This is a genomic window from Pseudoxanthomonas sp. GW835-FHT14C01 (assembly GCF_058793715.1).
In genome coordinates this window covers 285590-508500 of record NZ_JBXAGB010000002.1, presented here as the reverse complement: position 1 = coordinate 508500, position 222911 = coordinate 285590, and the positions used below count along the sequence as shown (strand labels likewise).

Here is a 222911-nt window from a genome sequence, read left to right as displayed (position 1 = left end):
CGCGCACATCATCCTGGGTGTAGCCCCCGTCGACACCGAGCGTATGCAGTTCCAGGATCTCGCGGGCGAGGTTTTCGTTGAGGCCGGCACGCGGCACGGCCTCGCCCTGCGCACGACGGCGCTGCCGCTCGGCCAGCCGCGACTGCTCGCCGACCGAACGCACGTTGTCCAGATAGCGGAGCATCGCCGGATGCTGTTCGACCGCCAGCAGCAGGTCGGCGAAGCTGCCGGTGGCGTGCGGACGGATGGCTTCGCGTTCCATCGGTGCGGCGTAGAGCGTCGCGGTGCGCTTGTCGACGGAGACGGCGAAATGGTTCGACCAGAACCGCACCAGCCGTTCGACGAAATCCTGTTCGGTCACCACCGCCTGGCGATAGCGCCAGCCGAGTTCGGCCTGCTGCTGCCGGCCGAAGCGTTCGCGGAAACCCATCGCCGCGTCGTTGGGCGTGCCGGCCGGGCGCGCCTCACGGCGATCGCGCAGATACTCGTATTCCGCCTGCAGATAGTCGGCGCTGGACGGGAGCGATGCCGGCGCGACCGCGGGAGGCGCACGCAGCTGCGTCTGCAACCAGGCGCGTGGATCGTCGATGCGGTCCAGCGTGCCCGGGCGCGCGCCCAGTCCGAAGCGGTTGGCGGCGCTGACGGCTTCGCGTCGGGTCATGGGAGGCTCCGTGGGATCGACCCAGGTTCCAACGCGCTGCACGCGCCGGCGTTGACAGTGCGTCGTACACGGTCAGCGATGTCGACGCGCTTTCACCCGCATGAATACGCTGACGGACTAGCCCTGGCCGTCGCGCAGCTGCGCGAGGAAGGCGCGGCCGGCGGGACCCGGCGGCGTGTCCTTGCGGTACACCGCGCGCATCGGCATCTGCGCGTAGCGCGGATCGGCGTCAGCGAGGCGCAGGCGCTTCAGGCGTCCGGCGGCAAGGTCTTCTTCGACGATATGCAGCGGCATGTTGCCCCAGCCCAATCCGGCGCGCAGGAACGCATGCTTCGCACCCAGATCCGCCAGACGCCACGTCAGCGGCGACTGCACCGCGAAATCGCGGCCGGCGGTCAGCGGGGTGCGATCGGTGAGCACCAGTTGCACGTGCCTGACCAGCATTTTCGTCGGCACGGCGCCGCGGACGGCGGCCATGGCATGCGACGGCGCGACGACGGTGACGAAAGGCACCGACAGCAGCGGTTCCACCGCCAGCGTGTCGGGCAGTTCCGGCAGCGAGGCGACGACGCCCAGTCCGCAGGCGCCCTCCAGCACCGGCTGGATCACACCGCCCAGCACTTCGACGTACAACCGCAGCGGCGTATGCGGGAACGCGGTGCCGCTGTGCGCGGCGGCACGCGTCAACGCCGACATCGGGAACATCACGTCGACCGCCACCGACAGTTCGGGTTCCAGGCCCTCGGCGACGCTGCGGGCGCGCGCCTTGAAGGTGTCCATGTGCTCGGCCACCGCGCGCGCGTCCACCAGCAGCGCGCGGCCTGCATCGGTGAGTTGCGGATAACGCCCGCTGCGGTCGAACAGCGTCACGCCGAGTTGCAGTTCGAGGTTGGCGAGGGTCTGGCTGACCACGGACTGCGCGCGCCGCAGCGTGCGTCCGGCGGCGGAAAAGCTGCCCTGCTCCGCCGCCGCGATGAAGGTGCGCAACTGGTCGAGGGTGACGGCGTCGAGCATGTATCGCTCCAGACGATAGGTTTCATCGAAATATATAGGCTTCCGGGATGCAGGGCGACGGCCTATCGTGCGCTCCGTACCCGCCACACCCACCTCGATTCCACGGAGTCCATCATGTCCACCGTCACCGCTACCCCGATCGCCCCCCGCATTCCCGCCCTGCAGGGCGCCGCCGACCTTGCCGGTCGCGGCCTGCTCGCCTCCCTCTTCCTCATCTCCGGCCTCGGCAAGCTCGCCGCCTATGCCGGCACCGTCGGCTACATGGAATCCGTCGGTGTTCCCGGCGCCCTGCTGCCGCTGGTCATCGCACTGGAAGTGATCGGCGGCCTGGCCATCGTCGCCGGCTACCGCACGCGCGTCGTCGCCAGCCTGCTGGCCGCCTTCTCGATCGCCAGTGCGCTGCTGTTCCACAACAACCTGGGCGACCCGATCCAGCAGATCATGTTCCTGAAGAACATCGCCATCGCCGGCGGCTTCATCACCCTGGCCGCGCGCGGCGCCGGCGGCTGGAGCATCGACAACCGCTGATCCCTTCCGCCCCGCGACACCAGGGACGCCGGCCTCGCGCCGGCGTTCGCGCGTCCGGAACAGGCGCGACCCGCACGCCGATACAAGCCCGGTCGTCGGGGGTATGCCAGCGTGCAGCCTGCCTCGCCGCTGGAGTCCAGCATGCCCGGTCGCCTCCTTTCCGCCCTGTGCGTCGCAGGCGTGTTGGCCTGCGCTCCCGTGCAGGCCGGCGAGATGGCGCGCCGTCCGGTGACGCCGTTCGCGACCCTGCCTGACGACGTGCGGCATCCGGAAAGTCTGGCCGTCGACCCGGCCGGCGGCGAGGTGTACGTCGGCACCTTCGACGCACGCGAACCGGCGCTGGCGCGCAACAACCAGTTGCTGCGTTTCGATGCCCAAAGCCGGCTGCTGGCGCAGCGCAGCGTCGGCGCAACGCCGCTGACCGGCGTCGGATTCTTCAAGGGCAAGCTGTACGTGCTGAACTTCGGTGCATCGAAGCTGCAGCGGATCGATGCGGCGTTCACCGCCGATACGCCCATCGAGGACGTCGCGACGTTCTCCGCCCTGGCGCCACCCGCCCCGCCATCGCGACGCATCGCCAATCCGGATGGCAGCGAGGACGTGATCGACTTCGGTGCAAAAGGATTCCCGGCGATCAACGGCCTGGTCTTCGACCGCACAGGGACGCTGTACGTGTCGGATTCGTTCCAGGGCGCGATCTACCGCATCGCCGACGTCGCGACCTGCGCGCCGTGCCGTGTCGAGGTCCTCGCCCGCGATCCGCTGCTGGCGACCACCGGCGCGCTGCCGTTCGGCGCGAACGGACTGGCGTTCAACGCGGACGAATCGATCCTGTACATCAACAACGCCGGCGATGGCCGCGTGCTGCGGCGACGCATGTCCGATGGCGCCATCGATGTACTGGCCGATGGCGTCTACGGCGCCGACGGTCTGGTGTTCCACCGGGGACTGCTGTGGGTGTCGGCGAACCAGATCGACACGCTGGTCGCGCTCGACGAGCGCGGCCGTGTGCGCCAGCGCGCGGGCGATTTCCTCGGGGTAGCGGCGGACGGCTCACCGCGTGGCCTGCTGTTTCCTGCCGCCTCCGTCGTGCACGGCCGCAGGATGATCGTTGCCAACCTCGCCCTGCCCCTCACGCCTGCCGCCGGCGACGAGTGGGAGGAGGACGTGACCCGCTGGAACCTCATGCAGTTCGATCTTCCCGATCCGCCACCGCCTGCCCCTTGAGGAACATCCCATGCTCAACATCACCCCGTTCGGCTGGTTCCACACCGCCCTCAGCCTGGTCTCGCTGTCGGGCGGCCTGTACGCGCTGCTGCGCCATCACGACATCCGCTATGCAACGTCGCTGGGCAAGACCTATACCTGGTTCACCGTCGCCACCTGCGCGACCAGCTTTTTCCTGATGCGGACCGGCAAGCTCAGCGAAGCGCATGGCCTGACCGTCCTGACCCTGATCGTGCTCGCCATCGCGGTGCTGCTGGGCCGCAACGCGGTGCTGGGATCGTGGCGGCATGTCTTGGCCTCGCTGGCGTTCACGCTGACGGTGTACTTCCACTTCATCCCCGGTTTCACCGAGACGCTGACGCGCGTGCCGATCGGCGCGCCGCTGGTGTCGGGCCCGCAGGATCCGCTGCTGCAGGCGCTGGTGGGCGCGACCTTCCTCGTGTTCCTGGTCGGCATGGTCCTGCAGGTGCGCGCGCTGCGTCGCGGGCGGGTACAGCTGGCCCATCCCGCGACATGACCCCCCGGGTGCAGCGGCCATGCTGACGTCGCTGCCCACGCTGGATGCGCTGCTGGATGTCCACGCCCCGCAACTCGGAGGCGATGCGCCCGGCTACCGCCACCACGCGTACCGGGTGGCGAACTTCTACTGGCTCCTGGCGCCCGGCGACGCGGAGGTACGGGAGAAGCTCTGCATCGCGGTGGCGTTCCACGATCTCGGTATCTGGACGGCGGGCACGTTCGACTATCTGCCGCCATCGTGCGCGCTGGCGCGGAACCATCTGCAGGCGATCGGCAAGTCGGGATGGCAGGACGAAGTGGACGCGATGATCGACCACCATCACAGGATCCGGCGCATGCCGCCGGATGCACGTGCCAGCGTGGAGGTGTTCCGGCGCGCGGACTGGATCGACGTGAGCCGGGGCGCACTCCGCTTCGGCTTGCCCGCAGGCGCCGTACATGCCGTCATGGCCGCGTTCCCCAATGCCGGCTTCCATCGCCGGCTGGCATCGCTGACGCTGCGACGCCTTTACCGCCATCCGCTCTCGCCGCTGCCGATGATGCGCTGGTGATGGAAGGCCGGACGCCATCGCAGTCGCGCAAGAGACGCAGTCCCGGCCGGCGTCGGGCAGCGATGGCGATCTGAACGAGGGTCCGATCGCCGGCCGATGCCCGCTGGCCGGTCCTTTGCGGTCGCGGCGTTCAAACCGGCACAGGGCTTCACGGCGCGTTCGCGCCTCTCAGGATTGGATGGCACCATGCACCGCGCGCCCGCCCCTTTTTCGCTGCTGCACCGCCTGGCGTTCATGGGGCTGGGGATAACGCTGGCCGCGCTCAGCGGGGCGCTGTTCCCCTGAGGGATCAGGAAGCCGGCACGGCCGGATCGAGCTCCGCCGCCCACGACAACGCCAGCTTCAGCTCCTCCTGCGCGAAGGTGCGCATCTCGGTATGCGGCATCACCCGATCCGCCAACGCCGTCACCGCGACTAGCCAGCGCTTGTCGGTGACCACGGCGGCGCGCACGAAGCGGTCGTACTCGCCGCGCTTCGACAGCGCATAGCGCAGGTCCTTGCCGATCACCTCCACCGCCAGGCCGTGCAGGTCGCTGATGTCGCTGACCACGGCGATGCGCGGGAAACGCGCGAGGCGCGATTCGAGGTCGGTGATGCAGGTGTCGTAGTCCGTGCCTCTCAATTCGTCGGCGAAGCGGTAGGCGGCGACGTACGGCGGGCTGTCCAGGATCTCGATCATCCGGGCGCTCCATGAAGGTCAGCGGCGACCTTAGCCGTGCGCGCGCAGTCGTGTGTCAAATCCGCTTCACGAAACTGCACGTACCGGCGCGCGCCCGTCACGGGACCATGCGCTTCAGCGACCAGAAACCGATGTCGCGCCGCACCCGGTAACCCAGTTGCTCGTAGAGCGTTTTCGCGCGCGGATTCTCGTGGCTGACGTGCAGGAACGGCTGCACGCCGCGGGCCAAGGTGTCGTTGGTCAACCAGGCGGTGAGCCGACGCGCGTAACCGCGGCCGGTGAAATCCGGATGCGTGCAGATGGCGCTCATCTCGCGGGTGCCCGCACTGCCCATGCGCTCGCCGATCATCGCCGCCAGCCGTCCGCGCTCGTAAATACCGAAGTAGCGCCCCAGTTCCATCGTCCGCTCACGGAAGTAATGCGGATAGACGAGCGCCGTCAGCGCCAGCACCTCATCGCGCTGCGCCTCGCCGAGCGGGACGATGTCGGGACCGGCATCGACCGCCAGCGGTTCATCGCACACCATCTGCGCCAGCGGACGGAAGGCCTGCAGCGTCCAGCCCGTGGGCGGCGTGGGCGCAACCCCGATCAGGTACACCGACTCGCCCGACGCGACCAGCGCATCGAGCGCATGGCCCACCGGCACCTCCGCCGACGCCACACCCAGGAACGGGGCATAGGCCGCGGGATAGCGCGCGACCCCGCCGGCGCGGAGTGCGACGTCGCGATGGATCGAATCGAGCGCGGACCAGAAGGGGTTGTCGAGGGTCATGCCATCGTCTCGTCGCTGCCGCGGCGTCGCGGCGTGCGACCGTCCGGCTTCGCCCATATTATCCAGGCGCCCCCCGGAGGAGACCGTTCATGCACCGTTCGTTGCGCCCCCTCGCCATCGCCGTCCTGGCGACGACCGCCCTGCCCTGCTTCGCCGCCGAGCCGGATCCTGCACGCACGCGCGCCTACATCACCCAGGCGTGGACGACGCTGACGCGTTCGATGGAGGACTGCTCTTCGTTCGGCGACGAGAAAATCCACGACCGGCCGGTGCTGTACCTGCCGGCCGAGCTGCACGACCCGCGCGTGGAGGCGATCGGCAAGCGCTGCAACGTCGAAGTACGCCACCTGACGGCGGCGGTGGAACGGATCGGCCACCTGGACCCGACCACGCTGCCGCGGCAGGGCCTGCTGTACCTCCCGCGCCCCTACGTCGTGCCGGGCGGCTTCTTCAACGAAATGTACGGCTGGGACAGTTATTTCATCGTGCTCGGCCTGCTGGCCGATGGCCGCGCCCGACTGGCGCGCGACATGGTGGACAACATGCTCTTCGAGGTGGAGCACTACGGGGGCGTGCTCAACGCCAATCGCACGTACTACCTGACACGCTCGCAACCGCCGTTCCTCGGCGAGATGGTCCGCGCGGTACTGGATGAACCGTCCAGCTTCGACACACCCGCCGAGGCGCGGGCCTGGCTCGCGAAGGCGTATCCGCTGGCCGTCCGCGACCATGCGGTCTGGCTGCGCCCGGAACACCGCGCGGGCGACACCGTGCTGGCGCGCTATTTCGACTACGGGCACGGACCCGTGCTGGAAATGCGCGACGCCGATTACCTGCGTGGCGTGATTGCATGGCTGCTGGCGCACCCTGGACGCGACCCCGGCTATCTGGTGGAAGCGTCCGAACACCCCGACGACGCGGAAGCCGCGCGCCTGCGCGGGAGCAGCTGCGACGTGGCCTCGTCGAAGGTGTGCGCGGATGCGTGGGCGCAGGGCCACCGGCTGAGCAGGGATTTCTATCTCGGTGATCGCGCCATGCGCGAATCGGGGTTCGACGTGAATTTCCACTTCGGTCCGTACGCGGGATCGACGCACCACTACGCCCCGGTCTGCCTCAACAGCCTGCTCTACCGCTACGAGACCACCTTGCAGGCGCTTGCCGAACGCATGGACCTGCGCGACGACGCTGCACGCTTCGCCACGATGGCGAAGGCGCGGAAGACCGCGATGGACCGGCACCTGTGGAACGCGGGGGCCGGCCTGTATCTGGACTACGACGTGGTCGCGGGCCAGCCGGCGCGTGCCCCCTACATCACCACGTTCTATCCGCTGTGGGCCGGCGCCGCGTCGCCGGACCAGGCGCGCGCACTGCGGCGTCACGTCGCCGCCTTCGAGCTGAAGGGCGGCCTGGCGATGAGCCTGGATGCCAGCGGTGCGCAGTGGGACGCGCCGTTCGGGTGGGCACCGACCAACTGGCTGTCCGTTGCGGGGCTGGATGCCTACGGGTTCCATGACGATGCCGTGCGGATTGCCGGCAAGTTCACCGCCACCATCGACCGCAGCCTGGCGCACGACGGCACGATCCGCGAGAAATACAACATGGCCACCGGCGATGCCGACGTGAAGGTCACCGCCGGCTACAGCGAGAACGTCATCGGCTTCGGCTGGAGCAACGGTGTCTACCTGAAGATGCAGGCCCTGATGGCGCGCACGCCGTGAGGGGATGCACGCGTCCTGCCAACGCCGTCGCCGGCCTGGTGATGGCCGCCCTGCTCGCCAGCTGCGCTTCCGCGCCGCCCGTCCCGACACGGCCGCCGACGGATACGCGCAGCGAGATCGTACGGCGCATGCCGGCGCAGGTGGCCGACCGCGAAGGCTGGGCCATGGATATCCAGACTGCGTTCGCCGCGCAGCGCATCGAACCCACCAGCGAGAACATCTGCGCGGTGCTGGCCATCACCGAACAGGAATCCGGCTATGTCGCCAATCCGGCGGTCGCGAACCTGCCGAAGATCGCGCGCGGCGAGATCGATCGCCGCGCGACGGCCATGCACGTGCCGAAATTCGTCGTGGATACGGCACTGGCGCTGCGGTCGCCGGATGGACGCACGTACGCGGAACGCCTCCGTACCGTCCGCACCGAACGCGACCTCAGCGACATCTACGAGGACATGATCGGCAGCGTGCCGCTGGGCAAGCGCCTGTTCGCCGACTACAACCCGGTACAGACCGGCGGACCGATGCAGGTCGGCATCCCGTTCGCCGAATCGAAGACGGCCGGCTATCCCTATCCGATGCCCGAGGGCGTGCGCGGCGAAGTGTTCACCCGCCGTGGCGGCCTGTATTTCGGCATCGCCCACCTACTGGGCTACGAAACGCCCTATACGCGCAAGGTGCACCGTTTCGCCGACTACAACGCGGGTTGGTATGCGAGCCGCAATGCCGCATTCCAGAGCGCGGTCGGCACGGCGACCGGCATGAAACTCACGCTCGACGGCGACCTGCTGAATCCCGGTGCGCCACTGGACAAGCCGGGCCAGACCGAGCGTGCCGTGCGCATGCTGGCGGCCGACCTGCGCATGGACGACCGCGCGATCCGTACCGCCCTGGAACGGGGCAACCGGCTCGACTTCGGCGACACCGATCTGTATGCCCGCGTGTACGCGCTCGCGGAGGCACGCGCGAGCGCGCCGTTGCCACGCGCGATGATCCCCGGCATCACCCTGGAAAGCCCCAAGATCACCCGCGAACTGACCACCGCGTGGTTCGCCACGCGCGTGGACGAGCGCTACCGGCGCTGCATGCAGCGTTGACTCACCGCGCTACGGCAGGCGCAGCTGCGTCTTGCCGGCCGGGATCTCTCGCTCCACCCCCGCGTCGTCGGCCCCGCTACCCCGTGCCCAGTGAAGGCGGAACGGCGCACCGCGATTGTCGACATCCAGTTCCTCGCCGTGCGCGGTCCTGCGCCAAAAGAGATCGACCTGCGTGTCGCCGACGCGTACCCGCTCCACCCGCAACGAGGTCCACGCCGCCGGAGGTTGCGGGACGAAGTGCAGTTCCCGCTTTGCGGCGTCCACGTCGAGTCCGAGCAGCCCCTCCAGCGCCGCCGACAGGAACGAGGCGGACGACCAGGTCTGTTCCGGTACCGATTCGCGCTGCGGCACGAAGGCATCGCCGGCCATCACCTCGTGCATGTGGCCGAGCGCATCCCGGTCCGCCCAGGGCACCAGGCTCAACCACAGGCGGCTGGCCAGCTCGCGCTCGCCCACGCCCCACAGCGCACCGGCGGCGGCGGCCGTTCCCAGCCCCCACACGCTGCCCTTGGCATAAGCCTGCGGATCGTAGTCGGCCGCGGACGCAGGCGTACTGCGCAGGCCCCATGCCGTGACGTAGTCCGGGCCCGACAACCTCGCCAGCGTGACGCGCGCTTCGTCCGGCGTCGCCGCGCCCGAGGTGATGGCGGCCATGTCGGCCGCCGACGTGCTTTCACCGGGATGACCACTGCGGCTGAATCCGCTGATCCAGCGTGCGCGCGCGGTATCGCGGTAGCGTGCGCGCAGGCTGGCGCGCGCACGCTCGCTGGCCTGTGCCGCCTCCTTGGCCAGCGCCGGGTCGCCATGCCGCGTCGCCAGCGCCGCCATCGCCTGCGAGGCCTCGACCCACGCGGCCGACAGCGTCAGTTCGTCGCCCAGGTCGTCCTGTTCGTTGGCGCCCATCATCGCGGCCGGGACGCGCGGCAGCCCGTCGCCGGCATCCAGTGTCGAACGGCAGTAGGCGTAGGCCTTGCGCAGCGCCGGCCAATGGCGCGCGAGGAAGGCGGTATCGCCGCTGGCCCGCACGTACTCGGCCGCGGTCGCGACCAGATCGAAGGCGATGTCCACGTGCACGTACATGTAAGGGTAGTCGTGCGCCCAGTCGAGGAAGCCCGCGCTCTGCGACATCTCGTGCCAGATCATGCCGTTGTCCGGATGCTGGTAGCGCAGGATGAAAGCGAGCTGTTCCGCAGCGCGGTCGTAGCGCCCCTGGTGGATCAGCGACCGCGTGGTCAGCAGCCCGTCGCCGGCGAAGTACCAGGCGTACTGCGGACGGCGCGCGCCGTGCGAGGGTCCGTAACCGGCGACCATGCCGCAGCCCAGGCGCGCATTGCAGGTCCACGCCTGCTCCACCGCGATCTGCGCCCACTGCAGGGCGCGGTTGACGTCGGCATCGGGGGTGGTGATGCGCACCCAGTCGTGCAGCGCGAAGCGCGCTGCATCCTCCGTCGCATCCCCGGGCGTCTTCGCCAGTGCGGCGACGGTGGCATGGAGATCTTCCGCGCCTTCGCTCTGGCCCGCGAAGGCCAGCGTCGCGCAACGCGCGGAACCGCAGGGCGTCGGCGTCAGTTCCATGAAGATCGGCCGGCCGAACTCGCTGCCGCGACGATCGTTGTTCGGCAGGGTGTGTACGCCGGCCTGTGGCGACGCGATCAGCGCCCGGAAGCGTCCGCTCGGCTCGTTGAGCACGAAGCCGCGCGCCTGCGGGTCCCAGCCGAATTCCTGTCCCCCGATTCCTGCGGGCCACATCAGGTTCAAGGCAGGCCGCAGGTGGACACGAATCTTCAGTGCCGCATCGCTTTCCGCACGCAGCGACACGCCGACGCCCGGCACGCGACCAGGCGCCTGGATGCGTTCGATGACACGGAAGCCCTCGCCCCGGTAACGCCGCGTGACGCCGAGCGGATCCACGTCCACGCCTTCCAGCACGTCCAGCCCGCGCACGGTGCGACCCCCGGCGAGGAATTCGAGCTGGTAACCCGACGCGATCTGCAGGGGGAACGCCCAGAACTCCAGGCCGTCCTCCGCATATCCGCCCGCGAATCCACGCAGGCCGTGCGCTGCCACGTAGCGATCCTGGCGCGCCTGGTCGGTGGACCACACCGGCAGGCCGTGCGCCGCGCCCACCGGCTGCGCCTGACCGGACGCCTGCCCGGTTCCCGCCATCGCGATGCAGGCGAGCAAGGCCCATGCTCCCCAGCGCCGGTGCATCGCCATCTCCCCGTCCGTCTGTCGCGGCCATCCTAGCAATCCCCCGCTGTCGCGCCGCAGCAGGACACCGCATTAACGACGCACACGGCAGGGTCGTTGCCGGTCGATGCCCCTGTCGAATTCCGGCATCGCGGCTCGTCGCCCTCATGAAGGCGTCATTCCGGCGCCGCACCCCCGGAGGTTTCCATGCCTTACATCGATGGTTTCGTGGCCGCCGTGCCCACCGCCAACAAGCAGAAGTTCATCGACCACGCCAACCTCGGCGATCCCGTGTTCATCGAGCAGGGCGCCACGCGCGTGGTCGAATGCTGGGAGGACGATGTGCCCGACGGCAAGGTCACCGATTTCCGCAGGACCGTGCAGGCGAAGCCGGACGAGAGCGTGGTGTTTTCGTGGATCGAATGGCCCGACAAGGCTACGCGCGATGCCGGCATGAAAAAGATGATGGACGATCCGCGCATGTCGCCGGAAAACAATCCGATGCCGTTCGACGGCAAGCGGCTGATCTACGGAGGCTTCGTACCGACGGTGACCCTGGGCTCGCAGGGTGCGCCGTCCGCGTACGTGGACGGCTTCATCCTGGCGTCGCCGGCGAACGGCAAGGATGCGTTCACCGACTTCGCGGCGACCTTCGATGCGATCTTCATGGAGTACGGCGCAGCCCGCATCATCGAAGCCTGGGGCGATGATGTGCCGCATGGCACGCAGACCGACTTCTATCGCGCCGTGCAGGCCAAGGACGACGAGAACGTCGCCTTCTCGTGGATCGAGTGGTCCGACAAGGCCGCGCGCGACGCCGGCACGAAAAAGGTGATGGACGATCCGCGCATGGATCCTTCGAACAAGGACACCCCGCCGATGCCATTCGATGGCCAGCGCATGGTCTATGGTGGCTTCACACCGGTGGTGGAACTGCGCGCCTGAACGGCCTGCGCCGGAGGCCATGCCGTACAGGCCTCCGGCGCATCGGGGCACGGACGGGCGATTCCCCGATGCCGATGCCGGCACTCATAGCGACGCGCATCGATGCGGGCGCGAGGATGAGCATGATGCTTGCGTGAGAAGTACAGGTACGCCGCAGAAGGCGCATGCGTCACGATCTTCATCGCTCGCCATGAACAAGGTGCACCCACCGCCGATGCACATGCGTATACGCGTTTACGAGCGCGCGAACCGGCCTGCGCACAACAATGGCGCATCGCGCACCAAGCAAGTGCGCGACGAAAAAACCGTATGGAAACAGCGCTATTTCGGACATAACGCGGATTACTTTCGCGTCGTCGCGTTTCGCCCTGTGATCGCCGCCTCACTTCACGCACTTCGCCGCCGCCTAAGGTGATTCAAGTAACGCGATGCTGTTGCGCAACAGCGTTACGCCGGTTACCGATGTGCTTGGGACAGCGCTTCACCATTGCGTCCCGCACACGAGAGGGATCCACCACTTCCAACGCACTATTTAGGGGCGCATCGCATGGGCAAGAGAGAGAAGCCGTACGCACGTGTTTCCAGGACGCCGCTGGCGTCCGCAGTCAGATGGGCCTTGATCGCCGCCACGCTGGTCGGCAGCAGCACCGCGGTCGCGCAGACCGCCGAGCCGGCAGCCGCGCCGGCCACCCCGCCATCGAGCGGGGAAGCCACCACACTCGATACGGTGTCGGTCCTCGGCAGTCGCGGCCAACCCCGCACCGTCTCCTCGTCCGCCGTACCGATCGACATCATCAGCGCCGAGGAATTCCGCAACCAAGGCGCCACCGACGCACTGGACCAGCTGCGCGTGCTCGTGCCTTCGTTCAACGTCAGCACCATTCCGATCGACGACGCCGCCAGCCTGATCCGTCCCGCCAACCTGCGCGGCCTGCCGCCGGACAACACGCTGGTGCTGGTCAACGGCAAGCGGTTCCACCGCTCCGCGGTGATCACCTTCCTCGGCCATGGCCTGTCCGATGGTTCGCAGGGTCCGGACCTGTCGGTATTCCCGTCGCTCGCGCTGGAGCAGGTCGAAGTGCTGCGCGACGGCGCGGCGGCCCAGTACGGCTCCGATGCCATCGCCGGCGTGGTCAACTTCGGCCTGAAGAAGATCAGCGAAGGCGGAGCGTTCGAAGCCTTCGCCGGCCAGTACTACGAAGGCGATGGCTTCACCACCCAGTACTCGGCGCAGATCGGCCTGCCGTTGACTGCGAACGGCTACGCCACGTTCACCGCCGAATGGCGCAATGCCGACGACACCTCGCGCAGCGTGCAGCGCGACGATGCCGCCGCCGCGATCGCCGCCGGCTATCCCGGGGTGCCGGTGCCGGCGCAGATCTGGGGTTCGCCCAAGGTGGACGACGACCTCAAGTTCGTCGCCAACCTGGGCATCACCGGCGAGAGCGTCGACCTCTACCTGTTCGGCAACTATGCGCAGCGCGACGTCGATGGCGGCTTCTATTTCCGCGATCCCACCGCGCGCTCCGGCGTGTACTCCAACGACGGCGGCGAAACGCTGCTGATCGGCAACACCACGGGCGTCGGCACCTGCCCGACCATCGCGCTGCGCGATGCCAACGGCAACCTGATCCCGTACAGCACGGTCAGCTCGGCCGTCTCCGCGCTGCCGTCGAACTGCTTCACCTTCCTCTCGATGCTGCCCGGCGGCTTCACGCCTCGCTTCGGCGGCAGCCTGGAGGACATGTCGGTGGTCGGCGGCATCAAGGGCACGTGGGGCAACGGCTGGCACTGGGATGCCAGCGTGACGTACGGCCGCAACGACATCGACTTCACCATCTACAACACCGTCAACGCGTCGCTCGGCGCGGCGCAGCCGGAAGGCCTGCGCTTCAGCCCCGGCGGCAACACGCAGACCGAGAAGGGCGTGAACTTCGACGTCGGCACCGACTTCGAGACATCGTTCACCGTGCAACCGCTGCGGCTGTCCGCAGGTGCGGAGTGGCGCGAGGAGAGCTTCGAGGTGAAAGCCGGCGACGGCCCCTCCACCGCGATCGGCCCACTGACCCAGCAGGGCTTCGCGCTCGGCTCGAACGGCTTCAACGGGTTCAGCCCGCGCACGGCCGGTGAGTGGGATCGCAAGAACTGGGCGGTCTACCTGGACCTGGAGGCGCAGTTCACCGAGCAGCTGCTGCTGGCCGCGGCCGTGCGCCACGAAGACTTCGACGACTTCGGCAGCACCACCAACGGCAAGCTGACCGCGCGTTTCGATGTCTCCGACACCTTCGCCCTGCGCGGTGCGTACAACACGGGCTTCCGCGCCCCCACGCCCGGCCAGGCGAACATCAGCCAGATCAGCACGGCGTTCAACGGCAGCGTGCTGGAGGACATCGCGACGCTGCCGCCGACCAACCCCATCGCGATACTCAAGGGTGCGCGCGCCCTGACGCCCGAGGAATCGAAGAACCTGTCGCTGGGCATGGTGTGGAACAGCGGCGACTGGCTGGTCACCGTGGACGGCTACCGCATCGAAGTGGAAGACCGCATTGCGTTGAGCACCAGCTTCGCGCTGACGCCGGCCGAGCGCGACGCCCTGGTCGCGTCGGGCAATCCGGAAGCCGCATCGCTGAATTCGGTGACCTACTTCGGCAATGCCTTCGATACCACGACCACCGGCGTCGACCTGGTGACCAGCGTGGAAACGGCGCACTTCGGCGGCAAGACCACCTATTCGCTCGCGGTGAACTGGAACAAGACCGAGGTGGACCGCTACGACGCCAACTTCATCAATGAAGCGCGTGTCTACAAGATCGAGGAATCGTTGCCGAAGACCAAGGGCTATTTCAGCGTCAACCACCAGCGCGAGGTGTTCCACGCGAACCTGCGCCTGGGCTACTACGGCTCGTGGTACGAGGACCATCTGGACAGCGGCGCGATCACCATCGAAGACGGCGGCCTGCCGATCTACGAAGACAGCAAGGTGATCGTGGACGCCGAAGTGGGCTGGACGCTGCCCTCCGGCCTGTACATCAACGTCGGCGCGCAGAACCTGTTCGACGAAACGCCGGACGACAACCCGTGGGGCGCGGCGGTCGCCGGCGCGGCCTATCCGGTGCACTCGCCGTACGGCTTCAACGGCGGCTTCTACTACGCCCGTATCGGCTGGAAGTTCTGATAGCGCAGTAAACGGATGCCGGTGTCCCGAAAGGGCGCCGGCATCCTGTCGTCAGGGCGTCGTGCCCCGCGCGACGTCCTTCGCCACGTCCGCGACCAGTGCACGCAGCCACTGGTGCGCAGGATCGTGGCGGTAGCGCACATGCCACGCCATCTCCAGCGGGAACGTGCCCAAGTCGACCGGCGCGGGTAGTACCTTCAGGCGTGGATCGCGCGCCAGCTGCTTGCAGATCAGCTTCGGCAGCGTGGCGCAGTAGTCGGTCGCCGCCACCAGCTCGGGAATCGACAGGAAGTGGGTCACCGACACGGCGACATCGCGCCGCAGTCCCTGCTTCTCCAAGGCCTGGAACAAGCCCGCGCGCAGCTTGCCCGGCGGCACCACATTGACGTGCCGCAACTGTTCGTACTGCGCCTTCGACAACCGCTTGTTGACCACCGGATGGTCGGCACGCACCACGCACGCCACGCCGTCGTCCGCCAGGTGCTGCACCACCAGATTGTCGGGAGGATCGACGAACCGGCCCAGCACCAGGGCGGTCTCGCCGGAGATCGCCCCCGTCTCCGCCAGGTCGGTACCGAACGGCACCAGCCGCAGCCGGATACCGGGCGCACGCTCGCGCAGCCGCGCCGCGATGGCCGGCACCAGCACGAATTCGAAGTAGCTGTTCGGCGCCAGCGTGAACAGCCGTTCCTCCTTCGCCGGATCGAACTGCCGCTGCCCCAGTACCAGCGCATCCACCTGCGCCAGCGCGGCGGCGATGGCCGGCGCCAGTTCCAACGCCTTCTGGGTCGGCTGCATCCCGTAGCGCTCGCGGATGAACAACGGGTCCTGCAGCATCTCGCGCAGCCGCACCAGCGCATTCGACAGCGCGGGCTGGGTGATGCCCAACCGCTCGGCGGCACGGGTCACGCTGCGCTCGTCCATCAGCGCCAGGAAGACGGGCAACAGGTTGAGGTCGTAGCGCATGCAGTCATATTGAATTCGATATATCTGGAATTCAACAGATAAATTGGCCGAATGCCTTGGCGACGCGCATCCTGCGTCCATCCCGGCGAGGCGCCGGACCGGCAAGCGAAGGCGCCTCTCCTCCATCGGCCATCCTGGAGCCCGTCATGTCATCCGCCGCCCTGTTCTCCCCCGCCCGCCTCGGCGCCATCGACGTCCGCAATCGCATCGCCATGGCCCCGCTCACGCGCTCCCGCGCCGGCATGGACGGCGTGCAGACCCCGCTGGCGGTCGATTACTACCGCCAGCGCGCTTCCGCTGGCCTGATCATTACCGAGGCCACCAACATTTCCCACCAGGGCCGCGGCTATGCCTACACTCCGGGCCTCTACACCGATGCCCATGTCGCGGCCTGGAAGCCGGTGACCGATGCGGTCCACGCCGCCGGTGGACGCATCGTCGTGCAGCTGTGGCACGTGGGCCGCATGTCGCACACCAGCCTGCAGGAAGGCGGTGGCGCTCCCGTCGCCCCTTCGGCCCTCCAGGCCGGCGGCCATGTCTTCACCGAAGCCGGCCACGTGCCGCCGTCGATGCCGCGCGCGCTGGCCATCGACGAGATCGCCGCCATCGTCGACGACTACCGCCAGGCCGCACAGCGGGCCAAAGACGCCGGTTTCGACGGCGTGGAAGTGCACGCCGCCAACGGCTACCTGCTCGAACAGTTCCTGCGCGACAGCACCAAGGGTCGCGACGACCGTTACGGCGGTCCGCTGGAGAACCGCGCGCGGCTGCTGCTCGAGGTCACCACCGCAGTGGCCGACGTCTGGGGCGCCGACCGCGTCGGTCTGCGCCTGTCGCCCCTCTCCACGGCCGTCGGCGACACACCGCTGGACAGCCGCACGATGGACACGCACCTGTACGTCGCGCGTCGCCTCGGCGAGATGGGCCTGGCCTACCTGCATGTGGTCGAAGGACAGCTGCATGGCGGCAACGGTGCCGACGACTTCGACGTGAAGGCGCTGCGCGGCGCGTTCGCTGGCGCCTACCTCGCCAACAATGGCTACGACCGCCAGCGCGCGCTCGAGGCCACCGCCAGCGGCCATGCCGACATGGTCGCGTTCGGCAAGCCCTTCATCGGCAACCCCGACCTGGTCGAACGCCTGCGCAACGACACGCCGCTGTTCGACGCGCCGACGAACGGCTACTTCGGCGGTGGCGCGGAAGGCTACACGCAGTTCACCGCACCGCAGGCGGACGCAGCCTGACCGCCACGCCTCACCACCGCACCCCAAACCCAAGGAGTCCATCATGTCCCTCCACGACCTGCTCCCCGGCAAGCTCGGTTTCGGTACCGCCCCGCTCGGCAACATGTTCCGCGACATTCCGGAAGCGGAAGCGCGCGCGACCGTCGATGCGGCTTGGAACGACGGCATCCGCTACTTCGACAACGCGCCGTTCTACGGTGCCGGCCTGGCGGAAATCCGCGTGGGCGACGCGCTGGCCGACAAGCCGCGCGATACCTATGTCATCAGCACCAAGGTCGGCCGCCTGATCCTGGACGAAATCGAGGACGTCAGTGCCCGCGACCTCGGCGAGAAAGGCGAGGTGTTCAAGTACGGTCGACCCAACAGGATCGTCAACGACTACTCCCACGACGCCACGCTGCGCTCGATCGAAGACAGCCTGAAGCGCCTGAAGACCGACCGCATCGAGATCGCGTGGGTGCACGACGTCGCGCAGGACTTCTACGGCGACGACTGGCTCTCGATGTTCGAACAGGCCCGCACCGGCGCCTTCAGGGCGCTGGATCGCCTCCGCGACGAAGGCGTCATCCAGGCCCGGGGGCCTGGGCGTGAACCGGGTCGAGCCGATCGAGCTACTGCTGGACCTCGAAGGCCCGCGTCCCGACGGCTTCCTGCTCGCCGGCCGCTACACGCTCCTCGACCACGCTCGCGCCCTGCAGCGGGTGATGCCGAAGGTCGCCGAGCGCGGTCTCGGCATCGTCGTCGGCGGGCCCTACAGCTCCGGCGCGCTGGTCGGTGGCCCGAACTTCGAATACGCCCCGGCCACGCCGCAGATCCTGGACAAGGTGGCGCGCATCAAGGCACTCGCCGAGCGGCACGGCATCAGCGTGAAGGCCGCTGGCCTGCAGTTCGCGCTGGCCAATCCCGCCGTCGCCGCGGTCATTCCCGGCGCCAGCAGGCCCGACCGCATCGCCGAGGACAGCGCTGCGCTGAAGGAAGAGGTGCCTGCCGGCTTCTGGCGCGACCTGCGCAGCGCCGGTCTGGTGCATCCCGACGCACCGCTGCCGGGCGGCGCCTGAGTGGACGGCAGCGCGAGCGTCTCCGTCAACGCGAAGGCGGCTTGCGCTCCGGGATGCGCCGGCGCGGCGCCTGCGCCTCCCGCTCGTCCATTTCGCGCACGCGACGGCCGGCGTCGCGGATCAGGTCCGGCAGCAGGTGCGCTTCCGGCAGGTGCTTCCAGTATTTCTGCGGCATCTCCTGCCGCATCATCCGCGTATTGAGCCGCGCCGGATTGAAGATGTTGGCGTAGTAGGTGCGCCACAGCGCGTCCTCGGCGTCGTCGGCCGGCGCATCGGCACGTTGCGCACCCTCGCCCGCCCACAGGTCCGTCCCGTCCCATTGCACGCTGCGGTACGGCGTCAGGATCGCCCAGCGCATGCCGGCGAAGCGGCGCATGAAGAAGGGCGCGACCCGGTCGACGATGTAGTGGTCCGGTTCGAACCAGGCGAGGTAGGTGTTGTCCTCGCCCTCGACCTGGCGGAAGCGCACGAAGGCCTTCATCTTGTGCGTGTCGCGGCGCACCGCCTGCGACCAGCGCATCGCGCGATGCACGTCGGGATCGGTGGCGCGGTCGAGCAACGCGCGTTCGCCGTTGCCGATCCGCCACAGCAGCCGGTACAGCAGGGCGTGCCGGCCGGCATCGCGGTGGCAGAGCACGGAAGCCGCGAACGGCATGAACTCCGCAGGCACCGACAGACCTCGCCGGATCACGGGCTGATCCGTCACGGCGGACACCGCCAGCAGCGCGCGCTGCGCGTCGGCCTGCCATTCCACGGATTCGGGTGGGAGTGCAGCCTCCCAGGCGTAACGCGCCTGTTCCCGCCACGCATCCAGGTCCCACGCGGGCATCACGGTGGCGCGGAACATCGTCGCCTCAGCCGAACAGGTCGGCCTGGCGCGGCGCCGGCGCCAGTTCGCGCCGCAGCCTTGCCGGATCGTCCAGGCGCTGGCGCGGATGGTGGTCCAGCAGCACGACGAACGGCAGCACTTTCTGCAATGGCGCACGCAGGCGCGCCAGGTCCGCCACGCGCAACCGGCCCTGCCGCCGCGAATCGACGATGCGTTGCACGTTGCGCGCGCCCAGTCCCGGCACGCGCAGCAACAGTTCGCGCGGCGCCGCGTTGAGATCGACCGGAAACCGGTCCGGATGGCGCAGCGCCCATGCCAGCTTCGGATCGATATCCAGGTCCAGCATGCCGCCCTGCGTCGCGGTGTCGTCGACGATCTCCTTCACATCGAAGCCGTAGAAGCGCAGCAGCCAGTCGGCCTGGTACAGACGATGCTCGCGCTGCAGCGGCGGCGCGCGCAGCGGCAACTGCGTGGAAGCGTCGGGGATCGGGCTGAAGGCGGAGTAATACACGCGTCGCATGCGGAACTGGCGGTACAGCGCATCGCTGCTGGTCAGGATGGCGCGGTCGTCGGCGGCATCCGCACCGACGATCATCTGCGTGCTCTGCCCGGCGGGCGCGAATTTCGGCGGACGCTTCCGCTTCGGCTGCGCTTCCTTCTTGTCGGGCTTCGCCGCCTGGATGCGCCAGTGCAGTTCGCCCATCGCATCGCGGATGCCTTGCGCCTCCTTCTGCGGCGCCAATTGCTTCAGGCCGGCTTCGGTCGGCAGTTCGACGTTGATGCTCAGGCGGTCGGCGTAACGACCGGCGGCGGCGAGCAGTTCCGGCGAGGCCTCGGGAATGGTCTTCAGGTGGATGTAACCGGCGAAGCGGTGGTCCTCGCGCAGGCTGCGCGCGACCTCGACCATCTGCTCCATCGTGTAGTCGCCGTTGCGGATGATGCCGCTGGAGAGGAACAGGCCTTCGATGTAGTTGCGCTTGTAGAACTCGAGCGTCAGCCGCACCACCTCGGCCGTGGCGAAGCGGGCGCGCGGCACATTGCTGGACACGCGATTGACGCAGTAGGCGCAGTCGTAGATGCAGAAATTGGTCAGCAGGATCTTCAGCAGCGACACGCAGCGCCCGTCCGGCGTGTACGAATGGCAGATGCCCATCCCCTCGGTGCTGCCGATCCCGCCCTTGCCCAGCGAATGCCGCTTGCCCGCACCGCTCGACGCGCACGATGCGTCGTACTTGGCCGCATCGGCGAGGATCGCGAGCTTGTCTTTCAGTTGCATGGCAACAGTCTAGTCAGTACGCCGTGCAGGAGATGAGACAACGGCAGCGGCCAGCGCGGTCCGGCGATGCGGACACCGGCGCTCTAGGACACGGGCGCGCAGCGGGTGTCCGTGAAGGGATAACCCCGTCCCTGCGCGGAACGGATGCGCTGGAACGTCCATTCGCGCTGGCGGCGCTACAGCTTGAACAACGGCTGCAGCTTCCGCGCCAGCCAGCCCGGGAAACGCAGCGGCGCGTCCAGGGCCGACACACAGATGCAGGCGGTGCCGGGCACGGTGACCGGCTGGTGCTCGACATCGCTGTCGAGGTCTGCGACGTCGCCGGGCGCGAAGTGGCCGAGCGCGTCGTGGTAGGCGCCGCGCAGGATCTGGGTCAATTCGGTGCCGCCATGGCTGTGCACGGGCATGCTGCGGCCCGGACCGATCTTCAGCAGCAGCAGCGAGCCCTTGCCGGTGTGTGGCGCGCGGATGCAGTGCACGCCCGGCGCCATCCAGCGCCACTTGAGGGCGCGGTAGGACGTGCCGAAGTAGGTATGCAGCGGCGTGGGCAGGCGATCGTCGTCCTCGTAGGGCGCACCGCGCGGTGGCGGGGCGGCGGGCGGCGCCGGCACGTCGTCGAGGCGGTCGAGGATGGACGCGCGCAGGCCGGCAAGGCGCGTGGCGTCGACCACCCCGGGCTGCTGCTGTTCGACCAGTTGTCCGCCGACGCGCTCGGCCTCGTCCACGCGCGCACGGCAATGCGGGCACGTTTCCAGATGGGTGGCGGCCACGATCGCCACTTCCACCGCCAGCGCGCCGGCGGCATAGCTGATGATGGTGGACGGATCGAGATGATGATGCGGGTTCACGACTGACCTCGTACTTGACCCTGCAGCCGCAGGAACGCGCGGCGCAGGTGGGACTTCACGGTGCCCAGCGGCATCTGCAGCTCATCGGCGATTTCCTGGTGGCTCTTGGCCTCGAAGTAGGACATGCGCATCAGGCGCGCCTGCACGGCGGGCAGGTCATCGATGCGCCGCTGCAGATGCGCGTGCTCCGCATGGTCCTCGGCCGAGGAGAAGGGACGCGCCAGTTCCTCGTCGGCCGCCGGACCCGCATCCTCCAGGATCTGCACCCAGCCCGGCTCGCGCCGTATGCGGTCGATATGCAGATTGCGTCCGATCCGGAACAGCCAGGTCGACACCGCGCCCTGGTGGGGGTCGTAGCGGTCGGCGCGCTGCCACAGGCGCAGCAGCGCCTCCTGTCCCAGTTCCTCGGCGACCGCTTCGGGACAACCCAGGCCGCGCAGGTAAAGGCACAGGCGCGGCATGAAGTGGTCGTAGATGCGCAGGAAGCTGGCACGGTCGCGCAACCGGGCGACCGCGAGCATGTCGCCGGTCCAGTCGTGGGCATCGCGCGCAACGGGCGTGGGTGTGGACACCGGACGTGCCGCCTGCAGAGGCGACGGTCTCCTTGTGAGGTCGGTGGGCATGGTATGCCAGGTCCCGCTGCGTTCGTGATGACGCTCTGTACGAAGATGACCGGGCTTCGGATGCAGCCGGCCGGCACCGCGTCAGGCATCCGCCAGGAGCGCGGCTGCGTAGAACCCGCCGACGCCCCATCGGATCCCTCCCATGCCCTGCCGCTCCGTCGTCCTGCCGATCGTACTGGCCGCTCTGCTGCTGCCCGTTGTTCATGCCTTCGCAGCCACCGAGGCGACCCGCCAGGAAGCAACTGCGTACGCCCGCAAGGGCGAGGCCGTGCTCTACCGCGAGTCGCACTGGCGCTACCGACAGGACGGGACCGCGCGTCGCCTGGTGCTGTACCGGTGCGCGGACGGTCAGGCATTCGCCCGCAAGACGGTAGTGGAGCGGCCCACCGCCCAGGCGCCGGACTTCGCCTTCGAGGATGCGCGCGACGGCTATCGCGAAGGGGTCCGCAGTACCGCGGGCGGGCGGCTGGTCTACGTCCAGGAGACCGCAGGCGGCCGCACGAAGGAGCGTGCCGTGACGGCGCCGACCGGTGCGGTGATCGATGCCGGTTTCGACGCCAGTGTGCGCCTGCACTGGGATGCCTTGCGTGCGGGACGGCCGGTGACGCAACCGTTCCTGCTGCCCAGTCGCTTCGACTTCGTCCCGGTGCGGCTGGATCCCGGACCCTCGGTGCGCTGGAACGGCATTCCGGCCCGGCGCCTGTCGATGAAACTGGACCGCTGGTATGGCTTTGTCGCGCCGACGATGCAGCTGACCTATGCCGAGGCCGACCAGCGCCTGCTCGAATTCGCCGGCATCGCCACGATCCGCGATGCGAACGGCCGGCACCAGGACGTGCGCATCGTGTTCCCGCACCCCGCGGCGCCCGCCGACGCACGCGCCCTGCAACAGGCGCTGGCGACACCGCTGGTGCGCCACTGCCAGGCATGAACGTCCCTGCCGCATCCAACGCAGGCGTTCGTCCGTAGTAAGGGTTCAAGCGATCGAGACCTCCTGATGCCGGCCAGCGATTCCTCCCCCCTTCCGTCGGCGCCGCGCAGGATCGCCGCGTTGCGGCGCTGGTTCGATACGGAGTCGCCGGACGAGCGAGAGGGCGGCGGCGACCGGATCGACTGGCTGCGTGCGGCGCCTTTCGTCGGCCTGCACCTCGCCTGCCTGGCGGTGGTCTGGGTGGGCGTGTCGCCGGTGGCGCTGATCGTGGCGGTGGCCCTGTACGCGGTGAGGATGTTCGCCATCACCGGCTTCTATCACCGCTATTTCTCGCACCGTACCTTCCGCACCTCGCGCGTGCTGCAGTTCGTGTTCGCGTTGATCGGCGCCTCCAGCGTGCAGCGCGGGCCGCTGTGGTGGGCCGCGCACCACCGCAACCACCATCGCCACGCGGATACCGCCGCCGACCCGCATTCGCCGACCGTGCACGGCTTCTGGCGCAGCCATGCCGGCTGGTTTCTCACTCGCGAAGGCTTCCGCACCGACTGGTCGCGCATTCCCGATCTGGCGCGCTATCCGGAGCTGCGCTGGCTGGACCGCTACGACACCGTCGTTCCCGTGGCGCTCGCCGCCGGTCTGTACGCGCTCGGCGCGGTGCTGGAACGGGTCGCACCCTCGCTCGGCACCAGCGGCCCGCAACTGCTGGTCTGGGGCTTCTTCATCTCGACCGTCGTGCTGTTCCATGCCACGGTCACCATCAATTCGCTGGCGCACCGCTTCGGCAAGCGCCGCTTCGACACGCGCGACGACAGCCGCAACAATCTGTGGCTGGCTCTGCTGACCTTCGGCGAAGGCTGGCACAACAACCACCATTTCTTCCCGGGCACCGCGCGCCAGGGCTTCCGGTGGTGGGAAATCGACCTGACCTGGTACGGCCTGCGCGCGATGGCGCTGGTCGGGCTGGTGCGCGACCTCAAGCCGGTGCCGGCCTGGGTGCTGGCCAAGGCGAGGCATTGAACATGCGCATCGCGGTGATCGGATCGGGTATCGCCGGGCTGGCCTCGGCCTGGTGGCTGTCGCAGCGGCACGACGTGGTGCTGTTCGAGGCCAACGACTATCTCGGCGGGCATACCCACACGCACACCGTCGAACAGGCCGGACGCGAGTACCGGATCGACAGCGGTTTCATCGTCTTCAACCCGGACCACTATCCGTTGCTGTGCGGGCTGTTCGACGAACTCGGGGTGGCGTCGCAGCCGACCACGATGAGCTTCTCCGTGCACAGCGAGCGCAGCGGCATGGAGTACAACGCGACCTCGCTGGACACCCTGTTCTGCCAGCGTCGCAACCTGGTATCGCCGCGGTTCTGGGGCATGCTGCGCGACCTCGCCCGCTTCTACCGCGAAGCGCCCGCGCTGCTGGAGGGCGACGACTCCGGCCCGACGCTGGGCGACTATCTCGAGCGAGGCGGCTATGGCGCGATGTTCCGCGACGAGCATCTCGTGCCCATGGCGTCGGCGCTGTGGTCGTCGCCGCCGCAAGGCATCCTCGCCTTCCCGGCGCGCTACCTGGTGCAGTTCATGGCCAACCATCGCATGCTGACACTGGGCGAACGCGCGCCCTGGCGCGTGGTGACCGGGGGATCGGCCACGTATGTCGAGGCCCTGCGCCGCCGGTGGCAGGTGCAGGAACGCATCGCCACGCCGGTGCGCGCGGTGTTGCGCTGCGAGGACCGCGTGGGCGTGGTCACCGCCCAGGGCACGGAACGCTTCGATCATGTGGTAATGGCCTGCCACAGCGACGACGCGCTGCGGCTGCTGCAGGATGCCGACGCCATCGAACGCAGCGTGCTCGGTGCGATCCGCTACCAGTCCAACGACACCGTGCTGCATACCGACGCGCGCCTGCTGCCGCGCCGGCGCAAGGCGTGGGCCGCCTGGAACGCGCATGTGCCCCGCGATCCTTCCGCGCCCTGCACCGTGAGCTACTGCATGAACCTGCTGCAGGGCATCGCCTCGCCGGCGCCCTTCATCGTCACGCTGAACCGCAGCGAGGCGATCGATCCCGCGTGCGTCCTGCGCCGCATGCACTACCGCCACCCCGTGTACGACCACGCGATGGTCGCCGCGCAGCGCCGCAAGGCCGAGATCCAGGGCCGCCGGCGCACCTGGTTCGCCGGCGCTTACTGGGGCTGGGGCTTCCACGAGGACGGCATCCGCAGTGCGCATGACCTCGTCGCCGCGTTCGAGGCGCGTCATGCGGAGATGCCGCAGGTGCGCGAAGGCGCCCTGGAGCCGGCATGAGCGCACCGCTCGCCAGTGCGATCTACGAAGGCTGGGTGCGGCATCGGCGGCACACGCCGCGCCCGCACGCGTTCCGCTATCGGATGGCGCAGCTGTATCTGGACCTGGACGAACTGGACCGCGTGTTCGCCCGGCGCTGGCTGTGGTCGGTCGATCGCCCCAATCTGGCCGAGTTCCGCCGTCGCGACTATCTGGCGCCGCACGACCAGCCGCTCGCCGAGGCCGTGCGCGACCGCGTCGAACGGGAGGTGGGCCATCGTCCGCGGGGTCCGGTCCGACTGCTCACGCACCTGCGCTATGGGGGCTACGTCTTCAATCCGGTGAGTTTCTACTACTGCTTCCAGCCCGATGGCACCACGCTGGATGCGGTACTTGCGGAGATCACCAACACGCCCTGGCGCGAACGCCACAGTTACGTGCTGCCGGTGCGCGATGGCACGCCGCATGGCGATGGCTGGCAGTGGGGCTTCGACAAGGTCTTCCATGTCTCGCCGTTCCTGCCGATGGACTGCGCCTACCGCTGGCGCTTCGGCACACCGGACGAGGCCCTGCGCGTGCACATGCGGGTGGATCGGGGCGGCGCGCGCGCCTTCGACGCCACGCTGACGCTGCTGCGGCGACCCTTGGATGGCGTCTCGCTGGCGCGCGTGCTGTGGCGCTACCCGCTGATGACCGCGCAGGTGATCGGCGGCATCCACTGGCAAGCGTTGCGCCTCTGGCTGAAGCGGACCCCTGTCCACGACCACTCTCCTCTTGCCCGCGAGACCCCATGAACCAGATCGTCGACGTTACCGCTGCACCGTCCTATGGCGCGCTCGACCGGCTGCTGCGCTCGCAGCTGCTCGCGCGCCTGGATGCGCTGGACCATGGCGTCCTGGTCGTCAGCGACGCGCTGGGCGAGCACCGGTTCGGCAGGCCGGGCGAAGGTGCGCTGCCGAGCGTCCATCTGTGGATCGACGATCCGGCCTTCTATCGCGCGGTCGCGGCGCAGGGCAGTGTCGGCGCGGGCGAAGCGTGGATCGACGGCCAGTGGCGCTGCGACGACCTCGTCGGCCTGGTACGCCTGCTGGTGCGCAACCGTGCGCTGCTCGACGGCATGGAAGGCGGGCTGGCGCGGCTGGGCGGGTGGGCGCTGCGCAGCTGGCACGCGCTGCGCCGCAATACGCGCGAAGGCAGCCGCCGCAACATCGCCGCGCACTACGACCTGGGCAACTACTTCTTCGCGCTGTTCCTGTCGCCGGACCTGATGTACTCGTCGGCGATGTTCGCCTCGCCGGACGACGACCTGGAGACCGCGTCGTACCGCAAGCTCGACGCCGTCTGCCGCAAGCTGGCGCTGTCTCCCGGCGATCGCGTCATCGAGATCGGCACCGGCTGGGGCGGCTTCGCCCTCCACGCCGCGCGCCACTACGGCGCGCGCGTCACCACCACCACGATCTCGCGCGAACAGCACGCACTGGCCAGCCGGCGCGTCGCCGCCGCCGGCCTGCAGGACCGCGTCACCCTGCTGCTGCAGGACTACCGCGATCTGCAGGGCACGTACGACAAGCTGGTGTCGATCGAGATGATCGAAGCGATCGGCGCGCCGTACCTGGATGCGTTCTTCGGCAAGCTGGGGGCATTGCTTCGTCCCGGCGGACAGGCGCTGCTGCAGGCGATCACCATCGAAGACCACCGCTACGTGCAGGCGCGCGATTCGGTGGACTACATCAAGCGCTTCGTGTTCCCGGGCAGCTTCATCCCGTCGCTGGCGGCGATGTACGGCGCCAAGACCCGCGCCAGCGACCTGCAGGTCGTCCACCAGGAGGACTTCGGCCTGTCGTACGCCTACACACTGCGCGCATGGCGGCGGCGCTTCCTGACGCGCCTGCCGGAGGTACGTGCGCAGGGCTTCGACGAGCGCTTCATCCGGCTGTGGGAGTTCTACCTGGCGTACTGCGAGGGCGGATTCCTGGAACGTTCCATCGGCGTGTCGCACCTGCTGATGGCGCGACCCGACCATCCGGAGGCCGCATGAGCGCGCTGCATGCGCTGGGGCTCGTCGCCGTGCTCGCGGCCGCCGTGATGACATTCGGCTGGGGGTGGCAGCGGCGTCGCGACAATGCCGGCATCGTCGATGTGCTGTGGTCGGCCTGCGTCGGTGGCAGTGCGGTGCTGCTGGCGGCGCTGGGCGACGGCGCCTGGCAGGCGCGCGCGGTCATGGCCGCGCTGGGCGGCCTGTGGGGCGCACGGCTGGCGCTGCACCTGTGGCACCGCGTACGCAGCGAACCGGAAGACGGCCGCTACCGCTACCTGCGCCAACACTGGCGCGGGCACCAGGGCAAGTTCTTCCTGTTCTTCATGGCGCAGGCAATGCTGGTGGTGCTGTTCGCCCTGCCGTTCGCCGCCGTCGCGCGCAGCCCGGTGGACACGGCATGGCCGTGGATCGTGCTGGCGGTGGCGATCTGGATCGGCAGCGTGGCCGGCGAAGCCATCGCCGACCGCCAGCTGGCGCGCTTCCGCGCCGATCCGGCCAACCGCGGCAAGACCTGCCGCGACGGCCTGTGGCGCTACTCGCGCCATCCCAACTACTTCTTCGAGTGGCTGCACTGGTTCGCGTACGTCGCGCTGGCGGTCGGCTCGCCGTGGGTGTGGCTGGCGTGGTGCGGTCCGGTGGTGATGTACGTGTTCCTGCGCTGGATCAGCGGCATCCCCTATACCGAAGCGCAGGCACTGCGCACGCGCGGCGAAGAGTACCGCGAGTACCAGCGCACCACGCCGATGCTGTTCCCCTGGTTTCCAACACCCGCCCCCAAGGAGACGACGCGATGAACGCGATGGTCGAAGAACTCGCCGCCGAGCGGGCCGCGCCCGGACTGCTCGGGCTGGCCGAACGCGGACTGCTGCCGGACGTCGCGATCCGCGCCGGCATCCGCCAGCTGTGCGCCCAGCGGTTGCGCGATGAAAGCCAGGGCGGCCAGGAAGCGCAGTCGGCGCTGCTGGCCCACCGGCTGCGCGCGCTGCGCCAGGGCGCGCTGGCGGTGCATACCGATGCGGCCAACCGGCAGCACTACGAATTGCCGGCGGGTTTCTTCCGCCATTGCCTCGGTCAGCGGCTGAAGTACAGCAGCTGCTACTACCGCACGGGCACGGAAACGCTGGACCAAGCCGAGGACGCGATGCTGGCGCTGTACGGTGAACGCGCCGCGCTGGCCGACGGGCAGGACATCCTGGAACTGGGCTGTGGCTGGGGTTCGCTGACGCTGTGGATGGCGGAGCGCTATCCCAACGCACGCATCACCGCCGTCTCCAACTCGCACTCGCAGCGCCAGTTCATCGAAGCGCGCTGCGCCGAACGCGGCCTGGGCAACGTGCGCGTGGTCACCTGCGATGTGAACCAGCTCCAGCTGGAGGCGCGGACGTTCGACCGCTGCGTGTCGGTGGAGATGTTCGAACACGTCAGCAACCACGCGGCGCTGATGCGGCGCATCCACGACGCGCTGCGCCCCGGTGGCGCGCTCTTCGTGCACATCTTCGTCCACCGCCACCTGATGTATCCGTTCGAGACGCAGGGCGAGGACAACTGGATGGGCCGGCACTTCTTCACCGGCGGCATGATGCCGTCGGCCGATCTGCTGCTGTTCTTCCAGGACCACCTGCACCTGCAGGAGCGCTGGCTGCTCGACGGCAGCCACTACCAGCGCACCGCCAACCACTGGCTGGCGAACCACGATGCGCACCGCGACGCGGTGATGGCCGTGCTGCGCGATGCTTACGGCGACGCCGCCGATCTGTGGAACCAGCGCTGGCGCATGTTCTGGATGGCGTGCGCCGAACTGTTCGGCTATCGCAACGGCCAGGAATGGCTGGTCGCCCATTACCGTTTCCAGCGTCCTGCGGAGGCCTGACATGCGACCGCTGCCGGCTGTACTGCTGCTCGCTGCCGTCGCGGTGACGGCCGCCTGCCGTTCGACCACCGTCAAACCGTCCATCTCCACGGCGGCACCGATCGATGTCGACCGGTTCATGGGCGACTGGTACGTCATCGCCCACATCCCGTCGTTCCCCGAGCGCGATGCGTACGCGGCGGTGGAGTCCTACGCCAGGCGGCCCGACGGCCGCATCCAGACCACGTTCCGCTACCGCAAGGGCGCACTGGATGGCCCGGCGAAAACGATGCATCCCATCGGCACCGTCGTGCCCGATACGGGGGGCGCGGTGTGGGGCATGCAGTTCGTCTGGCCGATCCAGGCCGAGTACGTCATCGCCTGGGTCGATGCGGACTATCGGCAGACGATCGTGGGGCGCAGCAAGCGTGACTACGTGTGGCTGATGGCGCGTACGCCGCAGATTCCGGAAGCCGACTACCAGTCCCGCGTGAAGCAGATCGAGGCGATGGGCTACGACGTCTCCAAACTCCGTCGCGTGCCGCACTGACGACATGCCCGGCGACCGCACACCCGGCGCGGCATCCAACCCCCGCGCGGGTGCCCGACGGGCCTGACAGGACCCGTCCAGGCGACCGCTTCCTGCTCAGACCGGCGAGAAGCCGCGCGTCGCCTTCTTCTCGCTCTTGTCCGCGCGCTTTTCCTTCAGCGTTTTCGCGGGTTTCTTCTTCTGCTCTTTCTTCTTGTCCAGGCCCTTGGCCATCACGCACTCCCATGGTCGTTGCGACGGCGGCGAGCATGACACATCCACGGTCGCCCGGAACGCGCGTGGCGGGAGGGCGCATTCGACCACGAAGGAGCACGCGAGATCCACAGACCGCGTTGGGCATGGCAGCGGACGTGCGGCCTCCCGCCAGCCTGTCCAGGGCAGCAGCGGACGCGACACAGGAATCCGGTGCCCCTCACTCCGGACGGAACGCGTCCTGCGCCCAGTCGATGAACGCGCGCAGCCGCGGCGATGGCAGCCGGGTGCGCGGGTACACGATCGACACGGGACTCGGCAGCGGCGGGTAAGCCTGCAGCAGCGGAAGCAACCGGCCCGTCGAGAAATAGGCATCGAGCCGGTAGCACGGCGCCTGGATGATGCCGAACCCCGCGAAGGCGGCGCCGACATAGGAGTCCGCGCCACTCACGCGCACACGGGTCGGCAGGGTCACGAGTTCGACCCGCCCGCGCCGCTGGAATTCCAGCGGCAGCAGTCCGCCGAGCGACGACGATTTGAAGCCGACCATGACGTGGCCGCCTGCCTGCAGCGACTCGATGGTGTCCGGCATGCCCAGACGCTCGCAGTAGGCCGGCGAAGCCGCCGTCGCTTCCGGCAGCTGCGTCAGCCGCCGCGCGATGAGGTCGCTGTCGCGCAACTCGCCCACGCGCACCGCGCAGTCGACGCCTTCGCGCACCAGGTCGACATACCGGTCGCCTTCGCCGACATCGAGTTCGATCTCCGGATAGCGCTCCAGAAAGTCCGGCAGCCGCGGAAACAGCAGATGGCGCGCCAGCGTACCGTGCACGTCGATGCGGAGCGGCCCGTGCGGGCGCGCATCGCGGAACGCGCTTTCGGCATCCTCGACGTCCGCGATCAGGCGCAGGCAGCGACCATAGAAGGCCTCTCCCTCCAGCGTCGGCGTCACCGTCCGGGTCGTGCGTTGCAGCAGCCGCACGCCAAGCCGGGCCTCCAGCGCCTTGATCGCGTCGGTGACCGTGGCCCGCGGCAACGCCAGATCGTCCGCAGCGCGCGTGAAACTGCGCCGTTCCACGATCCGCGCGAACACCCTCATCGCATCGAAACGATCCATTATCCGAACATCCGAATGTTGATATCGGATTGTGCCCGATTATCCGGAGACAAAACGCCAATAAGGTAATCCCACGCCCATCCGGGGCGAAGTGGAGATCCTCTATGAACGCTCAGTCCCGTCCGGTCGCGATCGTCACCGGCGGCTCCCGTGGCATCGGCGCCGCAGTGTCCGAGCGCCTGGCCGCCGATGGCCATGCCGTCGTCGTCAATTACGCCGCGCGTCGCGACGACGCCGACCAGGTGGTGGAACGCATCCGCGCCGCCGGTGGCGAAGCGCTGGCCCTGCAGGCCGATGTCGGCGATCCCGTCGCGATGCGCACGCTGTTCGATGCGGCCGAAGCGCGCTACGGCGGCCTCGACGTGCTGGTCAACAACGCCGGCGTGCTCGATCTCGATCCGATCGCCGACTACCCCGACGACCGCTTCGACCGCCTCGTCGCCATCAATCTGAAGGGCAGTTTCAACGGCATGCGCGAGGCCGCCAGGCGCCTGCGCGGCGGCGGCCGGATCATCAACTTCTCCTCAAGCGTGGTGCCCTTGCGGCTGGAGACCTATGGCCCGTACGCGGCGACCAAGGCCGCCGTCGAAGCGATGACCACGGTCCTCTCGCGCGAACTGCGCGGACGTTCGATCACCGTCAATGCCGTCGCCCCGGGCCCGACCGCCACCGACCTGTTCCTGGAAGGCAAGTCGCCCGACCTGATCGAACGCATGGCGAAGATGAATCCGCTCGAACGCCTCGGCACGCCGGCCGATATCGCTGCGGTCGTGTCGTTCCTCGCCGGCCCCGACAGCGGCTGGATCAACGGCCAGGTCGTGCGCGCCAACGGCGGCATGGCCTGAACCGCCCCAGCCTTCCGGAGACATCGACATGAAGAAGATCATCCTGGTCACCGGCGCATCGTCCGGCTTCGGTGCACTGACGGCGCGCCGCCTCGCCGACGCGGGCCACACGGTGTACGCCAGCATGCGCGACACGCAGGGACGCAATGCGCCGCAGGTGGAAGACGCCACGCATTACGCGAACGAACATGGCGTGGACCTGCGCACGGTGGAACTGGACGTGCTGTCCGACGCGTCGACCGAGCGCGCCATCGCGCACATCCTGCATGCGTCGCCCGGCATCGACGTGGTCGTGCACAACGCCGGACACATGGTGTTCGGTCCGACCGAAGCGTTCACGCCCGCGCAGTTCATCGAACAGTACGACGTCAATGTCGTCGGCACGCAGCGCGTGAACCGCGCCGTGCTGCCGCACCTGCGCCGGCAGCGCAGCGGGCTGCTGGTCTGGGTTGGTTCCAGCAGCACGCGTGGTGGAACGCCGCCGTACCTCGCGCCCTACTTCGCCGCCAAGGCTGCGATGGATTCGGTTGCCGTGTCCTACTCCACCGAATTGTCGCGCTGGGGCATCGAGACCTCCATCGTGCTGCCGGGCGCCTATACCTCGGGCACCCACCACTTCGCGCATTCGGGAAAGCCCGCGGATGCGGCACGAGCGGCCGAGTACGACGCCGGTCCGTATGCCGGCCTGCCGGACCGGATCCTCGAAGGCCTGAAGTCGCTGGAACCGGCGGACGCGGATGTCGCCGACGTGGCGGCCGCCATCGTCCGCGTGGTCGGGTTGCCGCATGGAGAACGTCCGTTCCGCGTGCATGTCGACCCGTCGCAGGACGGCGCCGAAGCGGTGAATGCGGTCGGCGACCGCGTGCGCCGCGAGATGTACCGCACCCTGGGCCTGGAGAGCCTGCTCAGGCCGCAACGCCACGAATGACCCCTGCCGCGGGCGGCGTCGACGCCGTCGCGGCCGACACCCGCACCCCTCCTCCCCGTCCTCTTTGGAGCGAAGCATGAACACGACGACGAAGTCGCGGAATACCTATGTCCTGACGACCCTGTTCGCAGCGGTGACGGCCGCAGCCGCCGCCTCCATCAGCCTGTCGCTGGCACTGCCCGTGTGGGCGATGTTCATTGGCTGGATCGCGTTCTACACGCGCGGCCTTACCTTGCGCGCCGCGATCGAGAACCTCGCCTGCGTCGGCGCGGGCCTCGTGCTCGGCCTTGTGGCAACGCTGGGCCTGCAGGCGCTGTCGGGCGCTACGCCGGCCGCCGTGGCGCTGCCCATCATCGTCTTCTGCGTCGCCATCCTGGTGGTGTCGTTGCGCGGCCTGCCAGTGATGAGCAACCTGCTCGGCTACTTCCTCGGGCTGGTGGCGTGGTTCGCCGCGCACCTGGAGCCCTCGCTCGAGAGCGTGGGCAAGCTGTTCGGCGCGGGCACCGTCGGCACGACGGCGGGCCTGGTGTCCCACACGCTGGCGTCGCGCTTCTCGCGACCGACCGCCCCTACCGCGCACTAGGCCGCGATACCGGCAGAACGCCCCCGCCCTGAACCACCCCATTCCTGGAGGAGACCTCACGATGAAATCCCGACACATCGCAGCGCTGGCCGTACTCGTCATCGCGCTGCTGGGGCCCGGCGTGGCGCCGGCCCACGCGGAAGACACCACCATGGCCGAACGCAACAGGCAGTTCATCGCGCAGGCGTTCGCACGCTGGGCCGCAGGCGGCAGCAGCTTTTTCGATGACGTGCTGGCGCCCGACATGGTGTGGACCATCAAAGGCACCAGTCCGATGGCAGGGCGGTACGAGGGACGCGACGCGTTCCTGGCCACGGCGGTCGCACCCTTCGCCGCACGCCTGTCGTCGCCGATGCGACCGACGGTGAAACACATCTGGGCCGAGGACGACCATGTCGTCGTGCAATGGGACGGGGCGGCCACCGCCGCCGATGGTCAACCGTACCGGAACAGCTACGTCTGGATCTTCCGGATGGAGCATCTGCGCGCGGCGGAGGTGACCGCGTTCCTCGACCTGGTGCCGTACGACGACGTCATCCGGCGTATTCCACTGGAGTGAGCGTTGCGGGCAACGCGTGGACAGCGTACGCGACGGGTGCGCTGCACACGCATCCGGGCGATGCCATGCCTTCTCCACGCGTTTCGCGCGGCGCCGGAGACAAGGCGATGCAACGCACGAACACCCTTGGCCGGACCCCGCCAATGTGGACCGTCATGCGCACCGCACGAACGTGTGCCTGGCTGCCGCCGCCTTAAACGCTTCTTAAAGTCCGCGTCCCACAGTGCATCACCCGCTGATCGTATGCGGCTTCCCCACCCTCTCCCGCGAGGTAACGCCCGTGGCCTACCGGCTTGTATCCAACGTGCTTGCGAATCCCGTTCCTTCGTCGTCCGCTGGCAGCGCGGCGCATCGTCGGCGCGTCCGTTGGGGCGCGATGCTCGCCAGCGTCAGCGTGTTGTTGTTGTTGCTTTCCGCCTGCGCCGCCAGCGGCACCGCCGGACAGCCGGCGCCCAAGCCGGACTGGAGCACGGGCGACATGCCGTCCCAGGCCGGACGCATCTTTGTGGTGACAGGCGGCACCAGCGGCATCGGCTTCGAAAGCGCCAAGGCATTGGCCGCCGCCGGGGCGGAGGTCATCATCGCCGCACGCAATCCGGAGCGCGGCGAACAAGCGATCGCCAGCATCCGCGAGGACGCGCCCGGCGCCAACGTGCGCTTCGAAGCCCTCGATCTCGGCGACCTGGCGTCGGTGCACGCGTTGGGGAACCGCCTCGCCGTGTCGCTGCCCCGGCTGGATGGCCTGATCAACAACGCCGGCATCATGGAACCGCCCCAGCGCGACACCACACCCGACGGGTTCGAGACGCAGTTCGCGATCAACTATCTGGGCCACTTCGCGTTGACGGCCGATCTGCTGCCGCTGCTGCGCAGGTCGGGCGCTCCACGTGTCGTCACCCTGTCCAGCATCGCCGCACGACGGGGCGAACTCCACTTCGACGACCTGCAATTCGAGCGCGAGTGGGATGCGACGGCGGCCTATCAGCAATCGAAGCTGGCCTGCCTGATGTTCGCGCAGGAGTTGCAGCGGCGCAGCGATGCGCAGGGCTGGGGCATCACCAGCATCGCAAGCCACCCGGGCCTGTCGCGCACCAACCTGTTGCCATCGCAGGGGCGCAGCACGCCGCTGTGGCGCTTCTTCCAGACCGCAGAGCAAGGCGCATTGCCGACGCTGTACGCCGCGACCGCGCTGGATGCCCAGGGCGGAGGCTATTACGGGCCGACCGGGCTCCTGGAAGCGCGTGGCGAACTGGGTCATGCGCGTGTTCCCGAAGCCGCCACCGATGCCGAGGCCGCCGCACGCCTGTGGGACGCCAGCGAGACGCTGGCTGGCGTGCGTTATCCGTCCGGGGCGACGGAATGAGTTCCACGGACAGCGCAGCCCAGGACCTTTACTGATGAACCGGAACGCGATGCCCCGCCGAACGACACTGCCGTATCGCCTGTTCAATCTCCATCGCGAAGAGGTCGCGCCGGTCCTGATCGCCGCGCTGTTCTTCTTCTGCGTGCTGACCGCCCTGATGCTGTTGCGGCCGGCGCGCGACGCGCTGGGCATGGAGCGCGGCATCGAGAGCATCCGCTGGCTGTTCCTCGGCACGGCATTGGCGACGCTGGCGGTGAATCCGGTCTTCGGCTGGCTGGTCGCACGCCTGCGACGGCTGCAGTTCATCGGCGCGACGTACGGCTTCTTCGTGCTGAGCCTCGCGGGATTCTGGGCCTTGCTGGTGTTCGCGCCGGGCGCCGTCGGCCAGCGCAGCGGCCAGGTGTTCTACGTCTGGTTCAGCGTGTTCAACCTGTTCGTGACGATGGTGTTCTGGGCATTGCTGGCGGACCGCTTCACCAGCGACCAGGGCAAGCGCTTCTTCGCGCTGATCTCGGTCGGCGGCACGCTGGGCGCGATCTTCGGTCCGTGGCTGACATCGCGACTGGCGGTGCCGCTCGGGACACCGAGCCTGCTGCTGGTCGCGGGCGGCTTCCTGCTTGCGGCGCTGGCTGCCGCGTGGCTGCTGGTGCGCGTGGTACCGGACAGGACGGGCGCTGCGGCTGCCGTGTCTTCCGCGACGCGCGCAGAAGGCGGGACCGAACGCATCGGCGGCAGCGCCTGGGCCGGCCTGGTGGCCGTGTTCCGGTCGCGCTACCTGAGTGCCATCGCCGGTTACGTCGTGCTGATGACCGTGCTCGCCACCTTCATCTATTTCACCCGCCTGCAGATGGTCGCGGCAGTTACCGATGACCTGGATACGCGTGCGGCGATCCTGGGCAACATCGACATGTGGACACAGGTCGCGGTGCTGGTGCTGCAGGTCACGCTGACCGGCAAGATCATCCAGCGGTTCGGCCTGGGCGTGGCGCTGGCGATCCTGCCCGTCGCCACCGCGCTCGGTTTCATCGGACTGGCGATCTACGGCTCGTTCGTGGTGCTGGTGCTGCTGGAGGCCACCAATCGCGCGGTGCAGCGCGGCATCACCCGGCCGGCGCGCGAGGCGCTGTTCACCGTGGTCAGTCGCGAGGACAAGTACAAGGCCAAGGCCTTCGTCGACACCTTCATGTACCGCACCGGCGATGTTGTCGGCGCGCAGGCCGAAGGCGCGCTCGGCAAGCTGGGGCTGGCCCTGGGCGGCCTGGCCAGCGTGGTCGTGCCGCTGGCAGTGGCATGGGCAGCGATCGGCGTGTGGCTGGGACGCGCGCAATCGCGGTATGCCGCCTCCGCCGACGCATCCCCGTCCGCCTCCTTCCCCTCATCCGCGCAGCACCGTACGCGTTCGACGCGTGCGTCCACCTCCTCCCCCACGAGAGATGAAACATGACGGCAACCACCCCAAGACGCCTGGCGACGCTCGCACTGCTCGCCCTTCCCGCCACGGCGCTGGCGCAGGAATCCCCCCCGGCCACGGACGCGTGGTCACTGGGTGTGGGCGCGGCGGTCATCGACAGCCCCTACGCCGGAGAAGGCTCGCGTGTCAGGCCCTTCCCGCTGGTCAGCTACGACGGCGAACGCGTCTTCCTCCGCGGGATCTCCGGCGGCGTCCACCTGCACGATTCGTCCCGCTTCAAGGTCGACGCGATCGTGTCGGCACGCCTGTACGGTTTCGACATCGACGACCTCGGACGCAACGAGCTGATCGCCAATGGCCTGGACCCGTCGCAGCTGAGCGACCGCGATGACGGCCTCGATGCGGGCCTGCGCGCCACCTATGTCGCCCGCTGGGGTTCGATCTCGCTGGAAGGCCTGCACGACATCACCAACACGAGCGATGGCCACGAGATCTCCCTCGACTACCGGTACACCTGGGTGCGCGAGCGCACCGCGCTGACCACCAACGTCGGCGCCAGCCGGCTGTCGTCCGATCTGGCGGGCTACTACTTCGGGATCCTCGACGAAGAGGTCGCGCGCGGTGTCGCGCCGTACCAGCCGGGATCCGCCGTCATTCCCCGTATCGGCGTGACGCTGACGAAGACGCTCGGCGCGTCGACGTGGCAGCTGATCGGATCCGCGGAATACCAGTTCCTGCCCGACGAACTCGCCGACAGCCCGCTGCTCGAACGCGATCGCGACGGCTTCGGCCGTGTGGTGTTCGGCCTGAGCAGGCGCTTCTGATGTCCACGCACGACCCACTCCCACTCCCCCGAGAGGACTTTCCGATGACCCACCAACGCAGCACATTGCCCGCTTCCATGCCCTCCCTCTGGCGCGGCCGTCTCGCCGCCCTCGGCCTGATGCTGGGCAGCGCGGCCACGGTCGATGCCGTGGCCCAGACCCCTCCGCCCCCGGCCTGGAGCACGGCCGACATGCCCTCGCAGAAAGGACGCATCTTCGTGGTCACCGGAGGCACGAGCGGCATGGGATTCGAGGATGCCAAGGCGCTCGCCTCGGCGGGCGCCCGCGTGGTCATCGCCGCGCGCAACGCGCAACGCGGACAGGAAGCGATCGAGAAGATCCGGCAGGACGTTCCGGCGGCGCAGGTGGAATTCCAGGCGGTCGACCTGTCCAGCCTGTCCTCGGTCCGTGACCTCGGCAAGCGCCTGGGCGCTTCCCTGCCGCGCCTGGATGGCCTGATCAACAACGCTGCGATCATGGCGACGCCGGAACGCGGCACGTCGGTGGACGGTCTGGAAATGCAGTTCGCCACCAACTATGCGGGCCACTTCGTGCTGACGGCCGAGCTGCTGCCGCTGCTGCGCAAGAGCGAGGCGCCGCGCGTGGTGACGTTGTCCAGCATCGCGGTGCACCGCGGCACGCTGGATCTCGACGACCTGCAGTCGACCGGCACCTATGAGCCGATGGCGACGTATGCGCAGTCCAAGCTGGCCTGCCTGATGTTCGCGTTCGAACTGCAGCGTCGCAGCGACGCCGGCGGCTGGGGCATCCAGAGCATGGCCGCCCATCCCGGCGTGGCGGTGACCGAACTGGTGGCGCGTGGTCCCGGCCTGGACAGCCCGCAGGGTCGTCAGTGGGCCAGCAATCGCGCCAACCTGCAGACCGCCGCCCAAGGTGCTGTGCCTACCCTGTACGCAGCGACGGCCCCCACCGCTCAGGGCGGCGTCTACTACGGACCCACGGGTCCGAACGAAATGGCCGGACCGCTGGGCCTGGCCGCTGTTCCCGCCATTGCCCGCGACGCGACCGTCGCCGCACGCCTGTGGGACCTGAGCGAACAGATCACCGGCACGCGCTTTCCGCAGTCCGGCGGCTGATCGCGCGCCATGACGCACCGCCAGGCTGCCCGCCTCGACCCAAGGCATCCGCTCGATGCTTCCGCGGCCCTCCCCGGCGGAACGGCGCAGACCGTCTCGCGGTTGAGCACGGGGCTGCTGTTCGCCACCAGCTGGATCAGTGGCGTCGTGTTCGCCGCCTACATCGCGGCGTTCTTCGGCGGCACGCTGCTCGCCGGGGCGGGCGAACGGTGGAACGAATCCCTCCCCGGCCTGCATGACCCTGCATCGCCGGGGGCCGTCGTCGCCATCGGCGTGCACTTCGTCGCCGGCGTGGTGCTGCTTCTGCTGGGGCCGGTCCAGTTCATCGGCGGCATGCGTCGACGCGTGCCCGCACTGCATCGCGGGCTCGGTCGCCTGTATGTGGCGTCGGCTGCGCTGGCCGGCGTCGGCGGGCTGTTCTTCATCGTCGCCAAGGGTACGGTGGGCGGCACGGTGATGGACGTCGGGTTCGGCCTGTACGGCCTGTCGATGGTGGTGTGCGCGGGGTTCGCCTTCGCCCGCGCACGCGCAGGCCGCATCGCGCAGCACCGCGCATGGGCCATCCGGCTGTTCGCGCTGACCGTCGGCTCGTGGCTCTACCGGATGGAGTACGGCGCGTGGTTCCTGGTCGCCGGTGGCCTCGGTACCGGCCGGGGATTCACGGGCTGGTTCGATGCGCTCATGGCGTTCTTCTTCTATCTCCCCAATCTGATCGTCGCCGAACACATCATCCGTGCGCAGCGATCACGACGAACCGCCCTGGCCCACCTGGGATCGAGTGCGCTGACGTTGACCGCCAGCGCCTTCATCGCGGTGGTGACCTGGCTTTTCATCAACGGCGCCTGGGGCCGGCGCATGCTCGGCGGCCTGACGGCGATGGCCTCCTAGGTTCCCTCACGCAGCACGCAATGGACGCACGTGTCCGCCACGCGTGCGCGTTGTCGCCGACACCGCGCACGCGTGGATTCCCCCACTCAACGAGATCACCGTCATGGCAGGCTGGACCACCCTCGATATTCCCTCCCAGATCGGACGAACCGCCGTGGTCACCGGCACAGGAGGCATCGGCTTCCACGTGTCCGTGGCCCTGGCCCGGGCAGGCGCCCATGTCATCGTGGCGGGACGCAACGCCGCGAAAGGCGCGGCCGCCGTCGAACAGATACGCCAGTCCGCGCCGCGCGCCCAGGTGCGCTTCGGCTCGGTCGATCTGGCCAGCCTGGAGTCGGTCGAGGCGTTCGCCGACACCTTGCGTCGCTCGCACGGCAGCCTGGACGTGCTGGTCAACAACGCAGCCGTGATGACCCCACCGCAGCGGAAGGAAACCACCGACGGCTTCGAACTGCAGCTGGGCACGAATCACCTGGGCCACTTCGCCCTGACCGCGCGACTGCTGCCGCTGCTGCGCGAAGGACGCGGCGCCCGCGTCGTATCCCTGTCCAGCATCGCGGCGCGCAACGGCAGGATCGATTTCGAGGACCTGCAGTCGAAGATCGGCTATGTGCCGATGGCCGCCTACAGCCAGTCGAAGCTGGCCTGCCTGATGTTCGCCTTCGAACTGCAGCGCCGCAGCGACGCAGCGGGATGGGGCATCCGGAGCCTCGCGGCGCATCCGGGCATCTCGCGCACGGACCTGCTCCCCAACGGCGCCGGCGCCAACAGTCTGCCGGCACTGGCACGACGATACCTGTGGTTCCTCTTCCAGCCCGCCGAACAGGGCGCCCTGCCGCCGCTGTTCGCCGCGACCGCATCGACCGCGACGCCCGGTGCGTACTACGGCCCCGACCGGTTGGGCGAAACGCGCGGCCATCCTGCACTCGCCAAGGTACCGACGCAGGCGGAAGACCTCGAGGTCGCCGAGCGCCTGTGGCGGGCATCGGAGCGGCTGACCGGCGTCGTGTTCGGCGATGCGGAAGCGCAACGGCGGAACCGTTGATCAGTCCACGTCCGGACACGCGCACCGCGATGCATGTCGGTGTCGCCGCATCCACACGGGCGCGGCGCGGTCGGCAAGCACCCACGGGCGCCTGACATGAAGCCGTCCGCGCCCCGCCCCGCTTCGGGTCGGGGTACGCGCTGGATGCAAACGGTCTTCGATGTGCGCCGCGACGAACGCGCTCCGCTGCTGACGGCGGCGTGCGGCTTCTTCTTCGTGCTGACGGCCTTGATGCTGCTGCGTCCCGTCCGCGACGCCATCGGTCTGGCGGGCGGCATGGAGAGCGTCCGCGGATTGTTCATGGCGACCGCACTGGTCACGCTGGCACTCAATCCCGTCTTCGGACTGCTGGTGGGCCGCGTGCGGCACACGCAGGCCATCGTCACGACGTACGGCTTCTTCGCGCTGACGCTGCTGGGCTTCTGGGCGCTGATGACGTCCGGTTCCGCTGCGGTGGGTGAACGCAGCGGGCAGGCGTTCTACGTGTGGTTCAGCGTGATCAATGTGTTCGGCACCATGGCGTTCTGGGCGCTCGTGGCCGACCGCTTCACCCACGAACAGGGTGTGCGCCTGTTCGCGCTTGTCGCGATGGGCGGCACGCTGGGCGCGATGTTCGGACCGTGGCTGACGTCACGGCTCGCGCACCCGCTCGGCGCGTCGGGCCTGTTGCCGGTTTCCGCCGCGTTCCTGGCGCTGGGCATGCTGTGCGTGTGGCGATTGGCCCGCACGCCGGCGTGCGGGCCCACGCATGGAGGCGCGGACGCCCCACCGCCGGTCGAGGCCGCACCGCTGGGAGGTGGCGCGTGGGACGGCGCACGCGCGGTGATGCGCTCGTCCTATCTCGCTGGCATCGCAGGCTATGTGTTGCTGATGGCGGTGATGGCGACGCTGGTCTACCTCACCCGCCTGCACCTGGTCGCCGACGTCGCCGAAGGGCCCGACGCGATGGCGGTGATGCTGGCGAACATCGATCTGTGGACGCAGATCGTCTTCCTGGTGCTGCAGTGTGCGATGGCCACGCGGCTCGGCCATCGGGTGCGTACGCAGCATGCGCTGGTCGCGCTGCCGGTGGCCACCGCGATCGGGTTCGCCGGGCTGGCGGCGCACGGCGGCATCGCGATCCTGTTCCTGCTCGAGGCAGCCAACCGGGCCGTGCAGCGCGGTGTCGCACGCCCGGCCCGCGAACTGCTTTTCATGCGGGTCGCACGCGACCACAAATACAAGGCCAAGGCGTTCATCGATACGTTCGTCTACCGGATGGGCGATGTCCTGGGCGCCCAGATCGAAGCGCTGGTCGGACGATCGGCGCCGTGGCCGGGCGGCCTGCTGATCGTGGCCCTGCCGCTCGCCGCCGTGTGGACGCTGTGGGCGGTCTGGCTGGGCAGGCGCTATCGCGCCGGTCCACCCGCGTCTTCCACGGAGGCCCCACGTCGTCGCGTCGAGGATGCAAGCCGGCGAACGGATGCCTGTCGTTGACCGGGCGTCGGACACCGACACGTCCGTCGCGGGGAACGCGCGGACCCGACGGAACGCACCGGACGGGTCCTGCTTTCCGATGTGCGGCATGCGCTGCGCGCCTGCTCCGCCGGCGCACTAACCGGCGACGGCAGCCAGCCCGGGCGCCTGCCCGAAGCACTCGATCAGCATGTCGGTGAGCGCGCGCACCTTGCGTGCAGGATGCGGACTGGGCGGGCGGATGACGTAGATGCCCGCAGGCGGCGGTGGATACCGCGCCATGACCTGCACCAGCGCGCCCGATGCCATCTGCTCCTTGATGAGCCCATCCGGCAACCATGCGATCCCGAGTCCCGCGACGGCGGCGGCGATCAGCGCCGTGCCGTTGTCGGCCTTGAAGCGGCCCCGCGGATGTACCGTGACCACCTCCTCTCCATCGAGGAACTGCCATGCCTCCGTGCCCTGCATGAGCGCCTCGTGGGCCGGCAAGTCCGCCGGTGTCTCCGGCGAACCGTGCGCGTCGATGTAATCCGGACTGGCGACCAGCTTGCCGTACAGGGGACCGACGCGCCGCGCCATCAGGTTCGAGTCCTGCAGATAGCCCACGCGGATCGCGCAGTCGAAGCCCTCGGAGACGATGTCGACGAAGCGATCGCTGTACGCGGTGTGCACATGCAACCGGGGGTGGCGCCGTGCCATTTCCGCGAACACGGATGCGAAGTGGGTCGGACCGAACGACAACGGCGCTGCGATGCGCAACCGTCCGCGCAGCTCGCCGTCGGGCGAAAGCGCCTCCATCGCCTGGTCGATCTCCGCACACGCGCGGGCGGCGTGGGCGCGGAAGGTGAGGCCCGCTTCGGTGAGGGCCGCGCCGCGCGTGTTGCGCGCGAGCAACTGGACGCCAAGCGTCTCTTCGAGTCGCCCCAGCCGCCGGCTGACGATGGATTTGGCGACGCCGAGACGCCGCGCAGCAGGCGATACGCCTCCCGCATCGGCAACCTCGACGAATGTCCGGAGTTCTTCGATGTCCAAGAAGGCGTTCCCGATCGTGCGACACAGCCTGACACACCGTACCGCATCGTGGCGTTCCTCTCTACGCGACACAGCTCCGCGCGACACGGTGCTACCGCGACCAGGATCGCGATGGCAAGGTTCTCGCTGCACGGCGGCGCATGCAACGCTACCCGCCCCTCCCTTTCCCTCCGCCACAAAGTAAGGATGTCGCCATGACGTTTCGCAATGGTCTCGATTCGCTGCTCCGCCCCGAGGATTCCGTCCTGGTCCTGATCGACCACCAGCCGTACCAGCTGACCAACCTCAACAGCCATGATCCGCAGGCGGTGGTCAACAACGCGACGGCGCTGGCGAAACTGGGCAAGGCCTTCGAGGTGCCGACCATCCTGACCAGCGTGATCGCCGAGCGCGGCGGACTGATCTTCCCGCAGATCACCGATGTGTTCCCCGACCAGGAAGTGATCGACCGCACCTTCATCAACACCTGGGAAGACCGCAACGTCGTGGACGTGGTGAAGGCGACCGGACGCAAGCAGCTGATCATCGCCGGCCTGTGGACGGAAGTGTGCGTGGCGATGCCGACGATCCAGGCGCTGGGCGAGGGCTGGGACGTCACCGTGATCATCGACGCCTGCGGTGGCGTGTCGGTCGAAGCGCACCAGGTCGCGGTCCAGCGCATGATCGCGGCGGGCGCCAACATGATGACGTGGATGGCGCTGGGCGCCGAGTGGCAGCGCGACTGGGCGCGCACCGCGCATGCGGGCCAGGTGACGGACATCCTGAAGCAGCACGCCGCGGGCAGCGGCATCGCCTACCTCTGGGAACAACAGCTGCTCAATACGCCGGCACCCGCCAGCGCAGGCTGAGCCCGCACGGGGAGGTCGCGACGCGCGGCGGCGCGACCCTTCCTTGTCTCGCCAGCACACGTTCCGCACCGGCCGTCGCGCCGGCGCGACGCAGCACGTTCAACACAGGATCCGATCGATGTCGATGGACACGTTCCCCGTAGGCCTGGAGATGGTGGTCTCCTATCCGGATTTCCGCGTCGGCGTGACGCTGCTGTCCACCACGCGCCTGAAGTTCGAGATCGCGGAAGGCCCGTTCGCCCGCCGCGAGGACGTCGACATCCACGTGGTGCCGCTGGGCAACAGCCTGTTCGCGGTCAGCTGGCAGGAACAGAGCGGCGCCACCGTCACCAACGTGCAGGACTACGACCGTGGCCTCGTCCATTCCAGCGCCACGCTGCCCGATGGCCGCTTCCTGCGCATGACCGGCACCTGCGTGGTCACCCGCGCGGCGGACCGCACGTCCGACGACCGCCCGCATCGCAACAAGGCACGGGTGCTCGATGCGATGACCTCGCTGTTCCAGCGGCACGATGCCTCCGCCGTGGACCGTCTGTACGCCGTGGACTACATCCAGCACAACCCCGGGATTCCGCAGGGCCGCGACGCGCTGCGCACGCTCGTCGCCGGCCTGGCGCCGGACGTGCGTTACGAGCCGGGCCGCATGATCGCCGACGGCGCATTCGTCGCCATCCACGGGCGCATCCATGGCTGGGCGGACAGGCCGCAGGTGGTCGTCGACATCTTCCGCATCGAGAACGGCAGGCTCGCCGAACACTGGGATGTGCTGCAGGACGAGCTGCCCGCCAAGCCGGGCACGGACGCCATGCCGATGTTCGATCCGTAGGCGGGTAGCGCCGACGGCGAAGACCGGGGATGCGCGATCGTCGGGCCATCGCGGTACATCGACACCCCTCACCCGATTTTTCGCTGCGCTTCGACCGGGCGACGGGCGGAGACTCACACCATGGGCAACTTCAGCCCCTGCTCCTTCGCGCACTGCACGGCGATGTCGTAGCCGGCATCGGCATGGCGCATGACGCCGGTGCCCGGATCGTTCCACAGCACGCGCGCGATGCGCTTGTCCGCTTCCTCGGTGCCATCGCAGACGATGACCACGCCGGAGTGCTGCGAGTAGCCCATGCCCACGCCGCCGCCGTGGTGCAGCGACACCCAGGTGGCGCCGCCAGCGACGTTCAACATCGCGTTGAGCAACGGCCAGTCGGACACGGCATCGCTGCCGTCCTTCATCGCCTCGGTCTCGCGGTTCGGCGAGGCCACGCTGCCGCTGTCCAGGTGATCGCGCCCGATCACCACCGGCGCTTTAAGTTCGCCGTTGCGGACCATTTCGTTGAAGGCCAGGCCCAGCGTGTGCCGCAGGCCCAGGCCGACCCAGCAGATGCGCGCCGGCAGGCCCTGGAAGTGGATGCGCTCGCGCGCCATGTCCAGCCAGCGGTGCAGGTGTGCATCGTCGGGGATCAGTTCCTTCACCTTCGCATCGGTCTTGTAGATATCTTCCGGATCGCCGCTCAGCGCCACCCAGCGGAACGGGCCAACGCCACGGCAGAACAGCGGCCGCACGTAGGCCGGCACGAACCCGGGAAAATCGAACGCGTTCTGCAGGCCTTCATCGAACGCCATCTGGCGGATGTTGTTGCCGTAGTCGAACGTCGGCACGCCGTTCTGCTGGAAGGCGAGCATCGCTTCGACGTGCACGCGCATCGCCTGCTTGGCCGCATCGCGCACGCGCTCGGGTTCGGACTTCTGCGCAGCCAGCCACTGTTCGACCGTCCAGCCGATCGGCAGGTAGCCGTGCACGGGATCGTGCGCGCTGGTCTGGTCGGTGACAGCATCCGGACGCACGCCGCGCTTCACCAGTTCCGGCAGGATCTCGGCGGCGTTGCCGAGCAAGGCGATGGACTTGGCTTCACCGGACGCGGTGTACCTGGCGATGCGCGCGAGCGCGTCGTCGAGATCGGCGGCCTGTTCGTCCACGTAACGCGTGCGCAGGCGCATGTCGATGCTGGACTGGCGGCATTCGATGTTCAGCGAACTGGCGCCGGCCAGCGCCGCGGCCAGCGGCTGCGCGCCGCCCATGCCACCGAGGCCGGCGGTGAGGATCCACTTGCCGGTCAGGTTGCCGCCGTAATGCTGGCGGCCCATCTCGACGAAGGTTTCGTACGTGCCCTGCACGATGCCCTGGCTGCCGATATAGATCCACGAACCGGCCGTCATCTGGCCGTACATCGCCAGGCCCTTCCTGTCGAGTTCGTTGAAGTGCTCCCACGTGGCCCAGTGCGGCACCAGGTTGGAGTTGGCGATCAGCACGCGCGGCGCGTCGGGTTGGGTGGGGAAGATGCCGACCGGCTTGCCCGACTGCACCAGCAGCGTCTCGTGGTCGTCGAGCTCGCGCAGCGACTTCAGGATGGCGTCGTAGCAGGCCCAGTCGCGCGCGGCACGGCCGATGCCCCCATAGACGACCAGCGAGGTGGGATCTTCCGCCACTTCCGCATCCAGGTTGTTCTGCAGCATCCGGTATGGCGCCTCGCTGAGCCAGGACTTGCAGGTGAGCGTGGCGCCGCGCGGAGCGCGGATGACGCGGGACGGGTCGTGGCGGGGATCGGACATGCGCGTGTTCCGGCGACAGGGATGCCGCGCATTATCGGCGGGAGTCGTGGCCGGGCGCGAGCCGGTGCGATGCTGCAGTGCGCGATGGGACCCGTGGCAGAATCCGGCCATGAACGCCTTCCGCGCCGTCGTTTCCGTCCTGGCCGTGGCCAGCCTGCTGATGCCGCCCGCTTTCGCCGCGCCGCCCGATCGCGTGCTGATCTTCACCAAGACCGCGGGCTTCCGCCACGATGCCATCCCCACCGCCGTCGCCACCCTGCAGACGCTGGCGGCCGATGCGGGCCTGGCGGCCGACAGTACCGAGGACGCGCAGGCGTTCACCGCCGACAACCTGGCACGCTACCGGGTCGTGGTGTTCGCCAGCACCACCGGCGACGTACTGGACGACGCGCAGCAGGCGGCGATGGAAGCCTTCGTGCGCAGCGGCGGCGGCTTCATCGGCGTGCATGCGGCGGCGGATACCGAGTACGACTGGCCCTGGTACGGACGGCTGGTCGGCGCCTACTTCAAGAACCATCCGCCCGGATTGCAGTCGACCCACGTGCAACCGGAACACGACGGCAAACCCGCCGGCGCCCGTTGGCCGATCACGGACGAGCTGTACAACTACCGCGCGAATCCGCGGCCGCAGGTGCGCGTCATCGCCACGGTGGACGAGCGCGAGTACGACGGGGGACAGATGGGCGACGACCACCCGATCGCGTGGTGCCACGCCTTCGATGGCGGTCGCAGCTGGTACACCGGACTGGGCCACGATGCGAAGGTCTATGGCGACGCGAACGTGGTGGCGCTACTGGCGCGCGGCCTGCGCTACGCCGCCGGCCGTTCGGACGACTGCTGAGCGCCATCGTTTCCCGCACGGCGTACGGGAAACGGTTCGCCGCCGCCAAATGACGTCAGTTCAGCGCGGGATCGAGCGCGCGCAGCGCATCCGCCAGATTGGTATGGCCGGTGCGGTCGATATCGTCCTTGGAGTACACGCGACCCGGCTGGCCGGTACAGCGCGGCTTGCCGTCGCGCTGGGTGATGCGGCTGCCGGTCTGGCGCAGGCAATTTTCGTCGGAGAGGCGCTTCCTGTCGCTGGCGGCTGCGGGGGTCTGCTCATCGGCAACCGTCTGCGCCGCCTGCGCTGTGGACGCCGGTGCGGGGGCGGGGGTCTGCTCGACGGGGGTCTGCGCCTGCGCGGCCGCGGCAGCCAGGCTGACGACCAGGGCGAGCATCAGGGGAAGGCGTTTCATGGGCGGTTCCCGGGCGTGAATGTGACTTCAAGATACGCCTCCTGCCGCCGCTTGGCGTCGCGGCGGCGTCCCGCGTTTAGGCCGGCCTCAGGCGCCGGGACAGGCGACGCGCTCGCCCTCGCGGAAGCGCTGCACGGCGGCGGCATCGGCCGGCTGCGGCTGGATGCCGTCGTCGAACAGCACGCGCCAGATGCCGTCATCGTCCCGCTGCCAGACCGAGCCGAAACGGCCGAGCCGCGTGGCGCCGGTCTTCGGATCCTCGTACAGCGCCGGGCCGCTGGAATAGGCAGTGCGGCCATCGCCGCCCAGCGTCACCACGACCGGATACCAGCGCAGGACCAGCGCCGAGCCATCGATCAGGCCGGCCCATTCGCGGGTGATCGCGTCGCGTCCCCGCGTCGGCGTACCGCTGACCCCGAACGCGGCATCCGCATGCAGGTGCTCGGCGAAGGCGGTGGCGTCGTGCTCGGCGACCGAGCGCGCGAAGCTCCGTTCACGCTGCCAGACCGCGCATTCGGCGGCCTGCGCCGGCCCTGAGGCATCCGCGTGGAGGGGCGCGACCGCCCATGCGAGGCAGCAGAGCAACGAACGTCGGAGGGCCCGTGTCATGCGAATGTTCCCGGAGTCTGCCAAGCTGTACGCGATTTCAGCTTCTGTCCGTACCGCATGCGCCTGCCATTGGTCAGGGTGACGGTGCTGGCCGCCCTGATGGGGGCGGCCGGCTGTACCACCCCTCCCGCCCCCCGCCCGGCTTACCCGACGCTGATCGAACCGCACAGCGTCGTCCTGATCTCCGTCGACGGCCTGCCGGCCAGCGCCCTGGGCCGCGGCAACACCCCCGTCCTCGATGCGCTCGCGCGCGAGGGCGTGCGTGCCGAATGGATGAACCCGTCCTACCCGGTGCTGACGTTCCCCAACCACTTCACCCTGGTCACCGGGCTGCGGCCGGACCGCCACGGCATCATCCACAACAGCATGCGCGACGAGACCGTCGGCGGCTTCAAGGTGGCCGACAAGGCCGCAGGCGCGGATGCGCGCTGGTGGCAGGGCGAACCGATCTGGAACACCGCCGGCAAAGCCGGACTGCGCACCGCCGTCTGGGCCTGGCCGGGCAACGCCGCGGCCATCGACGGCCTCCGCCCCACGCGCTGGGTGCCCTACTCCCCGGAAATCGATTCCGCCGCGCGCGCCGAGCAGGTGGCGGCCTGGATGACCGAACCCGCGGCCACGCGTCCGCATCTGGCGGCGCTGTACATCGAGCGCGTCGACAACGTCGGCCACGAAAAAGGTCCGGAGGCGCCGGAGACGCTGGCCGCGATCCGCGAAGTGGATGCCGCCATCGGGCGCATCGTGCAGGCACTGGACGCACGCGGGCTGACGGCGTCGACCGACGTCGTGGTGGTCTCCGACCACGGCATGGCGCCGGTGCGCCCGGACCAGTACATCGCCATCGAGGACATGGCCACGATCGATCAGGCCGACGCGGTGAGTACCGGCCAGGTGATCGGCTTCAACCCGCGCGCGGGCCACGAAGCCTCCACCGCCCAGCGTCTGCTCGGGCGCCACGACCACTACGCGTGCTGGCGCAAGCAGGATCTGCCGTCGCGCTGGCACTACGGCACGCATCCTCGCGTGCCGGCGATCGTCTGCCAGTTCGACGAGGGATGGAACGGACTGCCTGCCGAACAGCTGGCGCGGGTGCCGAAGGATCGCCTGAACCGCGGCTCGCATGGCTACGACAACGCGCTGCCGTCGATGCGCGCGGTGTTCGTGGCCGCCGGTCCGAGCTTCCGGCACGGCGCCACGCTACCCGCCTTCGACAACGTCGACGTCTATCCGTTGCTGGCGAAGCTGCTGGGAATCGCACCGGCGCACAACGACGGCTCGACGGACGTGTTCACCCCGGTGCTGACGCCGCGGACGGACGTCGCGCATTGATGTCCGGAAACGGGGAGTCCGTTCGCGGGGCCGGTGCTAGCCTGCGCACATGCCCACGCCGGATGCCACCGCCCTGCCCGATCCGCGCATCTGCGAACAGGCGCGGCTGAGCCGCGACGCGCGCTTCGACGGTCTGTTCTTCACCGCCGTCACCAGCACCCGCATCTATTGCCGGCCGGTCTGCCCGGCCCCCGCGCCGAAGCCGGCGAACATCGTCTATTACCGCCATGCGGCGGCGGCCGAAGCCGCAGGCTTCCGCCCCTGCCTGCGCTGTCGGCCCGAACTCGCGCCGGGCGACGGTGCGTGGCGACGCGGCGACGATGTCGTCGCCCGCGCATTGAAGATGATCGACCAGGGTGCGCTGGTCGATGCGCCGCTGGCGGACCTGGCGGAGAAGGTCGGTCTGGGCGAGCGCCAGCTGCGCCGCCTCTTCAGCGAGCGCCTGGGTGCGACGCCGAACGACGTGCATGGCACGCGCCGGTTGTTGTTCGCCAAGCAGTTGCTGACCGAAACCACGCTGCCGATCACCCAGGTCGCACTCGCGGCCGGCTTCGGCAGCCTGACCCGCTTCAACACCGCGTTCCGGGAGGAGTACCGCATGGCGCCGCGCGAGCTGCGCAAGCGCGACATGCCACCGGCTCGAGACGTGGTGACGCTGCGGCTGGGCTACCGGCCGCCGTACGACTTCACCGCGATGCTCGACTTCCTGCGCGGGCGCGCGTTGCCCGGCGTGGAAGTCGTGGATGAGCGCAGCTACCTGCGCGCGATCGGCACCGCCGAAGCGCCCGGCTGGCTGCGCGTCAGTGCGTGGGGTGCCGACGCGCATGCGCTCAGGCTCGAACTGCAGGGCGCGGCGCCGGCGGCGTTGCTGGGCATCGTGCATTGCCTGCGTCGCATGTTCGACCTGGACGCGGATCCGCTCGTCATCGCACAGGCGCTCGGCGACGATGCGCGCCTGCGCCCGCTGCTGGACGCACGTCCCGGCCTGCGCCTGCCGAGCGGCTGGGACGGCTTCGAGATCGCGGTGCGTGCGGTGATCGGCCAGCAGGTCAGCGTGGCGGCCGCGCGCACGCTGACCGCACGGCTGGCGCAATGGCATGGCACGCCGCTGGGCATCGGACCGGAAGGATTGACGCACCTGTTCCCGACGCCGGACCGGCTGGTCGATGTCGACCTGACCGACATCGGCCTGACCCGCGCGCGCGCCGACACGATCCGCGGCCTGTCGCGCGCCTTGCTCGAGGGCCGCGTCGACTTCAACCCCGAGCGGACGCTGGAAGATTTCACCTCGCGCTGGGTCGCGCTGCCCGGCATCGGACCGTGGACCGCGCATTACATGGCGTTGCGCGCACTCGGCCATCCGGATGCCTTCCCCGCCGACGACCTGGTGCTGCAGAAGGCCGTGCCGACCGATGGCGCGCGCATGACCGCGAAGGCGCTGACAGCGCGGGCGGAAGCGTGGCGACCGTGGCGCGCCTATGCGGTGATCCATGTGTGGAAAGGCAGTATGCCGGCGCCGAAGGCGATGCCACCTGTAGGCGCGACGTAAGTCGCGACCGGGATCTTCCAGCATGCAAGGACGCTTCATTCATGCGGTCGCGACTCACGTCGCTCCTACAAACGATTCCCCTACCCTGCTCCCACCATGATCCTTTTCCGCCACCTCGACAGCCCCGTCGGCACGCTCACCATCGCCGCCACCGATGCCGGCCTGCACGCGATCGAATTCCCGCGCAACCGGCATCCTGCCGACCGGGAGGGCTGGACCGAGGGCGATCACGCACTGATCGCTCTGGCCGCGCGACAGTTGAGCGAGTATTTCGCGACGAAGCGGCGCGGGTTCGACCTGCCGCTGGCGCCGCGCGGCACCGATTTCCAGCGCACGGTGTGGATGACGCTGGCCGGCATCGGCTACGGCGAAACGATCAGCTACGCGCAACTGGCGCATCGCGTCGGCAAGCCGACCGCGATGCGGGCGGTCGGCGCGGCGAACGGACGCAATCCGTTGCCGATCGTGCTGCCGTGCCACCGCGTGATCGGCGCGGACGGGTCGCTGACCGGTTTCGGCGGCGGTCTGCCGACCAAGCAGTTCCTGCTGGAGCTCGAAGGCGCGTTGCCGAAAGCGGACGACCTGTTCGGCTGACGCGATTACATGCCGCGGAAACGTTGCTGGAACGCGGCGCTGACCGGCAGCACGTCGTCGCGTCCCTTGATGCTGAGCTGGTGGCGGCCGAGTTCGTCCTTGCGCACGCGGTCGATCGCCTGCACCCGCACCAGCACGCCGCGATGGACCTGCCAGAACACGTCCGGATCCAGCCCACCCAGCAGCTCCTTCAACGGCATGCGGATGATCGCCTCGTCGCCAGCGGTGACCACGCGCACGTACTTGTCCTGCGCCTGGAAGAACAACACGTCGTCGACGGCGATCATGCGCACGCTGTCGCCGACACTGGCGGTGATCCAGCGGATCAGCCGGTCGCCCTGCGGGCGCAGGCGCGCCTCCAGATCGTCGATCAGCGTGCGCAGGTCTGGGGCGCGCGCGTCGGCGAGCCGTTCCCGCACGCGTGCCACCGCCTGCTCGAGGCGCGCGTCCTGCACCGGCTTCAACAGATAATCGGCGGCACCGGCCTCGAAGGCGCGGATCGCGTAGTCCTCGTAGGCCGTGGTGAAGACGACCAGACCACCCTGCGCGACGACCTGACGCGCCACGTCCAGCCCGCTGACGCCCGGCATGCGGATATCGAGGAAGGCGACCTGCGGGCGGTGCTGCATGGCGGCTTCCAGCGCGGACACGCCGTCCTCGCAGACCGCCACGACGTCCAGCTCCGGCCACGCCGCACGCAACTGCTGCAGCAGCGCGCGCCGCTGCGGGGCTTCGTCTTCGGCGATCAGGGCGGTGACCGGATTCATGCGGGCGACCCTATCGGCACCTGGATCTCGGCGCAAACGCCACGCGCATCCGTGCGTGCCGTCAACGAGAACGACGCCCGCGTCCCGTAGCGCGCCGCCAGCTGTTCGCGGACGTTCGCCAGGCCCACACCGGTGCTGAGTCCCGGTTGCAGGCCGGCGCCGTCGTCGATGACGCGGATGCGCAGCCGGTCATCGACCCGCTCGGCGATCACGTCGATGCGCCCTGCCCCGGGGCGTGGTTCGATACCGTGCTTGATGGCGTTCTCCACCAGCGTGATCAGCAGCGACGGGGGAAACGCCAGCGGACGCAGCGCCGCGTCCGCCTGGACTGCATAGGCCAGGCGTCCCCCCATGCGCACCTGCATCAGCGCCAGGTAGCTCGCGCAGAGATCGAGCTGCTGGCCCAGCGTCGCGTGCAGGCCGCGATCATCGCGGAGCTTGGGAATCGTGGCGCGCAGGAAGTCGACCAGCGCATCCAGTGTCGCTTCCGCCTGCGCCGGATCCTGGCGCACCAGCGCGCGCACCGACGCCAGCGTGTTGAACAGGAAGTGCGGTTCCACCTGCGCCTGCAGCACGCCCAGGCGCAGGTCCGCGTCGTGTACGCGGTCTTCCAGCGCGCTCAGTTCGCGCGCGTGTTGGTGATCGTCCCAGCGGCGCCGTTCGCTGAAGTACGCACGCAGCGCGAGTCCGCCGCCGAACAGACCGTAGACGAACACCAGGCCCGTCAGGTTGAGCGCCAGGCCGATGGCCTGGACCACCGGCGCGGGCGCGGGCATGGCGGGCTTCAGACCGATCGAGGCCAGGCCGGGCGCCACCAGTTGCTGGATGTAGGCCGATGCCACGCGGTCGATGAAGAAGCTCAGGACCATGCCCAGCAGCACGGCCACCACCACCGCCTTGCGCTCGCGCGACACCGGCCAGCGGCGATGGCGCACGGCGGTGGCCAACGCCGGTCCCAGCATGGCCATCAGGCTGAAGGCGACGAACTGCGTGGCCGCCACCTTCACGGCGACACCGGCGTCGTGCACCGCAACGCCCGTGCCCGTGCCGATGAAAGCGGCGACCACGGCGATGATGGAGCAGAACAGCACGCTGCGCCCCCACAACCAGCGCAAGCCGAACACCGGATACCGGCGATAGCGGCTCAGCACCGAAGTCCCCCCCACCAGCACGTCGGCGGGCAGGGGCTGCGTCAGCAGATAGTCCTGACGCGTGGTCACTTCCGCTCGCCCCGCAAGGTCTGGCCCGCCTGTTTCAGCGTCACGGCGACGACCCGGCCCGCGGCATCGCGCTCGAAGCGGATCTCCGCGCCCACGGCCTCCATCACGAACACGTCGCGCTCCACCGCCTGCACCGGCAACGCCGGCTGGCCGGTGCCCTGCACGGTCAGCGCATCGCCCTGCGCCTTCACTGTGAGACCGAAGCCCGGCACCAGCGGGTACTCGCCTTCGTAGTCGCGCAACGTGGCGGGCTCGACGGTGAAAGCCGGCCTGGCGGCCGCATTGTCGACGCGCGTTGCCGGCAACGCGGCGCCCATCTGCATCCAGATGAAGGTGTAGCCGCTCGCGCCCCGTTGCGGCCGCAACACCGCGTCGAAGTCGCGCGGATAGAAATCACCGGCGCTGTCGTAACCCATCGGGTACGCGCCCTGCCCTGCGGGCTCCACCTCCAGGGCGTCTCCTTGGCGGCGCAACGTCATCTTCATGCCGCTGGCCAGTACGTAGTCGCCGGCCAGTGCATCGAGCAGCACGGCATCGGGCTTGACCTCGACGCGCGGCTCGCCGAGCGGGAAGCTGGGGTCGACCAGGTGCAGGCCCAGCGACCCCAGGCTGCCGATCGAATTCCAGGTCGTATCGGACAGGATGACCACCCCGCGCTGCTTTTCCTTGTCGAACGCCACGAACGACGAAAAGCCGCCGGTGCCGCCCTCATGCAGGTGCACGGTGCGGCCGGCCACCGGCATCAGCATCCAGTTCATCGCCATCGGCGGCGTATCGGACACTCTTTGCTGCGATCGCTCCAGCGCGGGCGCGATGGCGCTGGCCTCTGCCGCAAGCTGCCCCTGGACGTAGCGCACCATGTCGTCGAGGGTGGCGCGTACACCGCCCACGCCCGCGAGATCGGTCTGGAAATGCCAGGCCGAGGTCGGCCGCGCATTCGGCGTATGCCCCACGGCCGCGCGCACACCCTCCGGTGCGGCATTGATGTACGCATGCTGCATGCCGAGGGGTGCGAACAGGCGCCGCTTCAACAGCGTCTCCATGTCCGTGCCGGCACGGCGCGCGACCGCGTAGGACAGCACCATCGAAGCGAAATTGGAGTATTCGAACGTGGTGCCCGGCGCCGTGGTCAGCGTGACGTCGCCGAGGGAAGCGAGCAACGCGGCTGCATCCAGCTTCGCGTACGGGTCCGCCATGTCCGGCGCGCCCATGCGCGAGGGCAATGCGGGCAGGCCGGTCGTGTGGGTCACGACATGGCGCAGCAGGATGGGTTTCCCTTGGTAGTCGGGCACCCTGGTGCCCGGCGGCAGCCACGCCGACAGCGGATCGTCGAGCGAGCCCTTGCCCTGCACGATCAGGTCGGCCAGCAACGCCGCGGTCATCGTCTTGCTGACCGAGCCGATCTCGAAGGCGCTATCGGGCCCGACGCGGGCGGCATCCTCGGCATCGGCGCACTGGAACGTCCGGGCGACGGTCCCGTTCTCGACCACGGCGACCGCCATGCACGCGCCGGTGCGGTCGCCTGTCAGGCGTTGGCCGACGATATCGCCGAGCGCGGCGTCGCTCATCGCGTGGACGGAGCCGCTGGCGAGCGCCAGCGTCAGGGCGAGGGTGTGCGCGTAAGGCATGGGGAACCTCCTGAGGGGATGGCGACCATGCTGCCCTGCGCTCCCCGCCGCCATGCGGACATCGGATGGACCCGCGCCTGTCCGCGACGGAACCCCCGATCCGGCCGATGGCCCTCGGCCCCGAGATCTCATCGGCCGTACGGCTCAGTCATGCAGCAGCCGCCGGAGCGTCTCGCCATAGCGGTGCGCGATGCGGTCGCGGTCCACATGCCGCCCGTCGACGACGACCTCGCGGCCGGCCACGCGCACCTGTTTCACCAGCGGCCGGTTGCCGGCGAACAGCCAGCGATCCACCACATCGTCGGCCGTCGCGCCCGCAAGCGCCGGCGCCTCCGCATCCAGCAGCACACCGTCTTCCCGGGTATCGCCGAAGCCCGTGGCGTCCGCCGCGCTGTCCAGCACGCCGCGCAACAGGGTGTCGCCGACGCTCGGCGAGTGCGGATTCACCGCGATGTTGCGATGGCGCGTGGCCAGGCGTTGGCCGTACTCCAGCCAGCGCAGTTCCTCCACCGGCGACACCGAGACATGCGAATCCGATCCGATGCCCCAGCGCCCGCTGGCCTGCAGGTAATCGCGCAGGGGGAACAGGCCGTCGCCGAGATTGGCTTCGGTGGTCGGGCAGATCGCCACCGTCGCACCACGATCGGCGATGCCCTGCGTCTCTTCGCGCGTCAGATGGGTGGCGTGCACCAGCGTCCAGCGGTGGTCGACCGAGAACTCGCGCAGCAACCATTCGACCGGCCGCGCGTTGCGCACGGCCAGGCAGTCCTGCACTTCGCCGACCTGTTCGGCGATATGGATATGAACCGGCATATCGGCCGCCAGCGCGGCGAGTACCTCGCGCATGGCGGCCTCCGGCACGGCACGCAGGCTGTGGAAGGCGCAGCCGATACGCAATCGGTCATGCGGCAGCGCGCGCAGGCCGTCGATCAGGCGGAGGAAATCCTCGACGCCATGGCCGAAACGCTGCTGGCGCGCGGACAGTGCGCGCCCGTCGAATCCCCCCGTCATGTACAGCACCGGCAGCAGGGTCATGCGGATGCCGGTGTCGTGCGCGGCGGCGATCAGCGCCTTCGACATGGCGGCCGGATCGGCGTACGGCGTGCCGTCCGGCCGATGGTGCACGTAATGGAACTCGCAGACCGTCGTGTAGCCGGCCTCCAGCATTTCCGCATAGAGCTGCGTCGCCACCGCATAGGTACTGTCCGGATCCATGCGTGCGGCGAAGCGGTACATGATCTCGCGCCACGTCCAGAAACTGTCTTCGGGATGCGTCTGCCGTTCCGCCAGCCCGGCCATCGCGCGCTGGAAGGCGTGCGAGTGCAGGTTGGCGATGCCCGGCACGCGCCAGCCATCGTCGACAGCGATGACCGGGACTGCGGTGGAATCGGGATTCGACATGGCGGTGCTTACGGCCGGCGACAGGGGTGCGTTAGGCTACCGCGTCGCCACCGCCAAGACACCTCCATGGACGCGTCGTTCAAACCCTTCGTCGCGATCGCCATCGCGCTGTTCGCCGTGGCCGTTTCATTGACGTTGGTCGCCATCGCGGTGCGCGCGCAGAAGAAGAACGCACGGTCGGCCGATGGCGGTACGGGCGGCGGCGAAGGGAGTGGCGGTCACGACAGCGATGCGGGCTGCGGCGTGGACAGCGGCGGTGGTTGCGATGGAGGCGGCGGTGGCGACTGACACGATGGACCTGCGTTGGGACGGCGTGCTGGTGAACGCACGCCTCGCCACCCTGGCCGGCGAAGCCGGCTATGGCGTGATCGAGGATGGCGCACTGGGCTGGCGCGACGGCGTACTGGCGTTCGTCGGCCCACGCGCCGCCTTGCCGGCATCACCCGAAACGTTGGCGAGCGATGTCGTGGACGCACGGGGCGACTGGATCACACCGGGCCTGATCGACTGCCACACGCACGTCGTGTTCGGCGGCGACCGCGCGGGCGAGTTCGAGCAGCGCCTGCAGGGCGCGAGCTACGAGGACATCGCACGCGCCGGTGGTGGCATCGTCTCGACCGTGCGCGCCACCCGGCTCGCCAGCGAGGACGACCTGCTCGCGCAGTCGCTGCCGCGTGCGCGCGCCTTGCGCGACGACGGCGTGACCACGCTGGAGATCAAGTCCGGCTATGGGCTGGACCTCGACAACGAACGCAAGATGCTGCGCGTGGCGCGCCGGATCGGGGACCTGCTCGGCATCACGGTGCGAACGACCTTCCTCGGCGCCCATGCGCTGCCGCCGGAATATGCCGGACGCGCGGATGACTACATCGCGGCCGTCTGCGAATGGCTGCCGGTCCTGCAGTCGGAGGGCCTGGTCGATGCGGTGGATGCGTTCTGCGAGCGCATCGGTTTCACCGCCGCGCAGACACAGCGCGTGTTCGAGACCGCCCGCTCGCTCGGGCTGCCGGTGAAGCTGCACGCGGACCAGCTCAGCGATGGCGGCGGTGCGGCGTTGGTGGCCGGCTTCGACGGGCTGTCTGCCGACCATGTCGAGTACACCTCGGACGCCGGCGTGGCCGCGATGAAGCGGGCAGGCAGCGTCGCGGTGCTGCTGCCGGGCGCCTTCCATGTGCTGCGCGAGACGACGCTGCCGCCGCTCGACGCTTTCCGGACGCAGGGCGTACCGATGGCGGTGGCGACCGACTGCAATCCCGGCACCTCGCCGCTGCAATCGCTGCGTCTGGCGATGTCGCTGGCCTGCACGCACTTCCGCCTGACCCCGGAAGAAGCCCTGCGCGGTGCCACGGTGCATGCGGCGCAGGCGCTGGGACTGCCGGATCGGGGACGCCTGGTCGCCGGGCAGCGCGCGGACTTCGTGCGCTGGCGCATTGGCCAGCCTGCGCAGCTTGCGTACTGGCTGGGCGGCGATCTGGTGTCGGCGGTGCATGCCGGCGGCCGCGTGGTCACGGCGGCCTAGAAAGACAGAACCCCGGCCAGGGCCGGGGTTCGGTGTCGCCGCCGGGCGTGCCGGCGCGGAACGGCTTACGCCTTGGCGACGGCCTTCTTGGCCACGGCCTTCTTCGCCGGCGCCTTCACGACCGACTTCTTGGCGGTGGCGGTAGCGGCGATGCCGGCCTTGGCGACGGTGCGCTTGCGCGCATTGCCATAGCTCGACGAATAGCGCTTGCCCTTGGCCGTCTTACGATCACCCTTGCCCATCGTTGTTCTCCTGATTCAATGAATTGGTCCGCCCGGCTCCGGGCAGTTGCGCGGTGACCACCGGACCGGGGCTGCTCGCGAGGCCGCAAAGCCTATCACAGGAGGGCCTTGCAGGCTCCTGTCCTGCCTGGCGACGGGGTCAGTGCGCGCAGCTGGCGTCGTGGATATGCCAGTGATTCAGGCGCAGATTCAGCAGGTGGGCCAATCCGACCAGCATGCCGCCGACCGTCATCACGATGGCATGCGGCACGACCGACGCATGCAGCGGCGGATAGAGGACACCGATCCACAACGCCGCCAGACCCACCAGCAGCATGCCCAGCGCCCGGAAAACACGATGGCGGCGGTAGCCCCATACCAGGCTGAAGGCACCGAGCACCGTCACGAATACCACGAAGACCTCCTCCAGACTTTCGCCCAGCCAGAGCGACAGCCCCAGGGAAGGCGCGAGCGCCAAAAGCAGTGGCACGATCGCGCAGTGCACGGCGCAGATCAGGGATCCAGCGGCACCGAGGCGATCGAGGAAATGGCGGAGGGAACGCTTCATGGGAGGCAAGTATGACTTCCGGGAGGGTTATATTGTCACTATTGCTATAATATAACATCATTCGTTACCCCCACATGAGTGATCCCGTACCCATGCCATCCCCTCGCCCCGCCCCCCACCTGCTCGCCACCGCCCTTGCCCTGGTGCTCGCCTCCCCCGCCGCCTTTGCCGACACCAGCGGCGAGGCGAACGCCAAGGACCTCGATGCGGTGGTGGTGACAGCCTCGCCTTTGAAGGGCAATGCCGAATCCGTGGCGACGCCGGTGGACGTGCTGTACGGCGAGGACCTGGACAAGGCCAAGGCCGGCACCCTCGGTGAAACCGTCGCCAAGCTGCCGGGCGTGCAGACCACCTATTTCGGTACCGGCGTCGGCCGTCCAATCATCCGCGGCCAGGAAGGCCCGCGCGTGCAGGTGCTGTCGGGCGGCATCGGCTCGATGGACGCCTCCACGGTCAGCGCCGACCACGCCGTCAGCATCGAGCCCTTCCTCGCCGACCAGATCGAGGTTCTGAAAGGGCCGGCCACCCTGCTGTTCGGCAGCGGTGCCATCGGCGGCGCGGTCAACGTGGTGGATGGCCGGCTGGCCGAATCCCTTCCCGACCAGCCGTTGAGCGGCCGTGCCGAAGTGCGCGGCAACACCGTCAACGACGAACGCACCGGCATGTTCCGCCTCGATGGCGTGAACGGGAACTGGGTGCTGCATGTCGATGGCCTGGTGCGCGATACGGACGACTACGACATCCCCGGCGTCGCCATCCTGCACGACCATGAGGAAGGCGAGGAGCACGAAGAAGAACCGCAGCCCCATGGCACGCTGCCCAACAGCTCGGTCAGGACCAGGGCAGGGGCGGTCGGTGCCACCTACCTGGGCGACCGCGGCTACTTCGGCTTGGCCGCCAGCACCTACCGCAGCAACTACGGCATCCCCGCCGGCGCGCACGTGCATGGCGAGGACGACCACGATCACGACCATGACGGAGAAGAAGACCACGATCACGAGGAGCACGAAGAAGGCCCCGTGCGCATCGACATGGTGCAGAACCGCTTGGACATGAAGACCGGCATGTACAACCCGGTCTCCTTCCTGGAAAGCATCAACCTGCGCGCCGCGTGGAACGATTACGAGCACGTCGAACTGGAAGGCGACGAGATCGGCACGCGCTTCACCAACGAAGGTTACGAGGCGCGCCTGGAAGCCGTGCAGAAGGCCTGGAATGGCTGGCGCGGTGCTTTCGGCGTGCAGGTCGGCAGCACCGACTTCACCGCCGTCGGCGCCGAAGCGTTCGTGCCGTCCACGATCACCGACACGCTGGGCCTGTTCGTGTTGCAGCAGAAGGATTTCGGTCCGTGGAAGCTGGAACTCGGTGGCCGCTACGACCAGGTCAAGCTGAAGCCGGAGGATCGTGCGTCCACCGATTTCGATGCGCTCAACCTGTCGGCCGCCGCCATCTGGCGCTTGAGCGACGGTTTCGACCTGCGCTTCGGACTGGACCGCTCCGAGCGCGCGCCGACCAACGAGGAACTGTTCGCCGGCGGCACGCACGTGGCCACGCAATCGATCGAGATCGGCAACGCCGCGCTCGATACCGAGAAGGGCGTGCGTGCGGAAATCGGCGCGCACTGGCACACCGATCGCGTGGACCTGAAGCTGGCGGTGTACCAGACGAAGTTCAAGGATTTCATCTACCTCACCGATACCGGCGTGGAAGAAGAAGGTTATCCGGTGCGTCTGTGGACCCAGGACGACGCCACCTTCACCGGTGCGGAGGCCGAAGCCAGGATCCAGCTCGCCGACACGGCGGCCGGTGCGTGGGACCTGCGCGTGTACGGCGACTACGTGCGCGCGAAGCTCGATGGCAGTGGCGTGCGCACGGTCGACTTCGAGGTGCCGCACGGCGACCACACGCACGGCTACGAAGTCGATATCGCACAGGGGGGCTACCTGCCCCGCATCTCGCCGATGCGCGTGGGCGCCGACCTCGGCTGGTCGCTGGGCGGGTGGCGCGCATCGCTGGGCGCGGTGCGCTACAGCAGGCAGGACGATCTGGCGCAGAACGAAGCCCCGAGCGACGGCTACACGCTGGTCGACGCGCACGTGGCGTATCGATGGGATCGCACGGCATCGAGCTGGGAAGTCTTCCTGGACGGCAGCAACCTGACCGACGAGGAAGCCCGGCCGCACACCTCGCTGCTGCGCGATTACGCGCCGTTGCCAGGCCGCGGCGTGGCGTTCGGCATCCGCGCGTACTTCTGATCCCTCACTGAGCTCCTCCCCCGGGCGGCTGGCCGGCATGGCAGCCGCCCTTCTTGACAGTCATTATGTGCATATACACATAATTAGGTCGATCACCCTGTCCGCGGATTTCCCATGCCCGCCCCACTCGCTGCTGCCGCACCCGGCAGCCTGTGCACCTGCTTCCGCCTTCGCCGCGCCAGCCGCCGGATGACGCAGGTCTACGATCACGAGCTCGCCGCCGTCGGCCTGAGCCTCAACCAGTATTCGATCCTGCGCCGCAGCGCGCGCGAGCCGCGCGCCCTTGGCGGCTTGGCGGATGAGTTGGGCATGGACCGCACCACGCTTACCCGCAACCTGTCGCCGCTGGTCGACGCTGGCCTGGTGGAAACGGTACGAGGCCGCGATGCGCGCCAGCGCATGATCGGTGTCACCCAGGCGGGCCACGATCGACTCGCCGCCGCGAAACCCTGCTGGCGGCGCGCGCAGGACGTCATCGACGCGATGCTGGGCGAGGCCGGCATCCAGCGGCTGCATGGCGATCTGGACCATCTGGACGATCTGCTGCGTCAGCGCCTGGGAGAGGCCGCATGAGCGCCCATGTCGCGAAGCCTGCGCCGCGCATGCACTGGGGACTGCTGCTGGCAGCGGCCGCCATGCTGATGATCACCATGGGCGCGCGCCAGACCACGGGACTGTTCGTGGCGCCGATCCATCAGGACACCGGCATCGGCATCGCAGCGATCAGCTTCGCGCTGGCGATCGGCCAGTTCACCTGGGGCGCCGTGCAGCCTCTGTTCGGCGCCATCGCCGACAAGCGGGGCTCCACCGGCATCCTGGTGCTGGGCGGCATCCTGCTGGCGCTCGGGCTCGCGCTGACCCCGCATCTGACGTCGCCCTGGGGTCTGATGTTCACCTTGGGCCTGTTGACGGCGGCTGGCGCGGGTGCCGGCAGCTTCTCCATCCTGATAGGCGCCACCGCGCAGCAGCTCGCGCCGGAGAAGCGTTCGTTCGCCGCTGGTTTCATCAACGCGGGCGGCTCGCTGGGGCAGTTCGTGTTCGCGCCGCTGGTGCAGGCGGTCATCGCGTTCGCCGGCTGGGCCACCGCGATGTACACGCTGGCGGTCGCGTCATTGCTTGCGATACCGTTGGCGTTTCCGCTGCGACGGAAGGCCGCGCCAGCGACGGCAGCCACCACGGCCACCGCGATCGGCGACATCACGCTCAAGCAGCAGATCGCCATCGCATTGCGCGATCGCAGCTATTGGATGTTGCATCTCGGCTTTTTCACCTGCGGCGTGCACATCGCCTTCCTGGTGACGCACCTGCCCGGCGAAATCGCGTTGTGCGGGCTGTCGCCAAGCGTGTCGGCGGTATCGATCGCGCTGATCGGCCTGTTCAACGTGGCCGGCAGCCTGGTGGCCGGCGCCCTCGGTCAACGTGTGCGCATGAAGTGGATCCTCGCGGTGATGTACGCCAGTCGCGCGGTGATGATCGCGCTCTACCTGATGGCGCCGCCGACGCCGTTGACGTTCTACATCTTCGCGGCGGCACTGGGCTTCACGTGGCTGGCGACCGTGCCGCCGACGGCCGGCCTGGTCGGCAAGCTGTTCGGCCCGCGCTACCTGGGCACGCTGTTTGGCCTGACATTGTTGTCGCACCAGATCGGCGGCTTCTTCGGCGCCTGGCTCGGTGGCCTGGCACTGGAACGCTCCGGCGACTACACGTGGATGTGGTATCTCGACATGGGGCTGGCATTGATCGCGGCTGTTGCGAACCTTCCCATCCGCGAACGCTCGCCGAAGGCGTTGCCGGCAGCGGCCTGATAGAACCTGCTGTGGGAGCGACGGAAGTCGCGATGGATCACCGCGATGCGTCATCGCGACTTCCGTCGCTCCCACACCTGTCAACGCCCTACGCCGCCGCGCACCGCGCGCACAGCCCATGCACTTCCAGCGTCTGCGCCTGGGGCTGGAAGCCCAGCGCCTTCGCCCGCGCGTCGAGTGCGGCCACGACCTCGCGATCTTCAAGTTCCACCGCGCTGTGGCAGCGGTCGCAGATGAGGAACGGCACCGAGTGCTGGGCGCTGTTGGGGTGATGGCAAGCGACGAAGGCGTTGACCGACTCGAGCTTGTGCACGAAGCCGTTGGCCATCAGGAAGTCCAGCGCGCGATACACCGTCGGCGGCGCATCGGCACCGACGCCCTTGGTCGCGCGTACCCATTCCAGCAACTCGTAGGCCTTCACCGGCTTGCCGGCTTCGGCGATCAGCTGCAGCACGCGCGCGCGGATCGGCGTCAGCCGAAGGCCACGCTCCTGGCACGCATGCTCCACCGCCGCCACGAATGCCTGGGCATCGTGGACGTGATGGTGCGGGTCGGTGCAGGCGTGGATGTTCGGCATGGGCGATCCGGAGTCAGGCGGACGTACCACTCTTGATGAGTGCGGCATCGATGCGTTTCAAGGCTTCGTCGCGACCGGCCAGGTAGACGGTCTGCGAAATGTCGGGGCTGACCTGGGTGCCGGTGATCGCCACGCGCAGCGGCTGCGCCACCTTGCCCATGCCGAGTTCGAGCGCCGCAGCCGCTTCGTGCAACGCCACGGATACGTTCTCCGCGCTCCACTCCGCCATCGCCGCCAGGCACTCGCGGGCCTTGGCGAGCGGGGCCTGGGCCGCCGCTCCCAGATGCTTGGCCACCGCGGCATCGTCGTACACCGTGAGCGGCTGGTACCAGACCCGCGCCTTCTCGGCCATGTCCTTCAGCGTCTGCACGCGATCGCGCAGCGCGACCACCACGTCGGCCGGTGCCGGGCCGGCAGCAAGGTCGACCCCCAGCTTCTCGAGCTGGTAGACCAGATGCGGCGCGATATCCGCCGGCGCATCGGTCTTCAGGTAGTGCTGGTTCACCCAGCCCAGCTTGGCCATGTCCAGGCGTGCGGCCTTGGAGTTCACGTCCTTCACGTCGAACAGGTCGATCAATTCCTGCCGCGAGAACAGTTCCTGGTCGCCATGCGACCAGCCCAGCCGCGCCAGATAGTTGATCAGCGCATGCGGCAGGTAGCCGGCGTCCCTGTACTGCATCACATCGGCCGCACCGGTGCGCTTGGACAGTTTGGCGCCCTCCTCGTCCAGGATCATCGGCATGTGCGCGAACTTCGGCACCGGCGCGCCCAGCGCTTCGTAGATGTTGATCTGGCGCGGCGTGTTGTTGATGTGGTCGTCGCCCCGGATCACCTCGGTGATGCCCATGTCCCAGTCGTCGACCACCACCGCGAAGTTGTAGGTCGGGTAGCCGTCCGGACGGAAGATCACCATGTCGTCGAGCTCGCTGTTGGCGATCTCGATGCGGCCCTTGATCAGGTCGTCGAAGGCGACCACGCCATCGAGCGGATTCTTGAAGCGGATCACGCGGTTCGGATCGTCGCGATGCGGCAGGTTCTGCTCGCGCGCGGCGCCGTTGTAGCGCGGCTTCTCCTGTTTCGCCATCGCGGCCTCGCGCATGGCGTCCAGCTCCTCGCGCGTCTCGTAGGCGTAGTACGCCTTGCCGGCCGCGACCAGTTGCTCGGCGACCTCGCGGTAACGGTCGATGCGCTGGGTCTGGTAGATCGGGCCTTCGTCATAGCCCAGGCCCAGCCAGTCCATCGTATCGAGGATCGCATCGATCGCCGCCTGCGTGCTGCGCTCCCTGTCGGTGTCCTCGATGCGCAGGATGAAGTCCCCGCCGCGATGGCGCGCTTCCAGCCAGCAGTACAGCGCCGTGCGGGCGCCGCCGATGTGCAGGTAGCCGGTGGGACTGGGGGCGAAGCGGGTACGGCAGGCCATGGGGAAGCTCAGGGGGCGGAATCCGCCGATTTTACCGCGTGGGGACGCCGGCCGCGCCCGGTCGGCGGAAGTCGGGGCACCTGCCGAGTGAATGAAGCCGAGAGGCAAGGCTTAGAATCGCACCATGACGACGCTCTTCATTTCCGACCTGCACCTGGACGCCGAACGCCCTGCCGTCACCGAACTGTTTGGTGCGTTCATGCAGGAGGAAGGCTTGCGGGCCGATGCGCTCTACATCCTCGGTGACCTGTTCGAAGCCTGGGTGGGCGATGACGATCCGTCCGAGACCGGCGCCTACGTGGCCGCCCGCATCCGCGAGGTGGCCGACGCGGGCGTGCCGGTGTTCTTCATCCGCGGCAACCGCGATTTCCTGCTGGGCGATGCATTCGCACGGCGGGCCGGCATGCGCATCCTGCCCGACCCGGCCATGGTCATGCTGTACGGGAGGCCGACCCTGCTGATGCACGGTGACCTCCTGTGCACCGGCGATACCGCATACCAGGCGTTTCGTGCGCAGACACGCGACCCGGCCTGGCAGGCGCAGTTCCTTGCGCAGCCGCTCGCGGCACGGCTGGCGTTCGCGGCGCAGGCGCGTGCGGCCAGTGCCGCCCACCAGGGGGGCATGAAGCAGAACGACAAGGCGCAGTTCGAAACGCTGACCGACGTGGCACCGGCCACCGTGGAGGCGACGTTCGCGCAGTTCGGCATCGACACCATGATCCACGGCCATACGCACCGGCCCGCGATCCACGACCTCACCGTCGGCGATCATGCGTGCCGGCGCATCGTGCTGGGCGACTGGTACGAACAGGGATCGGTACTGCGGGTGGAGTCGGAGGGCATGGCGCTGGATTCGCTCTGAGCGCCGGTATGGAAGGGATGTCGCCTGTGGGAGCGACGTAAGTCACGATGAACTACCGCGGCACCATCATCGCGACTTACGTCGCTCCCACACCTGCCTCCCCGCACCGTTGCGGCTAGGGCGCTTCCAGCGCCGCCAGCTCGTCTTCGTCGAAGCCGGCCAGCAGGCGCGCTTCGATATTGAACGGACCGTGCAGGTAGCCGCCCGCGTACTCCTTCAGCAGTTCGCGGAAGCGCGCACGCGGTTCGATGCCGCGCTGCGCGCAATGCCAGCGATACCAGCGGGATCCAGCGGCGACATGCGCGACCTCCTCGCGCAGGATCAGGTCGAGGATCGCGACCGTGGTGTCGTCGCCCAGGTCGCGCAGCTTGACGATCATGCCGGGCGTGACATCGAGGCCGCGCGCCTCGAGCACGCGCGGTACCAGCGCCATCCGCGCCAGACCGTCGTGCGCCGTCTTCTCGGTCATTTCCCACAGGCCGTTGTGGGCATCGAAGTCGCCGTAGTCGTGCCCCAGCTCGCGCAACCGGTCGCGCAGCAGGACGAAATGGCGCGACTCGTCGTGCGCGACCTGTACCCAGTCCGCGTAGAAGTCGTGCGGCAATCCGCGGAAGCGGTACGCCGCGTCCCACGCCAGGTCGATGGCATTCAGCTCGATGTGCGCGATCGCATGGATGAAAGCCGCCCTGCCCAGCACGCTGCCCAGCCCGCGGCGCGGCAGGTCGCGCGGATGCACCAGCGTCGGCTTCACAGGTCTCCCCGGCGCACGGATGGGCTCCGGAGGCGGTGCACCATCGGGAACGTCGAGTTCACCGCGCGCGAAGGCATCGGCGTAGTGCTGCGTCAGCGCGACCTTGGTGTCGACGTCCGCCGCATCCAGGCAGGCGCGCGCAGCCTCGAACAGCGTGGCCATGCCCAGCCTCGCCGCGTCAGCCGACGCGGCGCTTGCGCTTGGCCTCGTCCGAGCGGGCCTGCTCGATGCGCTCGAAGTAGCCCGGTTCGATCCCGGTGACGTACTCGCCGTCGAAGCAGGAGGAATCGAAGTCGGACAGGTTCGGGTTGCCCTCGCGCACGGCGGCTTCCAGATCCTCGAGGTCCTGGTAGATCAACCAGTCGCAGCCCAGTTCGCGCTCGATGTCTTCGACGGTGCGGTTGTGCGCCACCAGTTCGTCCGCGGCCGGCATGTCGATGCCGTAGATATTGGGGTGACGGACCGGCGGCGCGGCGCTGGCCAGGTAGACCTTGCGGGCACCGGCGTCGCGCGCCATCTGCACGATCTGCTTGGACGTCGTGCCGCGCACGATGGAATCGTCGACCAGCAGCACCACGCGGTTGCGGAACTCCAGGTTGATCGGGTTGAGCTTGCGGCGCACCGATTTCACCCGCTCGCCCTGCCCCGGCATGATGAACGTGCGGCCGACGTAGCGGTTCTTGATGAACCCCTCGCGGTACTTCACGCCCAGCACGTTGGAGATCTCCAGCGCGGCGTCGCGCGAGGTGTCCGGGATCGGGATGATGGTGTCGATGTCGTGGTCGGGACGCAGGCGCAGGATCTTCTCGCCCAGCTTCACGCCCATGCGCATGCGCGCCTTGTGCACCGACACGTTGTCGATCATCGAATCCGGGCGCGCGAAGTACACGTACTCGAAGATGCACGGCGCATGCTCGGGCGCGTCGGCGACGATCTCGCTGAACAGCTCGCCGCGCGCGGTGATCACGATCGCCTCGCCCGGCTGCACGTCGCGCATGCGGACGAAACCGAGGATGTCGAGCGCAGCCGATTCCGACGCGATGATGTACTCGGTGCCTTCGCCGTGCTCGCGCTTGCCCAGCACCAGCGGACGGATGCCGTGCGGGTCGCGGAACGCGACCAGGCCCAGGCCCAGCACCACGCTGACGACGGCATAGCCGCCCTTGACGCGACGGTGCACGCCGGCGACCGCGCGGATCGCCGCTTCCGGCGTCAGCGTGCGCTGCAGGTCCAGCTCGTGCGCGAACACGTTCAGCAGCACTTCGCTGTCCGAATCGGTGTTGATGTTGCGGCGGTCCTGCGCGAACACGTCCTGCCGCAGCGACTCGGTATTGATCAGGTTGCCGTTGTGCGCCAGCGCGATGCCGTACGGCGAGTTGACGTAGAACGGCTGCGCCTCGTCCATACCTTCCGAGCCCGCTGTCGGATAGCGGCAATGGGCGATGCCCACGCGGCCTTCCAGCACGCTCATCGCCTTGGCGTTGAACACGTCCCGCACCAGCCCGTTGTCCTTGTGCACGCGCAGGCGCGTACCGTCGGCGGTCGCGATGCCGGCGGCGTCCTGTCCGCGGTGCTGGAGGACGGTCAGCCCGTCATAAAGCTGGCCGGCGACGTTCTGGTTGCCGACGATTCCGACGATGCCGCACATGGTGGATCTACTCCGGTTTCGACGCGGGCGAGGCGGTCGGTGGGACACGCTCCTGCGATGCGCCGGATTCTTCCAGCGGCAGGGGCAGCAGGTTTCGCAGGCGCGCATTATCGCCCGCCGGGCGCCCGTTGCCAAAGTCCAGTTCCTGCACAGTCCATTCCGGCAACCATTGCGCCAGCCATTGCGCGCCCGGCAGCAACACCGGGACCACGGACGAACGATGCCATTCAGGTTCGCCGGGCAGATCGCTGAAAGCCGCCAGCAGCAGCACGATGCAGGCGACGAAGGCTCCGCGCACCAGACCCAGCGCAAGCCCCAGTGCACGATCCAGGCCGGACAGGCCGACCGACTTGAGCAGATGGCGGATCGCCCACCCGGTCAGTCCGACGACGACCATCACGCCGATGAAACTCAGTGCGTAACCACCTAGCAGTTCGCTGGCCGAGGGCGGGCCGTCGCTGGACAACCAGCGCGCCACGTCACCGCCGTAATGGAAGGCGACCCAGCCGGACAGCAACCAGGCGACCATCGACGCCAGCGCGCTGATGAACCCGCGCATCAGGCCGAACAGCGTCGACACGCCGATGATCGCCAGGAGCGTCAGGTCGAGCGCGCTCATGCCGCGCGCCTGCGGCTATCCGTCGTGCGGCGGCGTGATGCCATCAAGGATGCGGGCGCACCATGCCGTCGACCCCGATCTTCGAGGCGACTTGCGCCTTCAGACGGTCGGCATCGGCACGGTTGGCGACAGGACCCACGCGCACGCGGCTCAGCGTGCCCTTGTCGGTGCGGACCTGTTCGACGAAGGCGCTGAAGCCGGCGCCACGCGCACGGTCGCGCAACGCGTTGGCGTCGGCCGCATTCGAGAAGGCACCCAACTGCACGGCGAAGCCGGTGTCGGAGGCGGCCGGCTTGGGCGCCTCGGCGGGCTTGGGCGTCGTGGCAACCGGCGTGCTGGCCGACGGCGATACGGGCTTGGTCTCGGTGGGCGTCTTAACGACCGGCTTCGATTCCGGGGGTGCCGGCTTCGGCGTCGGCTTGACCGGTTCGGGCGGCAACGCTTGCGTGGTGACGGCAGGCGTGGCGGTTGCCGCAGCGGCGGTCGATGCGGACGCTGCCGGTGCGGGCGGATTCGCGGCCGGCGTGGGGGTCTCGGCGTCCAGCGTCACCACCTGCGCGTTGACATCGCCGCGGATCTTGATGGCGTCCAGTCGTGCGGCTTCGGCCTGCGGACGATCGGCGTAAGGACCCACGCGTACCCGGAAGGCCGGCTTGCCATTGATGGTCGCCGGCTCGACGAAGCCCGGCAGCTTGGCCTGCTTCACGCGGGCCAGCACGGCGTCGGCGTCGGCCTGCGTGGCGTAGGCACCGAAACTGACGGCGAAGTTGCCGCCGGCAGTCACGGCCGGCTGCAGGGTGCCGGAGGCCGGCGCCGGTTCGGCAGCGGGCGCGGCGACCTGGCCTTGCAGCCCCACCGCGCCCGTGGCGGGCGCGTTGCCCGGCGTCACCAGCGGCAGTTCGCGCGTTTCGAATTCGCCGCCGGGTGCAGGCGGAACGTCCAGCGGCACATCGGACACGCCGCTGTCGGGCGCGGGTCCTTTCACCAGCATGGGCAGGAAGATGACGGCCAGGGCCACCAGCACGACGGCGCCGATCAGGCGCTGTTTCAGGGCAGTATCCATCCAGGTCCACGGCTGCTGCGGCGGGAATGCCGCGGCGATTATACGGCGCGCCCCCGCGCGCTATCCGTCATCGACCTGAATGCAGGACGCGCATCGCATCGGCCACGGTATGGAACGAGCCGAACACCAGCACGCGATCGCCGGACGCGGAGGCATCGAGCGCGGCGCGCAAGGCGTCGTCCACGCTGGCGTGCAGGCTCGGCGCCGCCGCGATTGCGTCGTCCAGGCGGGCCGCCAGGTGTTCGGCCGTCTGCGAGCGCGGACCCGACGACAGCCCCGCCAGGAACCACGTCAGCGGCGCACCGGCGAACGCGTCGACCACGCTGCGCACATCCTTGTCGGCGAGCGCGGCGAACACCACGCGGGTCGCGCCCGTGATCGGATGCGCCTGCAGCCATACCGCCAGGTCGCGTGCCGCCTGCGGGTTGTGCCCGACATCCAGCACCACATCCACGCCATCGCGCGCCAGCCGCTGCAGCCGGCCCGGCAACGCCGCCGAGGCCACGCCTCGGGCGAACGCGTCGTCCGGCAGCGTCTCGCCGGGCAACGCGCGCAGCGCGGCGATCGCGGTCGCCGCATTCGCGCGCTGGGACGGTGCGGACAATGCCGGTGCCGGCAGTTCCAGTTCGGCGCCGACCTCGCGCCAGCGCCAGCGCTGGCTGTCGATCGGCTCGTGGAAGAAGTCGCTGCCCAGGCGCAGCGCGTTGGCCCCGATGGCATAGGCGTGGCGCAGCACGCTGGACGGCGAATCCACCTCGCCCAGCACCAGCGGCTTCCACGCGCGGGCGATGCCGGCCTTCTCGGCGCCGATCGTCTCGCGGTCGTGGCCCAGCCAGTCGGTATGGTCGATGTCGACGGTGGTGATGACGGCGACATCGGGATCGACGATGTTCACCGCATCCAGTCGTCCGCCCAGTCCGATCTCCAGGACGGCGAGGTCGAGTTCCGCGCGCTCGAGCAACCATAACGCCGCCAGCGTGCCGAATTCGAAATAGGTCAGCGGCGTGCCGCCCCGCGCGGCTTCGACGACTTCGAACGCCTCGACCAGCAGCGCATCGTCGGCATCCGCGCCCTCGATGCGCACGCGTTCGTTGTAGCGCAGCAGGTGCGGCGAGGTGTACGTACCCACCCTCCAGCCGGCACTGCGTGCGATGGCCTCGATGAAGGCGACCGTCGAGCCTTTGCCGTTGGTCCCACCGACGGTGATGACGCACGTGGCGGGCTTGCCGAGCGACAGCCGCCCGGCAACCACGCGCATGCGCTCCAGGCCCATCTCGATGGACCTGGGATGCTGCTGTTCGATGTAGGCGAGCCACGCCGGCAGGTCGCGGGACGGGGTCACGGCAGACGATCCCCCGGCGTCGCGCTCTGCGAAGCCGGCAGCTTGATGGTCCGCTGCGGCCGAGCTACCTGCTCCGCGGCCTGCAGCACCAGACAGTCATGGCTGTCGGCAACGCCGCAGAACACGCGGGTCACCAGGAAGCCATGTTGGCCATCGGTGGCGAGCCGACGTCTGACAATGGAACGGGATGCACCCTGCCCATGGATCCACCATTGGCTGTACTCCTTGCCGTCGGCCACCGCGTAGAGCGCCATGCCCGGCGGCGTCCCCTGCACCTGGTGTGCCGTGCCTCGCGCCAGCAGCAAGTCGATGGCCTCGCCCGCGGTCGCCCCGGGAATCGGCTGCGGATCGGGAAGATATCCAGGCAAGTGGCCGTGCTCGTCCGCAGGCCCGACGGATACCCAGTCCGCAGCCGTCATCTGCGCAAGGAACGCGTCGTAGATTTTCTCGTCGCCCAATCCGAAGTCGACCGGCATCCTGACGCGCGAGACGACCGCACGTCCGTTCTCGAGGGCGGGGGCGAACCTCCAGGCACGCGCGGCCTCGACCGCCGCCGCGTCCAGCGCGGGATGGCCCGCCGACTGTTCGACCTGCACCTCCGTGACCTGTCCGGTTGCCGAGATGGCGAGGAGCAAAACGCTCGTCCCCGCGAAACCGCCACGCGCGGCCTCCGGCGGATATCGTGGCGGGGGCGATTCGATGACCTGCGGATCGACGCGCCGCACGGCGGCGTCGGCGAATGCGTGCAGCGGCAGCATTGTGCCCAGCAGGGCCGCCAGCCAGATTCTCGTCATCGGATTCCTCTCGGGTCGGATCGCGGAACGCATCGTACCCGATGGTTTCGCGCACCGACGGAGACACGCCGCCTCCCGGCGTGCGGCGCAGAACCGGTTACAGCGCCCGATGCTTCGCTTCGCCGAAGAACGGCGTGTGGTGCGCGCAGTCGTTGAGGCGCACGACTTCCAGCTGATCCACCGACGGGCCTTCGAGCAGGTTGAGCGTGGTGGGCGCCTGGCGGAAGCTCCACAGCTTGGCGATCGGCAGGCCGAGGATGCGGCACAGCAGGACGCGGTTGACCGCATCGTGCGCCACGATCAGCAGGGTGTCGTCGTCGCCCAGGCCTTCGGTGGCGCGCGCCAGCCCCCGCCACGAACGGTCGAGCACCTGGCGCAGCGATTCGCCGCCCGGCATCAGCACGGTGTCGGGCTCCTCGCGCCAGGCGAGCAGGCGCGCCGGATCCTTGTCCTGGATCTCGCTGGCCAGCAGACCTTCCCATTCGCCGTGGGCGATTTCCTGCAGGTCCGCGTCCGTCTGCAGCATGTCTGCGCGCGCGTCCCCCAGCGCCAGCTTCGCGGTGAGCTGCGCGCGCGACAGCGGCGAGGCTACTGCACGATCGATGCGCACGCCTTTCAGTCGCTGGCCCAGCGCCGTGGCCTGGCCTTCGCCGACCGGCGACAACGGGATATCGATCTGGCCCTGGTAGCGGCCTTCGGCGTTCCACGGCGTTTCGCCATGACGGGCAAGCAGGATGCGCATGCGGAGTGTTCCGGTGGGTATGACGAGTCCGTGTCTGTTCCGACGGCCGGAAACGAAGACGGGAGCGGATGATAACCGCTCCCGTCCCGTACCCTCCGCTCAGTTGCAGGTGTTACTTGCCGACGCCCATTTCCGTCAGCAGCTGCGGCGCCGGGTAGACCTCCTGCATGATCCAGCGCAGGTAACGGCCGTCCACGGCGATCATGCGGGTCATCTTCGGGTCGAACACCCAGTTGGAACTGACCGACTCCCAGTTGCCGTCGAAGGCCAGGCCGATCAGCTTGCCGTGCGCGTCGAGCACCGGCGAGCCCGAATTGCCGCCGGTGATGTCCAGGTTCGACAGGTAGTTCACCGGCACCGAGCCAAGACGCTTGTCTTCGAGTCCGCCGTAACGCTTGGCCGCCACCGCGTCGAGCAGCGCCTTCGGCGAGTCGAACGGATCCTGCCCCGTTTCCTTGGCGACCACGCCTTCCAGCGTGGTGAACGGGGTGTACTCCACGCCATCCTTCGGCGCGTAGCCCATGACGTTGCCGAAGGTGATGCGCAGCGACAGGTTGGCGTCCGGATAGACGAACTCCCCCTGGCTCTTCTTGTAGTCCGCCAGCGCCTGCAGGTAGACCGGGCGTGCGGCGAGGTTCTCGCCGGCGCGCGTCTTGCGCTCCTGCTCCAGCTTCAGCAGCGTCGGCATGACGGCGACGGCGTACTGGATGGCCGGGTCGCTGCTGGCTTCGAACGCCTTTCGATCGGCGGCGAACCATTTCAGCCGCTCGTCGGTGCTGCCGAGCTTCGTGCCGGCCAGGCGATCGAGCGCACGCTTCACGGCGGCCGCGTCGTTGCCGCCCAGCCAGGCATCGACAGCGGCGACGCGCTGGTTCGCCGGCAACTTGAGGTACTCGTTCAACCAGTACTCCTGCAGCTGGCGGTCCATCGCCGCCACGTAGCGTCGCTCGAGCTGTTTCTGCGCGCCCTCGATGGCCGGCAGATCGCGCTCCTGGTAACCCGATTCGCGTTCGGCGTTGGGCTTCTCGCGCTCGATCGACAGGCGGTACAGCTGCGCGGCCGTGCCGACGGTGGCGGTATTGTGGAACTGCCCCAGGATCAGGTCGCGCTCGCGCGTCGCCTTGCCCTGCTCAAGCAGATCGAGCAACCGGGCGTGCGCCGCGAGTGCGGCCTGACCCTTGCCTCCCTGCCCCTTCAGCCAGGCCAGCACGGCGGCCTCTTCCGCCTGCTTCTGGCCGGCCGCGTCGATACGCTTGAAGCCTTCCAGCTGACCGTCGTAGTTCTTGCTGGTGTTGTTCCAGCCCGCCATCGTGCTGGCGTACTTCACCTGGATATCGGGATTCTTCTTGCCCGCTTCGCCGACCAGTGCAATGAGATTCTTGTAGTGGCGGCCGATGGTGGGATAGGTCCACGCCGCCGTGTTGTCGAACTCGGCCGCGAGCGCATACCGGTTGGTCGAACCCGGGTAGCCGGCCACCATGACGAAGTCGCCCTCGCCCAGCGGCTGGTCGGCGAACTTCAGCCAATGCTTCGGCCGGTACGGCACGTTGTCCTTCGAGAACGCGGCCGGCTTGCCGTCCTTGCCCACGTAGGCGCGGTAGAAGGCGAAGTCGCCAGTGTGGCGCGGCCACATCCAGTTGTCGATGTCGCCGCCGTACTTGCCCACGCTGCCCGGCGGCGCGTAGGCGAGGCGCACGTCCCTGATCTCCAGGTTCTTGAACAGGCGATAGGTATTGCCGCCGGAGAAGCTGTACAGGCGGCAGCGGAACCCGGCATCGGCCTCGCAGTCCGCGATCAGCTTCTTCTCGAACGTTTCCAGCGCCTTCGTACGCGCCAGCGGATCGTCGCCCGCCGATGCGATGGCCGCTTTCGCGTCCTTGGTCACGTCGGTGATCTCGTCCAGTACGAACACGCGGGCATTCGGTCCCGCGCTGACTTCATCGCCCGGGGTGGGGGCGTTGAAGCCGTTCTTGATCAGGTTGTTCTCCGGCGTGGAGTTCAGCTGGATCGCACCATAGGCGCAGTGATGGTTGGTCACGACCAGGCCGTTCGGCGACACGAAACTGGCGGTGCAGCCGCCCAGCGCGACCACCGCACCCATCGGATCGCCGGTCAGGTTGGAAAGCTGCTGCGGCGACAGCTTCAGCCCTGCCTTCTTCAGCGGGCCGGCGATTTCGGGCAGTTGCTGCGGCACCCACATGCCTTCGCCGGCATGGGCAACCTGGGCGGCGAGCAGGGACAAGGGAACCGCGATGGCGGCGGCGAGCAGGTTCGGACGCATGAAAACCCCGGGACTGGCAGGAAAGTTCCGATTGTAATGAACCCGTCATCGCGCCCGACCATGACTTATGCCCTACGCCGGCAGCGCGCCCCGAGCGTCGCGCCTGTCAAGGACCGCCGCAGCAGGGCCGGCAGGGGCGGGGCGTATAATCCGCGCCCTCATTACCCTGGATCGACGTCCGATGGCACAGACGATGAAGGCGCTGGTGAAGCGCGAAGCCGGCAAAGGCATCTGGATGGAGGAGCTGCCGGTTCCGCAGCCCGGTCCCAACGAGGTGCTGGTGAAGCTGGAGAAGACCGCCATCTGCGGCACCGACCTGCACATCTACCTGTGGGACGAGTGGAGCCAGCGCACCATCAAGCCGGGCCTGACGATAGGCCACGAATTCGTCGGCCGCATCGCGCAGCTGGGCTCGGCGGTGACCGGTTACGAGGTCGGCCAGCGCGTGTCGGCCGAGGGCCACATCGTCTGCGGCCATTGCCGCAACTGCCGCGGCGGCCGCCAGCACCTGTGCCCGAACACCGTCGGCATCGGCGTGAACCGCAACGGCGCCTTCGCCGAGTACATGGTGATGCCGGCCAGCAATCTGTGGCCGATCCCGGACCAGATCCCCTCGGAACTGGCGGCGTTCTTCGACCCCTACGGCAACGCGGCGCACTGCGCGCTGGAATTCGACGTGGTCGGCGAGGACGTGCTGATCACCGGCGCGGGCCCGATCGGCATCATCGCCGCCGGCATCTGCAAGCACATCGGTGCGCGCAACGTGGTGGTCACCGACGTCAACGACTTCCGCCTGAAGCTGGCCGCCGACATGGGGGCCACACGCGTGGTCAACGTGTCCAACACCTCGCTGAAGGACGTGATGGCCGACCTGCACATGGAAGGCTTCGACGTGGGCCTGGAGATGAGCGGCAACCCGCGCGCCTTCAACGACATGCTCGACTGCATGTACCACGGCGGCAAGATCGCCATGCTCGGCATCATGCCCAAGGGCGCCGGCTGCGACTGGGACAAGATCATCTTCAAGGGCCTCACCGTGCAGGGCATCTATGGCCGCAAGATGTACGAGACCTGGTACAAGATGACGCAACTGGTGCTCAGCGGCTTCCCTCTGGGCAAGGTGCTGACCCACCAGTTGCCGATCGACGATTTCCAGAAGGGTTTCGACCTGATGGAACAGGGCAAGGCGGGCAAGGTGGTGTTGAGCTGGAACTGATGCTCCCCGGGGCCGGTGAACGAGAAAGGGCGCCTCGCGGCGCCCTTTCTTTTTCAGCGCGGGTGGACTCAGTTGCCGACGCTGAGTGTGAACACCACGCGGTCATCGGCGAACTTACCGAACAGGTCGTCGCCCTTGCCGTTCGTGCCAACGTAGCCGAGCGAGGCCGACACCATGCCCCAGCTCTTGCTGAAACCCAGGTTCCAGTCCACGTAGTTCTCTCCCAGCGCGTCTTCTGTCTTGTTGTAGCCGACACCGGCATTGAAGCTGTAGTCGTTGGGCAGGCCCCACTCGCCGCCGGCATTGAAGTACCAAGCGTCCTCATCCGTGCCGCCGAAATCGTCGCTATAGGCGACCGTCAGGCTGTAGGTCTCAGCGAAGGTCGTCTTGGTGATCAGTTCGGCAAAGTTGAGACCGGCCGCATCCGGATAGGTGTAGCGGTTTACCATGACGTCGAAGTTGACGCTGTCGCTGAAGTCCACGTTGTAGCCGACGAAGTAGTCGATCTCAGCTTTGGGATCGTTGCCTCCGAAGTCAACGCCTGAGCCCCAAGCGCCAGCATAGAAGCCGCCCGGAATATTGAACGTGATGCCCGCTTGGGCCGTCGGGTTCTCATCCGATTGCGACACGCCGCGCCATGCATAGTCGGACGTCGCCGCGAGCGACCAGTTGATCAGGGGCGCTTCTTCTTCCGCCTCTTGGGCGAAGGCCACCATGGGCAGGGTAAGCAGCAGAGCAGTAGCGAGGGCGGTGCAGAGCTTGGCGGGCGTCATCCGGAGTTCTCCTGGCGTGTTGGGCGTTGGCCGTGAGTTAAACCGTCATCACGGCTTCACGGTTTTTTAACTGCGCCCCGATAGTGCGCCGCACCAATCGCTTGCGTCAAGTGCTCGACAAGACCCTAGAAAATTGGTTTCTTTTTCAATTAATTCAGTGGCTTATATCGCATCACACTGGTGCCGTTGCACCGTCACGGGGAAACCATCCGAACCGTTTTGGTGCCAAGCGAACCGCTTGGCCCGGTGCAGTAGCGGGGCCCTCGCGTTCGGCCGGCAGCTCGACATCCAGCTCGACGTCGCTGTCCGCCAGATGCGTGCGCAGGCGCAGGCGTGGCCCGGTCCGCTGTGCCCCGATGATCGTCGCCGGCCACGCCGCCGGCGTGGCCGCGTCCACCAGATGCAGATCTTCTGGCCGCACATAGACCTCCGCCTCGCCCTGGCCCGCCCGGCCCTGGGGTTGCAGCGGCAGACCCGCGACCCGCAGCGCTCCATCGTCCCACTGCGCCGGCATGCGGTTCACCGCGCCGACGAACGAATAGACGAACGGCGACGCGGGAAGGTCATAGGCATCGGCCGGACTGCCGAGCTGTTCGATCCGGCCGCGATTGAGGATGGCCACGCGGTCCGCGAGTTCCAGCGCTTCTTCCTGATCGTGGGTCACGAAAATCGTGGTCAGCCCGGTGCGGTCATGCAGTTCGCGCAACCAGCGCCTGAGGTCGCGGCGTACCTGTGCATCGAGCGCACCGAACGGTTCGTCCAGCAGCAGCACGCGCGGCTCGATGGCCAGCGCGCGCGCCAGCGCCACGCGCTGCCGCTGGCCGCCCGACAACTGTGCGGGATAACGCGCGCCGAATCCGTCCAGTTGCACCAGCGACAGCAGTTCCGCCACGCGCGCGCGGATCGTGGCATCGGGCACGCGATCGCGCCCCTTGCGGACGCGCAGGCCGAAGGCGATGTTCTCCTCCACCGTCAGGTGGCGGAACAGCGCGTAGTGCTGGAACACGAAACCCGCGCGCCGTGCCTGCACACTGAGGCGGGTCGCGTCCTCGCCGTCGAACAGCACGCGGCCGCTATCGGCCTGCTCCAGGCCGGCGATCACGCGCAGCAACGTGGTCTTGCCGGAGCCCGACGGGCCAAGCAGCGCCAGCAGTTCGCCTTGGCGGATGTCCAGCGACACGTCGTCCAGCGCCGCGAAGCTGCCGAACCGCTTGCCCAGGTGTTCGATCTTGATGCCCATGGTCTTGGCCTTTCCTAGTGACGGTGGTTGGCGGCCAGCGCTTCGCCGTGGCGCCATTCCAGCCAGGTCTTCAGCACCAGCGTGACCAGTGCGGTCAGCGCCAGCAGCGAGGCCGCGGCGAATGCGGCGCTGTACGCGTACTCGTTGTAGAGGATTTCCACATGCAGCGGCAGCGTGTTGGTGCGCCCGCGGATGTGGCCCGACACCACCGACACCGCGCCGAACTCGCCGAGCGCGCGCGCACTGCACAGCAACACGCCGTACAGCAGCGCCCAGCGGATGTTCGGCAGCGTCACCCGCCAGAACGTCTGCCAGCCACTGGCGCCCAGGCTGAGCGCGGCCAGTTCCTCGTCCGTGCCCTGCTGTTCCATCAGCGGCATCAGCTCGCGCGCGATGAACGGGAACGTCACGAAGACCGTCGCCAGCACGATGCCCGGCAGCGCGAAGATGATCTTCGGCAACTGCCAATGCAGGTCGCCCAGCAGCGGCAAGGTGAAATGCCAGCCCTCGTCGATCAGCGAGTAGGCCCAGCCCTGCGCGCCGAAGATCAGCACGTAGATCAGGCCGGCAACCACGGGCGACACCGCGAACGGCAGGTCTATCAATGTCACCAGCCAGCGCTTGCCGCGGAACTCGTGCTTGCTGACCGCCCACGCCGCCGCCACGCCGAAGGCGAGGTTGAGCGGCACGACGATCGCGGTCACCAGCAGCGTCAGCTCGACTGCCGCGAGCGCATCCGCTTCGCTGACCGCCGCGACGAACGCCGTCCAGCCGCCACGCAATGCTTCGACGAACACCAGCGCGAGCGGCAGCAGCAGGAACGACAGCAGGAAACCGAGCGCACCCAGCACCAGCAGTACCTGCACCCAGACGGGCTCGGTGGTGGCGGCATGGCGGCGGACGGAACGTGCGGGCGCTTCCACGGCGGACGACTCCGGGGGAATGGCGATGACGGCGGAGAGGGTGTCGCCCATGTTAGCCCCCCGCCCGCTTGCCGGTGCGCTGCAGGCGTGCCTGCAGCGTGTTGATCAGCAGCAACAGCGCGAACGACAGGAGCAACATGGCCGCCGCGATCGCCGTGGCGCCTTCGTAGTCGAACTCCTCCAGCTTGATGGTGATCAGCAGTGGCGCGATCTCCGACACGCCCGGCAGGTTGCCGGCGATGAAGATCACCGAGCCGTATTCACCCACGCCGCGCGCGAAGGCCAGTGCGAAGCCGGCCAGCACGGCCGGCCACAGCGTCGGCAGCACCACGTGGCGCACGGCCTGCCAGCGGTTCGCACCGAGCGTGGCGGCCGCTTCCTCGAGTTCGGTCTCAATCTCCGCCAGCACCGGCTGCACCACGCGCACCACGAACGGCAGGCCGATGAACACCAGCGCCACGGTGATGCCGAGCGGCGTGTACGCGACCTTGATGCCGGCCGCTTCCAGCCATTGCCCAAGCCAGCCCGTCGGCCCGTACAGCGCCGTCAACGCGATGCCGGCCACGGCGGTGGGCAAGGCGAAAGGCAGGTCGATCATCGCGTCGAACACCCGCTTGCCCGGGAAGCGGTAGCGCACGAAGACCCAGGCGACCAGCGTACCCATCACCGCATTGAATGCGGCGGCGGCCAGCGCGGTGCCGAAACTGATGCGCAGCGCCGCCAGCACGCGCGGCTCGGTCCAGATCGCCCAGATACCCGCCAGCCCCAGTCCGCTGGCCTTGACGAAGACGCCGACCAGCGGAATCAGCACGATCAGCCCCAGCCAGGCCAGCGTATAACCCAGGCTGAGGCCGAACCCGGGAATGACGCGCCTGGCGCGCGCCTTCGCCGGCCAGGGGTGCACTGCCGCCACGTTACTTCGCCTGGATCTGGTCGAACACGCCGCCGTCGGCGAAATGCGTGGCCTGGGCCTTCGCCCAGGAGCCGAAGACGCCGTCGATCGTCACCAGTTCCAGCTTGGGGAAGCGCGCGACGTCTTCGGGCGCCGCGTACTGCGGATAGCGCGGGCGGTAGTAGTGCTTGGCGGCCAGGCGCTGTCCGGTCGGCGAATACAGGTACTTCAGGTAGGCCTGCGCCGCCTCGCGCGTGCCATGCTTGTCGACGTTGCGGTCGACCAGCGCCACCGGTGGCTCGGCCAGGATCGACAGCGACGGCACCACGATGTCGAACTTGTCCGGCCCCAGTTCCTCGATCGACAGGAACGCTTCGTTCTCCCATGCCAGCAGCACGTCGCCGATGCCACGCTGGACGAAGGTGGTGGTCGCGCCGCGCGCGCCGGTGTCGAGCACCGGCACGTTGCGGAACAGGCCGCGTACGAAGTTGCGCGTCTTGGCTTCGTCGCCCTTGAAGATCTTCAGGCCGTACGCCCATGCCGCCAGGTAGTTCCAGCGCGCGCCGCCGGAGGTCTTCGGATTCGGCGTGATCACCGAGATGCCGGGCTTCACCAGGTCGTGCCAGTCGCGGATCTTCTTCGGATTGCCCTTGCGCACCAGGAACACGATCGTCGAGGTGTACGGCGCGCTGTTCTCCGGCAGGCGCGACTGCCAGTTGGCCGGGAACAGCTTGGCGCGCTGGGCGATGGAATCGACGTCGTAGGCCAGCGCCAGCGTCACCACGTCGGCCTCCAGGCCGTCGATGACCGAGCGCGCCTGCTTGCCGGAACCGCCGTGCGAGGTCTCGATGCTGACCTTCTGCCCCTTGGTCTTCTGCCAGTCGGCGGCGAAGGCGGCGTTGAACTCGCGATAGAACTCGCGCGTCGGGTCGTACGACACGTTGAGCAGCTTGATGTCCTTGGCGCCGGCCGCGGCGGCGACGGTCAGGCCGAAGGCGAGCACGGCATTGCGGAGGTGGCGTTGGATGGAAATCTTCATGGCTTGTCTCCGGGAATCAGAAGGCGACCTGCAGTCGCGAGAACACGGCCTTTTCGTCTTCGCGATCCGCGCCGGCGACGGCACCGCCCTCGAACTGCGTATCAAGATAATTGACGACCAGCTTCAGGTTGCTGGTGAGGTACCAGTTGACGCCCAGCGTCCACGCCTTGGCGCGCCGCGCGGCGACCAGCGGATCGGCGAACAGCGGGAAGGCACCGTCGTCGATCTCCAGTTCACCATACCGGCCCACCAGTTCCCACGCACCCCAGCCGCTGCCGGGACTGAACGGCTTCGACGGCTTCACCACGCCGCGGTAGCTGGCATCTTCGCCCGTCAGTACCCAGCTCGCGGTCGCCTGCCAGGCGGTATTTTCCAGATCCGCCCGCGTGCCTGCCGCCGCGCCGCTGGTGACCAGCAGTTCCTGCTTCGACGCGATGTACTCCGCCAGAAGGCCGAAACGGCCGCGATACAGATAGCCCTGCGGCGAAATGCGGCTGTGCTCGCCATCCGCGGCCACCGCGCTGCGGTAATTGAAGAACTGCGCCTGTCCCTGGGTGCGATAGCGCGGGAGGAAGTTGTTGCCCGTGCCCTGCTTGTCGCCGATGCTGCCGGCGATGCCGAAACCCAGGCCCGACCAGGAACTGCTGGTGTTCTTGAAAGGCTCGAAGAACACCCGGCCGGCATATTCGAATTCGTTGTCCGGATTGGTGGTCGCCGCATCCCGGCCGTCGGGCGCACCGTTGTACACGCCTGCCACGTAGCTGACGCGCCCCTCCGCGAATTCGCACTGCGCCTGGATGCCAAGATCGCGATTGGGCGCCAGTTCGGTGGGGAAACTGCGCTCGATCAAGGCGATGGCGCCGCCGGACTGCAGCCGTTCCAGTCCGATGGGCCCCTTGACCTTGCCCGCGCGCAAGGTGAAGGCCGGATCCAGCTTCACGTCCACATACGCGTCGACGATCGTCGCGCTGTCGCCGGCGAACTCGGGCGTCAGCCGGAACGACACCAGCTTGCCGAGCGATCCCTCGATGGTCGGGCGGATGCGGCGGAACAGGAAGGTGTCGTTCTGCGGCACCGCGTCGTCGTCGAGGAAGAAGCGCGCGTCGCCCTGCACCAGCGCGCGCAGCTTGAACTCGTAGTCGCCATTGGCCGACTTCAACGAAGCGCCCTTGTCGTTCACCGCGACCACGGGAGCGTCCTTGGCCTTGGCCGCGGCTTCTTCCTGCTGCAGTTCGAGACGACGCTCCAGGATGCGCAACCGCTGATCCAGGTCGCCCAGCGTGGCCGGTCCGGACTCGCCTTCGGCCGCCGCCGTCGTCGGCGCATCGCCGACACGGCGCTCCAGCGCTTCCAGTCGTTGCAGCAGTTCCTGCACGGTGGGCTGGCTCTGTGCGGATACGGGCAGAGCGAGCGAACAGGCCAAAGCGCCCAGGATGGCGACGCCGCTGCCTTTTCGCTTGCGTGGGCCCGAGTGTGTCCGCATGACCGCTATTCCCCGTGTGAAGGCCCCTTCGTGGGCCGGAGAGGCGATGCTGCGTGCGCACATGCAGGCAGGGAAATGACGAAACGGGGGGCGCTTATGCCGTACGTGCATGACGCGACCGGGCGCCTTGCGGCCGGCGGGTAGAATGACGCCTTTCCCGCTCACTCCCCGTGCCATGGCCCCCTCCCTGACCGCCCACTACGCCGCCACCCTCGACGAGATCCGTGCCCAGGGCCTGTTCAAGTCCGAGCGGATCATCACCAGCCCGCAGTCGGCGGAGATCACCCTGGCGGATGGCCGCACGGTGCTGAACTTCTGCGCCAACAACTACCTCGGCCTGGCCGACCACCCGGACATCATCGCCGCGGCGAAGGACGCGCTGGACACGCATGGCTTCGGCATGGCGTCGGTACGCTTCATCTGCGGGACGCAGGATCTGCACAAGCAACTGGAGCAGACGATCGCCGACTTTTTCGGCACCGAGGACACCATCCTCTACGCCGCCTGCTTCGACGCCAACGGCGGCCTGTTCGAGCCGCTGCTGGGCGAAGACGACGCCATCATTTCCGACGCGCTGAACCACGCCTCGATCATCGACGGCGTGCGTCTATGCAAGGCAAAGCGTTTCCGCTACGCCAACTGCGACATGGCCGATCTGGAGGCACAGCTGCAGGCCGCCGATGCCGCCGGCTGCAAGACCAAGCTGATCACCACCGACGGCGTGTTCTCGATGGACGGCTTCATCGCCCCGCTGGACGAGATCACCACACTGGCGAGGAAGTACGGCGCCCTGGTGCACATCGACGAATGCCATGCGACCGGCTTCCTCGGCGGCACGGGTCGTGGCTCGGCCGAGGTGAAGGGCGTGCTGGACAGGATCGATATCATCACCGGCACGCTGGGCAAGGCGATGGGCGGTGCGCTGGGCGGCTTCACCACCGCGCGGAAGGAAGTGATCGAACTGCTGCGCCAGCGTTCGCGCCCCTATCTGTTCTCGAACTCGCTGCCGCCGCACGTCGTGGCCGCAGGCATCAAGGCCTTCGAGATGCTGTCCGCCGCCGGCCACCTGCGCCAGCAGCTGCAGGAGAACACCCGCTACTTCCGCGAGAAGATGACCGCCGCCGGTTTCGACATCAAGCCGGGCGTGCACCCGATCAGTCCGGTGATGCTGTACGACGCGCCGCTGGCGCAGCGGTTCGCCGAACGCCTGCTCGAGGAGGGGATCTATGCGATCGGCTTCTTCTTTCCGGTGGTGCCCAAGGGCCAGGCGCGCATCCGCACGCAGATCAGCGCGGCGCATACGCGCGAACACCTCGATCGCGCGATCGACGCCTTCATCCGTATCGGTCGCGAACTGGGCGTGGTGAAGGCCTGATCGATACGTCGGCGCGTCCGCGTATCAGCGGGCGCGCTTGGCGGCGCTGGCGTTCTTCGGCTTCGCCGGCGCGCCTTTGGCCACGCGGATGCCGCGGGCCTTCATCCACGAATCGAATTCCTCGGCCGTCATGCTGCGGCCGTTCTGCTGCATGTCGAAGCGATGTCCGTGCGGACCGACCTTGACGGTGACGATCTCGTCCGGAGCGGCCTGCTTCGTCGTGGCGGTCGGCGATTTCGAAGCGCAGCCTGTCGACAGCCCGAAGGTCAGCAGCACGGCGCAGCACAGCGGCAGGCGCAAGATCGAACGGTACATGTGGTTTCCCCGAAGTCAGCGTGAGCGAGTGTAGGCAGCCGCCCGGCCGCGAACCCGGACCGCCGTCGCGCAATCAACGCCCGGCCGTCGGCGCGAGCGCCTCGCGCTCATGCGCCTCAAGCATTCGCCATGCGCCCTTGCCCAGTTCCCCCAGCGCCAGCGGCCCCACCGCAACGCGCACGAGCCGTAACACGCCGACGTCGAACGCCGCCAGCAGGCGCCGGATCTGCCGGTTGCGTCCCTCCTCCAGCACGATCTCCAGCCACGCATTGCGCTCCCCGCTCCGCAGCAGCCGGACGTCGCGAGCGGACAGATGTTCGCCATCGACGCGTACGCCGGCCTTCAACTGCTGCAGCAGGACGTCATCCGGCAGTCTGTCGATCTGCACGTGGTACGTCTTGTCAGGGCCCGTTGCGGGATCGGTGATACGGGCAGCCCAAGCGGGATCGTTGGTGAACAGCAGCAGGCCTTCGCTGGCCTTGTCCAGCCGGCCCACTGGCGCGAGCCATGGCAGAGCCGCACCATCCAGGCATCGATAGACGGTGTCGCGCCCCTGTTCGTCGCGTGCGGTGGTGACCAGGCCGCGCGGCTTGTTGAGCATCAGGTAGCAGCGCTCCGGCACCGCGCTCGCCTGGCCATCCACCCGGATCACGGCACGGCCCGCGACCACCGGGAACTCGGGATCGCGAATGATGCGTCCATCGACGGACACCCGGCCTTCGGCGACCCACCGGGCGGCCTCGCTGCGCGAACACACGCCCTGCTTGGAGAGGACGCGCGCGAGCCCGTGACGGGTCGCGTGCGCAGCGGGCGCACGCGGTCGCCCGGCACGCGCGGCATCGCGGGTAGGGGGTTTGCGCGTCTTCATGGAGAGCCGACAGGAAAACGGCCGGGAAAACCGGCCGTTCGCGAATCAGTTTTTCTTGGCAGGTTCGGCGGGTTCCGGCGCAGGCGCCGCTGCCGGAGCGCCGGGGGCCTTCACCACCCGCACGCCGCGGGATTTCATCCACGCATCGAACTCGTCCGCGGTCATGCGCTTGCCGTTCTGGCTCATGTCGAACCGCCACGGCGTGTTGTCGTGCGCGGTCTTCGGCTGGTACGCCGCCGGGCTGGCGGTGGCCGTCGCGGCCGCCGGCGCGGCGGGCAAGGCTTTGGCGACGTTGCGGCAACCCTCGATGCGCAGGCGCATCAGCACGCGATCGACCGACTGCGACTCGTCGAACGCATGCGACGCCAGTACACCGGAGGGCGCGCCCAGTTGCGTGGCAGCGGCAGTGAATTCCGGCGCGACCGGCGCGATCACCGTGGCGGGCGTCTTCAGCGGCGCCGGCACCAGGCTTCCGCTGCAGTCGGGCGCCGCGTAGGCGGCAGGGATCGCGGCGATGCACAGCACACTGGCGAACACATGACGACGCATCGGCACAACTCCCGGGAATTCACGACTGGACGTGCCCGGAGTTTAGGCAGCGCGTCATGGCATGGCAAGAAATTGCCGGCCCTGCGAGGCGGCGATGCGCAAAGACGGAAGCGCGATCACGCATTCGCCATGCAGGCAGACGAAAAAACGAAGCCCGGCGCGAGGCCGGGCTTCGGGTGTTGCGGGAAGCGCGTCCGATCAGTTCTGGACGTTCAGTTCCGTACGACGGTTACGCTCGTTCTTGCAGCCCGGCAGGGTCTGCGAGGTCGGCTCCAGCGGACGGCTCTCGCCGTAACCGATCGGGCCCACCAGACGCGAGGCGCTGACGCCGTTGTTGGTCAGGTAGTCGTACACGGTCTGCGAACGACGCTGCGACAGCGACTGGTTGTAGGCGTCCGCACCGCACAGATCGGTGTGGCCGGCCACTTCGACGCGCAGGTCGGGGTAGCGCTTCAGGATCTCGGCGGCTTCGCTCAGGATCGCGATCGCGTCCGGACGCAGGGTCGACTTGTCGAAGTCGAAGTTCACACCCTTCAGGTCGATCGAGACCTGCACCGGGCAGCCGTCCGGACCGATGGTCTGGCCAGCCTGCGAACCGGGGCACTTGTCGTCGCAGTTGTTCACGCCGTCACCGTCGTCGTCCAGGTCCGCGCAGCTCGGCGCAGCCGGCGGGGCCGGCGGGGCAGCGGCTTCGGCCTTCGGACCCAGCGGGATCACGACGCCGACCGAGGCCAGCACGTCGCCGAACCAGTCTTCCTGCGGAGCAGCGGCGCTCTGGTCGTCGAAGTCGGCACGGTAGGCCAGCTCGGCGCGCACGCCGACGCGCTTGTCGAGCGTGGTCTGCAGGCCGACGCCCAGCTTGGCGGCGAGGTTGTTGTCACGACGCTGGTTGGACGCGTTGATCAGCGACTCTTCTTCCGAACGCTGCATGCCCAGGCCCGCCACGATGTACGGGTTCCAGCCACGGCCTTCCTGGACGAAGTGGCGACGCAGGTCCAGCGAGATGCCGTACTGGCTCCACAGGGCGTCACGGTTGTCTTCGAACTTCGGGTTCTGGTAGTTCAGCTCACCGTCCAGCGACCAGTTCGGGCTGATGAACTTGCCCAGGCCCAGTCCCAGGAAAGGGGCGTTGCGGGTGGTGCGGTCGTCGTCCTGCAGGTTGAAACCGGCGGAACCGGTCAGGTACCAGCGGTCATCAAACTCCTGCGCCATCGCATGGTTGGCGAGGCTCAGGCCGCCCAGCAGCGCGGCGCAGAGAATCTTCTTGTTCATTTGCAGCTCCTTTCCTTGTAAAAGTTCAGTAGTAGAGAAACCGAAGTGGTTCGCTTGCGGCGTTTCTAGTTGTTATCCGAGGCGACAGGCTTCCGTCGCCTTGCTGAACAGATTATGCGGGGGTACGTGAAGACTGTGTTAACGGTACCATAACAAGTTGGGCAAGGTTAACACTCTTTAAGGGAACTCACGCAGATCTTCACATCCGACGCCAAGAATGCGGACCGGCGGTCGGTCGGTGTGGCGCACGCACCAAGGACAAAACACATCGGTGCAGATCCGGTTCTTGGTAACACGGCGGCGAAGGCCGATTCTCCTGTCATGACCACGTCCGACCTCGCCCGCCCGCTTCCCAGCCTCTTCCTCTCCCATGGCTCTCCCATGCTGGCGGTCGAGGATTCTGCCACCGGCCGTTTTCTCGACCAGTTGGGCACCTTGCTGCCCAGGCCGCGCGCCATCGTCGTCGCATCGGCGCACTTCATCCATGCCCGACCGACACTGACCGCCACGCCCACGCCGGACACGATCCACGATTTCGGCGGCTTTCCCGACGCGCTGTACCAGATCCGCTACCCCACTGCGGGCGCGCCAGCGCTTGCGCACGACATCGCAGAACGGCTGACCGCGGCCGGGTTCGAGGCGCGCGTGGACGATCACCATGGCCTGGACCATGGTGTCTGGGTGCCGTTGCGGCGCATGTATCCCGCATCCGACATTCCCGTGGTGGCGCTGTCGGTGAATCCCGCGCAGAGCGCCGAATGGCATTACCTGCTTGGACGGTCGCTGGCACCCCTGCGTCAGGAAGGCGTGCTGGTCGTCGGATCCGGCGGTTTTTCGCACAACCTGCGGGCACTGGACTGGCAGCACGGACGGGCACCGGCATTTCCTTGGGTCGAGGCGTTCACCGGTCCGCTGCGCGCCGCGCTGCTGGCGGGCGATGCGACCACGGCCATCGACTGGACCGCGCTGCCCTACGCGCGCCAGAACCACCCCACCACCGAGCACCTCTATCCGCTCCATGTGGCACTGGGCGCCGGGGGCGAAGGCGCCCAGGGGCGTTTGCTCCATCGCGATGTGGAAATGGGAGGGCTGGCGCTGGACGCGTTCGCCTTCGGCGACGACTGACTACACCGCCAGCCCGCGTTCCCACGGTGGATCGTCGCCGAACTGGGCGGTCAGGAAATCCACGAATGCGCGCACCCGCGGCGGCACCAGCCGCCGCTGCGGCATCACGGCGCTGATCGCAGTGGTCGCCAACGGGAAGTCGGGCAGTACCACGACCAGCCTTCCCGCCCGCAGGTCGTCGGCAACGTGCCACAGCGAGTGCACGACGATGCCCTCCCCTGCCAACGAGGCATCGCGCAGCACTTCGCCGAAGTTGCTCTCGAAGCGCCCGCGCACGCGTACCGCCGCTTCGCCTCCGTCCGGCGTCCCCAGCCGCCATACGTCCTGGCGACCGCCGCTGCCGAAAAGCAGCAGGCAGTCGTGGTCGGCAAGCTGTGCGGGTGTGAGGGGGATGCCGCGCCGGCGCAGGTAATCCGGCGCGGCGCACAGCACGCGGCGGTTGGGCGCGATGCGCCGGGCGACCAGGCGCGAATCGTCCAGGGCCCCGATGCGGATGGCGAGGTCGAAGCCCTCGCTGACCAGATCGACGACGTTGTCGCTGAGATGGACGCTCAGGCGGACCTTGGGATGTCGGGCGAGAAAGGCCGGCAGCAGGGGCGACACGTACTGCCGCCCGAACGAGGCCGACATCGTCACCCGCAGCGTGCCGGCGACCTCGCTGGCGGCCTCGCGCAGGCCGCTGCCCAGCGACTCCAGTTCTTCGACCAGCACCCGTCCCTGCTGGGCCAGCGCCAGGCCCTCGGGGGTGGGATGCAGGCGACGGGTGGTCCGGTGCAGGAGGCGCACGCCCAGTTCCTTCTCCAGCCGCTTGAGGCGCTGGCTGGCCACCGCCACCGACAGGTCGAGGCTGTGGGCGGCGGCGGTGATCGACCCCAGATCGAGCACACGCAGGAACAGGGTCAGGTCGCCGACACGATCCATTTTCAATTTTCCATTGAAAGTGATTCGCCATCTTCTCGGTTTTTCGTCGATCAAGGAAGCGGCACCCTGCACGCCTCCCAAGACGCCCCTCTCCCCATGTCTCCCACCGCCCTCCCCACCTCGCGCATGCCGCTGGGCCTCTACGCCCTGACGGCCGGTGCCTTCGGCATCGGTACCACCGAGTTCGTCATCATGGGCCTGCTGATGCAGGTCGCCGCCGACCTGCAGGTCTCCATCGCGGCGGCCGGCCTGCTGATCTCCGGCTATGCGCTGGGCGTGTTCGTGGGCGCACCGCTGCTGACCGCCGCCACCAGCCGGATGCCGCGCAAGGCGGTGCTGGTGGCATTGATGATCGTGTTCACGCTCGGCAACCTGGCCTGCGCGCTGGCGCCGAACTACGAACTGTTGATGGCGGCGCGCGTGGTGACCTCGCTCGCGCACGGCACGTTCTTCGGCGTGGGTGCCGTGGTCGCCACGGGCATGGTCAGCGATGATCGGAAGGCCTCGGCCATCTCGATCATGTTCACCGGCCTGACCGTGGCGACGCTGCTGGGCGTGCCGGCGGGCGCCTGGCTGGGCCTGCAGTTCGGCTGGCGCGCCACGTTCTGGGCGGTCACCGCGATCGGCGTGCTGGCGACGCTCATCATCGCCACGCTGGTGCCGACGGACCGCAGCGCGCCTGCGCCGCTGCCGTTCCGCGACGAACTGCGCGTGATCGCGCGCCCGCAGGTGCTGCTGGGCCTGCTGATGACCGTCCTCGGCTTCGGCGGCATGTTCACCGTCTACACCTACATCCAGCCGCTGCTGACGCAGGTCACCGGGTTCGCCGATGCGGCGGTCTCGCCGATCCTGCTGGTGTTCGGCGTCGGCATGATCGTCGGCAACCTGCTCGGCGGCCGCTTCGCCGACCGCCGCCTGGCGCCTGCGCTGCTCGGCACGCTCGCCCTGCTGGCGCTGGTGATGGGGGCGATGACCTTCGTGCTGGAAAGCCGGTGGGCGATGATCGCGTTCACCGGCCTGCTCGGCGCTGCCGCCTTCGCCACCGTGTCGCCGCTGCAGTTGTGGGTACTGCAGAAGGCCAGTGGCGCGCAGAGCATGGCGTCTAGCCTCAACATCGGCGCGTTCAACCTCGGCAACGCGTTGGGCGCGTGGCTGGGCGGCATGGTGATCTCGCAGGGGTTGGGCCTGTCCGCCCTGCCGTGGGTCGCCGCGCTGGTGCCGGCCTCCGCCTTCGTGGTGGCGCTATGGAGCCTCGCACGCGACCGTCGGGAGGCCCTGCCGCCGCGGAACGCACTGCCGGTCCGCGAGTGCGCCTGACAACCCGGATCTCCTTCTCCCTCCTCTCCATCCTCTACGCGGACGCCTCCATGGAAACCCGTTTTCTCGGCCGCTCAGGCCTGAAGATTTCAGCGCTGGGCTTCGGCGCCGGCACCTTCGGCGGCAAAGGCCCGCTGTTCAGCGCGTGGGGCAATACCGACGTGGCGGAGGCGCGCCGGATGATCGACCTCAGCCTCGATGCCGGCCTCAACTTCTTCGACACCGCCGACGTGTATTCCGATGGCGCATCCGAATCCATCCTTGGCGAAGCGCTGCGCGGCCGTCGCGATCAGGCGATCCTGTCCAGCAAGACGGGGCTGCGCCTGGGCGGGGGCGCCAACGATGCCGGCGCCTCGCGCCTGCGCCTGCTGAAGGCGGTCGATGCCTCGCTGGAACGGCTCGGCACCGACTATCTCGACGTGCTGCAACTGCATGCCTTCGATGCGATGACGCCCATCGAGGAGACGCTCTCCACGCTGGACGATCTGGTCCGCGCCGGCAAGGTGCGTTATCTGGGCGTGTCCAACTTCTCCGGCTGGCAGCTGATGAAATCGCTGGGCATTGCCGATCGTCATGGCTGGCCGCGCTACGTCGCCAACCAGACCTACTACTCGTTGATCGGCCGCGACTACGAGTGGGAACTGATGCCGCTGGGCATCGACCAGGGCGTGGGCGCGGTCGTGTGGAGTCCGCTGGGCTGGGGACGCCTGACCGGCAAGCTGCGCCGTGGCCAGCCCTTGCCCGCGACCAGTCGCCTGCACGACACCGCCGACATCGGCCCGCCCGTCGAAGAAGCGCGCCTGTTCCGCGTCCTCGACGTGCTGGAAGACATCGCCGGAGAAACCGGAAAAGCGATCCCGCAGGTGGCGATCAACTGGCTGCTGCAGCGGCCCACGGTATCGACCGTATTGATCGGCGCGCGCAACGAGGCGCAGCTGAAGCAGAACCTGGGCGCCGTCGGCTGGCAGTTGTCGACCGGCCAGATAGCGCGGCTGGATGCCGCAAGCGCCACCGAAACACCGTATCCGTACTATCCCTACTGGCGCGGCCATTTTTCCGAACGCAGCCCGCTTCCTGTCTGAACCTGCCAACTGGATCTTCCCCATGAAAGCCATCGCGCTGACCCGTTACCTGCCCATCGACGACCCGCAATCGCTGGTCGACGTCGAGCTCGAGAAACCCATCGCCACCGGCCACGACCTCCTGGTGCGCGTGGAGGCCGTATCGGTGAACCCCGTCGACACGAAGGTGCGTTCGCCCAAGCCGCAGGTCGAAGCGCAGCCGAAGGTGCTGGGCTACGACGCCGCCGGCATCGTCGAAGCGGTCGGCGACGCGGTGACCCGCTTCAAGCCCGGCGATGCCGTCTACTACGCGGGCGACATCACGCGCCCCGGCAGCAATGCGCAGTTCCAGCTCGTCGACGAGCGCATCGCCGGCCGCAAGCCGGCGTCGCTGGACTTCGCCCAGGCGGCCGCGCTGCCGCTGACCACCATCACCGCCTGGGAACTGCTGTTCGACCGCATGCCGTACGCGGCGGATGAAGGCGGCAGCGGCAAGTCGCTGCTGGTGATCGCCGGCGCCGGCGGCGTGGGCTCGATCGCGATCCAACTGGCCAAGCGCGCCGGCTTCACCGTCATCGCCACCGCATCGCGCCAGGACACGATCGACTGGTGCAAGGCGATGGGCGCCGACCACGTCATCAACCACCGCGAGCCGCTGGGTCCGCAACTGAAGGCCTTGGGCTTCGACACGATCGACGCCGCGCTGAACCTGGCGGACACCGACCGCTACTGGAGCGAACTGGGCGACCTGCTCGCGCCGCTGGGGCATGTCGGCCTGATCGTCGAGCCGCGCGGCGAGCTGCGCATCGGCGATCCGTACAAGGCCAAGAGCATCGGCATCCATTGGGAAATGATGTTCGCCCGCCCCCGGTTCCGCACCGCCGACATGGGCGAACAGGGTGCGCTGCTGGATCGCGTCGCCGACCTGATCGACGCCGGCGCGCTGCGCGGCACGTTGACCGAGACCCTATCGCCGATCAGCGCGGCGAACCTGCGCGAAGCGCATCGCCGGCTGGAAACCGGGACCACCATCGGCAAACTGGTGCTCGCCGGCTGGTAGGACCCGCCCGCACCTGACGGATCAGGGGGCGCCGGCGAGCCTGCGGGGGAACGGCTACCGGCGTCCGCGCGACTTGCGATATCGTGGCTGGCCGCAGCGCGCCCCGGCGCGATCCGCCCGTCCGTCCGATCACGCCATGCCCTTTTTCCCGGCGCCGCCGCGCCCGCCACATCACAATGCCGGTCGCCCGCCGCGGTCCTTGCGGCCATGACGCAGGCACCGGCCCTGTTCCCGTTGCTGCCCAGCGGTCTGTTCGGTCCCTTGGCATCGCCCAACCGCGAGCACTACTGGCTGCTCCTGTGCCGGCTGTTCGACGAGTTCTTCGGCCCCGACGCGCCGGTACCGCCGAGCATGGGCTTCCAGCGCCGCGAGATCACCGCGGCGCTGGAGCGGTACCTGCTGGCCGATGACCCGTGGGAAGACGAGGACGGCGACACGCCGGACACCCCGCTGTCCGTGCGCGTCAACACCCTCTACGAGCGCTTCCGCAGTGCCGGATGGCTGCGGCAGGAGCGCGTCGGCGCACGCGAGATGGTCACCATGCCGCCGGTCGTGCACCAGTTCCTCTCGCTGCTGGTCGAGTTCGCCGAGCATGGCCCCACCTTCGTCTCGGCGAAGATGCGCTCGATCGAACACCAGTTGCAGCAGGTGGCCGACGGCAAGGCCTCCGGCGACGCGCTGGACGAAGCCGCCGACCAGGCGCGGCGACTGCTGGTGTCGCTGTCGTCGATGAGCCTGCAGGTCCGCGACCTGATGCCGGAGCTGAGCAAGGCCGAATCCACCGCGCAGTTCGCGCGGCAGTGGTTCGAACGCTACGTCAGCGAGTTCTTCATCGGCGACTACGCCGAGTTGCACACGGGCGACCACCCGCTGGCGCGGCGCAGCGCGATCCTGTCGGTGGCGCAGCAGATCGAGACCGGCGAGCGGCGCACGGCGCTGCGGGCGTGGTATTGCGAACATGTCGGCGGTGGCGATGAAACGCGCGGCGACCAGCGGTTCGCGCGCAGCCTGCGCCGGCTGCGCGAACTGGAGCGCATCGACGAATACCTGGGCCGGCTGGACGACGACATCCGCCAGGCCAACCGGCGTGCGCTGGCGTTCCTCGATTACCGTCTGCGCGCGCCCGACAAGCTGGACATCCTGCTGCGCCGTGCCTGCTGCGGCGTCCAGCACGCGCCGGAAGACGCACTGCGGCTGCCGGTGGCGCCCGGCGCGCTGATGGAGGCGGGCCGCCTGCGTGCGCCGCGGCAGAAACCGCAACCGATCCCGCGCAGCGCCAACGCGACCCAGCCGCCCACGCCCGAGCAACTGGCGCGGCTCAGCCTGCTGCGGCGGATGAAGCGCGCCCGGCTGGTCAACGCCGACGACATGGCGCGCTACGTCGGCACGCACCTGGACGCCCGCGACCAGGTCGCGTCGGAGGCGTTCTCCATCGCCAGCATCGAAGACCTGCGCGCCTACCAGACCCTGCTCACGCTCGCGCTGCGCAGCCATCGCATCGGCGGCCTGCGGCGCGAAGACCCGCTGGGCCGGCTGCTGCGCGGCTACCGCGTCGACCTGGTCGATGCGGGCGGGCGCGACGACAACGGCTACCTGCGCGCGCCCCGCTTCGTCGTGCGCCGCGTCGGCCAGCCCTCACGGAAAACCGCATGAAACGCAGCTGGACCACGCTCAGCCAACTCTCCAACGGCATCTACGCCGTGCAGGACTTCGAACGCACCGCCTACCGGCTGGTCGTGGAACAGGTGCTGTACGCCAGCGACCGCAGCACGCGGCTGGCCTATCACCTGGTGGAGGACCACTACGACGACTTCGTCGCCGCGCTGGCGCCGCTGGGCATCCGCCTGGAGCGCAACGCGCACTACCGCTACGTGGTGGCACTGCCCGCACACGCCGAGGGCGTGCCGGTGACGCTGGCCGAAACCCTGTTGCTGCTGGTGCTGCGGCAGCGCTACGACGAGGCGATGCGGCAGGGCATGGTGGAAGACGAAGGCGTCGTCACCGTCGAGCTGCCCGATCTGCAGGAGGCCTACCAGGCCCTCGCCGGGCGCCCCATGCCCGATGTCGGCACGCTGCGCGAACTGGCGCGCACGCTGAAGCGCTGGGGCACGTGCCGACTGGTGGAATCGGAGCCGGACGATGCGCAACCGTTTCACCTGCAGGTGCGGCCGGCCATCGTCGACATCGTCGGCGAGCAGTGGCTGCAACGGCTGGACCAGCACAACCGCGACGACGATGGCGAGGCCGCGGAAGGCGATGACGTCATGGAGGATGGCGATGCAGCAGCTTGAGCGCGTGCACCTGGTGCAGTTCTTCCTGTTCGAGGCGCAGACCCTGGAACTGGATGCCACCACCGCCATCATCGCGCCCAACGGCGCGGGCAAGAGCGCCTTGCTGGATGCGCTGCAGATCGTGCTGCTGGGCGGCGACCGCAGCCGCATCCGCTTCAACGCGCAGGCCGGCGGCAGCCATCGCGCGCGCACCATCCGCGACTACTGCCTGGGCGTGTTCCGCAGCGGCGACGACGGGCGCAAGCGGCGCACCGCCACCACGTACATCTCGCTGGTGTTCCGCGACACCGACACCGGCGAAGCCCTGACCGCCGGCATCGCGCTGGGCGCATCGGTGGACGAGCCCGACCACCGCCTGCACGGGCTTTACCTGCTGCCGGGCGTGGCGCTGGAGCTGGCGGACCATGTGGAGCAGCTCAAGGGCAAGGAACTGCCGCTGGCCTGGCCGACCTTCCGCGAGATGGCCCTGCGCCGCTGCAAGGCGGCCGGCGGTACGCCCGAGTTGCACACGGTGGCCGAGCGCTTCGTCAAGGACCTGCTGCTGCGGCTGCGCGCCTCGCCGACCGCCAATCCCGATATCAACGCGTATCGCAAGGCCTTCCTCAACGCCCTCAACCTGCAGCGCGTGGAAGACGTGGACCTGTTCGTGCGCACGCTGGTCGCCGAGGACCGGCCCACCGACATCGCCCGCTTCCGCGCGCTGCTGGAAAGCTTCCGCCAGATCCGCGACCGCATCGAACAGGTGCGCCAGCGCATCGACGCCGCCGAAGGCGTCGAACGCCAGTACGACCGCATCGCCTCGCAGGCGGTGCGCGCGGCGTCCTACCGCGCGCTGGCGGCGGAGTATGCGCGCGACCTGTACGGCGAGCAGTTGGAACAGGCCGAAGGCGCCGTGACCACTGCGGAAGATGCCCTGGCCGATACGCGGCGTCGCCTCGTCGATGCGCGTGCCGAGCGCGACACCCTGCGCGACGAGCAGGCACGTGCCCAGGCCCGCCTGCAGGGCAGCGCCGGCTACGGCGAGCAGGCGCAACTGGACGAACTGGCCGGCCGCGACCGCGCGCGCCTGGGCCAGTTGAACAAGGAACTGCTGCGCGAGATCGGCTTCGTGCGCGAACAGTTCCGCCAGCTCGATGCGCTCGCGCTGGCGGGCGTCGACGCCGGCACCGTGCAGTCCGCACGTGCCGACTGGGACGAATGGTACGCAACGCTGTCGGCACTGGCGGACGGGGACGCCCTGCCGTGGGCGCCGGAAGACCTGTTCGCGCGTGCGCGCCAGGCCCTGCGCGCGGCCGCGCCATTGCGCGAGCAGGTCGATCAGCACGCCCGCCAGCTGCATGCCGCGCACGACAAGGCCCGCGACGCACTGGAGACCGCGCGCCAGAACCAGAAACGCCTGGCCGCCGGCCAGGCGGAACTGCACGCCGACACGGTGCGGCTGATGAGCTACCTGCGCGAGGCCGGCATCGATGCGCGCCCGGTCTGCGACCTGGTGCGCGTGGCCGATACCGCGTGGCAGCCGGCCATCGAAGCCTACCTGCGCAGCAACGTCGAAGCGCTGCTGATCCCCGGCGAGGACGAAGAGCGCGCGGTCAAGCTGTATCGCAGCCTGTCGGGCGGGCGCTCGGTCTACGGGGTGAAACTGGCGCTGTCCAGCCAGACGCGCGATGCGCGCGGCAAGGACGCCGCGGCCAGCAGCGTCGCCGCGCTGCTGGACGGCGTGAACGCCGACGCACTGGCGTACTTGCGCCGGCAACTCGGCGAACTGCGCTGCGTGGAGACCGAAGCCGACCTGGTGCGCAGCCGCCAGGGCCTGACGCGCGACGGACTGCTCGCACGCGGCGGCAGCATCGAGCGCCTTCGCCTGCCCGCCGCGGGCGATCTGCGTATCGGAGCGTCGGACAACCGCGCCCGCCTGCGCGTGCTGCACGAGGAAATCGAAAAGGCCGAGCGCGACGTGCGCGGGATCGAGCCGCACCTGCGCCGCGCCGACGACTGCCAGCGCGGACTCGCGCGGCTGGCCGACGCCGACGCGGTGGCCCAGGCACTGCACGAACGCGCGCTCGAGCACCGCCAACTGGCGGGGCGCTACCGCACCGCGCAGGAAAGTCGCCTTGCCGCGCTGGACCCGGACCTGCTCCGCCTGTCCGAGGCCGTGCGCGACCTGGCCGCACAACTCGGCGAGTGCGAGCGGCGCACCGATGCGCTGGTCGGACAGGAGGCGGTCGCGGTCACCGACCTGGAGCGCAGCCGCCGCCTGCTCGAAGGCCTGCGCCAGCAGGAGGAACTGGTCGCCCGCCGCGCGGTGGAGGCCTTCAAGGATCCGGATGTCGATCCCAACCTGATCGAGCGGCATCGCGATGAACTCGACGACAAGGTCGAATCGCTGGAGGAGCGCGGCAGGACCTGCGAGCGTCGTGCCGACGAGAGCGACAGGCAACTCGCCAAGCTGCTGCCCGAGGCGTGGAGCGCATTGGCCCAGTACGCACGCGACCATGGCCTGGGCGTGGATTTCGACGCCAGCGCCTGGCGGCCGGCGTTGACGCTGCTGCGCTGCGAACTGACCCAGCTGCGCGATACCGACCTGGTGCGTTACGAAGGCGAAGCCCGCCAGGCGTACGACACCGCGGTGGAGACCTTCCGCGCCAGCGTGGCCGCCGCGCTCAATGACAACTTCATCCGCCTGCGCCAGCAGATCGCCACGCTCAACCGCACCCTGCGCAGCAGCCCGCCGTTCTCCAACAACGAGCGCTACCAGTTCCATTACGACGTGGTGCCAGAGTTCCGCGACCTGGAGCGGTTCATCCGGCGCGCAGTGGATATCGGCGGCGAGGACACCCTGTTCGGCACCGCCGGCGAGGTGCCTGCGGCCTTCCGCGAACTGATCGAAGACGGCGCAGCCGCCCGCACCGCCACCTCGCCGCTGGACGACTACCGGCGCTTCTTCCGCTTCGAGGTGCAGATCAGGCAGGACGACACCGTGATCGGCACGCTCAGCGAACGCATGCGCTCGGGCTCCGGTGGCGAACACCGCGCGCCGCTGTACGTGATCGCCGGCGCGGCGCTCGCGGCGGCCTACGGCAAGAACGAGGCGCACCCGGGCGGCATGGGCCTGATCCTGCTGGACGAGTTCGGCGACAAGATCGACGCGCAGAACGCGCGCGCCACCACCAACTACCTGCGCTCGCTCGGCCTGCAGCTGGTGCTGGCCGCGCCCGACACCGCGCAAGGCACGCTCAGCGGCGTGCTGGACAGCTACATCGAGCTGTTCCGCGACGGCGACCTGCTGCAGGCCGAACGCATCGAGGTGCAGGCCGCCGCGCGCGCGCTGCTGCTGTCGGACCAGTTCGACCTGCACCCGGAGTTGCTGGCCGAGGAAACCGCACGCATCGAACGGCAGCAGGCGCCGGGGTGAGCGATGCGCGGTTCTCACGCTGATATCCCCGCTCAGGCCACCACCGCGCTTGCGTGCCCCCGGGATTCGCGGCATCGTGCGCCCACCCATACGCACGCGTATCCACTGCCCGCATGACGTCGACCGCCGCCGCCACCGACCCCTCGCCTTACCCGCACCTGTTCGCCCCGCTGGACCTGGGCTTCACCACGGTGCGCAACCGCGTGCTGATGGGTTCGATGCATACGGGCCTGGAAGACCGGGCGAAGGATTTCCCGCAGTTGGCGGCGTACTTCGCCGAGCGCGCGGCCGGTGGCGTGGGGCTGATCGTCACCGGTGGCTTCTCGCCGAACCTGGTGGGCTGGCTGAAGCCGTTCGGCGGCAAGCTGTCGTGGCCATGGGAAGCGCGCCCGCACAAGTTCGTGACGAAAGCGGTCCACGAGCACGGCGCGAAGATCTGCGCCCAATTGCTGCATGCCGGCCGCTATGGCTACCACCCGCTGACGGTGGCGCCGTCGAAGCTGAAGGCGCCGATCAATCCCTTCACCCCGCGCGCGCTGTCGGCCCGCGGCATCGAGCGCCAGATCAACGCCTACGCCAACGCGGCGAAGCTGGCCCGCGACGCCGGTTACGACGGCGTCGAGATCATGGGTTCGGAGGGGTACTTCATCAACGAGTTCACGGCCCCGCGCACCAACAAACGCAACGACGCCTGGGGCGGCACGCCGGAGAAGCGGATGCGCTTCGCGGTGGAGATCGTCCGCCGCGTGCGCGAGGCGGTCGGTCCGGACTTCATCCTCATCTACCGCCTGTCGCTGCTGGACCTGGTCGAAGACGGCAACCAGTGGGAGGAGATCGTCCAGCAGGCCAAGGCCGTGGAAGCGGCCGGCGCGACGATCATCAATTCCGGCATCGGCTGGCACGAGGCGCGGGTGCCGACCATCGTCACCTCGGTGCCGCGTGCGGCCTTCGTCGATGTCACCGCCAAGCTCAAGCCGCACGTGCGCGTGCCGCTGGTGGCGACCAACCGCATCAACATGCCGGACGTGGCCGAGGGCATCCTCGCCGCCGGCAAGGCCGACATGGTGTCGCTGGCACGTCCGCTGCTGGCCGATCCGCAGTGGGCGGCCAAGGCCCGTGCCGGCACGCCGCAGGCGATCAACACCTGCATCGCCTGCAACCAGGCCTGCCTGGACCATGTGTTTGAGAACAAGCTCGCCAGCTGCCTGGTCAATCCGCGCGCCTGTCACGAGACCGACCTCACCTACAAGAAGACGTTCACACCGAAGACGGTTGCGGTCGTCGGCGCCGGCCCGGCCGGCCTGGCCTGCGCCACCGTCGCCGCCGAGCGCGGCCACCGGGTGACGCTGTTCGACGCGGCCGGCGAGATCGGCGGCCAGTTCAACTACGCCAAGCGGATCCCGGGCAAGGAAGAATTCCACGAGACGCTGCGCTACTTCCGCCACCGGCTGGAAGAGACGCGCGTCGACGTGAAGCTGTCCACGCCGGTGACCGCCGCGGACCTCACCGGCTTCGACGAGGTCGTGCTCGCCACCGGCATCACGCCGCGCAAAGTCGCATTCCCGGGCGCGGAGCACGCCAAGGTCGTCAGCTATGTCGACGTGCTGTCGGGCCGGGTAACGGTAGGCGCCCGCGCGGCGCTGATCGGGGCCGGCGGCATCGGCTTCGATGTGGCTGAATACCTGACCCACGAAGGCCATTCGCCGTCGCTGGACCCGAAGCGCTGGATGGCCGAATGGGGCGTGGACCCGACCTTCGAAGCGCGCGGCAGCCTGGTGAAGCCGCAGCCGGAATCGCCGGCGCGCGAGGTCTGGCTGCTTCAGCGCAGTGCCGGCAAGCCGGGCGCCCGGCTAGGCAAGACCAGTGGCTGGGTGCACCGCGCCACGCTGAAGGCCAAGCAGGTGAAGATGCTGGGCGGCGTGGAGTACCTGGGCGTGGACGACACCGGCCTGCGTATCAGGGTAGACGGCGCCGAACACCTGCTCCCGGTCGACCACGTCGTGGTCTGCGCCGGCCAGGAACCGCGCCGCGACCTGCAGGCCGACTTGGTCGCGCGGGGCAGGACGCCGTACCTGATCGGCGGCGCCGACGTGGCGGCGGAACTGGACGCCAAGCGGGCGATCGACCAGGGCAGCCGGTTGGCGGCCGGGCTGTAGCGTCGAGCTTGCTCGACGCCGCACCGCCCGGAAGCATCCGGATGCGGATCAAGAGCAGCGGAGCAAGCTCCGCTCTACGATGGCTTCTCCGGCCGCCTTTTGGGCCTGTGCCTGCGACGTGCCTCACAGTTTCCAGCCAGACGGGTGCCCCCGCGTCAAGCCGGTCCGTTCAGGCCGAGTTGGGACTGCCCCCCCTACCTTGCGCCGACTTTCCGGCCCGCCGCCCAGTTCAGGCGGGCTGAGCCCGGTGCCCGGATCCTTCTGATCCGGCCTTGCCGGTCCCCGGGCAGCCCGTGTGAAGGCTGCCTCCCCATGACGCCCTGCCGCATGTCCCAGGTTTGCCGCTCCCCTCGTGACGGGAGAGGCAGGGGTGCGGGAAAGACGGAGCAAGGAGTTCCCATGAAACTGGCCTGGATCCTATGGCTGTCGCAGATGTTGCCGCAGCCGGCCGCCGATTCGCTTTGCCTCAGCACCACCGTTTATCTGGAAGCCCGCGATCAGACCCTCCGCGGCCAGCAGGCCGTCGCCGAGGTAGCCCTGCGTCGCCGCGACAGCGGCCTGTGGGGCGACTCCGTCTGCTCCGTGGTCACCGCCCGCAAGCAGTTCGCCCCGACCATCGTCGGCCCGAACACCCGCCTGAAGAACCCGGACGCCTGGGCCAAGTCGGTCACCGTCGCCCTCAACGCCGAGCGCAACTGGGCCCTGCCGCCCGGCCAGCGCAAGGAGATCGTGCCGGGCGCCAGCCACTTCATGGCGCACCAGATCGCCAGCCCGAGCTGGCGCAACGCGTACCACGTGGCCACCATCGGCGATCACACCTTCCTGCGCGTGCAGAAACTCAAGCCCCGCTCCTGAGAACAAAAGCGTCAGAACGCGTGACGCAGGACCAGGCCTTCCGTTCACCGAAGCCGAACCCGCATGGCACCTACTCCCCTCTCCCACCATGAGAGGGCAAGGGCTGAGGGTGAGACTGCCGCGATGCCCGCTGTTGATGCGCAAGACGATCCGTTGCGCCGCGCATCACGCCGGAAACATTCCAGGCCCGCGATAATCGCGGGCCTTTCTTGTTCTCGGGGACATCGCATGAAGCTCTACACCAAGCCCGGCGCCTGCTCGACCGCCGACCACATCGCGCTGCAGTGGACCGGCCAACCGTTCGACGTGCAGGTGATGACGGCGGCGGAGATGAAGGAACCGGCCTACCTGGCGATCAATCCGACCGGTGCGGTGCCGGCGATCGTCGACGGCGATTTCGTACTGACGCAGAACGCCGCGATCATGGGCTACATCGCCGACACCTATCCGCAAGCGCATCTCGCCGGCGACGGCTCGCCGCAGCAGCGCGCGCTGGCGGCGAAGTGGCTGGCCTTCGTCAACTCCGACGTGCATCCCGCGTTCCATCCGCTGTTCGGGCCCACTCGCTTCCTGGCTGACGAAACCCAGGCGGACGCCATCAGGGACGCTGCCCGCAAGCGCCTGCGCGGCCTGTATGAAAGCGCGGAGAAACAGCTGGAAGGTCGCGACTGGCTGGCCGGCTTCCGCAGCTTCGCCGACCCCTACTTCTACATCACGCTGCGCTGGGCCGAGCGTACGAACGTGGATCTCGGGGGCCTGCCGAACATCGCCGCGTTCAAGCAGCGCATGGACGCCGATGCCGGCGTGCAGGCCGCCTTGAAGGCCGAAGGCCTGACCTGATCGTGGAGGCGGCAGCGCGCGTCAGACGACCGACGCGCGCACGTCCTCCAGCCAACGCGTGGCGAAGGTGTGGTCGCGCGCCTTCGTCAGCGCGGTCGCCACATCGGGCAGCAACGCCACCAGTTCGTCCGCGTCGGCGCAACGCTCGACCTTCAGTTGCAGGAAGTAACCCTTCAAGCCGATGTACGAACGGATGTCGTCGGTGATGCGCGCATACAGCAGGTTGTAGCGGTCGGCGGGCGTCTTGGTGGCAGCCTGCATCGTGTCGCCCGCCTTCGGCGCCGACACGGTGGCCAGGACCCAGGCCGCGCCCGAGCGCCGTTCGATCAGGCCCTCGGCCGCCAACTGCTGCAACGCATCCTCGGGCGCATGCAGCCCGCTCATCATCGTCCGCAGCTCGTCGTCGTTGCGCTGGCCGTCCACCAGCAACAGGATCGAACGCAGCACCGCCGGCAGCTTGCGCGTGCGCTGCTGGATCTCGTTGCGTCCGGCCTCGGTCTTGCACCACATCGTCTGCATGGCATTCCCCCGCGTCGCACGGCGGGCCCCTCCCGACGGTCGCGACGCACCCCCAGCGTCCGCCAGTAGTACCGCGCCGGAGGCGTTCCGGGCTGCCACGCGGGTCACACAAACGACACGGGGCCGCCCGACCTTCGTCGAAGCGGCCCCGCGGGTCCCTGCCCGACAGAACTCAGCGCTGGTCGATCGGCACGAAGGCCAGATCTTCGGGCCCGGTGTAATTGGCGCTCGGGCGGATGATCTTGCCGTCGATGCGCTGTTCGATGACGTGCGCGCTCCAGCCGCTGGTGCGGGCGATCACGAACAGCGGGGTGAACATCGCCGTCGGCACGCCCATCATGTGGTAGCTGACCGCACTGAACCAGTCGAGGTTCGGGAACATCTTCTTGATGTCCCACATCACCGATTCCAGGCGCTCGGCGATGTCGTACATCTTCATGTTGGACTGCTCGGCCGACAGTTCCTTCGCCACGTTCTTGATCACGTCGTTGCGCGGATCGCCGACGGTGTAGACCGGATGGCCGAAGCCGATCACCACTTCCTTGCGCTCCACGCGCGCCTTGATGTCGGCTTCCGCCTCGTCCGGCGTCTCGTAGCGCTTCTGCACTTCGAACGCGACTTCGTTGGCGCCGCCGTGCTTCGGCCCGCGCAGCGCACCGATGCCGCCGGCGATGGCCGAATGCATGTCGCTGCCGGTGCCGGCGATGACGCGGCAGGTGAACGTCGAGGCATTGAACTCGTGCTCGGCGTACAGGATCAGCGAAGTGTGCATCGCGCGCACCCAGCTGTCCTTCGGCTTCTCGCCGTGCAACAGGTGCAGGAAGTGGCCGCCGATGGAGTCGTCGTCGGTCTCCACGTCGATGGCGCGGCCGTTGTGGCTCCAGTGGTACCAGTACAGCAGCATCGAACCGAGCGACGCCATCAGCTTGTCGGCGATGTCGCGCGCGCCGGGATGGTTGTGGTCGTCCTTCTCCGGCGACACGCAGCCCAGCACGGAGACACCGGTGCGCATCACGTCCATCGGGTGCGCCGACGGCGGCAGTTCCTCCAGCGCGGCCTTCACCGCGGCCGGGATGCCGCGCAGCGACTTCAGCTTGGCCTTGTAGCCGGCGAGTTCGGCGCGGTTGGGCAGCTTGCCGTGCACCAGCAGATAGGCGACTTCCTCGAACTCGCTGGTCGTGGCCAGGTCGAGGATGTCGTAGCCGCGGTAGTGCAGGTCGTTGCCTGTGCGGCCGACGGTGCACAGCGCGGTGTTGCCGGCGGCGGTGCCCGACAGGGCGACGGATTTCTTCGGCTTGAAGCCGGGGACAGGCGTGGTTTCGCTCATGGTGGACTCCCTACTTACTTCTTTGCGGAAAACAGGGCATCGAGCTTCTGCTCGAAGGCGTGGTAACCGATGCGGTCGTACAGCTCTTCGCGCGTCTGCATCGTGTCCACGACGTTCTTCTGGTGGCCGTCGCGGCGGATCGCCTCGTAGACGGTCTCGGCGGCCTTGTTCATCGCGCGGAACGCCGACAGCGGATACAGCTGGATCGCCACGCCGACCGAGGCGAGTTCGTCGCGGGTGAACAGCGGCGTCTTGCCGAACTCGGTGATGTTGGCCAGCACCGGCACCTTCACCGCCTCGACGAAGCGCTGGTAGGTGGGCAGATCGTAGGCGGCCTCGGCGAAGATGCCGTCGGCGCCGGCCTCGACGCAGGCGATGGCGCGCTCGATGGCGGCGTCCACGCCTTCCACCTGGATGGCGTCGGTGCGTGCGATCAGGAAGAAGTCCGGATCCGTCTTCGCATCGGCGGCGGCCTTGACGCGGTCGACCATCTCGCCCTGCGACACGATTTCCTTGCCCGGACGATGACCGCAGCGCTTGGCGCCGACCTGGTCTTCGATGTGGCAGGCGGCGGCGCCGGCCTTGATCAGCGACTTCACCGTGCGCTCGATGTTGAACGCGCTGGGACCGAAGCCGGTGTCGATGTCGACCAGCAACGGCAGGTCGCAGACATCGGTGATGCGGCGGACATCGATCAGCACGTCTTCCAGCGTATTGATGCCCAGGTCGGGCAGACCCAGCGAGCCGGCGGCGACGCCGCCGCCGGACAGGTAGATGGCCTTGTAGCCGGCACGCCTGGCCAGCAGGGCATGGTTGGCGTTGATCGCGCCGATCACCTGCAGCGGCGATTCGGCGGCGAGCGCGGCACGGAAACGGCTGCCAGCGGAGGGAATGCTCATGCGGCGGGAACTCCTCGTGTTCGAAGCCGGCGATCACGGCGATCGGGCCGGACCGGAGGAACGTGAAGGGTACGCCCCTCCTCGGGCGGCAAATCTGGCACCATCCGCAGGGTTGATCAATCTTGATCGAATCAATCAATATTTCCGCATGGCCTCCGCCACCGACCTGCTGACCGCCCGCGAGACCTGCCGCCTGCTCGGCATCAGCCAGGCCACGCTGTACGCCTACGTCAGCCGCGGCCTGCTGGAGTCGCGTCCCGGCAAGGACCACCGCAGCCGCCTGTACCTGCTGCAGGACGTGGAGCGGTTGGCGCAGCGCAAGCAGGTCGGGCGCGGTGCCGCGCGTGGCGCCGCACAGAGCCTCGATCGCGGCCTGCCGGTGCTGGAAACGCGGATCTCGCTGATCCGGCCCGACGGTCCGTATTACCGCGGCCGCTCGGCGATCGCGATGGTGCAGGAAGGCGCCACACTGGAAGACGTCGCCCGGCAGCTGTGGGACGGCGGCGAGGACGACCCGTTCGCCGCTCCTTCGCTGGTGCAATGGCCCGCCGTGGTCGCCCCGCTCGCCTCCGATGCCTCGCTGCCGCCGCTGGAACGCGCCATGGCGGCCATCCCGCTGCTCGCGCTGGACGTGCGCCACTCCTTCAGCTCCGCGCCGCGCGTACGCCATGAGATCGCTGCCGGGCTGCTGCGCCACAACGCGGCGCTGCTCGTCGCCCGACCGCCGTCCGACGCGCCGGTGCACCGCGTGCTCGCGCAGGCCTGGCATCCCGATGACGACGGCTTCGCCGACCTCGTGCGTGCCGCGCTGGTGGTCTGCGCGGACCACGAACTCAACGTGTCCGCCTTCGCCGCGCGCGTGGTCGCCTCCACCGGCGCGCACCTGCATGCGACCGTCTGCAGCGGCCTGGCGGCGTTGTCCGGTCCGCGCCATGGCGGCGCCACCGCCCGCGCCTACGCGCTGATCGGCGACGCCGGCGAAGCACGCTCGCCGCGCGCGTTCATCGCGCAACGCTGGCAGCGCGGCGACGACCTGCCCGGCTTCGGCCATGCGCTGTATCCGCAGGGCGATCCGCGCGGTGCGGAATTGCTGGCGCGCGCCCGTCTGCGCCATGCCGGCACGCGCGAGATGGCTACGCTGGAAACGTTGATCGCCGCGACCGAAGAGATCAGCGGCCTGCGCCCGAACATCGACTTCATGCTCGCGGCGATCTGCCACCTCAACCGCCTGCCCGCGACACCGGCACTGGTGATGTTCGCCGCCGGCCGTCTCGCGGGCTGGCTGGCGCATGCGCTGGAACAGCAGGCGCAGGGCCGGTTGATCCGTCCGCGTGCGCGCTATACCGGCGTGACGCCGCCTGCGACATCGGCGTGATCCACGGGCGTCGGACCGGCCTGCGGGTTTGACATCACCGGCGCATGCGGAGACCCTGCGGTCGTCCGCTTTCCACCTGCTGCTGCAATGCGCCCTGCCCTTGCCCTGTGCCTGCTGCTGACGATGATGATCCCCACCACCATCGCCCGGAACACCGACGCGTCCGAAGCCCCTTCCACGCGTGCGTCGATGCCCGTGCCACCTCCGCCCGCCTGGCTGGCCGATCTCGACGCGCTCTACGACGCGCGGTTGCGCGCCTCCGGACTGGAAGACCGCACGTTCAGCGCCGAACACTGGTGGTCGGTCGCCACGCCACTGCTGGACAAGAAGCGCGGCTTCCACGTCGACGAGATCGGCCGCAGCGTGGAAGACCGTCCGCTGCGCCATGTGCGCTGGGGCACGGGCAAGACGCCGGTGCTGTTGTGGTCGCAGATGCATGGCGACGAAAGCACGGCGTCGATGGCGCTTGCGGACCTGTTCCGCTTCCTCGGCGAGCACCCGGACAATCCGCTGGTGAAGGAACTGCGCGCGAACACCACGCTGCACGTCCTCCCGATCGTCAATCCCGATGGCGCCGCGCGCTTCCAGCGCCGCAACGCGCAGGGCATCGACCTCAACCGCGACGCGCGCATGCTGGCCACGCCCGAGGCGCGCACGCTGAAAGCCCTGTTCGACCGGGTAAAGCCGACCTACGGCTTCAACCTGCACGACCAGCGGGTGGGCTATCGCGCGGGCGACTCGGATCGCGGCACGGCGATCGCGCTGCTGTCGCCGCCCTACAACCATGCCGCCGACGTCAACGACGTGCGCACGCGCGCCATCGAAGTGGCCGGGGTCATCCGCACCGCACTGGAGCCCTATCTCGCCGGCCACATCGCGCGGTGGGACGAGACCTTCGATCCGCGCGCCTTCGGCGACCTGACCACGCAGTGGGGTGCCAGCACCGTACTGATCGAAGCCGGCGGCATCGAGGGCGACGTGCAGAAGCAGCGCCTGCGCAAGCTCTATTTCCTGGGCTTGGTGGCGGCGCTGGACAGCATCGCGACGGGCAACCACACCGGCGTGTCGCCCGCGCTGTACCGCGACCTGCCGGAGAACGGCGACGTCTGGCCGGACCTGGTGCTGCGCGGCGGCACCCTGGCCGTGCCGGGGCATCCGCCGGCGCGCGCCGACCTGCTGGTCAACTTCCGCAATCCTCTGGCCGAGACCGATGGCGCCATCGCCGACGTGGGCGACCTGGGCACGAAGAAAGCGCGCCGCAGCATCGATGCGCGCGGGCTGTTCATCGTGCCGATCCCGGGACATGCCGGCGAACGCACGCGCATCGAGGGCAACGACGATGACGACGAAGAGACGCGATCGCCGGCTGCCCTCACGCCGGGTTCCTCCGCGCGCTTCGTGCTGAGCCGCGACCCGCAGGGCCGCGACGTGGTCTGGACGCTGGATGGCAGCGTCGATCCTGCGACGCCCTCGCCGCCGGATCGCTGAGCGTCAGTTGCCGACTTCGGGGCCGCGCTGCAGCGCGCGCTTCACTTCCTCCAGCGCGTTGGGATCGTCCAGCGTCGAGAGGTCGCCGGGATCGGCGCCCTGCGCCAGTGCCTGCAATGAGCGTCGCAGCAGCTTGCCGGAACGCGTCTTCGGCAGCGCGTTGACGATGTAGACGCGCGCCGGCCGCGCCACCGCGCCCAGGCTCTGCTCGACGGTACGGCGCATGCCATCGGCGGCGCGCACGCGCTCGTGCGGCTCGTCGGTGGCCTGGCGCAACGTGGCGAACACCACCGGCACCTGCCCCTTCAGTTCATCGGCGACGCCGATCACCGCCGCCTCCGCCACTGCGGCGAAGCCGGAAACGGACTCTTCGATCTCGCGCGTGCCCAGGCGGTGACCGGCCACGTTGATGACGTCGTCGGTGCGGCCGAGGATGAAGGTGTAGCCGTCCTCGTCGCGGATCGCCCAGTCCAGCGAGCTGTACAGCAGTTCCTTGAAGTGGCTGAAGTAGCTGGACAGGAAGCGCGCGTCGTCGTTCCAGATCGTCGTCATGCAGCCCGGCGGCAACGGCGGCTGCATCACCAGCACGCCCTTCACGCCGGGCGCGACTTCTTCGCCGGTGCTTTCGTCGATCACCTTCATCCGATACCCGAGATTCGGGAAGCCGGGGGAGCCGAAGCGCACCGGCTTCATGTCCAGGCCCGGCAGCAGCGTCAACGCTGGCCAACCGGTTTCGGTCTGCCAATAGTTGTCGATCACCGGCTTGCCGATCGCGTCGGTGATCCAGTGCGCCGTCGGCTCGTCCAGCGGCTCGCCGGCGAGGAACAGGTACTTCAGTTCGGACAGATCATGGCGCTTGATGAAATCGATGTCGTGCTTCTTCAGCACGCGCACCGCGGTCGGCGACGAGAACATCGTGCGCACGCCGTACTGCTCGCACAGCGCCCACCAGATGCCGGCATCCGGCGTGGTCGGCAACCCTTCGTACAGCACCGAGGTCGCGCCGACGATCAGCGGACCGTAGACGTTGTACGAGTGACCCACCGCCCAGCCGACGTCGGAGGTGGAGAACATCACCTGCCCCGGACCCACGTCGAAGACGGTGCGCATCGACAGCGCCATCGCCACCGCATAGCCGCCGACATCGCGCTGAACGCCCTTGGGCTTGCCGGTGGTACCGGAGGTGTAGAGCAGGTAACTGGGCTCGTTCGATTCCAGCCATTCCACCGGCACCTCGGCATCGCCGACCTGGGCACGCAGGGTGGCGTAGTCCTCGTCGCGGGTGGCGATCTTCGGCTCGGCGGGATCGAGTCCACGCGAGACGATCAGCACCTTGGGCGGCGGCGTGAGCGCCTTCGCACAGGCCTCATCGATCAGCGGCTTGTACGGAATGACCTTGCCGCCGCGGCTGCCGGCATCGGCGGCGATCAGCAGCTTGGGCTGCGCGTCGTCGATGCGCAGGGCCAGGTTGTGCGCGGCGAAACCGCCGAACACCACCGAATGCACCGCGCCGATGCGCGCGCAAGCCAGCATGGCGAACACGGCTTCCGCCATGTTGGGCATGTAGATGACGACGCGGTCGCCGCGACCGACATCGAGCTTCTTCAGTACCGCCGCGAAGGCATTCACTTCGCGGTACAGCTCGCGGTAGGTCAGCTCGCGGGTGACATCGGTTTCGGTGGACACCGCCACCAGCGCCAGTTGATCGCCACGATCGGTGAGATGGCGGTCGACGGCGTTGTAGCAGAGGTTGGTCCGGCCACCGACGAACCAGCGCCGGAACGGCGGCGTCGAGTAGTCCAGTATCTGCCGCGGCGGCACGTGCCAGTGGATCGCCTTCGCCTCCTCGCCCCAGAAGGCCTCGGGCTGCTCGATCGAGCGCCGGTAGACGTCTTCGTATGCCATGCGATCCTCCCAGATGCGGCGACGGGAGCCAGCATAGTCCTGCCCTGCGGCAGCGACCTTCCTACCTTGGTCGCATGGCGCGCCCCAGTGGCGTCGGCGCACGGCATTCATCACGCGCCGCAACGCGCTTCGGGTGGCAAACCACCGCGTCGGGGATGCGCGATGTCGCAAAAAAAACGCCGGACATAGCCCGGCGTTCCGTGTCGCACATGCGGACGCGATTACTTGCGTACCGCCGGCGCCGGCTTCACGTAGCGGTCGAACCAGGCCAGCATCTCGGCGATGAAATGCTCGTTCGACTCCTGCGCCGTGTACCAGTGCGGCTCGAACGGCAGCATCACCAGCCGGGTCGTGCCACCCGTACCGCGGATCGCCTGGAACAGGCGGGGCGACTGCAGGGACTCGGTGCCCGGATTGGCGTCGTCGCTGCCGTGCACGATCAACAGCGGCTCGTTGACCTTGTCGGCGTGGAAGAACGTCGACGCCTGGTCGTAGACCTTCGGCGCCGCCCAGAACGAACGACGTTCGTTCTGGAACCCGAACGGCGTCAGCGTCTTGTTGTAGCCGCCGCTGGACGCGACGCCGGCGCGGAACAGGTCGGCATGCGCCAGCAGATTCGCCGCCATCAGCGCACCGTGGCTGTGCCCGGTGACGCCGATACGATCGCGGTCCACCACGCCCAGCTCGACCGCCTTGTCGACCGCGGCCTCCGCGTTCGCCACCAGTTGTTCCAGGTAGGTGTCGTAGGCCGTCTTCGGGTCGCCGACGATCGGGAACGACGCGTTGTCGATGATCGCGTAGCCCGCCAGCAGCAGCAGGCGGTAGTTCGACAGGCGCGTGAACGTCTGCTCGGAACCGCTCACCTGCCCGGCCTTCGAGGGATCGGCGTAGTCCATCGGATACGCGTACAGGATCGCCGGCACGCGCTCGCCTTCCTTGTAGCCCGGGGGCGTATACAGGGTAAAGGACAGTTCCACGCCATCCTTGCGCTTGTACGTCACCAAGCGCTTCTTGATGTCGCGTACCTGCGGCGTGGGATCCGGGAACCGGGTCAGCGGCGCGCGTTCCGAGCGCAACGTCGCTTCAGCGGGGCCCGCGCCCTCGACGGCCTCGCCCAGCGTGCGGCGTTGCAGGTTGGGCGGATCCGTGGGCGACTGGTACCAGGTGAGCAAGCGACGGGTGTCGTCCCCTTCGAAACCGACGAACACCTCGTACGCGGCCGCATCGCTGCGGAACAGGCGACGCGTGCTGCCGTCCTTGATCGTGTAGCGGTCGAGGAAGGGCCGGTTGCCCTGCGGCGTGGCGCCCATGCCGCTGAGGAACAGCGCACCGTCTTCCTCGCGCAGCACCCAGGCGCCGTTCGGGAGGCGCTCGGATTCCGGATTGCCGGGATCGGCGTACAGCTCATCGCTCGACAGGTCCCACAGCACACGTGCGGGCACGCGCTTGTCCACGTCGACCAACGTCGTGGTCTGCCAGTTCCGGTTCGCGTCGTACTCGTAGGTCAGCGCGCGGCCGCCTTCGCGGAACCACGCGATACCGGCGTAACGCTGCTTCAGGCGCGCGATCTCCTTCGGCTTGGCGGTGAAGGGCGCAGCCAGCATCAGCAGGCGGTCACGGGCCGGCACCTCGTTCTTCCAGTCGCCGCCGTCGAGCGCCTCGGCCCACACCAGCGTCGCCGGCTGGTTCGCGCGCCAGGCATGGTTGCGCGGGCCGGTGGGCACGCCGCGCACGGGGACGCGGTCGGCGACGGGCAGCTTCGTGAGCGGCGCCACGCGACCCGTATTCAGATCGAGCACGCCTAGGTCCTTGGCGAAGCGCTGCCAAGTGGTGACGTAGGAGTACGGCCGCGCCAGCACTTCGACCAGCACGTGGCGCCCGTCCGGCGCGGCGTCGACCATGCCGTAGACCGCCTTGCCGCCCACGGGCGATACCGCGCCCGACTCGGCATCGACCACGGCCAGCCGCGAGGTGGCGTAGTGATCGAACAAGGCCTCGTCCTCGGGGCCGGACAAGGTGTCGCGCGCTTCGTACGTGCTGCTCTCGCCCTTGCCGGCGATGGCCTCCTTGATCTCCGGACCCGGCGGCACGGCTGAACGCTTCGGCGCAGCGCCGAGATCGGCAGGCACCTGTTTCACCAGCAGCGCGGGCTTGTCGCCCAGCCACTGCACGGCACCGCCAAGGATGGTGTTGAGCTTCACGCCCTCGATGCGGCGCACCTGCCCGTCAGCGACCCGGCCCACCCACAACTCCACGCCGGCGTCGGTGGTGTTGTCGAAGGAGAACCGGGTGCCGTCAGGCGACCACGACGGATTGCCCGGGCAGGCACCCGCAGGCAGCGCGACGGCAGTTTCCTTGCCACTGGCCAGCTCCAGCACGCTGAAGCTCTCCAGGCAGGTGCGGATGCCGTAGCCATTGGAGCGGTCGTGGCGGCTGTGGTTGCGCGGCTCGACCCGCACGCCCGCCAGCTTCAGGTACGGCTCCGCCACGCGCGCGATAGGCGGGTACTGCGACTGGCGGATGAGGATCGCGCGCGTGCCCGTGGGATCCAGCGCGGGCGACGGATTGAGCGGCGCACGGAACACCTGCAGCAGCGGTTCCGGCGGCTGCAGGTAGCGCGCCTCCTGCGCCACCGCCAGCGTGGGCATCGCCAGCGCCAACCCCACGACCCACAACATCCTTCCCTTCCGCATCCTGCACCCCCATGAGGAAAACCCGAAAATAACACGACAAAAAAAGGGGTGGCTCGCGCCACCCCTTTCTTGATCGCATGCGCTGTGCATCTATCAGAGCAGGTGCGCCACGCCGCTGCGCTCTTCTTCCAGCTCGCCCAGCGTCTTGTCGATCGCGGCCTGGCTGAAGGCGTCGACCGGCAGGTCCTTCACCATCGTGTACTCACCGTTCTCGGTGGTGACGGCGAAGCCGAACATCACGCCTTCCGGAATGCCGTAGCTGCCGTCGGACGGGATGCCCATCGTCACCCACTTGCCGTTGCTGCCCAGCACCCAGTCGCGCACGTGGTCGATGGCGGCATTGGCGGCCGAGGCGGCCGACGACAGACCGCGGGCCTCGATGATCGCCGCGCCGCGCTTGCCGACCTTCGGGATGAACTCGTTCGCGTTCCAGTCGGCGTCGTTGATCTTGTCCTTCAGCGACTGGCCGTTGACGGTGGCGAAGCGGTAGTCCGGGTACATGGTCGGGCTGTGGTTGCCCCACACGACCAGCTTCTCGATGTCGCCGACGGCCACGCCGGCCTTGTTGGCCAGCTGCGACAGCGCGCGGTTGTGGTCCAGGCGCAGCATGGCGGTGAAGTTCTTCGCCGGCAGGTCCGGCGCGGACTTCATCGCGATGTAGGCATTGGTGTTGGCCGGGTTGCCGACCACCAGCACCTTGACGTTGCGGCTGGCGACCTTGTTCAGCGCAGCGCCCTGGGCGGTGAAGATCTTGGCGTTCTCCAGCAGCAGGTCCTTGCGCTCCATGCCCGGGCCGCGCGGACGCGCGCCGACCAGCAGGGCCACGTCGGCGTCCTTGAACGCGACTTCCGGATCGTCGGTGCCGACGATGCCGGCCAGCAGCGGGAACGCGCAGTCTTCCAGCTCCATGATCACGCCCTGCAGCGCGGCCTGGGCCTTCTCCAGCGGCAGCTCGAGCAGCTGCAGGATGACCGGCTGGTCCTTGCCCAGCATTTCGCCGGAAGCGATGCGGAACAGCAGCGCGTAGCCGATCTGGCCAGCAGCGCCGGTGACGGCAACACGGACGGGGGTTTTCATGGTGCGGATCCTCGGGGTTTCGTAGGGCGGGCAGTGGCCCGCCGCGTGGGGACAGCGTGGGCCATGGCCCACAGTGCGGTTACTTCAACTCGGCGAAAAATTCCTGGAAGCGTTGCAGGCCCGGCGCGAGCTGCGGCGTCGGGCAGGTGTAGCTGATGCGCAGCGCGCGCGGCTCGCCGAACGCGGAGCCCGGCACGCAGGCCACGCCTTTCGCTTCGAGCAGCGCGTTGCAGAAATCGACGTCGTTCTCGATCTTCACGCCGTCGTGCGACTTGCCGAACGCGCAACTGATGTCCGGAAACACGTAGAAGGCGCCCTGAGGACGCGGGCAGACCACGCCCGGGATCGCTTCCATCGCCGCCAGCACCTGGTCGCGCTTGGCCTGGAACTCGGCATTCTTCTGCGCGGGCACGTCCTGCGGACCGGTCAGCGCGGCGATCGCCGCCGCGGTGACCACTTCCGGCACGTTGGTGATGTGGTTGGAGTTCATCGTCGTCAGCGCTTTCGCGACGGACTCCGGACCGGCCATGAAACCGACGCGCCAGCCCGGCATGCCGTAGGTCTTCGACAGCGAATCCACGAACACCGTGCGTTCGCGCAGTTCCGGCCGCGCCTGCACGAAGTTGGTGTAGGCCAGTCCGTCGAACAGCATGCGGTTGTAGATGTCGTCGGTGATGATCCAGGTGTCCGGATACTTCACCAGCACGTCGGCCAGCGCGGCGATCTCGTCGCGCGTGTAGACCATGCCCGTCGGGTTGGACGGGTTGTTGAACAGGAAGACTTTCGGCTTGTGCGTCGCCAGCGCTTCGTCGAGTTGCGACGGCGTCAGCTTGTAATCCTGGCTCGCCGGACACGGCAGCGGCACGGCCTTGGCGTTGACGATGTCGGCGATGTCGGCGTACGTGGTCCAGTACGGTGACGGATAGACGATGGTGTCGCCCTCGTCCAGCAGCGACTCGGCCAGGTTGTACAGGATGTGCTTGGCGCCGATGCCGGTGGCCAGATTGGCGCGCGTGTAACCGGTCAGGCCCAGCGCTTCGATGTGCTGGAGGAAAGCATCCAGCAGCGCATCGGTGCCGCGGTTGCTGCCGTACTGGCCGGAGTCCTTCGCCAGCGCGTCGCGCGTGGCCTGGTAGACGTGGTCGCCAGGCAGGAAATTCGGAACGCCGATCGAGAAGCTGATGATGTCGCGGCCGTCGGCCTTCAGCTTCTTGGCCTTCTCGGCCACCGCCATGATCGCACTTGGCTTGGCGCGACCGATGCGCCGGGCAAGCAGGGGCATTGCACAACCTCGCGTGGGAACGGTTAAGGAGCGTCGCCGCCGTCTTTTTTGCGGCGCAAAATGGTATCACGCCACCCCGCCGCGACCGACTAGCCCATGGTCTAGGCCAGCGGGTCAGCGGAGCCGCCTACTGGTAGTCCACGACGTCGCCCAGGTCGTAATTCTCGTCGAAATAGGCTTGCCACTGGGCGTAGGCCGCGCGCAGGCAGGCCGGCGAGTCGCACGCATCCAGCTGTCGGGTCGCAGCCGTCACGGTACGGTCGCCGTCGGGATAGCGGTCCGCCAGTTCCTTGAACTGCCTGCGCATGCCGGCGTCGAGCGCACCGAACTCTTCATGCCCGCAGACCAGCGCCGCACGCACGCTGCCAGCGGGCGCGTCGGTATCGCAGGCGCCCGGATCATTCCGTTGGCCTGCGGTACGGAACGCCTTCGCGACGCCCTCGCGATCGCGGATGGTCAGGCGGCGCACGAAACCCAGGTCTTCGGTCTGCCCGCCGCCCCAGGTGATGCGCAGGGTGAATGCACCCTCTGTCGCTGCGTCCGCCACCTTGCGCACCGTGATGGTTTCGCTGGGCCCGGTGTCCGAGGTCACATGCAGGGCCAGCGTGCCGTTGTCCAGATCGACATCCTCGACAGCGCTGTCGAGCCACACGCCGTCGCGAACGACCCGCAACCCGCCGTCGACCTGCCACTCGAAGAGATAGAGGGTCTCCGCATCGTCGCCCTCGCTCTCCTCCGTGCTCCACAATCCTTCCAGGCTCCGCTGGAAACTTTCCGCCGAAGGCGACTCCACTTCCGGCACCGCCTCGATGGGGTCGGTATCAGCATCCTGACGGCACGACGCCACCATCACGACGGCCACGAGCAGCAGGGCCATGCGCATCAGGCGCAGGCAACGGTCCTTCATGGTGGTGCTCCCGAAGAAAAAGGGCCGGTCAGTGACCGGCCCCTTCATTCCATCACGCGGACAGGAAGCGGTTCCACTCCGCCACGCGCTCGGCCTTGGCGGCCAGCACGGCATCGGTGTCGCCGGCGATGGTGACCTTGGTGATCAGGTCGCCCTGCTTCACAGCGTCGACCACGTCCAGACCCTCGGTGACCTTGCCGAACACGGTGTGCTTGCCGTCCAGCCACGGGGTGGGCACGTGGGTGATGAAGAACTGGCTGCCGTTGGTGTTCGGGCCGGCATTGGCCATCGACAGCACGCCGCGCTCATGGCGCACGCCGTTGGTGGTCTCGTCCTCGAAACGGTAGCCCGGGCCGCCACGGCCGGAACCCTCGGGGCAGCCGCCCTGGACCATGAAGTCCGGAATCACGCGATGGAAGTTCAGGCCGTCGTAGAAGCCGCGCTTGGCCAGGTTGACGAAGTTGGCCACCGTCAGCGGGGCCTTGTCGGGGTACAGCTCGATCGTGATCGGGCCGCGCGAGGTGTCGAAGGTGGCGGTCAACTGACTCATGGAACGGTTCTCCAGGGTGAAATAAAGGAATGCGGCGCAGCGGCCGGCCTTCCCTGCCCCGCCCGGCATCGGACGGCGGCGACGGAACGCCGCACGGCAGGCCTGCCCTCCCGGCCGATCTCGACCGGGACTGCGATGGAAAGATCGGCCCCGCGCAGGGCGAGGCCGGCCCTGTTGCCAGATCACGGCGCCGGCCGGGGATTTCAAGGTCGGGTCCCGGCGACGACGTTCATTCTGGTGTTTTTCGATAAATCAGGTGCTTAGCGCACCGCAGCCCGCTATAATACGCCGCTTCTTTCCGCCCCCGTCCTCGCGCCCTGCCCCTTCGAAGGGATATCCGGGTGCGCTTTTCCGATCCCAGAATCCATGTCCATCGAAAACCTCCGCAATATCGCGATCGTCGCGCACGTCGACCATGGCAAGACCACCCTCGTCGACCAGCTGCTGAAGCAGTCCGGCACCCTCTCCGAGCGCACCGTGCTGGCCGAGCGCGTGATGGACAGCAACGACCAGGAAAAGGAACGTGGCATCACGATCCTGGCCAAGAACACCGCCATCACCTGGCAGGGCAACCGCATCAACATCGTCGACACCCCGGGCCACGCCGACTTCGGCGGCGAGGTCGAGCGCGTGCTGTCGATGGTCGACACCGTGCTGATCCTGGTCGACGCGATGGACGGCCCGATGCCGCAGACCCGCTTCGTCACGCAGAAGGCCTTCGCGATGGGCTTCAAGCCGATCGTGGTGATCAACAAGGTCGACCGCCCCGGCTCGCGTCCCGAGTGGGTCGTGGAGCAGGTGTGGGACCTGTTCGACCGCTTGGGCGCCACGCCCGAGCAGATGGATTTCCCGATCGTCTACGCGTCGGCGCTGAACGGCTACGCCGGGCTGGAAGACAGCGTGCGCGGCGGCGACATGACCCCGCTGTACGAAGCGATCATGAAGCACGCGCCGAAGCCGGAAGTCGATCCGGAAGGCGCCTTCCAGATGCGCATCAGCCAGCTGGACTACAACAACTTCGTCGGTGTCATCGGCATCGGCCGCATCCAGCGCGGCACGCTGAAGAAGAACATGCCGGTCGCCGTCATCGACCGCGAAGGCAAGAAGCGCCAAGGCAAGGTGCTGCAGGTGCTGGGTTTCCTGGGCCTGGAGCGCATCGAGCAGGACAGTGCCGAGGCCGGCGACATCGTCGCCATCTCCGGCATCCAGGACCTGACGATCTCCGACACCGTCTGCGCGCTGGACACCCCGGAAGCGCTGCCGGCGCTGACCGTCGACGAGCCGACCATCTCGATGACCTTCCAGGTCAACAACTCGCCGTTCGCCGGCCACAAGGACCTGTCGGGCGGCAAGTTCCTGACCAGCCGCCAGCTGAAGGAGCGCCTGGAGCGCGAGACCGTGCACAACGTGGCGCTCAAGGTCGAACAGCTGGAAGACGCGGACAAGTTCCTGGTCTCCGGCCGTGGCGAACTGCACCTGTCGGTGCTGATCGAGAACATGCGCCGCGAAGGCTATGAACTGGCCGTGTCGCGTCCGGAAGTGATCATCAAGGAAATCGACGGCCAGATGATGGAGCCGATCGAGCAGCTCGTCGTCGACGTGGAGGAAACCCACCAGGGCGGCGTGATGGAGAAGCTGGGCACCCGCAAGGGCCAGCTGAAGAACATGGAACCGGACGGCAAGGGCCGTGTGCGCCTGGACTACCAGATCCCGGCGCGCGGCCTGATCGGCTTCCAGAACGAGTTCAAGACGCTGACGCAGGGCTCGGGCCTGCTGTTCCACGTGTTCGACCATTACGGCCCGAAGGAACAGGGCGCCATCGCCAAGCGCCTCAACGGCGTGATGATCGCCAATGCGCCGGGCGCCACGCCGGCCTACTCGCTCGGCCCGCTGCAGGAGCGCGGCAAGCTGTTCGCCGCTGAAGGCGACAACGTGTACGAAGGCCAGCTGATCGGCATCCACTCCAAGGACAACGACCTGACCGTCAACGCGATCAAGACCAAGCCGCTGACCAACATGCGCGCCTCGGGCAAGGACGATGCGATCCAGCTGACCCCGGCGATCAAGTTCTCGCTGGAACAGGCGCTGGACTTCATCGATGACGACGAACTGGTCGAAATCACGCCGAAGGAAATCCGCCTGCGCAAGAAGTTCCTGACCGAAAGCGATCGCAAGCGCGCCTCGCGCGCCGCCTGATCGCCGCACCGCGCCTTGGAGACCTCCGCGTACAACCCGGATCCCAGGGCGCATCCCGGCCTGCACGCCATCGCCCTGTTCGAGGGCGCCAAGGGCGTGCTGGCCCTGGCCTTCGCTGGCGGCCTGCTGGCGCTTGGCCCGGATCGACTGCGCGAGAGCGTGCAGGCGATCGTCACGCGTTTCATCCCCGGTGCCGGTCCCGGGGTGATGAGCCAGTGGCTGGACCGCATCAATCCCGAATCCATCCACGTCACCGTCCTGATCGTGGCGGTGTACGCCGGCATGCGCCTGCTGGAAGGCTGGGGCCTGTGGCGCGCACGCGCCTGGGCCTCATGGCTGGGCTGCATCGGCTCGGCCGCGTACCTGCCGCTGGACGTCTACGCGCTGTACCACCACCCCGGCTGGCATACCTGGGCGCTGCTGATCGTCAACCTGGTGATCGTGTGGGTGCTGTGGCGCGACATCCGCCGTCGCCGGACGATTTGACGCGCGGCCCGACGGCTGCGTAGCCTGCGGCAACCCCGCGAAGGTGCCCGCATGCGTCGATCCCTGCCGCCGCTTGGCCTGATGCTCGCCCTGGCCGCCTGCCAGCCGGCGCCGCCACCGGCCAGAGCGGCGCCGGCGCCCACCGATTTCATCTACGCCGAACTCGACATCGCCGACCTGCAATCGCGCATGCAGTCCGGTGAACTCGACAGCCGTCGCCTCACCCGCGCCTACCTCGACCGCATCGCCGCCGTCGACAAGGCGGGGCCGCAGCTGAACGCCGTCATCGAACTGAATCCCGATGCGCTGAAGGAAGCCGCGCTGCGCGACGTGGAGCGGCGCGCCAATGCCGTGCGGGGACCGCTGCACGGCATTCCGGTGCTGCTGAAGGACAACATCGATGCCGTGCCGATGGCCACCTCCGCCGGCTCGCTGGCGCTGAAGGATTTCCGGCCAGGCCGGGACGCCTTCCTGGTGCGGCGCCTGCGCGAGGCGGGCGCGGTCATCCTCGGCAAGACCAACCTGAGCGAGTGGGCGAACTTCCGTTCCACGCATTCCACTTCCGGCTGGAGCGGACGCGGGGGCCAGACCCGCAATCCCTACGCGCTTGACCGCAATCCGTGTGGATCGAGCTCCGGCAGCGCGGTGGCGGTATCGGCCAACCTCGCCACGATCAGCGTGGGGACCGAAACCGATGGCAGCATCCTCTGTCCCGCCGCGATCAACGGCGTGGTGGGGCTGAAGCCGACCGTCGGCCTGGTCAGCCGGCAAGGCATCCTGCCGCTCTCGCACAGCCAGGACACCGCCGGCCCGATGGCCCGCAGCGTGTCGGATGCGGCGCTGCTGCTGGCCGCGCTGGCGGGACGCGATGCCGCGGATGCCGCGACCACCCAGGCGACCTGGAACACCACGCTCGACTACAGCGCACGCCTGAAACCGGGTGCACTGAAGGGCGCCCGCATCGGTGTACTGCGCAGCAAGGCGGCGATCCATCCCGACGCCGCCGCCGCGCTGGAAGGTGCGATCCAGGTGATGCGCGAAGCCGGCGCGATCATCGTCGACGCGGAGATCCCGACCGACGGCCAATGGAACGCGGACGAGATGCAGCTGATGCTGTACGAGTTCAAGCATGGTCTTGAGCGTTACCTGGCCGAGCGCAATGCACCATTGACGACGCTGACGCAGCTGATCGGCTACAACGAGCGCTACCGTGTCTCGGAAATGCCGTTCTTCGGCCAGGAACTGTTCGAACAGGCCAATGCCAAGGGCGGGCTGGGCGAGGCGGAATACATCGCTGCACGCAGTCGCGCACGCCGGCTTGCGGGCCCGGAAGGCATCGATGCCGCCCTCAAGGCCCAGCAGCTGGTCGCACTCATCGCGCCCACGACCGGTCCGGCCTGGCTGACCGACCACAAGGCCGGCGACCATTTCCCGGGTGCCGGCTACGGCGCGGCAGCGGTGGCGGGCTACCCCAGCCTCACCGTCCCGATGGGCCACAGCGATGGCCTGCCGCTCGGCCTGGTCTTCATCGGAACGGCATGGAGCGAGGCGCAGCTGATCGCGCTGGGCTACGACTATGAACAACGGACCCGGGCGCGCAAGCCGCCGGAATACTGGCCGACGCTACCCGCGCGTGCGCCGCGCCGGTGACGCCCAGCCGCTAATGTGAGCCGTTTCGTGTACGACAGTGCTTGCAGCGGTGACAGGTTCGTGGCGTCATAACCCCCTATCAGCAGGCGGGGATCGCACGCGTGGAGTCTGGCGCGGACCGGGGATCGGAACTGCGGGCGTTCAGTGGACCCGGATCCACCGCCCGCCGGCGGCAGCGCAACCTGAATTCGCTTGCATGGGGCGTGCTGGTCATCGCGTGCCTGCTGTCCCTGTGGACGGGCGCGACCGCCTGGCAGCAGGCGCGCGAACATGCCCGCCTGCAGTTCGAAGCGCGTGCCGACGCGGTCGCGACCGCCGTGACCACTCACATGAATGCGTACGAGGACACGGTGCGCGCCGCGGCTGCCGCGCTAGAAGGGCGCCAGGACATCGAGCAGGACAGCTTCCTGGCGTTCGTGGAGAAACTGCAGGTCCCCACGCGCCAGTCCGGCGTGCACGGGCTGGGCTTCGCCCGTCGCGTGCGGCTGGAGGAACGCGATGCCTATGTCGCCGCGCAGCGTGCGCGCTACGGCGATGCCTTCGCTATCCATCCTGGCGGCGATCGCAACGAGTACGTCGTGATCGACCTGCTGTACCCCGCGGTGCCGGGGATGCGGCCGCTGCTCGGCAAGGACGTGATGGCGGACACCGTGCGCCGCAGCGCGATCGAGTCGGCGCGCGATACCGGAGAGCTGGCGGCGGCGCCGCTGGTGGCATTGGGCGACGCCGCCAAGGGCAGCACCGGGATGGCGGGCTTCCTGCTCTACGCACCGGTCTACGCCGATCCGGTCGCGGCACGCGAAGGCGTCGACGCCCGTCGCCGGCTGTTGCGCGGTTTCGCCACCGCCGGCTTCGGCTGGCAGCGCGTGATGGAGGACGCCATCGGTCATGTCGGAGGCGGCGAATTCGACCTGCAGTTGCGCGCGAGCGCGCATGGCGACGAGCCGATTTTCCAGACCCAGGCGCTGAAGGCCCGCTACGGCGACCACTGGCAACCGGCGTTCACCGCGCAACGCGAGCTCCACCTGCTGGGAAGCCAGTGGCGCCTGGTCCTGCAATCCCCCACGCTGCGCGACGCGTTGCCGGGGCGGGCGTCCATCGTCCTGCTGACGGTGTGCGGCATCGGCCTGGGCCTGCTGTTGTTCCTGCTGCTGCATAACCTCGCGCGCACCGAGCGCCGCAGCCGGGCGCTGCTGGACGCCGTCGCCGACCATCTCCCTGCCCTCATCGCCTACATCGACGGCAGCGGCCGCTATGGCTTCGCCAATCGCGCGTGCCGCGCATGGTCGGGAACGCGCGACGACTGGCGCGATCGCCCGGTGGATGAGGTGCATGCCGACGCCCCGGACTTCCTCGCCTCGCTCAAGCGCGCGATGCAGGACTGCACGCCCGACCATTGGCTCGCCTGGGAAGCCGAACTGGGGCAGCCGGCACGCGCGATCCACCTCTGTCTGGTGCCCGACGTCGAATCCGGCCGGAAGATCGTCGGCTGGTATCTGATGGGCAACGATGTCAGCGAGCAGCGCCAGGCGCATCGCGACCTGGCGATGGCGCGCGACCATCTGAAGCGCGTCACCGACCGCCTGCCGGCGATGATCGCGCAGTTCGATGCGCACCATCGCCTGGTCTTCCACAACCGTGCCTTCGCCGACCAGGTCCGCTGGCGAATCCCGCCACGCGCCGGCGTCGCGATGCGCGACCTGTTCGGCGAGGACGCCTACCAGCGCCGCATGCCGCATATCGAGGCAGCGCTGTCCGGCCGCGAGGGCGAGTTCGAGAGCAGCTTCGCGACGGCCGACGGCACGCGGAAGATGCACAGCTTCTACAGCCCCGACATCGACGAGACCGGCACCGTCTGCGGCTTCTTCGTCATGTCGATCGACATCACCGAGAAGGCGCGCCTCGAACATGCGCTGCACGATGCCAACGAACTGGCCGAAGTCACGCTGACCTCCATCAGCGAGGCCGTGATCACCGTGGACGTCGCCAGCCGCGTGACCTACATGAATCCGACCGCGGAAGCGCTGTGCGGCTGGAGCCTGGACCAGGCGCTGGATCAGCCGCTCGACCAGGTGGCGCCCCTGGTGCGTGTCGAAGTGCCGGGAAACGACGACGCACCGCATGCCATGGCGCAACCCGGCGACCTGCAGCTGCTTCGACGGGATGGCAGTCGCATGCTGGTGGAACGTTCGCTGTCCGCCATCCACGACCGCGACGAGCGCATGGTGGGCACCGTGATGGTGCTGCGCGACATCACCGAGTCCCGCGCCCTCAGCTCGCGCATGACGTATCTCGCCCACCACGACGTACTGACCGGCCTGCCGAACCGGCTGCAGCTCAACGAGCGCCTGGGCCAGGCGATCACCCACGCGACCAACCACGGCAACGGCATCGCGGTGCTGTTCCTCGACCTGGACCTGTTCAAGCACGTCAACGATGCGCTCGGCCACCACACCGGTGACGAACTGCTGCAGCAGGTGGCGCGGCGCATCCAGCGCAACATCGGCAACCTCGGCACCGTGTACCGCACCGGCGGCGACGAGTTCGTGGTGCTGCTGCCCAACATCCTGACGCGCGACGGCGTGCTGCAGATCGCCGACCGCCTGCTGGCCCTCGGCGGCACGCCCTACACGGTGGCCTCGCACGAACTGCACCAAGCGTTCAGCATCGGCATCAGCCTGTTCCCGGAGGACGGCTACGATGCGGCCACCTTGATGATGCGTGCCGACGCGGCCATGTACCTGGCCAAGCGCAACGGACGCAACGCCACGCGCTTCTACACGCGCGAGCTCGCCTCCAGCGTCGATGCGCGCATCGAGCTGGAAAACAGCCTGCGCCGCAGCCTGCGCAACGGCGACCTCTCGCTGCATTACCAGCCGCAGGTCGACCGCGTCAGCGGCCGCATCGTCGGTGTCGAAGGCCTCGCCCGCTGGCAGCGGGGCGACCGCCTGATGATGCCCGGCGAGTTCCTGCCGATCGCCGAAGAGACCAACCTGATCGTCGACATCGACCAGTGGGCGATCCGCGCCGCCTGCCGGCAGAACCGGATCTGGCAGCAGGCGGGACTGCCGCCGATCCGCGTCTCGGTCAACATCGCAGCCGCCAACTTCGACACCGACGATCTTGTCGACACCGTGGTGGAAGCACTGCAGGACAGCGGGCTGCCCGCCGAATTCCTCGAACTCGAAGTCACCGAGACCACCCTGATGCGCGACGTGCAGCGCACCGACCGCACGCTGCGGGCGCTGAAGGCGCTCGGCGTGCGCATCGCCATCGACGACTTCGGCACCGGCTTCTCCAGCCTCAGCTACCTGGGCAACTACGGCTTCAACGTACTGAAGATCGACCAGTCGTTTGTTCGCGAGGTGTCGGAGCCCAACCAGGCCGCCATCACGCGCGCGATCATCAGCCTGGCGGCGCAGCTGCAGTGCCGCACGATCGCCGAAGGCGTGGAGACGCTGGAACAGGCCGCCTGGCTCGCCGCCAACGGCTGCGACGAGTTGCAGGGCAACTATTTCAGCAAGCCGGTGCCGGCGGCGGAGTTCGCGAAGCTCTACGCGCGCGGCACCACATGGGATATTCCGCAGTCCACCCACGACGCCGGTACGCCGGTGCCCTGAGCGGCCGGAAAACGGATCACCGTGTCGCGGGAGCGGCCACCTGGTTCTGCTTGCGCACGATGCACATCGCGATCTCCAGCGACTGCTCGTAGTTCAGGCGCGGATCGACCGTCGAGCGATAGGCGCGCTCGAGATCCGCATCGGTCAGCTCGCGCGCGCCACCGGTACATTCGGTAACGTCTTCACCGGTCAGCTCCAAGTGCACGCCGCCCAGGCGCGTGCCGGCGGCGGCATGCAGGTCGAACGACTGCTCGACCTCGCTGCGCACGTTGTCGAAGCGCCGCGTCTTGAACCCGTTGCTCGTGCTTTCGGTGTTGCCGTGCATCGGATCGCAGACCCACAGCACGCGACGGCCATCGCGGCGCACCGCATCGAGCAGCGGCGGCAGCTTGTCGGCGATCTGCGCGGCACCCATGCGATGGATGAAGGTCAGGCGTCCGGCTTCGTCCTCGGGGTTCAGCACGTCGATCAGCCGCAGCAGCTGGTCCGGCGTGACCGACGGCCCGACCTTGATCGCGATCGGATTGCGCACGCCACGCAGGTATTCCACGTGCGCGCCATCGACGGCGGCGGTGCGCATGCCGATCCACGGATAGTGCGTACTGAGGTTGAACCAGCCCCACTGGCGGGGCACCTCGCGGGTCAACGCTTCCTCGTACGGCAGCAGCAGCGCTTCGTGCGAGGTGTAGAAGTCGATCCGGTTGAGGTTGTGCACCTCGGAACCCGACAGCGTCTCCATGAACCTCACCGCGTCGCCGATCGAGGCGACCATGTGCTGGTACTCGTTCGCCAGCGGCGAGTAGCCGACCCAGTTGAGGTTCCAGTATTCGGGATGGTGCAGGTCGGCGAAGCCGCCGTCGATCAGCGCACGCACGAAGTTCATCGTCATGGCCGAGCGCGCATGCGCCTTGATCATGCGGCGCGGATCGGGCACGCGCGCCGCCGCGGTGAATTCCGGCGCATTGACCACGTCGCCGCGGTAGCTGGGCAGCGTGACGCCATCCCGTGTCTCGGTATCCGCCGAGCGCGGCTTGGCGTACTGCCCGGCGAAGCGACCGACGCGTACGACCGGCAGGCGCAGGCCGTGCACCAGCACCAGGCTCATCTGCAGCAGCACCTTCAGCCGGTTGGAAATCAGGCCCGACTCGCAGTCGCTGAAATTCTCGGCGCAGTCGCCGCCCTGCAGCAGGAAGCGCTTGCCTTCCTGCGCTTCGGCCAACTGCTTCTTCAGCGAGAAGATTTCCCACGAGGTCACCAGCGGTGGCAACTGGCGCAGCTCACCCAGCGCGGACGCCAGGGCCTCGGCATCGGGATAGGTCGGCATCTGCATCGCCGTCCGCGCGCGCCAGCTGTCCGGTGCCCAGTGGGACGGCAGGCTGACAGCGCGCAGGTTGCGGTCGGACGGATTCATGGTGGACTCCTGGGGGCCCACCATCGTGCCAGATTGGTGCGCCGCGTCAAATCAGCGGAAGGTCGAGGTCCTGCGGGCGCGAAAACCGATCCAGAGCGCCCAGATGGCCAGCAGCACGAACCACACCAGACTCCACATCGGCATGGTCAGGCCGAGAAAACTCCAGTCGATCGTGCTGCAGTCGCCCTTGGCGGCGAGCACCTTCTGCACGACACCGAGCCAGGTGTTGTTCTCGATCATGTAATCCCAGCCCGGGCCGCAGCTCGGCATCAGCGGCGGGTACAGCTGGACCCACACATGCTTGCCCGCGATGCCGATACCGGTCGCCGCCCCCAGGAACGCCAGCACGCCGTAGACGCGCCTTCCCGTGGATCGACGGGGTCCGTGCAGGGCGCCGAGCAGGAACATCACACCGGTCGCCGCGAACGCCAGCCGCTGGAAGATGCAGAACGGACAGGGTTCGAGCTGGTGCACGAACTGCACGTACAGCGCATAACCGAGCAGGCCCGCGCAGATCGCGAAGCCCAGGAAGCACTGCGCGCGGAAACTCCAGCGAAGAGGATTCATCGGCACCGGTGGCGTGAGGTCGTGTCCGCATTATCCATGCGTGGCGGGCGTTGCGTCACCCCGTGGCGATGCGCCGCACCCACGGGAACATCCCCGCGACCGCCAAACGCAAAAACCCCGGCATTGGCCGGGGTTTTTGATGTCGCGCGGGACGCGAGGCTTATTCGGCCGCCGCTTCCGGACGGTCGACCAGCTCGACGTACGCCATCGGGGCGTTGTCGCCGGCACGGAAGCCGCACTTCAGGATGCGCAGGTAACCGCCCGGACGCGCCTGGTAGCGCGGGCCCAGCGTGGTGAACAGCGTGCCGACGGCTTCCTTGTCGCGCAGGCGAGCGAAGGCGAGGCGGCGGTTGGCGACGCCGTCGACCTTGCCCAAGGTGATCAGCGGCTCGGCGACGCGACGCAGTTCCTTGGCCTTCGGCAGGGTGGTCTTGATCAGGCCGTGCTTGATGAGCGAGGCGGCCATGTTGCGGAACATCGCTTCGCGATGGGCGCTGGTGCGGTTGAACTTGCGACCGGCTTTCTGGTGGCGCATGGGTTGGGTTCCTGTTGAATGGTGGGACGTTGGACTTCGCTGTCGCCATCCTGGCGTTGGAACAGTGGACTGCGGGTGGTCCGTACCGGCCATCCCTGACCGGAGCGTCGCGGGCCTTCAGGTCCGTCGACGGAGGTGATGCAGGTGAAGCAAAGGCACTCCCGCGTGGATGCGGGAGTGCCGTGTTACATCATCAGCCGAGCATGCCGTGCTGGGCGACACCGGCCGGCGGCCAGTTCTCCAGCTTCATGCCCAGGGACAGGCCGCGCTGCGCCAGGACTTCCTTGATCTCGGTCAGCGACTTCTTGCCGAGGTTGGGGGTCTTGAGCAGTTCGACTTCCGTCTTCTGGATCAGGTCGCCGATGTAGTAGATGCTCTCGGCCTTCAGGCAGTTGGCCGAACGCACCGTCAGCTCCAGGTCGTCGATCGGGCGCAGCAGCACCGGATCCACGCCGCTGGCCGCCTGCTTCGGCGCGCCGCGGTCGCGGTGCGTGAAGTCACCGAACACCGACAGCTGGTCGCTGAGGATGTCGGCGGCGGTGCGCACGGCTTCCTCGGCGTCGATCGTGCCGTTGGTCTCGATGTCCAGGACCAGCTTGTCCAGGTCGGTGCGCTGCTCGACGCGCGCGGCTTCCACCGCGTACGCGACGCGACGGACCGGCGAGAACGAAGCGTCCAGCACCAGGCGGCCGATCGCACGGGTTTCTTCGTCCGGACGACGACGGGCGGCGGCCGGCTGGTAGCCGAAACCACGCTCGATCTTCAGGCGCATGTTCAGCGCCGTGTCCTTGGTCAGGTTGCAGATGACCAGTTCCGGATTCAGGATTTCGACGTTGTGGTCGGTCTTGATGTCGCCGGCGGTGACCACGCCCGGGCCCTGCTTGGCCAGGCTCAGCGTGGACGAGTCGCCGCTATGGATGCGGATGGCCACATCCTTCAGGTTCAACAGCACTTCCAGCACGTCTTCCTGCATGCCTTCGATGGTGCTGTATTCGTGCAGCACGCCATCGATCTCGACTTCGGTGATCGCGAAGCCGGGGATCGACGACAGCAGCACGCGGCGCAACGCATTGCCGAGCGTATGGCCGTAACCCCGCTCCAGCGGTTCGATGACCACTTTCGCGCGATTGCCGGTCAGGCGCTCGATCTGCGGGCCGCGGGGGCGCAGCACTTGCTGAGTAATACCCGTCATGTTGCTTTGTCTCCTGCGGTCCCCCGGTCGCCCGGGGGTGCGTGAATGAATTACTTCGAGTACAACTCGACGATCAGCGCTTCGTTGATGTCGGCGGGCAGGTCCGAACGCGCCGGAACCGCCTTGAACACGCCGCTGAACTTCTTCGCGTCGACTTCGACCCACGACGGGTTCAGATCGAGCTGCTCGGCCACCGTCAGCGACTCCTGCACGCGGAGCTGCTTCTGGGCCTTCTCGGACAGCGCGATCGCGTCACCGGCCTTGATCTGGTACGACGGCAGGTTGACCGGCTTGCCGTTGACCAGCACGCCACGGTGCGAGACCAGCTGGCGGGCGGCCGGACGGGTCACGGCGAACCCCATGCGGTAGATGACGTTGTCGAGACGGGTTTCCAGCAGCTGCAGCAGGTTCTCGCCGGTGTTGCCCTTCTTGGTCGAGGCCTTCTTGTAGTAGTTGCGGAACTGGCGCTCCAGCAGGCCGTAGATACGCTTGACCTTCTGCTTCTCGCGCAGCTGGGTGGCGTAGTCGGACAGCTTGCCCTTGCGGGCGGTGGCGCCGTGCTGGCCGGGCTTCTGCTCCAGCTTGCACTTGGAGTCCAGCGCACGGGCCGGGCTCTTGAGCGACAGGTCGGCGCCTTCGCGGCGCGCGAGCTTACAGGTAGGACCGATATAACGAGCCATTTCTTATCGCCCCCTTAGACGCGACGCTTTTTCGGCGGACGGCACCCGTTGTGCGGGATGGGCGTCACGTCGATGATGTTGGTGATCTTGTAGCCCACGTTGTTCAACGAACGCACGGCCGACTCACGACCCGGACCCGGGCCCTTGATGCGGACTTCCAGCGACTTCACGCCGTAGTCCAGAGCTGCACGGCCGGCCTTTTCGGCAGCGACCTGCGCCGCGAACGGCGTGGACTTGCGGGAACCGCGGAAACCGGCACCACCCGAGGTCGCCCACGAGAGCGCATTGCCCTGGCGGTCGGTGATGGTGACGATGGTGTTGTTGAAAGAAGCGTGGACGTGGGCGACGCCGTCGGTGATGACGCGCTTGATCTTCTTCTTGACTTTGGCAGCAGCTGGCTTGGCCATGATGGTCGCCCCTTACTTCTTGATGGCTTTGCGCGGACCCTTGCGGGTGCGTGCATTGGTGCGGGTGCGCTGGCCACGCAGCGGCAGGCCGCGACGGTGGCGCAGACCGCGATAGCAACCCAGGTCCATCAGGCGCTTGATCGCGATGCCGACTTCACGGCGCAGGTCGCCCTCGACCACGTACTTGCCGACTTCGGCGCGCAGGCGCTCGACTTCCGGCTCCGACAGGTCGCGGATCTTGGTGGTCGACGCGACGCCGGCGGCTTCGCAGACCTTCTTGGAACGGGTACGGCCAATGCCGTAGATGCTTTGCAAACCGACCCAGACATGCTTCTGGGCAGGCAGGTTGACACCTGCAATACGCGCCATGACGCGGCTCTCCAACTGTGAGTATTGGCCCGTGTACGGTCGTCCCGGGCGGGATTCGCGCAGACAGGCGGAGTGAACTGGAAATTCTAGCAAGATCCGGTGTTTACGGGAAGCCCGTGCCGGCAAAGCCGACTTCGGACCGGCATGGGGAGTGTGCCCATGCTCCGGCGCCGGAACCTGCCTGATGCAAAAGCCGGGTGTCCCCTGCTCCGCCCCGCCCGCGCTACTCTGGCGCGGGACTGGCTGGTTCACACCCCCGCACCGGATCGCTGCGGGGGCCGCCCATCTAAGTCAGCCGGCCATGAAGGCCGGACTGGTGCGGGAAGCCCGCGATTATACCTCAGCCGCGGGGGGCAAGACCGCCCCGCGAACCGCCCTTCAAGTTGGCCTTCTTCAGCAGGCTCTCGTACTGGTGCGACATCAGGTGCGCCTGGATCTGCGCGATGAAGTCCATCACCACCACCACCACGATCAGCAGCGACGTGCCGCCGAAGTAGAACGACGTGCCCAGCTGCGTGCGCATCACTTCCGGCAGCAGGCAGACCGCCACCAGGTACATCGAACCGATCGCTGTCAGGCGCGTCAGGACACCGTCGACGTAATCCGCCGTGGCCTTGCCGGGACGGATACCCGGAATCAACGCGCCCGACTTCTTCAGGTTCTCGGCCGTTTCCTGCGAGTTGAACACCAGCGCCGTGTAGAAGAACGCGAAGCCGATGATCATCGCCGCGAACACGATCATGTGCAGCGGCTCTCCCGGCGCCAGCGCATTGGAGATGCGCTGCAGCCATGTGGTCGCGCCGCTGTTCTGGCCGGACCACATCGCCAGCGTGGCCGGGAAGGCCAGGATGCTGGAGGCGAAGATCGGCGGGATCACGCCGGCCATGTTGAGCTTCAGCGGCAGGAACGAGGTCTGGTTCATGTACGCGTTGCGACCGCCCTGGCGGCGCGCGTAATTCACCGTGATCCGCCGTTGTCCGCGTTCCACGAACACCACCAGGAACGTGAAGCCCAGCACCACCACCGCGATGATCAGCAGGGAGATGAAGCTCAGCGTGCCGTCGCGGAAGGCGCCGACGGTCTGGATGACCGCGCCCGGCAGGCCCGCCACGATGCCCGCGAAGATGATCAGCGAGACACCGTTGCCGATGCCGCGCTCGGTCACCTGCTCGCCCAGCCACATCAGGAAGATGGTGCCGGCGGTCAGCGCCACCACGGCAGTCAGCACGAAGCCCATGCCCGGCGCGTACACCACCGGCATGCCGCCCGGGGCGACCTGGTTCTGGAGTGCGGTGGCGATGCTGCCGCCCTGCACGATCGCCAGCAGCACGGCACCGATGCGCGAGTACTGGGTGATCTTGCGACGACCGGATTCGCCTTCCTTCTGCAGCGCCTTCAGGCTGGGGAAGATGTGCACGCCCAGCTGCATCACGATCGATGCCGAGATGTAGGGCATGACGTTCAGCGCGAAGATGCTGAAACGGTGCAGGGCGCCGCCCGAGAACATGTTGAACATGTCCACGATGCCGCCGCCCTGCGCCTGCATCATCGCAAGCATGGCATCGGGATTGACGCCCGGGACCGGGATGAAACAGCCGATCCGGTAGACGATCAGCGCGCCCAGCACGAACAGCAGGCGCTGGCGGAGTTCGGTGAACTTGCCTGCGCCTGCCAGCGCACCGGCGGCATTACCCTGCGCCATGCGTCCGTTACTCCTGCACGCTGCCGCCGGCAGCCTCGATGGCGGCCTTGGCACCGGCCGTGGCGGCCACGCCCTTCAGCACGAACTTCTTGGTCAGTTCGCCCTTCTTGACGATCTTGGCGCGCTTGGCGGTGCTGGGGACCAGCTTGGCGGCACGCAGCGCGGCGAAGTCGATCTCGCCGGCCTCCAGCTTCTCGAGCTGGTACGACAGCACTTCGGCGCAATCCAGCTTCAGCTTGGAGCGGAAACCGACCTTCGGCAGACGCTTGATCAGCGGCATCTGACCGCCTTCGAACTTCGCCTTGATCTTGCCCTTGCCCGCGCGCGCGAACGAACCCTTGTGGCCGCGACCGGCGGTCTTGCCCAGGCCGGAGCCGATACCGCGACCGACGCGGGTGCGTTCGGTACGGGCGCCGTCGGCGGGCTTCAGTGTGTTGAGACGCATGTTAATTACTCCTCGACCTTGACGAGGTAGTGAACCTTGGCGATCAGGCCGCGCACCTGCGGGCTGTCCTTCAGTTCACGCACATCGTTGAGCTTGTTCAGGCCCAGCGCCTTCACCGACAGGCGGTGGCGCGACTGGGAACCACGCAGGCCGCGCACCAGGCGCACCTTGACGGTCTTGTTGGACTCGTTAGCCATTGAGGAGTTCCTCCACCTTCTTGCCGCGCTTGGCCGCGATGCGGGTCGGCGACTGCATGTCGCTCAGGCCCTTCAGCGTGGCGCGCACCAGGTTGATCGGGTTGCGCGAACCGACGGCCTTGGCCAGCACGTTCTTCACGCCGACCGCTTCCAGCACGGCGCGCATGGCGCCACCGGCGATCACGCCCGTACCTTCCGACGCCGGCTGCATGAACACGCGCGCCGCGCCGTGGCCGGCCTTCACCGGGTGCCACAGGGTGCCGTTGTTCAGATCGACGTTCAGCATGCCCTTGCGGGCATATTCCATCGACTTCTGGATGGCGACCGGCACTTCGCGCGCCTTGCCGTAGCCGAAACCGATCTTGCCGTTGCCGTCGCCCACTACCGTCAGTGCGGTGAAGGTGAACTGGCGACCGCCCTTGACGGTCTTGCTGACGCGATTGACCGCGACCAGCTTCTCGATCATGCCGTCGTCGACTTTCTCTTCGCGGTTGCGGTCGCGATCGCGGCCCCGCGGCTGACGTTCTTCTGCCATTGCTTGAATTCCTTGGTTGTTGGGGTATGTACGGCTTGGCCGCTTATGGTTGTGGTATGGAGCGGTGACGCAACGGTCGCTGCAGAAGAGCGACCACGCCCGGCGCAGCCTGCGCCGGCAGGTCAAGGCATGGGGTCACCCCCATGCCTTTCAACAAGATTAGAACTGCAGACCGCCTTCGCGTGCCGCGTCGGCCAGGGCCTTGATGCGGCCGTGGTAACGGTAGCCCGAACGGTCGAACGCGATCTTCTCGATGCCTTCGGCCTTGGCGCGCTCGGCGATGACCTTGCCCACGCGGGCGGCGGCATCGCTGTTCTTGCCGTTCTTCAGGCCATCCTTCACATCGGCCTGCAGCGTGTTGGCCGACGCGATGACCTTGGAGCCATCGGCGGTGAACAGCTGGGCGTAGATGTGCTGGCCGGTGCGCAGCACCGACAGGCGCGGCACGCCGAGTTCGCGGATGTGCGCGCGGGTCGACTTGGCGCGGCGCAGGCGGGCGGTGTTCTTGATGCTCATGATCTGGTTCCTCGAAGCCGAAAGCCCGGTTAGGCCTTCTTCGCTTCCTTGCGGATGATGGTTTCGTCGGAGTACTTCACGCCCTTGCCCTTGTAGGGCTCCGGCGGACGGAAACCGCGGATCTTGGCGGCCACTTCACCAACGCGCTGCTTGTCGGCGCCCTGCACCAGGATTTCGGTCTGGGTCGGGGTGGCGATGGTGATGCCTTCCGGCGTCTTGAACAGGATCGGGTGGGAGAAACCCAGCGACAGGTTCAGGTCCTTGCCCTGCATCGCGGCGCGGTAACCCACACCGACCAGCTCGAGCTTGCGCTCGAAACCGTCCGACACGCCCTTGACCATGTTGGCCAGGATCGCGCGGATGGTGCCGGTGATGGCGTCGTCGGCCGGGGTGACCGGCGACAGGTTCACCGTACCGTTGTCGACATTCAGTTCGACGCCGGCCGGCTTGGCGATGGACAGGGTGCCCTTCGGGCCCTTGACGTTGAGGGTTTCGCCCTGGGCATTCAGTTCGACGCCCTTGGGGAGATTGATCGGCTTCTTGGCTACGCGGGACATGTCTGGGCTCCTTCGCTTAGGCCACGAAGCACAGGACTTCACCACCCACGCCGGCCGCACGGGCCTGCGCATCGGTCATGATGCCCTTCGAGGTGGAAATGATGGCGACGCCCAGGCCACCGAGGACCTTGGGCAGCTCGGCCTTGCCGCGGTACTGGCGCAGGCCCGAACGGGACACGCGGCTCAGCTTCTCGATGACCGGCTTGCCTTCGAAATACTTCAGGACGATCTCAAGCTCGGCCTTGTTGTTCTCGGTCTTCGTCACGCGGACGTCGCCGACGTAGCCTTCCGCCTTGAGGACGTTGGCGATCGAGGTCTTGATCTTGGAGGACGGCATCTTCACCGTCGGCTTACCGACAGCGGCGGCATTGCGAATGCGCACCAGCATGTCGGCGATGGGATCAGTCATGCTCATTAGAGTCTGCCTTATGAGTAGCACCGATATCCGCTTTCGCGAAAATCTTGTGTTGTCCCTGGGAACCCCCAGGCGGGCGGCCGGTTCCCCGACCCTCCCCCGACCGGGTCGCGGGAGCCGAACATTGTACAACAACAAGTCCGGCAGGTGCCGGACTTGTCCTTGAAACCACGGGGGAACCCCGGAGGGGCGCCCTTGGCGTCCTTACCAGCTGGCCTTGCGCAGGCCGGGAACGTCGCCGTTCATGGTGGCCTTGCGCAGCATGTTGCGGCCCAGGCCGAACTTGCGGTACACGCCACGCGAACGACCGGACAGCTCACAGCGGTTGCGCTGGCGGCTCGGCGAGGAGTCGCGCGGCAGCTTCTGCAGCTTGACGACCGCGTCGGCCTTCTCTTCGTACGAGGCGTTCTGGCTGGAGATGATCTTCTTCAGCGCGTCACGCTTCGCGGCGTACTGCTTGGCCAGCTTTTCCCGCTTGATGTCGCGGTTGACCATCGAGGTCTTTGCCATGATGTCGTTTTCCTAGCGAATCAGTTGCGGAACGGGAACTTGAACGCTTCGAGCAGCGCCTTGGCTTCGGCGTCGTTCTTGGCGGTCGTCGTGATGGCGATATCCATGCCGCGGATCGCGTCGACGGCGTCGAAGTCGATTTCCGGGAAGATGATCTGTTCCTTCACGCCCATGTTGTAGTTGCCGCGGCCGTCGAACGAACGGCCCGACACGCCACGGAAGTCGCGGACGCGCGGCAGCGAGATGCTGATCAGGCGATCCAGGAACTCGTACATCTTGGCGCGACGCAGGGTGACCTTGCAGCCGATCGGCCAGCCATCGCGGATCTTGAACGAAGCCACCGACACGCGGGACTTGGTCGTGATCGGCTTCTGGCCGGTGATCTTGGCCAGGTCGGCGACGGCGTTTTCCAGGATCTTCTTGTTGGTCGCCGCTTCACCCACACCCATGTTAATGGTGATCTTGGTGATCTTCGGCACTTCCATCGGATTGGTGTAGCCGAACTTCTTCATCAGAGCCGGCGCCACTTCTTCCTTGTAGATTTTTTCGAGACGGGTGGTCATGTCCTCATTCCTCAGGCGTCGAGCGCCTCACCGCTGGAGCGGAACACACGCAGTTTGCGTCCATCCTCCAGCACCTTGAAACCGATACGCTCGCCCTTGCCCGTTGCCGGGTTGAACAGCGCGACATTGGAGATGTGGATCGAGCGCTCGCTCTCCACCACGCCACCCGCGATACCGGCCTGCGGGTTCGGCTTGGTGTGGCGCTTGACGACGTTGACGTTGGACACGACCACGCGGTCGCCGTCCACACGCACCACATCACCCTTCTTGCCCTTGTCCTTGCCGGCGGTGACGACGACCTGGTCGCCCTTCTTGATACGGTTTGCCATTTCTATGTCCTCCGCTCAGAGCACTTCAGGCGCGAGCGAAACGATCTTCATGAACTTCTCGGAACGCAGCTCGCGGGTCACAGGCCCGAAGATGCGGGTGCCGATCGGCTCCTGCTTGTTGTTCAGCAGGACGGCGGCGTTGCCATCGAAGCGGATCAGCGAACCGTCGGGGCGACGGACGCCCTTGCGGGTACGCACGACCACGGCGTCGTAGACTTCGCCCTTCTTGACCTTGCCACGCGGGATGGCGTCCTTGACGGTCACCTTGATGATGTCGCCGATGCCGGCGTAACGGCGCTTGGAGCCGCCCAGCACCTTGATGCACATCAGTTCTTTGGCACCGGAGTTGTCGGCCGCGTCAAGGTAGCTCTGCATCTGGATCATGAGTCAGATCTCCTTTATTCGGCCGTGCGGGTGATGATTTCCACCACGCGCCAGTTCTTGGTCTTGGACATCGGGGCGATCTCGGTCACGCGCACCACGTCGCCTTCCTTGCAGCTGTTGTCCGCGTCGTGCGCGTGCAGCTTGGTGGAACGCTTGATGTACTTGCCGTACAGGGCGTGCTTGACCTGACGCTCCACCAGAATGGTGACCGTCTTGTCCATCTTGTTGCTGACGACGCGGCCTTCGATGGTGCGTTGCGCTTTGTCTTTGTTATCGCTCATCTTGGTCGCTCCTTACTTCTGGCTGCCCAGCAGGGTCTTGACGCGAGCGATCTCGCGGCGGACCCGGCGGGTTTCATGCGTCTTCGGCAGCTGGCCGGTCACCTTCTGCATGCGCAGGGAGAATTGTTCCTTGCGCAGCTCGGTCAGGTGGGCCTTCAGCTCGTCAGCCGATTTCTCGCGGAGTTGCTTGAGTTCCATTAGCGCACCGTCCGGGTCACGAAAGTGGTGGTGACCGACAGCTTGGCCGCGGCCAGGCGGAACGCCTCGCGCGCGATGTCCTCGCTGACGCCTTCGATTTCATAGATCATGCGGCCCGGCTGGATCTGGGCGACCCAGTATTCGACGTTGCCCTTACCCGAACCCATTCGGACTTCGATGGGCTTCTTGGTGATCGGCTTGTCGGGGAACACACGGATCCACATCTTGCCGCCGCGCTTGACGTAGCGGCTGATCGAGCGGCGGGCCGCTTCGATCTGGCGCGCGGTCAACTGACCGTGCGCCGTGGCCTTCAGGCCGTACTCGCCGAAACTGACGAGGTTTCCGCTCCAGCTCAGGCCTTCGTTACGGCCCTTGTGCATCTTGCGGTACTTGGTTCGCTTGGGTTGCAACATGACTGATTACCTCGCGTCGCGGTCACGAGCCGGGCGCGACGGACGTTCGCTGCGCTCGGGGCGCGCGTCGTCCTGCTTCTCCTGACCCACCTGGCTGAAATCGAAGATTTCGCCCTTGTAGACCCACACCTTGATGCCGATGATGCCGTAGGTGGTCTTCGCCTCGGCAAAACCGTAATCGATGTCGGCACGCAGCGTGTGCAGCGGCACGCGGCCTTCGCGGTACCACTCCGAACGGGCGATTTCCGCACCGTTCAAGCGGCCGGCGACGTTGACCTTGATGCCCAGGGCACCCAGGCGCATCGCGTTGCCCACGGCGCGCTTCATGGCGCGACGGAACATGATGCGGCGCTCCAGCTGCTGCGCGATCGATTCGGCCACCAGCTGGGCGTCCAGCTCGGGCTTGCGCACTTCGGTGACGTTGATGTGCGCCGGGACGCCCATCAGGTCGCTCACTTCCTTGCGCAGCTTCTCGATGTCCTCACCGCGCTTGCCGATCACCACGCCCGGACGGGCGGTGTGGATGGTCACGCGGGCGGTCTTGGCCGGACGCTCGATCAGGATCTTGGAAATGCCCGCCTGCGCCAGCTTCTTGCGAAGCATCTCGCGCACCTTGAGGTCCGCGGCGAGGTAGTCGGCGTAGTCGCGCTTGTTGGCGAACCACTTGGAATTCCAGTCCTTGGCGATGCCCAGGCGGATACCGGTCGGATGAACTTTGTGACCCATACTTATTTGCCCTCGCCCACGACCACGGTGATGTGGCTGGTGCGCTTCAGAATGCGGGTGCCACGGCCCTTGGCGCGGGCCATGAAACGCTTCAGCATCGGACCTTCGTCGACCATGATGGTCTTGACCTTCAGCTCGTCGACGTCGGCGCCCTGGTTGTTCTCGGCGTTGGCGATGGCGGACTCCACGACCTTCTTGATCAGGTGGGCAGCCTTCTTGTCCGAGAACTTCAGCAGGTTGACGGCGCGTTCGGCCGGCAGGCCACGCACCTGGTCAGCGACCAGGCGAGCCTTCTGGGGGGAGATGCGCGCGGTGCGCAGGATGGCTTTCGCTTCCATGGTCATCTCTCCTTACTTCTTGCCGCCGGCTTTCTTGTCGCCACCGTGACCCTTGAAGGTACGGGTGACGGCAAACTCGCCGAGCTTGTGGCCGACCATGTTCTCGTTGACCAGCACCGGAACGTGGTTCTTGCCGTTGTGGATGGCGATCGTGAAGCCCACCATTTCCGGCAGGATCATCGAACGGCGCGACCAGGTCTTGATCGGCTTCTTGCTGCCGCCCGCGGCCTCCACCTTCTTGACGAGGTGGTGATCGACGAACGGGCCCTTCTTGAGTGAACGTGCCATGGTCGATTAGCCCCTACGATCGCGGACGATGAATTGCTGCGTGCGCTTGTTCTTGCGCGTCTTGTAACCCTTGGTCGGCACACCCCACGGGGTGACCGGATGCGGGTTGCCCTGGCCGGCCTTGGCCTCACCACCACCGTGCGGGTGGTCGACGGGGTTCATGGCCGCACCGCGGACGGTCGGCTTGACACCGCGCCAGCGCTTGGCACCGGCCTTGCCGAGCTTCTCCAGGCTGTGCTCGTCGTTGCCGACTTCGCCCACCGTGGCGCGGCACTCGACCTGCACCTTGCGCATTTCGCCGGAGCGGAGGCGCAGCGTGGCGAAACCCTGCTCGCGAGCGACCAGCTGCACGGCGGCACCGGCGGCGCGGGCGATCTGCGCGCCCTTGCCCGGCTTCAGCTCGATGCCGTGGATCGTCGTGCCGACCGGGATGTTGCGCAGCGGCAGCGTGTTGCCGGCCTTGATCGGAGCATCGCTACCGGCGATGACCTGGTCACCGGCCTTCAGGCCCTTCGGGGCGATGATGTAGCGACGCTCGCCATCGACGTAGCACAGCAGCGCGATGTGCGCGGTGCGGTTGGGATCGTATTCGATCCGCTCCACGCGCGCCGGGATGCCTTCCTTGTCGCGCTTGAAGTCGATGATGCGGTAATGCTGCTTGTGGCCACCGCCGATATGACGGGTGGTGATGCGACCGTGGTGGTTGCGACCGCCGGACTTGCTCTGCTTCTCGAGCAGCGCAGCATGCGGAGCACCCTTGTGCAGGTCGGGCGTCACCACGCGGACCGCCGAACGGCGACCGGGGGAGGTGGGCTTGAATTTCATCAATGGCATGTGGGTCTACCTCAGGCCTTGGCCGACACGTCGATGGCCTGACCATCGGCCAGACGCACGTACGCCTTGCGCCAGTCGCCGCGGCGGCCGGCGCGGTTACGGAAGGACTTGTTCTTGCCCTTGACGTTGACCACGTTGACCGTCTCGACCTTGACGTCGAACAGCTGCTCGACCGCGGCCTTCACATCGGCCTTGGTGGCATCGTTCGAGACTTCGAAGACGTATTGGTTGGAGAGTTCCTGCAGGCGCACGGTCTTTTCGGAGACGCGCGGAGCACGCAGCACGGCAAAAATCTTTTCGTTGCTGATCATGCCAGCCACTCCTCGATCTTCTTGACGGCGTCGGCCGTGATCAGCACGGAGTCGGCACCGACCAGTGCCGCCGGGTCCAGGCCCTGCACGTCGCGCACTTCCACATAGGGAAGGTTGCGGGCGGACAGGTACAGGTGCTCGGAGGCATCCTCGGTGACGATCAGCGGACGCTGACCCAGGTCCAGGCCCTTCAGCTTTTCAACCAGGGCGCTGGTCTTGGTGGCGTCCACGTCGAACGCTTCCACGACCTTCAGGCGGTTCTGGCGGTTCAGCTCGGACAGGATCGAGCTGATGGCCGCGCGGTACATCTTGCGGTTGACCTTCTGCGCGAAGCTGCGCGGCTTGGCCGCGAAGGTCACGCCGCCGCCGACGAAGATCGGCGCGGTCAGGGCGCCGTGACGGGCACCGCCGCCCTTCTGCTTCTTGGACTTCTTGGTGGTGCCGTTCACTTCGGCGCGCGTCTTCTGCGCCTTGGTGCCGGCACGACCGGCGTTGCGGTAGGCAACGACGACCTGGTGGACCAGATCCTCGCTGAACTCGCGGCCGAACACGTCGTCGGAGACCGACAGCTTGTTGGCGCTACCTGTAATGGCTAGTTCCATGGTCGTTCTCCTCAACCCTTGCTCGCCGGACGCACGATCACGTCGCCACCCGGCGCACCCGGCACGGCGCCGCGAACGGCGATCAGGCCGCGCTCGGCGTCCACGCGGACGACTTCCAGGTTCTGCGTGCTCTGCTGCACGGCACCCATGTGGCCCGACATCTTCTTGCCCGGGAACACGCGACCCGGCGTCTGGCGCTGACCCAGCGAACCCGGCGCGCGATGCGACAGCGAGTTACCGTGGGTGGCGTCGCCCATGCGGAAGTTCCAGCGCTTGATGGTGCCCTGGAAGCCCTTGCCCTTGGTGACGCCCTGGACGTCGACGATCTGGCCGACTTCGAAGATGTCGGCCTTGATCTCGCCGCCGACGGTGAAGTCGCCCAGCTTGTCGGCTTCCACGCGCAGCTCCCACAGACCACGACCGGCTTCGACCTTGGCCTTGGCCAGGTGACCGGCGACCGGCTTGGTGACGAGCGAGGCGCGACGGGTGCCCACGGCGACCTGCACGGCGCTGTAGCCGTCGGCTTCCGGGGTCTTGATCTGCGTGATGCGGTTCGGGGTTGCTTCGATCAGCGTCACCGGAATGGACTTGCCATCTTCGGTGAACACACGGGTCATGCCAGCCTTGCGGCCGACGAGACCCAACGAATATTTCTTCGCGGTCATGGTCGTGGGCCTCAGGTCAGCTTGATCTGCACGTCGACGCCAGCCGCGAGCTCGAGCTTCATCAGCGCGTCCACGGTCTTGTCGTTGGGGTCGACGATGTCGAGCACGCGCTTGTGCGTGCGGGTCTCGTACTGGTCACGCGCGTCCTTGTCGACGTGCGGAGAAACCAGGATGGTGTAGCGCTCGATCTTGGTCGGCAGCGGGATCGGGCCGCGCACTTGCGCGCCGGTCCGCTTGGCCGTCTCGACGATCTCGCTGGCCGAGCGGTCGATCAGACGATGATCGTACGCCTTGAGCCGGATTCGGATCTTTTGGTCCGCCATGACGGAAATTTCCTTCGTTAAAGAGCGACGGGCGCGGCCTCTGGGATGCCTTGCCCCGGTTAGTCCAAGCTGTTCCAGCTCCCCACCACCCGCGTCAACTCCACGGACGGAAAGTGCCGGAATCGGCTGGGGATCTTCCTGAAAAACTAGGCAGGCCGGTAAACCGGCCCGCCCAGACATGAAAGTATAGGACGCGTGACACACCCCGTCAACCACCGGGGCGCCCTGCCCGACCCGAAGGCCTGCAGGAAGGCACGCGACACTCCGTGTCTGGCGAACACGAGGCGCTTCCTGCACCTCTTTTCGCGGTAGAACCAGCGGCCTCCCAGGGGGCGCTGGCGGATCATGCGATTCCTTTCGGGCCAAGCGGCCGTCAAGGGGCGCGCATCATAGCGCAGGTTTTGCTGTTTTGCAGCATCCCGCCATGAAAATGCATGGGATTGCTGCAAATAAAGAGGCGGACCGAGCTTCCGGTCCGCCCTTGTCGCTTCATCAGGCCGCTGGATCCCCGTCTGCACGGGGATGACGGCCTGACAAAGCCGGACGGGCTGGCCCGTCCGGATCAGGACGTCACTTGATGATCTTGGCCACCACGCCGGCGCCGACCGTACGGCCACCTTCGCGGATCGCGAAGCGCAGGCCTTCGTCCATCGCCACCGGGTTGATCAGGGTCACCACCATCTTCACGTTGTCACCCGGCATCACCATTTCCACGCCTTCCGGCAGGGTCACGGCGCCCGTGATGTCGGTCGTGCGGAAGTAGAACTGCGGACGGTAGCCCTTGAAGAACGGGGTGTGACGGCCGCCTTCGTCCTTGCTCAGCACGTAGACTTCGGCTTCGAACTCGGTGTGCGGGGTGATCGAACCCGGCTTGGCCAGCACCTGGCCACGCTCCACGTCGTCACGCTTGGTGCCGCGCAGCAGCAGACCGGCGTTGTCGCCCGCCTGGCCCTGGTCCAGCAGCTTGCGGAACATTTCCACGCCCGTAACCGTGGTCTTCTGGGTCGGACGGATACCGACGATCTCGATTTCCTCGCCCACCTTGATCACGCCGCGCTCGATACGGCCGGTCACCACGGTGCCGCGGCCCGAGATCGAGAACACGTCTTCCACCGGCATCAGGAACGGCTTGTCGACGTCACGCTCCGGGGTCGGGATCCAGCTGTCCAGCGCATCGACCAGCTTCAGGATCGCCGGCACGCCGATCTCGCTCTGGTCGCCTTCCAGCGCCAGGCGGGCCGAGCCCGAGATGATCGGGGTGTCATCGCCCGGGAACTCGTACTTGCTCAGCAGTTCACGGACTTCCATCTCCACCAGCTCCAGCAGCTCGGCGTCGTCCACCATGTCGGCCTTGTTCAGGAACACGACGATGTACGGCACACCGACCTGGCGCGAGAGCAGGATGTGCTCGCGGGTCTGCGGCATCGGGCCATCAGCGGCCGAGCACACCAGGATCGCGCCGTCCATCTGGGCGGCACCGGTGATCATGTTCTTCACGTAGTCGGCGTGGCCCGGGCAGTCCACGTGCGCATAGTGGCGCGAGGCCGATTCGTATTCCACGTGGGCCGTGGAGATCGTGATGCCGCGCGCCTTCTCTTCCGGCGCCGCGTCGATCGCGTCATAGGCCTTGAACTCGCCACCGAAACGCTCCGCGCCGATCTTCGTCAGCGCCGCCGTCAGCGTCGTCTTGCCGTGGTCAACGTGACCAATCGTGCCCACGTTCACGTGGGGCTTGGTGCGTTCGAACTTACCCTTTGCCATTGTCTTCTACCTTGTTATGCGTGATTCGTGACGGGAATGCCGGGCGCTACGATCGCAGCGCCCGGCTCCCAACTCTTAGTTCTTCTTGACGACCGCGTCGGCGATGTTGGCCGGCGCTTCCGCGTAGTGGTCGAACTCCATCGAGAACGTGGCGCGACCCTGCGACATCGAACGCAGCGTGGTGGCGTAGCCGAACATTTCGCCCAGCGGCACCATCGCGGCGATCACCTTGCCGGACGGACTGTCGTCCTGACCCTGCAGGATGCCGCGACGACGGCTCACGTCGCCCATCACGTCGCCCAGATAGTCTTCCGGGGTGACGATCTCGACCTTCATCATCGGCTCCAGCAGGACCGGCTGGGCCTTGCTGAAAGCTTCCTTGAAGGCCATCGAACCGGCGACCTTGAACGCCATTTCGTTGGAGTCGACGTCATGGAACGAACCGTCCACGGCCTTGATGGCGATATCGACCACCGGGAAGCCGGCCAGCGGACCGCTCTTCATGGCGTCTTCGATGCCCTTGCCGGCAGCGGCCACGTATTCCTTCGGCACGACGCCGCCGACGATGGCGCTCTCGTAGGAGAAGCCCACGCCGCGCTCGACCGGCGACATTTCGATGACGATGTGGCCGTACTGGCCGCGACCGCCCGACTGGCGCACGAACTTGCCGTCCTGCTTGACCGACTTGCGGATCGTCTCGCGGTAGGCCACCTGCGGCTTGCCGACGTTGGCCTCCACGTTGAACTCGCGCTTCATGCGGTCCACCAGGATTTCCAGGTGCAGCTCGCCCATGCCCGAAATGATCGTCTGGCCGGATTCCTCGTCCGTCTTGACGCGGAACGAGGGATCTTCCTGCGCCAGGCGACCCAGGGCCAGACCCATTTTCTCCTGGTCGGACTTGGTCTTCGGCTCCACCGCCATCGAAATGACGGGCTCCGGGAACACCATGCGCTCCAGGGTGATGATGTGGTCGAGCGAGCACAGCGTGTCACCCGTGGTGACGTCCTTCAGGCCCACGGCCGCCGCGATGTCGCCGGCACGCACTTCCTTGATCTCGTCGCGCTGGTTGGAGTGCATCTGCAGGATGCGGCCCACGCGCTCCTTCTTCGACTTGACCGGGTTGTACACCGCGTCGCCGGAGTTCAGCACGCCCGAGTAGACGCGGAAGAACGTCAGCGAACCCACGAACGGATCCGTCATGATCTTGAACGCCAGCGCCGAGAACGGCTCGTTGTCGCCCGCCTTGCGGCTGTCTTCCTTCTCGTTCTCGTCGATGCCCTGCACCGGCGGACGGTCGGTCGGCGACGGCAGCAACTGGATCACGCCGTCGAGCATGGCCTGCACGCCCTTGTTCTTGAACGCGGAGCCGCAGTAGACCGGGATCACTTCCACCTTCAGCGTGCGCTCGCGCAGGCCGGCGATGATCTCGGCCTCGGACAGGTCGCCTTCGTTGAGGTACTTGTCCATCAGCTCTTCGCTGGCTTCGGCCGCAGCCTCGACCATGAACGCACGGTCCGTCGCAGCCTTGTCGGCCAGCTCGGCGGGAATGTCGCGGTACTCGAACTTCGTGCCCTGCGAAGCCACATCCCAGTGGATGTACTTCATCTTCAGCAGGTCGATGACGCCCTCGAAGCCGTCCTCGGCGCCGACCGGCACCTGCATCGGCACCGGGTACGCACCCAGGCGCGTCTTCAGCTGATCGACGACCTTGAAGAAGTCGGCGCCGGTACGGTCCATCTTGTTGACGAACGCGAGGCGCGGCACGGCGTACTTGTTGGCCTGGCGCCACACGGTCTCGGACTGCGGCTGCACGCCGCCCACGGCGCACAGCACGAACACCGCACCGTCGAGCACGCGCAGCGAACGCTCGACTTCGATGGTGAAGTCGACGTGGCCGGGGGTATCGATGATGTTGAAGCGGTGCTGCGGCAGGGACTTGTCCATGCCCGTCCAGAACGCCGTGGTGGCGGCGGACGTGATGGTGATGCCGCGCTCCTGCTCCTGCTCCATCCAGTCCATGGTCGCGGCACCGTCGTGCACTTCACCGATCTTGTGGCTGACGCCGGTGTAGAACAGGATGCGCTCGGACGTGGTGGTCTTGCCGGCGTCGATGTGCGCCATGATGCCGAAATTGCGGTAACGCTCGATGGGAGTGGTGCGAGCCACGACAGTCTCTCTTTTCTGATGGAGGGCGGGCGGGATGCCGGGGCCTTCCGTGGAGGGCGGATCTTAGATGGCCGAATGCCGCCTTTCGGCGGCCTTCGGAGCGGGACGCGGGAAGCGTCCCAAGGGCACCTAGATGGTGCCGAAGGCCCTTGCTTGCAAGGGCCCGGAGGCCGTTACCAGCGGTAGTGGGCGAACGCCTTGTTCGCTTCCGCCATGCGGTGGGTCTCTTCACGCTTCTTGATGGCGCCGCCACGGTTCTCGGAGGCGTCCAGCAGTTCGGCGGCCAGCTTGCGCGGCATCGTGTTCTCGCCACGCTTGCGGGCGGACTCGATCAGCCAGCGCATCGCCAGCGCCATGCGGCGCGACGAACGCACTTCGACCGGCACCTGGTAGGTGGCGCCACCGACGCGGCGCGACTTCACTTCGACGGCCGGGGACACGTTGTCCAGCGCCTTCTCGACCAGCTCGAGAGCGTTGGGGTTCTTCTCGCCGATGACGTCCATGGCACCGTAGACGATCTTCTCGGCGACCGACTTCTTGCCGCTCAGCATCACCATGTTGATGAAGCGGGCGATCGTCTGGCTGCCGTGCTTGGGGTCCGGCAGGATTTCACGTTGGGGGGCAGAGCCTTTGCGCGACATGATTCTTTTTCCTTAAGCCTTGGGACGCTTGGCGCCGTATTTGGAGCGGCCCTGGCGGCGCTTGGCGACGCCCGAGGCGTCGAGCGAACCGCGCACGGTGTGGTAGCGCACGCCTGGCAGGTCCTTCACACGACCGCCGCGCACGAGCACCACGGAGTGCTCCTGCAGGTTGTGGCCTTCACCGCCGATGTAGCTGATGATTTCTTCCTGGTTGGTCAGGCGCACCTTGGCGACCTTGCGAAGCGCCGAGTTCGGCTTCTTCGGGGTCGTCGTGTAGACGCGGGTGCACACGCCGCGACGCTGCGGGCAGTTGTCCAGCGCGGGCGACTGGCTCTTGTACGTGGGGGCCTGCCGCGGCTTGCGGACCAGCTGATTGACGGTTGCCATAGTGGATTCTTCGTGTGAAGGCCGGAGCCTTGTTTGACATGAAAACGAAGGCAGGCCGCAAGACGGCCCACCTAGACGGAAAAGTATAGCCGGCAACCCGCCCGACCGTCAACGCGACGGAGGTAGGTGCCTGCCAACTGACTGCGATCCCGCCCTTCCTGGGCCGAAAACGAGGCGCGTCCTGCGCCTCTTTTCGTGGTCTGGGACGGCCCGGAGGCCGTCAGGTAGTACGGTTCAGCTGGCGCTGGACTCCTCGCCGGCTTCGTCGGCGGCCGCGACCGCGGCTGCCGGAGCAGCCTCGGCAGTACCACCGGACAGGGCGTTCACCTCGGCCTCGGTCAGACCGGAGGCGTTGCGGCGGCGCTGGTTGTGGTACGCCAGGCCGGTACCGGCCGGAATCAGGCGACCCACGATGACGTTTTCCTTCAGGCCGCGCAGGCTGTCGCGGGTACCGCGGACGGCGGCCTCGGTCAGCACGCGGGTGGTCTCCTGGAACGAGGCCGCCGAGATGAACGACTCCGTCGCCAGCGAGGCCTTGGTGATGCCCAGCAGCACCGGGTCGTACTTCGCCGGGATCTCGTTGCGGGCGATCAGCTTGGCGTTCTCTTCGATGAAGCGCTGCTTCTCGATCTGTTCGCCGGCCAGGAACTTGCTGTTGCCGGCATCGGTGATCTCGACCTTGCGCAGCATCTGGCGGGTGATCACCTCGATGTGCTTGTCGTTGATCTTCACGCCCTGCAGGCGGTAGACGTCCTGGATTTCCTTGACCAGATAGGCCGCCAGCGGCTCGACACCCAGCAGACGCAGGATGTCCTGCGGGCTCGGCTCGCCGTCCACGATGGTTTCGCCCTTGGCCACGTGCTCGCCTTCGAACACGATGATCTGGCGGAACTTCGGAATCAGCTCCTCGTGCTCCGAACCATCCGTGTCCTTGATGATCAGGCGCTGCTTGCCCTTGGTGTCCTTGCCGAAGCTGATGACGCCGGAACGCTCGGCCAGAATGGCCGGATCCTTCGGCTTGCGGGCTTCGAACAGGTCGGCCACGCGCGGCAGACCACCGGTGATGTCGCGGGTCTTCGACGCTTCCTGCGGCACCTTGGTGACCACGTCGCCCACGCCGACCGGCGCGCCATCCTGCAGGTTGACGATCGAGCGCGGCGGCAGCAGGTACTGCGCCGGCAGGTCGGTCCCCGGGATGCTCAGGTCCTTGCCGTCCTTGTCGACGATGCGGACGATCGGACGCAGGTCCTTGCCCTGCGAGCCGCGACGCTTCGGATCGGTGATCTCGCGCGAGGCCAGACCGGTCAGGTCGTCGGTCTTCTCGATGACGGTGACGCCGTCGACGAAGTCCACGAAGCGCACGAAACCGGCCACTTCCGACACGATCGGGTGATTGTGCGGATCCCAGTTCGCCACGGCCTGGCCGGCGGTGATCTGCGCGCCGTCCTTGACGGTGATCGTGGCGCCGTAGGGCAGCTTGTAGCGTTCGCGCTCGCGACCGTGGCCGTCGAGCACCGACAGTTCGCCCGAGCGCGAGACCGCGACCAGGCTGCCATTGGCGTGTTCGACGAACTTGAGGTTGTTGAACTTGATCGAGCCGGTCGTCTTGACCGTGATGTTGTCGACCGCAGCCGCACGCGACGCCGCGCCACCGATGTGGAACGTACGCATGGTCAGCTGGGTGCCGGGCTCGCCGATCGACTGCGCGGCGATGACGCCGACCGCTTCGCCGATGTTGACGATGTGGCCACGGGCCAGGTCGCGGCCGTAGCAGTGCGCGCAGACGCCGAAGTCGGATTCGCAGGTGATGGTGGAACGCACCTTCAGGGCCTGCACGCCGGCATCTTCCAGCTTCTGCACCCACGCTTCGTCCAGCAGCGTGTTGCGGGTGACGATCGGATCCTCGTCGTTGCCCGGCAGGAACACGTCCTCGGCCACGATGCGGCCCAGCACGCGGTCGCGCAGCGGCTCGACCACGTCGCCGCCTTCCACGATCGGGGTCATGGTCAGGCCTTCCTGCGTGCCGCAGTCGACCTCGGTGATCACCACGTCCTGCGCCACGTCGACGAGGCGACGGGTCAGGTAACCGGAGTTCGCGGTCTTCAGCGCGGTATCGGCCAGACCCTTGCGGGCACCGTGGGTGGAGTTGAAGTACTCCTGCACGTTCAGGCCTTCGCGGAAGTTCGCCTTGATGGGCGTCTCGATGATCGAACCGTCGGGACGGGCCATCAGGCCGCGCATGCCGGCCAGCTGGCGGATCTGCGCCTGGCTACCGCGGGCGCCGGAGTCGGCCATGATGTACAGCGAGTTCATCGACTTCTCGTTGATGGTCTCGCCCTTGGCGTTCTGCACCTTGTCGGTACCGATCGTGTCCATCATCGCCTTGGCGATGCGCTCGTTGGTGCGCGACCAGATGTCGACCACCTTGTTGTAACGCTCGCCGGCGGTGACCAGACCGCTCTGGTACTGCTCCTGGATTTCCAGCACTTCCTGTTCCGCTTCGCCCAGGATGCCCTTCTTCTCGGCCGGGATCAGCATGTCGTCGATGCCGATGGAGACGCCGGCGCGCGTGGCGTACGCGAAGCCGGTGTACATCAGCTTGTCGGCGAACACGACCGTGTCCTTCAGGCCCAGCATGCGGTAGCTGGAGTTGATCAGGCGGCTGATGGCCTTCTTGTTCAACTCGGTGTTGACCAGCGCGAACGGCAGGCCTTCCGGCAGGATCTCGGCGAGCAGCGCACGGCCGATCGTGGTGTCCACGATGCTGGTCTGCTGGCTGCGGCCGCCTTCCTCGTCGATCACGGTGCCGCTGATGCGGACCTTGACCTTCGCGTGCAGCTCGACGGCGCGGTTGTCGTAGGCGCGCTTGACCTCGGCGATGTTGGCGAACGCCATGCCCTCGCCCTTCTTGTTCTCCAGCGCGCGGGTCATGTAGTACAGGCCCAGCACGACGTCCTGCGACGGCACGATGATCGGCTCGCCGTTGGCCGGCGACAGGATGTTGTTGGACGACATCATCAGCGCGCGCGCTTCCAGCTGCGCTTCCAGCGACAGCGGCACGTGCACGGCCATCTGGTCACCGTCGAAGTCGGCGTTGAACGCGGTGCAGACCAGCGGGTGCAGCTGGATCGCCTTGCCTTCGATCAGCACCGGCTCGAACGCCTGGATGCCCAGGCGGTGCAGCGTCGGCGCGCGGTTCAGCAGCACCGGGTGCTCGCGGATGACCTCTTCCAGGATGTCCCAGACGTCGGCTTCTTCGCGCTCGACCAGCTTCTTGGCGGCCTTGATGGTGGTGGCCAGGCCGCGACGCTGCAGCTTGGCGAACACGAACGGCTTGAACAGCTCCAGCGCCATCTTCTTCGGCAGGCCGCACTCGTGCAGGCGCAGGGTCGGACCGACCACGATGACCGAACGGCCGGAGTAGTCGACGCGCTTGCCCAGCAGGTTCTGGCGGAAGCGGCCCTGCTTGCCCTTGATCATGTCGGCCAGCGACTTCAGCGGGCGCTTGTTGGTACCGGTGATGGCGCGGCCGCGGCGGCCGTTGTCCATCAGGGCATCCACCGACTCCTGCAGCATGCGCTTTTCGTTGCGCACGATGATGTCCGGCGCGTTGAGCTCCAGCAGGCGGCGCAGGCGGTTGTTGCGATTGATGACGCGGCGGTACAGGTCGTTCAGGTCGGAGGTCGCGAAACGGCCTCCGTCCAGCGGCACCAGCGGACGCAGGTCCGGCGGCAGCACCGGCAGGACGGTCATGACCATCCATTCCGGACGGTTGCCCGACTCCAGGAACGCTTCCATCAGCTTGATGCGCTTGGTGAGGCGCTTGAGCTTGGTTTCCGAACCGGTGCTGGCGATGTCCTCGCGCAGGTTGACCATCTCGGCCTGCAGGTCGATCGTGCGCAGCAGGTCGTAGACGGCCTCGGCGCCCATGGCGGCGTCGAAGTCGTCGCCGTGCTCCTGGCGCGCCTGCATGAACTGCTCTTCGGTCAGCAGCTGGCGGCGCTCGAGCGAGGTCAGGCCCGGCTCGGTGACGACATACGCTTCGAAGTACAGCACGCGCTCGATGTCGCGCAGGGTCATGTCCAGCATCAGGCCGATGCGCGACGGCAGCGACTTGAGGAACCAGATGTGCGCGACCGGGCTGGCCAGGTCGATGTGGCCCATGCGCTCGCGGCGCACCTTGGCCAGCGTCACTTCCGTGCCGCACTTCTCGCAGACGACGCCGCGGTGCTTCATGCGCTTGTACTTGCCGCACAGGCACTCGTAGTCCTTGATCGGCCCGAAGATGGCCGAGCAGAACAGGCCGTCGCGTTCGGGCTTGAACGTGCGGTAGTTGATGGTTTCCGGCTTCTTCACTTCGCCGAAGGACCACGAGCGGATCAGGTCCGGCGAAGCCAGCGCGATCTTGATCGCGTCGAAGTCCAGCGTCTGGCGCTGCTGGTTGAAGAGGTTGAGCAGGTCTTTCATGGTGTTTCTCCGTCAGGAGGAATCTTTGTCGATGGCGGGTTGACCGGGGTCGATCGGCGCAGCGGCAGGTCGGTGCCGCCGCGCCACATCGGTCAGTCTTCCAGTTCCATGTTGATGGCGAGCGAGCGGATTTCCTTCACCAGCACGTTGAAGGATTCCGGCATGCCCGCGACCATCTCGTGGGCGCCGTCGACGATGTTCTTGTACATCTGGTTGCGGCCCTGCACGTCGTCCGACTTGACCGTCAGCATTTCCTGCAGGGTGTGCGCCGCGCCGTAGGCTTCCAGCGCCCAGACTTCCATTTCACCGAAGCGCTGGCCGCCGAACTGCGCCTTGCCGCCCAGCGGCTGCTGGGTGACGAGCGAGTACGGACCGGTCGAACGCGCGTGCATCTTGTCGTCGACCAGGTGGTTCAGCTTCAGCATGTGCATGTAGCCGACCGTGGTGTGGCGATCGAACGCCTCGCCGGTGCGGCCGTCGAACAGCTGGGTCTGACCGCTGATCGGCAGGTCCGCGAGCTCGAGCATGTGCTTGATCTCGGTTTCCGCCGCGCCGTCGAACACCGGGGTCGCCATCGGCACGCCGTCGGTCAGGTTCTTGGCCAGCGCGATCAGTTCGGCATCGCTGAACTGGTCCAGGTCCACGCGGTCCTCGCCCAGCTTCTGGTCGTGGTTGTAGATCTGGGTCAGGAACTTGCGCAGGTCGGCGACCTTGGCCTGGGCTTCCAGCATGTCCTGGATCTTGCGACCCAGACCCTTGGCGGCCCAGCCCAGGTGGACTTCCAGCACCTGGCCGATGTTCATGCGCGACGGCACGCCCAGCGGGTTCAGCACGATGTCCACGGTCTCGCCGGTGGCCATGTACGGCATGTCCTCGACCGGCACGATGGTCGACACGACACCCTTGTTGCCGTGCCGGCCGGCCATCTTGTCGCCCGGCTGGATGCGGCGCTTCACGGCCAGGTAGACCTTGACCATCTTCAGCACGCCCGGGGCGAGGTCGTCGCCGGCGGTGATCTTGCCGCGCTTGTCGGCGAAGCGACGCTCGAATTCCTTCTCGTGCGCCTGGATCTGCATCTGGGCGCGCTCGATGGCGTCGGACGCGTCATCGTCCTTCATGCGCAGGGTGAACCACTCGGACTTCTTCAGGCCGTCGAGGTAGGCATCGGTGATCGCGTCGCCCTTCTTCAGCGCGCCCGGACCGCCGTTGGCGACCTTGCCGACCAGCTGCGAACGCAGGCGGGCGTAGATGGCGCCTTCGAGGATGCGGAACTGGTCGTCGAAGTCCTTCTTGACGCGCTTGATCTCGTTTTCCTCGATCTGGCGCGCACGCTTGTCCTTCTCGATGCCGTCGCGGGTGAAGACCTGCACGTCGATGACGGTGCCGTCCATGCCCGGCGGCACGCGCAGCGAGCTGTCCTTCACGTCCGAGGCCTTCTCGCCGAAGATCGCGCGCAGCAGCTTCTCTTCCGGGGTGAGCTGGCTTTCGCCCTTCGGCGTGACCTTGCCGACCATGATGTCGCCGGCGCGCACTTCGGCGCCGATGTACACCACGCCGCTCTCGTCGAGGCGGTTCAGCGCCTGCTCGGAGACGTTCGGGATGTCGGCGGAGATTTCCTCCGGCCCCAGCTTGGTGTCGCGCGCGACGCAGGTCAGCTCTTCGATGTGGATCGTGGTGTAGCGATCCTCTTCCACCACGCGCTCGGAGAGCAGGATGGAGTCTTCGAAGTTGTAGCCGTTCCACGGCATGAACGCGATCAGCATGTTCTGGCCCAGCGCCAGCTCGCCGATGTCGGTCGAGGGACCGTCGGCCAGCACGTCGCCGCGCGCGACCACGTCGCCCACGTTCACCAGCGGACGCTGGTTGATGCAGGTGTTCTGGTTGGAGCGCGTGTACTTGATCAGCGAATAGATGTCGACGCCGGCATCGGTCTCGCCGGAGATTTCGACCTCGTTGACCTTCACCACGATGCGGCCGGCGTCGATCTGCTCGACCACGCCGCCACGGCGGGCGTTCACGGTCACGCCCGAGTCGCGCGCCACGGCGCGCTCGATGCCGGTACCGACCAGCGGCTTCTGCGCACGCAGCGTCGGCACGGCCTGGCGCTGCATGTTGGCGCCCATCAGTGCGCGGTTGGCGTCGTCGTGCTCCAGGAACGGCACCAGCGCCGCGGCGACCGACACGGTCTGCATCGGCGAGACGTCCATGTAGTCCACTTCGCCCGGCGGCTTCAGCAGCGACTCGCCCTGGTAGCGGCACGGCACGAACTGTTCGGTCAGGCGGCTCTTGGCGTCATGCAGCGCGTTGGCCTGCGCGATGACGTACTCGTTCTCCTCGATCGCCGACAGGTACTCGATCTCGTCGGTGATCGTGCCGTCCACGACCTTGCGGTACGGCGTCTCGAGGAAGCCGTAGCTGTTGGTGCGGGCGTACACGGCCAGCGAGTTGATCAGGCCGATGTTCGGGCCTTCCGGGGTCTCGATGGTGCAGACGCGGCCGTAGTGGGTCGGGTGCACGTCGCGGACTTCGAAGCCGGCGCGCTCGCGGGTCAGGCCACCCGGGCCCAGGGCCGAGACGCGACGCTTGTGCGTGACTTCCGACAGCGGGTTGTTCTGGTCCATGAACTGGGACAGCTGCGAGGAGCCGAAGAACTCCTTGATCGCGGCGGCCACCGGCTTGGCGTTGATCAGTTCCTGCGGGGTCAGGCCCTCGGACTCGGCCATCGACAGGCGCTCCTTCACCGCGCGCTCGACGCGGACCAGGCCCACGCGGAAGACGTTCTCGGCCATCTCGCCGACCGAACGCACGCGGCGGTTGCCCAGGTGGTCGATGTCGTCGACGGTACCGCGGCCGTTGCGGATCTCGGTCAGGACCTTGATGACGTCCAGGATGTCCGAGGTCTCGCCCAGCGTGGCGACCAGGCGCTTGGCTTCTTCATCGTTGCGCGCGCCGAAGTACTTCTTGTCGTACAGCACGGCTTCGCCGGTGGTTTCCTTGCGGCCCACGCGACGGTTGAACTTCATGCGGCCGACGTTCGACAGGTCGTAGCGCTCGAAGGTGAAGAACAGGTTGTGGAACAGGTTCTGCGCGGCGTCCTTGGTCGGCGGCTCGCCGGGACGCATCATGCGGTAGATCTCGACCAGCGCTTCCAGCTGGGTCTTGGTCGGATCGATGCGCAGCGTGTTGGACAGGTACGGACCGCGGTCCAGATCGTTGACCCACAGCGTGCCCACGGCGTCCACGCCGGCCTTGCGGAACTTGGCCAGCTGGTCGTCGGTGATCTCGTCGTTGGCGGCGGCCAGCAGCTCACCGGTATTCGCGTCGATCACGTCGTGCGACAGGATGCGGCCGACGAGGTACTCATCCGGCACGGCCAGCGCGGCGATGCCGGACTGTTCCAGTTGCTTGACGTGGCGCGCGGTGATGCGCTTGCCGGCTTCCACGATGACCTTGTCGCCATCGGCCAGGTCGAAGTTCAGCGTCTCGCCGCGCAGGCGCTCGGCGACCAGTTCCAGCTGCACGCCTTCCGGCAGGATGTGGAAGGTGTTGACGTCGAAGAACTCGTTGAGCATCTCCTCGTTGGAGTAGCCCAGCGCGCGCAGCAGGATCGAGACCGGCAGCTTGCGGCGACGGTCGATACGCGTGAACAGCGCGTCCTTCGGGTCGAACTCGAAGTCCAGCCAGGAGCCGCGGTAAGGAATGATGCGGGCGCTGTACAGCAGCTTGCCCGAGCTGTGCGTCTTGCCACGGTCGTGGTCGAAGAACACGCCCGGCGAACGGTGCAGCTGCGAGACGATGACGCGCTCGGTGCCGTTGACGATGAAGGTGCCGTTGTCGGTCATGAGCGGAATCTCGCCCAGGTAGACCTCCTGCTCCTTCACGTACTTGATGGCCTTGGTCGACGACTCGCGGTCGTAGATCACCAGGCGCACGGTCACGCGCAGCGGGGCGCCGTAGCTCAGGCCACGGTTGCGGCACTCGCGCTCGTCGAACACGGGCTCGCCGAGCTTGTAGCCGACGTATTCCAGCGCGGCGTTGCCGCTGTAGCTGGCGATCGGGAAGACCGACTTCAGCGCGGCATGCAGGCCACGGTCCTCGCGCTTGGCGGGGTCGGTGTGCTCCTGCAGGAACTCCCGGTAGGAGTCGACCTGGATGGCGAGCAGGAACGGGACCTCGAGGATCGACCGCTGCTTGCCGAAATCCTTGCGGATGCGCTTCTTTTCGGTGAACGAATATGTCGTCATGTGACTGTGCCTCTGGCAGCGTGGGGCGCGCGTCCGCGACCGCACGGGGGACATTCTTTCGAACGGGGGAATTTCCAGTTGGAAGTCGCTGGTATTGCCGGCACCAGCACGCCTTCTGCCGCTACTTCCAACTACAAACTCGCGTTTACATCGCTACGTCTTGAAACGACCGAAGGCCAGGGGCTTTCGCCCCCGGCCTCGGGTTGTCGCCTGGGTGGACCGGCGACGGATACGGCTTACTTGACTTCGACGCTCGCACCAGCGGCTTCGAGTTCCTTCTTGAACTTGTCGGCGTCTTCCTTCGACACGCCTTCCTTCAGCACGCCGCCGGCCTCGGTGAGGTCCTTGGCTTCCTTCAGGCCCAGGCCGGTGATGGCGCGGACAGCCTTGATGACGTCGACCTTCTTCGCACCGGCGTCCTTCAGGACGATGGTGAACTCGGTCTGCTCTTCGACCGGGGCGGCGGCAGCGGCCGGACCGGCAGCGGCGACGACCGGGGCGGCGGCGGAGACGCCGAACTTCTCTTCGATGGCCTTGACCAGCTCCATCACTTCCATCAGGGTCTTGCCGGCAATGGCGTCGACGATCTGTTCGTTGGAAAGGGACATTGTGTTTACCTTTGGAAATTATCTGGGATTAGGGTTCGTAGAACCGTAAAGACGTCGAACTCAGGCTTCAGCCGGGGCTTCGGCAGCGGCTTCCGCCGGCGCGTCGCCACCATCCTGCTTGTCGGCCACGGCCTTGACGGCGCGGGCGAACATGGACGCAGGTTCGGCCAGCACGCGGGCCAACATGGCCAGCGCCTGATCGCGGGTCGGCAGCGATGCCAGGACTTCCACATGGCTGGCCGGATACAGCTGGCCACCCACGGAGACGACCTTCGGCAGCAGCTTGTCGTTGCCCTTGGCGAATTCCTTGATCAGGCGACCGGCTGCGCCGGGCTCCTCGGTCGAAAACGCGTACAGCAGCGGACCGACGAGCTTGTCCTGGACAACCTCGAATTCGGTACCGGCAATGGCGCGCGCGGCCAGCGTGTTCTTGACAACCTTCAAGTACACGCCGGTCTCGCGGGCCTTCTTGCGCATCGCGGTCATTTGGCTGACCGTGGTGCCTGCGTATTCGGCAGCGACCAGGGAGTGCGCCTTGGCGGCGACGTCTGCCAGTTCGGCGACTACTTCTTGCTTCTGGGACAGATTGAGAGCCATACACTCCTCACTAATTGACTCCGCTTGCGGCTCCTGCCGCTCGCGGTCCTGGACGGCGTCCATCCTGGATGCCGGGGACTTGCGGTCCCGTCGGTGGCCTGTCTGACTGGCCGGCCTTGCGGCCAGCACCAGAAAACTTCCAGAAGGCGGCACCATCTGCGCAGGCGCACTCCCTTGAGGGGAATGGATTAAGCGGTCCCGCTAGCCACGACGGCGATTCCCTGCCAACACGAGCCTCCCTGCCCGTCGTCGTTGCGCGCTGACCGCACCTGCGGTCTTTGACGGCTATCGCTTGCACCGGTCTCCCGGCCTGGGCGACTGCCCTCAAAATTCGTTGCGCCCTGTCCCTCGTCGCGGGACAGGGGTAAAGCGATTACTTCAGGGACAGCGAAGACTGGTCCACGGTCACGCCGGGGCCCATGGTCGAGCTGACCGAGATCTTCTGCAGGTACTGACCCTTGGAGGTGGCCGGCTTGGCCTTCACCAGGTCGATCAGCAGGGCCTGCAGGTTCGACTTCAGCGCTTCGTCCTCGAAGCTGGCCTTGCCGATGGTGCAGTGGATGATGCCGGCCTTGTCGGTGCGGTAACGCACCTGGCCCGACTTGGCGTTCTTGACCGCCTCGGCCGGGTTCGGCGACACGGTGCCGACCTTCGGGTTCGGCATCAGGCCGCGCGGGCCCAGCACCGTACCGAGCTTGCCGACTACGCGCATCGCGTCCGGCGTGGCGATGACCACGTCGTAATTGATGTCGCCAGCCAGCATCTTCTCGGCCAGGTCGTCCATGCCGACGGCTTCCGCGCCGGCGGCGGCGGCTTCGTCAGCCTTGGCGCCGGCCGGGGCGAACACCGCCACGCGGACCGACTTGCCGGTACCGGCCGGCAGCACGGTCGAACCGCGCACCTGCTGGTCGGACTTCTTGGCGTCCACGCCCAGGCGCACGGCCACGTCGACGGACTCGACGAACTTGGACTTGACCGCGGTCTTGATGATCTTCAGGGCCTCGTCAATGGCATACGCCTTGCCGGGGGTCACGGCGGCCAGGATGGCCTTCTGTCGCTTGTTCTGTGCCATCTCTTAACCCTCTACCGTCAGGCCCATGGAGCGGGCGGAACCCGCGATCGTGCGCACCGCTGCGTCCAGGTCGGCCGCGGTCAGGTCGGGTTCCTTCGCCTTGGCGATGTCCTCGAGCTGCTTGCGGGTGACCTTGCCCACCTTCTCGGTGTTCGGGCGCTTGGAGCCGGACGTGATGCCGACGGCCTTCTTCAGCAGGATCGACGCCGGCGGCGTCTTCGTGATGAAGGTGAAGGTACGGTCGGAATAGGCCGTGATGACCACCGGAATCGGCAGGCCCGGCTCCAGCTTCTGCGTGGCGGCGTTGAACGCCTTGCAGAATTCCATGATGTTCAGGCCGCGCTGACCCAGCGCAGGACCGACCGGCGGCGAGGGGTTGGCCTGGCCGGCCTTCACCTGCAGCTTGATGTAACCGACAACTTTCTTTGCCATGTAAGTACTCTCCGGGTGCTAGCGCCTGGGTGGCAGGCTCCCCATCGGACCGGGAAAATCACGCGTCCCGGCATCGCGTTTTCTTGAACGCGCCAATGGCCACCCGAAGGCGGCCATGGCTCCTGCCCGGCATCGCCGTCAGGGAGCCGCGCAGTATATCAGGATTTCACCGCCCCGGCTGAACGTGCCGGGCCGCCGGGTCAGGCCTTCTCGACCTGCCCGAATTCCAGCTCCACCGGGGTGGAACGGCCGAAGATCAGCACCGCGACACGCAGGCGGCTCTTCTCGTAATTGACTTCCTCGACCACGCCGTTGAAGTCGTTGAACGGACCATCGGTGACGCGGACCATTTCGCCGGGCTCGAACAGCACCTTGGGCTTGGGCTTCTCGACGCCTTCCTGGACGCGGTCGAGGATGGCAGCCGCCTCTTCGTCGCGGATCGGCAGCGGACGGTCGGCGGTACCGCCGATGAAACCGAGGACCTTCGAGGTGTCCTTCACCAGATGCCAGCTCTCGCTGTCCATCCGCGGGATCCCGCCCTCGTCGTGGGTCTCGATCTGGACCAGCACGTAGCCAGGGAAGAACTTGCGCTCGGAACGGCGCTTCTGGCCGGAACGCATCTCCACGACTTCTTCGGTCGGAACCAGGACGTCGCCGAACTTTTCCTGCATCTCGTCGCGGACGATGCGGTCGCGAAGGGCCTGGGCCACCGACTTCTCGAAGCCCGAATAGGCATGGACGACATACCAACGCTTCACTGCGGCACTCTCCTCAACGACCAAAATTCAGGAACAGCTCGATCGCTTTCTGGATGCCGAAATCGAAGGCGGCCAGGATCAGGCTCAGGATGATGACCACGATGACGACCACCCAGGTCGTGCGGGTCGCTTCCTCGCGGGTCGGCCAGACGACCTTGCGCAGCTCGAAGCGCGACTCGGACAGGAATTCGCGCGTGTCGCGGCCCTTGCCGGTCTGCAGGAACACCAGTGCACCCAGCGCCAGGCCCGCGACCACTGCCAGCGCACGCACCGGCGTGGCCCACTGGCCGTTGAACCACCACCATGCGACCAGGCCACCGACGACCAGCGCCAGCGCCAGCACGTACTTGGCGATGTCAGCTGCGGGCGTACCGGCTTTGGATTGTTCGACCTTGCTGTTCAAGTCAGTTGTCGCTCTTTGCTTTGGGGAGTGCCGGGGATCCGGACTCCGCGGGGAAGGAAGTGGCACGCCAGGAGGGACTCGAACCCCCAACCTGCGGTTTTGGAGACCGCTGCTCTGCCAATTGAGCTACTGGCGTATCGATTTGCTACAACCTTCCCTTAGACGGCGAAGGCGGACCGAGGTTCCGGTCCGCCCTTGTCGCTTCATCAGGCCGCTGGATCCCCGTCTGCACGGGGATGACGGCCTGACAAAGCCGGACGGGCTGGCCCGTCCGGATCAGGACGTCACTTGATGATCTTGGCCACCACGCCGGCGCCGACCGTACGGCCACCTTCGCGGATCGCGAAGCGCAGGCCTTCGTCCATCGCCACCGGGTTGATCAGGGTCACCACCATCTTCACGTTGTCACCCGGCATCACCATTTCCACGCCTTCCGGCAGGGTCACGGCGCCCGTGATGTCGGTCGTGCGGAAGTAGAACTGCGGACGGTAGCCCTTGAAGAACGGGGTGTGACGGCCGCCTTCGTCCTTGCTCAGCACGTAGACTTCGGCTTCGAACTCGGTGTGCGGGGTGATCGAACCCGGCTTGGCCAGCACCTGGCCACGCTCCACGTCGTCACGCTTGGTGCCGCGCAGCAGCAGACCGGCGTTGTCGCCCGCCTGGCCCTGGTCCAGCAGCTTGCGGAACATTTCCACGCCCGTAACCGTGGTCTTCTGGGTCGGACGGATACCGACGATCTCGATTTCCTCGCCCACCTCGATCACGCCGCGCTCGATACGGCCGGTCACCACGGTGCCGCGGCCCGAGATCGAGAACACGTCTTCCACCGGCATCAGGAACGGCTTGTCGACGTCACGGTCCGGGGTCGGGATCCAGCTGTCCAGCGCATCGACCAGCTTCAGGATCGCCGGCACGCCGATCTCGCTCTGGTCGCCTTCCAGCGCCAGGCGGGCCGAGCCCGAGATGATCGGGGTGTCATCGCCCGGGAACTCGTACTTGCTCAGCAGTTCACGGACTTCCATCTCCACCAGCTCCAGCAGCTCGGCGTCGTCCACCATGTCGGCCTTGTTCAGGAACACGACGATGTACGGCACACCGACCTGGCGCGAGAGCAGGATGTGCTCGCGGGTCTGCGGCATCGGGCCATCAGCGGCCGAGCACACCAGGATCGCGCCGTCCATCTGGGCGGCACCGGTGATCATGTTCTTCACGTAGTCGGCGTGGCCCGGGCAGTCCACGTGCGCATAGTGGCGCGAGGCCGATTCGTATTCCACGTGGGCCGTGGAGATCGTGATGCCGCGCGCCTTCTCTTCCGGCGCCGCGTCGATCGCGTCATAGGCCTTGAACTCGCCACCGAAACGCTCCGCGCCGATCTTCGTCAGCGCCGCCGTCAGCGTCGTCTTGCCGTGGTCAACGTGACCAATCGTGCCCACGTTCACGTGGGGCTTGGTGCGTTCGAACTTACCCTTTGCCATGGCTGCTGGTTCTCGAGTGGATCAAATGGATGGAAGTGGTGCTCACGAAAGGAATCGAACCTTCGACCTCCTCCTTACCAAGGAGGTGCTCTACCGACTGAGCTACGTGAGCGTGAAACCGGTTGTGTTGCCTGGATTGCCGCTGGTCCTGCGCGGTGTTCAGTGGAGCGGGAGACGGGAATCGAACCCGCACTAGTAGCTTGGAAGGCTACAGTTCTACCATTGAACTACTCCCGCACCGGGAGACCACTACAACGCGAAACAACAACGAAAACTGGTGGAGGGAGGTGGATTCGAACCACCGAAGGCGTAAGCCAGCAGATTTACAGTCTGCCCCCGTTGGCCGCTTGGGTATCCCTCCGGGATCACCGGACTGACTGGGCCGGGGCCAAATCAAACCAGGGTGAAACAGCCCGAGATTTTGGCGTGTGCCGGCACGTCTGTCAACGCGTCCGGAGTACTTTTTTCTCAGACGTTGAACCGGAAATGCAGGACGTCGCCTTCCTGCACGCGATATTCCTTGCCTTCCAGCCGCAGGCGGCCCGCATCGCGGGCACCGGCTTCGCCCTTGTACTTGAGGAAGTCGTCGAACGCGATGGTCTCGGCGCGGATGAAGCCCTTCTCGAAATCGGTATGGATCACGGCTGCGGCCTGGGGAGCGGTGGAACCCGCCCGCACCGTCCAGGCGCGGACCTCCTTCACGCCGGCGGTGAAGTACGTCTGCAAGCCCAGCAGGGTGTAGGCCGCGCGGATGACCCGGTTCAGGCCCGGCTCGTCCAGGCCAAGATCGGTCAGGAAGGCATCCCGGTCGGCATCGTCGAGCTGGGACAGCTCTTCCTCGATCGCCGCCGATACCGGCACCACCTGCGCACCCTCGGTCGCGGCACGGGCACGCACGGCCTCCAGGTGCGGATTGTTTTCGAACCCGTCCTCCAGCACGTTGGCCACGTACATCACCGGCTTCAGCGTCAGCAGGAACAGGTCGCGGACCAGCGCCTTTTCCTCGTCATCCAGGCCCAGCGCGCGACCCGGCTTGCCGTCGTTGAGGCCGGCCTGCAGCTTCTGCAGCACGGGCTTGCGCGCGATCGCGTCCTTCTCGCCCGCCTTGGCCGAGCGCTCGGCGCGGTTCAGCGCCTTCTCGACGCTTTCCAGGTCGGCCAGCGCCAGCTCGGTGTCGATGGTGTCGATGTCCGAAATCGGATCGATGCGATTGTTGACGTGGATGACGTCGTCGTTCTCGAAGCAGCGCACCACGTGGGTGATCGCATCCACTTCGCGGATGTGCGCCAGGAACTTGTTGCCCAGGCCTTCGCCACTGGCGGCGCCCGCCACCAGGCCGGCGATGTCGACGAACTCCACCGCAGTCGGAATGACCTTCTGCGGCTTGACGATCTCGGCCAGCTGGTTGAGGCGCAGGTCCGGCACCGGCACCACGCCCACGTTCGGCTCGATGGTGCAGAACGGGAAATTGGCCGCAGCGATGCCCGCCTTGGTCAGCGCGTTGAACAGGGTGGACTTGCCGACGTTCGGCAGACCCACGATCCCGCATTTGATGCCCATGTCTACATCCGTGATTCGTGATTCGTGATTGGTGATTCGGGGCCGGATCCGTCCCTGCAAATCACCAATCACCAATCACGGCTTCTGCGTATGCAGTCGCGTCATCGCATCCATGAAATTGCCCGCCACCGCCAGCGGCAATACATCCATCGCATCGTCGATCGCGCGCGCGATCAGCACTTCATCGTCCTTGCCCGGCTTGCCCAGCACCCAGCCCGTCACCCGGTCCTTGTGGCCCGGATGACCGATGCCGATCCGCAGCCGATGGAACTTGCCATGCCCGAGGTGCTGGATGGTGTCGCGCAGGCCGTTCTGGCCGCCGTGTCCGCCATCGAACTTCAACCGCGCGGCCCCCGGCGGCAGATCCAGTTCGTCGTGCGCCAGCAACGCCTCTTCGGGTGCGATCTTCCAGAAGCGCAGCGCGGCGGCGACCGACTTGCCGCTGAGGTTCATGTAGGTGGCCGGCTTCAGCAGCCAGACCGGCTGACCGGCGACCACGACCTTGGCGGTTTCGCCGAACAGCTTGCTGTCCAGCCCGAAGCGCTCACCCTGCCGTTCCGCCAGGGCGTCGACAAAATGGAACCCGGCGTTGTGCCGGGTTCGGGCGTGTTCGGCACCGGGATTGCCCAGTCCGACGATGAGGCGCAAGCCTGCCATGGGGACGCATCACGCGCCCGCGCCCGCCGGAGCGGGCGCAGGATCACGCGATTACTTGTCGTCCTTCTTGGCGACCTTGGAAGCCGGCACTTCGGCCGACTCGGCCGGCGCTTCTTCGGCTTCTTCCTTGCCGTGCTTGGCGATCACGACGGCGACGTCGTGTTCCTTGCCCAGCTTCAGCTCGGGGATGGTCACGCCAGCCGGCAGCTTGACGTCGGACAGGTGGACCACCGCGCCGATGGCCAGCTCGGCCAGGTCGATCTCGATGAACTCCGGCAGGTCCTTCGGCAGGCACTCGACGACGACTTCGTTAAGTTCGTGGGTGACCACGACCTCGGCGGACTTGCCGGACGGCGACTTGTCCTCGTTGAGGAAGTGCAACGGCACCGCGGTGCGCAGCGTCTCGTTCTCGTTCACGCGCTGGAAGTCCAGGTGCATGATCTGCTGCTTGAACGGGTGGCGCTGCATGTCACGCAGCAGCACCTTCTGGATGTCGCCGTTGAGGCTCAGGTCCAGGATCGACGAGTAGAACCAGTCGTGCTGGGAGGCCAGCCAGACTTCGTTGTGGTTCAGCTGGATGCTGACCGGCTTCAGTTCGCCACCGTAAACGATGGCAGGCACGGTGCCCGCGTGACGGAGGCGGCGGCTCGCACCCTTACCCTCGTCTTCGCGGCGCTCGACCTTGATTTCATGCGTCTTAGCCATTTTCTTCACTACCTAGTTGTTGGACCGCCCTGCGGCGATCTGATGAAAGGCTCACCCGCGACCAGATGAACCCGGAATGCCACCCGCCGATGTGCCGGCGCGCAGCGGAGACTCAATCCACGTACAGCGAACTGACCGACTCGCCGAAGGCGATGCGGCGGATCGTTTCCGCCAGCAGTTCCGCCACCGACAGCTGGCGGATCTTGCTGCAGCCCTGCGCGTGCGGCGAGAGCGGGATCGTGTCGGTGACGACGAGTTCATCGAGCACCGAGTTGTTCAGGTTGTCCACCGCCGGGCCCGAGAGCACGGGATGGGTGCAGTACGCCGCCACCTTGTTGGCACCGTGCTGCTTCAGCGCCGCCGCCGCGGCGCAGAGCGTGCCGGCGGTGTCGACGATGTCGTCCACCAGCACGCAGTCCTTGCCTTCCACGTCGCCGATGATGTTCATCACCGTGGCGACGTTGGCACGCGGACGACGCTTGTCGATGATCGCCAGGTCGGCGTCGTCCAGACGCTTGGCGACCGCGCGGGCGCGCACCACGCCGCCGACGTCGGGCGACACGACCAGCAGGTTCTCCGTGCCGTAGGCGCGCCAGATGTCGGCCAGCAGCAGCGGGGACGCATATACGTTGTCGACCGGGATATCGAAGAAACCCTGGATCTGGTCGGCATGCAGGTCGACCGTCAGCACCCGGTCCGCACTGACGGCGCCGAACATCTTCGCCGCCACCTTCGCCGTGATCGGCACGCGCGAGGAGCGCATGCGGCGATCCTGGCGGGCGTAGCCGAAGTACGGCACCACCGCGGTGACGCTGCTGGCCGAGGCGCGCTTCAGCGCGTCGATCAGGACCAGCAGTTCCACCAGGTTCTCGGCGCTCGGCGCGCAGGTCGGCTGCACGACGAACACTTCCTGCCGGCGCACGTTTTCCTGGATCTCGACCTGGACTTCGCCGTCGGAGAACCGGGACACCAGCGCCTTGCCGGGACGCACGCCCAGTTCGCGGCAGATGCTGTTCGCCAACGGCTTGTTGGCGTTGCCGGAGAACACAAGCAGGTTACGTTCGTCTTGCATGGGTCGTCTCGGCGGATGCAGCTGGACTGGATTGGCAGGGGCGGAAGGATTCGAACCTACGAATGCCGGGATCAAAACCCGGTGCCTTAACCACTTGGCGACGCCCCTAGGCGTATTTCTCGGTCCCGCGACCCTGCGCCAGCGCATCCAGCAGCGGCGAGCGCGCCGCGCCCTCCACCACCCAGGCACGAAGCCCGGCAGGCAAGGACGCCAGCGCGACCTCGGCAGAGGCCCGGTCGGCGAACTCCACGAAGCAGCCGCCGCCGGAACCCGTCAAACGTGGCGTACCGATGTGCGACAGGGCCTGGAAGACCGCCTCGATGGCAGGCTCCCGGCGACGCACGACCGGCTCGAACGCGTTGCCGAGCAGTGATCCCGAAACGAAGTCCGATATTTTCGCGGGTGCAGCATCACGCGTCAAATCGGGAGCGGCGAACAGCGCGGCGGTGGGCACATGGACGCCAGGATCGGCCAGTACGTACCAGGCTGCCGGCAGGGCCAGCGGGGTCAGGATGTCGCCCACCCCTTCGGCCCAGGCATTTTCCCCGCGGACGAAAACCGGCACATCCGCACCCAGCTGCAAGCCCAGGCACGCCAGCCTGTCCGGCCGCAGACCAAGGCCCCACAGCCGATCCAGGCCCACCAGCACCGTTGCGGCGTCCGACGACCCCCCACCGAAGCCACCACCCGCAGGAATTCGTTTTTCGACGCCGATATCCACGCCTTCGGCGACGTTGGCATCTTTTTTCAGCAGTCTGGCGGCCCGGACAAGCAGATCGTCCGCCTCGGAAACGCCGGGGACGGACTCACCCACCCGCCGGATCTGGCCGTCATCTCGAACCCGCAGATGTACCGTATCCCCCCACGCCAGCAACCGGAACACGGTCTGCAGCTGGTGATAGCCATCCGCGCGACGCCCGACGATCTGCAGGGCGAGGTTGAGCTTGGCTGGCGCCGGCCAGGCCGACCAGCCTTCCGTAGCGGGGAATGCCGTCACTGTGGTGCGAGTTGCCACTGATCGACGGCGACCTTCACCGTCGCGCCCTGCCGGCGTGCCTCCATGCGGCGCGGCATGACCGGCTGGGCACCCTCGGCCGGGAACCAGTCCAGATAGTCCACCCGCCACCCCTGCTGGGACAGCGTCCGCAACCGGCCCTGAGGGTCGTATTCCACGTCGTCTGCGGGGGCGGAGGGATCGGCGACCCCGCGGACCCAATGCACCATCGACGCGACCGGAATGTCCCAGCCGGTCGCCTCGCGCAGCAAGCGATCGGCATCGGCGCCCTCACGCGCCCCGCCCTCCAACCCGTCCAGCCGTGCGACCCCCGTCTGCAGGTCGCCGCCCAGGCGCCAACTCTGCCGGGTGACCGGCGCGCTCAGCGCGACGAGATAGCCGGTGCCCGTCTGCTGCCAGTCGATCCGGCCGCTGCCGCCCTTCCCGTTCGCATTGACCGCCACCCGGCCGGCGAACGACCAGTCGGCCTGCGAGGCCAACCATGCCGTACGCGTGGCCTGGGCAGCCTGCGCCGCGGCCAGCGCTTCGGGATCGCGAAGGACCGGCGCATCGGCGACCGGCCCACGCGTGGCGCAGCCCGCCATCGACAGGGCCACGAGCCCCGCCAGCAGAAATCCTGGAACCTTCATGCGCCTGTCTTCTCCAGCGCCCGCCGCAGCGAGCGGTTGTCGGGATCGAGCTTGCGCGCCTCGTCGAAGTAGCGGCGCGCCTCGTCCTTCTGCCCCATCACCCACAGCACTTCGGCCACGTGTGCGGCGATCTCGGGGTCCTTCTGCAGCGTGAACGCGCGCCGGAGTTCGACCAGTGCCTCCGCGTTGCGGCCGAGCCGGTAGAGCACCCACCCGTAGCTGTCGATGATGGCCGCATCGTCGGGCACCGCCGTGCGTGCACGATCGATCAGCTCCAGCGCCTCCTGGTAGCGCGTGGTGCGGTCGGCGAGCGTGTAGCCCAGCGCGTTGAGAGCGGCGACGTTGTCGGGCTCGATGACGAGAATGCGGCGGAAGTCGGCTTCCGCATGATCGATGCGGTCGCGCCGCTCCCAGGCCAGCCCGCGCGAGTACAGCAGCGCCAGGTCGTCGGGGTACGCGGCCAGCCCGCGGGCGAAAACCTCCAGTTCGCCCGCGTCCTGTTCGTCCTGCTGCCGCAGTTCCGCTTCCATCAGGTACGCATCGCGGCGCGTCCCGTCCTCGACACTGGCATCGCCCTGCAGCGCGCGGGCTTCGGCGAAGGCCTCGTCCTTGCGCCCCAGGTCGAACAACGTCTTGAGCGCACGCAAGCGTGCGTCGGCGCGCTGGTCGCCGGCCGGCACGCTGCGGTACCAGGCGAGCGCTTCTTCGTGCCGGTCGAGGAATTCGGCCATCTGGCCAAGCAGCAGCCGGCGATCCGGGCTGTACTGGGTCGGCTGGTCCGTGCCCGCCTGTTTCAACTCCTCGTACAACGCAGTCAACGCGGCCTTGTCGTCGGCCTTCGCCAACAACTGCGCACGCAATCCGTACGTCAGCGTGTCCTGCGGTCCCTGCCCCATCGCCCGGGAGGCCGCAGCAGGATCGCCCAGCCGGTCGTACTCCTCGGCCAGCTTGAGCCGGAGCGCGGCATCGGTGGCCGCCTTCGGCAGCAATCCGTCCAGCACCGCGCGCGCCTCCGGCTTGCGGTCCGCCTGCAGCAGCTGGCTTGCCTGCAGCAGCGCCACGAGGGGTTCACCAGAGAACCGCTCGACCACGTCGTCGACCATGCGCCCGGCCAGCGCGGGCTGCTCGAGCTGCTGCGCGAGACCGGTGAATGCGAGCCACGGTTGCAGCTTGTCGGGGATGGCGCCTTCGTCCACCAGTTCGCGCAACAGCCGTGGCGCCAGCGCCGGATCCTTGCCCCCGCTGCCGAGCGCCGTCAGCGCATAGCGCCAGCCCAGATCGTCGGCACCCTTCATCAGCGCGGACAGCTCCCGGCGCGCGACCCGTGCCTGGCCCTGGCGCAGCGCCAGCGTGGCCTCGGCACCGCGCATGGCCAGCGTGCGCGGGGACCGGGCCCGCCACAGCTTGATCGCCTCGGCCGCGCGCGCATCGTCCTTGGCCAGCAGGGCGATGCGGGTGGCGCGCTCGGCCAGGCCGGCATCGTCGCCCCGCTTCGCCGCATCGAGATACCAGCGGGCGGCGTCGGGCAGCTGGCCCGCCTGCAGGGCGAATTCGCCTGCCATGACCGTCGTCAGTGCGTCGTCCCGCGCGGTGGCCGGTGTCGCGGCGGGCGCCGCTTTCGCGGACGGCATGGCGACCGCGAGAACCAGCACGGCGATCCCAGTACGAATCATTTCGGGCATGAACGTCACGTCGGCCGTAAAATGGCGGCCCTGATATGAGCCAGCAGCTTACTGCAAGCGCCTGAACGATGACGTTGTGGGTCCTCGGATTGAACCACCAGACCGCGCCGGTCGACCTGCGCGAACGAGTGGCGTTCGACGCCGGCACGGTGCCGCATGCGTTGTCGTCGCTGCGGGCGCTGCCCGACGTGGCCGAAGCCGCCCTGCTGTCGACCTGCAACCGCACTGAACTGTACGCGGTGGCCGAGGACGGCGACGTACTGGCGAGCTGGCTGGCCACCCACGCCGAAGGACTCGACGGGTACCTCTACCGGCATCGAGACGCCGATGCCGTCCGCCACCTGTTCCGGGTCGCGACCGGGCTGGACTCGATGGTGCTGGGCGAACCGCAGATCCTGGGCCAGGTGAAGGACGCCTGGGCCACGGCGCGCGAGCACGGGGCGCTGGGCAACCGCCTGGACCGGCTGTTCCAGCAGACCTTCGCGGTCGCCAAGCGCGCGCGCACCGATACCCGTGTCGGCGCGAACCCGGTGTCGGTCGCCTCCACCGCCGTGCGCCTGGCGCAGAACTCCTTCGCCCGCCTCAGCGAGTCGACGGTGCTGCTGGTCGGTGCCGGCGAAACCATCGAGCTCGCCGCCAAGCACCTCAGCGAAGGCAAGGTGCGCCGCCTGCTGGTCGCCAACCGCACGCTGGCGCACGCGCAGGAACTGGCCACGCGCCACGGCGGCTATGCGCTGCCGTTGACCGAACTGGAACGGCATCTGGCCGAAGCCGATGTGGTGTTCTCCGCCACCGCCGCCCGTGAGCCTGTCGTCCTGCAAGCGCAGGTCGCCGCCGCCCTGGCCAAGCGCAAGCACAAGCCGATGCTGCTGTTCGACCTGGCGGTGCCTCGCGATATCGAGGCGTCCGTGGCCGAGTTGCGCGACGCCTACCTCTACACCGTCGACGACCTGGAACGCGCGGTCGAAGACAACCGCCGCGGCCGGCGCGAAGCCGCCGACGCGGCCGAAGCGATCATCGACGTGCAGGTCGGCCGTTTCATGGAGAACCTGCACGCCGGCTCCCGCCAGGAACCGCTGAAGCGCCTGCGTGCGCTCGGCGAGTCCACGCGCGAGGACGTGCTGGCCAGAGCGCGCCAGCAACTCGCCAACGGACGCGAGCCGGAGCAGGTCCTCGAATTCCTCGCCCACACGCTGACCAACCGCCTGCTGCATCCGCCGACCGCGGCCTTGCGCGAGGCCGCGATGAGGGGTGATGCGGAGTTGACGCGTGCCGCCGATCGGCTGTTTCCCGCGCAGCCGCCCTATTCCCATCCGAAGAAAGACGATGACGCCGACGCTGCGCCGTAAGCTCGAAGCGCTGGCCGAACGCCGGGAAGAACTCGAACGCCTGCTCGCCGATCCCGGCGTCATCGGCGACAGCGAGCGCTTCCGCAATTTCTCGCGCGAATTCTCCCAGCTGGAACCGGTGGCCACCGCGATGGCGGAAGAAAAGCGCGCGCAGGCCGACCTGGCCGCCGCGCAGGCGATGCGCGACGACCCGGAGTTGTCCGAGCTGGCCGACGAGGAGATCGCCGCCGCCCAGCAACGCCTGGCGCAGCTCGACGACGAGCTGATGCTGTTGCTGCTGCCGAAGGACAACCGCGACGACGGCAACCTGTTCCTGGAAGTCCGTGCCGGCACCGGCGGCGATGAAGCCGCGATCTTCGCCGGCGACCTGTTCCGCATGTATGCGCGCTACGCCGAGCGCCAGGGCTGGAAGGTCGAGATCGAATCCGACAGCCCCGGCGAACATGGCGGCTACAAGGAGGTCGTCGCGCGCGTCGTCGGCCGCGGCGCATATTCGAAACTCAAGTTCGAATCCGGCACCCATCGCGTACAGCGCGTGCCGGAGACCGAGTCGCAGGGCCGCATCCACACCTCGGCGGCGACCGTCGCGATCATTCCGGACGTGGATGAAGTCGACGACATCGTCATCAACCCGGCCGACCTGAAGGTCGACACCTTCCGCTCGTCCGGCGCCGGTGGCCAGCACGTCAATAAGACCGAGTCGGCGATCCGCATCACCCACGTGCCGAGCGGCGTGGTGGTGGAATGCCAGACCGAGCGCAGCCAGCACGCCAACCGCGACAAGGCGATGAAGCGGCTGAAGGCGCAGCTGCTGGACGCCGAACGCAGCAAGCAGCAGGCCGCGCAGGCGGAAACGCGCAAGCTGCAGGTCGGCAGCGGCGACCGCAGCCAGCGCATCCGCACCTACAACTTCCCGCAGGGCCGCATCACCGACCATCGCGTCGAAGGCCTCACGCTGTACGACCTGCCCAACATCATCCAGGGCGACCTGGACGAACTGATCGACCGCCTGAGCCGCGAGCATCTGGCGGACGAGCTGGCGCGACTGACAGAAGCGGCCTGATGCTGAAGATCAACCGACACACCGTCCGCTCCGTCCCGGCGAACGCCGGGACCCAGTGACTTGCTGTTGTTCGGGTAGGCTGCAAGCACATGAAGACGCTGGGTCCCGGCATTCGCCGGGACGACGGTGTCGAAGCATGCCGGATCCCCGATGGCGCGCCGCGCCTGAAACAAGGAAACATCGTGACCGTTTCGATAACCCGCGCAACCACCGACGATGTCGACACCGTCGCGCCCTTGTTCGACCTCTACCGCGTGTTCTACGGCAAGCCGTCGGATCCGGCACTGGCGCGCGAGTTCATCGACGCGCGCATGACCCGTGGCGAGTCGGTGATCCTGCTGGCGAACAGCGACGGCAAGGCGGTCGGCTTCACCCAGCTCTACCCTGCTTTCTCGTCCGTCAGCGCCACCCGCACCTGGATCCTCAACGACCTGCTGGTGCTGCCGGACGCACGGCGAAAGGGTGTGGCCAGCGCGTTGCTCGTCGCCGCCGCAGATTTCGCGCGTGACCACGGCGCGCTGCGGTTGGAACTGGAAACCGACCACGACAACGTCACCGCACAGGCGCTGTATCGCGCGATGGGCTGGACGCCGTACGACGGCACCCTGCGCTTCCGCCTGCCGCTTTAGGCTCCTCGGACTGGGCCGTCGTTTGCTGGTTGTGGGAGCGACACCAGTCGCGGACCAGGCGGCACCGTCGCGACTGACGTCGCTCCCACGCCCGCTTCGTGTGGGCCGTGCTTGTCTCGCACCGCCGGCAGTCGCTAGGCTCCCCTCATGATCACCATTGTCGCCTTCGCCACCACGCGCACCCTTGAATCGGGCGGTTGCGATGACCACTGACGACCCGCGCGACGAACGCGCGCAACTGCGGCAGCGGGTGAAGCAGGTCCCGCAGGACTTCATCGCCTGGGTGATGCTGTCGGATGCGGAACTCGATCACGGCGACGCCGACGCCGGGCTGCGCGCCGCCGAGCGCGCACTGAATCTCCGCCCGCGCCATCCGGAAGCGCTCGCACGCCTTGGCCGCAGCCACTGGCTCTCGGGCCGGCACGTGCTGGCCGCCCAGGCCTTGAGCGATGCGGCGGCGCAGGCGCCGCAACATCCTGGCATCGCGCTGTGGCTGGGCCACGCGCTGGAAGATGCCGGCGAAGCCGAAGCCGCCGCGCAGGCCTACGAACATGCCTACCGGCTGGTCCCGGGTGAGCCGCTGTTCGCCGCGCACCTGTTGAACTGGCGCCGCAAGCTGTGCGACTGGCGCGATCTCGACGGGCTGTCCGCGCAGGTGCGCCGTGCCGTGGGCGAAGGCAACGGCGTGATCGAGCCGTTCGCCTTCCTCAGCGAGGACGCCAGCGCCCGGGAGCAACTCGCTTGCGCCCGCCAGCGCGCGCGGGCGCTCGCCTCCATCGTCCGACCATTGCCGCCCGCCACGCGCACGCAGGAGGACGCGCCGTTGCGCCTGGGCTTCCTGTCCAATGGCTTCGGTGCGCACCCGACCGGCCTGCTTACGGTTGCGTTCCTCGAGGCCCTGCACGCGCAGGCAGCGGTATCGGCGCACCTGTTCGCGCTGACGCCCGACGACGGCAGCCCGATCCGGCAACGGCTGGCGGCGGCGACGCAACTGCACGACGTGTCCGGACAACCGCATGCGCGCATCGCGCAGGCGATCCGGGACCAGCGCATCGACGTGCTGTACGACCTCCGCGGCTGGGGCGGCGGCGGTACGCCTGAAGTGCTGGCGATGCGTCCCGCGCCGGTGCAGGTCAACTGGCTGGCGTATCCAGGCACGTCCGGTGCGCCGTGGATCGATTATGTGCTGGCCGATCGCTTCGCACTGCCCGACGCGCTGGTGCCGTCGTACAGCGAAACCGTCGCCTGGCTGCCGGGCGCCTTCCAGCCGTCGGACACGCGTCGCACGGTCGACACGCCTCCGTCGCGCAACGCCTGCGGCCTGCCCGATGCCGGCGTGGTCTACGCCTGCTTCAACAACAGCTACAAGGTGAACCCGCACAGTCTCGGACGCATGCTGGAGATACTGGCGAGCGTCGAAGGCAGCGTGCTGTGGCTGCTGTCGGGACCCGGCCGCGCCGACGACCGGCTGCGTGCGGCAGCGCAGGCGCGCGGCATCGATCCGGCGCGCCTGGTGTTCATGCGCAAGCTGCCGCACGCGGACTATCTGGCGCGCTACCGGCATGTCGACCTGTTCCTCGACACGCATCCGTACAACGCGCATACCACCGCCTCCGATGCGCTGTGGGCCGGCTGCCCGGTGCTGACCTGTCCCGGCGCGACCTTCGCCGCACGTGTCGCCGGCAGCCTCAACCATCATCTCGGCCTGGACGACATGAACGTGGCCGACGACGCGGCCTTCGTCGCGGTGGCGATCCGCCTGGGTCACGACGCCGCAGCGCGCGCGGACCTGCGCGCGCGCCTGCAGGCGGCGATCACGCAGTCGCCGCTTTTCGACATGCCGCGGTTCGCGCAGGGCTTCGCCGACATCGCCCGACGCATGATGGAACGCCATCGCAACGGTTTGCCACCCGCGCCGCTCGACTGACCCGCGATTGCGCTACCCTTCGGGCATGAGCCATGCCGACGCCTTGATTCCGCTGCACCTGTGCGTGCTGACCGTCTCCGACAGCCGCACGCTCGCCGAGGACCGCTCCGGCGACTACCTCATGGATGCACTCACGCAGGAAGGCCACCGCCTGCATGAACGCGCCCTGCTGCCCGACGACCGCTACCGGTTGCGCGCGCAGGTCTCGCAGTGGATCGCCGATCCAGGCGTCGACGGCATCCTGGTGACGGGCGGCACCGGCTTCACCGGACGCGATTCCACGCCCGAAGCGCTGTTGCCGTTGCTGGACAAGGAAATGCCCGGCTTCGGCGAACTGTTCCGGCATGTCAGCGTGGACGAGATCGGCACCTCGTCGCTGCAATCGCGCGCGTTCGCCGGCCTGGCCAACCAGACCTTCATCTTCTGCCTGCCCGGCTCCACCTCGGCCTGCCGAACGGCGTGGGAGAAGATCATCCGCGCCCAGCTCGATGCCCGCACGCGTCCGTGCAACCTGGCCACGCTGCGTCCCCGCCTGAAGGAATGAGCCAAGGAGTGCCCGCGATGTCCCTCGATGCCACCCTGCGTCTGCTCACCAAGGCCAGCGGCCTGACCGCCGCCGATCTCGCCGCCGCCATTCCGCGCGCGGGCGTCGCGACGGTGAAGTCCTGGCTCGCCGGCGAGAAGATGCCCGGCGGCGACCAGCTCGCCGCCCTGGCACGCGCCTTCGGCGTACCGGCGGGCGCGCTGCTGTCGGAACTCGCGACGACGCTGGACCCCTCCCGCACCCAGGGCGAACACGACCTGCTCGCCGCCTACCGCGCGCTCAACACGCGCCAGCAGGGGGCGTTGCTGGAAGTCGCCCGCGGCATGGCCGGGCACAAGGCCCGCCGCAAACGCTGATTCCCCCGCCACACAGGACGTCGTGATGAAACCGCTCAAGCGCAAGGACTACGAAGCCCGGCTCAAGCCGCTGCAACTGGAACTGGCGGCGATGGCGCGCTGGGCCTCGCATTGCGGCGCCCGCATCGTGGTGGTGATGGAAGGCCGCGACACCGCGGGCAAGGGCGGCGCGATCGGCGCGATCACCGAACACCTCAATCCGCGCCAGTGCCGCGTGGTGGCCCTGCCGAAACCCAGTGAGCGCGAGGCCTCGCAGTGGTATTTCCAGCGCTACATCTCGCACCTGCCGGCGGCGGGCGAGATCGTCCTGTTCGACCGCAGCTGGTACAACCGCGCCGGCGTCGAGAAGGTCATGGGCTACTGCAGCGACGAGCAGCACGCGCGTTTCCTGCAGCAGGCGCCGGTGTTCGAACGCGGCATCACCGACGACGGCATCCTGCTGTTCAAGTACTGGCTGTGCGTGGACCAGGCGCAGCAGGAAGAACGCTTCGCCGAACGCGCCGAAGAACCGCTGAAGAGCTGGAAGCTGTCGCCGATCGACCTGAAGGCGCGCGAAAAGTACGCCGACTACACCGCCGCGCGCGAGACCATGCTCAAGGCCACGCACACGAAACATGCGCCGTGGACGCTGGTCGACTTCAACGACCAGCGCACCGGCCGCCTGACCCTGATCCGCGACCTGCTGGATCGGCTGCCCGATACGCAGGTCCCGCTGGAACCGCTGGGCCTGCCGCCATTGAAGGGCAAGCTGCACAAGGAACGCTACGGCGTGCTGAAGCCGATCAAGCCGCAGCGCGGCGACTGACGCATGCGCCTGCCGTTGATGGCCGCGCTGTGGCTGGCCGCCTCGCGCGCAGCAGCACAGGACGCCGCCACCACGACCGACGATGACCCGGCCACGACGCTGGATACGCTGGTCGTCAGGCCGGAGCCGGAGGAAGTGCTGGATCTCTACCGCTTCGAGAATCCGGTCGATGTCGCGCCGACGGTGTTCGAACGAAGCTGGAAAGAGCCGACCAGCCTGGAACAACTGGGCAAGAACGGCGGCATCGTGCCGGTGCTGACCGGGCTCGCGGCGAAAGGCATACAGACCGGCGCGCGCAGGATTCCCGGCTGGAAGGAGCCCATGCAGACCGTGACCGCGCGGCCTCCGCCGCTGGACGAGGAACAGACAGCACGGGCGCTGCGCTTGCAGCAGTCCGGCGAGCCCTGAGGCTGCATCCTCCGGCCGCCGTGGACGCATGCACGCGCCGGTTACGCCGACACTGACGGGCACGCCGACCTCCTCATCACGTTACCGACGCACGCAACGCACGCGCCAGACCGCGATGTCCCGGGTCCGCCGCGCGCACCCGGGACGCCATCGACAGGTCGCCACGGGACATCGTGCGGTCAAGGCGTGTCCGCGCGCAGCGCGCGTGGCGGTGCGCGCGATGATGCCTGCCGCACGCGCGCGTCTCCGTACGTGACGCGTCGCGTGTCGCGCGTCGGCGTGTTCCGTCTGCTTACCAGCGCGGCGCAGCCATCGCGGCGCCAACAATTGCGATAGCCCAACTGCATCACATCCGTTCATGCGTGCATGCGGCATACCGGCCTCCGGCGGATCCGATGCGGGCCGTCCACCCCCACACCGCACTACCCGGCACGACGTGGACTGCCTTGCAGTCCGCGACCTCCACCTTACGCAAGGCCATGGGAGAGTGAACATGTTGAGGAGTTTGGGAAGGACCTGTTGGCTGCTCGGCGCACTGGCGATGGCCGCCAGCGGCAGCGCCTACGCACAGACCGTCAGCTGCAGCGGCGTACCCGCGTGGACGCCATCCACCATCTACAACCCCGGCGACCGGCTGGTGTACCAGAACCGGCTGTACGAGGCGAAGATCCAGATCTGGAACGCGCCACCGACGCATTGCACGAGCTGCGGCTGGTACCAGGACCTGGGCGCGTGCGGCACCGGCGGCAACCAGCCGCCCAGCGTCACCCTGACGGCCCCCACGAACGGCGCCAGCTTCGCCACCGGCAGCACGGTGACGGCCATCGCCACCGCCAGCGACAGCGATGGCACCATCGCCCGCGTCGAGTTCTTCCGCGGCACGACGTCGCTGGGCGTGGATACGACCGCGCCCTACACCGCGACCTGGTCCAACGCCACGGCCGGCAGCCATGCGATCCGTGCCGTGGCGACCGACAACGGCGGTGCGAGCACGCCGTCGGCCACGGTCACCATCACGGTCGCCACGCCGTCCGATACCATCGCGCCCAGTGTGCCGACCGGCTTGAGTTCGCCGTCGAAAACCGCCTCCAGCGTTTCGCTGGCCTGGAATGCGTCCACCGACAACAGCGGCGGCAGTGGTGTGGCCGGTTACGACATCTACCGCAACGGCGCACTGGCGGGTTCGGCCACCGGCACCAGCTTCACCAGCACGGGTCTGGCGGCGAGCACGGCGTACAGTTTCACCGTCCGCGCCCGCGACAATGCCGGCAACGCCTCCGTGCAGAGCGGCGCCATCAGTGTGACGACATCGGCGGCCGGCGATACCGTCGCACCGTCGGTGCCCACCGGCCTGGCCGTGGTCGGGCAGACCAGCAGCAGCATCGCGCTGGCGTGGAATCCGTCCAGCGACAACAGCGGTGGCAGTGGCGTGGCGGGCTACGACGTCTACCGCAACGGCACGCTCGCCGGATCGCCCAGCGGCAACAGCTACACCGTGACCGGCCTGGCCGCCGCCACCAGCTACAGTTTCACCGTGCGCGCACGCGACGTGGCGGGCAATGCGTCCGCCCAGAGCACTGCGGTCGCCGGCAGCACCACGTCCGGCGGCGGCGGCAGCAAGCGTCTGCTCGGCTATTTCGTGCAGTGGGGCATCTACGCGCGCAACTACCGGGTGAAGAACATCGACACCAGCGGTACCGCCGCCAAGCTCACCCACATCAACTACGCTTTCGGCAACGTGCGCAACAACCGCTGCGAGGTGGGCGTGACACAGCCCAGCAACGAGGCCACCGGTGCGGGCGGTGACGCGTTCGCCGACTACACCAAGGCGTTCAGCGCGGCGGAAAGCGTCGACGGCGTCGCCGACACCTGGGACCAGCCGCTGCGCGGCAACTGGAACCAGCTGAAGGAACTGAAAGCCAAGCATCCCGGCCTGAAAGTGCTGATCTCGCTGGGCGGCTGGACCTGGTCGCGCGGCTTCTCCGAAGCGGCCAAGCCGGCCAACCGGCAGGCATTCGTGGCCTCATGCGTCGACGCGTACATCCGCGGCAACCTGCCCGTCACCGACGGGGCGGGCGGCGCAGGCGCGGCGCTGGGCGTGTTCGACGGCATCGACCTGGACTGGGAGTACCCCAACGCCTGCGGGCTCAGCTGCGGATCGGCGGAGGATCGCGCCAATTTCACCGCGCTGCTCGCCGAGTTCCGCAGCCAGCTCAACGCGGTGCGGCCCGGCCTGCTGCACACGGTGGCGGTGGGTGCCGGGGTCGACAAGATCGCGGCCACCGATCCGGGCCAGTACGCGCAGCACCTGGATTTCATCAACATCATGAGCTACGACTTCCACGGCACCTGGGAACCACGGACCAACCACCATTCGGCGCTGTTCGACTCGCCCAACGATCCTTCCACCGGCGATGTCCGCTTCTACAACAGCAACGATGCGGTCGAGGCCTTCCTGCAGCGCGGCGTGCCGGCGTCGAAACTTAACCTGGGCATCGGTTTTTATGGCCGCGGCTGGACCAACGTGCCCAACGTCAACAATGGCCTTTACCAGAGCGGCAGCGCCGCTGCGGGCACGTACGAAGCGGGCAACGAGGACTACCGGGTGCTGAAGAACCTGGCATGGCCCAGCTTCATCGATCCGGTGGCGCGCGCGCACTGGATCTACAACGGCACCACGTTCTGGTCGTTCGACAACCCGGCGATCGTCACCGAGAAGATGAACTACGCCAAGGTGCAGGGACTGGGCGGCGCGTTCTTCTGGGAGCTCAGTGGCGACGATGCGCAGGGCACCCTGGCCAAGACGATGAGTGCGGGACTGGAGTAACCGCAAGCAGTGAGGAGGAAGCGGCCGAACGGCCGCTTCCTTTCTTCTGCTGCCACGAAGCGGCCTTCAGCCGGTCACGAACCCTGCGCCAACCGCCTCGTGCCAGTCGTCGCGCACCACCTCGTCCACGCGCGCCGACGGCGGCCCTTGCCGCAGCCATGCCTCCAGTACATCGAGCGCACGGGCATCGCCATCGGCGATCACTTCCACGCGGCCGTCCGGCAGGTTGGTCGCGCGCCCCGACAGCCCGAGATCGAGCGCACGCGCGCGCGTCGAGGCACGGTAGAACACGCCCTGCACCTTGCCGCTGACCAGGAAGCGCGCCGCCGCCATCACGCTTTCGCTTTCGGACCGCCGGACGCGTCGATGACGGCTTGGATCTCCTTGCCCGTCACCGGACCGAGGAACTGCTTGGCGACCTTGCCGTCCGGCGCGATCAGGTAGGTCAGCGGCAGGCCTCGCGGCGTGGCGAAATCGGCCGGCGGGTTGTACACGTCGAGGATGGCGATGGGATACACCACCGGACGTTCGGCCAGGAAGGCCTTCAGGTCTTCCGCTTCGATGTCTTCGTACGCCAGTCCGATCACCTCGATATGCGCGTTGTCCTTGTCCAGCGCGGACAGGTCGGGCATTTCCTTCAGGCACGGCGCGCACCAGGTCGCCCAGAAGTTCACCACGACCCATTTGCCGCGATGGTCGGCGAGCGTGTAGTCGGCGCCGTCGAGCGTCTTCACCTGCAGCGTCGGTACCTCGGCCGTGCGATCGGCCGGCTTCTGCGTGGCCGGATCCACCGTTTGCACATGTGCCTCGATGGCCGGCTCCGCGGTCCCGGACGGTGCCGAGCCGGCACTGCAGGCAACCAGCGACAGCGCGAGCGCCACCGAAAAGGAAGATACGGACTTCATGCAGGCTCCTGATTGGATTCGACGAACAGGTCGCTGACGCGCTTCTTCAGCAGCTCCCGCAACGGCATGCGCAGGTCGTCCAGCGCCGCGCGCGCGGCGCGGCCCAGCGCATCGTCATGGAACGGCAGGTGCGCTTCGGCGACCGGAATGCGCAACTGGCAGGCTTCGTACAGATCGCACAGCGTCAGGTCGTCCAGGTCGCGCGACAGCAGCCATTCGCCTTCCTCGTCGCGGCGCAACAGGTTGATCCCGGACAGCTGGCCGAGCATCTGCTGGATCAGCGAATCGGTCAGCATCGGCTCCATCGCCAGGATCTGGTCGCTGTGCAGGCCACGGCCCTGTTCGCGCGCCTGCGCGAAGCGGCCCAGCATGCGCAGCAGACCGTAGAGTTCGTAGCCCAGCGGCAACCGCAGCGCGACCGGCTGGTAGCGGAACGCCGCCATGCCGGAAGCGAGCGATGCGCCCAGCAGCACCGCCACCCAGCACAGGAAGATCCACAGCAGCAGGATCGGGGCGGCGGCCACCGCACCATAGATCTTCTGGTAGGAATTGAAGCTGCCCAGGTACACGCCCAGCCCCCACTTCGCCAGTTCCAGCAGCACGGTCGCCAGCAGCGCGCCGGCCACCGCATAACGCCACTTGATGGTCCGGTGCGGCACCACGCGGTAGATCACCACGATGGCCGCCAGTTCGATCAGCACCGGCGCGATGCTCAGCGACAGCGCCTGCAGCCACTTGCCGCCGCTGGTCGCGAATACGGGCAGCGCATAGAAGCGTGCGGACAGCGCCAGCGAGGCCGCCGCCATCAGCGCGCCCAGCGTCAGCACGGTCCAGTAGACGAGGAAGCGCGACAGCTTCGGCCGTGCGCTGTGTACGCGCCAGATACGGTTGAAGGTGGTCTCGATGCTGTTGAGCGTGATCAGCAGCGAGGCCACCAGCGCGATCACGCCCACCGCCGTCAGCTTGCCGGTGTTGGAGAGAAAGCCGTCCAGCTTCTCCTTCAGGCTGGCCGCCGCGCCCGGCAGGAAGTTGGCGAAGATGTAGTCGCGCAGCTGCGCGCTCCATTCCTGGAACACCGGGAAGGCGGACAGCACGCCGAACACCACCATGGCCAGCGGCACCAGTGCGAACAGGGTCGTGTAGGCCAGCGAGCCGGCGGCCTGGAACAGGCGGTCGTCGAGGAAGCGCTTGGCCAGGAAACGGAAGAACGTGCCCATGCGTGCGCGGTCGCGCATGCGTTCGGTCCAGCGGTTCAACGAGTCCAGCGGCTCCATGGGCGGAAGGGTAACCGATGCGTCACGGGTCCGACATCGCCGATACTAGACGCCTTCCACGCAATGAAGACGGACCGATGCCCGAGATCCTGGTGCTCTACTACAGCCGCGGCGGCTCCGTGGCGCGGCTGGCGCGGCAGATCGCGCGCGGCGTGGGCGAAGTGGACGGCATGTCCGCGCGCCTGCGCACGGTGCCGCCGGTGGCGGCGGTGATCCAGCAGGCCGCGCCGCCGGTGCCCGAAGACGGCGCGCCCTACGTGGACAAGCAGGACCTGGCCGAGTGCAGCGGCGTGATCCTCGGCAGCCCGACCCGCTTCGGCAACATGGCCGCACCGGTCAAGCACTTCATCGACGGCCTGGGCGCGGAATGGGCCAGCGGCACGCTGGTCGGCAAGCCGGCGGCGGTGTTCACCTCCACCGCGACCCAGCACGGCGGGCAGGAATCGACCCTGCTGTCGATGCAGGTGCCGCTGTTGCACCACGGGTGCGTGATCGTCGGCATCCCCTTCACCGAGCCGCAGCTCAGCAGCACGCGCACCGGCGGCACGCCTTACGGCGCCAGCCACGTGGCCGGCGGCGAGGACGATCCGCAGCCCAGCGACGAGGAAGCCGCACTCGCCCGCGCTTTGGGCCGCCGCGTGGCCGACATCGCCCGCCGGCTGGAAGCGCGCTGATGGACCGCTCGCGCCTGTTGCTGGCCGCGCTGCTGCAGCTGCTGGCCATCCTGTACGCGGTGTGGTTCTGGGGCGACCGCCAGTACACGCTGGCGTTGCTGGTGTTCTCGCTGCCGCCGCTGCTGCTGATGATCGGCGTGATGGCGCGCCGGCGCACGGCCGCCTTCTGGGCCGGCGTCTTCGCGCTGTTCTGGTTCTCGCACGCGGTGATGGTGGCGTGGGCCGATCCGGTGAAGGCGAAGTTCGCGTGGGCCGGCATCGTGCTGTCGATCGGCATCGTGCTGGCCACCAGCTGGCCGGCGTTCGCCAAGCGGTTCGGCAGGAAGGGATGATGCGCTTCGCCGTCGCCCTGTTGCTCGGCCTGCTGGCGCCATGCGCATGGGCGGAGGATGCGACCTGCGAACCCGGCGAACCGGCTCGCGCAGAGAATCGCGACGGCAGTGCGCTTACCGTGCGGACCGAATGCGCGTCGCCCGCGTTGCGTCGCTACGTCGCGACGCTCACCTGCGGGGCGGGACGCGTGTGCGACCGGCTGGAGGTCACGCAGGAGGTGGTCCACAACACCATGGGCCACGTCGGGCTGGTGGACCTGGACGGCGACGGGATGCACGAGGTCGAGATCCGCGGCATGTGCGGTGCCGGACCGAATTGCGAAGGCGATGTATACCGGATCGATCCCGCCACGCACACGCTGCATCACTTCTTCAGCGGTGGCTACTACGAGCTGCAGGTCATCGAGGGCTGGCTGGTGGAATCGGGCCGCAGCAGTTGCTGCAGTTGGGAGTTCCACCTGTGGAAGCTGGATGCGCCTCGCGACCTGCCGCTGGACTACGACACCATGGACCTGATGGTGCAGGTGGACGCCAGCGGGGACGAGGACGGCACCGTCACCGGCGTGACGTGCACGTTCAGCCGGCAAAACGGCGATAATTCCGAGGTCGTCGCGCCGCCCTCGCCCGCACTGGAAGCGATCTGCGGGCACTACGGCGAGCCGTACGACCTGACACCCCCGGACACTACGCCAGGCGCACCATGAGCGCCGGCAGGAGCCTTGAGATGGACGAGCTGCTGATCGTCACCACCGGTGGCACGATCGACAAGATCTACTTCGACGACAAATCGGACTACCAGATCGGCGATCCGCAGATCGGCATGATCCTGCGCGAGCTGGGAGTGACGTTCCGCTTCACGGTCATCCCGATCCTGCGCAAGGATTCGCTGCACATCACCGACGAGGACCGCGAGCTGGTCCGCGCGACCATCGCCGCACAGTCGACGAGGCACGTGCTGGTCACGCACGGCACCGACAGCATGGTGCAGACCGGGCACGTACTGGCCTCGATTCCGGACAAGACCATCGTGATGACCGGCGCCCTTAGCCCGGCTCGCTTCCGCGGCTCGGACGCGGAGTTCAACATCGGCTGCGCGATCGGCGCAGTGCAATCGCTGCCAGCGGGGGTGTACATCGCCATGAACGGGCGGATCTGGGATCCGGCGAAGGTCCGGAAGAACGTGGCGGCGAACCGGTTCGAAGCGGTCTGACGCCGCACGGCTCGACCTCGCATTCGAAGATCGGGCCCGCGCATGTGGGCCGTTTCGTCGATGGCACCGCGCACTGCAGGCGAATGACGAAGGCGACGTTCGCTTGCGCTGAACGGATCGCATACGCCGCGCGGATCGGCGGACGTCAGCGGGATGTTTTGACACGGGATCGACGCGCGGCGTGCGTAACTGTCGCCCTTGTCAGGAGTCGCACCATGTCCACCCTCTCCCCCGCCTTCAGTTGGCGCGAAAGTCCGCACGAGGCGGACCCGTTCGGCATCAACCCGCACCGCAAGGTGCACACGCTCTACTTCGACGATTACCCGCTCGCCTGCATCGAGCCGTCGGGTCGTGGACTTGTCGCCCGCTTCCTGTCGTGCGGCATCGACACCCCCGGCCGGCCCGTCGCCGTGCCCACCGTGCAGCGGGGCAAGACCTTCGTACAGAACTGGATCCAGCCGCGCCAGGCGCAGGTGATGTCCTCGTGCGCATACACGGAGATGCGGCAGAACGCCGCCTAGATCCCGCGATCTCGTCACCAACGGTCCGATAACGAACAAGGCCCGCCGATGCGGGCCTGTTCTTTGCGGCCATCCGGACGCGTCGGGCTGGCCCGCCGCCTTACTTGCGGGCGGCGCGGTCGCGCTTTCCGTCGCCGGCGCGCGTCGTCGCACGGCCCTGCGCGAACTCGGGGAAGGTCTCCGCGATCGAGTCCTTGTCGGGCAGGATGTAGAAGACGCCGCCCCGCTCGAACGTCGGTCGGATGACCTGCTCGTAGAACGTGGGCGACACGTTGATGCAGCCGTGCGTGATGCGGTTGTCGTCCGGCGTCGCCGACGCGAGACGTTCCACGCGCTTCTCGGACGGGACGCCGGTCGCGGTGGGATGGATGGAGACGGCGGACTCGTAGTCCACCCACAGCACGCGCCCGGCGTCGATGGACGGACCATAGCCGCCGATGAAGCGGCCCGCGGGCGTGGTGCGGTCCCGGCCCGGGATCTCGCGCAGCGCAAGGCCGGCGATGCCGGGCGACGTGTGGTCACCGACTGCGGAGCCGAACAGTCCGGGCGCGGCGCCACGAAGGCGGCCGTCACCGCCGAACACGAGGATCTGTGCGGCCGCCTTGTCGATCACGGCGAACGGATAGCCTTGGCTGTCCTTGGCGGCGACGACCCAGCCGGCGAGTTCGACCACCGTGCTGGAGACGTCCTGGTCTCTCGGAAGTTCGTCGACGGCCGCTGCACGTTGCGCGGGGGTCTCCCTGGCGATGGCCGTATCGATGCTCGAAAACGCCAGCGTCAATGCCAGTACGCCATGGAGGGCCAGGGTCATCGGGTGCGCGCGCATACGGATGGGGCAGTTCCTGCGTGGGTGAAGACAGGGAGACCGGTGGCCTGCGACGGCCACCTGGTCCCGGCACAGGTCGCGGAGTGCGACCTGTGTTCGCCGGTGCGATCAACCGCGCGGGACGCGGCGCGGCGCGGTTTCGAGTCGCTGCACGCGACCTTCGATCTGATCCAGGCGCTGATTGGCCTGCTGCGCGGACTGGTTGGCCGACTCGGCGCTCTGGGCTGCGCCCTGCACGCGGGAGTCGAGCGTGTCGAGGCGCGAGTTGATGCCGGCAAACTCGTCATCGTAGGTGGCGCAACCGCTGAGACCGGCGGTGGCGATGAGCGCTACGGCGAACATGCGGGCCATGGCGGGGGTGTGCTTGGTCAGGGACATTCGAATCCTCCTTCGTCTGGGGGAACCGGAATATAACGGCGTTTTCGCCGACCTCTTCATCTACCTGTCAGCTGAGGTTGGCGTACGTGGAGGCACTGTGAAAATCGCGTGCGAATATCCGTTTCCGGTCGGATGAACAGGGCTCAAGATGCGGCCGCGTTCACGGATCCGTGTTTCTGGACACGGTGGCTGGCGAGCGCTGTGCGATGTGCGTTGACGACGCAACCGCCCATCGCCTCGTGATCCGCGCGGTCTTCAAGCCAGGATTCGCTGCACGCCGGCGACGAAGGCTGCGGACGGTGTGAGGTGATTAACGACAGACCATCACGACGACGCAACATGCTTCGGCCGTCGGGAAGTGGGATTCGACATCGGCTGCGCCATCCGCACGGTGCTGTAGCTGCCGGCGTGCGCGTTGATCGCGATGAACGATCGGGTCCGGGATCCGGCGAACGCGCGCAAGAACGGTGCGGCGACCGCGTGCGTGCCAACCAACTGTCCTGCGAGCCGCGACGGACTTGGCCAGCCCGGAGCGGCCCGCCTCATGGCGCCGCCGTCAGCAACGGATACGGGTTGATGGCGGTGCCTTCCCACCATCGCCGCTCGGGTCCCAGCTGGAAGATCGCGAAGTGCAGATGCGGTGCGTCCGGGCTCGCGTTGCCGGTGGAGCCCACGTAGCCGATCACCTGCCCGCGCCGGATCGTCTGCTTCTCCGCCAGTCCGCCGACGTAGCGGTCAAGATGGGCGTAGTAGTACGCGTAGCGACCGGTCGGTTCGAACTGGTACACCGTCAGGCCGCCACGTTCGCTGGTGAACAGTTTTTCCACGTGGCCATCGGCCACGGCGAGGACCGGCGTACCGCGGGCAGCCATGATGTCGATCGCATCGTGCGAGCGCCCTTCACTCCGTGCATCAGTGAACGTGTCGCTGAGCTCTGCCGCACGTGCGCCCTGCACGGGAATCAGCAAGGACGAGGCCGGCGTCGCGGCGGGTGTTGCCGCAGACGGCTGCGACGCAGGCGCGACGCTCATGTCAGCGGTGTCCGAGCGGGTCGCGTCCGACGCGACGGCCACGGCGGGCGCCTGGACCGACGGGTAGTCCGCGTGCGCGGCGGACGCGGTGCGCGGCGTGGGCGCGATATCCACGCCGCGCCACACCAGCGCGCCCACTCCCAGCAAGAGCAGCAGGGCCAGCAAGTACTTCATGTCATTCCTGCATCACGACCGGGACGGCGGGCGACAGGGCGGCGGCCACGCGTTCGACATCCCAGTTGGTGAGCCGCACGCAGCCATGCGACTGCGCCTTGCCCACGGTTGCCGGCGACGGCGTGCCATGCAGTCCGAAATGCGGCCGGGACAGATCGATCCAGCGCGTCCCTACCGGATTGTTCGGGCCTGCAGGCAGGGTCGCCTTCGCGTGCGAGGGATCTGCGTCCCAGAACAGTGTGGGGTTGTAGTGAAACGTGGGATCGACGGCGGTCGCCACGATCTTCCACTCGCCCAACGGCAGCGGATCCTTCTCGCTGCCGGACGACACGGGGAACTGCGCCACGCGCTTGCCCGCGGCGTCGAGCAGGGCCAGCGTAGAGTCGGACTTGTCCACGACCACCTTCGCCGCTTTCGGCGGTGGACCGATGTCGGCGACGTTCGGCACCCACACCTGCGTACCCGCCTTGCTGAAATCCGCGCCGGGGTTCAACGTCTTCAGCAGCGACGGCGCCACGTGAAAGCGCTCGCCCAAGGCCTCGTGCACCGACTCGAAGCCGAGCGAGGTCTGTTTGGCCTGCTCCATCATGTCCTCGGGAACCGGCGCGTACGGACCGCCGACATCCTCGGCAGTCAAGGTGTACGCGGTGAGTACCGGGACGGCGCCTGCGTTCAAGGCCTCCCACGTGGCGACATCCAGTTCACCGGTCGCCTGCAGGCCCTTCGCGGCCTGGTAACCCCGCAGCGCGCGCCGCTGGTTGGAGCCGGCCTGGCCATCGATCTCCCCCGGCGAGAAGTGGGCACGGTCGAGCAGCACCTGCGCGCGCAGCAGACCCGCCATGCCGGTCTTCGTCATCGGATCGTTCGCCTGCGTTGCGAGCGACGCAGGGTCGGCTGCCAGCGAAGACGCGGAGACAAGGGTGAGCGCGACGGTGGCAAGGAATCGCACGGGCATGGACGGGCTCCGGTTACAGAGCGGCCATGTTCGGAAGGCGGGCGTCATCGGCGCGTCAAGCCGGGAGCAGGTGTGCTGCCCGTCCTTGAGGGATGCCTGGAGCGGCAGCGCTCAGCCGGAAACAAAAGAACCCCGGCCAAAGCCGGGGTTCTCCATGTACATCCCTGCGCACTTCCTCAGGAAGTAATCCTCAGAAAGTGATGCTCCAGCTGTTGATGTAGCCGGTGTCCTGGCTGGCGCGGTCGCGCACGCGCAGGCGCCAGCTGCCGTTGAGGGCTTCGCTGGACAGGTTGACCGTGTAGGTCTGGTTGATGTTGTCGGCACTGCCGCCCGTACGGTTGTGCAGCACGTACACCGAGCCGTCCGGCGCCAGCAGATCGACGATCAGGTCGCCGATGTAGGTGTGCACGATGTTGACCGCCACCTGCGCATTGCTCGGCGCGTTGCCCGTGCGACCCGACACCGTGATGGTGCTGGTCACACCGGTGGCGTTGTTGTCGGGAATGCTGACATCGGTACCGTTGGTGTACGTCTGCGTGCCTCCGCCCGGCGGCGTGCCGCCCTGCGCCGCCGTGACCGCCGCATTGGCGTCGACGATGCCCGCGCCGCATCCGCCCGAACACGTGCCCGGCAACGGACGTGCCGTGTTCTTGATGATGGTCTCGACCTGGGCCGGCGTCAGCGGCGACGGGGCGACCGCCTGCATCAGCGCCACGACGCCCGCCACGTGCGGCGCCGCCATCGACGTACCGTTGTACGACGCGTAGCTGGCGCTGCCCGGCGTGGTGGTGCCGGTGTTGAGCGTGGACAGGATGCCCTGGCCGGGCGCGGAAATGTCGATGCCCGTGCCATAGTTGGAGAAGCTGGCACGCGAACCCGCCGACGTCGTCGCCGCCACGGCGATGACATTCGGACAGTTGGCCGGCACCGCCGTGGACACGTTCGCGTTGCTGTTGCCCGCCGCCACCACCACCGTGGTGCCGCGGCCGACCGCGCCGTTGATCGCATTCTGGTAGGTGGTCGAACAGCTGCCCCCGCCGCCCAGCGACATGTTGATCACTTCGGCCGGATTGGCATTCGCCGGCACTCCGCTGACCGTACCGCCCGACGCCCAGGTGATGGCATCGGCGATGTCCGACGTCAGGCCGCCGCAGCGACCCAGCACGCGCACCGGCACGACCTTCGCGCCGAACGCAGTACCGGCGACGCCGGTGCTGTTGTTGGTCACCGCCGCCACCGTACCCGCCACGTGCGTGCCGTGCCAGCTGGAGTTGCTGACCGGCGAACCGCTGTAGCACTCGTTCGCCACCGGGTTCCAGTCGCCTTCGTCGTTGGGGTTGGAATCGCGGCCGTTGCCGTCGCGCGATACGAACGTGTCGCTGATGAAGTCGTAGCCCGGCAGGATGTTGGCGTTGAGGTCGGCATGGTTGGTGATGCCGGTGTCGATCACCGCGACCACCACGCCCGCACCGGTGGACTTGTCCCAGGCCGAACGCACGTTGATGCCGGAGGTGGTGGTGCCGAAGCCCCACTGTTCGGACAGGCGCGGATCGTTCGGCGTCAGCGTGGGATACATGCGCTGGTCGACCTCCACGTACTCGACGTTGGGATCGGCGGCGAGCTGGCGCATCAGCGATTCGGCTTCCACGCGGTCCAGCTTGCGGTCGGCGCGCACGACATCGGCGCCACCCGCGGCCAGCCGGCGCAGCTTCTCCAGGCCCAGCGCGCGGCCACCGCGCTTTGCGACACCCGCGCTGGCGGCGGTGCTGAGCGAACGCTGCAACTGCGTCGCGTTGGTGCTCTCGGTACTGCCGTCGCGGTACTTCACGATAAAACGGTCGTACCCGCCGGGTTCTTCCACCTGCAAGCCGCTCATGTCGACGCGACCAGCCATCGCCGGCAGCGCATACAGCGATGCGAGCACGGCGGACGACAGGCACAGCAGGCGCACACGCGAACCACGCTTTGCAAATCCGGACATCAGACTCTCCCTCAAGATGAAATGAAAAGCCGCCAATGCGGCAACGGCCCGGTCGAGGGCGCAGGTTGGCTACGGGAGGGGGTGGACGGGCTGTTGCGTTCGACCGGATGCACGTCGTGCAATGCACGACGCAGGAACGAAGCTATCGAATTGCGCGAACGTGAATCAGCGATGAAAGACACACTTTGCAATGGATGTTGCAAACGTAATCATCGGACTACACGCATGAAGCGATAGTCACCGGTGGACATCGCCTTGTAGATTCATTTACGTGTCATGTGCGTGATGAGCGCGAATTTTTTATTCGCATCACTGCTTCTTTCTTGCATAAAAAAGCCCGCATGTCAGCGGGCTTTTTTTCCGCGACGCGGTGCGGCTCAGTCGCGCAGCTTCACCAGTCAGCCGTGGCGATCCGGCGGGCGGCCAGTACGATGATGGCGCAGGCGACCAAACCCTTGCACGACCCCACCCGGGGGCGGGCACTGTCGATAGCAGCCCGTAAGATCGTTAGGGGCCACCGTATTTGTGACTCGCCATCGTGTGGTTGAGCGTGTATTGATAGCGTGCACGGCCGGAGGACCGGCACGGGAGAAGACGAAATGAAAGGACGCAAGTTGAACTGTCTGCTGCTGGCCTTGGTGATTGCAGTTCCCGCATGTCGCTCATCCAGCACTATGCCCGACGGCGTCTTGGCCACGACCCGAGAAGAGATCACCTTCTCCACCCGTTTGCCGGATGCACTGACGGGCGTTTGGTATCCCGACGACACCGAAGGCGCTGCCGGCTGCCGGAGATACCGTGCGCTGGCCGGCAGCCCGAAAGGACACGACGAAACGGTCGTCGTTCTTGTGGGAAGTCTGGTGGTGACGCCCGACCTAATCCACGTGTTCGCCGAGTATGGCGAAGGCGACTTCCACGTCGTCGAGCGCGTGGAGCCCGAAGGCAGCGACGCATGGCGCGTTACCGCTCGTCTCGGCCTCGACTCCATGCCTGACGGGCAGCCCGGAGAAGATCGCACTTCATCTCGACTTTCCCTGCAGAGTGGGAAGCTCGAATGGATGCTGCCTGCGCGACTTGGCAGCGCCTCCTCCAAGTATTTCAGATGCGATGCGGTCAATCCTGACATCCACCCTGCCGTGACCGAGGGGACAACGACGGAGCGGATGTCATGACGAATGCGAGGATACCCACGACCTACCGTGTCATGCAGTTGGGGGCGCCACGTGGACCGGACGGGTTGCAGTCGAACGAGGTCGTCTCCGATTTCGACAGTCTGGTAACGCACCACCCACGCGCCAATCGGCATGCGCAGATGGTGGAAGGCCGGATCGTAAACGGCGAGCGTGGTCGCGCCCACGCGATACTGGGCGGCGAGATCGAAGAAATTGAGATGGCCCGGTCAGGCAGGACGTACGGCCTGGGGCCGGACCAGGTACTCCTGAAGAAAGACTTCATCCTTGAAGATCCGGACCACACGAGTGGGTCGGCGGCCGCGCGTGCAGTCGATGTCCCTTCCCCTGTCGCAGGCTACATTGGTCGTGTGGATGAGCGTCAAGGACTCGTGGACATCCACGATAGACAGGGCGGCGAAGTCATAGCACGCATCAGGCACATGAGCCCGATCGCCGTCTCGGAGGGTCAGACCGTCGCCTATGGCGAGTCGCTTGGAACCCAGGGACGGCAGCAGACCGGCGCGATCCATGTGCACATGGAAGTGGATACGCGCTATTACCGAGAGTACGAGAATTACGTCAGAGATCTGGTCAGCGGACGGCTACCGGTTGAGGCCGAGCATCGGACAAACTTACAGCCCAGAGCCGTTGTCGATGACGGCACGCTGCGGGTTGGCGAGTCGGGCGAGCGCATACTCGATCTGCAGCGCGTCATGGACATTGAGGGCTATTCTGGTCCGGAAGGTGGCGCACTGATCCAAGACGGCGCGTACCGCGCCTCGATGCAGGGTGCCGTACTGGACTTCCAGCGCGCTCACGGCGCTCCTCAGACGGGCGACATAGATTTTCAGACCTCGCGTTTCGCACCGCCGAATGAGCGACATGCTCCGCACCCCTTCGACCGAGAACTTCCTGGGCGCTATCCGCCACCTGGCGATGTCCATCCTCCCGGCCCGCGTGCACCGGGCCATCCCAGTCATCCTGACCATCGTCCAGAGTTGCAGAACCCGCTGCCACCGCCCGTCAATGGCCGAAGGACTGGCATTGGTGGCACCGGAAGTGCGGACCTCGATCGCTTGGCCGACGCGTTGCACTCCGGCGATGAACGCGCCATTTCAAGCGCTTGCGAAGACATCGGCGCGTCCCTGACAGCTCAAGATGCGAACGCGCGAGATCGGACGCCGCAGAGTGCCCAAGCGATAGGGCATGGGCAGGCGCTTGAACAGGGCGCGCCAGCAAGAACGATTTAGCTTCCCCCAACAAGGACGTGGACATGAAGCACATCGACACGGAAGAAATACTTGCCTCTTTACAGAACAGCATCCGGCTGCAGGCGGCCCTAACGGCGAAGCTCGATCAGCGTGACCGGCAGATGGCGGACCGATTCCAACAACAGATGCAAACGCTGCAAGAGCACACCCAATCGGCCCTCGCTCCCGCCGCGATAAGGTACGACCGCGCCGTCGAGAGTGCATGCGAGAGACTCCAGGCGGCGCAACGGATCGTCTCTGTCGCTTTCGCACTCGCAGGCAGCGTGTTGCTGCTGTTTCTGCTTGTCGGGTGGCTGATGCTGGGCTACTACCGACGCGAACTGGACGCGGTCCAATCGGAGTTGCAGCGCCACGAACAGGCCATCCCCATCCTTCAGGCCTATGCCGCCTCCGATGCCGCCCTCTGCGATCGGCGCCTCTGCGTGAACACAGATGCTGCGGCACCCGCCTATGGCGAGAAGCGTCAGTATCGTCCTGCGAAACCTCGGCGGTGACGCCGCAACACCATCAAACGATCAGTGAGATGCGATACGGGCTGTCCTTCAACGACCCGTATCGCTCGAAACGCGGATCAGTCGCGCAACTTCACCAGCCAGCCATGGCGGTCCGGCAGGCGGCCGTACTGGATGTCGGTGAGTTCCTTGCGGATGCCCATCGTCACGTCGCCAGCCGGCGCCGTAATGTCGCCGACTTCGAAGCCCTTGCCCTTCAGCTGGCCGATCGGGGTGATCACCGCGGCGGTGCCGCAGGCGAAGACTTCGACGATGTCGCCGGAGGCGACGCCCTGCTTCCACTCGTCGATGGAAATCCTGCGCTCTTCGACCGTATGGCCGCGGTCGCGCGCGATCTGGAGGATGCTGTCGCGGGTAATGCCTTCCAGGATGCTGCCCGACAGTTCCGGCGTGACGATGCGGCCATCCTTGTAGACGAGGAACACGTTCATGCCGCCCAGCTCTTCCAGGTACTTGCCTTCCACCGGATCGAGGAACAGCACCTGCGAACAACCCTGCGCCTGCGCTTCCTGCTGCGGCAGCAGCGAGGCCGCGTAGTTGCCGCCGCACTTGGCCGCACCGGTACCGCCCTTGCCGGCGCGTGCATAGTCTTCGGACAGCCAGATCGACACCGGCGCCACGCCCTTGGCGAAGTACGCGCCCGCCGGGCTGGCGATGACGTAGTAACCGGCCTGCTGCGCGGCGCGCACGCCGAGGAAGGCCTCGGTGGCGATCATGAAGGGACGGAAATACAGGCTGGTCTCCGGCGCCGACGGCACCCAGTCGCCATCGATGGCGACCAGCTGGCGCAGCGATTCGACGAATTCGTTGACCGGCAGCTGCGGCAACGCGAGGCGTGCGGCCGAGCGTTGCAGGCGCGCGCCGTTGGCGTCGGGGCGGAACGTCCAGAGGGAACCGTCGGCATGACGATAGGCCTTGATGCCTTCGAAGATCTCCTGGCCGTAGTGCAGCACCGACGCGGCCGGGTCGAGCGACAGCGGACCGTAGGCGCGCACTTCTGCGTCGTGCCAGCCCTGCGCCTTGTCCCAGGTGATGGCGACCATGTGGTCGGTGAAGTGCAGGCCGAACCCGGGGCTGGCGAGGATGGCGTCGCGCTCGGCCGGTGTACGGGCCTTCTCGTTGCGGGTCACGCGGTAGGTCAACGGGGCGGCGTTCATCACGTTCATCTCTTCCTTCCTGACGGGTTCTGCGGTGGCGAGCGCGGCGGCTCAGAGCATGCCGGTTTCCAGCTTGGCGGCATCGGACATCATGTGGCGGCCCCACGGCGGATCGAACACCAGCTCGACGTCCGCCTCGGCGATGGTGGGGATCATCTCCAGCTTGCTGCGCACGTCGTCGACCAGGATCTCGCCCATGCCGCAGCCCGGCGCGGTCAGCGTCATCTTGACCTCGACGTCGCGCTGGCCGTCGTCGCGGGTGGCGAGGTTGGCTTCGTACACCAGGCCGAGATCGACGATGTTGAAGGGGATTTCCGGATCGAAGCAGGTGCGCAGCTGGTTCCACACCAGCGCCTCGACTTCCTCGTCGGTGGCGTTGTCCGGCAGCGACAGCGGCTCGGTAGGCTCCTTGCCGATGGCGTCCGCATCCTTGCCTGCGATGCGGAACAGGTTGCCTTCGACGAAGACGGTATAGCTGCCGCCCAGCGCCTGGGTGATGTAGCCATAGCTGCCGGCCGGCAGGGTGACGAGTTCGCCCTGCGGCACCAGCACGGCGGCGCAATCGCGGGAGAATTGGACGGGTTCGCTGCTGCGGGAGTACATGCCGGACCAGATGGGGGCGCGCGTGGGGCGCTGCAAGACGCCCCATTGTAGCCTCCGCACCCCGGCGACCGCGTTCAGGCCGTATCCTTGGCGGCCCTGCCGGAGTCTCCATGTCCCCCGCCCCGCGTCGCATTCCCCGCTGGCTGCTTCCCGTGATGCTCGTCGTGGCCAGTGCCTGCGTCCTGGTGGTCTGGGTGTCGTTGGCGCTCTACCTGCAACGCCAGGTCGGCTGGATGGCCCTGCTGGTCGCGCTGGACGTGGTGCTGGTGCTGCGCCTTGGCGGCATGCCGGCCGGCACGCGTCGCGCGGTGCTGGCCGCGCTGGTCACGGTCGCGATCTCGGCGCTGGCGTTGTGGACCATTCCCGCCACCCAGCTCGGCTTCGCGTTCGGGCTGGCGCCCTGGGAATCCGCATTCCGGCTGGGCGCGCACCATGGCTGGACGCTGATTTCCCTCACGACCACGTCCCTGGACGCCGTTGCGCTGCTGGCCGCGCCGGTGCTGGCGGCCTGGGCGACCCGCTGACGCCGGCGGGTTCGCCGGGGCGTCAGTGCCCGCCGTCCAGCGCTTTCAGTTCGCTGACCAGCGCGTTCGCCATCTCCGAGCCGTCGCCGTAGAGCATGCGGGTGTTGTCGGCATAGAACAGCGCGTTCTCGATGCCGGCGAAACCGGTGCCCTTGCCGCGCTTGATGACGATGGTGTTCTTCGAGTTGACCACGTCGAGGATCGGCATGCCGTAGATCGGCGAGGCGGGATCGGTCTTCGCCACCGGGTTCACCACGTCGTTGGCGCCGATCACCAGGGAGACATCGGTGTTGGCGAACTCGGGGTTGATGTCGTCCATGTCGGCGATCAGGTCGTAGGGCACGCCGGCTTCGGCGAGCAGCACGTTCATGTGGCCCGGCATGCGCCCGGCCACCGGGTGGATGGCGAACTTCACCTTCACCCCGCGATCCATCAGCTTCTGCGACAGCTCCCAGATCTTGTGCTGCGCCTGCGCCACGGCCAGCCCGTAGCCCGGCACGATCACCACGCGTTCGGCGTAGGCCATCATCGCCGCGACATCGGCGGCTTCGATGGGCTTCATCGACCCGCCGATCTCCTGCATCGCCGCGCTGCCGCCGCCGAAGTTGGAGAACAGCACGTTGGCGATCTTGCGGTTCATCGCCTTGGCCATCAGCCGCGTCAGCAGCATGCCGGCCGCGCCGACCATGGTGCCGGCGATGATCAGCGCCTCGTTGCCGAGCACATAGCCTTCGAATGCGACGGCGAGGCCGGTGAACGCGTTGTACAGCGAGATCACCACCGGCATGTCCGCGCCGCCGATGGGCAGCGTCATCAGCACGCCCAGCGCCAGCGACAGCAAGAAGAACGCGATGATCCACGGCATCGCCAGCGTGCTCAGCGCCATCACACCGCACACGACGGAGGCCAGCGCGACCAGGGCGTTGAACCACTGCTGCCCAGGGAAGGTGTAGCGCTTGTCCATGCGCCCGTCGAGCTTGGCCCAGGCGATCACCGAACCGGTCAGCGACACCGCGCCGATCAGCGCGCCGATCACGGCCAGCGACAGGGTGAAGGTCGACGGGACCGCCGCTTCGCCGCCGGAATAGCGCACCAGTTCCACCGCCCCGATGGCGGCGGCGGACCCGCCCCCCATGCCGTTGAACAGTGCGACCATCTGCGGCATGTCGGTGATGGCCACCTTCTTGCCCCAGATCCAGTTCAGCGCTACGCCGATCACGATGGCCGCGATCATCAGGCCGATGTTGTGCAGGCCCGGCAGGAAGAACGTGGCGACAGTCGCGATCAGCATGCCGGCGCCGGCCCACTGGATGCCGCTGCGTGCGGTCTTGGGGCTGGCCATGCGCTGCAGGCCGAGCAGGAACAGCGTGGCCGCCACGAAGTAACTCAGCTTTACCAGCGTCAATGCACTCATGCGTGGCTCCCTTCCGACGACGCGGCTTGCCTGTCCAACCGATGGTGTTCACGCATTTCGATGGCCGTCTTCAGCAGGCCGATCATGCCGAGGCCGAACGCCACCAGGCCGAGCGATAGCTGGTTCACCACCGTCGAGTCCGCGAGGTACGCACCTGCCAATCCGCCGGCCATCGCGCCCAACACATAGAACGCGAGTAGTGCCAGCATCCAGCGTCCTTTGCGCGGGTCCTGCCAGACCCGTCGCGACAGCTCGTTCTGCGTGCGGGTGGGATCCTGCAACGACGACAGGCCGATGCCGACGCCGGCATACAGGAGAACGTAGTTCCAATCGTCGTAGACCGGCGACCAGCCGGCGGTGGCGGCAGCCGCGATCGCCCAGGTCGACTTGATCATGTACCCGAGAGCGACCAGCAGTGCGGGGTACTGCAGGTAACTGCCCCACTGGAAGACATCCCGGACCGACATGCGCTGGCGTGCAGGCATCAGGGAGACACTGCTCACTTGCCACCCGCCGGCGGCTTGCTGCTCTTGAACATCTCCAGCATGCGCTCGGTGACCACGTAGCCGCCGGCAGCATTGCCCGCGCCCAGCAGCACGGCGATGAAGCCGATGGCCTTCTCCAGCGGGGTATCGGCGTGGCCCAGTACCACCATCGCGCCGATCAGCACGATGCCGTGGATGAAGTTGGAGCCGGACATCAGCGGCGTGTGCAAGATGACCGGCACCCGCGAAATGATCACGTGCCCGGCGATGGCCGCCAGCATGAAGATGTACAGCGCCACGAACCCGTCGCTCATCCGCTCCCCCATCCGTCCACGTTTGTCGATGCACGGGCGCTGCCCGGTGCTTCCGCATCATAACCGCACCTGAACCTGCCGGTGGACAACCCGATCGCGTCAACCTGCAGCCATCCCGGGCGTTTCCGTACCTGTGTCCCCCACCCACGAAGGAGCCGACCATGAAGCGCATGTCATTGCGGGGTCCTACGGGCCTGCTGCTGACTGCCACCGGCGCGTCCGCCGCCGGCGACCGCCTCGACGGTCGCGACTGATTCACTGCACCGGCCGCTAAGCTATGTTGGTGAGTACACCGTCCAGTCCGCTGCAGGAGACGTCGCCGCCCATCCCGCGGGCAGCGACGCTCGAGCTGTTCCTGGCCGACATCGGACCGCGCGCGTTCCGTTTCGCCGAGACCGGCCTGCGTCATCGCGAGGATGCGCTGGATGCGGTGCAGGACGCGATGATGAAGATGCTGGCATACCGCGAGAAGCCGGCCGAAGAGTGGTCGCCGCTGTTCTGGAGCATCCTGCGCCGGCGCATCGTCGACCTACAGCGCCGCGCCGGTTTCCGCCTGCGCTGGTTGCTGCCCACCGGCGACCGTGGCGAGGAGAGCGCGGTGGATTGGGCGCCCGATCACGGGGCCGGCCCGGCGCAGGCGCATGACCAACGCGAGGCCTATACGCGGCTCGTGCAGGCGTTGCGCGGACTGCCCGCCCGCCAGCGCGAGGCGTTCACGCTGCGCATACTGGAAGAACTGGATGTAGCCGACACCGCGCGCGCGATGGGCTGCTCGGAAGGATCGGTGAAGACCCACCTGTCCCGCGCGCGCGACGCACTGCAAAGGCAACTGGAGGAATTCCGATGACCCCCGTCCACGACGACGGCCATGATCTCGACCGACAGGCCCGTAGCCTGCATCAGGCCGCGCTGGCCCAGGTCTCGCCGCAGACGTTGATGCGCCTGCGCGCCGGGCGCCACGAAGCCGTGCGGCAAGCGCCCGCCGGCGGCCGTGGCCGCACGTGGCGCTGGCTGACCGCGACCGCGTTCTCGGCGGTGCTCGCCGTGGGCCTGGGCCTGCAGTGGCTGCCCCCTACGTCACCCGCCCCCCCCTCGACCGCGGTCGCGGCCACCAGTCAGTCCGACGGCGACGCCATCGCGGATGATCTTGGAGCCGCCAGCGCGTTCGACGAAGACCCCGATCTTTACCTGTGGCTGGCATCCGCCGATGCACAGCCCCTTGCCATGGAGTCGACCCGATGAAGGTCCAAGCCTTTCGCGTCCTTGCCCTCGGACTGCTGTTCGCCGGGGGTCATGCGCTGGCACAGACAGCGCCTGCCCCGTTGCCGACCTGGGACAAACTGACGCCCCAGCAACGCGAAGCGCTGATCGCGCCGGTGCGCGACCGCTGGGACCGGGAGCCGGAGGACCGTGCCCGCATGCTGGAACGCGCGCAGCGCTGGCAGGCGATGACGCCGGAACAGCGCGCGCAGGCACGGCATGGCCAGCAGCGCTTCGAAGGCATGAATCCCGAACAGCGCCGCCAGGCGCGTGCCCTCTACGGCCACATGAAATCGCTCACGCCCGAACAGCGCGAGGCCCTCCGTGAGCAATGGAAGAAGATGACGCCGGAACAGCGCGACGCCTGGATGCGCGACAACGCACCGCCGCCGCGCGATCGCGACCGCCGGCCGGAGCGCTGAGCGTCTCCGTCAGGCGGCGACGGGCGTTGCAGCCGTCCGCTCGGGCCACACCGTCTTCGCCAGCAATTCGTCGTCCCAGTCGAACTGCAATGCACCGTCCTTGACGAACAGCGCGACGAAGTTCAGCACGTTGCGCGCGTACATCTCGCTCGCGTGCACGGCGCCGAGGCTGGCGAGGTTGAGCGGCCCGGCAATCGTCACGCCATTGTGCGCGTAGGTTTCACCGGGTCGGGTGAGTTCGCAGTTGCCGCCGGTTTCCGCCGCGAGGTCGACGATGACGCTGCCCGGCTTCATGCCGTCGACCATCGCCGTGGCGATGATCTTCGGCGCGGGACGACCCGGCACGGCGGCCGTGCAGACCACGACATCGATGCCTTTCAGGTGATCGGCCAGGCGTTGCTGCTGCAGCGCGCGCTCTTCTTCGGTCAGCTGGCGCGCATAACCGCCCTCGCCCGCCGCGCTGACCCCGAGGTCGAGGAACTTGCCGCCCAGCGATTCGATCTGCTCGCGCGTTTCAGGGCGCACGTCGAAACCTTCGACCTGCGCGCCGAGCCGCTTGGCGGTGGCCACGCCCTGCAGGCCGGCGACACCCGCGCCGACGATCAGCACCTTCGACGGACGGATGGTGCCGGCGGCCGTGGTCAGCATCGGGAAAAAGCGGGGTGCGAGCTGTGCGGCGATCAGCACCGCCTTGTAACCCGCCATGCCCGCCTGCGAGCTCAGCACGTCCATCGCCTGCGCACGCGTGGTGCGCGGCAGCCGCTCGAGCGGGAAGGACTGGATGCCATTCGCCTGCAGTGCGGCCGCCCGCGCGGGGTCGGCGCCCGGCTGCAGCATGCCGACCAGCGTGGCGCCGGACTTGAAACCATTGATGACGTCCGCCGACGGCGGCTGCACGCATAACAGCAGGTCGGCGCTGGCACGGCCGCCGCTGTCGACCAGGTCAGCACCCGCATCCGCGTAGGCGGCGTCGACGAAGCCCGCGCCGTCGCCGGCGCCGCGCTCCACGCCGACCTTCGCACCCGCGGCGATCAGCTTGCGCACGGTCTCCGGCGTCGCGGCCACGCGGCGTTCGCCCGCAGCGGTTTCCTTCAGTACCCGAACTTCGACCGCCATTGCGCCCCTCGTCGTTAGATCGTCCGTGGAGCGATGCTAACAGAGCGCGGCAGTGCCGCGCGGGGCATGCGGTCAGGCGGGCGCGGCCGCCGAGGGCGCCGGCTCAAGGCGCTCGATCACGCCCTGCATCGCGCTGTCGAACGCGTCCTCGCTCTGGTGCGTGCGCAGCCTGCCCATCCGCACCATCACCGCGAGCTCTTCGGGGGAAGCCACGCAGAAGCGCACGCCACGACGATTGACGAACAGCAGGCGCGAGGAGATCGGGCTGACCCACGACAGCTTGCCCGCCTGCACCTTGTTGTCCTTGTCGATGAAGTCCAGCCAGGTACCGATGGGCAGGCCGCGGAAATGGTCCGCATCGCTGTGGTCGAAATCGAGCGTGTCGGCGCCCGCGACCAACTGGATCGATGCCGGATCCTCGTCGATGACGGGCTTGGGCAGCACGACCTGCGGCAGTTCGGGCAGTGCCTTCTCCAGGTCCGGACGCGCGGTGGCCACGGCCTGCAGCGTGTCGTGCAGCGCGTCGACCGCGCCGGCCGCCGCATCCTGGTTCATGCCGACGCTGGCAAACACCTTCAGCATTTCCGTGCGCCACGCCTGCAGCCACGGCTTGCCGACCACATGGCGCTGCGCTTCGGTCAGCTCCTCGAGCAGGCCGTCGGCGAGCGCCAGCGATTCGCGCAGGCCGGTGCCTTCGTCGCCTTCGCGCAACACCGTCATGGTGACGTGGTGCGCCCAAGGCTGGCGCAGGAAATCCTCGATGGCCTGCGGCACGCGCCGCTCGCCGAGGCGCTCGTCCAGTTCCGCGTTCATGCGCGCGCGCGCGGCTTCCAGGCGTTCCTGTCCGCGCTGGATCTCGGCGGCGCGGCGCTCGGCGATCTCGATGCGGCGGCGGTGCTGTTCGAGATACGCACGGAATTCCTCCTCCAGGGTCAGGAAGATCGCGAGGTTCTCGTTGAATTCGGCGACCAGGCGGTCGACGACCTCCTCGACCTTGGTCAGCAGCGTGCGCTCGGCGGCGCTTTCGCCGTTGTTGCCCTCGCAGGCTTCGGCCAGCACGTTGAGCAGGCGGCGCGCCGGGTGGGTCTTCTGCACGAACATCCGGCGGTCCAGCAGCGCGACCTTCACGAACGGCACCACCAGCCGGCCGATCAGTTCGCGGGGGCGGCCTTCCAGGTCGCGCTCGTCGAGCATGACGTCGAACAGCATGCCGACCAGGTCGATCGCATCCTCGTCGACCGGCGCCAACCGCGCCTGCGACGGGTCCACGCCCAACTGGGTGGCGCTGCTGAGGACTTCGTTCTTCAGCCGCTGCGACAACGACTCGCCGGTGTCACCGATGGCCGCCCGCAGCGTCGCGCTGGGCGAGGCCTGCAGCAGCGACAGCACCGACAGCATTTCGCGCTGCGACAGGTCGCGCTGGCGCGGATCGGCAGGCCGTGCATCGGGCGGGTTGCCGTCCTCGCGGCCACGCCGCGATTCCTGCAGCAGATGATGCAGGGCTTCGAGCAGCACGCCCTGCGCGCCCGGACCGGACGCGTAGCCCGGCGGCATGTCGTCGCCGAATCCGCCTGCGGCCGGCGCGGCCTGCTGGCTGGCCTGCAGGCCGCGGCTGACGCCGGCCATGCGGTTGATGAAGCGGGCCGCCCACGCGGGCGCCCCCGCCTCTTCCTCACCGCCGGCATCCGGATCCTGCGCGGCGTCCGACGCCGGCACCGATGCCGCCGCGGGTGCACGGCGCGCGGGCAACTCCGGCATCACGCCGACCTGCATCAGGCGCTGGTCGAGCGCGGCGTAGATGCGGGCGATGGCGGGGACGAAATCGCGCTCGCACAGCTTGATCACCACCAGCCGCACGTCGGGGGCCAGGTCGCAACCGGCGAAAGCCTGATGCACGGCCACGCCGATGTGTTCGGGACCGATCGGATTGAGGTCGGCATCCAGCGCGATGTCGCCGGCGATCCATCCCAGCCGGCGGTCCAGCCGCACGAGCACGGGCTTGCAGTCGCGCAGGATGACGCCAGCGAAGTTGCGCACGGCCAGGCGCGACTCCAGTTCCTGCTCGGACACCAGGCTGAGGGTGTCGTCCGCCGATTCCAGGAACACCCGTTCGACGGGCAGCGGCTGACCGGCCTCCAGCGCTTTCCAGGAGCGCTGCAGCTGCGCACGGAAGCGCCCGATGATGTCCTCGCGGCGACGGCGCAGTTCGCGCATCGCATCCAGGAAGGCCATCTGGGACGGACCGGCGCGCTCGGCGCGGTCGAACAGCGCATCGTCGAAGCGACCCAGCGCCACCGCGAAGGCGTCGACCAGCGGCGGGATCGCGGCGTCGCGCGCCTGCTCCAGCAGGCGCGTGTCGCGCCCCGGGCGGTCGGCGATGTTGAGGACGTTCGACATGCGCAGGGTTCCCCGCCCGGGTGGGCGAAAGAAAGGTGGGGGAGGCGGACCGAGGATCCGCAGTGACATCGTAGGAAATACGGCCGACGGGCGACCGTGATGGCCTCGGCAGTTTGATGCCGCGCAATACGATACCGCACAGAAAAGCGCTCCGGCACGCGGCTTGCATGTCCGGCGCCAGCGCGATCTCAGGGCGGTGCGGGCGTCACCAAGCGATCGACGACGCCCTGCATGGCGCTGTAGAACGCGTCCTCGTCGCGATGCATCCGCACCCGGCCCAGCTGCGCCATCACCACCAGCTCCTGCACCGAGGCCACGCAGATGCGCGAGCCGGTCCGGCTGACGTACATCAGGCGGCGCGACACCGGACTGATCCAGCTCAGGCGACCGGCCTGTACGCGGTTGTCCTTGTCGACGAAGTCCAGCCAGCTCCCCTCTCGCAGCTGCTGGAAATACTCGATCATCACCGGATCGAGATGCTCCAGCCCTTCGACCCACTCGTGCGTGTCGAGCAGGCCGGGCAACACCGGGGCCGTGGAAGCGGAAGCGGATGTGGACGCAGCGACCGGCTCGGGCGCAGGCGCGGCATGGGCCTCGGCGACTTCCTGCGGCGCGACCAGCGCCGCGAACAGTGCCTGGCGCAACGTCGCGACCGTGGCACGCGGTTGCCCCGACGCCATCCACATGGGCTGCAGCCAATCCAGTGCGGCATGCCATGCGCGCACGTCGCCGCGCACCTGGGCGTCGTCGACGGCCTGCAGCAGGCCGTCCAGCATCATCGGCGCGGCCCGCGGCTTGTTCAACGCCTGCATGCGCACGGCATAGGCAGGCCAATCCGCCGACAGCACGTCGCGCAGCGGCGCGGGCACCCCTGCGTCGTGCAGGCGCGCCTCCAGCGAAGTGGCGAAGCCGGCCAGCAGGTCGGCTTCGGCATCCCTGGCCTGCTGTTCCACCGCCAGCGCCAATTCCACCTTCTCCGCTTCCGCCCGGTATCGGGCATAGAAGTCGCCGAAGTCCGTCCGCGCCGCGCGGAACACCGACTGGCTTTCGTCGAAGTCCGCCACCAGACGCTGCACCGTGTCCTTCACCTTTTCCAGGAGCAGGCGCTGGTCGTCGTTCTCGCCCGGATTGCCATCGCACGCCTCCACCAGCAGGTTGAGCAGCCGCCGCGCCGAATGGCTCGCCTGCAGGAACAGCTTGCGATCCTGCAGCGCGACCTTCGTCATCGGCGCCATCAACCGCCCGAGCACGTGGACCTGCTCCTCGCCCAGGAGGCTCTCGCGGAAGATCACCTCGAACAGCATGCCGACCAGGTCGACGACATTCTCGTCAGCCTCCGAAATCGCCACCGCCTCCGGCGCCACGCCGAGTTGCGCCGCATGCAGGAAGATCTGCTGCTTGAACGCGGCCTGCAGCTGGCGCGGATTGGCCAGCACCTCGGCATGAACTTCGGGCGATGCGATCTGCAGCAGCGTCAGCGCCACGATCAGCTCGCGCTGCGACAGCGAGGTGCGCGTGACATCCGCACGCGCGAGGCCCTGCTCCCGCGCCCGCTGGTGCCGCGACTCTTCCAGCAGCTGGTGCAGCGCCGGCGGCAGGCTCGTCGCTTCGGCGGCGGCAAAGGTGTCGTGATCTTCCTGGTCCCACTCGACGAAGAAACGGGTCATCCAGTCGGGTTCGCTGGTGGCCTCCTCGCCACGGCTGGGAATCGCGCGGGCGCGGCGCATCCTGGTCCCCGTACTGTCCTGCGGGCCCAGACGGCGCACCAGACGCGCGTGCAGGTTCTCGTAGATCGGTCCGAGCAGCTCGACGAACTCGCGCGCGCAGCACTGCACCGCCAAGGCGCGCACGTTGCCCGGCAACGACGCCGCCGCGAAACCGCGATACACCGCCATCGCGATGCGGGCGGGCGAATAGGGCGCGCTGTCCGGCGTGAGCCGCACGCCCATGTCCAGCCACGTCAGGTATCCGTTCAGGCGCAGCAGCTCGGACTGCCACTCGCGCGAGATCGCATCCGCCAACTGCTCGGTCGCCAGGCGTACGTCGAGTTCGTCCTCTTCCACCAGTCCCAGGCCGAGGACACTGCCGGTCGGCTCTTCGCCGAAGCGGACGGCCGGGGCATCGCCATCGCCGGCGATCCGCCAGGCCGATGCCATGTCCTCGCGGAAGCCGCGCAGGATCGCCTCGCGCCGATCCTTCAATGCCAGAAGACCGTCCAGATAGGGGCCGCGGTCGAGTTCCATCCGCTCCAGCCGGTCCAGCATGGGTTGCCGCAGACCGTCCACCACGTCGGCGAACGCAGCCTCCAGCGGCGACTGCATCGCCTCGCGCAACAGCTCGATGAGCTGGTTGCCGGAGGTGGGAGGAGGCGATGGCGTGGCGGGCATTGCGTCGTTCGGTCGGCCGGGTTGTCCGCGACGACCCGCAACACAGGGCTTCGCGTGGCGCGGACCATGACGCATCCGCTGCGATTAAACTCATGCACGGATACTGTGCACTGCATTCCACTATAAGGCGACTCGATGCTCACTGAAAGTCTGTTGCAGGCGCTGGACGCGCGACGTTCCGTGCCCTCCAAGCAGTTGGGCGAACCCGGCCCGGACGCGGCAACGCTCGCACGCATGCTCGCTTCGGCGGTCCGCGTGCCGGACCACGGCAAGCTGGTGCCCTTCAGGTTCGTTCATATCCACGGTGACGCGCGCCATGCGCTGGGCGACCGCTTGGCCGCCCGCACGCGCGCCCTCGATCCCGATGCGCCCGACGCCGCGGTGGAGAAGGATCGCGGCCGCTTCGCCAGCGCACCCGACATCATCACCGTGGTCGCACGCCTGACGGCCGGACACAAAGTGCCCGAGCAGGAACAGCTGCTGACCGCCGGGAGCGTCTGCTTCGCCCTGCTGCAGGCGGCGCAGGCCTGCGGCTTCGGCGCGCAGTGGCTGACCGGCTGGATGGCGTACGACACGCATGTCTCGCATCTGCTCCACCTGACACCGGACGAAAAGATCGTCGGCTTCATCCATATCGGCACGCCGCGACTGGAGGTGCCGGAACGCGAGCGTCCCGACCCCCTCGCGCTGCTGACCGACTGGACGCCAGATGCCTGAACCGCTGCAGCCACGCCCGCTCTACCTGGTCGATGCCAGCCTGTACGTGTTCCGCGCCTGGCACTCGATGCCGGACGAATTCCAGGATGCCGACGGCTGGCCCACCAACGCGGTGCACGGGTTCGCGCGCTTCCTGCTGGAACTGCTGGAGAAGGAACGGCCCGCGCACATCGCCATCGCCTTCGACGAGGCGCTGGACAGCTGCTTCCGCAACCGGATCTACCCCGCCTACAAGGCCAATCGCGATCCCGCGCCGGAAGCACTGCGGCGGCAGTTCACGCATTGCAAGGCGTTGTGCGCCGCACTGGGCCTGAGTGTGCTGGCGCACGGCGAGTACGAAGCGGACGACCTGATCGGCAGCGCGCTGCATGCGGCGCGGCCGCAGGGGTTCCGCGGCGTGATCGTTTCGGCCGACAAGGATCTGTCGCAGTTGCTGCAGGACCACGACGAGCAGTGGGACTTCGCGCGCGGACAGCGCTGGAGCGCGGCCGGCGTGAAGGCCCGCCACGGGGTGGAGGCACGGCAGATCGCCGACTACCTGGCATTGACCGGCGATGCGGTGGACAACATCCCGGGGGTCAGCGGCATCGGTGCAAAGTCCGCAGCCGTACTGCTGGCGCACTTCGGCGACCTGGACACCCTGCTCGGACGCATGGACGAGGTCGCGTTCCTGCGCCTGCGCGGCGCGGCCACGATGGCGGTCCGCCTGCGCGAACAGCGCGAACATGCGCTGTTGTGGCGTCGACTCACGACCATCGTCCTGGACGCCCCGCTGGGCGACATCGCCTCCGGCCATGCCCGTGGCCAGGCCGATGGTGGCATGCTGACCGGCCTGTCGGACGCCCTGCGCTTCGGCCCGATGACGCGACGGCGACTGCGTGTCGCCGCAGGGCTGGAAGAACCCGGGTACTGATCGTCTGTAAAACGTCACCCGCAGCCGATAGCATGCCCGCATGAGCCAACGCGACGACGAAAAGCGCAACGTGCCCGCCGAGGTGGTCTGGCAGGGCAAGTACCAGCGGATGATGGTGCGCGGCACCTGGGAATACGTGGAGCGCGCGCACGCCGGGGGGCTGGCGGCGATCATCATCGCGGTGACGCCGGATGACGAGGTGCTGTTCGTCGAACAGTTCCGCGTGCCGCTGCAGGCACGCACCATCGAGATGCCGGCCGGACTGGTGGGCGACATCCATGCCGGCGAATCGATCGAGGTCTCTGCGGTCCGCGAGCTGGAGGAAGAGACCGGCTGGACCGCCGATCACGCCGAGGTGCTGATGATCGGTCCCACCTCGTCCGGCAGCAGCAGCGAACAGATCGCCTTCGTCCGCGCCACCGGCCTGCGCAAGGTCGGCGAAGGTGGCGGCGATGGCGACGAGGACATCACCGTGCATGCCGTTCCCCGCCCGCGCGCCGCCGCATGGCTGGTGCAGAAGATGGACGAGGGTTATGCGCTGGATGCCAAGCTCTGGGCGGGACTGTGGATGATCGACCACACCCTCGATGGCACGCCGCGCGACGGCACCGTCAGGCAGCCTTGACGCCGTAGCCGGCCAGACGCCAGACGCCCGGCGCTTCGTGCCGCAGCGTCACCACTTCACGGTGCGGCGCGTCCGTTTCGCCGAAGGCCACCGAGAATTCCAGCCGCGCGTACGTCCCCGGCAACCACGACGCCTGCGCGGCGGGCCTGTCCACCCTGATCGCCGTCCAGCGCCGGCCCGTACCGCACCCCAGCACGCCGTGACGATGGGTAAGCGATTCGATGAAGGCGTCGCGCGGCATGGCATGCCTCACAGCCTTCGATGCCGCCTCCCAGAGGATGTCGTGCTGGCCTTGCTCGATGGCCTTGATGAAGCGCATCGCGGCCATGCCCAACCGAGTGATGTCGACATCCTCCAGCCCGACATCGCCTTCGCCCGCCCGCATCGCAGTTCCCATCATCGTAAGCACGTCCCGTCGTCTGAGCGCCACCACGCGCCTACGCGTGGAATCCACCGACTCGTTCGCATGCCCCGGCAGCGACCGGACACGGAGCTGCGGGCGGACGCGCTGTGCTGTGACGCGCCGCTAGCTTTTCGCCAGGTGCTCCCGGAAGAACGCCAGCGTGCGCTGCCAGGACAGCGCGGCGGCGGCCTGGTCGTAGCGCGGCGTGGTGTCGTTGTGGAAACCGTGGTTCACGGCCGGATACACATGCGCGGCATACGCGACACCGGCGGCTTTCAGTTGCTGCTCGTACGCCGGCCAACCGGCGTTGACGCGCGTATCGAGCTCGGCAAAGTGGAGCAGCAGCGGCGCCCTGATGCGCGCCGCCTCATCCGCCGACGGCTGGCCGCCGTAGTAAGGCACGCCCGCATCGACCAGCTCGGGCAGCCGCGACGCGAGCAGGTTGGCCACCAGCCCGCCGAAGCAGAAGCCGACCACGCCCAGCTTGCCGGTACTGCGCGGCAACGCATGGGCAAAGCGTGCGGCGGCTTCGAGATCCGCGAGGACGCTGATGCGATCGAGGCTGGCCTGCATCTCGCGTCCGGCGTCGTCGTTGCCGGGATACCCGCCGAGCGGATACAGCGCATCGGGCGCGAAGGCGATGAACCCCGCGACCGCCAGCCGGCGCGCGACGTCTTCGATGTACGGGTTGAGCCCGCGGTTCTCGTGCACCACCAGCACGACGGGATGGCGGCCCTCCGCGCGCGGCATCGCCAGCAACCCGCGCCCTTCCCCATGCCCCTGCGGCGCCGGAAACGTGCGGTAGACCGTGGTGACGCGCGGATCGTCCGCGGCGACCTGGGCGGCGAACGCATACTGCGGCGTCAGCGCGGCCAGCAACGCCGCCGCCGTGGCGCCGCCCACGGCGAACTGCGCCGCGCCGGCCAGGAAGCCGCGCCGGTCGACGCGACCGTGCACGTAGTCGTCGTAGAGATCGAGCACGCGCTGGTCGAACGCGGCAGCTTCTTTGCGGTATGCGTCCATCGTGCGCTTCCGGGAACGGTCTGGCGAAGTGTCGTCAGGCGAACGCGTCGGTCGCGCGTACCAGCGCGTCCACGTTCTCGGCCTCGAACGCGGAGTGGCCCGAGGCCGGCGTGATGTCCAGCCTCGCCTTCGGCCAGGCCTTGTGCAGCTCCCACGCATTGGCGATCGGACAGACCACGTCGTAGCGGCCGTGCACGATCACGCCCGGGATGTCGGCGATGCGCGGAGCATCGCGCAGCAGCTGGTCCTCGACCTCGAAGAAGCCGCCGTTGACGAAGTAGTGGTTCTCGATGCGCGCGAACGCCAGCGCGAACTCCGGCTCCTCGTGCCCGCTGACGAAGTCGGCGTCCACGTGCAGGAAGCTGGTCGCCCCTTCCCACACGCTCCACGCCTTCGCGGCGGCGAGGCGGGTGGCCTTGTCGTCGGAGGTCAGGCGGCGATGGAAGGCCGAGATCAGGTCGTGGCGTTCGACCGGCGGAATGGCGGTGATGTAGTGCTCCCACGCATCCGGGAACAGACGGCTGGCGCCTTCCTGGTAGAACCACTCCAGCTCCCAGCGGCGCAGCATGAAGATGCCGCGCAGCACCAGTTCGGTGACGCGTTGCGGATGCGTTTCGGCATAGGCGAGCGCCAGCGTCGAGCCCCAGCTGCCGCCGAACACCTGCCACCGATCGATGCCGAGTTTCTCGCGCAGCTTCTCGATGTCGGCCACGAGGTCCCACGTGGTGTTGTCCACCAGGTCCGCGTGCGGCGTCGAACGGCCGGAACCGCGCTGATCGAACAGCACGATGCGGTACTTCGCCGGATCGTGGAAGCGGCGCATCTTTGGGCTGCAGCCGGCGCCCGGCCCGCCGTGGAGCAGCACCACCGGCTTGCCGTCCGGGTTGCCGCACTGTTCGTAGTACAGCGTGTGGCGGTCGTCGACCTTCAGCGTGCCGGTGTCGAAAGGCTCGATCTCGGGGTACAGCGTGCGCATGGGCGGCATGTCCTGGATGAAAGCGACAGTCTAGCGGCTGCGGTCTTGCCCTTCCGTTATGCGTCCGAGGGTGACGCGGTCGCGCTGTTCGAGATCGGTCTCCGTCGCGACATCGGCGAAGCCCGCTGCGACCAGCAGCGCGCGGATCGCTTCACCCTGGTCCCGGCCGTGCTCCAGCAACAGCCACCCGCCGCCCCGCAGGTGCGACGGCGCGAGGGCGACGATCTCGCGGATGGCGTCCAGGCCATCGGCGCCGGAGGACAGCGCCGTCGGTGGCTCGAAACGCAGGTCGCCCTGGATCAGATGCGGATCGCCATCGGCGATGTAGGGCGGATTGCTGGCGATCAGGTCGAAACGTTCGCCGGCCACGGGCGCCAGCCAGCTGCCATGGCGGAACGCGACATTGGCGATGCGGTTCGTCCCGGCGTTCGCCCGCGCGATGTGCAGCGCCTCTTCGCTGAGGTCGGTCGCGACCACCTGCGCCAGCGGCCGCTCGCTTGCCAGCGCGAGCGCGATGGCCCCGCTGCCGGTGCCGAGGTCGGCGATGCGCAGTGGCCGGCCTTCCGGCAAGCGTTCGAGCGCCAGCTCCACCAGCCGCTCGGTCTCCGGTCGCGGAATCAGCGTGGCCGGCGACACCTGCAGGTCCAGCGTCCAGAACCCGCGCCATCCGAGCAGATAGGCCAGCGGTTCGCCTGCGACGCGTCGCGCCAGTAGCACGTCCAACGCTGCTGCCTGCGCCGCCGGCAACGGGTCGTCGCCATGCGCGAACAGCCACGCGCGCTCACGCCCCAGCACATGCAGGAGCAGGTGTTCGGCCTCGTGGCGCGCTTCCGGCCCCGGAAGTCGGGCGGTGGCCGCACGGAGGGCCAGGTCGAGCCGGGCGGTGGGCAGGTCGGTGGACATCGCCGCGCATGGTAGCGGGCCCCGTCGGCGCGGGTGCCGCATCGCCGCGATGCACCATCATGGTGCCCTATGGCGTATGGACGGCGCTGCCGTCGACGGCACCAGCCCAACGCGGGCACTGCTCCACTAATCACGCTCCCTGCGTATGTCCATCGGAGTGGCGGGATCGCGGGCGGCTGCGCCGGAACATCTGCAAATCATTGGAAAATATAGGTTTCATCGCCATGTAAAGCGGACGCACTGTCATGTATGGCGGTACTGCACGCCTCTTCGATAGAGAAAAACTATCTATCCAATTCCATCAATCGATTTGAGATATCAATAGCCCCTGCCTACCATGGCGCCATCGCTTCACCACACCCACCCACTCACGAGGATCTTCCATGTCCCTGATCAACACCGCGGTCCAGCCGTTCAAGACCACCGCCTTCCACAACGGCGAATTCGTCGAAGTCACCGACGGCACCCTGAAGGGCAAGTGGTCGGTCCTGATCTTCATGCCGGCCGCCTTCACCTTCAATTGCCCCACCGAAGTGGAAGACGCCGCCGCCAACTACGCCGAGTTCCAGAAGGCGGGTGCCGAGGTCTACATCGTCACCACCGACACGCATTTCTCGCACAAGGTGTGGCACGAAACCTCCCCGGCGGTGGGCAAGGCCCAGTTCCCGCTGGTCGGCGACCCGACCCACCAGCTGACCCGCGCCTTCGGCGTGCACATCGAGGAAGAAGGCCTGGCCCTGCGCGGCACCTTCGTCATCAACCCGGAAGGCGTCATCAAGACCGCCGAGATCCACAGCAACGAGATCGCCCGTGACGTGTCGGAGACCCTGCGCAAGCTGAAGGCCGCGCAGTTCACCGCCGCCAACCCCGGCCAAGTCTGCCCGGCCAAGTGGAAGGAAGGCGCGCAGACGATCGCCCCGTCGCTGGACCTGGTCGGCAAGATCTAAGCGTTCCCGCACTACCGGCGCGTTCCTCGCTGGAACGCGTCAGCTTCAGCGCATCTCACCACCTCCGGGCCATGGCCCGGAGGTCGGTCACTCCACGGACGTTTGCAGCAGCGGCATGCGCCGCTCGCCGGTTCCCTCCTCCCTGACCGGCCTCTCTCCCCCGGCGCATGCCGCTCCTGCAAACGCCTGACCTTTCTCCTCCCCCGATTCCCTCCACGGAGACGTTCGCCATGCTGGACGCCAATCTGAAGACGCAGCTCAAGGCCTACCTGGAAAAGGCCCTGCGCCCGATCCACATTACCGCCCACCTGGACGACAGCGCCGGTTCGGCCGAACTGCAGGCGTTGCTGAAGGACCTGCAGGACGTCTCCGACAAGATCACCGTCACCGAACAGCGCGGTGGCGAGCGCACACCGTCGTTCGCGCTGACGTCGCCCGGCCACAACATCCACCTGACCTTCGCCGGCCTGCCGATGGGCCACGAGTTCACCTCGCTGGTGCTGGCGCTGCTGCAGGTCGGTGGCCATCCGTCGAAGCTGGCGCAGGACGTGATCGAACAGATCCGCACGCTGGACGGCGAGTACCGCTTCGAAACCTATTTCTCGCTGTCGTGCCAGAACTGCCCGGACGTCGTGCAGGCGCTGAACCTGATGGCGGTGCTGAACCCGAACATCCAGCACGTCGCCATCGACGGCGCGCTGTTCCAAGACGAGGTCGAGCAGCGCCAGGTGATGTCGGTGCCGACGATCTTCCTCAACGGCGAGGTCTTCGGCGCGGGCCGCATGGGCGTGGAGGAAATCGTCGCCAAGCTCGACACCAATGCCGGCAAGCGCGAGGCCGAGAAGATCAAGGCCAAGGCACCGTACGACGTACTCGTCGTCGGTGGCGGCCCGGCCGGTGCATCGGCGGCGATCTATGCCGCGCGCAAGGGCATCCGCACCGGTGTGGCGGCCGAGCGTTTCGGCGGCCAGGTGCTGGACACGATGGCGATCGAGAACTTCATCTCCGTGCCCTACACGGAAGGTCCCAAGCTGGCGGCGGCGCTGGAACAGCACGTCAAGGACTACCAGGTCGACGTGATGAACCTGCAGCGCGCGGAAGCCTTGGTGCCGGCCGGCAAGGACGGCCTGGTCGAGGTGAAGCTCGCCAACGGCGCCTCGCTGAAATCGAAGACGGTGATCCTGTCCACCGGCGCGCGCTGGCGGCAGATGAACGTGCCCGGCGAGAACGAGTACCGCAACAAGGGCGTGGCCTATTGCCCGCATTGCGACGGCCCGCTGTTCAAGGGCAAGCGCGTGGCAGTAATTGGCGGCGGCAACTCCGGTGTCGAGGCGGCGATCGACCTGGCCGGCATCGTGGCGCACGTCACCCTGATCGAGTTCGACAGCCAGTTGCGCGCCGACGACGTGTTGCAGCGCAAGCTGCGCAGCCTGCCGAACGTGCGCGTCGTCACCAGTGCGCAGACCACCGAAGTGCTGGGCGATGGCGCCAAGGTCAACGGCCTGGTCTACAAGGACCGTGCTGGCGGCGATACGCACCGCGTGGAGCTGGAAGGCATCTTCGTGCAGATCGGCCTGCTGCCGAACACCGAGTGGCTGAAGGGCGTCGTCGATCTGAGCCCGCGCGGCGAGATCATCGTCGACGACCGTGGCCAGACCAGCGTGCCGGGCGTGTTCGCCGCCGGCGACGCCACCACGGTGCCGTACAAGCAGATCGTCATCGCGATGGGCGAAGGCTCCAAGGCGGCGCTGAGCGCGTTCGACCACCTGATCCGCACGTCGGCGCCGGTGGAAACCCCGGACGCGGTCGCGGCATGATGCACGGGCGCGGGCCCATGGTCCGCGCCTCGTCGCACGCACGGCGGTTCCCTGAGGGAGGAGTCCGATGAACCTGCGCGATCTGAAGTACCTGGTGGCCTTGGCCGACCACAAGCATTTCGGCCGCGCCGCCGCGGCGTGCTACGTCAGCCAGCCCACGCTGTCGACCCAGATCAAGAAGCTGGAAGACGAACTCGGCGTACCGCTGGTCGAACGCGCCCCTCGCAAGGTCATGCTCACGCCCGCCGGACGCGATGCCGCCGACCGTGCACGCCGCATCGTCGCGGAAGTCGAGCAGATGAAGGAAGCCGCGCGCCGCAGCCAGGATCCCGAGGCCGGCACGGTACGGCTGGGCATGTTCCCCACGCTCGGCCCCTACCTGCTCCCGCATGTGGTGCCGCGTATCCGCGCACGCTTCCCGCACCTGGAACTGCTGCTGGTCGAAGAAAAGAGCGACGTGCTGCTGTCGCGCCTGCGCGAAGGCAAGCTGGATGCCGGTCTGCTGGCACTGCCGATCGCCGACGACCAACTCCATACCGAATTCCTGTTTGAAGAACCGTTCGTGCTGGCCGTGCCCGAATCGCACCCCCTGGCGCAGCGCGATTCGCTGAGCCTGGCCGAGCTGTCGCAGCAGCAGTTGCTGCTGCTCGAAGACGGCCACTGCCTGCGCGAGCAGGCGCTGGATGTGTGCCGCCTGTCGGGCGCCAACGAAAAATCGGAGTTCCGCGCCACCAGCCTGGAGACGCTGCGGCAGATGGTGGCCGCCGACGTCGGCATCACCCTGCTGCCGACGCTGGCGGTGAAGCCCCCGGTGGCGCGCTCGGAGAACATCCACCTGCTCGGCTTCAGCGACTCGCACCCGAGCCGGCAGATCGCGATGGTATGGCGCAAGAGCTCGGCGATGAGCGACTTCCTGCAGCAACTCGCGCAGGTATTCCGCGACCTGCCGCAAGGCCTCTTCGAGCCGGATGCGCCCGTATCCCGCGCACCGGCCACGACGGACCGCGCGGCCACGCACGCGGCTTGAAGCCATCGCGCTTCCGGGCTACGGTAGGCGCGCAAACAGGAATCCGATGGGCGGCGCGGCAACGCGTCGCCCGTTTCCTTTTGCGCGACCCCAAAACCAGAGAGAACACGATGAACAACACCCGCACCAGCGGCCTCCCGCCTTCCCTGCCCCCGCTCGTCGTCTCCAGCCGCGACCTGTCCCGCCTGGAGGCCCTGCTCGACACACCCGTGCTGCGCCGGCATCCCGCCGCACTGGCGCTGATGGACGAACTGAACCGCGCCGACGTGCGCGCACCGGACGACATGCCGGACAACGTGGTGACGATGCACTCGCGCGTGGAATGCGAGGACGAGCTCACCGGCGAGCACCATCGCCTGACCCTGGTCTACCCCCACGAAGCGAACGTCGAGACCGGCCTGGTCTCCGTACTCGCGCCGGTCGGCAGCGCCCTGCTCGGGCTCTCCGTGGGCCAGACGATCGACTGGCACGCCGCAGGCAACCGGCCCTTGCGGCTACGGGTCGCCGCGATTGACTACCAGCCGGAAGCGAGTGGCGATCTGCATCGCTGATTTCTTCTTGCATCGACATGCGAGGCGGATCGTCAGGGTGTCGTTCCGCCTCGCGCCGGACAGTTGACGTACGGCGGACGTTGCCGGCGTTCGAACGCAAGCGGCTCGCGGCGATTTCTATGAGTGGTTGCAAATGGCGCCGCTCGCCGCGGAGGCATACATGAAAAAGAAGATCCATCCCGGAAGGCCATCCAACCAAAGACCTTCGTGGTTGTGGTGACGGCAGAGGTAGCCTGAAAAACCGGCTTCGTCGCCCCTTCATCCCCCCTCTCCCGCAGGGAGAGGGCACGACCGTGGCCTCTCTCCGCGACAGCGGCACCATGCCAAAACAAAGCCAATTTCTGCCCACTGCCATGAACCCTCGCACCCAGGGACAGGGCATACTTCCCCTCCCCGTACTGCGCACCCGTCGAGCCACCGCATGAATGCCGCCGCCCCCAGCAAACTCCAGCAACTCCGCGAACTCTCCGTCGTCGTCGCCGACACCGGCGACTACGACGCCATCAAGCGCCTCAAGCCCGTGGACTGCACCACCAATCCCACGCTGGTGAAGAAGGCGCTCGACCTGCCGGTGTACGCCGACCTGATCGAAGAACAGCTCGCCTGGGCACGTGCGCAGGGCGGCGGCGCATCGCTGGTCGATGAGGTCGTGGATCGCCTGACGGTCGGCGTCGGCGCGAAGCTCGCGGGCCTGATCCCGGGTCGCGTGTCCACCGAAGTCGATGCCGACCAGGCCTACGACACCGCCGCCACCGTCGCGAAGGCGCGCAAGTTCGTGCAGATGTATGCGGACCAAGGCATCGGCCGCGACCGCATCCTGATCAAGGTCGCGTCCACCTGGGAAGGCGTGGAAGCCGCGCGCCAGCTGCAGGCCGAGGGCATCGACTGCAACCTCACGCTGATCTTCAACCCCACGCAGGCGATCGCCTGCGCCGAAGCCGGCGCGTTCCTGATCTCGCCGTTCGTGGGCCGCATCCTCGACTGGTACGTGGCCAACGGCCAGGCGCCGGCGACCATCTACGAAGACCCGGGTGTGGTGTTCGTGCGCGGCGTCTACGCCGAGTTCAAGCGCCGCGGCTCGCCCACGGTGGTGATGGGTGCGTCGTTCCGCTCCACCGCGCAGATCGAGGCGCTGGCCGGCTGCGACCGCCTGACCATCTCGCCCGATCTGCTGGAGAAGCTGGAACAGGAAACCGGCGACCTGCCCCGCAAGCTGTCGCCCGGCGCCGCCGAACCCGTGACCGCCGCGCCGGTGACGGCCGGGAGTTTCGCCGCCGCGATCGAAGCCGATCCGATGGCCAAGGAAAAGCTGGCGGCCGGCATCGATGCGTTCGCCAAGGATCTGGCCGCGCTGCGCACGACCATCCGCGAGAAGCTGGCGAACTGATGCGGCAACGGCACCACGCGCCGCTGCGGCGCGTGGTGAGGATCAGACGTCCAGGCCGATCGGGCAGCTCACACCGGTGCCGCCCAGGCCGCAGTAACCGTTCGGATTCTTCGCCAGATACTGCTGGTGGTAATCCTCGGCGTAGTAGAACGGCGGTGCCGGATACACGATCTCGGTGGTGATGTCGCCATAACCGGCCGCGCGCAACTGCTGCTGGTACGTCTGCAGGCTGGCGTCCGCAGCGGCCTGCTGCTCCGGCGTATGGCAGTGGATGCCGGAGCGGTACTGGGTACCGACATCGTTGCCCTGCCGCATCCCCTGGGTCGGATCGTGGCTTTCCCAGAACACCTGCAGCAGGCGCTCGAACGACACCTGCGCCGGGTCGTAGACCACGCGCACGACCTCGTTGTGGCCGGTCTGGCCGGAACAGACTTCCTCGTAGGTCGCATTCGGCGTGCCGCCGCCGGCATAGCCGACGGACGTGCTGTACACGCCCGGCACGTTCCAGAACTTGCGTTCCGCACCCCAGAAGCAACCCAGGCCGAACTCGACCTGCTGCAGCCCGTCGAACGCGTCGCGCAGCGGATGTCCGTTGACGAAATGCACGTTGTGCAGCGGCAGCGGCGCACTGCGACCCGGCAGCATGTCTTCCGCGCGCGGCATGCGCTGCTTGTAGACTCCGATACCCAGCATGGCGAACCTCGTAATGATGGAGCGACGGATCAGGCGGGCAGGATGCCCAGGCCTTCGTCGTCGCCTTCCAAGATGGGGCCATCGCCGCGCGATTCCAGCCCCAGCGCCTGCACCACCTGCTCCGCCTCGGGGAACGCGGTGTCCGGCACGCAGACCCGCAGTACGCCGAACAGCGGCAGTTCGCCCATGCCGCCCAGCAGCGATTCGCCGAACACGAAGGCCGGGATCGCCGCTTCCTCCAGCGCGTGCTTGACCAGATGGGCGTCGAACAGGTTGTCGGCCAGGTAGACCACGCGCATGGATGCGTCCTCCGAGGCCAGCCTACACCGGTCGATCCGGATACGGCATGCGCAACGCCTCGGTGGCCGCGACCGATTCAGTTTCCGCCGCCGCGGCCTGCCGCCATTCGCGCATCGCCGGCAGTGCGAACAGCGCCTGCATGTACGCACGCGCTTCGTCGTCGACGGCCACGCCATACCCCTCGAAGCGGATCGCCACCGGTGCGTACATCGCATCGACGATGCCGAATTCGCCGAACAGGAAGGCGCCGCCTTGGCCATGCGCACCGCGCACCTGGCGCCACAGGTCCTGCACGCGATCGATGTCGCGCTGCGCGGATTCGTCCCATCGGTAGGCGTCCGGCGTGCGCCGGCTGTTCATCGGCAGCTGCGTGCGCAGCGCGAGGAAGCCCGAATGCATCTCCGCCGCTGCGGCGCGGGCCAGCGCGCGGGTCGCGCGGGCCAGCGGCCAGCCGCGACCGTCGAGCCAGCGCTCGTTGGCGTATTCGCAGATGGCCAGCGAATCCCATACGTGCACCTCGCCGTCGTGCAGCGCGGGCACCTTGCCGGTCGGCGAGTGGCGCGTGACGTCCTCGGAAAACCGTGGGCTGCCCAGCGGCAGGCGGATCTCGTCGAAAGCCACGCCGAAATGTCGGAGCAACAGCCAGGGCCGCAGCGACCAGGACGAGTAGTTCTTGTTGCCGATGACGAGGGTCGGGAGGCTCATGCGGGGAACGGATTGCGCCAAGGCCGTTCAGGATAGACCAGCCCGGGTGCCAGACCGGCTAAACTGGCGTTTTTCCACGCCTTCACGCCCCGATGTCCGACGCTGCCGCCCCCGCTCTTCCCCCTTCTGACGATGCCGCGCCCGAAAAGCGGGACTTCATCCGCCAGATCGTGCGCGAGGACCTGGCCAGCGGCCGCCACGCCTCGGTGAAGACGCGCTTCCCGCCCGAGCCCAACGGCTACCTGCACATCGGCCACGCCAAGGCGATCTGCCTGGACTTCGGCATCGCCGGCGAGTTCGGCGGCGTCTGCAACCTGCGCCTGGACGACACCAATCCGGCCAAGGAAGACCCGGAGTACGTCCGCGCCATCCAGGACGACGTGCGCTGGCTGGGCTTCGACTGGCACGACCTGCGCCACGCCTCGGATTATTTCGAGGTGCTGTACCTGGCCGGCGAGAAGCTGATCCGCCAAGGCGATGCCTTCGTCTGCGACCTGAGCGCGGAGGAAGTGCGCGAGTACCGCGGCACGCTGACCGAACCGGGCCGCAACTCGCCGTACCGCGACCGCAGCGTCGAAGAGAACCTGGACCTGTTCCGCCGCATGCGCGCGGGCGAGTTCGCCGACGGCGCGCGCACCCTCCGCGCGAAGATCGACATGGCCAGCGGCAACATCAACCTGCGCGACCCTGCGCTGTACCGCATTAAGCATGTCGAACACCAGAACACCGGCAACGACTGGCCGATCTACCCGATGTACGACTACGCGCACTCGCTGAGCGACGCGGTGGAAGGCATCACCCACTCGCTGTGCACACTGGAATTCGAAGACCACCGCCCGCTGTACGACTGGTGCGTGGACAAGGTGGATCTGGCGAACTCGCCGGAGCTGCTGGCGCCGCTGCTCGCCAGGGGACTGCCGAAGGAAGCCAGCAAGCCGCGCCAGATCGAATTCTCGCGCCTGAACTTCAATTACCTGGTGATGAGCAAGCGCAAGCTGCTGGCGATGGTCAACGACCACCTCGTCGACGGCTGGGACGACCCGCGCATGCCGACCCTGCAGGGCATTCGCCGCCGCGGCTACACGCCCGCGGCGTTGCGCCTGATGGTGGACCGGGTGGGCATCAGCAAGCAGAACTCGCTGCTGGACATCTCGATCCTGGAAGGTGCGCTGCGCGAGGACCTGGATGCTGCGGCGCCGCGGCGCATGGGTGTGATCGACCCGGTGAAGCTGGTGCTCGCCAACCTGCCCGAAGGCCATGAGGAATCGCTGACGTTCTCCAACCACCCGAAGGACGAGTCGTTCGGCCAGCGCAGCGTGCCGTTCTCGCGCGAGCTGTGGATCGAACGCGAGGATTTCGAGGAAGTGCCACCGAAGGGCTTCAAGCGTCTGACCACCGGCGGCGAAGTGCGCCTGCGCGGCGCCGGTATCGTGCGCTGCGATGAAGTGATCAAGAACGACGCCGGCGAGATCGTCGAACTGCGCGGCTGGCTGGATCCCGAATCGCGCCCCGGCATGGCCGGCGCCGAGCGCAAGATCAAGGGCACCATCCACTGGGTCAGCGCGAAGCACGCCGTCGCGGCGGAAATCCGCCTGTACGACCGTCTGTTCACCGTACCGAACCCGGACGACGAATCGGAAGGCAAGACCTACCGCGATTACATGAACCCGGAATCGCGCCGTACCGTGACCGGCTACGTCGAGCCGGCGGCGGCCAGTGCCGCACCGGAGCAGTCGTTCCAGTTCGAGCGTACCGGCTATTTCGTCGCGGACCGCTACGACCATACGCCCGAGCGCCCCGTGTTCAACCGCAGCGTGACGCTGCGCGACACGTGGGCGACCAAGGCCTGACGCGACCGACTTTCACCGCCCCTTGAGGCGGTGGCCGGCAGGCTGGCACATCACCACCGAGGAAGGAGTCCGCCATGTCCCGCATCATGCTGCGCCTGCTGCCTGCCCTGCTGTCCTGCCTGTTCGCGGTCGCGATGGCGGGCTGTGCGGCGCCTGCTTCCTCCGATGGGGTGGCTGCCGATCCCCCGCCCGCATCGACGCCGGCCCCCAAGCCGACCGGCGGCAATCTGCCGCCGCGTGAAGCCGGTGCGGTCACCGTCGATTACGCCTGCACGACCCATGCCGATTGCGCAGTGAAGAACGTCGGCAACTGCTGCGGCGCGATGCCGGCCTGCGTCAACAAGAACAGCCCGACCGATCCGCAGGGTGTGCAGGCGCAGTGCGCCGCCAGCGGGCGGATGGGCGTCTGCGGCTTCGCCGACGTCACCGCCTGCCAGTGCGTCAGCGGCCGCTGCGAATCCGATGCCTCTTCCTCGAAACTGCCTGCCCGGTAATGCTCTACCAACAGATCCACCTGACCCTGCCCGCCTGGACCCACGACCTGGTCGATCCCGCCGCGACGTATGCGAGCGATGAAGACAAGGTCGCCCTGGCGATCGACCTGTCGCGCCGCAACGTGGACGCGAACAGCGGCGGCCCGTTCGGCGCCGTGGTGTTCGGCCCCGACCACCGCGTCATCGCCCTCGGCGTGAACCGGGTGATGCCGCACACCTGTTCGCTGGCGCACGCGGAGACCATGGCCTACATGCTGGCGCAGCAGCGCCTGCAGACGCCGCGCCTCAACGATGTGCTGGCGCCGGTGGTGCTGGCCACCTCGTCGCAGCCCTGCTGCCAGTGCTACGGCGCCACCATCTGGGCCGGCATCGACCGCCTGCTGATCGGCGCGCGCGCGGAAGACGTGATGGAACTGACGGAGTTCGACGAAGGCCCGCTGCCGGCGGACTGGATCGGCGAACTGGGCAAGCGCGGCATCGCGGTCGTGCGCGACCTGCGCCGCGACGACGCGCGTGCGGTGCTGAAGCGCTACGGCGAGCAGGGCGGCGACAGGTACTGAGCGCCTGCGGGAGAAGCCATCGTCCCGGGCTTCTCCTGTACCCTGTGCCAGCGGCAGGAGCCGCAGCCATCCGCTTCACGCGACCGCGCCATGTCATCGACGACCGGCCTGCTGGCCTATTGCCGCCAGGGATTCGAACCCGAACTCGCTGCAGAACTGACCGAGCGCGCCGCGCGGGCGGGGTTCGCCGGCTACGCGCGCGCGCAGCGCAACGACGGCCATGTCGTGTTCGTCTGCGATCAGCCCGAAGCGCTGGATCGCGCACTGCCATGGCGCGGCCTGATCTTCGCGCGGCAGAAGCTGCGGCTGCTGGCCGAGTTGCGCGGCGTCGATCCCAAGGATCGCATCACGCCGCTGCTCGCCGCGCTGGCAGGCAGCGGACGCTATGGCGACCTGTGGGTCGAGCATCCGGATTCCGACAGCGCCAAGCCGCTGGCCGGGCTGGCGCGCAGTTTCGGCAATGCGCTGCGTCCTGCGCTGCGCAAGGCGGGCTTTCTCACGGAGAAGGACGACGCGCGCCTGCCGCGTCTGCACGTGGTGTTCGTGCAGGGCGACCACCTGTTCCTGTGCGTCGCTGATGCGCGCGACAGCGCACCGTGGCCGCTCGGCATCCCGCGCCTGAAGCTGCTGCCCGATGCTCCGTCGCGTTCGGCGTTGAAGCTGGAGGAAGCGTTCCTGTCGCTGCTCGATGATCGCCAGCGCGAGGCGCTGCTGGAACCGGGCATGACCGCCGCCGATCTCGGTGCCGCACCGGGCGGCTGGACGTGGGTGTTGACGCGCCATCACCTGCGGGTGACCAGCGTCGACAACGGTCCGCTGCGCGAACATGTGCTGGCGACCGGGCTGGTCGAGCATCTGCGTGCCGACGGCTTCCACTGGAAACCCTCGCAGCCGCTCGACTGGATGGTCTGCGACATGGTCGAACAGCCGCGGCGCGTCGCCGAGCGGATGGCGCAGTGGTTCCGCGAGGGCTGGTGCCGGCATGCGGTGTTCAACCTCAAGCTGCCGATGAAGAAGCGCTGGGACGAAACCAGACTGTGCCTCGATCTGTTCGCGGACCAGGCCGGCCGGCCGCTCGAGGTCCGCGCGCGCCAGCTCTATCACGACCGCGAAGAGATCACCGTGTTCGCCACGCCCGGCTGACACGCACCGACCACCTGCACGCCACCTAGGGGAAACGGATGACGCCACCGGGCTCCAAGCGCATCGCCGCCGCACTGTCCGTCATGATGCTGGCCGGGTGCGCGCATGCGGACACGACCGCGCGCACCGACGCGGAAGCGCTGTACGTCGCGCACGACGTCATCGGCGACGGTGTCTTCAGCGCCGGTATCGAGGGGCCGGCGTTCGGGCCGGATGGCGCGCTCTATGCCGTCAGCTTCGGGCGCGACGGCACCATCGGCCGGGTCACGTTCGACACCGATGGTCGCGCACGCGCCTCGCTGTTCGCCACGCTGCCGGAAGGCAGCACCGGCAACGGCATCCGCTTCGGCGCCGATGGCGCCATGTACATCGCCGACTACAGCGGCCACCACGTGCTGCGGATCGCTGCCGGCTCGCGGGAGGCCGAGGTGTTCGCACGCATGCCGCAGGCGAACCAGCCCAACGACATCGCGCTCTCACCGGATGGCACGCTCTACGCGAGCGACCCGAAATGGGCCGACGGCACTGGCCAGCTGTGGCGCATCGATCGCACGGGCACGCCGCACCTGCTCGAAGCCGGCATGGGCACGACCAACGGCGTGGAAGTCAGCCCCGACGGCAGGCGCCTGTACGTCAACGAGAGTGTGCAGCGCAATGTCTGGGTGTACGACATCCACGGCGATGGCGGCGTCGGCAACAAGCGACGGCTGATCGCCTTCGACGACCACGGCATGGACGGCATGCGCACCGATGCGACGGGCAACCTCTACATCGCCCGCTACGGCGCCGGCGTGGTCGCGGTGGTGTCGCCCGAAGGCAGGCTGCTGCGCGAAGTGAAGCTCAAGGGACAGAAGCCCACCAACGTCGCGTTCGGCGGTCCCGACGGCCGCACGGTCTACGTCACGCTGCAGGACCGTGGCGCGATCGAAGCCTTCCGGGTGGAAACGCCGGGACGAGAAACCGGCCGCTGACGCTCGCCTACCGGTTGCCGAGCGCCTGCTCTATCGCGCGCTCGGCCAGCGGGGCCATCACGGCATAGCCTGCGGGCGTGGGGTGCACGCCGTCCGCCGCCAGTCGCGCATCCAGCCCGCCGTCGGCGTTGCCCATCGCGCGGTAGTAGTCGAGGTACACCGCACCGGCCCGCTTCGCCTCCGCTTCGATCCACTGGTTCAGCGCGCGGATCGGCGCCGCCGGCCGATAGCCGGGTCGCCAGGGATACGCGCTGGCCGGCAGCACCGAGGCGAGCACCACACGGATGCCGTTGGCCTGCGCCAGCTGCACCATCGAACGCAGGTTGTCCTCGATCATCGCCTGCGTCGCCGGGCCGGTATTGCCGGCGATGTCGTTGGTGCCCGCCAGGATCACCACGACGTCCGGCTTCAACGCGATCACGTCCTGGCGGAACCGCACCAGCATCTGCGCAGTCGTCTGGCCCGAGATGCCACGATTGACGTACGGCTTGCCCGGAAAGAACGTCGTGCCCGCGACACGGCCCCAGCCATCGGTGATCGAATCCCCGTAGAACACGACGCGCCCGGCTTGCTGCGCCGGCAACGCCGCGTTCTCCTCGCGGTAGCGCGCCAGGCCGGGCCAGTCCAGCAACCGGCGCTGGAGATTCTGGACGCGCGACGGCGTCAACGACGCGGCGGGCGCCACATAGTCCGGCTCGACGGGCGGCACCTGCGCCTCCCTGCCGGAGGCGGCAGGCATCGCCAGTGCGAACAGCAGGAAAGAAAGGAGGATGGCGCGGCTCATGGTGTTTCTCGTCCTGGGACGGCGTCTACCCTACGCGATCCGGTCACGCGCGGCATGTTGCGCGACCCGCGTGCCTGACGGGGTGTGACGGCCGGATCGGTTAGTCTCAGCCCCTGCAATCCGGCCCGGGCATACTGGTCCGACAGCAAAGGAGCGTCATGAATCCCCTGTCTCTCAAGGACCCCGCCGGCTTCGGCACCGAGTTCCTGCGGCTCACCTTGCTGCAGGGCTTCCAGTCGCTCACCAAGCGCGACCTCGAGCTGCTGATCTTCGTGCTGCTGGAACGCGATGGTGCGATCGGCCGCACTGAATCCAACTTCGATGTCGCCGGCAAGCTGCGGGTGACGCCGGCGAAGGTCAAGGCGCTGCGCCGCGACGGCTACGCACGCTGGCGCGCGCTGGTGCCGGAGGAACGCGACGCGGCCTTGCAGCGCATCGTCGCCGGCGCGCTGACGGAAGCGAACCTCAAGTCGGGCGCCAAGCACGTCAGCGAGCGCAGCCGCAAGGAGGGCTTCCTCGCCATCCGTGTCGAGCATCCGGACGACCACCAGCAGTTCGAGCAGGCCATCCTCGATGTCGGCGCGCTGCCGGTCTACGAACGCAACCGCGAGGTCGTGGCGGTGCGCTTCGACACGCTGCTGGCGATCGCCGAGCGTTGGGGCTACCTGCAGCCCGATCCGGCCGCGGTCACCGAGGCGCTGAAGAAGCTGACTCCCACCGCCGAGGAAGTCGCCGACCTGTTGAAGAAGGACGTCTCCAAGCTGCGCTGGCAGGATGCGCGCAATGCGCTCAACAGCCTCGGCGCCAAGGCCGTGGCCAGCACCGCCGAAGGTGGCCTGAAGGGACTGCTGAAGATCGTGTTCCCGTTCATTCCGGCTTGACGGATACGCGGGTCCGGCAAGGATCCTCCGAGCGGCTCGGCTTTTCCTCGTCTGGGTCGCCGTCTTCACGAGGACTGCGGCGCTCGTCCAGGCCTTGCTTCACGGCACCCGGCCGCCGGCGATCTCCACGCGGCGCCCGCCCGCGCGCGCGGACGCGAAGATCGCATCCAGCGCCCGCATGTCACGCCAGCCTTCTTCGCCGGGAACGCGTGGTGGACGCCCCTCCAGGATGGCCAGCGCGTCGGCATCCATCTGTCGCGCCTGCTGCGCGGGTGTGGCGCCGATCGCCGCATCGAAGCGGCGCCCGTCGCTCGCGTCGCCTCGAACGCCCTCGTAGGCCTGGAAGGGCGACAGTTCGTACCAGCCGTCTGCGCACTCGGCGCGCAGCCGGTTGAGGTTGCGGCCGAAGCTGGTTTCGCAGTCGGCGACGACGCCGTCGGGGAATTCGAGACGGAAGCGCATGGTCTCGTCGACGCCACGGAAGATCGCCGGACGTTCCACCGCAGACGTGGCGGTGACCGCGACCGGCTCGGCGCCGGTGGTGTAGCGCGCGGCGTTGAGGGCGTACACGCCCATGTCGTACATCGCGCCGCCGCCGCGCGCCGGGTCCAGCCGCCACGGATCGCCGTTCGCATCGTCGAAGCCGTGGAAGCCCGCTTCGGCGCGGACACGCTGCAGGCGCCCGAACGGACGCGACGTCGCCAATGCCATCACCGCCTGCGTATTGGGTTCGTGCTGCATGCGGTAGCCGATCGCCAACTGCACGCGATGGCGGTGGCATGCCTCGATCATCGCGAGGGCTTCCACCGCGTCCATCGCCATCGGCTTCTCGCACCACACGTGCTTGCCCGCTGCCGCGCCACGCAAGGTGAACGGCTTGTGCAGGTGGTTGGGCAGCACGACGTAGACCACGTCGATGTCGGGGTTGTCGGCGATGCGGTCGAAGCCGGCGTAGTCGTAGACGTTGCGCTCGGGAATGGCATAGCGGCGCTGCCATTCCTCCGCCTTGGCGGGGGTGCCGGTGACGATGCCGGCCAGTCGGCAGTGCTTCGTCATCTGCAGCGCGGGCGCCAGCAGGTCGCGACTGTAGTGGCCCAGTCCCACCAGCGCGACCCCGATCGTCCGCCGCCGCTGCCCGGCACGTGCGACCGGCAGCACACCGGCGAGGCCGGCCGCACTCAGCGCGCCGAGCAGGCGTCGACGCGAGAGGTCGGGAAACGAACGGTCGGCACTCATGGCAGATGGCCCCGGGCCAGCGGAATCCCGAGGCTACCGCATGCGGCGCGCCGACGGC

The 222911-nt window shown here is 67.8% G+C and carries 220 protein-coding genes, 5 tRNA genes and 3 pseudogenes (1 of these 228 cut by a window edge); 98 read left to right on the top strand and 130 right to left on the bottom strand.

All coding sequences use genetic code 11. The features are described from left to right. Positions 1–661, bottom strand: the 5' end (the start) of a protein-coding gene (locus AC1Q5B_RS09040) for a DUF1800 domain-containing protein (protein ID WP_492631351.1). The gene continues 734 nt to the left of window position 1, outside the view; only the first 661 of its 1395 coding nucleotides appear in the window; its start codon is at positions 659–661; the stop codon falls past the left edge of the window. 117 nt (positions 662–778) lie between these two features. Further along, positions 779–1675 (bottom strand): LysR family transcriptional regulator, encoded by an 897-nt coding sequence (locus tag AC1Q5B_RS09035; RefSeq protein ID WP_492631350.1) that lies wholly within the window; start codon positions 1673–1675, stop codon positions 779–781. A 114-nt stretch (positions 1676–1789) separates the two neighbouring features. On the opposite strand from AC1Q5B_RS09035, the gene AC1Q5B_RS09030 reads away from it, so the two are divergent. The 5 genes from AC1Q5B_RS09030 (at position 1790) to AC1Q5B_RS09010 (ending at position 4785) form a co-directional block, all read left to right on the top strand. After that, the gene (locus AC1Q5B_RS09030; protein WP_492631349.1) at positions 1790–2203 is read left to right on the top strand and encodes a DoxX family protein; all 414 of its coding nucleotides are present in this window, start codon (positions 1790–1792) and stop codon (positions 2201–2203) included. Between the two features lie 141 nt (positions 2204–2344). Beyond that, complete coding sequence (locus AC1Q5B_RS09025; RefSeq protein WP_492631348.1) at positions 2345–3430, top strand: SMP-30/gluconolactonase/LRE family protein; 1086 nt, start codon at positions 2345–2347, stop codon at positions 3428–3430. A 10-nt stretch (positions 3431–3440) separates the two neighbouring features. Continuing rightward, complete coding sequence (locus AC1Q5B_RS09020) at positions 3441–3947, top strand: hypothetical protein (RefSeq protein WP_492631347.1); 507 nt, start codon at positions 3441–3443, stop codon at positions 3945–3947. A 19-nt stretch (positions 3948–3966) separates the two neighbouring features. Continuing rightward, positions 3967–4500, top strand: a complete 534-nt coding sequence (locus tag AC1Q5B_RS09015; RefSeq protein WP_492631346.1) for a hypothetical protein — start codon at positions 3967–3969, stop codon at positions 4498–4500. Positions 4501–4596: 96 nt separating this feature from the next. Further along, positions 4597–4785, top strand: coding sequence for a hypothetical protein (locus AC1Q5B_RS09010; protein WP_492631345.1), 189 nt, complete (start codon positions 4597–4599; stop codon positions 4783–4785). A 4-nt stretch (positions 4786–4789) separates the two neighbouring features. On the opposite strand, the gene AC1Q5B_RS09005 is transcribed toward AC1Q5B_RS09010, so the two are convergent. Both AC1Q5B_RS09005 and AC1Q5B_RS09000 read right to left on the bottom strand, forming a co-directional pair. Continuing rightward, positions 4790–5179: a SpoIIAA family protein gene (locus tag AC1Q5B_RS09005; protein ID WP_492631344.1), complete on the bottom strand. Its 390-nt coding sequence runs from the start codon at positions 5177–5179 to the stop codon at positions 4790–4792. A 97-nt stretch (positions 5180–5276) separates the two neighbouring features. Next, positions 5277–5951, bottom strand: coding sequence for a GNAT family N-acetyltransferase (locus AC1Q5B_RS09000; protein WP_492631343.1), 675 nt, complete (start codon positions 5949–5951; stop codon positions 5277–5279). Between the two features lie 89 nt (positions 5952–6040). Between AC1Q5B_RS09000 and AC1Q5B_RS08995 the strand changes: the two genes are divergently transcribed. Both AC1Q5B_RS08995 and AC1Q5B_RS08990 read left to right on the top strand, forming a co-directional pair. Next, complete coding sequence (locus tag AC1Q5B_RS08995; RefSeq protein ID WP_492631342.1) at positions 6041–7669, top strand: trehalase family glycosidase; 1629 nt, start codon at positions 6041–6043, stop codon at positions 7667–7669. Between the two features lie 41 nt (positions 7670–7710). Further along, complete coding sequence (locus AC1Q5B_RS08990) at positions 7711–8763, top strand: DUF1615 domain-containing protein (protein WP_492632071.1); 1053 nt, start codon at positions 7711–7713, stop codon at positions 8761–8763. A gap of 9 nt (positions 8764–8772) precedes the next feature. On the opposite strand, the gene AC1Q5B_RS08985 is transcribed toward AC1Q5B_RS08990, so the two are convergent. Continuing rightward, positions 8773–10974, bottom strand: coding sequence for an amylo-alpha-1,6-glucosidase (locus AC1Q5B_RS08985; protein WP_492631341.1), 2202 nt, complete (start codon positions 10972–10974; stop codon positions 8773–8775). Positions 10975–11160: 186 nt separating this feature from the next. Here AC1Q5B_RS08985 and AC1Q5B_RS08980 point away from each other — a divergent pair. The 4 genes and pseudogenes from AC1Q5B_RS08980 to AC1Q5B_RS08965 form a co-directional block, all read left to right on the top strand. Further along, positions 11161–11514, top strand: a pseudogene (locus tag AC1Q5B_RS08980) (DUF1428 domain-containing protein); the annotation flags it as partial. Then, positions 11509–11898: a DUF1428 domain-containing protein gene (locus AC1Q5B_RS08975; protein WP_492632070.1), complete on the top strand. Its 390-nt coding sequence runs from the start codon at positions 11509–11511 to the stop codon at positions 11896–11898. The pseudogene AC1Q5B_RS08980 and the gene AC1Q5B_RS08975, both read left to right, overlap by 6 nt. 190 nt (positions 11899–12088) lie before the next feature. After that, positions 12089–12313: a hypothetical protein gene (locus AC1Q5B_RS08970; RefSeq protein ID WP_492631340.1), complete on the top strand. Its 225-nt coding sequence runs from the start codon at positions 12089–12091 to the stop codon at positions 12311–12313. Between the two features lie 201 nt (positions 12314–12514). Continuing rightward, on the top strand, positions 12515–15073 hold the full coding sequence (locus tag AC1Q5B_RS08965; protein ID WP_492631339.1) for a TonB-dependent receptor plug domain-containing protein: 2559 nt from the start codon (positions 12515–12517) through the stop codon (positions 15071–15073). 51 nt (positions 15074–15124) lie between these two features. Here AC1Q5B_RS08965 and AC1Q5B_RS08960 read toward each other — a convergent pair whose 3' ends face one another. Further along, complete coding sequence (locus AC1Q5B_RS08960) at positions 15125–16039, bottom strand: LysR family transcriptional regulator (protein ID WP_492631338.1); 915 nt, start codon at positions 16037–16039, stop codon at positions 15125–15127. A gap of 146 nt (positions 16040–16185) precedes the next feature. Between AC1Q5B_RS08960 and AC1Q5B_RS08955 the strand changes: the two genes are divergently transcribed. The 3 genes and pseudogenes from AC1Q5B_RS08955 to AC1Q5B_RS08945 all read left to right on the top strand — a co-directional run bounded on the left by AC1Q5B_RS08955 (position 16186) and on the right by AC1Q5B_RS08945 (position 18341). Beyond that, entirely contained in the window at positions 16186–17283 is a 1098-nt protein-coding gene (locus AC1Q5B_RS08955; RefSeq protein WP_492631337.1) for an alkene reductase, read from the top strand. Positions 17284–17326: 43 nt separating this feature from the next. Then, positions 17327–17803: pseudogene (locus AC1Q5B_RS08950) on the top strand (aldo/keto reductase); the annotation flags it as partial. 67 nt (positions 17804–17870) lie between these two features. Continuing rightward, positions 17871–18341 (top strand): aldo/keto reductase, encoded by a 471-nt coding sequence (locus tag AC1Q5B_RS08945; RefSeq protein WP_492631336.1) that lies wholly within the window; start codon positions 17871–17873, stop codon positions 18339–18341. 34 nt (positions 18342–18375) lie between these two features. On the opposite strand, the pseudogene AC1Q5B_RS08940 reads toward AC1Q5B_RS08945, so the two are convergent. From AC1Q5B_RS08940 to AC1Q5B_RS08925, 4 genes and pseudogenes are all read right to left on the bottom strand, one after another. Beyond that, positions 18376–19188 (bottom strand): annotated as a pseudogene (locus AC1Q5B_RS08940) (TIGR03915 family putative DNA repair protein); the annotation flags it as partial. Between the two features lie 7 nt (positions 19189–19195). After that, positions 19196–20446: a putative DNA modification/repair radical SAM protein gene (locus AC1Q5B_RS08935; RefSeq protein WP_492631335.1), complete on the bottom strand. Its 1251-nt coding sequence runs from the start codon at positions 20444–20446 to the stop codon at positions 19196–19198. Positions 20447–20622: 176 nt separating this feature from the next. Beyond that, the gene (locus AC1Q5B_RS08930; protein ID WP_492631334.1) at positions 20623–21294 is read right to left on the bottom strand and encodes a ChrR family anti-sigma-E factor; all 672 of its coding nucleotides are present in this window, start codon (positions 21292–21294) and stop codon (positions 20623–20625) included. Further along, positions 21291–21917 carry a sigma-70 family RNA polymerase sigma factor gene (locus AC1Q5B_RS08925; protein WP_492631333.1) on the bottom strand — a complete coding sequence of 209 codons (627 nt, stop codon included), beginning with the start codon at positions 21915–21917 and terminating at the stop codon, positions 21291–21293. Before AC1Q5B_RS08925 ends, AC1Q5B_RS08930 begins: the two co-directional genes overlap by 4 nt. Positions 21918–22059: 142 nt before the next feature. Between AC1Q5B_RS08925 and AC1Q5B_RS08920 the strand changes: the two genes are divergently transcribed. The 8 genes from AC1Q5B_RS08920 to AC1Q5B_RS08885 all read left to right on the top strand — a co-directional run bounded on the left by AC1Q5B_RS08920 (position 22060) and on the right by AC1Q5B_RS08885 (position 29567). Continuing rightward, complete coding sequence (locus AC1Q5B_RS08920) at positions 22060–22848, top strand: hypothetical protein (protein WP_492631332.1); 789 nt, start codon at positions 22060–22062, stop codon at positions 22846–22848. Positions 22849–22914: 66 nt separating this feature from the next. Beyond that, entirely contained in the window at positions 22915–23865 is a 951-nt protein-coding gene (locus AC1Q5B_RS08915) for an acyl-CoA desaturase (protein ID WP_492631331.1), read from the top strand. A 2-nt stretch (positions 23866–23867) separates the two neighbouring features. Continuing rightward, positions 23868–25151, top strand: a complete 1284-nt coding sequence (locus AC1Q5B_RS08910) for an NAD(P)/FAD-dependent oxidoreductase (RefSeq protein WP_492632069.1) — start codon at positions 23868–23870, stop codon at positions 25149–25151. Beyond that, a complete protein-coding gene (locus AC1Q5B_RS08905; protein WP_492631330.1) occupies positions 25148–25924 on the top strand; it encodes a DUF1365 domain-containing protein in 777 nt (258 codons plus the stop codon). The genes AC1Q5B_RS08910 and AC1Q5B_RS08905 overlap by 4 nt, the downstream gene beginning before the upstream one ends. Beyond that, a complete protein-coding gene (locus AC1Q5B_RS08900; RefSeq protein WP_492631329.1) occupies positions 25921–27168 on the top strand; it encodes a class I SAM-dependent methyltransferase in 1248 nt (415 codons plus the stop codon). Before AC1Q5B_RS08905 ends, AC1Q5B_RS08900 begins: the two co-directional genes overlap by 4 nt. Continuing rightward, positions 27165–27962, top strand: a complete 798-nt coding sequence (locus AC1Q5B_RS08895) for a DUF1295 domain-containing protein (RefSeq protein WP_492631328.1) — start codon at positions 27165–27167, stop codon at positions 27960–27962. The genes AC1Q5B_RS08900 and AC1Q5B_RS08895 overlap by 4 nt, the downstream gene beginning before the upstream one ends. After that, on the top strand, positions 27959–29038 hold the full coding sequence (locus tag AC1Q5B_RS08890; protein WP_492631327.1) for a cyclopropane-fatty-acyl-phospholipid synthase family protein: 1080 nt from the start codon (positions 27959–27961) through the stop codon (positions 29036–29038). The genes AC1Q5B_RS08895 and AC1Q5B_RS08890 overlap by 4 nt, the downstream gene beginning before the upstream one ends. 1 nt (position 29039) lies before the next feature. Next, entirely contained in the window at positions 29040–29567 is a 528-nt protein-coding gene (locus tag AC1Q5B_RS08885; protein WP_492631326.1) for a lipocalin family protein, read from the top strand. 412 nt (positions 29568–29979) lie between these two features. Here the strand turns inward: AC1Q5B_RS08885 and AC1Q5B_RS08880 are convergent, their stop codons facing one another. After that, positions 29980–30873, bottom strand: a complete 894-nt coding sequence (locus AC1Q5B_RS08880; protein ID WP_492631325.1) for a LysR family transcriptional regulator — start codon at positions 30871–30873, stop codon at positions 29980–29982. Positions 30874–30977: 104 nt separating this feature from the next. On the opposite strand from AC1Q5B_RS08880, the gene AC1Q5B_RS08875 reads away from it, so the two are divergent. The 11 genes from AC1Q5B_RS08875 to AC1Q5B_RS08825 all read left to right on the top strand — a co-directional run bounded on the left by AC1Q5B_RS08875 (position 30978) and on the right by AC1Q5B_RS08825 (position 41892). After that, the gene (locus AC1Q5B_RS08875) at positions 30978–31718 is read left to right on the top strand and encodes an SDR family oxidoreductase (RefSeq protein WP_492631324.1); all 741 of its coding nucleotides are present in this window, start codon (positions 30978–30980) and stop codon (positions 31716–31718) included. 28 nt (positions 31719–31746) lie between these two features. Continuing rightward, entirely contained in the window at positions 31747–32646 is a 900-nt protein-coding gene (locus AC1Q5B_RS08870) for an SDR family oxidoreductase (RefSeq protein ID WP_492631323.1), read from the top strand. A gap of 76 nt (positions 32647–32722) precedes the next feature. Next, positions 32723–33229, top strand: coding sequence for a DUF1097 domain-containing protein (locus tag AC1Q5B_RS08865; RefSeq protein ID WP_492631322.1), 507 nt, complete (start codon positions 32723–32725; stop codon positions 33227–33229). Positions 33230–33290: 61 nt separating this feature from the next. Further along, on the top strand, positions 33291–33788 hold the full coding sequence (locus tag AC1Q5B_RS08860) for a nuclear transport factor 2 family protein (RefSeq protein ID WP_492631321.1): 498 nt from the start codon (positions 33291–33293) through the stop codon (positions 33786–33788). Between the two features lie 280 nt (positions 33789–34068). Next, the gene (locus AC1Q5B_RS08855; RefSeq protein ID WP_492631320.1) at positions 34069–35151 is read left to right on the top strand and encodes an SDR family oxidoreductase; all 1083 of its coding nucleotides are present in this window, start codon (positions 34069–34071) and stop codon (positions 35149–35151) included. A gap of 49 nt (positions 35152–35200) precedes the next feature. Next, complete coding sequence (locus AC1Q5B_RS08850) at positions 35201–36595, top strand: NTP/NDP exchange transporter (protein WP_492631319.1); 1395 nt, start codon at positions 35201–35203, stop codon at positions 36593–36595. Then, the gene (locus AC1Q5B_RS08845; protein WP_492631318.1) at positions 36592–37386 is read left to right on the top strand and encodes a MipA/OmpV family protein; all 795 of its coding nucleotides are present in this window, start codon (positions 36592–36594) and stop codon (positions 37384–37386) included. Before AC1Q5B_RS08850 ends, AC1Q5B_RS08845 begins: the two co-directional genes overlap by 4 nt. A gap of 44 nt (positions 37387–37430) precedes the next feature. Continuing rightward, positions 37431–38483: an SDR family oxidoreductase gene (locus tag AC1Q5B_RS08840; protein ID WP_492631317.1), complete on the top strand. Its 1053-nt coding sequence runs from the start codon at positions 37431–37433 to the stop codon at positions 38481–38483. Positions 38484–38492: 9 nt separating this feature from the next. Next, positions 38493–39371, top strand: a complete 879-nt coding sequence (locus tag AC1Q5B_RS08835; RefSeq protein ID WP_492631316.1) for a DUF2306 domain-containing protein — start codon at positions 38493–38495, stop codon at positions 39369–39371. Positions 39372–39414: 43 nt separating this feature from the next. Then, positions 39415–40416, top strand: a complete 1002-nt coding sequence (locus tag AC1Q5B_RS08830) for an SDR family oxidoreductase (RefSeq protein WP_492631315.1) — start codon at positions 39415–39417, stop codon at positions 40414–40416. Positions 40417–40560: 144 nt separating this feature from the next. Next, a complete protein-coding gene (locus AC1Q5B_RS08825; RefSeq protein WP_492631314.1) occupies positions 40561–41892 on the top strand; it encodes an NTP/NDP exchange transporter in 1332 nt (443 codons plus the stop codon). Between the two features lie 117 nt (positions 41893–42009). On the opposite strand, the gene AC1Q5B_RS08820 is transcribed toward AC1Q5B_RS08825, so the two are convergent. Next, entirely contained in the window at positions 42010–42903 is an 894-nt protein-coding gene (locus AC1Q5B_RS08820; RefSeq protein WP_492631313.1) for a LysR family transcriptional regulator, read from the bottom strand. Between the two features lie 194 nt (positions 42904–43097). On the opposite strand from AC1Q5B_RS08820, the gene AC1Q5B_RS08815 reads away from it, so the two are divergent. Next, complete coding sequence (locus tag AC1Q5B_RS08815) at positions 43098–43751, top strand: hydrolase (protein ID WP_492631312.1); 654 nt, start codon at positions 43098–43100, stop codon at positions 43749–43751. A 118-nt stretch (positions 43752–43869) separates the two neighbouring features. Continuing rightward, positions 43870–44577: a nuclear transport factor 2 family protein gene (locus AC1Q5B_RS08810; RefSeq protein WP_492631311.1), complete on the top strand. Its 708-nt coding sequence runs from the start codon at positions 43870–43872 to the stop codon at positions 44575–44577. Between the two features lie 113 nt (positions 44578–44690). Here the strand turns inward: AC1Q5B_RS08810 and hutU are convergent, their stop codons facing one another. Next, positions 44691–46358 (bottom strand): urocanate hydratase, encoded by a 1668-nt coding sequence (gene hutU, locus AC1Q5B_RS08805; RefSeq protein WP_492631310.1) that lies wholly within the window; start codon positions 46356–46358, stop codon positions 44691–44693. 109 nt (positions 46359–46467) lie between these two features. On the opposite strand from hutU, the gene AC1Q5B_RS08800 reads away from it, so the two are divergent. After that, complete coding sequence (locus AC1Q5B_RS08800; protein WP_492631309.1) at positions 46468–47199, top strand: ThuA domain-containing protein; 732 nt, start codon at positions 46468–46470, stop codon at positions 47197–47199. Positions 47200–47254: 55 nt separating this feature from the next. Here the strand turns inward: AC1Q5B_RS08800 and AC1Q5B_RS08795 are convergent, their stop codons facing one another. Together AC1Q5B_RS08795 and AC1Q5B_RS08790 are read right to left on the bottom strand one after the other, a co-directional pair. Then, positions 47255–47596 (bottom strand): hypothetical protein, encoded by a 342-nt coding sequence (locus AC1Q5B_RS08795; RefSeq protein ID WP_492631308.1) that lies wholly within the window; start codon positions 47594–47596, stop codon positions 47255–47257. An 87-nt stretch (positions 47597–47683) separates the two neighbouring features. Next, on the bottom strand, positions 47684–48205 hold the full coding sequence (locus AC1Q5B_RS08790) for a YybH family protein (RefSeq protein WP_492631307.1): 522 nt from the start codon (positions 48203–48205) through the stop codon (positions 47684–47686). Between the two features lie 57 nt (positions 48206–48262). On the opposite strand from AC1Q5B_RS08790, the gene AC1Q5B_RS08785 reads away from it, so the two are divergent. The 3 genes from AC1Q5B_RS08785 to AC1Q5B_RS08775 all read left to right on the top strand — a co-directional run bounded on the left by AC1Q5B_RS08785 (position 48263) and on the right by AC1Q5B_RS08775 (position 51677). Continuing rightward, positions 48263–49534, top strand: a complete 1272-nt coding sequence (locus AC1Q5B_RS08785) for an alkaline phosphatase family protein (RefSeq protein ID WP_492631306.1) — start codon at positions 48263–48265, stop codon at positions 49532–49534. 49 nt (positions 49535–49583) lie between these two features. Continuing rightward, the gene (locus tag AC1Q5B_RS08780; protein ID WP_492631305.1) at positions 49584–51083 is read left to right on the top strand and encodes an AlkA N-terminal domain-containing protein; all 1500 of its coding nucleotides are present in this window, start codon (positions 49584–49586) and stop codon (positions 51081–51083) included. Between the two features lie 96 nt (positions 51084–51179). Then, positions 51180–51677, top strand: coding sequence for a methylated-DNA--[protein]-cysteine S-methyltransferase (locus AC1Q5B_RS08775; protein ID WP_492631304.1), 498 nt, complete (start codon positions 51180–51182; stop codon positions 51675–51677). Positions 51678–51682: 5 nt separating this feature from the next. On the opposite strand, the gene AC1Q5B_RS08770 is transcribed toward AC1Q5B_RS08775, so the two are convergent. From AC1Q5B_RS08770 to AC1Q5B_RS08755, 4 genes are all read right to left on the bottom strand, one after another. Then, positions 51683–52444 (bottom strand): LytR/AlgR family response regulator transcription factor, encoded by a 762-nt coding sequence (locus tag AC1Q5B_RS08770; protein ID WP_492631303.1) that lies wholly within the window; start codon positions 52442–52444, stop codon positions 51683–51685. Beyond that, positions 52441–53664, bottom strand: coding sequence for a sensor histidine kinase (locus AC1Q5B_RS08765; RefSeq protein ID WP_492631302.1), 1224 nt, complete (start codon positions 53662–53664; stop codon positions 52441–52443). The genes AC1Q5B_RS08770 and AC1Q5B_RS08765 overlap by 4 nt, the downstream gene beginning before the upstream one ends. Then, positions 53661–55292, bottom strand: coding sequence for a serine hydrolase (locus tag AC1Q5B_RS08760; protein ID WP_492631301.1), 1632 nt, complete (start codon positions 55290–55292; stop codon positions 53661–53663). Before AC1Q5B_RS08760 ends, AC1Q5B_RS08765 begins: the two co-directional genes overlap by 4 nt. A gap of 144 nt (positions 55293–55436) precedes the next feature. Then, positions 55437–56693, bottom strand: a complete 1257-nt coding sequence (locus tag AC1Q5B_RS08755) for a formimidoylglutamate deiminase (protein ID WP_492631300.1) — start codon at positions 56691–56693, stop codon at positions 55437–55439. Positions 56694–56759: 66 nt separating this feature from the next. On the opposite strand from AC1Q5B_RS08755, the gene AC1Q5B_RS08750 reads away from it, so the two are divergent. Both AC1Q5B_RS08750 and hutI read left to right on the top strand, forming a co-directional pair. Then, positions 56760–56981 (top strand): hypothetical protein, encoded by a 222-nt coding sequence (locus tag AC1Q5B_RS08750; protein WP_492631299.1) that lies wholly within the window; start codon positions 56760–56762, stop codon positions 56979–56981. Between the two features lie 4 nt (positions 56982–56985). Then, positions 56986–58212 carry an imidazolonepropionase gene (gene hutI, locus AC1Q5B_RS08745; RefSeq protein WP_492632068.1) on the top strand — a complete coding sequence of 409 codons (1227 nt, stop codon included), beginning with the start codon at positions 56986–56988 and terminating at the stop codon, positions 58210–58212. 65 nt (positions 58213–58277) lie between these two features. Here hutI and AC1Q5B_RS08740 read toward each other — a convergent pair whose 3' ends face one another. Together AC1Q5B_RS08740 and AC1Q5B_RS08735 are read right to left on the bottom strand one after the other, a co-directional pair. Then, entirely contained in the window at positions 58278–58454 is a 177-nt protein-coding gene (locus AC1Q5B_RS08740; protein WP_162339004.1) for a 30S ribosomal protein THX, read from the bottom strand. Between the two features lie 139 nt (positions 58455–58593). Further along, the gene (locus AC1Q5B_RS08735; RefSeq protein WP_492631298.1) at positions 58594–59001 is read right to left on the bottom strand and encodes a MerC domain-containing protein; all 408 of its coding nucleotides are present in this window, start codon (positions 58999–59001) and stop codon (positions 58594–58596) included. Between the two features lie 92 nt (positions 59002–59093). Between AC1Q5B_RS08735 and AC1Q5B_RS08730 the strand changes: the two genes are divergently transcribed. From AC1Q5B_RS08730 to AC1Q5B_RS08720, 3 genes are all read left to right on the top strand, one after another. Continuing rightward, positions 59094–61256: a TonB-dependent receptor gene (locus AC1Q5B_RS08730; protein ID WP_492631297.1), complete on the top strand. Its 2163-nt coding sequence runs from the start codon at positions 59094–59096 to the stop codon at positions 61254–61256. A 114-nt stretch (positions 61257–61370) separates the two neighbouring features. Then, on the top strand, positions 61371–61829 hold the full coding sequence (locus AC1Q5B_RS08725) for a MarR family winged helix-turn-helix transcriptional regulator (protein WP_492631296.1): 459 nt from the start codon (positions 61371–61373) through the stop codon (positions 61827–61829). Next, a complete protein-coding gene (locus tag AC1Q5B_RS08720; protein ID WP_492631295.1) occupies positions 61826–63061 on the top strand; it encodes an MFS transporter in 1236 nt (411 codons plus the stop codon). Before AC1Q5B_RS08725 ends, AC1Q5B_RS08720 begins: the two co-directional genes overlap by 4 nt. Before the next feature lie 88 nt (positions 63062–63149). On the opposite strand, the gene AC1Q5B_RS08715 is transcribed toward AC1Q5B_RS08720, so the two are convergent. Further along, complete coding sequence (locus AC1Q5B_RS08715; RefSeq protein WP_492631294.1) at positions 63150–63638, bottom strand: transcriptional repressor; 489 nt, start codon at positions 63636–63638, stop codon at positions 63150–63152. A 13-nt stretch (positions 63639–63651) separates the two neighbouring features. Beyond that, positions 63652–65058 (bottom strand): glutamate--tRNA ligase, encoded by a 1407-nt coding sequence (gltX, locus tag AC1Q5B_RS08710; protein WP_492631293.1) that lies wholly within the window; start codon positions 65056–65058, stop codon positions 63652–63654. A 124-nt stretch (positions 65059–65182) separates the two neighbouring features. Between gltX and lpxH the strand changes: the two genes are divergently transcribed. Then, a complete protein-coding gene (lpxH, locus tag AC1Q5B_RS08705; RefSeq protein ID WP_492631292.1) occupies positions 65183–65920 on the top strand; it encodes a UDP-2,3-diacylglucosamine diphosphatase in 738 nt (245 codons plus the stop codon). A 115-nt stretch (positions 65921–66035) separates the two neighbouring features. On the opposite strand, the gene AC1Q5B_RS08700 is transcribed toward lpxH, so the two are convergent. The 8 genes from AC1Q5B_RS08700 to AC1Q5B_RS08665 all read right to left on the bottom strand — a co-directional run bounded on the left by AC1Q5B_RS08700 (position 66036) and on the right by AC1Q5B_RS08665 (position 75160). Continuing rightward, entirely contained in the window at positions 66036–66833 is a 798-nt protein-coding gene (locus AC1Q5B_RS08700) for a ferritin-like domain-containing protein (protein ID WP_492631291.1), read from the bottom strand. 16 nt (positions 66834–66849) lie between these two features. Then, positions 66850–68319, bottom strand: coding sequence for an amidophosphoribosyltransferase (gene purF / locus AC1Q5B_RS08695; RefSeq protein ID WP_492631290.1), 1470 nt, complete (start codon positions 68317–68319; stop codon positions 66850–66852). A gap of 7 nt (positions 68320–68326) precedes the next feature. Then, entirely contained in the window at positions 68327–68938 is a 612-nt protein-coding gene (locus AC1Q5B_RS08690; protein ID WP_492631289.1) for a CvpA family protein, read from the bottom strand. Positions 68939–68981: 43 nt separating this feature from the next. Continuing rightward, positions 68982–70001: an SPOR domain-containing protein gene (locus AC1Q5B_RS08685; protein ID WP_492631288.1), complete on the bottom strand. Its 1020-nt coding sequence runs from the start codon at positions 69999–70001 to the stop codon at positions 68982–68984. 67 nt (positions 70002–70068) lie between these two features. Further along, positions 70069–71343, bottom strand: coding sequence for a bifunctional tetrahydrofolate synthase/dihydrofolate synthase (gene folC, locus AC1Q5B_RS08680; protein ID WP_492631287.1), 1275 nt, complete (start codon positions 71341–71343; stop codon positions 70069–70071). Continuing rightward, a complete protein-coding gene (locus AC1Q5B_RS08675; protein ID WP_492631286.1) occupies positions 71340–72170 on the bottom strand; it encodes an energy transducer TonB in 831 nt (276 codons plus the stop codon). Before AC1Q5B_RS08675 ends, folC begins: the two co-directional genes overlap by 4 nt. 64 nt (positions 72171–72234) lie before the next feature. Further along, a complete protein-coding gene (locus tag AC1Q5B_RS08670) occupies positions 72235–72879 on the bottom strand; it encodes a histidine phosphatase family protein (protein ID WP_492631285.1) in 645 nt (214 codons plus the stop codon). A gap of 112 nt (positions 72880–72991) precedes the next feature. Then, on the bottom strand, positions 72992–75160 hold the full coding sequence (locus AC1Q5B_RS08665; protein ID WP_492631284.1) for a S46 family peptidase: 2169 nt from the start codon (positions 75158–75160) through the stop codon (positions 72992–72994). Between the two features lie 181 nt (positions 75161–75341). Between AC1Q5B_RS08665 and tdh the strand changes: the two genes are divergently transcribed. Then, the gene (gene tdh, locus AC1Q5B_RS08660) at positions 75342–76376 is read left to right on the top strand and encodes an L-threonine 3-dehydrogenase (protein ID WP_492631283.1); all 1035 of its coding nucleotides are present in this window, start codon (positions 75342–75344) and stop codon (positions 76374–76376) included. A gap of 68 nt (positions 76377–76444) precedes the next feature. Here tdh and AC1Q5B_RS08655 read toward each other — a convergent pair whose 3' ends face one another. The 6 genes from AC1Q5B_RS08655 to AC1Q5B_RS08630 form a co-directional block, all read right to left on the bottom strand. Beyond that, positions 76445–77149, bottom strand: a complete 705-nt coding sequence (locus AC1Q5B_RS08655) for a TorF family putative porin (RefSeq protein ID WP_492631282.1) — start codon at positions 77147–77149, stop codon at positions 76445–76447. A 172-nt stretch (positions 77150–77321) separates the two neighbouring features. Next, positions 77322–78389, bottom strand: a complete 1068-nt coding sequence (locus tag AC1Q5B_RS08650; RefSeq protein WP_492631281.1) for a sulfate/molybdate ABC transporter ATP-binding protein — start codon at positions 78387–78389, stop codon at positions 77322–77324. A 14-nt stretch (positions 78390–78403) separates the two neighbouring features. After that, positions 78404–79363, bottom strand: coding sequence for a sulfate ABC transporter permease subunit CysW (gene cysW / locus AC1Q5B_RS08645; protein ID WP_492631280.1), 960 nt, complete (start codon positions 79361–79363; stop codon positions 78404–78406). A gap of 1 nt (position 79364) precedes the next feature. Further along, positions 79365–80225, bottom strand: coding sequence for a sulfate ABC transporter permease subunit CysT (cysT, locus tag AC1Q5B_RS08640; RefSeq protein WP_492631279.1), 861 nt, complete (start codon positions 80223–80225; stop codon positions 79365–79367). A 1-nt stretch (position 80226) separates the two neighbouring features. Next, complete coding sequence (locus AC1Q5B_RS08635; protein WP_492631278.1) at positions 80227–81243, bottom strand: sulfate ABC transporter substrate-binding protein; 1017 nt, start codon at positions 81241–81243, stop codon at positions 80227–80229. 16 nt (positions 81244–81259) lie between these two features. Next, a complete protein-coding gene (locus tag AC1Q5B_RS08630; protein ID WP_492631277.1) occupies positions 81260–82726 on the bottom strand; it encodes an OprO/OprP family phosphate-selective porin in 1467 nt (488 codons plus the stop codon). Positions 82727–82901: 175 nt separating this feature from the next. Here AC1Q5B_RS08630 and kbl point away from each other — a divergent pair, with 175 nt between their 5' ends. Continuing rightward, a complete protein-coding gene (gene kbl / locus AC1Q5B_RS08625; RefSeq protein ID WP_492631276.1) occupies positions 82902–84101 on the top strand; it encodes a glycine C-acetyltransferase in 1200 nt (399 codons plus the stop codon). A 24-nt stretch (positions 84102–84125) separates the two neighbouring features. On the opposite strand, the gene AC1Q5B_RS08620 is transcribed toward kbl, so the two are convergent. The 4 genes from AC1Q5B_RS08620 to AC1Q5B_RS08605 form a co-directional block, all read right to left on the bottom strand. Further along, entirely contained in the window at positions 84126–84416 is a 291-nt protein-coding gene (locus AC1Q5B_RS08620; RefSeq protein ID WP_492631275.1) for a hypothetical protein, read from the bottom strand. Between the two features lie 73 nt (positions 84417–84489). Continuing rightward, positions 84490–85284 carry a pseudouridine synthase gene (locus AC1Q5B_RS08615; RefSeq protein ID WP_492631274.1) on the bottom strand — a complete coding sequence of 265 codons (795 nt, stop codon included), beginning with the start codon at positions 85282–85284 and terminating at the stop codon, positions 84490–84492. Between the two features lie 45 nt (positions 85285–85329). Beyond that, entirely contained in the window at positions 85330–85833 is a 504-nt protein-coding gene (locus AC1Q5B_RS08610) for a hypothetical protein (RefSeq protein ID WP_492631273.1), read from the bottom strand. Positions 85834–86031: 198 nt separating this feature from the next. After that, positions 86032–87105: an OmpA family protein gene (locus AC1Q5B_RS08605; RefSeq protein WP_492631272.1), complete on the bottom strand. Its 1074-nt coding sequence runs from the start codon at positions 87103–87105 to the stop codon at positions 86032–86034. 321 nt (positions 87106–87426) lie between these two features. Between AC1Q5B_RS08605 and AC1Q5B_RS08600 the strand changes: the two genes are divergently transcribed. Continuing rightward, positions 87427–88230: a dioxygenase family protein gene (locus tag AC1Q5B_RS08600; protein WP_492631271.1), complete on the top strand. Its 804-nt coding sequence runs from the start codon at positions 87427–87429 to the stop codon at positions 88228–88230. On the opposite strand, the gene AC1Q5B_RS08595 is transcribed toward AC1Q5B_RS08600, so the two are convergent. Continuing rightward, positions 88231–89151 carry a LysR family transcriptional regulator gene (locus AC1Q5B_RS08595; RefSeq protein WP_492631270.1) on the bottom strand — a complete coding sequence of 307 codons (921 nt, stop codon included), beginning with the start codon at positions 89149–89151 and terminating at the stop codon, positions 88231–88233. Positions 89152–89247: 96 nt separating this feature from the next. On the opposite strand from AC1Q5B_RS08595, the gene AC1Q5B_RS08590 reads away from it, so the two are divergent. The 9 genes from AC1Q5B_RS08590 (at position 89248) to AC1Q5B_RS08550 (ending at position 102146) form a co-directional block, all read left to right on the top strand. Then, on the top strand, positions 89248–90468 hold the full coding sequence (locus AC1Q5B_RS08590) for an MFS transporter (protein ID WP_492631269.1): 1221 nt from the start codon (positions 89248–89250) through the stop codon (positions 90466–90468). Positions 90469–90518: 50 nt separating this feature from the next. Further along, entirely contained in the window at positions 90519–91550 is a 1032-nt protein-coding gene (locus AC1Q5B_RS08585) for an aldo/keto reductase (protein WP_492631268.1), read from the top strand. A 22-nt stretch (positions 91551–91572) separates the two neighbouring features. Then, positions 91573–92589: a zinc-binding alcohol dehydrogenase family protein gene (locus AC1Q5B_RS08580; protein WP_492631267.1), complete on the top strand. Its 1017-nt coding sequence runs from the start codon at positions 91573–91575 to the stop codon at positions 92587–92589. 207 nt (positions 92590–92796) lie between these two features. After that, entirely contained in the window at positions 92797–94242 is a 1446-nt protein-coding gene (locus AC1Q5B_RS08575) for a Wadjet anti-phage system protein JetA family protein (RefSeq protein WP_492631266.1), read from the top strand. Continuing rightward, positions 94239–94880, top strand: coding sequence for a DUF4194 domain-containing protein (locus AC1Q5B_RS08570; RefSeq protein WP_492631265.1), 642 nt, complete (start codon positions 94239–94241; stop codon positions 94878–94880). Before AC1Q5B_RS08575 ends, AC1Q5B_RS08570 begins: the two co-directional genes overlap by 4 nt. Then, complete coding sequence (locus AC1Q5B_RS08565; RefSeq protein WP_492631264.1) at positions 94867–98295, top strand: SbcC/MukB-like Walker B domain-containing protein; 3429 nt, start codon at positions 94867–94869, stop codon at positions 98293–98295. The genes AC1Q5B_RS08570 and AC1Q5B_RS08565 overlap by 14 nt, the downstream gene beginning before the upstream one ends. Positions 98296–98408: 113 nt before the next feature. Beyond that, the gene (locus tag AC1Q5B_RS08560) at positions 98409–100451 is read left to right on the top strand and encodes an oxidoreductase (RefSeq protein ID WP_492631263.1); all 2043 of its coding nucleotides are present in this window, start codon (positions 98409–98411) and stop codon (positions 100449–100451) included. Positions 100452–100850: 399 nt separating this feature from the next. Next, positions 100851–101306: a cell wall hydrolase gene (locus tag AC1Q5B_RS08555; protein WP_062352321.1), complete on the top strand. Its 456-nt coding sequence runs from the start codon at positions 100851–100853 to the stop codon at positions 101304–101306. 228 nt (positions 101307–101534) lie between these two features. Then, positions 101535–102146 carry a glutathione S-transferase family protein gene (locus tag AC1Q5B_RS08550; RefSeq protein ID WP_492631262.1) on the top strand — a complete coding sequence of 204 codons (612 nt, stop codon included), beginning with the start codon at positions 101535–101537 and terminating at the stop codon, positions 102144–102146. Positions 102147–102167: 21 nt separating this feature from the next. Here the strand turns inward: AC1Q5B_RS08550 and AC1Q5B_RS08545 are convergent, their stop codons facing one another. The 3 genes from AC1Q5B_RS08545 to prpB all read right to left on the bottom strand — a co-directional run bounded on the left by AC1Q5B_RS08545 (position 102168) and on the right by prpB (position 104891). Next, the gene (locus tag AC1Q5B_RS08545) at positions 102168–102665 is read right to left on the bottom strand and encodes a hypothetical protein (protein WP_492631261.1); all 498 of its coding nucleotides are present in this window, start codon (positions 102663–102665) and stop codon (positions 102168–102170) included. Positions 102666–102837: 172 nt separating this feature from the next. After that, entirely contained in the window at positions 102838–103992 is a 1155-nt protein-coding gene (gene prpC, locus AC1Q5B_RS08540) for a bifunctional 2-methylcitrate synthase/citrate synthase (protein WP_492631260.1), read from the bottom strand. Positions 103993–104006: 14 nt separating this feature from the next. Continuing rightward, positions 104007–104891, bottom strand: a complete 885-nt coding sequence (gene prpB / locus AC1Q5B_RS08535; protein WP_492631259.1) for a methylisocitrate lyase — start codon at positions 104889–104891, stop codon at positions 104007–104009. Between the two features lie 148 nt (positions 104892–105039). On the opposite strand from prpB, the gene AC1Q5B_RS08530 reads away from it, so the two are divergent. Together AC1Q5B_RS08530 and AC1Q5B_RS08525 are read left to right on the top strand one after the other, a co-directional pair. Continuing rightward, positions 105040–106266: a citrate synthase family protein gene (locus AC1Q5B_RS08530; protein WP_492631258.1), complete on the top strand. Its 1227-nt coding sequence runs from the start codon at positions 105040–105042 to the stop codon at positions 106264–106266. An 87-nt stretch (positions 106267–106353) separates the two neighbouring features. Beyond that, positions 106354–107754 (top strand): M14 family zinc carboxypeptidase, encoded by a 1401-nt coding sequence (locus AC1Q5B_RS08525; protein WP_492631257.1) that lies wholly within the window; start codon positions 106354–106356, stop codon positions 107752–107754. Between the two features lie 3 nt (positions 107755–107757). Here the strand turns inward: AC1Q5B_RS08525 and prpE are convergent, their stop codons facing one another. The 6 genes from prpE to AC1Q5B_RS08495 form a co-directional block, all read right to left on the bottom strand. Further along, positions 107758–109770 carry a propionate--CoA ligase gene (prpE, locus tag AC1Q5B_RS08520; protein WP_492631256.1) on the bottom strand — a complete coding sequence of 671 codons (2013 nt, stop codon included), beginning with the start codon at positions 109768–109770 and terminating at the stop codon, positions 107758–107760. Between the two features lie 110 nt (positions 109771–109880). Then, a complete protein-coding gene (locus AC1Q5B_RS08515; protein ID WP_492631255.1) occupies positions 109881–112337 on the bottom strand; it encodes a S9 family peptidase in 2457 nt (818 codons plus the stop codon). A 108-nt stretch (positions 112338–112445) separates the two neighbouring features. Next, entirely contained in the window at positions 112446–113429 is a 984-nt protein-coding gene (locus tag AC1Q5B_RS08510; RefSeq protein ID WP_492631254.1) for a malate dehydrogenase, read from the bottom strand. Between the two features lie 79 nt (positions 113430–113508). Beyond that, positions 113509–114711 (bottom strand): pyridoxal phosphate-dependent aminotransferase, encoded by a 1203-nt coding sequence (locus AC1Q5B_RS08505; protein ID WP_492631253.1) that lies wholly within the window; start codon positions 114709–114711, stop codon positions 113509–113511. Between the two features lie 127 nt (positions 114712–114838). Further along, positions 114839–115666: a lysozyme inhibitor LprI family protein gene (locus tag AC1Q5B_RS08500; protein WP_492631252.1), complete on the bottom strand. Its 828-nt coding sequence runs from the start codon at positions 115664–115666 to the stop codon at positions 114839–114841. 4 nt (positions 115667–115670) lie between these two features. After that, entirely contained in the window at positions 115671–116168 is a 498-nt protein-coding gene (locus tag AC1Q5B_RS08495; RefSeq protein ID WP_492631251.1) for a peptidylprolyl isomerase, read from the bottom strand. 366 nt (positions 116169–116534) lie between these two features. Between AC1Q5B_RS08495 and typA the strand changes: the two genes are divergently transcribed. The 4 genes from typA to AC1Q5B_RS08475 all read left to right on the top strand — a co-directional run bounded on the left by typA (position 116535) and on the right by AC1Q5B_RS08475 (position 124120). Then, positions 116535–118364: a translational GTPase TypA gene (gene typA / locus AC1Q5B_RS08490; RefSeq protein WP_492631250.1), complete on the top strand. Its 1830-nt coding sequence runs from the start codon at positions 116535–116537 to the stop codon at positions 118362–118364. Between the two features lie 15 nt (positions 118365–118379). Further along, the gene (locus AC1Q5B_RS08485; RefSeq protein ID WP_492631249.1) at positions 118380–118850 is read left to right on the top strand and encodes a DUF2127 domain-containing protein; all 471 of its coding nucleotides are present in this window, start codon (positions 118380–118382) and stop codon (positions 118848–118850) included. Between the two features lie 51 nt (positions 118851–118901). After that, positions 118902–120500, top strand: a complete 1599-nt coding sequence (locus AC1Q5B_RS08480; RefSeq protein ID WP_492631248.1) for an amidase — start codon at positions 118902–118904, stop codon at positions 120498–120500. A gap of 101 nt (positions 120501–120601) precedes the next feature. Further along, positions 120602–124120, top strand: coding sequence for a bifunctional diguanylate cyclase/phosphodiesterase (locus tag AC1Q5B_RS08475; RefSeq protein WP_492631247.1), 3519 nt, complete (start codon positions 120602–120604; stop codon positions 124118–124120). 16 nt (positions 124121–124136) lie between these two features. Here the strand turns inward: AC1Q5B_RS08475 and AC1Q5B_RS08470 are convergent, their stop codons facing one another. From AC1Q5B_RS08470 to AC1Q5B_RS08205, 54 genes are all read right to left on the bottom strand, one after another. Next, positions 124137–125531, bottom strand: a complete 1395-nt coding sequence (locus AC1Q5B_RS08470; RefSeq protein WP_492631246.1) for a class II 3-deoxy-7-phosphoheptulonate synthase — start codon at positions 125529–125531, stop codon at positions 124137–124139. A gap of 51 nt (positions 125532–125582) precedes the next feature. After that, the gene (locus tag AC1Q5B_RS08465; protein ID WP_492631245.1) at positions 125583–126098 is read right to left on the bottom strand and encodes a disulfide bond formation protein B; all 516 of its coding nucleotides are present in this window, start codon (positions 126096–126098) and stop codon (positions 125583–125585) included. A 160-nt stretch (positions 126099–126258) separates the two neighbouring features. Further along, positions 126259–126633 carry a 50S ribosomal protein L17 gene (gene rplQ, locus AC1Q5B_RS08460; RefSeq protein ID WP_492631244.1) on the bottom strand — a complete coding sequence of 125 codons (375 nt, stop codon included), beginning with the start codon at positions 126631–126633 and terminating at the stop codon, positions 126259–126261. 193 nt (positions 126634–126826) lie between these two features. Further along, positions 126827–127825 (bottom strand): DNA-directed RNA polymerase subunit alpha, encoded by a 999-nt coding sequence (locus AC1Q5B_RS08455; RefSeq protein ID WP_056878832.1) that lies wholly within the window; start codon positions 127823–127825, stop codon positions 126827–126829. Between the two features lie 50 nt (positions 127826–127875). Beyond that, complete coding sequence (gene rpsD / locus AC1Q5B_RS08450; protein ID WP_056878831.1) at positions 127876–128505, bottom strand: 30S ribosomal protein S4; 630 nt, start codon at positions 128503–128505, stop codon at positions 127876–127878. Between the two features lie 14 nt (positions 128506–128519). After that, positions 128520–128912 carry a 30S ribosomal protein S11 gene (rpsK, locus tag AC1Q5B_RS08445; protein ID WP_055941307.1) on the bottom strand — a complete coding sequence of 131 codons (393 nt, stop codon included), beginning with the start codon at positions 128910–128912 and terminating at the stop codon, positions 128520–128522. Positions 128913–128924: 12 nt separating this feature from the next. Next, the gene (gene rpsM / locus AC1Q5B_RS08440; protein ID WP_055943298.1) at positions 128925–129281 is read right to left on the bottom strand and encodes a 30S ribosomal protein S13; all 357 of its coding nucleotides are present in this window, start codon (positions 129279–129281) and stop codon (positions 128925–128927) included. Positions 129282–129621: 340 nt separating this feature from the next. Beyond that, positions 129622–130983: a preprotein translocase subunit SecY gene (secY, locus tag AC1Q5B_RS08435; RefSeq protein ID WP_162338024.1), complete on the bottom strand. Its 1362-nt coding sequence runs from the start codon at positions 130981–130983 to the stop codon at positions 129622–129624. A gap of 7 nt (positions 130984–130990) precedes the next feature. Then, positions 130991–131434, bottom strand: coding sequence for a 50S ribosomal protein L15 (gene rplO / locus AC1Q5B_RS08430; protein WP_082563251.1), 444 nt, complete (start codon positions 131432–131434; stop codon positions 130991–130993). Beyond that, a complete protein-coding gene (gene rpmD, locus AC1Q5B_RS08425) occupies positions 131434–131625 on the bottom strand; it encodes a 50S ribosomal protein L30 (protein WP_055941302.1) in 192 nt (63 codons plus the stop codon). Before rpmD ends, rplO begins: the two co-directional genes overlap by 1 nt. Next, positions 131618–132160, bottom strand: coding sequence for a 30S ribosomal protein S5 (rpsE, locus tag AC1Q5B_RS08420; protein WP_055941300.1), 543 nt, complete (start codon positions 132158–132160; stop codon positions 131618–131620). The genes rpmD and rpsE overlap by 8 nt, the downstream gene beginning before the upstream one ends. A gap of 159 nt (positions 132161–132319) precedes the next feature. Continuing rightward, on the bottom strand, positions 132320–132676 hold the full coding sequence (rplR, locus tag AC1Q5B_RS08415) for a 50S ribosomal protein L18 (protein ID WP_055941298.1): 357 nt from the start codon (positions 132674–132676) through the stop codon (positions 132320–132322). 29 nt (positions 132677–132705) lie between these two features. After that, a complete protein-coding gene (gene rplF, locus AC1Q5B_RS08410; RefSeq protein WP_192201780.1) occupies positions 132706–133233 on the bottom strand; it encodes a 50S ribosomal protein L6 in 528 nt (175 codons plus the stop codon). Between the two features lie 16 nt (positions 133234–133249). Continuing rightward, positions 133250–133648 carry a 30S ribosomal protein S8 gene (gene rpsH / locus AC1Q5B_RS08405; RefSeq protein ID WP_093296356.1) on the bottom strand — a complete coding sequence of 133 codons (399 nt, stop codon included), beginning with the start codon at positions 133646–133648 and terminating at the stop codon, positions 133250–133252. A 204-nt stretch (positions 133649–133852) separates the two neighbouring features. Continuing rightward, the gene (rpsN, locus tag AC1Q5B_RS08400; protein WP_062352415.1) at positions 133853–134158 is read right to left on the bottom strand and encodes a 30S ribosomal protein S14; all 306 of its coding nucleotides are present in this window, start codon (positions 134156–134158) and stop codon (positions 133853–133855) included. Between the two features lie 20 nt (positions 134159–134178). Beyond that, a complete protein-coding gene (gene rplE / locus AC1Q5B_RS08395) occupies positions 134179–134721 on the bottom strand; it encodes a 50S ribosomal protein L5 (protein ID WP_055941290.1) in 543 nt (180 codons plus the stop codon). A gap of 11 nt (positions 134722–134732) precedes the next feature. Continuing rightward, entirely contained in the window at positions 134733–135050 is a 318-nt protein-coding gene (rplX, locus tag AC1Q5B_RS08390; RefSeq protein WP_162338026.1) for a 50S ribosomal protein L24, read from the bottom strand. A 15-nt stretch (positions 135051–135065) separates the two neighbouring features. Continuing rightward, entirely contained in the window at positions 135066–135434 is a 369-nt protein-coding gene (rplN, locus tag AC1Q5B_RS08385) for a 50S ribosomal protein L14 (RefSeq protein ID WP_013535986.1), read from the bottom strand. A gap of 14 nt (positions 135435–135448) precedes the next feature. Further along, positions 135449–135715: a 30S ribosomal protein S17 gene (gene rpsQ / locus AC1Q5B_RS08380; RefSeq protein WP_492631243.1), complete on the bottom strand. Its 267-nt coding sequence runs from the start codon at positions 135713–135715 to the stop codon at positions 135449–135451. A 12-nt stretch (positions 135716–135727) separates the two neighbouring features. Then, positions 135728–135913: a 50S ribosomal protein L29 gene (gene rpmC, locus AC1Q5B_RS08375; protein WP_055941284.1), complete on the bottom strand. Its 186-nt coding sequence runs from the start codon at positions 135911–135913 to the stop codon at positions 135728–135730. Next, positions 135913–136326 (bottom strand): 50S ribosomal protein L16, encoded by a 414-nt coding sequence (gene rplP / locus AC1Q5B_RS08370; RefSeq protein WP_055941282.1) that lies wholly within the window; start codon positions 136324–136326, stop codon positions 135913–135915. Before rplP ends, rpmC begins: the two co-directional genes overlap by 1 nt. Before the next feature lie 6 nt (positions 136327–136332). Beyond that, complete coding sequence (rpsC, locus tag AC1Q5B_RS08365) at positions 136333–137052, bottom strand: 30S ribosomal protein S3 (protein ID WP_056878821.1); 720 nt, start codon at positions 137050–137052, stop codon at positions 136333–136335. Between the two features lie 2 nt (positions 137053–137054). After that, a complete protein-coding gene (rplV, locus tag AC1Q5B_RS08360; protein WP_055943295.1) occupies positions 137055–137390 on the bottom strand; it encodes a 50S ribosomal protein L22 in 336 nt (111 codons plus the stop codon). Between the two features lie 12 nt (positions 137391–137402). Next, a complete protein-coding gene (gene rpsS / locus AC1Q5B_RS08355; RefSeq protein WP_055941277.1) occupies positions 137403–137678 on the bottom strand; it encodes a 30S ribosomal protein S19 in 276 nt (91 codons plus the stop codon). Positions 137679–137684: 6 nt separating this feature from the next. Beyond that, entirely contained in the window at positions 137685–138512 is an 828-nt protein-coding gene (gene rplB, locus AC1Q5B_RS08350) for a 50S ribosomal protein L2 (protein ID WP_192310112.1), read from the bottom strand. An 11-nt stretch (positions 138513–138523) separates the two neighbouring features. Further along, positions 138524–138823 (bottom strand): 50S ribosomal protein L23, encoded by a 300-nt coding sequence (gene rplW / locus AC1Q5B_RS08345; RefSeq protein ID WP_055941273.1) that lies wholly within the window; start codon positions 138821–138823, stop codon positions 138524–138526. Continuing rightward, on the bottom strand, positions 138820–139425 hold the full coding sequence (gene rplD, locus AC1Q5B_RS08340) for a 50S ribosomal protein L4 (RefSeq protein ID WP_192310113.1): 606 nt from the start codon (positions 139423–139425) through the stop codon (positions 138820–138822). The genes rplW and rplD overlap by 4 nt, the downstream gene beginning before the upstream one ends. Before the next feature lie 11 nt (positions 139426–139436). After that, a complete protein-coding gene (gene rplC / locus AC1Q5B_RS08335; RefSeq protein WP_093296342.1) occupies positions 139437–140090 on the bottom strand; it encodes a 50S ribosomal protein L3 in 654 nt (217 codons plus the stop codon). 11 nt (positions 140091–140101) lie between these two features. Further along, positions 140102–140413: a 30S ribosomal protein S10 gene (gene rpsJ, locus AC1Q5B_RS08330; RefSeq protein WP_027070119.1), complete on the bottom strand. Its 312-nt coding sequence runs from the start codon at positions 140411–140413 to the stop codon at positions 140102–140104. 570 nt (positions 140414–140983) lie between these two features. Further along, positions 140984–142174 (bottom strand): elongation factor Tu, encoded by a 1191-nt coding sequence (gene tuf, locus AC1Q5B_RS08325; protein WP_492631242.1) that lies wholly within the window; start codon positions 142172–142174, stop codon positions 140984–140986. A 75-nt stretch (positions 142175–142249) separates the two neighbouring features. Beyond that, positions 142250–144340: an elongation factor G gene (gene fusA / locus AC1Q5B_RS08320; RefSeq protein WP_192310115.1), complete on the bottom strand. Its 2091-nt coding sequence runs from the start codon at positions 144338–144340 to the stop codon at positions 142250–142252. 173 nt (positions 144341–144513) lie between these two features. Further along, positions 144514–144981, bottom strand: coding sequence for a 30S ribosomal protein S7 (gene rpsG, locus AC1Q5B_RS08315; RefSeq protein ID WP_055945227.1), 468 nt, complete (start codon positions 144979–144981; stop codon positions 144514–144516). Positions 144982–144993: 12 nt separating this feature from the next. Continuing rightward, entirely contained in the window at positions 144994–145368 is a 375-nt protein-coding gene (rpsL, locus tag AC1Q5B_RS08310; protein WP_055945224.1) for a 30S ribosomal protein S12, read from the bottom strand. Positions 145369–145602: 234 nt separating this feature from the next. After that, a complete protein-coding gene (rpoC, locus tag AC1Q5B_RS08305; protein ID WP_492631241.1) occupies positions 145603–149835 on the bottom strand; it encodes a DNA-directed RNA polymerase subunit beta' in 4233 nt (1410 codons plus the stop codon). Positions 149836–149927: 92 nt separating this feature from the next. Next, positions 149928–154079, bottom strand: a complete 4152-nt coding sequence (gene rpoB, locus AC1Q5B_RS08300; RefSeq protein WP_492631240.1) for a DNA-directed RNA polymerase subunit beta — start codon at positions 154077–154079, stop codon at positions 149928–149930. Positions 154080–154315: 236 nt separating this feature from the next. After that, on the bottom strand, positions 154316–154687 hold the full coding sequence (rplL, locus tag AC1Q5B_RS08295) for a 50S ribosomal protein L7/L12 (protein WP_492631239.1): 372 nt from the start codon (positions 154685–154687) through the stop codon (positions 154316–154318). Positions 154688–154747: 60 nt separating this feature from the next. Then, entirely contained in the window at positions 154748–155284 is a 537-nt protein-coding gene (gene rplJ / locus AC1Q5B_RS08290; RefSeq protein WP_492632067.1) for a 50S ribosomal protein L10, read from the bottom strand. 373 nt (positions 155285–155657) lie between these two features. Then, positions 155658–156356, bottom strand: a complete 699-nt coding sequence (gene rplA, locus AC1Q5B_RS08285; protein WP_055945206.1) for a 50S ribosomal protein L1 — start codon at positions 156354–156356, stop codon at positions 155658–155660. A 3-nt stretch (positions 156357–156359) separates the two neighbouring features. Continuing rightward, the gene (gene rplK, locus AC1Q5B_RS08280; RefSeq protein WP_055945202.1) at positions 156360–156788 is read right to left on the bottom strand and encodes a 50S ribosomal protein L11; all 429 of its coding nucleotides are present in this window, start codon (positions 156786–156788) and stop codon (positions 156360–156362) included. Between the two features lie 200 nt (positions 156789–156988). Further along, positions 156989–157546: a transcription termination/antitermination protein NusG gene (nusG, locus tag AC1Q5B_RS08275; RefSeq protein WP_162338034.1), complete on the bottom strand. Its 558-nt coding sequence runs from the start codon at positions 157544–157546 to the stop codon at positions 156989–156991. A 13-nt stretch (positions 157547–157559) separates the two neighbouring features. Next, entirely contained in the window at positions 157560–157949 is a 390-nt protein-coding gene (gene secE / locus AC1Q5B_RS08270; RefSeq protein WP_492631238.1) for a preprotein translocase subunit SecE, read from the bottom strand. A 60-nt stretch (positions 157950–158009) separates the two neighbouring features. Beyond that, positions 158010–158085, bottom strand: a tRNA-Trp gene (locus tag AC1Q5B_RS08265). 148 nt (positions 158086–158233) lie between these two features. Beyond that, positions 158234–159424, bottom strand: coding sequence for an elongation factor Tu (tuf, locus tag AC1Q5B_RS08260; protein WP_492631237.1), 1191 nt, complete (start codon positions 159422–159424; stop codon positions 158234–158236). A gap of 36 nt (positions 159425–159460) precedes the next feature. After that, a tRNA-Thr gene (locus AC1Q5B_RS08255) sits at positions 159461–159536 on the bottom strand. 51 nt (positions 159537–159587) lie between these two features. Then, positions 159588–159661 (bottom strand) — tRNA-Gly (locus tag AC1Q5B_RS08250). A gap of 38 nt (positions 159662–159699) precedes the next feature. After that, positions 159700–159785 (bottom strand) — tRNA-Tyr (locus AC1Q5B_RS08245). Positions 159786–159892: 107 nt separating this feature from the next. Continuing rightward, positions 159893–160984 carry a redox-regulated ATPase YchF gene (gene ychF / locus AC1Q5B_RS08240; protein ID WP_492631236.1) on the bottom strand — a complete coding sequence of 364 codons (1092 nt, stop codon included), beginning with the start codon at positions 160982–160984 and terminating at the stop codon, positions 159893–159895. 75 nt (positions 160985–161059) lie between these two features. Then, complete coding sequence (gene pth / locus AC1Q5B_RS08235; protein ID WP_492631235.1) at positions 161060–161641, bottom strand: aminoacyl-tRNA hydrolase; 582 nt, start codon at positions 161639–161641, stop codon at positions 161060–161062. 51 nt (positions 161642–161692) lie between these two features. Then, a complete protein-coding gene (locus tag AC1Q5B_RS08230; RefSeq protein WP_492631234.1) occupies positions 161693–162346 on the bottom strand; it encodes a 50S ribosomal protein L25/general stress protein Ctc in 654 nt (217 codons plus the stop codon). Between the two features lie 112 nt (positions 162347–162458). Then, on the bottom strand, positions 162459–163418 hold the full coding sequence (locus AC1Q5B_RS08225; protein ID WP_492631233.1) for a ribose-phosphate diphosphokinase: 960 nt from the start codon (positions 163416–163418) through the stop codon (positions 162459–162461). A gap of 32 nt (positions 163419–163450) precedes the next feature. Further along, positions 163451–163526 (bottom strand) — tRNA-Gln (locus AC1Q5B_RS08220). Further along, positions 163525–164415, bottom strand: a complete 891-nt coding sequence (gene ispE, locus AC1Q5B_RS08215; RefSeq protein WP_492631232.1) for a 4-(cytidine 5'-diphospho)-2-C-methyl-D-erythritol kinase — start codon at positions 164413–164415, stop codon at positions 163525–163527. The genes AC1Q5B_RS08220 and ispE overlap by 2 nt, the downstream gene beginning before the upstream one ends. Next, a complete protein-coding gene (gene lolB, locus AC1Q5B_RS08210) occupies positions 164412–165062 on the bottom strand; it encodes a lipoprotein insertase outer membrane protein LolB (protein ID WP_492631231.1) in 651 nt (216 codons plus the stop codon). The genes ispE and lolB overlap by 4 nt, the downstream gene beginning before the upstream one ends. Continuing rightward, a complete protein-coding gene (locus AC1Q5B_RS08205) occupies positions 165059–166744 on the bottom strand; it encodes a tetratricopeptide repeat protein (RefSeq protein WP_492631230.1) in 1686 nt (561 codons plus the stop codon). Before AC1Q5B_RS08205 ends, lolB begins: the two co-directional genes overlap by 4 nt. Positions 166745–166812: 68 nt before the next feature. Here AC1Q5B_RS08205 and hemA point away from each other — a divergent pair, with 68 nt between their 5' ends. The 9 genes from hemA (at position 166813) to AC1Q5B_RS08160 (ending at position 176652) form a co-directional block, all read left to right on the top strand. Continuing rightward, entirely contained in the window at positions 166813–168093 is a 1281-nt protein-coding gene (gene hemA, locus AC1Q5B_RS08200; RefSeq protein WP_492631229.1) for a glutamyl-tRNA reductase, read from the top strand. Next, entirely contained in the window at positions 168071–169156 is a 1086-nt protein-coding gene (prfA, locus tag AC1Q5B_RS08195) for a peptide chain release factor 1 (protein ID WP_492631228.1), read from the top strand. Before hemA ends, prfA begins: the two co-directional genes overlap by 23 nt. Positions 169157–169338: 182 nt before the next feature. Further along, positions 169339–169785 (top strand): GNAT family N-acetyltransferase, encoded by a 447-nt coding sequence (locus AC1Q5B_RS08190; RefSeq protein ID WP_492631227.1) that lies wholly within the window; start codon positions 169339–169341, stop codon positions 169783–169785. Between the two features lie 202 nt (positions 169786–169987). Then, positions 169988–171712 carry an O-linked N-acetylglucosamine transferase, SPINDLY family protein gene (locus AC1Q5B_RS08185; RefSeq protein ID WP_492631226.1) on the top strand — a complete coding sequence of 575 codons (1725 nt, stop codon included), beginning with the start codon at positions 169988–169990 and terminating at the stop codon, positions 171710–171712. Positions 171713–171737: 25 nt separating this feature from the next. Beyond that, entirely contained in the window at positions 171738–172256 is a 519-nt protein-coding gene (gene moaB / locus AC1Q5B_RS08180; RefSeq protein ID WP_492631225.1) for a molybdenum cofactor biosynthesis protein B, read from the top strand. Between the two features lie 17 nt (positions 172257–172273). Next, positions 172274–172612, top strand: coding sequence for a helix-turn-helix domain-containing protein (locus tag AC1Q5B_RS08175; RefSeq protein WP_492631224.1), 339 nt, complete (start codon positions 172274–172276; stop codon positions 172610–172612). Between the two features lie 25 nt (positions 172613–172637). After that, on the top strand, positions 172638–173417 hold the full coding sequence (ppk2, locus tag AC1Q5B_RS08170) for a polyphosphate kinase 2 (protein ID WP_492631223.1): 780 nt from the start codon (positions 172638–172640) through the stop codon (positions 173415–173417). Positions 173418–173420: 3 nt separating this feature from the next. Further along, positions 173421–173825: a hypothetical protein gene (locus AC1Q5B_RS08165; protein ID WP_492631222.1), complete on the top strand. Its 405-nt coding sequence runs from the start codon at positions 173421–173423 to the stop codon at positions 173823–173825. Between the two features lie 493 nt (positions 173826–174318). Further along, on the top strand, positions 174319–176652 hold the full coding sequence (locus tag AC1Q5B_RS08160; protein ID WP_492631221.1) for a glycosyl hydrolase family 18 protein: 2334 nt from the start codon (positions 174319–174321) through the stop codon (positions 176650–176652). A gap of 66 nt (positions 176653–176718) precedes the next feature. Here AC1Q5B_RS08160 and AC1Q5B_RS08155 read toward each other — a convergent pair whose 3' ends face one another. Genes AC1Q5B_RS08155 through AC1Q5B_RS08145 form a run of 3 tightly spaced genes read right to left on the bottom strand, consistent with a single transcriptional unit; the run spans position 176719 to position 178831 of the window. Next, positions 176719–176985, bottom strand: a complete 267-nt coding sequence (locus tag AC1Q5B_RS08155; protein WP_492631220.1) for an acylphosphatase — start codon at positions 176983–176985, stop codon at positions 176719–176721. Continuing rightward, positions 176985–177557, bottom strand: coding sequence for a TlpA family protein disulfide reductase (locus AC1Q5B_RS08150; protein WP_492631219.1), 573 nt, complete (start codon positions 177555–177557; stop codon positions 176985–176987). Before AC1Q5B_RS08150 ends, AC1Q5B_RS08155 begins: the two co-directional genes overlap by 1 nt. Next, complete coding sequence (locus tag AC1Q5B_RS08145; protein WP_492631218.1) at positions 177554–178831, bottom strand: YihY family inner membrane protein; 1278 nt, start codon at positions 178829–178831, stop codon at positions 177554–177556. The genes AC1Q5B_RS08150 and AC1Q5B_RS08145 overlap by 4 nt, the downstream gene beginning before the upstream one ends. 77 nt (positions 178832–178908) lie before the next feature. Between AC1Q5B_RS08145 and wrbA the strand changes: the two genes are divergently transcribed. From wrbA to AC1Q5B_RS08120, 5 genes are all read left to right on the top strand, one after another. Next, positions 178909–179505, top strand: coding sequence for an NAD(P)H:quinone oxidoreductase (gene wrbA, locus AC1Q5B_RS08140; protein ID WP_492631217.1), 597 nt, complete (start codon positions 178909–178911; stop codon positions 179503–179505). Continuing rightward, a complete protein-coding gene (locus AC1Q5B_RS08135; protein ID WP_492631216.1) occupies positions 179505–179837 on the top strand; it encodes a DUF2069 domain-containing protein in 333 nt (110 codons plus the stop codon). Before wrbA ends, AC1Q5B_RS08135 begins: the two co-directional genes overlap by 1 nt. Next, positions 179837–180541, top strand: a complete 705-nt coding sequence (locus AC1Q5B_RS08130) for a hypothetical protein (RefSeq protein ID WP_492631215.1) — start codon at positions 179837–179839, stop codon at positions 180539–180541. The genes AC1Q5B_RS08135 and AC1Q5B_RS08130 overlap by 1 nt, the downstream gene beginning before the upstream one ends. 20 nt (positions 180542–180561) lie before the next feature. Then, the gene (locus tag AC1Q5B_RS08125; protein ID WP_492631214.1) at positions 180562–181047 is read left to right on the top strand and encodes an asparaginase domain-containing protein; all 486 of its coding nucleotides are present in this window, start codon (positions 180562–180564) and stop codon (positions 181045–181047) included. A gap of 215 nt (positions 181048–181262) precedes the next feature. Beyond that, on the top strand, positions 181263–181568 hold the full coding sequence (locus AC1Q5B_RS08120; protein WP_492631213.1) for a hypothetical protein: 306 nt from the start codon (positions 181263–181265) through the stop codon (positions 181566–181568). 100 nt (positions 181569–181668) lie between these two features. Here the strand turns inward: AC1Q5B_RS08120 and AC1Q5B_RS08115 are convergent, their stop codons facing one another. The 5 genes from AC1Q5B_RS08115 to AC1Q5B_RS08095 form a co-directional block, all read right to left on the bottom strand. Further along, positions 181669–182355 (bottom strand): hypothetical protein, encoded by a 687-nt coding sequence (locus AC1Q5B_RS08115; protein ID WP_492632066.1) that lies wholly within the window; start codon positions 182353–182355, stop codon positions 181669–181671. 147 nt (positions 182356–182502) lie between these two features. Next, the gene (locus AC1Q5B_RS08110; RefSeq protein WP_334177621.1) at positions 182503–182772 is read right to left on the bottom strand and encodes a hypothetical protein; all 270 of its coding nucleotides are present in this window, start codon (positions 182770–182772) and stop codon (positions 182503–182505) included. 542 nt (positions 182773–183314) lie between these two features. Continuing rightward, complete coding sequence (locus tag AC1Q5B_RS08105; RefSeq protein ID WP_492631212.1) at positions 183315–183977, bottom strand: M23 family metallopeptidase; 663 nt, start codon at positions 183975–183977, stop codon at positions 183315–183317. Position 183978: 1 nt separating this feature from the next. Next, positions 183979–184932: a L,D-transpeptidase family protein gene (locus AC1Q5B_RS08100; protein ID WP_492631211.1), complete on the bottom strand. Its 954-nt coding sequence runs from the start codon at positions 184930–184932 to the stop codon at positions 183979–183981. 190 nt (positions 184933–185122) lie between these two features. After that, a complete protein-coding gene (locus AC1Q5B_RS08095) occupies positions 185123–186826 on the bottom strand; it encodes a S8 family peptidase (protein WP_492632065.1) in 1704 nt (567 codons plus the stop codon). Positions 186827–187512: 686 nt separating this feature from the next. Between AC1Q5B_RS08095 and AC1Q5B_RS08090 the strand changes: the two genes are divergently transcribed. Genes AC1Q5B_RS08090 through AC1Q5B_RS08080 form a run of 3 tightly spaced genes read left to right on the top strand, consistent with a single transcriptional unit; the run spans position 187513 to position 189850 of the window. Next, positions 187513–188085: a hypothetical protein gene (locus AC1Q5B_RS08090; protein ID WP_492631210.1), complete on the top strand. Its 573-nt coding sequence runs from the start codon at positions 187513–187515 to the stop codon at positions 188083–188085. Further along, entirely contained in the window at positions 188082–189335 is a 1254-nt protein-coding gene (locus tag AC1Q5B_RS08085) for a peptidoglycan-binding protein (protein WP_492631209.1), read from the top strand. The genes AC1Q5B_RS08090 and AC1Q5B_RS08085 overlap by 4 nt, the downstream gene beginning before the upstream one ends. A 23-nt stretch (positions 189336–189358) precedes the next feature. Next, on the top strand, positions 189359–189850 hold the full coding sequence (locus AC1Q5B_RS08080) for a hypothetical protein (RefSeq protein WP_492631208.1): 492 nt from the start codon (positions 189359–189361) through the stop codon (positions 189848–189850). A 77-nt stretch (positions 189851–189927) separates the two neighbouring features. Here the strand turns inward: AC1Q5B_RS08080 and AC1Q5B_RS08075 are convergent, their stop codons facing one another. Next, positions 189928–191025 carry a branched-chain amino acid aminotransferase gene (locus AC1Q5B_RS08075; RefSeq protein WP_492632064.1) on the bottom strand — a complete coding sequence of 366 codons (1098 nt, stop codon included), beginning with the start codon at positions 191023–191025 and terminating at the stop codon, positions 189928–189930. Between the two features lie 51 nt (positions 191026–191076). Continuing rightward, on the bottom strand, positions 191077–191628 hold the full coding sequence (sufT, locus tag AC1Q5B_RS08070) for a putative Fe-S cluster assembly protein SufT (protein ID WP_492632063.1): 552 nt from the start codon (positions 191626–191628) through the stop codon (positions 191077–191079). Between the two features lie 110 nt (positions 191629–191738). On the opposite strand from sufT, the gene AC1Q5B_RS08065 reads away from it, so the two are divergent. After that, on the top strand, positions 191739–192152 hold the full coding sequence (locus AC1Q5B_RS08065; RefSeq protein WP_492631207.1) for a hypothetical protein: 414 nt from the start codon (positions 191739–191741) through the stop codon (positions 192150–192152). Between the two features lie 22 nt (positions 192153–192174). Here the strand turns inward: AC1Q5B_RS08065 and AC1Q5B_RS08060 are convergent, their stop codons facing one another. The 3 genes from AC1Q5B_RS08060 to AC1Q5B_RS08050 are packed head-to-tail and all read right to left on the bottom strand — an operon-like array spanning position 192175 to position 194365. Continuing rightward, positions 192175–193566 carry an NAD(P)(+) transhydrogenase (Re/Si-specific) subunit beta gene (locus AC1Q5B_RS08060; RefSeq protein WP_492631206.1) on the bottom strand — a complete coding sequence of 464 codons (1392 nt, stop codon included), beginning with the start codon at positions 193564–193566 and terminating at the stop codon, positions 192175–192177. Next, complete coding sequence (locus AC1Q5B_RS08055) at positions 193563–194051, bottom strand: hypothetical protein (protein ID WP_492631205.1); 489 nt, start codon at positions 194049–194051, stop codon at positions 193563–193565. Before AC1Q5B_RS08055 ends, AC1Q5B_RS08060 begins: the two co-directional genes overlap by 4 nt. Before the next feature lie 14 nt (positions 194052–194065). Further along, positions 194066–194365: an NAD(P) transhydrogenase subunit alpha part 2 gene (locus AC1Q5B_RS08050; protein WP_492631204.1), complete on the bottom strand. Its 300-nt coding sequence runs from the start codon at positions 194363–194365 to the stop codon at positions 194066–194068. A 277-nt stretch (positions 194366–194642) separates the two neighbouring features. On the opposite strand from AC1Q5B_RS08050, the gene AC1Q5B_RS08045 reads away from it, so the two are divergent. Genes AC1Q5B_RS08045 through AC1Q5B_RS08035 form a run of 3 tightly spaced genes read left to right on the top strand, consistent with a single transcriptional unit; the run spans position 194643 to position 196047 of the window. Further along, positions 194643–195212 (top strand): RNA polymerase sigma factor, encoded by a 570-nt coding sequence (locus AC1Q5B_RS08045; protein ID WP_492631203.1) that lies wholly within the window; start codon positions 194643–194645, stop codon positions 195210–195212. After that, positions 195209–195607 (top strand): hypothetical protein, encoded by a 399-nt coding sequence (locus AC1Q5B_RS08040; protein ID WP_492631202.1) that lies wholly within the window; start codon positions 195209–195211, stop codon positions 195605–195607. Before AC1Q5B_RS08045 ends, AC1Q5B_RS08040 begins: the two co-directional genes overlap by 4 nt. Next, entirely contained in the window at positions 195604–196047 is a 444-nt protein-coding gene (locus AC1Q5B_RS08035) for a DUF3106 domain-containing protein (RefSeq protein WP_492631201.1), read from the top strand. Before AC1Q5B_RS08040 ends, AC1Q5B_RS08035 begins: the two co-directional genes overlap by 4 nt. Before the next feature lie 9 nt (positions 196048–196056). Here AC1Q5B_RS08035 and AC1Q5B_RS08030 read toward each other — a convergent pair whose 3' ends face one another. The 3 genes from AC1Q5B_RS08030 to AC1Q5B_RS08020 all read right to left on the bottom strand — a co-directional run bounded on the left by AC1Q5B_RS08030 (position 196057) and on the right by AC1Q5B_RS08020 (position 201947). Then, positions 196057–197163: an NAD(P) transhydrogenase subunit alpha gene (locus tag AC1Q5B_RS08030; protein WP_492631200.1), complete on the bottom strand. Its 1107-nt coding sequence runs from the start codon at positions 197161–197163 to the stop codon at positions 196057–196059. A gap of 72 nt (positions 197164–197235) precedes the next feature. Then, positions 197236–199560 carry a PacR family protein gene (gene pacR, locus AC1Q5B_RS08025; RefSeq protein WP_492631199.1) on the bottom strand — a complete coding sequence of 775 codons (2325 nt, stop codon included), beginning with the start codon at positions 199558–199560 and terminating at the stop codon, positions 197236–197238. Between the two features lie 188 nt (positions 199561–199748). Beyond that, on the bottom strand, positions 199749–201947 hold the full coding sequence (locus AC1Q5B_RS08020) for a DUF1631 family protein (protein WP_492631198.1): 2199 nt from the start codon (positions 201945–201947) through the stop codon (positions 199749–199751). Between the two features lie 135 nt (positions 201948–202082). Between AC1Q5B_RS08020 and AC1Q5B_RS08015 the strand changes: the two genes are divergently transcribed. The 3 genes from AC1Q5B_RS08015 to AC1Q5B_RS08005 are packed head-to-tail and all read left to right on the top strand — an operon-like array spanning position 202083 to position 204202. After that, a complete protein-coding gene (locus AC1Q5B_RS08015; RefSeq protein WP_492631197.1) occupies positions 202083–202664 on the top strand; it encodes a nitroreductase family protein in 582 nt (193 codons plus the stop codon). Then, positions 202657–203577 (top strand): 5'-3' exonuclease, encoded by a 921-nt coding sequence (locus tag AC1Q5B_RS08010; RefSeq protein ID WP_492631196.1) that lies wholly within the window; start codon positions 202657–202659, stop codon positions 203575–203577. The genes AC1Q5B_RS08015 and AC1Q5B_RS08010 overlap by 8 nt, the downstream gene beginning before the upstream one ends. A gap of 40 nt (positions 203578–203617) precedes the next feature. Next, positions 203618–204202, top strand: coding sequence for an NUDIX hydrolase (locus AC1Q5B_RS08005; protein ID WP_492631195.1), 585 nt, complete (start codon positions 203618–203620; stop codon positions 204200–204202). On the opposite strand, the gene AC1Q5B_RS08000 is transcribed toward AC1Q5B_RS08005, so the two are convergent. The 4 genes from AC1Q5B_RS08000 to prmC form a co-directional block, all read right to left on the bottom strand. Then, positions 204189–204587, bottom strand: coding sequence for a DUF4019 domain-containing protein (locus AC1Q5B_RS08000; protein WP_492631194.1), 399 nt, complete (start codon positions 204585–204587; stop codon positions 204189–204191). The genes AC1Q5B_RS08005 and AC1Q5B_RS08000 overlap by 14 nt on opposite strands. A 141-nt stretch (positions 204588–204728) precedes the next feature. Then, positions 204729–205628, bottom strand: a complete 900-nt coding sequence (locus AC1Q5B_RS07995; protein ID WP_492631193.1) for a dienelactone hydrolase family protein — start codon at positions 205626–205628, stop codon at positions 204729–204731. Positions 205629–205662: 34 nt separating this feature from the next. Next, positions 205663–206604, bottom strand: coding sequence for a prolyl aminopeptidase (gene pip / locus AC1Q5B_RS07990; protein WP_492631192.1), 942 nt, complete (start codon positions 206602–206604; stop codon positions 205663–205665). Positions 206605–206634: 30 nt separating this feature from the next. Further along, a complete protein-coding gene (gene prmC / locus AC1Q5B_RS07985) occupies positions 206635–207507 on the bottom strand; it encodes a peptide chain release factor N(5)-glutamine methyltransferase (protein ID WP_492631191.1) in 873 nt (290 codons plus the stop codon). Positions 207508–207890: 383 nt separating this feature from the next. Between prmC and ahpC the strand changes: the two genes are divergently transcribed. The 5 genes from ahpC to AC1Q5B_RS07960 all read left to right on the top strand — a co-directional run bounded on the left by ahpC (position 207891) and on the right by AC1Q5B_RS07960 (position 213236). Then, a complete protein-coding gene (gene ahpC / locus AC1Q5B_RS07980) occupies positions 207891–208454 on the top strand; it encodes an alkyl hydroperoxide reductase subunit C (protein ID WP_142125842.1) in 564 nt (187 codons plus the stop codon). 230 nt (positions 208455–208684) lie between these two features. Then, positions 208685–210271, top strand: a complete 1587-nt coding sequence (ahpF, locus tag AC1Q5B_RS07975; protein WP_492631190.1) for an alkyl hydroperoxide reductase subunit F — start codon at positions 208685–208687, stop codon at positions 210269–210271. A gap of 67 nt (positions 210272–210338) precedes the next feature. Then, positions 210339–211298, top strand: coding sequence for a DNA-binding transcriptional regulator OxyR (gene oxyR, locus AC1Q5B_RS07970; RefSeq protein WP_492631189.1), 960 nt, complete (start codon positions 210339–210341; stop codon positions 211296–211298). Between the two features lie 110 nt (positions 211299–211408). Then, positions 211409–211849, top strand: a complete 441-nt coding sequence (gene rnk, locus AC1Q5B_RS07965; RefSeq protein WP_492631188.1) for a nucleoside diphosphate kinase regulator — start codon at positions 211409–211411, stop codon at positions 211847–211849. A gap of 421 nt (positions 211850–212270) precedes the next feature. Further along, positions 212271–213236, top strand: a complete 966-nt coding sequence (locus AC1Q5B_RS07960; protein ID WP_492631187.1) for a transaldolase — start codon at positions 212271–212273, stop codon at positions 213234–213236. 42 nt (positions 213237–213278) lie between these two features. Here AC1Q5B_RS07960 and msrA read toward each other — a convergent pair whose 3' ends face one another. From msrA to AC1Q5B_RS07945, 3 genes are read right to left on the bottom strand one after another with little or no spacing between them, the layout of a single operon-like run. After that, positions 213279–213929, bottom strand: a complete 651-nt coding sequence (gene msrA, locus AC1Q5B_RS07955) for a peptide-methionine (S)-S-oxide reductase MsrA (RefSeq protein WP_492631186.1) — start codon at positions 213927–213929, stop codon at positions 213279–213281. A 29-nt stretch (positions 213930–213958) separates the two neighbouring features. Beyond that, positions 213959–214228 carry a putative signal transducing protein gene (locus AC1Q5B_RS07950; protein ID WP_492631185.1) on the bottom strand — a complete coding sequence of 90 codons (270 nt, stop codon included), beginning with the start codon at positions 214226–214228 and terminating at the stop codon, positions 213959–213961. Between the two features lie 22 nt (positions 214229–214250). After that, positions 214251–214934, bottom strand: coding sequence for a glutathione S-transferase family protein (locus AC1Q5B_RS07945; RefSeq protein ID WP_492631184.1), 684 nt, complete (start codon positions 214932–214934; stop codon positions 214251–214253). A gap of 92 nt (positions 214935–215026) precedes the next feature. Here AC1Q5B_RS07945 and AC1Q5B_RS07940 point away from each other — a divergent pair, with 92 nt between their 5' ends. From AC1Q5B_RS07940 to AC1Q5B_RS07920, 5 genes are all read left to right on the top strand, one after another. Beyond that, positions 215027–216784 carry a glutamine--tRNA ligase/YqeY domain fusion protein gene (locus tag AC1Q5B_RS07940; protein ID WP_492631183.1) on the top strand — a complete coding sequence of 586 codons (1758 nt, stop codon included), beginning with the start codon at positions 215027–215029 and terminating at the stop codon, positions 216782–216784. 74 nt (positions 216785–216858) lie between these two features. Next, positions 216859–217278, top strand: coding sequence for a hypothetical protein (locus tag AC1Q5B_RS07935; protein WP_492631182.1), 420 nt, complete (start codon positions 216859–216861; stop codon positions 217276–217278). Continuing rightward, complete coding sequence (locus AC1Q5B_RS07930) at positions 217278–217838, top strand: nucleoside deaminase (RefSeq protein WP_492631181.1); 561 nt, start codon at positions 217278–217280, stop codon at positions 217836–217838. The genes AC1Q5B_RS07935 and AC1Q5B_RS07930 overlap by 1 nt, the downstream gene beginning before the upstream one ends. 90 nt (positions 217839–217928) lie before the next feature. Beyond that, positions 217929–218981 (top strand): 23S rRNA (cytidine(2498)-2'-O)-methyltransferase RlmM, encoded by a 1053-nt coding sequence (rlmM, locus tag AC1Q5B_RS07925; RefSeq protein ID WP_492631180.1) that lies wholly within the window; start codon positions 217929–217931, stop codon positions 218979–218981. An 83-nt stretch (positions 218982–219064) separates the two neighbouring features. After that, a complete protein-coding gene (locus tag AC1Q5B_RS07920) occupies positions 219065–219952 on the top strand; it encodes an SMP-30/gluconolactonase/LRE family protein (RefSeq protein ID WP_492632062.1) in 888 nt (295 codons plus the stop codon). 7 nt (positions 219953–219959) lie between these two features. Here the strand turns inward: AC1Q5B_RS07920 and AC1Q5B_RS07915 are convergent, their stop codons facing one another. Then, a complete protein-coding gene (locus tag AC1Q5B_RS07915) occupies positions 219960–220736 on the bottom strand; it encodes an SGNH/GDSL hydrolase family protein (RefSeq protein ID WP_492631179.1) in 777 nt (258 codons plus the stop codon). A 158-nt stretch (positions 220737–220894) separates the two neighbouring features. On the opposite strand from AC1Q5B_RS07915, the gene AC1Q5B_RS07910 reads away from it, so the two are divergent. Next, positions 220895–221617, top strand: coding sequence for a hypothetical protein (locus AC1Q5B_RS07910; RefSeq protein ID WP_492631178.1), 723 nt, complete (start codon positions 220895–220897; stop codon positions 221615–221617). A gap of 99 nt (positions 221618–221716) precedes the next feature. Here AC1Q5B_RS07910 and AC1Q5B_RS07905 read toward each other — a convergent pair whose 3' ends face one another. Beyond that, entirely contained in the window at positions 221717–222853 is a 1137-nt protein-coding gene (locus AC1Q5B_RS07905; RefSeq protein ID WP_492631177.1) for a Gfo/Idh/MocA family protein, read from the bottom strand. Between the last annotated feature and the right edge of the window lie 58 nt (positions 222854–222911).

Excerpts from the sequence above, each read along its gene's own strand:
- rpsJ (WP_027070119.1), bottom strand. The coding sequence starts at position 140,413 with ATGGCGGACCAAAAGATCCGAATCCGGCTCAAGGCGTACGATCATCGT.
- rpsG (WP_055945227.1), bottom strand. The coding sequence starts at position 144,981 with ATGTCGCGCAAAGGCTCTGCCCCCCAACGTGAAATCCTGCCGGACCCC.
- AC1Q5B_RS08730 (WP_492631297.1), top strand. The coding sequence starts at position 59,094 with ATGCCATCCCCTCGCCCCGCCCCCCACCTGCTCGCCACCGCCCTTGCC.
- AC1Q5B_RS08560 (WP_492631263.1), top strand. The coding sequence starts at position 98,409 with ATGACGTCGACCGCCGCCGCCACCGACCCCTCGCCTTACCCGCACCTG.
- prpE (WP_492631256.1), bottom strand. The coding sequence starts at position 109,770 with ATGAATGCCGTGCGCCGACGCCACTGGGGCGCGCCATGCGACCAAGGT.
- AC1Q5B_RS07935 (WP_492631182.1), top strand. The coding sequence starts at position 216,859 with ATGTCCCGCATCATGCTGCGCCTGCTGCCTGCCCTGCTGTCCTGCCTG.
- AC1Q5B_RS08770 (WP_492631303.1), bottom strand. The coding sequence starts at position 52,444 with ATGAATCCGGTCACCGCCCTGATCGCCGAAGACGAAGCCCCGCAGCGG.
- AC1Q5B_RS08010 (WP_492631196.1), top strand. The coding sequence starts at position 202,657 with ATGCCTGAACCGCTGCAGCCACGCCCGCTCTACCTGGTCGATGCCAGC.
- AC1Q5B_RS08470 (WP_492631246.1), bottom strand. The coding sequence starts at position 125,531 with ATGAATCCGTCCGACCGCAACCTGCGCGCTGTCAGCCTGCCGTCCCAC.
- AC1Q5B_RS08060 (WP_492631206.1), bottom strand. The coding sequence starts at position 193,566 with ATGAGTGCATTGACGCTGGTAAAGCTGAGTTACTTCGTGGCGGCCACG.
- AC1Q5B_RS08105 (WP_492631212.1), bottom strand. The coding sequence starts at position 183,977 with ATGAAGTACTTGCTGGCCCTGCTGCTCTTGCTGGGAGTGGGCGCGCTG.
- AC1Q5B_RS08075 (WP_492632064.1), bottom strand. The coding sequence starts at position 191,025 with ATGAACGCCGCCCCGTTGACCTACCGCGTGACCCGCAACGAGAAGGCC.
- rplJ (WP_492632067.1), bottom strand. The coding sequence starts at position 155,284 with ATGGCTCTCAATCTGTCCCAGAAGCAAGAAGTAGTCGCCGAACTGGCA.
- AC1Q5B_RS08230 (WP_492631234.1), bottom strand. The coding sequence starts at position 162,346 with ATGGCTAAGACGCATGAAATCAAGGTCGAGCGCCGCGAAGACGAGGGT.
- rlmM (WP_492631180.1), top strand. The coding sequence starts at position 217,929 with ATGTCATCGACGACCGGCCTGCTGGCCTATTGCCGCCAGGGATTCGAA.
- AC1Q5B_RS08125 (WP_492631214.1), top strand. The coding sequence starts at position 180,562 with ATGGACGAGCTGCTGATCGTCACCACCGGTGGCACGATCGACAAGATC.
- AC1Q5B_RS08655 (WP_492631282.1), bottom strand. The coding sequence starts at position 77,149 with ATGACGCCCGCCAAGCTCTGCACCGCCCTCGCTACTGCTCTGCTGCTT.
- AC1Q5B_RS08840 (WP_492631317.1), top strand. The coding sequence starts at position 37,431 with ATGACCCACCAACGCAGCACATTGCCCGCTTCCATGCCCTCCCTCTGG.
- wrbA (WP_492631217.1), top strand. The coding sequence starts at position 178,909 with ATGCCCGAGATCCTGGTGCTCTACTACAGCCGCGGCGGCTCCGTGGCG.
- rpsL (WP_055945224.1), bottom strand. The coding sequence starts at position 145,368 with ATGGCAACCGTCAATCAGCTGGTCCGCAAGCCGCGGCAGGCCCCCACG.
- prpC (WP_492631260.1), bottom strand. The coding sequence starts at position 103,992 with ATGAGCGAAACCACGCCTGTCCCCGGCTTCAAGCCGAAGAAATCCGTC.
- AC1Q5B_RS08155 (WP_492631220.1), bottom strand. The coding sequence starts at position 176,985 with ATGGCGGCGGCGCGCTTCCTGGTCAGCGGCAAGGTGCAGGGCGTGTTC.
- AC1Q5B_RS08875 (WP_492631324.1), top strand. The coding sequence starts at position 30,978 with ATGAACGCTCAGTCCCGTCCGGTCGCGATCGTCACCGGCGGCTCCCGT.
- rpoC (WP_492631241.1), bottom strand. The coding sequence starts at position 149,835 with ATGAAAGACCTGCTCAACCTCTTCAACCAGCAGCGCCAGACGCTGGAC.
- AC1Q5B_RS08595 (WP_492631270.1), bottom strand. The coding sequence starts at position 89,151 with ATGGATCGTGTCGGCGACCTGACCCTGTTCCTGCGTGTGCTCGATCTG.
- tuf (WP_492631242.1), bottom strand. The coding sequence starts at position 142,174 with ATGGCAAAGGGTAAGTTCGAACGCACCAAGCCCCACGTGAACGTGGGC.
- prpB (WP_492631259.1), bottom strand. The coding sequence starts at position 104,891 with ATGAGCATTCCCTCCGCTGGCAGCCGTTTCCGTGCCGCGCTCGCCGCC.
- AC1Q5B_RS08565 (WP_492631264.1), top strand. The coding sequence starts at position 94,867 with ATGCAGCAGCTTGAGCGCGTGCACCTGGTGCAGTTCTTCCTGTTCGAG.
- rpmD (WP_055941302.1), bottom strand. The coding sequence starts at position 131,625 with ATGGCTAACGAGTCCAACAAGACCGTCAAGGTGCGCCTGGTGCGCGGC.
- AC1Q5B_RS08050 (WP_492631204.1), bottom strand. The coding sequence starts at position 194,365 with ATGAGCGACGGGTTCGTGGCGCTGTACATCTTCATGCTGGCGGCCATC.
- AC1Q5B_RS08715 (WP_492631294.1), bottom strand. The coding sequence starts at position 63,638 with ATGCCGAACATCCACGCCTGCACCGACCCGCACCATCACGTCCACGAT.
- AC1Q5B_RS08550 (WP_492631262.1), top strand. The coding sequence starts at position 101,535 with ATGAAGCTCTACACCAAGCCCGGCGCCTGCTCGACCGCCGACCACATC.
- ahpC (WP_142125842.1), top strand. The coding sequence starts at position 207,891 with ATGTCCCTGATCAACACCGCGGTCCAGCCGTTCAAGACCACCGCCTTC.
- purF (WP_492631290.1), bottom strand. The coding sequence starts at position 68,319 with ATGTGCGGCATCGTCGGAATCGTCGGCAACCAGAACGTCGCCGGCCAG.
- tdh (WP_492631283.1), top strand. The coding sequence starts at position 75,342 with ATGGCACAGACGATGAAGGCGCTGGTGAAGCGCGAAGCCGGCAAAGGC.
- rplV (WP_055943295.1), bottom strand. The coding sequence starts at position 137,390 with ATGGAAGCGAAAGCCATCCTGCGCACCGCGCGCATCTCCCCCCAGAAG.
- AC1Q5B_RS08530 (WP_492631258.1), top strand. The coding sequence starts at position 105,040 with ATGGCCTCCGCCACCGACCTGCTGACCGCCCGCGAGACCTGCCGCCTG.
- rplD (WP_192310113.1), bottom strand. The coding sequence starts at position 139,425 with ATGGAACTAGCCATTACAGGTAGCGCCAACAAGCTGTCGGTCTCCGAC.
- AC1Q5B_RS08510 (WP_492631254.1), bottom strand. The coding sequence starts at position 113,429 with ATGAAAACCCCCGTCCGTGTTGCCGTCACCGGCGCTGCTGGCCAGATC.
- rplL (WP_492631239.1), bottom strand. The coding sequence starts at position 154,687 with ATGTCCCTTTCCAACGAACAGATCGTCGACGCCATTGCCGGCAAGACC.
- AC1Q5B_RS08620 (WP_492631275.1), bottom strand. The coding sequence starts at position 84,416 with ATGTACCGTTCGATCTTGCGCCTGCCGCTGTGCTGCGCCGTGCTGCTG.
- AC1Q5B_RS08670 (WP_492631285.1), bottom strand. The coding sequence starts at position 72,879 with ATGCGCATCCTGCTTGCCCGTCATGGCGAAACGCCGTGGAACGCCGAA.
- rnk (WP_492631188.1), top strand. The coding sequence starts at position 211,409 with ATGAACAACACCCGCACCAGCGGCCTCCCGCCTTCCCTGCCCCCGCTC.
- AC1Q5B_RS08455 (WP_056878832.1), bottom strand. The coding sequence starts at position 127,825 with ATGACGGGTATTACTCAGCAAGTGCTGCGCCCCCGCGGCCCGCAGATC.
- ahpF (WP_492631190.1), top strand. The coding sequence starts at position 208,685 with ATGCTGGACGCCAATCTGAAGACGCAGCTCAAGGCCTACCTGGAAAAG.
- prfA (WP_492631228.1), top strand. The coding sequence starts at position 168,071 with ATGACGCCGACGCTGCGCCGTAAGCTCGAAGCGCTGGCCGAACGCCGG.
- AC1Q5B_RS08585 (WP_492631268.1), top strand. The coding sequence starts at position 90,519 with ATGGAAACCCGTTTTCTCGGCCGCTCAGGCCTGAAGATTTCAGCGCTG.
- AC1Q5B_RS08610 (WP_492631273.1), bottom strand. The coding sequence starts at position 85,833 with ATGCGTCGTCATGTGTTCGCCAGTGTGCTGTGCATCGCCGCGATCCCT.
- rpsM (WP_055943298.1), bottom strand. The coding sequence starts at position 129,281 with ATGGCGCGTATTGCAGGTGTCAACCTGCCTGCCCAGAAGCATGTCTGG.
- AC1Q5B_RS08525 (WP_492631257.1), top strand. The coding sequence starts at position 106,354 with ATGCGCCCTGCCCTTGCCCTGTGCCTGCTGCTGACGATGATGATCCCC.
- AC1Q5B_RS08935 (WP_492631335.1), bottom strand. The coding sequence starts at position 20,446 with ATGCAACTGAAAGACAAGCTCGCGATCCTCGCCGATGCGGCCAAGTAC.
- hemA (WP_492631229.1), top strand. The coding sequence starts at position 166,813 with ATGACGTTGTGGGTCCTCGGATTGAACCACCAGACCGCGCCGGTCGAC.
- rplR (WP_055941298.1), bottom strand. The coding sequence starts at position 132,676 with ATGAGCATCAAGAACACCGCCCGCCTGCGCCGCGCCAAGTCGACCCGC.
- AC1Q5B_RS08515 (WP_492631255.1), bottom strand. The coding sequence starts at position 112,337 with ATGTTGTGGGTCGTGGGGTTGGCGCTGGCGATGCCCACGCTGGCGGTG.
- AC1Q5B_RS08085 (WP_492631209.1), top strand. The coding sequence starts at position 188,082 with ATGACGAATGCGAGGATACCCACGACCTACCGTGTCATGCAGTTGGGG.
- AC1Q5B_RS08750 (WP_492631299.1), top strand. The coding sequence starts at position 56,760 with ATGGACGCGTCGTTCAAACCCTTCGTCGCGATCGCCATCGCGCTGTTC.
- AC1Q5B_RS07950 (WP_492631185.1), bottom strand. The coding sequence starts at position 214,228 with ATGCGCGTGGTCTACCTGGCCGACAACCTGTTCGACGCCCATCTGGTC.
- AC1Q5B_RS08600 (WP_492631271.1), top strand. The coding sequence starts at position 87,427 with ATGACCACGTCCGACCTCGCCCGCCCGCTTCCCAGCCTCTTCCTCTCC.
- rpsE (WP_055941300.1), bottom strand. The coding sequence starts at position 132,160 with ATGGCAGAAGAACGTCAGCCGCGGGGCCGCGATCGCGACCGCAACCGC.
- pth (WP_492631235.1), bottom strand. The coding sequence starts at position 161,641 with ATGGCAGGCTTGCGCCTCATCGTCGGACTGGGCAATCCCGGTGCCGAA.
- AC1Q5B_RS08720 (WP_492631295.1), top strand. The coding sequence starts at position 61,826 with ATGAGCGCCCATGTCGCGAAGCCTGCGCCGCGCATGCACTGGGGACTG.
- ppk2 (WP_492631223.1), top strand. The coding sequence starts at position 172,638 with ATGAAACCGCTCAAGCGCAAGGACTACGAAGCCCGGCTCAAGCCGCTG.
- AC1Q5B_RS08900 (WP_492631329.1), top strand. The coding sequence starts at position 25,921 with ATGAACCAGATCGTCGACGTTACCGCTGCACCGTCCTATGGCGCGCTC.
- AC1Q5B_RS08690 (WP_492631289.1), bottom strand. The coding sequence starts at position 68,938 with ATGAGCGCGCTCGACCTGACGCTCCTGGCGATCATCGGCGTGTCGACG.
- lpxH (WP_492631292.1), top strand. The coding sequence starts at position 65,183 with ATGACGACGCTCTTCATTTCCGACCTGCACCTGGACGCCGAACGCCCT.
- pacR (WP_492631199.1), bottom strand. The coding sequence starts at position 199,560 with ATGTCGAACGTCCTCAACATCGCCGACCGCCCGGGGCGCGACACGCGC.
- AC1Q5B_RS07995 (WP_492631193.1), bottom strand. The coding sequence starts at position 205,628 with ATGGACGCATACCGCAAAGAAGCTGCCGCGTTCGACCAGCGCGTGCTC.
- lolB (WP_492631231.1), bottom strand. The coding sequence starts at position 165,062 with ATGAAGGTTCCAGGATTTCTGCTGGCGGGGCTCGTGGCCCTGTCGATG.
- AC1Q5B_RS08150 (WP_492631219.1), bottom strand. The coding sequence starts at position 177,557 with ATGAAGTCCGTATCTTCCTTTTCGGTGGCGCTCGCGCTGTCGCTGGTT.
- moaB (WP_492631225.1), top strand. The coding sequence starts at position 171,738 with ATGAGCCATGCCGACGCCTTGATTCCGCTGCACCTGTGCGTGCTGACC.
- AC1Q5B_RS08185 (WP_492631226.1), top strand. The coding sequence starts at position 169,988 with ATGACCACTGACGACCCGCGCGACGAACGCGCGCAACTGCGGCAGCGG.
- AC1Q5B_RS09035 (WP_492631350.1), bottom strand. The coding sequence starts at position 1,675 with ATGCTCGACGCCGTCACCCTCGACCAGTTGCGCACCTTCATCGCGGCG.
- AC1Q5B_RS08960 (WP_492631338.1), bottom strand. The coding sequence starts at position 16,039 with ATGCGCTACGACCTCAACCTGTTGCCCGTCTTCCTGGCGCTGATGGAC.
- AC1Q5B_RS08545 (WP_492631261.1), bottom strand. The coding sequence starts at position 102,665 with ATGCAGACGATGTGGTGCAAGACCGAGGCCGGACGCAACGAGATCCAG.
- AC1Q5B_RS08915 (WP_492631331.1), top strand. The coding sequence starts at position 22,915 with ATGCCGGCCAGCGATTCCTCCCCCCTTCCGTCGGCGCCGCGCAGGATC.
- AC1Q5B_RS07910 (WP_492631178.1), top strand. The coding sequence starts at position 220,895 with ATGAATCCCCTGTCTCTCAAGGACCCCGCCGGCTTCGGCACCGAGTTC.
- AC1Q5B_RS08885 (WP_492631326.1), top strand. The coding sequence starts at position 29,040 with ATGCGACCGCTGCCGGCTGTACTGCTGCTCGCTGCCGTCGCGGTGACG.
- sufT (WP_492632063.1), bottom strand. The coding sequence starts at position 191,628 with ATGTACTCCCGCAGCAGCGAACCCGTCCAATTCTCCCGCGATTGCGCC.
- AC1Q5B_RS08015 (WP_492631197.1), top strand. The coding sequence starts at position 202,083 with ATGCTCACTGAAAGTCTGTTGCAGGCGCTGGACGCGCGACGTTCCGTG.
- AC1Q5B_RS07930 (WP_492631181.1), top strand. The coding sequence starts at position 217,278 with ATGCTCTACCAACAGATCCACCTGACCCTGCCCGCCTGGACCCACGAC.
- rplQ (WP_492631244.1), bottom strand. The coding sequence starts at position 126,633 with ATGCGCCACCAGAAAGCCGGTCGCAAGTTCAACCGCACCAGCGCCCAT.
- AC1Q5B_RS08725 (WP_492631296.1), top strand. The coding sequence starts at position 61,371 with ATGCCCGCCCCACTCGCTGCTGCCGCACCCGGCAGCCTGTGCACCTGC.
- AC1Q5B_RS08605 (WP_492631272.1), bottom strand. The coding sequence starts at position 87,105 with ATGAACAAGAAGATTCTCTGCGCCGCGCTGCTGGGCGGCCTGAGCCTC.
- rplA (WP_055945206.1), bottom strand. The coding sequence starts at position 156,356 with ATGGCACAGAACAAGCGACAGAAGGCCATCCTGGCCGCCGTGACCCCC.
- AC1Q5B_RS08815 (WP_492631312.1), top strand. The coding sequence starts at position 43,098 with ATGACGTTTCGCAATGGTCTCGATTCGCTGCTCCGCCCCGAGGATTCC.
- rpsQ (WP_492631243.1), bottom strand. The coding sequence starts at position 135,715 with ATGAGCGATAACAAAGACAAAGCGCAACGCACCATCGAAGGCCGCGTC.
- AC1Q5B_RS08895 (WP_492631328.1), top strand. The coding sequence starts at position 27,165 with ATGAGCGCGCTGCATGCGCTGGGGCTCGTCGCCGTGCTCGCGGCCGCC.
- AC1Q5B_RS08065 (WP_492631207.1), top strand. The coding sequence starts at position 191,739 with ATGTCCCCCGCCCCGCGTCGCATTCCCCGCTGGCTGCTTCCCGTGATG.
- AC1Q5B_RS08775 (WP_492631304.1), top strand. The coding sequence starts at position 51,180 with ATGATCCTTTTCCGCCACCTCGACAGCCCCGTCGGCACGCTCACCATC.
- AC1Q5B_RS08835 (WP_492631316.1), top strand. The coding sequence starts at position 38,493 with ATGACGCACCGCCAGGCTGCCCGCCTCGACCCAAGGCATCCGCTCGAT.
- AC1Q5B_RS08755 (WP_492631300.1), bottom strand. The coding sequence starts at position 56,693 with ATGTCGAATCCCGATTCCACCGCAGTCCCGGTCATCGCTGTCGACGAT.
- ychF (WP_492631236.1), bottom strand. The coding sequence starts at position 160,984 with ATGGGCATCAAATGCGGGATCGTGGGTCTGCCGAACGTCGGCAAGTCC.
- oxyR (WP_492631189.1), top strand. The coding sequence starts at position 210,339 with ATGAACCTGCGCGATCTGAAGTACCTGGTGGCCTTGGCCGACCACAAG.
- AC1Q5B_RS08575 (WP_492631266.1), top strand. The coding sequence starts at position 92,797 with ATGACGCAGGCACCGGCCCTGTTCCCGTTGCTGCCCAGCGGTCTGTTC.
- AC1Q5B_RS08045 (WP_492631203.1), top strand. The coding sequence starts at position 194,643 with ATGTTGGTGAGTACACCGTCCAGTCCGCTGCAGGAGACGTCGCCGCCC.
- AC1Q5B_RS09020 (WP_492631347.1), top strand. The coding sequence starts at position 3,441 with ATGCTCAACATCACCCCGTTCGGCTGGTTCCACACCGCCCTCAGCCTG.
- AC1Q5B_RS09000 (WP_492631343.1), bottom strand. The coding sequence starts at position 5,951 with ATGACCCTCGACAACCCCTTCTGGTCCGCGCTCGATTCGATCCATCGC.
- AC1Q5B_RS08130 (WP_492631215.1), top strand. The coding sequence starts at position 179,837 with ATGCGCTTCGCCGTCGCCCTGTTGCTCGGCCTGCTGGCGCCATGCGCA.
- AC1Q5B_RS08635 (WP_492631278.1), bottom strand. The coding sequence starts at position 81,243 with ATGAAGATTTCCATCCAACGCCACCTCCGCAATGCCGTGCTCGCCTTC.
- AC1Q5B_RS07915 (WP_492631179.1), bottom strand. The coding sequence starts at position 220,736 with ATGAGCCGCGCCATCCTCCTTTCTTTCCTGCTGTTCGCACTGGCGATG.
- AC1Q5B_RS09015 (WP_492631346.1), top strand. The coding sequence starts at position 3,967 with ATGCTGACGTCGCTGCCCACGCTGGATGCGCTGCTGGATGTCCACGCC.
- hutI (WP_492632068.1), top strand. The coding sequence starts at position 56,986 with ATGGACCTGCGTTGGGACGGCGTGCTGGTGAACGCACGCCTCGCCACC.
- AC1Q5B_RS08000 (WP_492631194.1), bottom strand. The coding sequence starts at position 204,587 with ATGCGGGCGGGCGAAGGCGATGTCGGGCTGGAGGATGTCGACATCACT.
- AC1Q5B_RS08995 (WP_492631342.1), top strand. The coding sequence starts at position 6,041 with ATGCACCGTTCGTTGCGCCCCCTCGCCATCGCCGTCCTGGCGACGACC.
- rplW (WP_055941273.1), bottom strand. The coding sequence starts at position 138,823 with ATGATCAGCAACGAAAAGATTTTTGCCGTGCTGCGTGCTCCGCGCGTC.
- msrA (WP_492631186.1), bottom strand. The coding sequence starts at position 213,929 with ATGCTGGGTATCGGAGTCTACAAGCAGCGCATGCCGCGCGCGGAAGAC.
- rplF (WP_192201780.1), bottom strand. The coding sequence starts at position 133,233 with ATGTCCCGCGTAGCCAAGAAGCCGATCAATCTCCCCAAGGGCGTCGAA.
- AC1Q5B_RS08505 (WP_492631253.1), bottom strand. The coding sequence starts at position 114,711 with ATGCCCCTGCTTGCCCGGCGCATCGGTCGCGCCAAGCCAAGTGCGATC.
- AC1Q5B_RS08055 (WP_492631205.1), bottom strand. The coding sequence starts at position 194,051 with ATGCCTGCACGCCAGCGCATGTCGGTCCGGGATGTCTTCCAGTGGGGC.
- AC1Q5B_RS09010 (WP_492631345.1), top strand. The coding sequence starts at position 4,597 with ATGCCCGCTGGCCGGTCCTTTGCGGTCGCGGCGTTCAAACCGGCACAG.
- AC1Q5B_RS08035 (WP_492631201.1), top strand. The coding sequence starts at position 195,604 with ATGAAGGTCCAAGCCTTTCGCGTCCTTGCCCTCGGACTGCTGTTCGCC.
- rpmC (WP_055941284.1), bottom strand. The coding sequence starts at position 135,913 with ATGGAACTCAAGCAACTCCGCGAGAAATCGGCTGACGAGCTGAAGGCC.
- prmC (WP_492631191.1), bottom strand. The coding sequence starts at position 207,507 with ATGTCCACCGACCTGCCCACCGCCCGGCTCGACCTGGCCCTCCGTGCG.
- AC1Q5B_RS07920 (WP_492632062.1), top strand. The coding sequence starts at position 219,065 with ATGATGCTGGCCGGGTGCGCGCATGCGGACACGACCGCGCGCACCGAC.
- AC1Q5B_RS08910 (WP_492632069.1), top strand. The coding sequence starts at position 23,868 with ATGCGCATCGCGGTGATCGGATCGGGTATCGCCGGGCTGGCCTCGGCC.
- AC1Q5B_RS08990 (WP_492632071.1), top strand. The coding sequence starts at position 7,711 with ATGGCCGCCCTGCTCGCCAGCTGCGCTTCCGCGCCGCCCGTCCCGACA.
- AC1Q5B_RS08480 (WP_492631248.1), top strand. The coding sequence starts at position 118,902 with ATGCGTCGATCCCTGCCGCCGCTTGGCCTGATGCTCGCCCTGGCCGCC.
- AC1Q5B_RS09030 (WP_492631349.1), top strand. The coding sequence starts at position 1,790 with ATGTCCACCGTCACCGCTACCCCGATCGCCCCCCGCATTCCCGCCCTG.
- AC1Q5B_RS08630 (WP_492631277.1), bottom strand. The coding sequence starts at position 82,726 with ATGCGGACACACTCGGGCCCACGCAAGCGAAAAGGCAGCGGCGTCGCC.
- AC1Q5B_RS08555 (WP_062352321.1), top strand. The coding sequence starts at position 100,851 with ATGAAACTGGCCTGGATCCTATGGCTGTCGCAGATGTTGCCGCAGCCG.
- AC1Q5B_RS07940 (WP_492631183.1), top strand. The coding sequence starts at position 215,027 with ATGTCCGACGCTGCCGCCCCCGCTCTTCCCCCTTCTGACGATGCCGCG.
- AC1Q5B_RS08110 (WP_334177621.1), bottom strand. The coding sequence starts at position 182,772 with ATGTCCCTGACCAAGCACACCCCCGCCATGGCCCGCATGTTCGCCGTA.
- AC1Q5B_RS08920 (WP_492631332.1), top strand. The coding sequence starts at position 22,060 with ATGCCCTGCCGCTCCGTCGTCCTGCCGATCGTACTGGCCGCTCTGCTG.
- rplX (WP_162338026.1), bottom strand. The coding sequence starts at position 135,050 with ATGGCAAACCGTATCAAGAAGGGCGACCAGGTCGTCGTCACCGCCGGC.
- rplK (WP_055945202.1), bottom strand. The coding sequence starts at position 156,788 with ATGGCAAAGAAAGTTGTCGGTTACATCAAGCTGCAGGTGAAGGCCGGC.
- AC1Q5B_RS08615 (WP_492631274.1), bottom strand. The coding sequence starts at position 85,284 with ATGAAGACGCGCAAACCCCCTACCCGCGATGCCGCGCGTGCCGGGCGA.
- AC1Q5B_RS09005 (WP_492631344.1), bottom strand. The coding sequence starts at position 5,179 with ATGATCGAGATCCTGGACAGCCCGCCGTACGTCGCCGCCTACCGCTTC.
- AC1Q5B_RS08100 (WP_492631211.1), bottom strand. The coding sequence starts at position 184,932 with ATGCCCGTGCGATTCCTTGCCACCGTCGCGCTCACCCTTGTCTCCGCG.
- kbl (WP_492631276.1), top strand. The coding sequence starts at position 82,902 with ATGGCCCCCTCCCTGACCGCCCACTACGCCGCCACCCTCGACGAGATC.
- AC1Q5B_RS08495 (WP_492631251.1), bottom strand. The coding sequence starts at position 116,168 with ATGAGTCAGTTGACCGCCACCTTCGACACCTCGCGCGGCCCGATCACG.
- AC1Q5B_RS07945 (WP_492631184.1), bottom strand. The coding sequence starts at position 214,934 with ATGAGCCTCCCGACCCTCGTCATCGGCAACAAGAACTACTCGTCCTGG.
- AC1Q5B_RS08160 (WP_492631221.1), top strand. The coding sequence starts at position 174,319 with ATGTTGAGGAGTTTGGGAAGGACCTGTTGGCTGCTCGGCGCACTGGCG.
- AC1Q5B_RS08700 (WP_492631291.1), bottom strand. The coding sequence starts at position 66,833 with ATGGCCACGCTGTTCGAGGCTGCGCGCGCCTGCCTGGATGCGGCGGAC.
- AC1Q5B_RS08165 (WP_492631222.1), top strand. The coding sequence starts at position 173,421 with ATGCGCCTGCCGTTGATGGCCGCGCTGTGGCTGGCCGCCTCGCGCGCA.
- AC1Q5B_RS08735 (WP_492631298.1), bottom strand. The coding sequence starts at position 59,001 with ATGAAGCGTTCCCTCCGCCATTTCCTCGATCGCCTCGGTGCCGCTGGA.
- typA (WP_492631250.1), top strand. The coding sequence starts at position 116,535 with ATGTCCATCGAAAACCTCCGCAATATCGCGATCGTCGCGCACGTCGAC.
- rpoB (WP_492631240.1), bottom strand. The coding sequence starts at position 154,079 with ATGACGACATATTCGTTCACCGAAAAGAAGCGCATCCGCAAGGATTTC.
- AC1Q5B_RS08665 (WP_492631284.1), bottom strand. The coding sequence starts at position 75,160 with ATGCGTCCGAACCTGCTCGCCGCCGCCATCGCGGTTCCCTTGTCCCTG.
- rpsD (WP_056878831.1), bottom strand. The coding sequence starts at position 128,505 with ATGGCTCGTTATATCGGTCCTACCTGTAAGCTCGCGCGCCGCGAAGGC.
- cysW (WP_492631280.1), bottom strand. The coding sequence starts at position 79,363 with ATGGGCGACACCCTCTCCGCCGTCATCGCCATTCCCCCGGAGTCGTCC.
- AC1Q5B_RS08845 (WP_492631318.1), top strand. The coding sequence starts at position 36,592 with ATGACGGCAACCACCCCAAGACGCCTGGCGACGCTCGCACTGCTCGCC.
- AC1Q5B_RS07960 (WP_492631187.1), top strand. The coding sequence starts at position 212,271 with ATGAATGCCGCCGCCCCCAGCAAACTCCAGCAACTCCGCGAACTCTCC.
- AC1Q5B_RS08850 (WP_492631319.1), top strand. The coding sequence starts at position 35,201 with ATGCCCCGCCGAACGACACTGCCGTATCGCCTGTTCAATCTCCATCGC.
- AC1Q5B_RS08880 (WP_492631325.1), bottom strand. The coding sequence starts at position 30,873 with ATGGATCGTTTCGATGCGATGAGGGTGTTCGCGCGGATCGTGGAACGG.
- secY (WP_162338024.1), bottom strand. The coding sequence starts at position 130,983 with ATGGCGCAGGGTAATGCCGCCGGTGCGCTGGCAGGCGCAGGCAAGTTC.
- rpsC (WP_056878821.1), bottom strand. The coding sequence starts at position 137,052 with ATGGGTCACAAAGTTCATCCGACCGGTATCCGCCTGGGCATCGCCAAG.
- AC1Q5B_RS08870 (WP_492631323.1), top strand. The coding sequence starts at position 31,747 with ATGAAGAAGATCATCCTGGTCACCGGCGCATCGTCCGGCTTCGGTGCA.
- AC1Q5B_RS08570 (WP_492631265.1), top strand. The coding sequence starts at position 94,239 with ATGAAACGCAGCTGGACCACGCTCAGCCAACTCTCCAACGGCATCTAC.
- AC1Q5B_RS08740 (WP_162339004.1), bottom strand. The coding sequence starts at position 58,454 with ATGGGCAAGGGTGATCGTAAGACGGCCAAGGGCAAGCGCTATTCGTCG.
- gltX (WP_492631293.1), bottom strand. The coding sequence starts at position 65,058 with ATGGCCTGCCGTACCCGCTTCGCCCCCAGTCCCACCGGCTACCTGCAC.
- AC1Q5B_RS08080 (WP_492631208.1), top strand. The coding sequence starts at position 189,359 with ATGAAGCACATCGACACGGAAGAAATACTTGCCTCTTTACAGAACAGC.
- AC1Q5B_RS08785 (WP_492631306.1), top strand. The coding sequence starts at position 48,263 with ATGCGCCTGCCATTGGTCAGGGTGACGGTGCTGGCCGCCCTGATGGGG.
- AC1Q5B_RS08040 (WP_492631202.1), top strand. The coding sequence starts at position 195,209 with ATGACCCCCGTCCACGACGACGGCCATGATCTCGACCGACAGGCCCGT.
- AC1Q5B_RS08795 (WP_492631308.1), bottom strand. The coding sequence starts at position 47,596 with ATGAAACGCCTTCCCCTGATGCTCGCCCTGGTCGTCAGCCTGGCTGCC.
- AC1Q5B_RS08120 (WP_492631213.1), top strand. The coding sequence starts at position 181,263 with ATGTCCACCCTCTCCCCCGCCTTCAGTTGGCGCGAAAGTCCGCACGAG.
- rpsS (WP_055941277.1), bottom strand. The coding sequence starts at position 137,678 with ATGGCACGTTCACTCAAGAAGGGCCCGTTCGTCGATCACCACCTCGTC.
- AC1Q5B_RS08760 (WP_492631301.1), bottom strand. The coding sequence starts at position 55,292 with ATGCCTTACGCGCACACCCTCGCCCTGACGCTGGCGCTCGCCAGCGGC.
- AC1Q5B_RS08685 (WP_492631288.1), bottom strand. The coding sequence starts at position 70,001 with ATGGATACTGCCCTGAAACAGCGCCTGATCGGCGCCGTCGTGCTGGTG.
- AC1Q5B_RS08925 (WP_492631333.1), bottom strand. The coding sequence starts at position 21,917 with ATGCCCACCGACCTCACAAGGAGACCGTCGCCTCTGCAGGCGGCACGT.
- AC1Q5B_RS08865 (WP_492631322.1), top strand. The coding sequence starts at position 32,723 with ATGAACACGACGACGAAGTCGCGGAATACCTATGTCCTGACGACCCTG.
- AC1Q5B_RS08580 (WP_492631267.1), top strand. The coding sequence starts at position 91,573 with ATGAAAGCCATCGCGCTGACCCGTTACCTGCCCATCGACGACCCGCAA.
- AC1Q5B_RS08985 (WP_492631341.1), bottom strand. The coding sequence starts at position 10,974 with ATGCACCGGCGCTGGGGAGCATGGGCCTTGCTCGCCTGCATCGCGATG.
- rplP (WP_055941282.1), bottom strand. The coding sequence starts at position 136,326 with ATGTTGCAACCCAAGCGAACCAAGTACCGCAAGATGCACAAGGGCCGT.
- rplC (WP_093296342.1), bottom strand. The coding sequence starts at position 140,090 with ATGACCGCGAAGAAATATTCGTTGGGTCTCGTCGGCCGCAAGGCTGGC.
- rpsH (WP_093296356.1), bottom strand. The coding sequence starts at position 133,648 with ATGAGCATGACTGATCCCATCGCCGACATGCTGGTGCGCATTCGCAAT.
- AC1Q5B_RS07905 (WP_492631177.1), bottom strand. The coding sequence starts at position 222,853 with ATGAGTGCCGACCGTTCGTTTCCCGACCTCTCGCGTCGACGCCTGCTC.
- AC1Q5B_RS08905 (WP_492631330.1), top strand. The coding sequence starts at position 25,148 with ATGAGCGCACCGCTCGCCAGTGCGATCTACGAAGGCTGGGTGCGGCAT.
- hutU (WP_492631310.1), bottom strand. The coding sequence starts at position 46,358 with ATGTCCGATCCCCGCCACGACCCGTCCCGCGTCATCCGCGCTCCGCGC.
- AC1Q5B_RS08175 (WP_492631224.1), top strand. The coding sequence starts at position 172,274 with ATGTCCCTCGATGCCACCCTGCGTCTGCTCACCAAGGCCAGCGGCCTG.
- AC1Q5B_RS08825 (WP_492631314.1), top strand. The coding sequence starts at position 40,561 with ATGCAAACGGTCTTCGATGTGCGCCGCGACGAACGCGCTCCGCTGCTG.
- AC1Q5B_RS08890 (WP_492631327.1), top strand. The coding sequence starts at position 27,959 with ATGAACGCGATGGTCGAAGAACTCGCCGCCGAGCGGGCCGCGCCCGGA.
- AC1Q5B_RS08800 (WP_492631309.1), top strand. The coding sequence starts at position 46,468 with ATGAACGCCTTCCGCGCCGTCGTTTCCGTCCTGGCCGTGGCCAGCCTG.
- AC1Q5B_RS08135 (WP_492631216.1), top strand. The coding sequence starts at position 179,505 with ATGGACCGCTCGCGCCTGTTGCTGGCCGCGCTGCTGCAGCTGCTGGCC.
- AC1Q5B_RS08860 (WP_492631321.1), top strand. The coding sequence starts at position 33,291 with ATGAAATCCCGACACATCGCAGCGCTGGCCGTACTCGTCATCGCGCTG.
- rplN (WP_013535986.1), bottom strand. The coding sequence starts at position 135,434 with ATGATCCAGATGCAGAGCTACCTTGACGCGGCCGACAACTCCGGTGCC.
- AC1Q5B_RS08955 (WP_492631337.1), top strand. The coding sequence starts at position 16,186 with ATGTCATCCGCCGCCCTGTTCTCCCCCGCCCGCCTCGGCGCCATCGAC.
- tuf (WP_492631237.1), bottom strand. The coding sequence starts at position 159,424 with ATGGCAAAGGGTAAGTTCGAACGCACCAAGCCCCACGTGAACGTGGGC.
- AC1Q5B_RS08810 (WP_492631311.1), top strand. The coding sequence starts at position 43,870 with ATGTCGATGGACACGTTCCCCGTAGGCCTGGAGATGGTGGTCTCCTAT.
- AC1Q5B_RS08225 (WP_492631233.1), bottom strand. The coding sequence starts at position 163,418 with ATGCAAGACGAACGTAACCTGCTTGTGTTCTCCGGCAACGCCAACAAG.
- AC1Q5B_RS08090 (WP_492631210.1), top strand. The coding sequence starts at position 187,513 with ATGAAAGGACGCAAGTTGAACTGTCTGCTGCTGGCCTTGGTGATTGCA.
- AC1Q5B_RS08970 (WP_492631340.1), top strand. The coding sequence starts at position 12,089 with ATGAACAAGGTGCACCCACCGCCGATGCACATGCGTATACGCGTTTAC.
- AC1Q5B_RS08465 (WP_492631245.1), bottom strand. The coding sequence starts at position 126,098 with ATGAATCCTCTTCGCTGGAGTTTCCGCGCGCAGTGCTTCCTGGGCTTC.
- pip (WP_492631192.1), bottom strand. The coding sequence starts at position 206,604 with ATGCGCACGCTGTACCCCGAGATCGAGCCTTTCGACACCGGCACGCTG.
- AC1Q5B_RS09025 (WP_492631348.1), top strand. The coding sequence starts at position 2,345 with ATGCCCGGTCGCCTCCTTTCCGCCCTGTGCGTCGCAGGCGTGTTGGCC.
- AC1Q5B_RS08650 (WP_492631281.1), bottom strand. The coding sequence starts at position 78,389 with ATGGGCATCAAGATCGAACACCTGGGCAAGCGGTTCGGCAGCTTCGCG.
- AC1Q5B_RS08030 (WP_492631200.1), bottom strand. The coding sequence starts at position 197,163 with ATGGCGGTCGAAGTTCGGGTACTGAAGGAAACCGCTGCGGGCGAACGC.
- AC1Q5B_RS08500 (WP_492631252.1), bottom strand. The coding sequence starts at position 115,666 with ATGAAGGGGCCGGTCACTGACCGGCCCTTTTTCTTCGGGAGCACCACC.
- AC1Q5B_RS08005 (WP_492631195.1), top strand. The coding sequence starts at position 203,618 with ATGAGCCAACGCGACGACGAAAAGCGCAACGTGCCCGCCGAGGTGGTC.
- AC1Q5B_RS08780 (WP_492631305.1), top strand. The coding sequence starts at position 49,584 with ATGCCCACGCCGGATGCCACCGCCCTGCCCGATCCGCGCATCTGCGAA.
- AC1Q5B_RS08790 (WP_492631307.1), bottom strand. The coding sequence starts at position 48,205 with ATGACACGGGCCCTCCGACGTTCGTTGCTCTGCTGCCTCGCATGGGCG.
- AC1Q5B_RS08020 (WP_492631198.1), bottom strand. The coding sequence starts at position 201,947 with ATGCCCGCCACGCCATCGCCTCCTCCCACCTCCGGCAACCAGCTCATC.
- AC1Q5B_RS08590 (WP_492631269.1), top strand. The coding sequence starts at position 89,248 with ATGTCTCCCACCGCCCTCCCCACCTCGCGCATGCCGCTGGGCCTCTAC.
- AC1Q5B_RS08145 (WP_492631218.1), bottom strand. The coding sequence starts at position 178,831 with ATGGAGCCGCTGGACTCGTTGAACCGCTGGACCGAACGCATGCGCGAC.
- rpsK (WP_055941307.1), bottom strand. The coding sequence starts at position 128,912 with ATGGCCAAGCCAGCTGCTGCCAAAGTCAAGAAGAAGATCAAGCGCGTC.
- AC1Q5B_RS08205 (WP_492631230.1), bottom strand. The coding sequence starts at position 166,744 with ATGCCCGAAATGATTCGTACTGGGATCGCCGTGCTGGTTCTCGCGGTC.
- rplE (WP_055941290.1), bottom strand. The coding sequence starts at position 134,721 with ATGACCACCCGTCTCGAAAAAATCTACAAGGAAGAAGTGGCGCCGGCT.
- rpsN (WP_062352415.1), bottom strand. The coding sequence starts at position 134,158 with ATGGCAAAGACCTCGATGGTCAACCGCGACATCAAGCGGGAAAAGCTG.
- AC1Q5B_RS08095 (WP_492632065.1), bottom strand. The coding sequence starts at position 186,826 with ATGGCTGGTCGCGTCGACATGAGCGGCTTGCAGGTGGAAGAACCCGGC.
- AC1Q5B_RS08675 (WP_492631286.1), bottom strand. The coding sequence starts at position 72,170 with ATGCGTTCCGCGATCCGACCCGAGAGGAATCCGATGACGAGAATCTGG.
- rplB (WP_192310112.1), bottom strand. The coding sequence starts at position 138,512 with ATGCCATTGATGAAATTCAAGCCCACCTCCCCCGGTCGCCGTTCGGCG.